196 protein-coding genes, 1 tRNA gene and 8 pseudogenes (1 of these 205 cut by a window edge) are annotated in these 225,274 nt (G+C 70.0%); 105 read left to right on the top strand and 100 right to left on the bottom strand.

The features are described from left to right. From LHJ74_RS14565 to LHJ74_RS14440, 26 genes are all read right to left on the bottom strand, one after another. A protein-coding gene (locus LHJ74_RS14565) for a hypothetical protein (protein ID WP_260218435.1) crosses the window boundary here: on the bottom strand, positions 1 to 893 show its 5' portion. The gene continues 16 nt to the left of window position 1, outside the view; the window shows 893 of its 909 coding nt (coding positions 1-893); the start codon lies at positions 891 to 893; the stop codon falls past the left edge of the window. After that, positions 893 to 1,186, bottom strand: a complete 294-nt coding sequence (locus LHJ74_RS14560) for a hypothetical protein (RefSeq protein WP_260218434.1) — start codon at positions 1,184 to 1,186, stop codon at positions 893 to 895. Before LHJ74_RS14560 ends, LHJ74_RS14565 begins: the two co-directional genes overlap by 1 nt. 2 nt (positions 1,187 to 1,188) lie before the next feature. Next, complete coding sequence (locus LHJ74_RS14555) at positions 1,189 to 1,566, bottom strand: hypothetical protein (protein ID WP_260218433.1); 378 nt, start codon at positions 1,564 to 1,566, stop codon at positions 1,189 to 1,191. Continuing rightward, on the bottom strand, positions 1,563 to 1,841 hold the full coding sequence (locus LHJ74_RS14550; RefSeq protein WP_260218432.1) for a hypothetical protein: 279 nt from the start codon (positions 1,839 to 1,841) through the stop codon (positions 1,563 to 1,565). Before LHJ74_RS14550 ends, LHJ74_RS14555 begins: the two co-directional genes overlap by 4 nt. Before the next feature lie 68 nt (positions 1,842 to 1,909). Beyond that, entirely contained in the window at positions 1,910 to 2,557 is a 648-nt protein-coding gene (locus LHJ74_RS14545; protein ID WP_260218431.1) for a DUF6011 domain-containing protein, read from the bottom strand. Continuing rightward, positions 2,554 to 2,757: a zinc finger domain-containing protein gene (locus LHJ74_RS14540; protein ID WP_260218430.1), complete on the bottom strand. Its 204-nt coding sequence runs from the start codon at positions 2,755 to 2,757 to the stop codon at positions 2,554 to 2,556. The genes LHJ74_RS14545 and LHJ74_RS14540 overlap by 4 nt, the downstream gene beginning before the upstream one ends. After that, the gene (locus LHJ74_RS14535) at positions 2,757 to 3,131 is read right to left on the bottom strand and encodes a hypothetical protein (RefSeq protein ID WP_260218429.1); all 375 of its coding nucleotides are present in this window, start codon (positions 3,129 to 3,131) and stop codon (positions 2,757 to 2,759) included. Before LHJ74_RS14535 ends, LHJ74_RS14540 begins: the two co-directional genes overlap by 1 nt. Before the next feature lie 187 nt (positions 3,132 to 3,318). Continuing rightward, positions 3,319 to 3,723, bottom strand: a complete 405-nt coding sequence (locus LHJ74_RS14530) for an SLOG family protein (RefSeq protein WP_260218428.1) — start codon at positions 3,721 to 3,723, stop codon at positions 3,319 to 3,321. Next, a complete protein-coding gene (locus LHJ74_RS14525; protein ID WP_260218427.1) occupies positions 3,720 to 4,544 on the bottom strand; it encodes a hypothetical protein in 825 nt (274 codons plus the stop codon). The genes LHJ74_RS14530 and LHJ74_RS14525 overlap by 4 nt, the downstream gene beginning before the upstream one ends. A 71-nt stretch (positions 4,545 to 4,615) precedes the next feature. After that, positions 4,616 to 5,053 carry a hypothetical protein gene (locus LHJ74_RS14520; protein ID WP_260218426.1) on the bottom strand — a complete coding sequence of 146 codons (438 nt, stop codon included), beginning with the start codon at positions 5,051 to 5,053 and terminating at the stop codon, positions 4,616 to 4,618. Positions 5,054 to 5,273: 220 nt separating this feature from the next. Continuing rightward, a complete protein-coding gene (locus tag LHJ74_RS14515; RefSeq protein ID WP_311203296.1) occupies positions 5,274 to 5,582 on the bottom strand; it encodes a WhiB family transcriptional regulator in 309 nt (102 codons plus the stop codon). Further along, positions 5,579 to 6,154, bottom strand: a complete 576-nt coding sequence (locus LHJ74_RS14510; RefSeq protein WP_260218425.1) for a hypothetical protein — start codon at positions 6,152 to 6,154, stop codon at positions 5,579 to 5,581. Before LHJ74_RS14510 ends, LHJ74_RS14515 begins: the two co-directional genes overlap by 4 nt. After that, positions 6,151 to 6,678 carry a RusA family crossover junction endodeoxyribonuclease gene (locus LHJ74_RS14505; RefSeq protein WP_260218424.1) on the bottom strand — a complete coding sequence of 176 codons (528 nt, stop codon included), beginning with the start codon at positions 6,676 to 6,678 and terminating at the stop codon, positions 6,151 to 6,153. The genes LHJ74_RS14510 and LHJ74_RS14505 overlap by 4 nt, the downstream gene beginning before the upstream one ends. Further along, the gene (locus LHJ74_RS14500) at positions 6,675 to 6,896 is read right to left on the bottom strand and encodes a hypothetical protein (protein WP_260218423.1); all 222 of its coding nucleotides are present in this window, start codon (positions 6,894 to 6,896) and stop codon (positions 6,675 to 6,677) included. The genes LHJ74_RS14505 and LHJ74_RS14500 overlap by 4 nt, the downstream gene beginning before the upstream one ends. After that, positions 6,893 to 7,135 carry a hypothetical protein gene (locus LHJ74_RS14495; protein ID WP_260218422.1) on the bottom strand — a complete coding sequence of 81 codons (243 nt, stop codon included), beginning with the start codon at positions 7,133 to 7,135 and terminating at the stop codon, positions 6,893 to 6,895. The genes LHJ74_RS14500 and LHJ74_RS14495 overlap by 4 nt, the downstream gene beginning before the upstream one ends. Continuing rightward, positions 7,132 to 7,533: a DUF6205 family protein gene (locus LHJ74_RS14490; protein WP_260218421.1), complete on the bottom strand. Its 402-nt coding sequence runs from the start codon at positions 7,531 to 7,533 to the stop codon at positions 7,132 to 7,134. The genes LHJ74_RS14495 and LHJ74_RS14490 overlap by 4 nt, the downstream gene beginning before the upstream one ends. Before the next feature lie 3 nt (positions 7,534 to 7,536). Continuing rightward, positions 7,537 to 7,866, bottom strand: coding sequence for a hypothetical protein (locus tag LHJ74_RS14485; RefSeq protein ID WP_260218420.1), 330 nt, complete (start codon positions 7,864 to 7,866; stop codon positions 7,537 to 7,539). After that, a complete protein-coding gene (locus tag LHJ74_RS14480; RefSeq protein ID WP_260218419.1) occupies positions 7,863 to 8,615 on the bottom strand; it encodes an exonuclease domain-containing protein in 753 nt (250 codons plus the stop codon). Before LHJ74_RS14480 ends, LHJ74_RS14485 begins: the two co-directional genes overlap by 4 nt. Then, on the bottom strand, positions 8,612 to 9,418 hold the full coding sequence (locus tag LHJ74_RS14475; protein ID WP_260218418.1) for a hypothetical protein: 807 nt from the start codon (positions 9,416 to 9,418) through the stop codon (positions 8,612 to 8,614). The genes LHJ74_RS14480 and LHJ74_RS14475 overlap by 4 nt, the downstream gene beginning before the upstream one ends. Next, the gene (locus tag LHJ74_RS14470) at positions 9,411 to 10,313 is read right to left on the bottom strand and encodes a PD-(D/E)XK nuclease-like domain-containing protein (RefSeq protein WP_260218417.1); all 903 of its coding nucleotides are present in this window, start codon (positions 10,311 to 10,313) and stop codon (positions 9,411 to 9,413) included. The genes LHJ74_RS14475 and LHJ74_RS14470 overlap by 8 nt, the downstream gene beginning before the upstream one ends. Beyond that, positions 10,313 to 10,789, bottom strand: coding sequence for a hypothetical protein (locus LHJ74_RS14465; protein WP_260218416.1), 477 nt, complete (start codon positions 10,787 to 10,789; stop codon positions 10,313 to 10,315). The genes LHJ74_RS14470 and LHJ74_RS14465 overlap by 1 nt, the downstream gene beginning before the upstream one ends. Beyond that, on the bottom strand, positions 10,786 to 10,941 hold the full coding sequence (locus LHJ74_RS14460) for a hypothetical protein (RefSeq protein WP_260218415.1): 156 nt from the start codon (positions 10,939 to 10,941) through the stop codon (positions 10,786 to 10,788). Before LHJ74_RS14460 ends, LHJ74_RS14465 begins: the two co-directional genes overlap by 4 nt. Beyond that, positions 10,938 to 11,723 carry a hypothetical protein gene (locus LHJ74_RS14455; RefSeq protein ID WP_260218414.1) on the bottom strand — a complete coding sequence of 262 codons (786 nt, stop codon included), beginning with the start codon at positions 11,721 to 11,723 and terminating at the stop codon, positions 10,938 to 10,940. Before LHJ74_RS14455 ends, LHJ74_RS14460 begins: the two co-directional genes overlap by 4 nt. Beyond that, positions 11,720 to 12,145 (bottom strand): hypothetical protein, encoded by a 426-nt coding sequence (locus LHJ74_RS14450; protein ID WP_260218413.1) that lies wholly within the window; start codon positions 12,143 to 12,145, stop codon positions 11,720 to 11,722. Before LHJ74_RS14450 ends, LHJ74_RS14455 begins: the two co-directional genes overlap by 4 nt. A gap of 84 nt (positions 12,146 to 12,229) precedes the next feature. Then, entirely contained in the window at positions 12,230 to 12,493 is a 264-nt protein-coding gene (locus tag LHJ74_RS14445) for a helix-turn-helix domain-containing protein (protein WP_260218412.1), read from the bottom strand. After that, complete coding sequence (locus LHJ74_RS14440) at positions 12,490 to 12,777, bottom strand: helix-turn-helix domain-containing protein (protein ID WP_260218411.1); 288 nt, start codon at positions 12,775 to 12,777, stop codon at positions 12,490 to 12,492. The genes LHJ74_RS14445 and LHJ74_RS14440 overlap by 4 nt, the downstream gene beginning before the upstream one ends. Positions 12,778 to 13,043: 266 nt before the next feature. Here LHJ74_RS14440 and LHJ74_RS14435 point away from each other — a divergent pair, with 266 nt between their 5' ends. Then, entirely contained in the window at positions 13,044 to 13,439 is a 396-nt protein-coding gene (locus LHJ74_RS14435) for a hypothetical protein (protein WP_260218410.1), read from the top strand. Positions 13,440 to 13,616: 177 nt separating this feature from the next. After that, complete coding sequence (locus LHJ74_RS14430; RefSeq protein ID WP_260218409.1) at positions 13,617 to 13,853, top strand: hypothetical protein; 237 nt, start codon at positions 13,617 to 13,619, stop codon at positions 13,851 to 13,853. Here the strand turns inward: LHJ74_RS14430 and LHJ74_RS14425 are convergent. The 4 genes and pseudogenes from LHJ74_RS14425 to LHJ74_RS14410 all read right to left on the bottom strand — a co-directional run. Then, positions 13,850 to 15,103, bottom strand: coding sequence for a tyrosine-type recombinase/integrase (locus LHJ74_RS14425; RefSeq protein ID WP_260218408.1), 1,254 nt, complete (start codon positions 15,101 to 15,103; stop codon positions 13,850 to 13,852). The two genes, LHJ74_RS14430 and LHJ74_RS14425, sit on opposite strands and share 4 nt — an antisense overlap. Before the next feature lie 109 nt (positions 15,104 to 15,212). After that, positions 15,213 to 15,285 (bottom strand) — tRNA-His (locus tag LHJ74_RS14420). Between the two features lie 69 nt (positions 15,286 to 15,354). Continuing rightward, entirely contained in the window at positions 15,355 to 15,963 is a 609-nt protein-coding gene (gene orn, locus LHJ74_RS14415; protein WP_260218407.1) for an oligoribonuclease, read from the bottom strand. Between the two features lie 107 nt (positions 15,964 to 16,070). Continuing rightward, positions 16,071 to 17,006 (bottom strand): annotated as a pseudogene (locus tag LHJ74_RS14410) (GlxA family transcriptional regulator); the annotation flags it as partial. 897 nt (positions 17,007 to 17,903) lie between these two features. On the opposite strand from LHJ74_RS14410, the gene LHJ74_RS14405 reads away from it, so the two are divergent. Then, positions 17,904 to 18,422 carry a universal stress protein gene (locus LHJ74_RS14405; RefSeq protein WP_260218406.1) on the top strand — a complete coding sequence of 173 codons (519 nt, stop codon included), beginning with the start codon at positions 17,904 to 17,906 and terminating at the stop codon, positions 18,420 to 18,422. Positions 18,423 to 18,803: 381 nt separating this feature from the next. Here LHJ74_RS14405 and glmS read toward each other — a convergent pair whose 3' ends face one another. Then, positions 18,804 to 20,618 (bottom strand): glutamine--fructose-6-phosphate transaminase (isomerizing), encoded by a 1,815-nt coding sequence (gene glmS, locus LHJ74_RS14400; RefSeq protein ID WP_260218405.1) that lies wholly within the window; start codon positions 20,616 to 20,618, stop codon positions 18,804 to 18,806. Between the two features lie 54 nt (positions 20,619 to 20,672). Then, on the bottom strand, positions 20,673 to 20,951 hold the full coding sequence (locus LHJ74_RS14395) for a hypothetical protein (protein ID WP_260218404.1): 279 nt from the start codon (positions 20,949 to 20,951) through the stop codon (positions 20,673 to 20,675). 211 nt (positions 20,952 to 21,162) lie between these two features. On the opposite strand from LHJ74_RS14395, the gene LHJ74_RS14390 reads away from it, so the two are divergent. Further along, positions 21,163 to 22,767 (top strand): beta-N-acetylhexosaminidase, encoded by a 1,605-nt coding sequence (locus LHJ74_RS14390; protein WP_260218653.1) that lies wholly within the window; start codon positions 21,163 to 21,165, stop codon positions 22,765 to 22,767. 38 nt (positions 22,768 to 22,805) lie between these two features. Here the strand turns inward: LHJ74_RS14390 and LHJ74_RS14385 are convergent, their stop codons facing one another. Genes LHJ74_RS14385 through LHJ74_RS14365 form a run of 5 tightly spaced genes read right to left on the bottom strand, consistent with a single transcriptional unit; the run spans position 22,806 to position 29,625 of the window. Further along, the gene (locus LHJ74_RS14385) at positions 22,806 to 23,717 is read right to left on the bottom strand and encodes a DUF4429 domain-containing protein (RefSeq protein ID WP_260218403.1); all 912 of its coding nucleotides are present in this window, start codon (positions 23,715 to 23,717) and stop codon (positions 22,806 to 22,808) included. Positions 23,718 to 23,750: 33 nt separating this feature from the next. Further along, positions 23,751 to 24,914 (bottom strand): acyl-CoA dehydrogenase family protein, encoded by a 1,164-nt coding sequence (locus tag LHJ74_RS14380; protein WP_260218402.1) that lies wholly within the window; start codon positions 24,912 to 24,914, stop codon positions 23,751 to 23,753. Positions 24,915 to 24,920: 6 nt separating this feature from the next. After that, positions 24,921 to 25,889: a hydroxymethylglutaryl-CoA lyase gene (locus LHJ74_RS14375; protein WP_260218401.1), complete on the bottom strand. Its 969-nt coding sequence runs from the start codon at positions 25,887 to 25,889 to the stop codon at positions 24,921 to 24,923. Next, complete coding sequence (locus LHJ74_RS14370; RefSeq protein WP_260218400.1) at positions 25,886 to 27,979, bottom strand: ATP-binding protein; 2,094 nt, start codon at positions 27,977 to 27,979, stop codon at positions 25,886 to 25,888. Before LHJ74_RS14370 ends, LHJ74_RS14375 begins: the two co-directional genes overlap by 4 nt. Before the next feature lie 14 nt (positions 27,980 to 27,993). Further along, positions 27,994 to 29,625, bottom strand: coding sequence for a carboxyl transferase domain-containing protein (locus tag LHJ74_RS14365; RefSeq protein ID WP_260218399.1), 1,632 nt, complete (start codon positions 29,623 to 29,625; stop codon positions 27,994 to 27,996). Positions 29,626 to 29,816: 191 nt separating this feature from the next. On the opposite strand from LHJ74_RS14365, the gene LHJ74_RS14360 reads away from it, so the two are divergent. The 3 genes from LHJ74_RS14360 (at position 29,817) to tesB (ending at position 32,634) form a co-directional block, all read left to right on the top strand. Next, complete coding sequence (locus LHJ74_RS14360; RefSeq protein ID WP_260218398.1) at positions 29,817 to 30,443, top strand: SACE_7040 family transcriptional regulator; 627 nt, start codon at positions 29,817 to 29,819, stop codon at positions 30,441 to 30,443. A 120-nt stretch (positions 30,444 to 30,563) separates the two neighbouring features. Continuing rightward, positions 30,564 to 31,721 (top strand): acyl-CoA dehydrogenase family protein, encoded by a 1,158-nt coding sequence (locus tag LHJ74_RS14355; RefSeq protein WP_260218397.1) that lies wholly within the window; start codon positions 30,564 to 30,566, stop codon positions 31,719 to 31,721. Between the two features lie 16 nt (positions 31,722 to 31,737). After that, complete coding sequence (tesB, locus tag LHJ74_RS14350; RefSeq protein WP_260218396.1) at positions 31,738 to 32,634, top strand: acyl-CoA thioesterase II; 897 nt, start codon at positions 31,738 to 31,740, stop codon at positions 32,632 to 32,634. A gap of 285 nt (positions 32,635 to 32,919) precedes the next feature. Here the strand turns inward: tesB and erm are convergent, their stop codons facing one another. From erm to LHJ74_RS14335, 3 genes are all read right to left on the bottom strand, one after another. After that, on the bottom strand, positions 32,920 to 33,735 hold the full coding sequence (gene erm, locus LHJ74_RS14345) for an ErmE/ErmH/ErmO/ErmR family 23S rRNA (adenine(2058)-N(6))-methyltransferase (protein WP_375546748.1): 816 nt from the start codon (positions 33,733 to 33,735) through the stop codon (positions 32,920 to 32,922). A gap of 164 nt (positions 33,736 to 33,899) precedes the next feature. After that, positions 33,900 to 34,034, bottom strand: a complete 135-nt coding sequence (locus LHJ74_RS14340) for a hypothetical protein (RefSeq protein WP_260218394.1) — start codon at positions 34,032 to 34,034, stop codon at positions 33,900 to 33,902. A gap of 90 nt (positions 34,035 to 34,124) precedes the next feature. Then, complete coding sequence (locus LHJ74_RS14335) at positions 34,125 to 34,931, bottom strand: phosphatase (RefSeq protein WP_260218393.1); 807 nt, start codon at positions 34,929 to 34,931, stop codon at positions 34,125 to 34,127. A 113-nt stretch (positions 34,932 to 35,044) separates the two neighbouring features. Here LHJ74_RS14335 and speB point away from each other — a divergent pair, with 113 nt between their 5' ends. Both speB and LHJ74_RS14325 read left to right on the top strand, forming a co-directional pair. Beyond that, positions 35,045 to 36,067 (top strand): agmatinase, encoded by a 1,023-nt coding sequence (gene speB, locus LHJ74_RS14330; RefSeq protein WP_260218392.1) that lies wholly within the window; start codon positions 35,045 to 35,047, stop codon positions 36,065 to 36,067. Between the two features lie 653 nt (positions 36,068 to 36,720). After that, the gene (locus LHJ74_RS14325; protein ID WP_375546747.1) at positions 36,721 to 37,047 is read left to right on the top strand and encodes a helix-turn-helix domain-containing protein; all 327 of its coding nucleotides are present in this window, start codon (positions 36,721 to 36,723) and stop codon (positions 37,045 to 37,047) included. 3 nt (positions 37,048 to 37,050) lie between these two features. On the opposite strand, the gene LHJ74_RS14320 is transcribed toward LHJ74_RS14325, so the two are convergent. Genes LHJ74_RS14320 through mycP form a run of 4 tightly spaced genes read right to left on the bottom strand, consistent with a single transcriptional unit; the run spans position 37,051 to position 42,120 of the window. Beyond that, a complete protein-coding gene (locus tag LHJ74_RS14320) occupies positions 37,051 to 37,962 on the bottom strand; it encodes a hypothetical protein (protein ID WP_260218391.1) in 912 nt (303 codons plus the stop codon). After that, positions 37,959 to 40,217, bottom strand: coding sequence for a DUF6571 family protein (locus LHJ74_RS14315; RefSeq protein ID WP_260218390.1), 2,259 nt, complete (start codon positions 40,215 to 40,217; stop codon positions 37,959 to 37,961). The genes LHJ74_RS14320 and LHJ74_RS14315 overlap by 4 nt, the downstream gene beginning before the upstream one ends. Positions 40,218 to 40,231: 14 nt before the next feature. Further along, a complete protein-coding gene (locus LHJ74_RS14310; RefSeq protein ID WP_260218389.1) occupies positions 40,232 to 40,714 on the bottom strand; it encodes a hypothetical protein in 483 nt (160 codons plus the stop codon). Between the two features lie 26 nt (positions 40,715 to 40,740). Beyond that, positions 40,741 to 42,120: a type VII secretion-associated serine protease mycosin gene (gene mycP / locus LHJ74_RS14305; RefSeq protein ID WP_260218388.1), complete on the bottom strand. Its 1,380-nt coding sequence runs from the start codon at positions 42,118 to 42,120 to the stop codon at positions 40,741 to 40,743. Positions 42,121 to 43,436: 1,316 nt separating this feature from the next. On the opposite strand from mycP, the gene LHJ74_RS14300 reads away from it, so the two are divergent. Beyond that, on the top strand, positions 43,437 to 43,607 hold the full coding sequence (locus LHJ74_RS14300) for a hypothetical protein (RefSeq protein ID WP_260218387.1): 171 nt from the start codon (positions 43,437 to 43,439) through the stop codon (positions 43,605 to 43,607). Positions 43,608 to 44,156: 549 nt separating this feature from the next. On the opposite strand, the gene LHJ74_RS14295 is transcribed toward LHJ74_RS14300, so the two are convergent. From LHJ74_RS14295 to LHJ74_RS14285, 3 genes are all read right to left on the bottom strand, one after another. Continuing rightward, the gene (locus tag LHJ74_RS14295) at positions 44,157 to 45,080 is read right to left on the bottom strand and encodes a hypothetical protein (protein WP_260218672.1); all 924 of its coding nucleotides are present in this window, start codon (positions 45,078 to 45,080) and stop codon (positions 44,157 to 44,159) included. 159 nt (positions 45,081 to 45,239) lie between these two features. Continuing rightward, the gene (locus tag LHJ74_RS14290) at positions 45,240 to 45,467 is read right to left on the bottom strand and encodes a hypothetical protein (protein ID WP_260218386.1); all 228 of its coding nucleotides are present in this window, start codon (positions 45,465 to 45,467) and stop codon (positions 45,240 to 45,242) included. Continuing rightward, entirely contained in the window at positions 45,464 to 45,643 is a 180-nt protein-coding gene (locus LHJ74_RS14285) for a hypothetical protein (RefSeq protein WP_260218385.1), read from the bottom strand. Before LHJ74_RS14285 ends, LHJ74_RS14290 begins: the two co-directional genes overlap by 4 nt. Positions 45,644 to 45,775: 132 nt before the next feature. On the opposite strand from LHJ74_RS14285, the gene LHJ74_RS14280 reads away from it, so the two are divergent. The 3 genes from LHJ74_RS14280 to LHJ74_RS14270 all read left to right on the top strand — a co-directional run bounded on the left by LHJ74_RS14280 (position 45,776) and on the right by LHJ74_RS14270 (position 50,953). Next, positions 45,776 to 46,612 carry a helix-turn-helix domain-containing protein gene (locus LHJ74_RS14280; protein ID WP_260218384.1) on the top strand — a complete coding sequence of 279 codons (837 nt, stop codon included), beginning with the start codon at positions 45,776 to 45,778 and terminating at the stop codon, positions 46,610 to 46,612. Then, the gene (locus LHJ74_RS14275) at positions 46,609 to 46,833 is read left to right on the top strand and encodes a DUF397 domain-containing protein (protein WP_260218383.1); all 225 of its coding nucleotides are present in this window, start codon (positions 46,609 to 46,611) and stop codon (positions 46,831 to 46,833) included. Before LHJ74_RS14280 ends, LHJ74_RS14275 begins: the two co-directional genes overlap by 4 nt. A 232-nt stretch (positions 46,834 to 47,065) precedes the next feature. After that, positions 47,066 to 50,953: an ABC transporter ATP-binding protein gene (locus tag LHJ74_RS14270; protein ID WP_375546746.1), complete on the top strand. Its 3,888-nt coding sequence runs from the start codon at positions 47,066 to 47,068 to the stop codon at positions 50,951 to 50,953. 123 nt (positions 50,954 to 51,076) lie between these two features. On the opposite strand, the gene LHJ74_RS14265 is transcribed toward LHJ74_RS14270, so the two are convergent. Next, complete coding sequence (locus LHJ74_RS14265; protein ID WP_260218381.1) at positions 51,077 to 51,301, bottom strand: hypothetical protein; 225 nt, start codon at positions 51,299 to 51,301, stop codon at positions 51,077 to 51,079. Between the two features lie 15 nt (positions 51,302 to 51,316). Then, positions 51,317 to 51,895 (bottom strand): NUDIX hydrolase, encoded by a 579-nt coding sequence (locus LHJ74_RS14260; protein ID WP_260218380.1) that lies wholly within the window; start codon positions 51,893 to 51,895, stop codon positions 51,317 to 51,319. A 154-nt stretch (positions 51,896 to 52,049) separates the two neighbouring features. Here LHJ74_RS14260 and LHJ74_RS14255 point away from each other — a divergent pair, with 154 nt between their 5' ends. After that, the gene (locus LHJ74_RS14255) at positions 52,050 to 53,474 is read left to right on the top strand and encodes a S28 family serine protease (RefSeq protein WP_260218379.1); all 1,425 of its coding nucleotides are present in this window, start codon (positions 52,050 to 52,052) and stop codon (positions 53,472 to 53,474) included. A 257-nt stretch (positions 53,475 to 53,731) separates the two neighbouring features. On the opposite strand, the gene LHJ74_RS14250 is transcribed toward LHJ74_RS14255, so the two are convergent. From LHJ74_RS14250 to LHJ74_RS14240, 3 genes are all read right to left on the bottom strand, one after another. Then, positions 53,732 to 54,529 carry a sugar phosphate isomerase/epimerase family protein gene (locus tag LHJ74_RS14250; RefSeq protein ID WP_260218378.1) on the bottom strand — a complete coding sequence of 266 codons (798 nt, stop codon included), beginning with the start codon at positions 54,527 to 54,529 and terminating at the stop codon, positions 53,732 to 53,734. Positions 54,530 to 54,533: 4 nt separating this feature from the next. Then, the gene (locus tag LHJ74_RS14245; RefSeq protein WP_260218377.1) at positions 54,534 to 55,496 is read right to left on the bottom strand and encodes a bifunctional helix-turn-helix transcriptional regulator/GNAT family N-acetyltransferase; all 963 of its coding nucleotides are present in this window, start codon (positions 55,494 to 55,496) and stop codon (positions 54,534 to 54,536) included. A 109-nt stretch (positions 55,497 to 55,605) separates the two neighbouring features. Continuing rightward, complete coding sequence (locus LHJ74_RS14240) at positions 55,606 to 56,700, bottom strand: LacI family DNA-binding transcriptional regulator (RefSeq protein ID WP_260218376.1); 1,095 nt, start codon at positions 56,698 to 56,700, stop codon at positions 55,606 to 55,608. Between the two features lie 644 nt (positions 56,701 to 57,344). Between LHJ74_RS14240 and LHJ74_RS14235 the strand changes: the two genes are divergently transcribed. From LHJ74_RS14235 to LHJ74_RS14220, 4 genes are all read left to right on the top strand, one after another. After that, entirely contained in the window at positions 57,345 to 58,502 is a 1,158-nt protein-coding gene (locus LHJ74_RS14235; RefSeq protein ID WP_260218375.1) for a Gfo/Idh/MocA family protein, read from the top strand. Next, positions 58,499 to 59,635: a dihydrodipicolinate synthase family protein gene (locus LHJ74_RS14230; protein ID WP_260218374.1), complete on the top strand. Its 1,137-nt coding sequence runs from the start codon at positions 58,499 to 58,501 to the stop codon at positions 59,633 to 59,635. The genes LHJ74_RS14235 and LHJ74_RS14230 overlap by 4 nt, the downstream gene beginning before the upstream one ends. Then, a complete protein-coding gene (locus LHJ74_RS14225; protein WP_260218373.1) occupies positions 59,632 to 60,465 on the top strand; it encodes a sugar phosphate isomerase/epimerase family protein in 834 nt (277 codons plus the stop codon). Before LHJ74_RS14230 ends, LHJ74_RS14225 begins: the two co-directional genes overlap by 4 nt. Before the next feature lie 352 nt (positions 60,466 to 60,817). Continuing rightward, positions 60,818 to 61,510, top strand: coding sequence for an RraA family protein (locus tag LHJ74_RS14220; RefSeq protein ID WP_260218372.1), 693 nt, complete (start codon positions 60,818 to 60,820; stop codon positions 61,508 to 61,510). Here the strand turns inward: LHJ74_RS14220 and LHJ74_RS14215 are convergent. Further along, on the bottom strand, positions 61,497 to 62,411 hold the full coding sequence (locus LHJ74_RS14215; protein ID WP_260218371.1) for a LysR substrate-binding domain-containing protein: 915 nt from the start codon (positions 62,409 to 62,411) through the stop codon (positions 61,497 to 61,499). The two genes, LHJ74_RS14220 and LHJ74_RS14215, sit on opposite strands and share 14 nt — an antisense overlap. Before the next feature lie 103 nt (positions 62,412 to 62,514). Here LHJ74_RS14215 and LHJ74_RS14210 point away from each other — a divergent pair, with 103 nt between their 5' ends. After that, on the top strand, positions 62,515 to 63,807 hold the full coding sequence (locus LHJ74_RS14210) for an aspartate aminotransferase family protein (RefSeq protein WP_260218370.1): 1,293 nt from the start codon (positions 62,515 to 62,517) through the stop codon (positions 63,805 to 63,807). Positions 63,808 to 63,813: 6 nt separating this feature from the next. Here the strand turns inward: LHJ74_RS14210 and LHJ74_RS14205 are convergent, their stop codons facing one another. Genes LHJ74_RS14205 through LHJ74_RS14195 form a run of 3 tightly spaced genes read right to left on the bottom strand, consistent with a single transcriptional unit; the run spans position 63,814 to position 68,349 of the window. Next, positions 63,814 to 65,565 (bottom strand): ABC transporter ATP-binding protein, encoded by a 1,752-nt coding sequence (locus LHJ74_RS14205; protein ID WP_260218369.1) that lies wholly within the window; start codon positions 65,563 to 65,565, stop codon positions 63,814 to 63,816. After that, entirely contained in the window at positions 65,562 to 67,442 is a 1,881-nt protein-coding gene (locus LHJ74_RS14200) for an ABC transporter ATP-binding protein (RefSeq protein WP_260218368.1), read from the bottom strand. The genes LHJ74_RS14205 and LHJ74_RS14200 overlap by 4 nt, the downstream gene beginning before the upstream one ends. 10 nt (positions 67,443 to 67,452) lie before the next feature. Further along, entirely contained in the window at positions 67,453 to 68,349 is an 897-nt protein-coding gene (locus tag LHJ74_RS14195) for an alpha/beta hydrolase (protein ID WP_260218367.1), read from the bottom strand. Positions 68,350 to 68,482: 133 nt separating this feature from the next. Here LHJ74_RS14195 and LHJ74_RS14190 point away from each other — a divergent pair, with 133 nt between their 5' ends. Continuing rightward, positions 68,483 to 69,523 carry a helix-turn-helix domain-containing protein gene (locus tag LHJ74_RS14190; RefSeq protein WP_260218366.1) on the top strand — a complete coding sequence of 347 codons (1,041 nt, stop codon included), beginning with the start codon at positions 68,483 to 68,485 and terminating at the stop codon, positions 69,521 to 69,523. Between the two features lie 11 nt (positions 69,524 to 69,534). On the opposite strand, the gene rbsK is transcribed toward LHJ74_RS14190, so the two are convergent. From rbsK to LHJ74_RS14170, 4 genes and pseudogenes are all read right to left on the bottom strand, one after another. Then, positions 69,535 to 70,434: a ribokinase gene (gene rbsK, locus LHJ74_RS14185; protein ID WP_260218365.1), complete on the bottom strand. Its 900-nt coding sequence runs from the start codon at positions 70,432 to 70,434 to the stop codon at positions 69,535 to 69,537. A 346-nt stretch (positions 70,435 to 70,780) separates the two neighbouring features. Then, positions 70,781 to 72,812 (bottom strand): annotated as a pseudogene (locus tag LHJ74_RS14180) (ABC transporter permease/substrate-binding protein). Between the two features lie 79 nt (positions 72,813 to 72,891). Continuing rightward, a complete protein-coding gene (locus tag LHJ74_RS14175) occupies positions 72,892 to 74,439 on the bottom strand; it encodes a sugar ABC transporter ATP-binding protein (protein WP_260218364.1) in 1,548 nt (515 codons plus the stop codon). Next, a complete protein-coding gene (locus LHJ74_RS14170; RefSeq protein WP_260218363.1) occupies positions 74,436 to 75,443 on the bottom strand; it encodes a LacI family DNA-binding transcriptional regulator in 1,008 nt (335 codons plus the stop codon). Before LHJ74_RS14170 ends, LHJ74_RS14175 begins: the two co-directional genes overlap by 4 nt. A 274-nt stretch (positions 75,444 to 75,717) precedes the next feature. Here LHJ74_RS14170 and recD2 point away from each other — a divergent pair, with 274 nt between their 5' ends. Together recD2 and LHJ74_RS14160 are read left to right on the top strand one after the other, a co-directional pair. Further along, complete coding sequence (gene recD2 / locus LHJ74_RS14165) at positions 75,718 to 77,937, top strand: SF1B family DNA helicase RecD2 (RefSeq protein WP_260218362.1); 2,220 nt, start codon at positions 75,718 to 75,720, stop codon at positions 77,935 to 77,937. A 176-nt stretch (positions 77,938 to 78,113) separates the two neighbouring features. Then, entirely contained in the window at positions 78,114 to 79,430 is a 1,317-nt protein-coding gene (locus tag LHJ74_RS14160; RefSeq protein ID WP_260218361.1) for a citrate synthase, read from the top strand. Positions 79,431 to 79,805: 375 nt separating this feature from the next. Here the strand turns inward: LHJ74_RS14160 and LHJ74_RS14155 are convergent, their stop codons facing one another. The 3 genes from LHJ74_RS14155 to LHJ74_RS14145 all read right to left on the bottom strand — a co-directional run bounded on the left by LHJ74_RS14155 (position 79,806) and on the right by LHJ74_RS14145 (position 82,614). After that, complete coding sequence (locus LHJ74_RS14155; RefSeq protein WP_260218360.1) at positions 79,806 to 80,033, bottom strand: heavy-metal-associated domain-containing protein; 228 nt, start codon at positions 80,031 to 80,033, stop codon at positions 79,806 to 79,808. Between the two features lie 539 nt (positions 80,034 to 80,572). After that, positions 80,573 to 81,592, bottom strand: coding sequence for a Gfo/Idh/MocA family protein (locus tag LHJ74_RS14150; RefSeq protein WP_260218359.1), 1,020 nt, complete (start codon positions 81,590 to 81,592; stop codon positions 80,573 to 80,575). A 119-nt stretch (positions 81,593 to 81,711) separates the two neighbouring features. Beyond that, on the bottom strand, positions 81,712 to 82,614 hold the full coding sequence (locus tag LHJ74_RS14145; protein ID WP_260218358.1) for a sugar phosphate isomerase/epimerase family protein: 903 nt from the start codon (positions 82,612 to 82,614) through the stop codon (positions 81,712 to 81,714). A gap of 179 nt (positions 82,615 to 82,793) precedes the next feature. Between LHJ74_RS14145 and iolC the strand changes: the two genes are divergently transcribed. The 5 genes from iolC (at position 82,794) to LHJ74_RS14120 (ending at position 89,216) form a co-directional block, all read left to right on the top strand. Further along, positions 82,794 to 83,795: a 5-dehydro-2-deoxygluconokinase gene (gene iolC / locus LHJ74_RS14140; protein WP_260218357.1), complete on the top strand. Its 1,002-nt coding sequence runs from the start codon at positions 82,794 to 82,796 to the stop codon at positions 83,793 to 83,795. Between the two features lie 66 nt (positions 83,796 to 83,861). Then, complete coding sequence (locus tag LHJ74_RS14135; RefSeq protein WP_260218356.1) at positions 83,862 to 84,743, top strand: Cgl0159 family (beta/alpha)8-fold protein; 882 nt, start codon at positions 83,862 to 83,864, stop codon at positions 84,741 to 84,743. Between the two features lie 77 nt (positions 84,744 to 84,820). After that, complete coding sequence (iolB, locus tag LHJ74_RS14130) at positions 84,821 to 85,747, top strand: 5-deoxy-glucuronate isomerase (RefSeq protein WP_260218355.1); 927 nt, start codon at positions 84,821 to 84,823, stop codon at positions 85,745 to 85,747. Next, on the top strand, positions 85,744 to 87,660 hold the full coding sequence (iolD, locus tag LHJ74_RS14125; protein ID WP_260218354.1) for a 3D-(3,5/4)-trihydroxycyclohexane-1,2-dione acylhydrolase (decyclizing): 1,917 nt from the start codon (positions 85,744 to 85,746) through the stop codon (positions 87,658 to 87,660). The genes iolB and iolD overlap by 4 nt, the downstream gene beginning before the upstream one ends. Before the next feature lie 59 nt (positions 87,661 to 87,719). Further along, on the top strand, positions 87,720 to 89,216 hold the full coding sequence (locus LHJ74_RS14120; protein ID WP_260218353.1) for a CoA-acylating methylmalonate-semialdehyde dehydrogenase: 1,497 nt from the start codon (positions 87,720 to 87,722) through the stop codon (positions 89,214 to 89,216). A 264-nt stretch (positions 89,217 to 89,480) separates the two neighbouring features. On the opposite strand, the pseudogene LHJ74_RS14115 reads toward LHJ74_RS14120, so the two are convergent. Continuing rightward, positions 89,481 to 90,029 (bottom strand): annotated as a pseudogene (locus LHJ74_RS14115) (serine/threonine-protein kinase); the annotation flags it as partial. Between the two features lie 286 nt (positions 90,030 to 90,315). On the opposite strand from LHJ74_RS14115, the gene LHJ74_RS14110 reads away from it, so the two are divergent. After that, the gene (locus LHJ74_RS14110; RefSeq protein ID WP_260218352.1) at positions 90,316 to 92,460 is read left to right on the top strand and encodes an FUSC family protein; all 2,145 of its coding nucleotides are present in this window, start codon (positions 90,316 to 90,318) and stop codon (positions 92,458 to 92,460) included. Positions 92,461 to 92,791: 331 nt separating this feature from the next. Beyond that, entirely contained in the window at positions 92,792 to 95,689 is a 2,898-nt protein-coding gene (locus LHJ74_RS14105) for an AfsR/SARP family transcriptional regulator (RefSeq protein WP_260218351.1), read from the top strand. A 70-nt stretch (positions 95,690 to 95,759) separates the two neighbouring features. Here the strand turns inward: LHJ74_RS14105 and LHJ74_RS14100 are convergent, their stop codons facing one another. The 5 genes from LHJ74_RS14100 to LHJ74_RS14080 form a co-directional block, all read right to left on the bottom strand. Further along, complete coding sequence (locus tag LHJ74_RS14100; protein WP_260218350.1) at positions 95,760 to 96,341, bottom strand: M23 family metallopeptidase; 582 nt, start codon at positions 96,339 to 96,341, stop codon at positions 95,760 to 95,762. A gap of 103 nt (positions 96,342 to 96,444) precedes the next feature. After that, positions 96,445 to 98,613, bottom strand: coding sequence for a xanthine dehydrogenase family protein molybdopterin-binding subunit (locus LHJ74_RS14095; protein WP_260218349.1), 2,169 nt, complete (start codon positions 98,611 to 98,613; stop codon positions 96,445 to 96,447). Continuing rightward, positions 98,610 to 99,632 carry an FAD binding domain-containing protein gene (locus tag LHJ74_RS14090; RefSeq protein ID WP_260218348.1) on the bottom strand — a complete coding sequence of 341 codons (1,023 nt, stop codon included), beginning with the start codon at positions 99,630 to 99,632 and terminating at the stop codon, positions 98,610 to 98,612. The genes LHJ74_RS14095 and LHJ74_RS14090 overlap by 4 nt, the downstream gene beginning before the upstream one ends. Beyond that, complete coding sequence (locus tag LHJ74_RS14085) at positions 99,629 to 100,225, bottom strand: (2Fe-2S)-binding protein (RefSeq protein ID WP_260218347.1); 597 nt, start codon at positions 100,223 to 100,225, stop codon at positions 99,629 to 99,631. The genes LHJ74_RS14090 and LHJ74_RS14085 overlap by 4 nt, the downstream gene beginning before the upstream one ends. Before the next feature lie 211 nt (positions 100,226 to 100,436). Further along, on the bottom strand, positions 100,437 to 101,795 hold the full coding sequence (locus LHJ74_RS14080; protein WP_260218346.1) for a DUF1266 domain-containing protein: 1,359 nt from the start codon (positions 101,793 to 101,795) through the stop codon (positions 100,437 to 100,439). A 102-nt stretch (positions 101,796 to 101,897) separates the two neighbouring features. Between LHJ74_RS14080 and LHJ74_RS14075 the strand changes: the two genes are divergently transcribed. Together LHJ74_RS14075 and LHJ74_RS14070 are read left to right on the top strand one after the other, a co-directional pair. Beyond that, positions 101,898 to 103,139 (top strand): DUF5005 domain-containing protein, encoded by a 1,242-nt coding sequence (locus LHJ74_RS14075; RefSeq protein WP_260218345.1) that lies wholly within the window; start codon positions 101,898 to 101,900, stop codon positions 103,137 to 103,139. Between the two features lie 100 nt (positions 103,140 to 103,239). Further along, positions 103,240 to 104,514, top strand: a complete 1,275-nt coding sequence (locus LHJ74_RS14070) for a cation:proton antiporter (protein WP_260218344.1) — start codon at positions 103,240 to 103,242, stop codon at positions 104,512 to 104,514. Positions 104,515 to 104,790: 276 nt separating this feature from the next. On the opposite strand, the gene nhaA is transcribed toward LHJ74_RS14070, so the two are convergent. After that, entirely contained in the window at positions 104,791 to 106,206 is a 1,416-nt protein-coding gene (gene nhaA, locus LHJ74_RS14065; RefSeq protein WP_260218343.1) for a Na+/H+ antiporter NhaA, read from the bottom strand. Between the two features lie 244 nt (positions 106,207 to 106,450). Here nhaA and LHJ74_RS14060 point away from each other — a divergent pair, with 244 nt between their 5' ends. The 5 genes from LHJ74_RS14060 (at position 106,451) to LHJ74_RS14040 (ending at position 117,439) form a co-directional block, all read left to right on the top strand. Beyond that, the gene (locus LHJ74_RS14060) at positions 106,451 to 107,566 is read left to right on the top strand and encodes a PucR family transcriptional regulator (protein WP_260218342.1); all 1,116 of its coding nucleotides are present in this window, start codon (positions 106,451 to 106,453) and stop codon (positions 107,564 to 107,566) included. 142 nt (positions 107,567 to 107,708) lie between these two features. Further along, positions 107,709 to 108,347 (top strand): DUF1449 domain-containing protein, encoded by a 639-nt coding sequence (locus LHJ74_RS14055; protein ID WP_260218341.1) that lies wholly within the window; start codon positions 107,709 to 107,711, stop codon positions 108,345 to 108,347. 16 nt (positions 108,348 to 108,363) lie between these two features. Next, positions 108,364 to 110,508 (top strand): flotillin family protein, encoded by a 2,145-nt coding sequence (locus LHJ74_RS14050; RefSeq protein ID WP_260218340.1) that lies wholly within the window; start codon positions 108,364 to 108,366, stop codon positions 110,506 to 110,508. Between the two features lie 264 nt (positions 110,509 to 110,772). Then, positions 110,773 to 115,689: a DNA repair ATPase gene (locus LHJ74_RS14045; protein WP_260218339.1), complete on the top strand. Its 4,917-nt coding sequence runs from the start codon at positions 110,773 to 110,775 to the stop codon at positions 115,687 to 115,689. A gap of 178 nt (positions 115,690 to 115,867) precedes the next feature. Continuing rightward, the gene (locus LHJ74_RS14040) at positions 115,868 to 117,439 is read left to right on the top strand and encodes a vWA domain-containing protein (RefSeq protein ID WP_260218338.1); all 1,572 of its coding nucleotides are present in this window, start codon (positions 115,868 to 115,870) and stop codon (positions 117,437 to 117,439) included. Positions 117,440 to 117,542: 103 nt separating this feature from the next. Here the strand turns inward: LHJ74_RS14040 and LHJ74_RS14035 are convergent, their stop codons facing one another. Further along, on the bottom strand, positions 117,543 to 118,256 hold the full coding sequence (locus tag LHJ74_RS14035; protein ID WP_260218337.1) for a LysM peptidoglycan-binding domain-containing protein: 714 nt from the start codon (positions 118,254 to 118,256) through the stop codon (positions 117,543 to 117,545). A gap of 663 nt (positions 118,257 to 118,919) precedes the next feature. Between LHJ74_RS14035 and LHJ74_RS14030 the strand changes: the two genes are divergently transcribed. The 3 genes from LHJ74_RS14030 (at position 118,920) to LHJ74_RS14020 (ending at position 123,532) form a co-directional block, all read left to right on the top strand. Further along, the gene (locus LHJ74_RS14030) at positions 118,920 to 121,424 is read left to right on the top strand and encodes a cation-translocating P-type ATPase (RefSeq protein WP_375546745.1); all 2,505 of its coding nucleotides are present in this window, start codon (positions 118,920 to 118,922) and stop codon (positions 121,422 to 121,424) included. A gap of 186 nt (positions 121,425 to 121,610) precedes the next feature. Continuing rightward, on the top strand, positions 121,611 to 122,843 hold the full coding sequence (locus tag LHJ74_RS14025) for a hypothetical protein (protein ID WP_260218336.1): 1,233 nt from the start codon (positions 121,611 to 121,613) through the stop codon (positions 122,841 to 122,843). Next, positions 122,840 to 123,532, top strand: a complete 693-nt coding sequence (locus LHJ74_RS14020; RefSeq protein ID WP_260218335.1) for a hypothetical protein — start codon at positions 122,840 to 122,842, stop codon at positions 123,530 to 123,532. The genes LHJ74_RS14025 and LHJ74_RS14020 overlap by 4 nt, the downstream gene beginning before the upstream one ends. A gap of 58 nt (positions 123,533 to 123,590) precedes the next feature. Here the strand turns inward: LHJ74_RS14020 and LHJ74_RS14015 are convergent, their stop codons facing one another. Next, a complete protein-coding gene (locus tag LHJ74_RS14015) occupies positions 123,591 to 125,624 on the bottom strand; it encodes a tetratricopeptide repeat protein (RefSeq protein ID WP_260218334.1) in 2,034 nt (677 codons plus the stop codon). Between the two features lie 590 nt (positions 125,625 to 126,214). Here LHJ74_RS14015 and LHJ74_RS14010 point away from each other — a divergent pair. The 8 genes from LHJ74_RS14010 (at position 126,215) to LHJ74_RS13975 (ending at position 139,038) form a co-directional block, all read left to right on the top strand. Next, positions 126,215 to 129,361 (top strand): AfsR/SARP family transcriptional regulator, encoded by a 3,147-nt coding sequence (locus LHJ74_RS14010; RefSeq protein WP_260218333.1) that lies wholly within the window; start codon positions 126,215 to 126,217, stop codon positions 129,359 to 129,361. Positions 129,362 to 129,926: 565 nt separating this feature from the next. Then, entirely contained in the window at positions 129,927 to 131,423 is a 1,497-nt protein-coding gene (locus LHJ74_RS14005) for a ricin-type beta-trefoil lectin domain protein (RefSeq protein WP_260218332.1), read from the top strand. Between the two features lie 196 nt (positions 131,424 to 131,619). Next, positions 131,620 to 131,847 (top strand): hypothetical protein, encoded by a 228-nt coding sequence (locus LHJ74_RS14000; RefSeq protein ID WP_260218331.1) that lies wholly within the window; start codon positions 131,620 to 131,622, stop codon positions 131,845 to 131,847. Positions 131,848 to 132,083: 236 nt separating this feature from the next. After that, the gene (locus LHJ74_RS13995; RefSeq protein WP_260218330.1) at positions 132,084 to 132,353 is read left to right on the top strand and encodes a hypothetical protein; all 270 of its coding nucleotides are present in this window, start codon (positions 132,084 to 132,086) and stop codon (positions 132,351 to 132,353) included. Then, positions 132,346 to 133,035, top strand: coding sequence for a DUF6879 family protein (locus tag LHJ74_RS13990; RefSeq protein ID WP_260218329.1), 690 nt, complete (start codon positions 132,346 to 132,348; stop codon positions 133,033 to 133,035). Before LHJ74_RS13995 ends, LHJ74_RS13990 begins: the two co-directional genes overlap by 8 nt. A gap of 237 nt (positions 133,036 to 133,272) precedes the next feature. Beyond that, entirely contained in the window at positions 133,273 to 135,501 is a 2,229-nt protein-coding gene (locus tag LHJ74_RS13985) for an ATP-binding protein (RefSeq protein ID WP_260218328.1), read from the top strand. 345 nt (positions 135,502 to 135,846) lie between these two features. Further along, positions 135,847 to 137,997, top strand: a complete 2,151-nt coding sequence (bglX, locus tag LHJ74_RS13980; RefSeq protein ID WP_260218651.1) for a beta-glucosidase BglX — start codon at positions 135,847 to 135,849, stop codon at positions 137,995 to 137,997. Positions 137,998 to 138,189: 192 nt separating this feature from the next. Continuing rightward, complete coding sequence (locus LHJ74_RS13975; RefSeq protein ID WP_260218327.1) at positions 138,190 to 139,038, top strand: SAM-dependent methyltransferase; 849 nt, start codon at positions 138,190 to 138,192, stop codon at positions 139,036 to 139,038. A 45-nt stretch (positions 139,039 to 139,083) separates the two neighbouring features. Here the strand turns inward: LHJ74_RS13975 and LHJ74_RS13970 are convergent, their stop codons facing one another. After that, positions 139,084 to 139,809 (bottom strand): SDR family NAD(P)-dependent oxidoreductase, encoded by a 726-nt coding sequence (locus LHJ74_RS13970; protein WP_260218326.1) that lies wholly within the window; start codon positions 139,807 to 139,809, stop codon positions 139,084 to 139,086. Positions 139,810 to 139,927: 118 nt separating this feature from the next. Between LHJ74_RS13970 and LHJ74_RS13965 the strand changes: the two genes are divergently transcribed. Next, the gene (locus LHJ74_RS13965; protein WP_260218325.1) at positions 139,928 to 140,404 is read left to right on the top strand and encodes a MarR family winged helix-turn-helix transcriptional regulator; all 477 of its coding nucleotides are present in this window, start codon (positions 139,928 to 139,930) and stop codon (positions 140,402 to 140,404) included. A gap of 40 nt (positions 140,405 to 140,444) precedes the next feature. Here the strand turns inward: LHJ74_RS13965 and tsaA are convergent, their stop codons facing one another. After that, entirely contained in the window at positions 140,445 to 140,927 is a 483-nt protein-coding gene (gene tsaA / locus LHJ74_RS13960; RefSeq protein WP_260218324.1) for a tRNA (N6-threonylcarbamoyladenosine(37)-N6)-methyltransferase TrmO, read from the bottom strand. Between the two features lie 182 nt (positions 140,928 to 141,109). On the opposite strand from tsaA, the gene LHJ74_RS13955 reads away from it, so the two are divergent. The 7 genes and pseudogenes from LHJ74_RS13955 to LHJ74_RS13925 form a co-directional block, all read left to right on the top strand. After that, entirely contained in the window at positions 141,110 to 142,150 is a 1,041-nt protein-coding gene (locus LHJ74_RS13955; protein WP_260218323.1) for a ketoacyl-ACP synthase III family protein, read from the top strand. Between the two features lie 106 nt (positions 142,151 to 142,256). Further along, positions 142,257 to 143,273 carry an FAD-dependent oxidoreductase gene (locus LHJ74_RS13950; RefSeq protein WP_260218322.1) on the top strand — a complete coding sequence of 339 codons (1,017 nt, stop codon included), beginning with the start codon at positions 142,257 to 142,259 and terminating at the stop codon, positions 143,271 to 143,273. Beyond that, positions 143,270 to 144,115, top strand: a complete 846-nt coding sequence (locus tag LHJ74_RS13945) for a class-II aminoacyl-tRNA synthetase family protein (protein WP_260218321.1) — start codon at positions 143,270 to 143,272, stop codon at positions 144,113 to 144,115. The genes LHJ74_RS13950 and LHJ74_RS13945 overlap by 4 nt, the downstream gene beginning before the upstream one ends. Next, positions 144,115 to 144,393 carry a phosphopantetheine-binding protein gene (locus LHJ74_RS13940; RefSeq protein ID WP_260218320.1) on the top strand — a complete coding sequence of 93 codons (279 nt, stop codon included), beginning with the start codon at positions 144,115 to 144,117 and terminating at the stop codon, positions 144,391 to 144,393. Before LHJ74_RS13945 ends, LHJ74_RS13940 begins: the two co-directional genes overlap by 1 nt. Before the next feature lie 577 nt (positions 144,394 to 144,970). Further along, positions 144,971 to 145,630 carry a DUF7019 family protein gene (locus tag LHJ74_RS13935; protein WP_260218319.1) on the top strand — a complete coding sequence of 220 codons (660 nt, stop codon included), beginning with the start codon at positions 144,971 to 144,973 and terminating at the stop codon, positions 145,628 to 145,630. Positions 145,631 to 146,124: 494 nt separating this feature from the next. After that, the gene (locus LHJ74_RS13930; protein ID WP_260218318.1) at positions 146,125 to 146,712 is read left to right on the top strand and encodes a hypothetical protein; all 588 of its coding nucleotides are present in this window, start codon (positions 146,125 to 146,127) and stop codon (positions 146,710 to 146,712) included. Positions 146,713 to 146,848: 136 nt separating this feature from the next. Continuing rightward, positions 146,849 to 146,953, top strand: a pseudogene (locus LHJ74_RS13925) (SAM-dependent methyltransferase); the annotation flags it as partial. Here LHJ74_RS13925 and LHJ74_RS13920 read toward each other — a convergent pair. After that, entirely contained in the window at positions 146,919 to 147,227 is a 309-nt protein-coding gene (locus LHJ74_RS13920) for a muconolactone Delta-isomerase family protein (protein WP_260218317.1), read from the bottom strand. The pseudogene LHJ74_RS13925 and the gene LHJ74_RS13920 sit on opposite strands and share 35 nt — an antisense overlap. A gap of 39 nt (positions 147,228 to 147,266) precedes the next feature. Beyond that, a complete protein-coding gene (locus tag LHJ74_RS13915; protein ID WP_260218316.1) occupies positions 147,267 to 148,523 on the bottom strand; it encodes an MFS transporter in 1,257 nt (418 codons plus the stop codon). Positions 148,524 to 148,850: 327 nt separating this feature from the next. Between LHJ74_RS13915 and LHJ74_RS13910 the strand changes: the two genes are divergently transcribed. From LHJ74_RS13910 to LHJ74_RS13825, 18 genes are all read left to right on the top strand, one after another. Continuing rightward, positions 148,851 to 149,957, top strand: a complete 1,107-nt coding sequence (locus LHJ74_RS13910; protein WP_260218315.1) for an energy-coupling factor ABC transporter permease — start codon at positions 148,851 to 148,853, stop codon at positions 149,955 to 149,957. A gap of 1 nt (position 149,958) precedes the next feature. After that, on the top strand, positions 149,959 to 150,720 hold the full coding sequence (gene cbiQ, locus LHJ74_RS13905; protein WP_260218314.1) for a cobalt ECF transporter T component CbiQ: 762 nt from the start codon (positions 149,959 to 149,961) through the stop codon (positions 150,718 to 150,720). Then, on the top strand, positions 150,696 to 151,466 hold the full coding sequence (locus tag LHJ74_RS13900) for an energy-coupling factor ABC transporter ATP-binding protein (protein WP_260218313.1): 771 nt from the start codon (positions 150,696 to 150,698) through the stop codon (positions 151,464 to 151,466). The genes cbiQ and LHJ74_RS13900 overlap by 25 nt, the downstream gene beginning before the upstream one ends. A 143-nt stretch (positions 151,467 to 151,609) precedes the next feature. Beyond that, a complete protein-coding gene (locus tag LHJ74_RS13895; protein WP_260218312.1) occupies positions 151,610 to 152,713 on the top strand; it encodes a phenazine biosynthesis protein in 1,104 nt (367 codons plus the stop codon). Next, entirely contained in the window at positions 152,713 to 154,164 is a 1,452-nt protein-coding gene (locus LHJ74_RS13890; protein ID WP_260218311.1) for an aldehyde dehydrogenase family protein, read from the top strand. Before LHJ74_RS13895 ends, LHJ74_RS13890 begins: the two co-directional genes overlap by 1 nt. 437 nt (positions 154,165 to 154,601) lie before the next feature. After that, a complete protein-coding gene (locus LHJ74_RS13885; protein ID WP_260218310.1) occupies positions 154,602 to 155,903 on the top strand; it encodes a Glu/Leu/Phe/Val dehydrogenase dimerization domain-containing protein in 1,302 nt (433 codons plus the stop codon). Next, positions 155,900 to 157,411 (top strand): class-II fumarase/aspartase family protein, encoded by a 1,512-nt coding sequence (locus tag LHJ74_RS13880; protein ID WP_260218309.1) that lies wholly within the window; start codon positions 155,900 to 155,902, stop codon positions 157,409 to 157,411. The genes LHJ74_RS13885 and LHJ74_RS13880 overlap by 4 nt, the downstream gene beginning before the upstream one ends. Beyond that, positions 157,408 to 158,022, top strand: a complete 615-nt coding sequence (locus tag LHJ74_RS13875; RefSeq protein WP_260218308.1) for an MPN domain-containing protein — start codon at positions 157,408 to 157,410, stop codon at positions 158,020 to 158,022. Before LHJ74_RS13880 ends, LHJ74_RS13875 begins: the two co-directional genes overlap by 4 nt. Next, positions 158,019 to 158,720, top strand: a complete 702-nt coding sequence (locus LHJ74_RS13870; protein WP_260218307.1) for an FmdE family protein — start codon at positions 158,019 to 158,021, stop codon at positions 158,718 to 158,720. Before LHJ74_RS13875 ends, LHJ74_RS13870 begins: the two co-directional genes overlap by 4 nt. A 157-nt stretch (positions 158,721 to 158,877) precedes the next feature. Continuing rightward, entirely contained in the window at positions 158,878 to 160,008 is a 1,131-nt protein-coding gene (locus LHJ74_RS13865; RefSeq protein ID WP_260218306.1) for a PQQ-dependent sugar dehydrogenase, read from the top strand. 336 nt (positions 160,009 to 160,344) lie between these two features. Then, the gene (locus tag LHJ74_RS13860; protein WP_260218305.1) at positions 160,345 to 163,383 is read left to right on the top strand and encodes a Na+/H+ antiporter subunit A; all 3,039 of its coding nucleotides are present in this window, start codon (positions 160,345 to 160,347) and stop codon (positions 163,381 to 163,383) included. After that, on the top strand, positions 163,380 to 163,913 hold the full coding sequence (locus tag LHJ74_RS13855) for a Na(+)/H(+) antiporter subunit C (protein ID WP_260218304.1): 534 nt from the start codon (positions 163,380 to 163,382) through the stop codon (positions 163,911 to 163,913). Before LHJ74_RS13860 ends, LHJ74_RS13855 begins: the two co-directional genes overlap by 4 nt. Further along, positions 163,910 to 165,490, top strand: a complete 1,581-nt coding sequence (locus LHJ74_RS13850) for a Na+/H+ antiporter subunit D (protein WP_260218303.1) — start codon at positions 163,910 to 163,912, stop codon at positions 165,488 to 165,490. The genes LHJ74_RS13855 and LHJ74_RS13850 overlap by 4 nt, the downstream gene beginning before the upstream one ends. A gap of 2 nt (positions 165,491 to 165,492) precedes the next feature. Beyond that, positions 165,493 to 166,038 (top strand): Na+/H+ antiporter subunit E, encoded by a 546-nt coding sequence (locus tag LHJ74_RS13845; RefSeq protein ID WP_260218302.1) that lies wholly within the window; start codon positions 165,493 to 165,495, stop codon positions 166,036 to 166,038. Beyond that, positions 166,035 to 166,301, top strand: coding sequence for an MrpF/PhaF family protein (locus LHJ74_RS13840; protein ID WP_260218301.1), 267 nt, complete (start codon positions 166,035 to 166,037; stop codon positions 166,299 to 166,301). Before LHJ74_RS13845 ends, LHJ74_RS13840 begins: the two co-directional genes overlap by 4 nt. Next, a complete protein-coding gene (gene mnhG / locus LHJ74_RS13835; protein ID WP_260218300.1) occupies positions 166,298 to 166,726 on the top strand; it encodes a monovalent cation/H(+) antiporter subunit G in 429 nt (142 codons plus the stop codon). Before LHJ74_RS13840 ends, mnhG begins: the two co-directional genes overlap by 4 nt. 164 nt (positions 166,727 to 166,890) lie before the next feature. After that, complete coding sequence (locus LHJ74_RS13830; protein WP_260218299.1) at positions 166,891 to 168,147, top strand: hypothetical protein; 1,257 nt, start codon at positions 166,891 to 166,893, stop codon at positions 168,145 to 168,147. Positions 168,148 to 168,258: 111 nt separating this feature from the next. Further along, positions 168,259 to 168,636: an iron chaperone gene (locus tag LHJ74_RS13825; RefSeq protein ID WP_260218298.1), complete on the top strand. Its 378-nt coding sequence runs from the start codon at positions 168,259 to 168,261 to the stop codon at positions 168,634 to 168,636. A gap of 56 nt (positions 168,637 to 168,692) precedes the next feature. Here the strand turns inward: LHJ74_RS13825 and LHJ74_RS13820 are convergent, their stop codons facing one another. Together LHJ74_RS13820 and LHJ74_RS13815 are read right to left on the bottom strand one after the other, a co-directional pair. Continuing rightward, a complete protein-coding gene (locus tag LHJ74_RS13820; protein ID WP_260218297.1) occupies positions 168,693 to 170,576 on the bottom strand; it encodes a TerD family protein in 1,884 nt (627 codons plus the stop codon). A 100-nt stretch (positions 170,577 to 170,676) separates the two neighbouring features. Then, a complete protein-coding gene (locus LHJ74_RS13815) occupies positions 170,677 to 171,060 on the bottom strand; it encodes a winged helix-turn-helix transcriptional regulator (RefSeq protein WP_260218296.1) in 384 nt (127 codons plus the stop codon). Positions 171,061 to 171,167: 107 nt separating this feature from the next. Between LHJ74_RS13815 and LHJ74_RS13810 the strand changes: the two genes are divergently transcribed. Next, the gene (locus LHJ74_RS13810; RefSeq protein ID WP_260218295.1) at positions 171,168 to 171,734 is read left to right on the top strand and encodes a carboxymuconolactone decarboxylase family protein; all 567 of its coding nucleotides are present in this window, start codon (positions 171,168 to 171,170) and stop codon (positions 171,732 to 171,734) included. Between the two features lie 17 nt (positions 171,735 to 171,751). Here the strand turns inward: LHJ74_RS13810 and LHJ74_RS13805 are convergent, their stop codons facing one another. Next, positions 171,752 to 171,967: a hypothetical protein gene (locus tag LHJ74_RS13805; protein WP_260218294.1), complete on the bottom strand. Its 216-nt coding sequence runs from the start codon at positions 171,965 to 171,967 to the stop codon at positions 171,752 to 171,754. After that, the gene (locus tag LHJ74_RS13800) at positions 171,957 to 172,394 is read right to left on the bottom strand and encodes an ATP-binding protein (protein ID WP_260218293.1); all 438 of its coding nucleotides are present in this window, start codon (positions 172,392 to 172,394) and stop codon (positions 171,957 to 171,959) included. The genes LHJ74_RS13805 and LHJ74_RS13800 overlap by 11 nt, the downstream gene beginning before the upstream one ends. Positions 172,395 to 172,603: 209 nt before the next feature. Between LHJ74_RS13800 and LHJ74_RS13795 the strand changes: the two genes are divergently transcribed. The 3 genes and pseudogenes from LHJ74_RS13795 to LHJ74_RS34550 all read left to right on the top strand — a co-directional run. Further along, positions 172,604 to 173,428, top strand: a complete 825-nt coding sequence (locus LHJ74_RS13795) for a helix-turn-helix domain-containing protein (RefSeq protein WP_260218292.1) — start codon at positions 172,604 to 172,606, stop codon at positions 173,426 to 173,428. Continuing rightward, on the top strand, positions 173,415 to 173,642 hold the full coding sequence (locus tag LHJ74_RS13790; RefSeq protein ID WP_260218291.1) for a DUF397 domain-containing protein: 228 nt from the start codon (positions 173,415 to 173,417) through the stop codon (positions 173,640 to 173,642). Before LHJ74_RS13795 ends, LHJ74_RS13790 begins: the two co-directional genes overlap by 14 nt. Before the next feature lie 121 nt (positions 173,643 to 173,763). Further along, positions 173,764 to 174,072: pseudogene (locus LHJ74_RS34550) on the top strand (IS5/IS1182 family transposase); the annotation flags it as partial. A 63-nt stretch (positions 174,073 to 174,135) separates the two neighbouring features. On the opposite strand, the gene LHJ74_RS13780 reads toward LHJ74_RS34550, so the two are convergent. Beyond that, on the bottom strand, positions 174,136 to 174,570 hold the full coding sequence (locus tag LHJ74_RS13780) for a VOC family protein (RefSeq protein ID WP_260218290.1): 435 nt from the start codon (positions 174,568 to 174,570) through the stop codon (positions 174,136 to 174,138). 457 nt (positions 174,571 to 175,027) lie between these two features. On the opposite strand from LHJ74_RS13780, the gene LHJ74_RS13775 reads away from it, so the two are divergent. Further along, the gene (locus LHJ74_RS13775) at positions 175,028 to 176,665 is read left to right on the top strand and encodes an AMP-binding protein (protein ID WP_260218289.1); all 1,638 of its coding nucleotides are present in this window, start codon (positions 175,028 to 175,030) and stop codon (positions 176,663 to 176,665) included. A gap of 227 nt (positions 176,666 to 176,892) precedes the next feature. On the opposite strand, the gene LHJ74_RS13770 is transcribed toward LHJ74_RS13775, so the two are convergent. Continuing rightward, on the bottom strand, positions 176,893 to 177,270 hold the full coding sequence (locus LHJ74_RS13770; RefSeq protein ID WP_260218288.1) for a VOC family protein: 378 nt from the start codon (positions 177,268 to 177,270) through the stop codon (positions 176,893 to 176,895). A gap of 104 nt (positions 177,271 to 177,374) precedes the next feature. Between LHJ74_RS13770 and LHJ74_RS13765 the strand changes: the two genes are divergently transcribed. The 4 genes from LHJ74_RS13765 (at position 177,375) to LHJ74_RS13750 (ending at position 181,522) form a co-directional block, all read left to right on the top strand. Further along, positions 177,375 to 177,722, top strand: coding sequence for an ArsR/SmtB family transcription factor (locus tag LHJ74_RS13765; protein WP_260218287.1), 348 nt, complete (start codon positions 177,375 to 177,377; stop codon positions 177,720 to 177,722). A 99-nt stretch (positions 177,723 to 177,821) separates the two neighbouring features. Next, positions 177,822 to 178,700, top strand: a complete 879-nt coding sequence (locus tag LHJ74_RS13760; RefSeq protein WP_260218286.1) for a LysR family transcriptional regulator — start codon at positions 177,822 to 177,824, stop codon at positions 178,698 to 178,700. Continuing rightward, a complete protein-coding gene (locus LHJ74_RS13755; RefSeq protein WP_260218285.1) occupies positions 178,697 to 179,611 on the top strand; it encodes a serine hydrolase in 915 nt (304 codons plus the stop codon). The genes LHJ74_RS13760 and LHJ74_RS13755 overlap by 4 nt, the downstream gene beginning before the upstream one ends. A gap of 258 nt (positions 179,612 to 179,869) precedes the next feature. After that, complete coding sequence (locus tag LHJ74_RS13750; protein WP_260218284.1) at positions 179,870 to 181,522, top strand: penicillin-binding transpeptidase domain-containing protein; 1,653 nt, start codon at positions 179,870 to 179,872, stop codon at positions 181,520 to 181,522. Positions 181,523 to 181,750: 228 nt separating this feature from the next. Here LHJ74_RS13750 and LHJ74_RS13745 read toward each other — a convergent pair whose 3' ends face one another. From LHJ74_RS13745 to LHJ74_RS13730, 4 genes are all read right to left on the bottom strand, one after another. Continuing rightward, the gene (locus LHJ74_RS13745) at positions 181,751 to 183,238 is read right to left on the bottom strand and encodes a radical SAM domain-containing protein (RefSeq protein ID WP_260218283.1); all 1,488 of its coding nucleotides are present in this window, start codon (positions 183,236 to 183,238) and stop codon (positions 181,751 to 181,753) included. 70 nt (positions 183,239 to 183,308) lie between these two features. Next, the gene (locus LHJ74_RS13740) at positions 183,309 to 185,387 is read right to left on the bottom strand and encodes a serine/threonine-protein kinase (RefSeq protein WP_260218282.1); all 2,079 of its coding nucleotides are present in this window, start codon (positions 185,385 to 185,387) and stop codon (positions 183,309 to 183,311) included. Between the two features lie 57 nt (positions 185,388 to 185,444). Beyond that, entirely contained in the window at positions 185,445 to 187,871 is a 2,427-nt protein-coding gene (locus LHJ74_RS13735) for a protein kinase domain-containing protein (protein WP_260218281.1), read from the bottom strand. A gap of 7 nt (positions 187,872 to 187,878) precedes the next feature. Next, positions 187,879 to 188,082 carry a hypothetical protein gene (locus tag LHJ74_RS13730; RefSeq protein ID WP_260218280.1) on the bottom strand — a complete coding sequence of 68 codons (204 nt, stop codon included), beginning with the start codon at positions 188,080 to 188,082 and terminating at the stop codon, positions 187,879 to 187,881. A gap of 263 nt (positions 188,083 to 188,345) precedes the next feature. On the opposite strand from LHJ74_RS13730, the gene LHJ74_RS13725 reads away from it, so the two are divergent. The 4 genes from LHJ74_RS13725 (at position 188,346) to LHJ74_RS34195 (ending at position 190,609) form a co-directional block, all read left to right on the top strand. Further along, positions 188,346 to 188,762 carry a nitroreductase family deazaflavin-dependent oxidoreductase gene (locus LHJ74_RS13725; RefSeq protein WP_260218279.1) on the top strand — a complete coding sequence of 139 codons (417 nt, stop codon included), beginning with the start codon at positions 188,346 to 188,348 and terminating at the stop codon, positions 188,760 to 188,762. 99 nt (positions 188,763 to 188,861) lie between these two features. Then, the gene (locus LHJ74_RS13720; RefSeq protein WP_260218278.1) at positions 188,862 to 189,329 is read left to right on the top strand and encodes a cupin domain-containing protein; all 468 of its coding nucleotides are present in this window, start codon (positions 188,862 to 188,864) and stop codon (positions 189,327 to 189,329) included. 78 nt (positions 189,330 to 189,407) lie between these two features. Further along, on the top strand, positions 189,408 to 189,914 hold the full coding sequence (locus LHJ74_RS13715; protein WP_260218277.1) for a MarR family winged helix-turn-helix transcriptional regulator: 507 nt from the start codon (positions 189,408 to 189,410) through the stop codon (positions 189,912 to 189,914). 533 nt (positions 189,915 to 190,447) lie between these two features. Next, positions 190,448 to 190,609: a hypothetical protein gene (locus LHJ74_RS34195; RefSeq protein ID WP_311203295.1), complete on the top strand. Its 162-nt coding sequence runs from the start codon at positions 190,448 to 190,450 to the stop codon at positions 190,607 to 190,609. A gap of 131 nt (positions 190,610 to 190,740) precedes the next feature. Here the strand turns inward: LHJ74_RS34195 and LHJ74_RS13705 are convergent, their stop codons facing one another. Next, positions 190,741 to 191,511, bottom strand: coding sequence for a bestrophin-like domain (locus tag LHJ74_RS13705; RefSeq protein ID WP_260218275.1), 771 nt, complete (start codon positions 191,509 to 191,511; stop codon positions 190,741 to 190,743). Between the two features lie 331 nt (positions 191,512 to 191,842). Between LHJ74_RS13705 and LHJ74_RS13700 the strand changes: the two genes are divergently transcribed. Further along, positions 191,843 to 192,037, top strand: a complete 195-nt coding sequence (locus tag LHJ74_RS13700; protein ID WP_260218671.1) for a hypothetical protein — start codon at positions 191,843 to 191,845, stop codon at positions 192,035 to 192,037. Positions 192,038 to 192,572: 535 nt separating this feature from the next. Here LHJ74_RS13700 and LHJ74_RS13695 read toward each other — a convergent pair. Then, positions 192,573 to 195,236 carry a pectate lyase family protein gene (locus LHJ74_RS13695; protein ID WP_260218274.1) on the bottom strand — a complete coding sequence of 888 codons (2,664 nt, stop codon included), beginning with the start codon at positions 195,234 to 195,236 and terminating at the stop codon, positions 192,573 to 192,575. A gap of 687 nt (positions 195,237 to 195,923) precedes the next feature. Then, positions 195,924 to 198,995, bottom strand: coding sequence for an ATP-binding protein (locus LHJ74_RS13690; protein WP_260218273.1), 3,072 nt, complete (start codon positions 198,993 to 198,995; stop codon positions 195,924 to 195,926). Positions 198,996 to 199,203: 208 nt separating this feature from the next. Here LHJ74_RS13690 and LHJ74_RS13685 point away from each other — a divergent pair, with 208 nt between their 5' ends. From LHJ74_RS13685 to LHJ74_RS13660, 6 genes are all read left to right on the top strand, one after another. After that, the gene (locus LHJ74_RS13685; RefSeq protein WP_260218272.1) at positions 199,204 to 199,959 is read left to right on the top strand and encodes a GNAT family N-acetyltransferase; all 756 of its coding nucleotides are present in this window, start codon (positions 199,204 to 199,206) and stop codon (positions 199,957 to 199,959) included. 509 nt (positions 199,960 to 200,468) lie between these two features. Next, positions 200,469 to 201,524 carry a hypothetical protein gene (locus LHJ74_RS13680; protein WP_260218271.1) on the top strand — a complete coding sequence of 352 codons (1,056 nt, stop codon included), beginning with the start codon at positions 200,469 to 200,471 and terminating at the stop codon, positions 201,522 to 201,524. 321 nt (positions 201,525 to 201,845) lie between these two features. Next, on the top strand, positions 201,846 to 202,619 hold the full coding sequence (locus LHJ74_RS13675) for a DNA/RNA non-specific endonuclease (protein WP_260218270.1): 774 nt from the start codon (positions 201,846 to 201,848) through the stop codon (positions 202,617 to 202,619). 172 nt (positions 202,620 to 202,791) lie between these two features. Next, entirely contained in the window at positions 202,792 to 204,150 is a 1,359-nt protein-coding gene (locus tag LHJ74_RS13670; protein WP_260218269.1) for a S8 family serine peptidase, read from the top strand. Between the two features lie 98 nt (positions 204,151 to 204,248). Next, positions 204,249 to 204,599: a hypothetical protein gene (locus LHJ74_RS13665; RefSeq protein ID WP_260218268.1), complete on the top strand. Its 351-nt coding sequence runs from the start codon at positions 204,249 to 204,251 to the stop codon at positions 204,597 to 204,599. Between the two features lie 74 nt (positions 204,600 to 204,673). Next, positions 204,674 to 204,952 (top strand): peptidoglycan-binding domain-containing protein, encoded by a 279-nt coding sequence (locus tag LHJ74_RS13660; RefSeq protein ID WP_260218267.1) that lies wholly within the window; start codon positions 204,674 to 204,676, stop codon positions 204,950 to 204,952. A 45-nt stretch (positions 204,953 to 204,997) separates the two neighbouring features. Here LHJ74_RS13660 and LHJ74_RS13655 read toward each other — a convergent pair whose 3' ends face one another. The 4 genes from LHJ74_RS13655 to LHJ74_RS13640 form a co-directional block, all read right to left on the bottom strand. After that, entirely contained in the window at positions 204,998 to 205,345 is a 348-nt protein-coding gene (locus LHJ74_RS13655; protein ID WP_260218266.1) for a LysM peptidoglycan-binding domain-containing protein, read from the bottom strand. Between the two features lie 489 nt (positions 205,346 to 205,834). Next, positions 205,835 to 206,689 (bottom strand): caspase family protein, encoded by an 855-nt coding sequence (locus LHJ74_RS13650; protein ID WP_260218265.1) that lies wholly within the window; start codon positions 206,687 to 206,689, stop codon positions 205,835 to 205,837. 509 nt (positions 206,690 to 207,198) lie between these two features. Continuing rightward, on the bottom strand, positions 207,199 to 207,582 hold the full coding sequence (locus tag LHJ74_RS34405; protein WP_375546744.1) for a transposase family protein: 384 nt from the start codon (positions 207,580 to 207,582) through the stop codon (positions 207,199 to 207,201). A 263-nt stretch (positions 207,583 to 207,845) separates the two neighbouring features. Further along, positions 207,846 to 208,814 (bottom strand): SDR family NAD(P)-dependent oxidoreductase, encoded by a 969-nt coding sequence (locus LHJ74_RS13640; RefSeq protein ID WP_260218263.1) that lies wholly within the window; start codon positions 208,812 to 208,814, stop codon positions 207,846 to 207,848. 148 nt (positions 208,815 to 208,962) lie between these two features. Here LHJ74_RS13640 and LHJ74_RS13635 point away from each other — a divergent pair, with 148 nt between their 5' ends. From LHJ74_RS13635 to LHJ74_RS13625, 3 genes are all read left to right on the top strand, one after another. After that, positions 208,963 to 209,829 carry a helix-turn-helix transcriptional regulator gene (locus LHJ74_RS13635; protein WP_260218262.1) on the top strand — a complete coding sequence of 289 codons (867 nt, stop codon included), beginning with the start codon at positions 208,963 to 208,965 and terminating at the stop codon, positions 209,827 to 209,829. Between the two features lie 350 nt (positions 209,830 to 210,179). Continuing rightward, entirely contained in the window at positions 210,180 to 210,959 is a 780-nt protein-coding gene (locus tag LHJ74_RS13630; protein WP_260218261.1) for an alpha/beta fold hydrolase, read from the top strand. Positions 210,960 to 211,003: 44 nt separating this feature from the next. Then, positions 211,004 to 211,288, top strand: coding sequence for a Tn3 family transposase (locus LHJ74_RS13625; protein WP_260218260.1), 285 nt, complete (start codon positions 211,004 to 211,006; stop codon positions 211,286 to 211,288). A gap of 55 nt (positions 211,289 to 211,343) precedes the next feature. On the opposite strand, the gene LHJ74_RS13620 is transcribed toward LHJ74_RS13625, so the two are convergent. Beyond that, a complete protein-coding gene (locus LHJ74_RS13620) occupies positions 211,344 to 211,943 on the bottom strand; it encodes a dihydrofolate reductase family protein (protein WP_260218259.1) in 600 nt (199 codons plus the stop codon). Then, a complete protein-coding gene (locus LHJ74_RS13615) occupies positions 211,940 to 212,803 on the bottom strand; it encodes a metalloregulator ArsR/SmtB family transcription factor (protein WP_260218258.1) in 864 nt (287 codons plus the stop codon). The genes LHJ74_RS13620 and LHJ74_RS13615 overlap by 4 nt, the downstream gene beginning before the upstream one ends. 87 nt (positions 212,804 to 212,890) lie before the next feature. Between LHJ74_RS13615 and LHJ74_RS13610 the strand changes: the two are divergent. The 5 genes and pseudogenes from LHJ74_RS13610 to LHJ74_RS34190 all read left to right on the top strand — a co-directional run. Then, positions 212,891 to 213,388: pseudogene (locus LHJ74_RS13610) on the top strand (zinc finger domain-containing protein); the annotation flags it as partial. Positions 213,389 to 213,486: 98 nt separating this feature from the next. Further along, positions 213,487 to 213,777: a serine integrase family protein gene (locus tag LHJ74_RS13605; RefSeq protein ID WP_260218670.1), complete on the top strand. Its 291-nt coding sequence runs from the start codon at positions 213,487 to 213,489 to the stop codon at positions 213,775 to 213,777. Positions 213,778 to 214,109: 332 nt separating this feature from the next. Then, positions 214,110 to 214,400: a hypothetical protein gene (locus tag LHJ74_RS13600; protein WP_260218257.1), complete on the top strand. Its 291-nt coding sequence runs from the start codon at positions 214,110 to 214,112 to the stop codon at positions 214,398 to 214,400. A gap of 218 nt (positions 214,401 to 214,618) precedes the next feature. Next, positions 214,619 to 215,146, top strand: coding sequence for a hypothetical protein (locus tag LHJ74_RS13595; RefSeq protein WP_260218256.1), 528 nt, complete (start codon positions 214,619 to 214,621; stop codon positions 215,144 to 215,146). A gap of 109 nt (positions 215,147 to 215,255) precedes the next feature. Then, positions 215,256 to 215,669 carry a recombinase family protein gene (locus LHJ74_RS34190; RefSeq protein WP_311203302.1) on the top strand — a complete coding sequence of 138 codons (414 nt, stop codon included), beginning with the start codon at positions 215,256 to 215,258 and terminating at the stop codon, positions 215,667 to 215,669. A 131-nt stretch (positions 215,670 to 215,800) separates the two neighbouring features. Here the strand turns inward: LHJ74_RS34190 and LHJ74_RS13585 are convergent, their stop codons facing one another. Continuing rightward, positions 215,801 to 216,388, bottom strand: coding sequence for a DUF3995 domain-containing protein (locus tag LHJ74_RS13585; protein WP_260218255.1), 588 nt, complete (start codon positions 216,386 to 216,388; stop codon positions 215,801 to 215,803). Between the two features lie 92 nt (positions 216,389 to 216,480). Here LHJ74_RS13585 and LHJ74_RS34185 point away from each other — a divergent pair, with 92 nt between their 5' ends. Continuing rightward, the gene (locus tag LHJ74_RS34185; RefSeq protein WP_311203294.1) at positions 216,481 to 217,074 is read left to right on the top strand and encodes a helix-turn-helix domain-containing protein; all 594 of its coding nucleotides are present in this window, start codon (positions 216,481 to 216,483) and stop codon (positions 217,072 to 217,074) included. After that, on the top strand, positions 216,977 to 217,420 hold the full coding sequence (locus LHJ74_RS34400; RefSeq protein ID WP_375546758.1) for a hypothetical protein: 444 nt from the start codon (positions 216,977 to 216,979) through the stop codon (positions 217,418 to 217,420). The genes LHJ74_RS34185 and LHJ74_RS34400 overlap by 98 nt, the downstream gene beginning before the upstream one ends. A gap of 85 nt (positions 217,421 to 217,505) precedes the next feature. Here LHJ74_RS34400 and LHJ74_RS13575 read toward each other — a convergent pair whose 3' ends face one another. Then, positions 217,506 to 219,833 carry a DUF5005 domain-containing protein gene (locus tag LHJ74_RS13575; protein ID WP_260218254.1) on the bottom strand — a complete coding sequence of 776 codons (2,328 nt, stop codon included), beginning with the start codon at positions 219,831 to 219,833 and terminating at the stop codon, positions 217,506 to 217,508. A gap of 623 nt (positions 219,834 to 220,456) precedes the next feature. Next, positions 220,457 to 220,753, bottom strand: a pseudogene (locus tag LHJ74_RS13570) (transposase); the annotation flags it as partial. A 203-nt stretch (positions 220,754 to 220,956) separates the two neighbouring features. Here LHJ74_RS13570 and istA point away from each other — a divergent pair. Further along, positions 220,957 to 222,426, top strand: a complete 1,470-nt coding sequence (gene istA / locus LHJ74_RS13565; RefSeq protein WP_375546757.1) for an IS21 family transposase — start codon at positions 220,957 to 220,959, stop codon at positions 222,424 to 222,426. A gap of 37 nt (positions 222,427 to 222,463) precedes the next feature. On the opposite strand, the gene LHJ74_RS13560 is transcribed toward istA, so the two are convergent. Next, a complete protein-coding gene (locus LHJ74_RS13560) occupies positions 222,464 to 222,745 on the bottom strand; it encodes a hypothetical protein (protein WP_260218649.1) in 282 nt (93 codons plus the stop codon). 58 nt (positions 222,746 to 222,803) lie between these two features. Between LHJ74_RS13560 and istB the strand changes: the two genes are divergently transcribed. Further along, entirely contained in the window at positions 222,804 to 223,577 is a 774-nt protein-coding gene (istB, locus tag LHJ74_RS13555; RefSeq protein ID WP_260218251.1) for an IS21-like element helper ATPase IstB, read from the top strand. A 103-nt stretch (positions 223,578 to 223,680) separates the two neighbouring features. Here the strand turns inward: istB and LHJ74_RS13550 are convergent. Beyond that, positions 223,681 to 224,396, bottom strand: a pseudogene (locus tag LHJ74_RS13550) (IS630 family transposase); the annotation flags it as partial. Positions 224,397 to 225,274 lie beyond the last annotated feature (878 nt).

Raw genomic sequence — 225,274 nt, 5'->3', positions numbered from 1 at the left:
CGCTCGACGTCCGGGGCGGGCTGCTGGGCGTCGGGGTGGGCGCAGGGGCCGCCGTTGCAGGCTCCGGTGTCGCCGCATCCGAGGCATTCCGCCTCGGGCTGCTCCCCGCTGTCCAGGGCGGTGCGGATGCGGGCGTTGAGTGCGCATCCGGCGCAGGTGAGGCCCTCGCCGAGGGAGTCGTGTCCGCCCATGGCGCCGTATCGGTGGGTGATCTCAGCCAGGCACAGCTGTTCGGCCAGGAGTTCGCGGGCGTTGGCGAGCTGCTGTTCGGCGCGGTCGCCGCGTTCCTGCCACTGGTACCGCTCGGCGGCCATCTCCTGCCGCTGCTCCAGGATTCGCCGCGCGGTGCGGTCGGCGACGTCCAGCTCGTGACGGGCCTGCTCCAGCTGGCCGAGCCGCCGTCCCAGCGCCCGGCGCGCCTGCTCCAGCTCGGTGGCCAGCTGTGCGCATTCCTGTTCGAGCGTGACGGCCACCTCGCGGGCGCGGTCCCGTTCGGCGCGGAGGTCCGGGACGATGACCTGCTGCCAGTGCTCCAGCTCGATGCGGGTACGGCGGAGACTGTCCTCGGCCAGCTCAGCACGGTCCCGCCCCAGTGAGTCACGCTCGGCGGCGAGGCGGTCTCGGTCGCGCTCGATCTCGGCCGCCTTGGACCGCCAGGTCTCGCGTCCGGCCGCGAGTTGGCGGGTGAGGGTGCGCAGCTGCTCGCCCTCGGCCGGGGTGAGGTGGTTGCACGCGCGGTCCACGAGGACCCGCAGCCGGTCAGCGGGGAGCTGCTGGCGGCCGGGGCAGTGGACCGGGGTCATGCCGGGCTGCGGCTCCCAGGTGTGCGTGTCGTGGGCGCGGCCGAGGACGGCGAGGGAGCAGCGGAGTTCGGCGGGCACGGGCTCGGCCATCACGCACCCGCCCCGGCGTCCGTGACGGGCGGCTCGTTGTCCACCAGCAGCCACAGGGGGGAGATGCTGCCCGGCTCGTGGAGGCTGGGTTGCTCGTCGAGTGCGTAGAAGGCGCCGGTCTGACCGTGCCAGCCGATCTGACGCCAGGTCTGCGTGGCGGAAAGGGTCATGGTGCGCATCTCGCTGCCGGACCCTTCGAACGCGCGTCGGTACGGGCGGGAGTCGGGGGGCGGCGTTGTGGGGTGGAATCCACTGGGGTTGCGGCGGATATGCCGGTCGCGGGGCTGAGTCATGGTCAGGCTCCGGTGGTGTCGTCGGGGGTGGCGAGGCGGCGGAGTTCGGTGGCTACCGCTCTGGCGCCATCGCTGGCCTGGGCGAGCCCTGCCGCCTGGTATCCGGCGGCGATCATGTCGGCCACGTCAGCGGCCTCGGCGTGGTCGGCGGCGCGTACCTCGGCGGCCTGCTTGCGGAGGCGGGCGTTCTCGGCCTCCAGCTCGCGCACCTTCGCGTCGTGGGCTGCGTCGGCGATCCGCAGCGCCTCTGTGATCTCCTCGTCCGCTACGGCCGTCACAGCGTCGGCTCGGCGGTCGCCGTTCTTGCCGTCGCGGAGCACGCGCACGTTCCGCATCGCGGCCTTGTACTGCTCACGGCGTTCGGCGGTTGTGATGTTCACGGGGTTCCTCCGGTGGTGTCGGGGCGGGCAGCAGCGGCCAGGTCGCGGAGCCTGTCGGAGACGAAGCAGAGCGCGGTGCTGACGGAGATTCGGCCGAGCTGCTCATCGCCCGACCAAACCCCGCGGACGTAGTTGGCGGCTTCCTCGAGTGCGGCGGCGCGCACCTCGGCGGCGAAGCGGTCGAGGAGCTGCTCCTGCTCGCGCGGGTTGTCGCGGACGGGCGAGGCGAGGGCGACGCGGACGCTGTACCGCGCGGGCTGATCGGGCTGGTCCATCGGGTCCTCCGGTGGGTGTGCTGGCGGTGGGCCCGCCCCGACTACGGATCGGGGCAGGCCTGTTGCGGTCAGGCGGGCTGCCGGTTGAGGACACGGCGCACCGTGGCGTCGACCGCGGCACGGATCTCCCGGAGCAGCTCCTCCCGCGCACCGGCCTTCAGGTCCGGCGAGGTGGCGACCTGGACGGCCAGCTCGTAGCCGACACCGGCGCACATCCATGCCTGCGACGGGTGCGGCTCCAGCCCGGCGGCACCGAGCTGCACCGCCCACTCGGACGTGTCGGCCGCGCCGACCATCAGGTCGTTGACAGCGCGCTGCGCGGTGCCGAACGGGTCTGTGTCGCGCCCGTCGACGCCGTCCCCGGCGATGTCGTCCAGGTCGTGCCAGCAGCCGCGACGCTCGTCTGCGCGGCTGGCGATGGGGATACCGACCATCTGCATACCGACGTAGTGGAGATCGGGCTTGGCGGTGAGGGCGGCGTGCTGGCGGGCGGCTTCGGTGCGGAGATCAGCGTCGGTGTACGGGCGGTCGGTCACGGTGTCGGGCATGTGGTCCTCCAGGGCGAGTTGTCCGGCCACGGGTGCGGCCGGGTGGATGGTGATCGGCTGGGGCGGCTGGCCGAGCTTCTTCGCGCATGTCGGGCCGTAGCCGCGGCGGATCGACACGGGGTCGGTCAGCCACATCGGGCATAGCTCGCAGCGACGACGGACCGTCACGCCGCTCCGTCCTCCGCGCACGGCCCGCCGGAACCGGATGCTGAGGCGGCCTGCTTCCACGCGGCTGTGCGCTGCTGGTGGACGTTGTTGCGGCGTACGCGGGTGCCGCTGTGGCTGGTGCACAGCTGGCCGGCGGGCGCGGCGCAGGCGGGACACGGGACGGCGAGTTGGGGGAGCTGGCGGGCGGGCTCGGCGGTCATCAGGCGGCGCTCCCGTCCGTGCGCAGCCCCGCGGGCTCGTCGGTGAACAGCGGTTCGTGGGTCATCTCGATCTCCAGGCGCTCCACTGCGGCGACGGCCGCCGCGGTGGCGTGCGCAGGGCACAGGTCGCGGACGCCGAGCAGCCACCCCTCGGAGGTGAGCCACCGGCGGGTGCCGCCGCCCATCTCGGGCTGGTCGAGGTGCAGCTCGTAGTGCTGCTCGGCGTCCGGGTCGTAGCAGTGGCCGGTGGTGCCGCAGTCGTGTTGGTCGCAGCGGATGGCGTAGACGGTGACGGGCTGGTAGCTCACGCGGCGCTCCGGGTGGTCGTTGTGGTCGTCATCGGTTGTGTGGTGGTGGGGTGTCGGGTTTCGCATGCGTTTCGGTTGGTGCAGAGGGTGATTGCTGGGGTGTGTGGGGTGGCGGGGTGGTGGTGGAAGGCTCGGGATCCGGTTCGGCCGCAGGACTCGCAGCGGTGGGTGGGGGTGGGTTTGCGGCGCCGGGGTCGGGTGCCGCCGAATGTGCCGTCGGGGATGGCCTCGAGGAGGAGGCGCTCCATCGGGGTCATGTGGTCCACCGCCTGACGGGGATGCCGGCGCGCTCGGCGAGCTGGGCGCAGTGGGTGGCGCCGTGGGAGCCGTTGCGGATGAAGGCCAGGCACAGGTCCGCCCCCGCCTGGACCATCGAGGCGTTGCGGATCGGTCCGGCGGCGCGCCCATGGAGGTGCCAGGCGGGCGGGTGGGGCTCCTCGGTGACGCGCTGGTAGTCGTCGGTGCAGGCGGCGGTGAATGTGGTCAGCGCCCACGTCTTGGCCATGATGTCGGCGCCGGCGGGGCAGTCGCCGTGGACGACGACGAGTGGCTGTTCCGGGGGGAGTGAGGCGAGGGTGTGGGCAAGTGCGGTGCGGACGGCGTGGAGGTCGTCCCAGGTTCGACTGCCGGTGATGAGGACGCGGTACGGGGTGGTCATGCGGTCTTCCTCTCGGCGGCGGGGTGGCAGTGGGTGTGTCGGTCGCGGCCGGGTCTGGGGACCATGCGTTCGTGGCAGGTGGCGCAGCGGGTGAAGGTGAGGGGCTGCGCGGCGGGTGGCGCGTCGTCGTCGTGGTGGTCTTGTTCGTGGTCGGAGTGATCGTTTTGGGGCCCGGGATCGGGATCTACCTGAGGTTGAGCAACAACCTCGGCCGCGTCATGGGGTAGTTCCTTGGCTATCCCTGGGTTGTTCGGGGGGCGGTCCCCCGAACCAAACGGGGGGCGGTCCCCCGAACCCATACGGGGGGCGGTCCCCCGTTCTTCTTCCTCCGGAGATGCCGGAAGTTCCGGGGGCGGTCCCCCGTTCTCCGCATCTTCGAGTTCGGGGGACCGCCCCCCGTTCTTCTCTGCCTGCCAGGGGGGCGGCTTCCGCTCAGCTCGCTTCCTCTTGGAGGCATCCAGCGCTGCCACGGCAGCAGCCCAGTCCGGCGTCGGGTCGAGCACGAGGACGTACAGCGCCGCTTTCCCCCGCTTGCGTTCGCCCTCGATGGAGACGAGTCCGGCAGCGATCGCGGCATCCAGGTAGCGGCGGCAGTCCTTCTCATCCACGATCGCGGCGGCGGCGATGTCCTTGATCCGGATGGGCTTGCCGTCGCGGAACTTGAGCTTCCCCGAGCCGTTCGCGCCCGCCCCGAGGGCCTGCAACACCTTCAGGAAGCCGTCGGCGAGCGGACGGGGCATCTCCCGCGTCCAGCGCCAGAACAGGGCGTTGCGGAAGGCGTGCGGGACGCTGCCGCTGCGCTGCTGCTCTTCTGTGCTCAACGTGACCTCGATCGGTGCGTGGATGTGCGGAGGGAGAGCGCGGGGCCGCCGCGGTGGGCGGCCCCGCGATGTCACCTGACGAACTCAGTGCGCGAGCGCGCCTGCTTCTCGGCCTCCGCCGCCCTGAACTCCGCCTCCGTCGGGTAGCCCGCGAACTCGCGGGCCAGGACGTTCTCGGCGCCGCGCGGTCCGTTGCCGATCTCGTCCAGCGTTCCGTCCATGCGCCGGCCCCGGTACATGGCGCGCTTCGCCTCCAGGAGGGAGGCGGCTTCCTCGTCGGTGCGGGCGACCTCGGCGCCGGTCACGCGGACTTTGACCTGGGGGTCTTTCTCCTCGCCGTCGGCGTGGCCCGTGTAGCTCTTGGAGGTGAGCTCCACGATCGCGACCACGACGGTGCCGGGCGATTCGAAGAGGCCGCGGCGCTGCTCGGCGGACAGGCTGCCCTCTATGGATGCGGCGGCGGTGTCGAGCTTGATCTCGGGGATCTGGGTCTTGTCGAGCTTGGGCATTACAGGGTGTCCTTCCGGTAGGCGTCCGCCATGTCGGCGGACTGCTGGGCGATGGCCTGCTCGGCGCAGGCTTTGTGTGCGGGTTTGCGTTTGGGGTCGCGCAAATGGGTGTCGGAGCCGCAGTAGCGGCAGGGCTGTTCGCGGCTGGACCAGTGGGCTGAGTCCCGCCAGTCGAGGCATCCGCCTGGCAGTGATCGCGCCGCCGCTGGCCGCCGCCGCTTCATGCGACTGCCAGCCGGGGTGCCTGCCGCTCCGCGCGCTGACCCTTACTTGTGGGGAAGTCCGGGTCCGGCCGGACGGTCCGCTTCAGGTGTGCGGCGCGCTCGACGGCGGTCATGCCGCCCCACACTCCGTACCCCTCGGGCTGGGTCAGCGCCCACTCGCGGCAGGCGTCCAGGACGGGGCAGGCGCGGCACTCGGCCTTCGCCTCCGTGGCCTGGGTCTGCGCTTCGTCGGAGGCGCCGATCGGCCACCACAGGTCAGGCTTCGGGTGCGTGGCACACACTGCCTGCGACCACCCGCTGGTCACGACGTACCACCCGTCGGCTGGACGCGCGCCTTCCGCTTCTGCTCGCGGTTGCACGCCTGGCAGTAGGCCGTACCGTCCGGCCCATACCGGCCGTGGGCGTCCTGGTCGTGGCCGTGTCGACACTGCGCGGGCCGCTCCTGGCCGCCGGTCAGATACCGCAGCTGCTCACGGGTACGCAGCCGGGCCGCGGTGTCGTCCATGTGCTCGGGCGCGACACAGTGCGGGATGCCGCACTCGGCGCGGGCGTAGCCCAGCGGGTCACGACCGGTACGGATGCGGAAGGCGATCCGGGCCGCGGTGAACGGCTGCTCCCGGTAGCGCATCGTGGGGGTTCCGCTCTGGGACTGTCGCTCGCCCAGCCATTCCAGGTGTCCGCCGCGCACCGGCCTGGTGTGCGTTGCCCACACCTGCTCCAGGGTGAGCGGCTGCGGTCGCACGTTCGGGATGCCCAGGTCGCGGCGGATGCGGGAGACACGGGCCCGGTCACACCGCAGCTGGGCGGCGATGATGTTGTTGGACAGGCCCTCGCGCAGGAGCGCGGCGATTTCGTCCTTGGTGGCGTTCTGCTTCATCGGCCACCGCCGAGGCGCCAGATGTGGATGACCGCGCCCGGACCCGACCGCAGCACGTCCGCAGCGTCGTCCCCGACGTAGTGCTTGGCGAGGCGGCGGTACTCCACCACGCGGGCGTCGTCCAGCCACGCCCCGGCGTCCGTGAGCGCGTCCTCGGTCGACCGCAGCAGTTTTGAGAGATCCGGCATGGAAGCGGGGCGCCACATCAGCGTTTTGGACCAGCGGACTCCGGCCGGCCACCAGCTCGGCTTACTCGTCGGGCGGTGGCGGACGGTGAAGGTGACGGCGACGGCGAGGGGGCCGTCCAGCGGCTGCCACTTCCCGTCGCCGGAGTCCATGGCTTGGAGAGCAGACGCTTTGACGTCCTGGCGCCAGGGCTTGACCTTCTTCGACGACTCGACCATCACGCCGCGGCCGACGTGGCGTTTGCTGCCCTGGGGTCCGGGTGTGCCGTGGACGATGACGGTGAGGTCGGCGGGGGCCGCCCCCGCCACCACGGCGGGGGCGGCAATCTGCGCGGTCATCGGTTCCACCGCCGAGCCAGCGCCAGCACGGCGCTCGCGATGACGGCAGCAGGCCAGAACACGATCAGCATGGCGGCCAGCAGGCAGTACGCGGCGGGAGCGGTCTCGTGCACGGTGGCGAGTTCCGGGTGCTCACGCGTGACCGTGGGCAATGCGACGCACATTCCGATGCTGCCGATGCCCCAGATGATGAGGACGGTGATGGCAAGGGCGGTCACCAGGCACCGCCCGCGTACGGGCGGGGCTGGGGCAGCGGCTTGCCGGTGCCGCAGGAGCAGGTCTCCACGTCGCCGCCGCACGGGCAGAGGCCCGCAGCCGGGCGGCCAGCCAGGTGCCGCACCGCACGGACCAGCAGCCGGGACACGCCGACCAGGGCGAGCACGGCGCCGAGCAGCCACGCGGCGCAGCCGGTCACCCCGACGACCAGCACGCCGATCAGCAGCAGGTTCTCGCTCATGCCGCACCGTCCTCGTCCGGCCAGACGATGCTCGGCACAACCTTGACAGCACGGCCGTCGCGGATGACGACCCGCCACATATCGGTGTTCTCCTCGCCCTCGCACTCAAGGCGCCCGGTGAAGACGTGGCCCGGGAAGGCGTCGAGGGCAGCCTGCACGGCGTCGATCAGGCCATACGCCCGGTACTCGTCGATATCGCTCATCACGAGGGCCGAGGCGGTCCGGCGCAGCAACGGCCCGTCATCCGTCTGAACCGTCTCCTCAGCGACGCGGAGAACGAGTTCAAGCCGGTGGTCACCAGCCGGGGGGAACGGGCTGAACGGGCTGTCCTTGAACTCGCTCCAGGCCAGCGGTGGGGAGATGGCGAACTCGCCGGTGACGCGGGTGGTGTACCCCATGGTTCAGTCCTCCGTGGTGGTGTAGGTGATGGCGATCGAGCCGCACAAGCCGCAGGTCCACTGCCCGTCGCCATCCGGCTCGTGCGGGGCGTGGGAGGTGCAGCGGCCGGCGCAGGGAAGCCAGGCCACGGCGTCCATCTCGATCGCGGCAGTGTCCGCGTACGCGCTTTCGCGGAGCTGCTGGACCTCGGCCTCGGTCAGCCACCGGGCGTCGCCAGGGCGGGGACCGTAGGTGATGCAGCGCTGGGCGAGGCGGATGACGAGCCAGGTGACGCCCGCGCCCCCGGCTCCGAGCAGCAGCGTCGTCAGATCGCCAAGCGCGGCGGCGATCACGAGCCGCCCCCGTCACGCGGCGCGGGGATCAGCGGCCACGAACCGTCGATGACCTTGCCCGGGTCGCCACCCTGCTCAGCGGTGGCCTTGGTCCGGAACCACTCCTGCAACCCAGCCTGCTGCTCCGCCCGCCACCGCTGCTGTGCCGCGAACAGCTCGGACGGCTCGGCGCGCTGGAACTGCGGGAACTTGGCGAACTGAGCGTCGGCCAGCAGCAGCGCGGCCAGCGCGTCCGCCTCGGCGGTGTGCCAGTCCTCCAGCTCCACCCCGTACCGGGCGCACGTCGGACCGAGCTTGCGCTGACCGGCGCCGCGTACGAAGGGGCGGGCCTGGCGGTCCAGGACATGCGGATCAACCAGGGTGACTGGGTCGGCACCGCGCAGCCGATCGGCCATGGTCGGCAGCCCGTTGCGCGCGAGGTCGCAGTTCAGCACGGTCCAGTCGTAGGAAGTGTTGAAGGCGACGACGGGCATGCCCGCGCGGAGCGCGGCGGTCAGCTTGTCGGCGATGTCCTCCAGCGCGTCCCGCGGGTCGAGCCCATCGGCCTGCGCGCGGGCGTCATCGATGCCGTGGACTGCCGTCGTCTCCTCCGGGATGGGAACACCGGGGTTGATGAGGTGGGAGAACACGCGGTCGGGGTGGCCGCCGCCGCGCACGACGACGGCGACGGTGACGATGCGGGCCTCGGTGGGGATGACGCCGGTGGTCTCGGTGTCCCAGCCCAGACGGCGCAGCAGGTGCCAGCTCACGAGGCACCGCCGCCGGGCTGCGCGGTCTCCGGCCAACCGTCGCTCTGCACATCGTCGTCGCCGATGGGCTGGTCGGCCCACGGGTCGGAAGTGCCGACGGTCGGCTGATCCTCCGGCTGAGCACCCCACGGGTCCACCGCGGTCGACAGCGCGGGCGCGGGTGCGGCAGTCAGAGCAGCGACAGACAAGGGCTGCCGCGCCTCCTCCGGCGCACCACGGAGCACCTTGGCGGAGGAGGAGTCAAGCTCCTCCACGGCGTAGGGCATGCCGTGCAGCACGTCCGACGCAATCAGCCGGCACACCTCGCCCGTAGCGCGGGCGATGAGCATCGTCTGCGGCTGCTTCTTCCACTGATCCTTGCTCAGCAGCCCGAGCTTCTGGGCACGGGGGATATCCCAGCGGACCTCCTGCCACGCCTCCTTGCCCTTGCGGCGCCCGCGCATCACGCAGTGCGTCTCAGTGGACTCCAGCAGCTCCACGTCGTGACCATGGGACTGGACCAGACCCCGCATCGCGTGGGCGCGCAGCGCCGGGCTGCCCTGGATCACGTCGATCGCCTTCAGGGAAGCCATCGGCTGAAGCCCGAGCTCCTGCCCGGAGAGGATCACCGCGGTGATCTCCTCCGGCTTGCCGCGGAACTGGCCTGCGAAGCTGGTCTTCGCGAGGGACTGCGCGATCTGAGCGGCCTGGCGGGCGGACTCCGCCCACAGCATCAGTTCCGTCATCTGCTGGGGTGCGGCGGGCTGGTCGGCTTGTACAGCGGGGCTGTTGGCCGGGGCCTCGGGAACGGCGAGGTCACTCACTGAGGTACTCCTCTGAGTCACGCAGGGCTGCCCAGACGGGCAGGGAGATGGAGGGGATTTCTTCGACGGGTCCGGTCCAGTCCGGCCAGGTGCCAGTGCGCTGGCAGTCGGCGTAGACGCGGAGGGCGCGGCGGTTCTTCGCGCGGCCGATGTCGAGGGACTGCGGGTCCAGCTCGCGGACGGTCACCAGGTACGGGGCCGTCTTCATCTGGAAGACGAAGATGAACCGGGACCCGTCGTCGGCCATTCCGGCGGCCTCGAGCCCGTCGAGGTACCAGGCGGCCTGCTGGTGGTAGCCGTGGTCCTGGACCGCTTTCGACACGCCGTCGGGGCTGGCGTCCGCCGCGGTCTTGTAGTCGACGCAGAGGGTCAGTCCGGGGAGTTGCTTCACCCAGTCGGGCCGGGCCTTCCGCTTGATCCCGGTGTCCCGGTCGGTCCAGAAGATCGACTGCTCCGCGACGCCGGAGCCGGGGGTGAACAGGGGCCCGGCGAGCGGGTGTCGGCGGATGGCGTCGGCCATCGCCTCCACCTGCTCGTAGTCGTGGCGCAGCATGGGCACGGCGCCCATGTCGCGGGCTTCGTCGCGGGCGGCTTTGGCTGCCTTGGTGAGGTAGTTGGGGAAGTCGAGGACGTCGATGTCGGGTCCGTCGCCGAGGACGAGATGGTGTGCCGCGTGGCCGAAGTCGAAGGTCTTCTTCGGGGCGGGCGGGTTGTCCTGCTCGTGTCGGAAGATGGCGGGACAGCTGGGCGGCAGGAGCTTGCGGGCGCCGGTGGAGGAGAGGGAGCCGCGGTCGGCGTGGTACTCCTCGGCGGTCATCTGGTAGATGCCGGGCTGCTGGACGGCCGGCCCGGCGGCCGGGGCCGAAGCCCCGGCCAGCACGGTGGTGTTCGTCATCAGGAGTCGGCCTCCGGGTCGTAGGCGGAGGCGATGGTGATGCGGGTGACGGTGTACTCCGTGGTGCGTTCGACGCCGTTGACGGTGACGAGCAGCTCGTCGGGGTCGTCGGGCTCGGACTCATCTCCGAGCCAGCCGAAGATCCCGCCGTCGTACTCCGGGTCGTTGTTGCGGGCGTCGGCCTCGCAGTGCTCGCGGGCAGCGGCCGGGTTGGCGTACGTGCCGAGCGGGGTCATGCCCCACGAGGCCCGGTAGACGTACGCGATCGGGGGCTCCGCATCCAGCGACAGGGCGGCGGAAGTCTGCGTAGCGAGGGCGAGGGTGGCGTGCACCTGCGCCTGGGCGATCAGTGCCGCGTGCTCACCGGGCCCGTACTCGCCGCCACTGCGGCGGACCGGTCGGCCCTGAGGGTGGGCAGCGAACGAAGCGTCGGACAGCAGCCGCTCGGCGGCGCGGTAGTGCTCGGGGCCGGTCATCGGGTTCCTCCGGTGCGGTGCTTGGCGGGGTGGGCGCGGCGCTGACGCCAGTCGCCGATGAGATCGATGACCGTCGGGACCGCGACGAAGACGAGGGCCGTCATCCCGGCGAACAGAGCGGCAGCGGCGACGACGTGCAGGAAGACGGTCACGACGCGCCCCCGATCTCGGCGCGCTGCCGGGCGTACGCCGGGCACGTCGGGCACGCCCGGCAGCACGGCCCGCAGTCCTCCGGGTCACAGCAGTCCGCTTGGTGCAGGTCGCAGCACGCGGCCCGCTCGGCGTCAACGGTGGTGTAGTGGCCGGGGCACCAGATGCCCGGCCGGTCAGCCCACGGGTGCCCGTCGTGGTAGTCATCGTGGCCGCACTTCCGCGTGCCGACCGCGTCGGGCCCTGTGAGGTCGGCCCACAGCTCGGCTGCACGCGCCTCGTCCAGCTCCAGCACATACGGCTCGCCGGACGGGCCGGACAGCAGCACCGTGACGGAGTCGTCGTCGACGTACTCGACGTCGCCCAGCCCCCACCGCAGCGACACCGGGTTCTGCGGCGGTGCTGCGGTGTCCCGCTCCGCGAGGGCGTCCTCGACCAGCAGGTCATCCCGCTGCTGGACCAACTGCGCGACCCGCGCCCGCAACTGCGCGACCTCGTCGGCCAGCCACTCGACCACCGGGGCCACCCGCGCGCCCAGCGGCATCGGCACCCGCCGAGGGCGGCCGGACGGCGCCAGCGTGCCCCTGATAGCCATCAGATCCGCCTCGGCCGCGACCAGCCGCAGCCGGTGCCGCTCCGCACGCGCCGCCGTCTCCGGTGTCTGGATCAGCTGCGCGGAACCCAACGTGGACACGATGCCGCGCAGCAGTTCGTATGGCGCGTCCGGCGCCGCAGCGTGCGCCACCTTCAGCGCGGCGACCTCCGCCGCCGACGGGGCACTCACGCCGACACCTGCACCGGACGGCCCGGAGCCAGCGCGGCGAACGCGCCGTCGGATGCGTCGACCTCATGCGCGGCATGCGGATGACCGGCGCGCAACTCGGCCGCGTGGCACAGCACAACGGGCTCGGCCAGCGGATCGCCGACCGCCCACATCCGCACCGGCACACCAGCTACCAGCGCCGTGAACTCGACCAACGGGTCGCCGTTCAGATCCGACAGAGCTACCTGCTCCGGGGCGACGCACAGCGCCTCGCGCCACACCTCCACCGTGGCCAGGCCGGGCAGCAGGGCGCTCACGGCCTCGGGCTCGTGCTGCGACAGGACCATGTAGGCGCCGGGCATCTGCGGATGGGCCTCCACCAGCGCGGCCATCGCGAAGATCGCGGGCTGCTGCGCCCGCATGGTCTGGGTAGGGTCAGGCATAGCCTGTCTCCTTCGTTGAGGTTGAGAGATGGGCTGGGGTCGTCGGGTGCTTCCGGCGGCCCCGCTTGTACGTGAGGGGTGGAGTCAGCCGGTGCGACGCGACCGGGCAGGGAGCGGCTTCAACTCCGCGAGCGGATGCGACCCCCCGCCAGGCACCGCCGACAAGGCGTGCTGCTCCGGCTCGTAGCAGTGGGCCGCGAGGATGCGGTCCAAGTGGTCGTCGGTGAAGAGCACGTGACCACCGAGGCCGTCCACGTGCGGCAGCCGCTTGATATGCCGCTGAAGCCACGACTTCGTGACCCGCAGTTCCTCGGCGGCCTCGTCGTAGTCGTAGAGGCGTCGGCTCATGCCGGCACCGCCACGGCCAACGGGTGGTCGAGTTCCACGGTGCGGCCGACCGGAGCGAAGAGGATCAGAAGATCAACTCCGATGGTCTGGGCTATGCCGTGCGCTTCGCTGGCCGGAACCGCTTCCTGCATCTCGTGGAGCAGCGCGTGAAGACTCGACCGGGCTATCCCGGCACGGCGGGCCAGTTCGCGGAGGGATATGGGTGCACCGGTGCCGGTGCGCTCCATCAAGGTCCGCAGCAGAGTGCTGCTGACCAGTTTGTACAGGGGTTCAGATTCGTTCACGTCCACCTCGTGCGATGAGCAGTTGCACTGCTTGGATGAACTGAGCATTGCATAGCTTGGACGATGTGTCCAGAAGGTTGGATGAGGTGTGCGGAATCCGGTCAGGTTGCCCGTGTGTACTGGCGCACCGCATTGCATTTCATGGACACTCTGTCCAGCACGCGGAATGACCGCCGCGTGTCACCTGGGGGAATCCCCTCCGGTACCCCTGGTCACATGGACACCCCACGGCCCATCACGTGACACGGAGTGGCAAGATGAGGATCATGGCCGAGCAGGAAAAGCCGACAGAGCGGACACAACTCGCGGACCTGGTGCGCTCCCGCAAAGCGGAGATCGGGCTGTCCTACGATCGCCTGGCAGCGCGCTGCATTGACCCCGGCACCGGCGAGCAGACCGTCAAATACTCCTGGCTGCACCGCCTCGCCTCCGGCCAGCCCGTGATCCCGCCACAGCTCCCCCAGCTCAACGGGCTCGCCGTGGGACTGGACGTCGACCTGGGCGTCGTGCAAGACGCCGCCGGCGCGCAGTTCCTCGGGATCGACACCGTGTGGTCCCAGAGCGGGGAAGCGCGCGCATGGGTGCGGAACGCCGAGCGGCTGACGCCGGATCAGCGCGCTGCTGTAGAGCGGCTGATCAACACATTCACCGAGGGTCAGTGACTGAGGCGCGCCTTAGCTTTGGCCTGATTGTCACTGCTGGTCATTCCATCTACGCCCGTAGTTAATTTCGGAACTACGTGGCAGCATGTGTCATCCGCCTGGGGGGCGCGACGGCCGGGGGCCTGCACGAACCGGCAGTCGAACAACTGATCGAATATGGCGGCACGCGGAGGACACATGAAAGACGCGTCACAACCAGCATCAGCGCGCTTTGTACTCAGCGATGACCTGCCCGACGGGGTGCCCGTGCTGCTCATCGAGTCCCCTGACGGCACCTGGACCTGGCTCATACGCCGCGGTCACATGGAAGAGGAGGCGGTGACAGAGGTCAACCGCCTCCTCGGCCACGTCACCGGCAACGGGCTGTGGGTATGCCGCGAAGCCGCCGCCGAGCAGTACCCGCGCGCAAGCTAGCCCCCGCGCACCACCGACAACCCGGCACGCTGCTCGGGCACGGACATGGCGGCCTCCACCGCCGCGGTCATCTCGCCATCCAGCGACCGCACCAGATGCCCGTACCGGTCCACAGTCGTCTGGATGGACTCGTGCCCAAGCCGGTTCTGAATGGCCGGCAGCGGAATGTTCGCGGCGATCAGCCACGCCACGTGCGTGTGCCGCAGGTCGTGAATCCGTGGGCGCCGTGGGAGACCTTTCTCCACGGCTGCGGTGACCGCCGGTTTCCACTTCCGGCTGAAAAAATTGGCGTGCATCCACGCTTTGCCCTGTGCGGTGCGGAAGACGTACGCCTCCGGACGCTGCCCCTTCACCAGCCGCCGCGCTGTCGCGGCCTGCATCGGCGAGAGTGCCACGACCCGCCGCGCCTTCCGCGTCTTCGGCGGCCCGAGGAAGAAGCTGCGGTCGCTTCCCTTCGGGGACCGCTTCCACGCCCTGCTGACCGTCGCCGTCGGCGTCCCACTGGTCAGCTTCAGGTCCTGCACTTGCAGCGCGGACGCCTCACCCCAGCGCATGCCGGTGCCCACGAGCCAGTCCGCCAGGTCCCGCGCGGCGGGGTCGGTGATCTCGGTGGCGACTCGCTGGTACTCCTCCCGCTCGAGGAACACCATCTCTTCTGCAACCTCATCGTCCGTACGCGGCAGGCTGGTGCCCGTGCAGCAGTTCTTCGTGCGCAGCTGCGGCTCCGCATTGATCGCAGCCTCAACGATGCACCACAGCAACCCGTGCCTGTTCGCAATGCTCTTGGGTGAGGCCGGCCGACGAGCCCACTTCTTCGGGTCCTCCTCGTCCCGTGCGCCGTCCTCTTCGAGGCGCACCCAGTCCTGCACGTCATCAGCGGTCAGGTTGCCGATCGTTGCGGCCTGGACCTCGCCGGAGCGCTTGGTGTGGACGATGAGCGCGATGTGCTGCTCGACCTCGCGCAGGTAGTCGTCCTTGGTGCGCTTGTCGACGCCGGTGAGGCGGGTTGCATAGCGGCGTGCCCAGTCGATCAGGGGCATGTCGTCGGGGTCGGTGTCGGGCTCCACGAAGCCCTTGCCCCGCACCCAGCCGTGGGGCCACTTGCCGCCGTGGGCCTCCACGAGTTTCTTGAACTGCTCGGCGCTGTCCTCATCGCCGAAGCGCTCGGTCTCCCACTCTCCGGCCTCGCGCCACTTCACCTGGAAAGTGCTGTCGCCGTCCTTTTTGGGTCGTTCCACGATGCTCGCCATGAGGGGAAAATACGCCCGCTGAGGGGGTGTTGTGTTCCCGTCGTGTTCCCACAAATTGAAAAAGATCAAGGCCCGACCCGTTTCCACAGGTCAGACCTTGATCGTTTAGGGTGAATGACGGGACTTGAACCCGCGACATCCTGGACCACAACCAGGTGCTCTACCAACTGAGCTACATCCACCATGACCGGCGCTTTTCGTCCGGCCCAGAAAGAGTGTACAGGGTCAGCCGGGGTGCTCGCGCACGTGTTTTACGCGGGGGAGGGCGGCAGGGCGTAGCGGGCCGCGATCTCCTTCGCGGTGTCCGAGTCCGGGCCGGGATGCGGCACGAAAATCGCCTCGCGGTAGTAGCGCAGCTCGGCGATGGATTCGCGGATGTCGGCCAGCGCGCGATGGTTGCCCTGCTTGTCCGGGCTGTTGAAGTAGGCCCGCGGATACCAGCGGCGGGCCAGCTCCTTCACCGAGGACACGTCCACGATGCGGTAGTGCAGATGCTGCTCCAGCGCGGGCATGTCACGGGCCAGGAAGCCGCGGTCGGTGCCGACGGAGTTCCCGCACAGCGGCGCCTTGCCGGGCTCCTTGGCGTGCTCCCGTACGTAGGCGAGGACTTGGGCCTCGGCGTCCGCCAGGGTGGTGCCCTGGTCCAGCTCGTCGAGCAGTCCGGAGGCGGTGTGCATGGCGCGCACCACCTCGGGCATCGAGTCCAGCGACGCCTCCGGCGGGCGGATCACGATGTCCACGCCCTCGCCGAGGATGTTCAGCTCCGAGTCGGTGACCAGGGCGGCCACCTCGACGATCGCATCCTCGATCAGCGAGAGCCCGGTCATCTCACAGTCGATCCACACCATTCGATTGTTCATACGTTTCACCCTACGTCGCCTTGTGAGGGAGCAGGCGACGCCCTGCCCGGCCCCTGGCCGCCCCCCGGGTGCAGCAGCGACGGGAGGGGCGGCCAGGACGCGGACCGCTACGGGGAAACGCCCCAGCTGCGGCCACGCTGCCTCGGCAGTTTCGGTGCGTAGGCGTCCGACTCCGGCTTGCCTGGCTCGGGGCGGCCGTTGCCGCCGGTCGGCACGGCTCCCTCGTACTCCTTTTCGGCCGCTGCCGCCGCAGCGGCCGCCTCCTTGCGCGCCTCCGGAATGCGCGCTTCGTTCCCCTCGCCTTCCGGCCGTCGTGCCCGGTAGGCCGCCCGGTAGGCGGCCGGTGAGGCCCCCAGTTGGCGGCGGAAGTGGCCGCGCAGGGCGACCGGCGAACGGAAGCCGCAGCGGCTCGCCACCTCGTCCACGGAGTAGTCGGACGTCTCGAGCAGCCGTTGCGCCTGCAGTACCCGCTGGGTGATCAGCCATTGCAGGGGGGCGCTGCCGGTCAGTGAGCGGAAGCGCCGGTCGAAGGTGCGGCGGCTCATGTACGCGCGGGCGGCCAGGGTCTCCACGTCGAACTGTTCGTGGAGGTGTTCGAGCGCCCAGGCGACGACTTCAGCCAGCGGGTCCGCGCCGATCTCCTCTGGTAAGGAGCGGTCCAGGTGACGGGGGTGCCCGGTGTCGACGCCGTTGTTGCGCCGCGGCGGTACGACGAGTCGCCGGGCGAGCGCCCCGGCCGCGTCGGCGCCGTGGTCCGTCCGCACCACGTGCAGGCACAGGTCTATGCCCGCGGCGGTGCCGGCGGAGGTCAGAATGTCGCCGTCGTCGACGAACAGCTCCCGTGGATCCACGTGCACGGCGGGATAGCGCTTGGCAAGCGTCGGCGCGTACATCCAGTGTGTGGTGGCCGGGCGGCCGTCCAGCAGCCCAGCCGCGGCCAGGACGAAGGAGCCGGTGCACAGCCCGATGATCCGCGCGCCCTCCTCGTGCGCGCGGCGCAGCCCGTCCAGGGCGGCCGGCGGTGGCGGCTGGACAGCAGCACGGCGACGATCTCGCGCCGACGGCGTGCGGCCAGTTTGCGGGCGGTCGGCGCCGGACCGTTCGTGGAGTCCTGGCTCATTGGAACTAAGCCCCCCTCAATCGTCGCGTCCTCTCGGTCCTGCACTTCTCCCCCGCGGCGATAGCCAAGATCGAATCTACTGTGTCGGATGAGGTCGGAGTGACAAGTTCAGCACCCGACGTTATGTCGACAAGGCAACTTGGCGTAAAGCATTCGATCACGAAGCGTTCCACTCAGCGGGCGTGTTGGGTAGTGCGCATCCGCCTCGTGCCCTGCCACCGTAGGGTGCGTGGCGCCCGAGTGCTCCTTTCTTCCCAGGTGGCAGCGGTGTTGAGGGTAGCTGGCCCCAAGGTGCGTGCCACGTGCGGAAGTTGGCCGAAAAAAGCGGGGGATCAGTGGCGTGGCGCGCTTGTGCACCGGCGTGCGCCCCCCGTGCACCCTCTGGTGCTCCTGAGGGGGCTGCTTTCGGGCGATCGCAGGGTGGCTGGGGCGGCTGAATGACATGTGTCCCGGAATCCTGGGCTGACGAGGCTCTTCTGCGGCGCGCCCGCAGCGGGACCCCTGTTCGGGTGACGACCCGATCGCGGTACGTGTCCGCCGGAGGGTCGCAGGGGTGCGGAAGTGAGGGCTGGGGCGGGATGCAGGCCGATGTAAGGGGCGTAGCCCGGCGTTGCGCAAAGCGCTTCGCTCCGGCATGCTCCGGGGTCAGCGCGTGCAGAGCGGGCGGCCGCTTCCTCTGCTGTGAGCAATGGGGAGTGTCGCCGTACCCTTGGGGTAAAGGATAGGGAAAGATGCTTCCCGGTCGTCATCAAGATCGCCGGTCTTACCGAAAAGACAACCATCGTCCCTCCGCAAGAGGACTCCCTTCGCCGAGATAGCCATGGCTGGACACGAGATCCCCGAACCCACGGACCGCAAGCAGGTCGCCGATCCGGCGACCCCTGACGCGGCCGAGAGCCCCCGCCAGTCCTGTGATCCGGCGTTCAAGCACGGCGTGGTGGTGGGGTTCGACGGCTCCATGTCAAGTGAGCGGGCACTTGCGTACGCGATCGGCATGGGTGTTCGGACAAGTTCCGGGCTGATCATCGTTCACGTCGCGAACCGGTTGCCGACCACCGTGTGGGCGGGCTGTGAGCCCCCCGTCTTCGTCGACGTGCCCGATCACCGGACGGAAGTGCTGGGGCTGGAGCTGGCGTGCGCGGACCACCTCTCCCAGGTGCCGTGGATCCTGGTCGAGCGCGGCGGGGACATCTGCCACGAGCTGGAAGAGGTCGGGCAGGAGTATGAGGCGAACGCGATCGTCGTCGGCTCGACGCACGGCCTGGTCGGGCGGATCTTCGGCTCGGTTGCCGGCCGCCTGGCGCGCCGCGCGCAGCGGCCCGTCGTGGTGATCCCCTAGGGCGTGGGCGATCCGGTTCCGTCGAACTCGTGGGCGGGGTATCCGCGTTGAACGGCGCGCCGCGCGGCGAACTCGCATAATCCGTAGCCCTGCGGAGGTGGATTGTGCGCTTGTGAGGGGCATACACAGAGCAGCGCGCTGTCGGGCGGGAGGTGACGGTCCCGTACGCGGCAGCACACCGCCGGCGTTATGGGCAACGCCGGCCGGGAGGCGGACTCCCGCGCGGTTGGTGGCCCGCGCGGGAGTTTGCTGTTTTCTGCGCTGCCCTTGCGCCCGACCCGCCGCTAGCCCGCGTCCCGGGTGTGATGGGCGGGGGTGGCGCTATTGATCACCAGGTTCAAGCCCCCTGTTCGAGGGGGCTGGGGTGGTCTTCGGGCTGGGCTATTCGACGGTGACGGACTTGGCCAGGTTGCGGGGCTTGTCGATGTCGCGGTCGAGGGCCAGGGCCGTGTGGTAGGCCAGCAGTTGCAGGGGGATGCCCATCAGGATCGGGTCGAGCTCCGGCTCGTTCCGGGGCACCACGATCGTGTGGTCCGCCTTCTCCTGCTCGCTGTGTGCGACGGCGAGGATGGTGCCGCTGCGGGCCTTGATCTCCTCCAGCGTGGCGCGGTTCTTGTCCAGCAGTTCGTCGTCCGGGATGATCGCCACGGTCGGCACCGCGGGCTCGATCAGCGCCAGCGGGCCGTGCTTCAGCTCGGAGGCCGGGTAGGCCTCGGCGTGGATGTAGGAGACCTCCTTGAGCTTCAGTGACGCCTCCCGCGCCACCGGGTAGCCCCGGACCCGGCCCACGAACATCATGCTCTTGGCCTGCGCGTAGTCGGCCGCCAGCTTCTCGATGGCCGCCTCGTCCTGGAGAATCCCGGAGATCTGCTCGGGGAGCTTGCGCAGGCCCTCGATGATCCGCTTGCCGTCCGCGACCGACAGATCGCGAATCCGGCCCAGATGGAGGGCGAGCAGCGCGAAGGCGACCGCCGTGTTGGTGAAGCACTTGGTGGAGACGACGCAGACCTCGGGCCCGGCGTGCACATACACACCCCCGTCGGTCTCCCGCGCGATCGCGGAGCCGACGACGTTCACCACACCCAGGACGCGCGCGCCCTTGCGCTTGAGCTCCTGGACGGCCGCCAGGGTGTCGTAGGTCTCCCCCGACTGGCTGACGGCGATGTAGAGGGTGTCCGGGTCGACCACGGCGTTGCGGTAGCGGAACTCGCTCGCGGGCTCGGCGTCGGCCGGGATGCGGGCCAGCTCCTCGATCAGCTGTGCGCCGATCATGCCCGCGTGGTAGGCGGAGCCGCAGCCGAGGATCTTCACCCGGCGGACCCCGCGCGCCTCGCGGGCGTCCAGATTGAGCCCGCCCAGGTGGACGGTGGCGAAGCGGTCGTCGATCCGCCCGCGCAGCACCCGGTCCACGGCGTCGGCCTGCTCCGCGATCTCCTTGTGCATGTAGGTGTCGTGGCCGCCCATGTCATACGACTCGGCTGCCCACTCGACCGTCTCCGGCGAAGTCGAGGTGCGGGAGCCCTCGGTCGTGTAGGTGCGGTAGTCGTCGGCCTTGATCGTCGCCATCTCGCCGTCGTTCAGGGTGACGACCTGGCGGGTGTGCGAGACGAGGGCCGCCACGTCGGAGGCGACGAACATCTCGTGCTCCCCGATGCCCAGCACGACCGGGGAGCCGTTGCGGGCGACGACGATCCGGTCCGGGAAGTCCGCGTGCAGTACGGCGATGCCGTAGGTGCCCTCGATGTGGCGCAGTGCCTCACGCACCCGGGCTTCGAGGGTCTCCTCCTGCGCCCGGCCGATCAGGTGGGCGAGTACCTCGGTGTCGGTGTCGGAGACGAGGGTGATGCCCTCTGCGCCGAGCTTGGCGCGCAGATCGTCGGCGTTGTCGATGATGCCGTTGTGCACGACCGCGACCTTCTCGGCCGGGTCGAGGTGGGGGTGCGCGTTGACGTCGTTGGGAGCGCCGTGGGTGGCCCAGCGGGTGTGCGCGATGCCGCAGGTGCCCGCGAAGCGCTTGGGGATACGGGATTCCAGCTCACGCACCCGGCCCTTGGCCTTGGCGGTCTTGAGCCCGGAGCTCTTGCTCTGGATGGCGATGCCCGCGCTGTCGTACCCCCGGTACTCCAGTCGCTGGAGCCCCTCCAGTAGCAGCGGGGCGACATCCCGTTTGCCGATGTATCCGACGATCCCGCACATGCGCATCTCCTCCGGCAGTTGGTTTCTGTGTGCTCGCGGCCGTGACGGGTGTGATCAGCCGTAGACGAGGCGGCGCAGCTGACGCTGGGAGAGTCCGGGTGGCGTCACCGCGCGGTGCGGCAGCTCGGCCGCGATCCGCTCGAAGATCTCCGCGTTCACCAGCCCCCTGCCGCGCAGCTCCCGGTGGCGTCGGCGCACGAACTCCTCCGTCGTCTCGTCGAAGTAGGCCAGCACGTCCAGCACCACCCTGGCGGCCTCGCCACGGGGCAGCGCGGTGGTGCGGACCAGATGGTCGATCAGGTCGTCATGGACCGGGGTCCGGCTTTCGAGCACCCGTTGATACTGGGCTGCCGGGGATGGTTTCGCAAGAATCCTGCCCGGTATCGGGCAGGGATGAGTCCAAGAGGGGTGGTATTGGTCTACACCTTGACCCCGAGTGGACGGCGCGGTACGAGTGTGTGATCGAACGATCGCCCCTCGCACATGTCCGGCCGCCCCGCGTGATCGAGGTCCGAAGGGATCAGTCGTGAGACGAATCTGGTTCATGCTGTTCTGCGCCGCGCTGCTCGTCACCGCCGTGCCCGGTTCGGTGTCGGCAGCCGCCGGCACCGGTACGGGCGCCGCCGAGAGCGCCGACGTGTCACCGTCCGCCGGGGAACCGAGACCGCTGGACCAAGTAATCCCGGCGCCCGCCTCCGTGCAGCCGGGCGGCGAGCCGTACGCGCTCGGTGAGCGCACCCGTATCCAGGTGCCCCGGGACTCGCGCCAGGCGCGCGAGGTGGGTGAGCGGCTCGCGGCGCTGCTGCGGCCGTCAACCGGCTTCGCACTGCCGGTGACCGCGCACCGCGAGGGCCGTCCCGGAGGCGGCGGCATCCAGCTCAAGCTGGACGGGCCGCGGAAACTGGGCAAGGAGGGATACCGGCTGGATGTCTCGCCGCGCGGTGCCGTGCTCCAGGCCCGGACGCAGACCGGACTCTTCTACGGCGTGCAGACGCTGCGGCAGCTGCTGCCCGAGCGCGTCGAGGCACGCAGCGCCCAGCAGGGCCCCTGGCTGCTGGCAGGCGGCCGGATCACGGATCTGCCGCGCTACGAGTACCGCGGTGCGATGCTCGACGTCTCCCGGCACTTCCTCACGGTCGACCAGGTGAAGCACTATGTCGATCAGCTCGCCATGTACAAGATCAACAAGCTGCATCTGCATCTCTCGGACGACCAGGGATGGCGGATCGCCATCGACTCGTGGCCCCGGCTGACCGAGGTCGGCGGCAGCACCCAGGTCGGCGGTGGTCCCGGCGGCTACTACACGAAGGCGGAGTACCGGCAGATCCTGCGGTACGCCGCCGAGCGGCAGCTGACCGTCGTGCCGGAGATCGACATGCCCGGCCACACCAACGCGGCACTCGCCTCGTACGCCGAGCTCAACTGCGACGGAGTCGCCCCGCCCCTCTACACGGGTACGGAGGTGGGCTTCAGCTCCCTGTGCGTGCCGCTTGAGCGCACCTACGACTTCGTGGACGACGTGGTCCGGGAGATCGCCGCGATGACTCCGGGCCCCTATCTGCACATCGGCGGGGACGAGGCCCACTCCACCAGCCATGAGGACTACGTGGCCTTCATGAAGCGTGCGCAGCAGACCGTCGCGAAGTACGGCAAGACGGTCGTGGGCTGGCATCAGCTGGTCGGTGCGGACCCGGCGGAGGGCGCGGTCGCACAGTACTGGGGAAGGTCTGGTGACGCGCCCGACGTCGCAGAGGCGGCACGCAAGGGCACCCGGCTGATCCTCTCCCCGGCCAACCGTGCCTATCTGGACATGAAGTACAACAAGGACACGCCGCTCGGGCTGAGCTGGGCCGGATATGTCGAGGTGCGGCAGTCCTACGACTGGGATCCCGGCACCTACCTCCAGGGGGCACCCGGTGAGTCGGTGCTCGGGGTCGAGGCACCGCTGTGGACCGAGACGCTCCGGACCAACGACGAGATCGAATTCATGGCCTTCCCCCGGCTGCCGGGCATCGCGGAACTCGGCTGGTCACCGGCTTCGACACATGACTGGGAGGACTACCGGACGCGGCTGGCGGGACACGGGCCGCGGTGGGAGCAGCTGGGAATCGACTACTGGCGCTCGCCGGAGGTGCCCTGGAACGACTGAGTGCTGAACGGCTGGCTGCGGGGCCGGACGGGTGGCGGTCAGAAGCGGTCCAGGATCGCCTTCTTCGCCACGGCGAACTCATCGTCGGTGAGGATGCCGCTGCTGTGCAGCTCGCCCAGCTCCCGCAGGCGGCGCAGCAGTCCGTCGTGGTCCGCCGTGTCGCCCCCGCCGCGCTTGGTGAGGGCCACGGGCGACTCGCCGGCGGCGGGCCGCTCCTGCGCCCCGTCGCCGGCCTCCGCGCCCGAGGGGTGCGGCAGCCGGGCCGTGATCGCGGTGGCCAGCAGCACCGCGCTGCCTGTCTCCCGCGCCTGCCGAATGCCCCACAGAGTCAGGCAGTTGGGGTCGTGCTGCGGCTTGAGGGTCGCATGCGCTCCCTTGGGGCGGAAGCGCAGGCTGCCGTTCTCCCAGCCGACGGCCGGGGTCCACTCCACACCCGCGAGGTCGTGCAGCGGGAAGGTCCGAGGGCCGCCGGAGGACTTGCTCTCCTCCGTTATCCAGTTCCACTCGACCTGGACCCGCTCGCCGTCGAAGGTGGCCGTGCCGTCCGTGCCCGCCCCGGTCAGCGGCACGGCCGGGCCCGGGAGCAGATAGCGGTCGCAGGGCCCCTCCGCGATCTGCTCCAGCAGCAGTGCCTGCCGCACCTCGTCGACGAGGTATTCGGCGACCCCGGATCTGTCCAGCTCCACCGCGAGCTGATAGGGATCCGAGGCGTCCGGCAGCCGCCCGCCTGCCACCTGGGAGAGCGGGTCGGCGCCCTCGCGCAGCCGGAGCCGCAGCCGTCCGCCCTTGCGCCCCGCCTCGTACGCGATGCCCGCGACCGCGGTGAGTGGTACGGACACCTCGCCGAGGGACTTCCGGAGGGCGCCCACGCTCTTTCCGCTGCCGGGCACGATCCGGACGGTGTCACCATCGAAGGTCCAGGTGCCCGCACGTTGGATGATTTCCGCCATGACGCGATTATCTCAGTGCCGGCGCGCAACTCCTCAGCCCACGCCCAACTCCCGGGCGATGAGCATGCGCTGGACCTCACTGGTGCCCTCGCCGATCTCCAGGATCTTGGAGTCCCGCCACATCCGGGCCACCGGATACTCGTTCATGAAGCCGTAACCGCCGTGGATCTGGGTGGCCTCGCGGGCGTTGGTCACCGCGATCTCGGAGGAGTACAGCTTGCCGAGCGCCGCCTGCTTCTTGAACGGTTCGCCCGCCAGCAGCCGGGAGGCGGCGTCCCGCCAGGTGACCCGGGCGGTGTGGGCGCGCATCTCCATGTCGGCCAGCTTGAACTGGATCGCCTGGTTGGCGCCGATCGGCTTGCCGAAGGCCATCCGGGTATTCGCATACGCGACCGACTCGTCGACGCAGCCCTGGGCCAAGCCGGTGGCCAGCGCGGAGATCGCGATCCGGCCCTCGTCCAGTATGCGAAGGAACTGGGCGTAGCCGCGGCCCTCCTCGCCCAGGAGGTTCGCGAGGGGGACGCGCACGTCGGAGAAGGACAGTTCGCGGGTGTCCGAGGCGTTCCAGCCGACCTTGGAGTAGGGGGCGGCGACGGTGAACCCGGGGGTGCCGGAGGGGACGATGATGGTGGAGATGAGCGGCGCGCCGTCATCCTTCCGGCCCGTGACGGCGGTGACCGTGACCAGCCCGGTGATGTCCGTGCCGGAGTTGGTGATGAAGCACTTGGAGCCGTTGATCACCCACTCGCCGGTCTGCTCGTCGCGCACGGCGGTCGTACGGGTGCCGCTGGCGTCCGAGCCGCACTCCGGCTCGGTCAGCCCGAAGGCGCCGAGGATTTCTCCCGAGCACATTCGCGGCAGCCACTCGCGCTTCTGCTCCTCGGTGCCGAAGCGGTAGAGGGGCATCGCGCCGAGGGAGACGCCGGCCTCCAGGGTGATGGCCACGGAGGAGTCGACCCTGGCCAGCTCCTCCAGAGCGATCCCGAGGGCGAGGTAGTCACCGCCCATGCCGCCGTACTCCTCGGGGAAGGGCAGGCCGAACAGGCCCATGGCACCCATCTGCCGGACGATCTCGTACGGGAACTCATGAGCCTCGTAGAAGTCCCCGATCTTTGGGGCGACGACGTCGTGTGCGAACTCCTCCACGGTACGGCGCAGTTCTTCGTGCTCGGGGGAGAGGCGATGGTCGAGGGACATGGGGGGTCACTCCTTGTGGGAGAGCGCGCGGACGGTACGGGAGGGGCTGGGGCGTCCCAACTGGTCGGCCATCCACACGCTGGTGGCGGTGAGACGGCCGAGATCTACTCCGGTTTCGATCCCGAGGCCGTGCAGCATCCACACGAGGTCCTCGGTCGCGAGATTTCCGGTGGCGCTCTTCGCGAACGGGCAGCCGCCGAGGCCGCCCGCCGAAGCGTCCACCGTGGTGACACCGCGCTGGAGCGCGGCGAGCGTGTTGGAAAGGGCCTGGCCATAGGTGTCGTGGAAGTGGACGGCGAGCTGGTCGGGCCGGAGGCCCTCGGCGAGCAGCCCGCCGATCAGCGAGGCGACATGGCCGGGAGTGGCCACCCCGATGGTGTCGCCGAGGCTCAGCTCGTCACAGCCGAAGTCGATCAGACGACGGCAGACGCGGAGGACCTGGGCGGGCGGTACCGGGCCCTCCCACGGATCACCGAAGCACATCGAGAGATAGCCGCGCACCGTCGCGCCGCTCCGCTTGGCGCGGGCGACGACCGGCTCGAACAGGGCGAGCGATTCGTCGACCGTGCGGTTGAGGTTGGCCTTGGCGAAGGACTCCGTGGCACTGGCGAAGACCGCGATCTCGCGCGCGCCGAGCGCCAGGGCGCGGTCCAGCCCGCGCGCGTTGGGCACGAGCACCGGCAGGCGTACCCCGGACAGATCCGCGAGCAGCGGATACAGCTCCTCGGCATCGGCCAGCTGGGGGACCCAGTCCGGGCGCACGAAGCTGGTGGCCTCGATCGTGCGCAGCCCGGCGCCGGAGAGCCGGTGGATGAACTCGGACTTCACCTCGACCGGGACGACCGACTGTTCGTTCTGCAGACCGTCACGGGCGCCCACCTCGTGGATGCGGACCCGGGTGGGCAGGTTGGCGACCTCCACGGTCATCGGGAGCCCCTCGGGGACCGGCAGCCTCTCGGACGGCTCCGTGGTCATCGCCCACCCTCCCGCTCCGGCTCCTGAGGTGACTCCGCGCCGCTCGGTTCCACCACGGCGAGCACCTGGTCCATCGCGACGGTGCTGCCCGCGCGCACATCCAGCTCGGTGACCGTCCCATCGTACGGAGCGACGATGATGTGCTCCATCTTCATCGCCTCGACGACCAGCAGACTCTGCCCGGCCGTCACCTCGTCGCCTGCGGCGGCCTTGACGACCGTCACCGTGCCCGGCATGGGCGCGGTCAGCGCATCCGCGCCATGGGCCCCGCCCGCGCCGTGCAGGGCGGCCTCGACCGGGTCGTGGTCCAGCAGCTGCCAGGCGTCGCCCGAGCGGCCCAGCCAGCTGCTCCCTCCGGCGCGCACGTGCCGGAAGTGGTGACTGACACCGCGCCACTCCAGCCGCAGGCTGTCCGGGGCGGCCTCGTCGAGGGCCAGCCGGGCCTCGCCCGCTTCCCCCTCCGCACCGACATGGACCTGAGAAGCCGCTGTCTTGCCCGCGAAGCCGCGCACCCGCACGGCCACCGGCTCGTGACCCGGCGCCCGCAGATGGTGCACCACCCAGGCCGCCTCGCCGCCCAGCCGCCAGCCGCTCGGCACCGAGAACGGGTCGGTCCACCGCTCCTCCGCCCGGTGCCCCGCCGCTCCGGAGGGCTCCAGTGCGGACTGCCGCAGCAGCGCCGCCGCCACATACGCCTCCTCCGGCACGCCCGCATCGAGCAGGGTGTGCGCGTCGCGGTCGACCAGCCCGGTGTCCAGATCCCCGGACACCACGGCGGGATGGGCGAGCAGCCGGCGCAGGAACGGGGCGTTGGTGTCCACACCCAGCAGCGTGCTGCCTGCCAGGGCCGCGCGCAGCCGGTGCAGGGCCGATTGCCGGTCCGGGCCGTGGGCGATCACCTTGGCGAGCATCGGGTCGTAGGCGGTGCCGACCTCCGTGCCCACCACGAGCCCGGAGTCCGTACGCACGCCGGGGCCGCTCGGCTCGCTCAGCAGCCGCACGGTGCCCGCCGCGGGCAGGAAGTCGACCCGGCCCCCGGCCGCCCGTGCCGTCTCCGCGCAGAGCCGCGCCTCGACGGCGTGGCCCGTCATCCGGATGTCGTGCTGGGCGTACGGCAGGGGCTCGCCCGCCGCGATCCGCAGCTGCCACTCGACGAGATCCACTCCGGTGATCATCTCCGTCACCGGGTGCTCGACCTGGAGCCGGGTGTTCATCTCCATGAAGTAATACGCGGCCGGTCCGCCACCGCCGCCCGGCACGATGAACTCCACCGTGCCCGCGCCCCGGTAGCCGCACGACTTGGCGGCCTCCACCGCCGCGGCGCCCATGGCCGCCCGGGTGGCGTCGTCCAGCAGGGGGCTCGGGGCCTCTTCGATGATCTTCTGATGGCGCCGTTGCAGCGAACACTCGCGCTCACCGAGATGGATCACCTGGCCCTCGCCGTCCGCCAGGACCTGGATCTCGATATGCCGGGGGCGGTCGATCCAGCGCTCCACCAGCAGCGTGTCGTCACCGAACGAACCGCGCGCCTCGCGCCGCGCCGCGCTGATCTCCTCGGCCAGCAGCCCTTCCTCCCACACCAGCCGCATGCCCTTGCCGCCGCCGCCCGCCGAGGGCTTCAGCAGCACGGGCATACCGATCTCCCGTGCCGCGTCGGCGAGTTCGGCATCGGTCAGGCCGCTGCCGGAGGAGCCCGGCACCACCGGCACTCCGGCCTCCCGCACCCGCTCCTTGGCCCGGATCTTGTCGCCCATCAGCTCTATCGCGTCGGCCGGCGGGCCGATGAAGACCAGCCCGGCACCCTCGCAGGCACGGGCGAAGGCGGCGTTCTCCGCGAGGAAGCCGTATCCCGGGTGCACGGCCTGCGCGCCGGTGCGCCGGGCCGCCTCCAGCAGCCGCTCCGCGGACAGGTAGCTCTCGGCGGCGGGCGTGGGGCCGATCCGCACGGCGGTGTCGGCCTCCCGCACATGGCGGGCGTCCGCGTCCGCGTCGCTGTAGACCGCGACGGAGCGCACGCCGGAATCCCGCAGAGTACGGATCACCCGGACGGCGATCTCGCCGCGGTTGGCCACCAGCACTGTGTCGAACATCGTCATGCTCTCCCTCACATCCGGAAGACGCCGTAGTGGGGCACGCTCGGATCCCGCTGCGGCAGCGGCGCGTTGGCGCATGCCGTGAGGGCGAGACCGAGCACGGTGCGGGTCTCCAGCGGATCGATGACGCCGTCGTCCCACAGGCGGGCGCTGGCGTAGTACGCGTCCCCCTGCTCCTCGTACTGGGCGCGGACCGGGGCCCGGAAGGCATCCTCCTCCTGCTGGCTCCACTCCTCGCCGCGTGCCTCCAGCTGGTCCCGCTTGACCGTGGAGAGCACGGACGCGGCCTGCTCGCCGCCCATCACCGAGATCTTGGCGTTCGGCCACATCCACAGGAAGCGCGGCCCATAGGCCCGCCCGCACATCGAGTAGTTCCCCGCGCCGTAGGAACCGCCTATGACCACCGTCAGCTTCGGGACTCTGGTGCAGGCCACGGCCGTCACCATCTTGGCGCCGTGCTTGGCGATGCCCCCCGCCTCGTAGGCGCGGCCGACCATGAAGCCCGAGATGTTCTGCAGGAAGAGGAGCGGGATGCCGCGCTGGTCGCACAGCTCGATGAAGTGCGCGCCCTTCTGGGCCGATTCGGAGAACAGGATGCCGTTGTTCGCCACGATGCCCACGGGGTGGCCCTGGATCCGGGCGAAGCCGGTGACCAGGGTCGTGCCGTACTCCGCCTTGAACTCCTGGAAACGCGAGCCGTCCACCAGACGGGCGATCACCTCCCGCACGTCGTAGGACGTACGCGAGTCGGCGGGAACCGCGGCGTACAGCTCGGCCGGATCGGCTGCGGGCTCCACGGCGGGGCGCACCGACCAGGGCAGCGGGGGCCGCTCGGGCAGGGTCGAGACGATGCGCCGCACGATGCGCAGCGCATGCGGGTCGTCCTCCGCCAGGTGGTCCGTCACGCCGGAGACGCGGGAGTGGACCTCGCCGCCGCCCAGTTCCTCGGCGGTGACGACCTCACCCGTCGCCGCCTTCACCAGCGGCGGACCGCCCAGGAAGATCGTGCCCTGCCCGCGCACGATCACCGCCTCGTCGCTCATCGCGGGGACGTAGGCGCCGCCCGCCGTGCAGGAGCCGAGCACGGCGGCGATCTGCGGGATGCCCGCGCCCGACATCCGCGCCTGGTTGTAGAAGATCCGGCCGAAGTGGTCGCGGTCGGGGAAGACCTCGTCCTGCATCGGCAGGAAGGCGCCGCCGGAGTCCACCAGATAGACGCACGGCAGGCGGTTCTCCAGGGCCACCTCCTGGGCGCGCAGGTGCTTCTTGACCGTCATCGGGTAGTACGTACCGCCCTTGACGGTGGCGTCGTTGGCGACCACGACCACCTCGCGCCCGGAGACCCGGCCGATTCCGGCGATCACCCCGGCCGCCGGCGCGGCGTCCCCGTACATCCCCCCGGCGGCCAGCGGGGCGAGCTCCAGGAAGGGGGAGCCCTGGTCCAGCAGGGTGTCCACCCGCTCACGCGGCAGCAGCTTGCCGCGCGCCGCATGCCGGGCGCGGGCCCGCTCGCCGCCCCCGAGCCGCGCGGCGGCCAGCCTGGCCCGCAGCTCCGCCGCCAGCTCGCGGTGCGCGGCCGCGTTGGCCAGGCCGGAATCGGATGCCGGGTCGACGGTGCTGACCAGAGTCGTTGCCTGCTCCATGCCGCGGAGCCCCCTTGCTCTGTGCGTGCTGGGTGCGTGCTGGGTGCGTTCGACGCGTGCCCCGCCGAGTGAGCCCACCGCGGCGGCGGTGGCGACGGCGACGGCGACGGCGACGGCGACGGCGGTTAATTCTCGTTAACGCCCGTCCTTCAGGTTAACGAGCATTAACGCGGCTGTCTAGAATGGGTTTTATGAGCCTGGAGACAGCGGCACCCACCCGACGTGAGCAGATCCTGCGCGAGGCCGCGCGGCTCTTCGCCGAGCGTGGATTCCACGGCGTCGGGGTCGACGAGATAGGTGCGGCGGTAGGCATCAGCGGGCCCGGCCTCTACCGGCACTTCGCAGGCAAGGATGCCATGCTCGCCGAGCTGCTCGTCGGCATCAGCGAGCGGCTGCGCGAGGGCGGGAGGCGCTGCACGGCCGAAACGGCGGCGGCCGGTCTCGCCCCGGAGGCGACTCTGGACGCGCTGATCGCGGGCCATATCGACTTCGCGATGAACGACAGTCCGCTGATCACCCTGCACGACAGGGAGCTCGACCGGCTGCGCGAGGCGGACCGCAGGCAGGTGCGGAAACTCCAGCGGCAGTATGTGGAGATGTGGGTCACGGCGGTGCGCGAGGTCTATCCCGGGCTGACGGGGCTGGAGGCCCGGATCTCCGTGCACACGGTTTTCGGCCTGCTCAACTCCACTCCCCGCCTCGGCAGCCTGAACGCCGATCCCGAGCCGGCGGCGGCCGCGGCGCTGCTGCACCGGCTGGCCCGGGGCGCCTTCGCGGCGGCGGGGGAGGGTGCGGGCTCAGCGCGCCCGGGCGCCTGAGGGCTGTCCTCGGACGGATGGACAGCGCGGTGACCGTCCGGTAGCTTCGAAGTGTTCCTGAGCAAGCGCTTAGGCGGCTTCGATGGCCAGGCGGCGGTTCGGCCGCGGAGGGAGTGCGCTGTGCGGCGTACGGTGTTCAACGAGGACCACGAGGCATTCCGCCGGACGATCCGGGATTTCATCAACACCGAGGTCGTCCCCCACTACGAGCAGTGGATCAAGCAGGGCTTCGTGCCCCGCGCGTTCTACAAGAGCCTCGGCGCGCTGGGCGTCTTCGGCATCGAGGTGCCCGAGGAGTACGGCGGCGCCGGCGAGAGCAGCTTCAAGTTCAACGCCGTGATCAGCGAGGAGTGCGCGCGGGCCGGAGTGAGCTTCGGCGGCAGCAGCGTGCACACCGCGCTCTGCCTCCCCTACCTCCTGAAGTACGGCGACGAGACGCAGAAGCGCCGCTGGCTGCCCGGCTTCGTCTCCGGCGAGCTGATGACCGCCATCGCCATGACCGAGCCGGGCGCCGGCTCCGACCTCGCGGGAATGAAGACCACCGCGAAGCTCTCGGCGGACGGCACCCACTACGTCCTCAACGGCGCCAAGACCTTCATCACCGGGGGCGCCCAGGCGGACCGCGTGCTGGTCTGCTGCCGCACCTCGGCCCCCGACCCGGAGAACCGCCGCGGCGGCATCTCCATCCTGGTCGTGGACGCCTCCTCCGAGGGCTACTCCGTCGGACGCACCCTGGACAAGCTCGGCCTCAAGAGCTCCGACACCGCCGAACTCTCCTTCGCCGACGTCAAGGTGCCCGTCGAGGACCTCCTCGGCGAGGAGGGCGCGGCCTTCGGCTACCTCACGCACAACCTGCCGCAGGAGCGGCTGGGCATCGCGCTGGGCGCCTACGCCCAGTCCGAGGCGGCCGTACGGTTCGCGCACGCCTATGTGAAGGAGCGCACCGTCTTCGGCAAGGAGGTCGCCTCCTTCCAGAACACCAAGTTCGTGCTGGCCGACTGCCGCGCCGACGTCGACGCCATGCAGGCGGTCTGCGACCGGGCGCTGGACGCTCTGGACGCGGGCGAGCTGACCGCCGCCGACGCTGCCTCGGCCAAGCTGTTCACCACCGAGACCGCTGCCCACGTGATCGACAAGTGCCTCCAGCTGCACGGAGGGTACGGCTACATGACCGAGTACCCGATCGCCCGGCTGTACGCGGACACCCGGGTCACCCGGATCTACGGCGGCACCAGCGAGGTCATGCGCTCGATAATCGCCAAGTCGATGGGGCTCTGACCTGCGTGTGCCGCACATGAACGAGGACCGCACGGCCACCGCACTCGCGAGCCTGCTCGATCTGCTCGACCTCGAGCGGGTCGAGCGGGACATCTTCCGGGGCGGCAGCGTGCAGTCCGTCGTCCCCCGCGTCTTCGGCGGCCAGGTCGCCGCCCAGGCGCTGGTGGCCGCCTGCCGCACGGTCCCCGAGGGGCGCCTGCCGCACTCCCTGCACGCCTACTTCCTGCGCCCCGGCGACCCGGGGGCGCCCATCGTCTACACCGTCGACCGCATCAGGGACGGCCGCTCCTTCACCACCCGGCGCGTGGTGGCCGTCCAGCACGGGCAGCCCATCTTCCACCTGTCGGCGTCCTGCCAGGCGTACGAGGAGGGGCTCGAACACCAGGAGCCGATGCCCGCCGCGCCCGACCCCGAGACGCTGCCCACGGCAGAGGAGCTGCTGCCGCGCTACGCCCACCTCTTCCATGACCCCGAGGTCCCCCAGCGGCTGCTGAAGGCACGCGAGGCGGTGGACCTGCGCTATGTGGAGGCCCCGCCGTTCGCCAGCGCGGGGGAGCAGCGCGAGGCGCGTTCCCAGGTGTGGTTCCGTACGAACGGCAAGCTGGACGGGGTGCGCGACGATCCGACGCTGCACATCTGTCTGGCCACCTATGTCTCCGACATGACGCTGCTCGACTCGGTGCTGCTGGCCCACGGCCGCGGCGGCTGGGCGGTCGGCGACGTGGTCGGCGCCAGCCTGGACCACGCGATGTGGTTCCACCGGCCGTTCCGCGCCGACGAGTGGCTGCTCTACGACCAGGAGTCCCCCACCGCGCAGGGCGGCAGGGGACTCGGCAAGGGCCGGATCTTCACCCGGGACGGCCGCCTGGCGGTCTCGGTGATCCAGGAGGGCGTCATCCGGGTGCCGCGCTGACCCGGTGTTCCGGTCTGTGACCGGCCCCGGCACGGCTTGCGCGTGCCGAGCCCCCGAACCCCGTGCCGTAGCGGTGGTTCTCCTCGCGCCGCTACGGTGTCTGGCCGCGACGGCGGGAGTCCGGCGGTCTCCGTGCCCGCCGTCGGCAGCGCGGACGGGTCCGGGGGCCCGGGTGCGTACTGCGCCGCGGCGCTGGGACATACGCGGTGGGTTCGGTGTCCTGGCGTGCCGCCGGACCCACGGCGCGGTCGTCTCGCGCCGTGGCGGCGGGACGACTGACAGCCCTTAGGCGAGGTCGAGGAAGAGCCGGAGCCACTGTTCCGGGGAGACCAGACCCACCGGGGTGGCTTCGTCCAGCTCCTGGTGCCGGAAGGCGCTCCGCACCTGGCGGATCCGGTAGCGGCGGGCCAGGCTGGCCGCCAGTGAGCCGCCCACACCCGTGAAGCCGAGTGCGACGAGCTCGCGGTACGCGGCCAGTTCGCCGGGCGGCAGCAGTGGCTGCGGGCGGCGCACGAGCCGCATCAGCGCGGCGTCGGTGCGCGGCGACGGGGAGAAGCACTCCCGCCCGACCCGGCTGACGAGCCGCCACTCGTGCTCCGGCCAGGTGCGTACCGTCAGCAGGGTCCAGCGCCCGTAACCGCCGGTGCGTTTGCGGGCGTATTCGAGCTGGGTCAGCAGCGTCGCCGAGGTCAGCCCGGGGGAGGCCAGGCACCAGCGGACGATGTCGGTCGTGCGGGCGAACGGGATGTTGCCGACCACCGCGAAGGGCTCGGCGGGGGGCCGTACGCGGGTGAAGTCGCCCCGGACCACGCGCACTCCCGGGTGCGGGCGGACACGCTCGCGCAGCCGGGCGGCGAGCCGGCGATCGATCTCGTACGCGACGACCCGGCCGGAGGCGCGGGCCAGTGCGCCGGTCAGCGCACCCTCGCCCGCGCCCGGTTCGAGTACCAGGTCGTCGGGCCGCAGTCGGGCGGAGCGTACGACGCGCTCCACGGTGGCGTGGTGGCGCAGGAAGTTCTGGGAAAGCGTCTGGCGGCGGCGTGCCACGGTGAGGTCCTCTGGTGGAGGACAGGCGCGCGGGCATGCGGGGCATGCGGGCATACGGGCATGCGGGCATGCGAAAGCCGGGCCTGTCCGTGTCGATGGGGACACCGGAGGCCCTGGCACACGCGGGAGACGCGTCGAGCGAGAGGGAGAGTGCGCGGGTGATGACAGCGAAGGCGGCACGCTGAGCGTGCGCGCGGAAGACGCGAAGAGCTGCGGACTCAGACGCCGGAGGCGTCCTGGCGGACCAGGGCCGGGCGCCGGCCGCGCGGGCGGCAGGTCAGATCAGGACACCAGCCGGTGCACCGCACGTCGGCGTGCACACCCTTGGTGATCGCTTGGAAGGCTCCACACATAAGCCCGACTGTACGGTCCGCCGCCGCGGCCCTGCAAAGCCTTTTCGGGCTCCTGCCACAGCGGCTCATGCGGGGGGTCATGCGGGCGGTTCAGGCCACCGTGAGCCCAGCCGCCTCCAGCAGGTACGCCGTCATCGGCTCGTAGAAGCGCGGGTCGACCACATGATCGTCCAGCGGCACCGCGACCGCGAGCGTGCCCTCGGCCTCACCGAGGAAGAGCGCCGGATCGTTGCAGTCCGCGAAGCCCACCGCCTCGATCCCGTGCTGCGCCGCACAGCCCGCCCAACCGTGGTCCGCGACCACCAGATCGGGCGAGGCCTCCTCGGTCCGCGCCAGCGTCTCCAGTATCTGCCGCATTGGTTCCGGCGAGTGCGTGTGCCACAGCGAGGCGCCGCGCTCGTACGCCGCGACGCCGCCGAACTGCACCGCCACGCCGTCGTCCGCGTAGATCCCCAGCGGGATGCGGACGATGTCGCAGCCCGCCCCGCGCAGTGCGGCCGCGAGCGTGCCGTGCATGTCGAGGAGCGCGCCGGGGTGCCCGGTCGCGAAGAGCACCCGGCGCCGGCCCTCGGCGGCCTTGCGCAGTTGCGCGGCGGCCCGGTCCAGGGCTGAGACGGTCAGTTCCGGGTCGATGGTGTCCTGCCCGTGCCGGTGATCGGGGTCGTCGCTCACGCCGCAGCGCTCGGCCATCACGGCCAGCACGTCCTGCTCGTCCGACCAGCGGTCGCCCAGCTCCAGACCGAGCCAGTAATGGCGGTCGCCGTTCGCGAGCTTGCGGTAGTGGGAGAGGTTGTTCTCGCGAGGCGTGGCGACGTCACCGGCGATACGCGTACGGACAAGGTGCTCGATCAGCTCGGATCGGGAGGGCGCGGCGGGCAGCGGCAGTGGCAGTGGCATGGCGCCATTGTGACCCGTACGTCAGGACGATGGACGGTCTGTCCAAAAAGGGTGACCAGTGCCATCAGATCCGTCCATGTGGAGCGTGGGAGTCCGCTGACTAGGCTCCGCACATGAGCAATCCCTCGCACGAGCCCGCGCACGAGCAGACCGGCCACCGCCGGACCGCGCAGCAGACCGGCCCGCGGGGCCCGGTGGATTCCTCCCGCGTCCCGCGCTACGCCGGTCCGGCAACCTTCGCCCGGCTGCCCCGGCTGGACGAGGTGGGCGGCGCCACCGACGTCGCGGTGGTCGGGGTGCCGTTCGACACCGGGGTCTCCTACCGGCCGGGGGCGCGCTTCGGCGGCAACGCGATCCGGGAGGCGTCACGGCTGCTGCGCCCGTACAACCCCGCGCAGGACGCCTCGCCCTTCGCGCTCGCCCAGGTGGCCGACGCGGGCGACATCGCCGCAAATCCGTTCGACATCAACGAGGCGGTGGAGACCGTCCAGGCAGCGGCCGACGGCATCCTCGACTCCGGGGCCCGGCTGATGACCCTCGGCGGGGACCACACGATCGCCCTGCCGCTGCTGCGCGCGGTCGCCCGCAAGCACGGGCCGGTGGCGCTGCTGCACTTCGACGCCCACCTGGACACCTGGGACACCTACTTCGGTGCCGCCTACACGCATGGCACGCCCTTCCGGCGGGCGGCCGAGGAGGGCCTGCTGGACACCTCAGCGCTCTCGCACGTCGGCGTCCGGGGCCCGCTCTACGGGAAGAAGGACCTGGACGAGGACGAGCGGATGGGGTTCGGTATCGTCACCTCGGCCGACGTGATGCGGCGCGGCGTCGACGAGGTGGCGCAGCAGCTGCGGGAGCGGATCGGAGACCGGCCGCTCTACGTCTCGGTCGACATCGACGTCCTGGACCCGGCCCACGCGCCCGGCACCGGCACCCCGGAGGCCGGCGGCCTCACCTCCCGCGAACTGCTGGAGATCCTGCGCGGGCTGGCGGGCTGCCACCTGGTCTCCGCCGACCTGGTGGAGGTGGCACCGGCCTATGACCACGCGGAGATCACCTCGGTGGCGGCCTCGCACACGGCGTACGAGCTGACGACGCTCATGTGCCGCCAGATCGCCGGAGCACGGAAGGCATGAAGGTCCCGAGCCCACGGAGTCGAACGGCGGTTTCCGGCCTTGTTCGAGACGTCTCGTATCGGTACGGGCGCACCGTGTAGTGAAAATGCCCCGCCGACCCCATGGCAACGGTGCTGGTGAGGGGCGGAGAGTGGTGGATCACCTACGGAAAGTAGTGTTACTTGCCGCCATCATTTTAATACGCAACGTTACTGATTCTGTTCGGTCAGTGTGCATTACGTGGAAGTTTCCGGCAGACTCCCGATCGTTCCCGCGGGACGGGGCGGCGACTGACGGAAGGCGGGCCGGCCCTGTGGGGGGTGCCTGGTTCGCCGAAGGCCACCGACACGACGCCCCGAACGGTACGGCCCCGGAGAAGTATGCGGCTTCTTCGGGGCCGTCACCGTTCATCGAACGCGTGCGCTCGCACCTTCCGGTCGCACTCCGGCATCACCCGACGCGCCCTCCGTCGGTCCGACTCTCGCTGCGCCGCCCGCCCCTCGCGCGGTACGCCAAACGGGCTGGGGTGAGGGGAGGAGGCTGCACGACGGCCGGTCCAGCGGGGGCCCAGGCGGCTCCCGAGCTGCGCTTCGCCCTCGGCTCCGCTGCGCCTCACGTACTGGCTCGCTCCCAGCCGCCGCGTTGTGCTCCTGACGGTCTTCCGAAAGTCCAGGATGCGCGAGTCGGCCGAGGTGGAGTGTGCTCACACCGCTCAGAGGGCCTGCGAGACCAGCCAGGAGCCCGCCCGTCGAGCACGAGATCCACAGCCGCGACATCAAGGTCAGCTGGTCTACGACCGCCGCGCTGCCCTCGGTCTGTCCCAGGCCGAGCGCTGTGGCATGCGGCAACCACAGATCTCCCGGATCGAAGGCGGCGGGACCATGCCTACGATTCCGCTCCTGCGGCGCCTGGCTCGGGCACTGGATGGCGATCTGACGATCGAGCTCGGACCGGTGCCTTCGACCCGATCGCCTCCACAGCAGAGACAACGTGCTAAGTGATCTTTAACTAGATACCGACGTATCCGTCTCTCGGGCCGCAGCATCGTAGGACTGCCCCGTGCCCTGGATCAGGAGTGCGCCTCGAGTTCCAGAAGCATGCATATCGTGATCCGATACCCCAACCGCCTTGGCACGCGCTTCTATCATCTCGACCAGTCGAGGCTTACCGTATTGTTCGTAGTTGTCGACGAGGTCTGCCTTAATTTGCTCACTGCTCGGGTCTCCGCGATCAGCGATTACCACAGCGTGAATCTGAGTCAAGGTGGCTATCACTCTGCCGCTTTCCTGCAGGACAGCCCTGGCTTTGTCCGTGTCGCCAGTCGGAATATTCGTGAAGTCATCCTTTCCCAGACTGCCGACTCGTTCAGTAGTGAATTTGATCTGCGAGTCGTAGATCCGCTTAAATTGCCGCTCGCTCTGGGAAACCGCTTGAATGAAATCAACCATGGACTCGCGGCTGATTTCAATGCCATTCCGGCCACTCACGCTGTTGCCGTGCGAGAGTAGAATCAAATGAACTTGTGGCCCATAATACGCGAGCGCATTCGACATATTCTCACGTATGGCAGAAGGAACTTCAGATCCATCCTCAGACCAGCGCTTCGCATATGCATCCACCGTTTGCTCGAATGCGTGAATTTGTTTACCGCTGTGCCGGGTTGATCCGCCTGGAGTCAGCGCCCCTGGGGGCTTGCCAGTCATTTCCGATTCCAACTCGCCACCGCAGCGACTGAGTGAGTCTGAATTCGCTATGCTATCTGCCGGTAGAATATTCCGGCAGAATTCCTCCTCCGATTCGGTACTGCTGTCACGGAACGACGCCACACCCACGCCGAAGATAATAATGGAAATACCCGTGAGAATAAGAAGAACACGCGTGCCGGGTTTGGCGATGGAATCTCGCAACGACTTCATCGAGAACGCTCCCCCGTAGACCCCTCTGCGGCGCCGAGACCACTTGCGTAAGATTGCCCCGAACTCTGGAGAAGCAACGCTCCTCGAGTGCCTGAGTCATGCATTTCATTGTCAGTAACTCCAACCGATTCTGCCTGCTTTTCGATCATCTCGGATAATCTCGGATAGCCGTTCTCCGCATACTCCTTAATGATATCTTCCTTGCTCTTGTCTGCTACGCTCCCGTTCAGGCCTTCGGCGTAATGACCGGTACCTATGTCTACAAGTCTCTGGAGCGTATCGCCTACGATTGGCACGGCAGTGACCGGCGCGCCAATTGTGTGATACTGGTAGGTTTTAGACCAGCTATTCTGGCCTGTCTGATCGTCACGGCGGTCGGCAAGGACATCGGCTCGGATTTGATCCATGGACCCCATTACCTGGCCACTGTCCTGCATGACTCCTTGCGCTCTATCCGTGCTCCCAGAAGGGGCCACCGTGAAGTCATTGCGATCAAGCTTGTGGACCTGCTCGGCAATGTGGCCCATCTGTGAGTCGTGGATGGTGCGGAAGGCGCCTCCATCTTCACCGGCTGCTCGTATGAACTGATTCATGGTCGCATTCTTGATCTCATATTTGGCCTGGTCATACGTATCCCCTCGGCCACTGAGAAGATCGTGGACCTCTCCGGGATAGTAGGCAATCGCATTACCCATATTTTGACGGATATTTTCGGGCATGCCTCCCTGGTCGACCTTCGTGAGCTCCGCGTATGCATTCACGACCCTCTCAAGAACGCGCCTCTCCGCTTCGCTATGCTGAGTAAAATCATCCGGGGCTTCAGAGCCAGGGGGGTTCCCGGTCATCGCCGCTTCAAGAGCTGCCCCGAAGCCTGTGCGGTTGTCGAAATCCTGTGCATCCTCACCATTCACCGCCACATTGCCGTGCCATTCTGATGTGTTGACAAGGTCCCAGTTGCGTTCGGTCTGCAGATAATGCAGGCGATCCCTGCCATGCTGAGATGTGGGGTCGAAATAGGAGGTAGCGCTTCCTGGGTCCTTGCTCATGAGTCCGAGTGCGCCATCGAGCGGGTCGTTCGCGAACCACCCTGTTCCGCTCCTGTCGAAACTGCCGTCCTTATTCTGATTGCCGGAGTAGGATCCGTCCAGATCCCAGATGTCAGAGTCGCCACCCCTGTCGGGATCTTCGGCGTCGCGAATATCATCAGCCAGGCCGTGAAGGAATTCTTCATCATATCCACTGCCATGCTGCATGAGTGTGATTATGCTCTGATAGCCCCGTGCCATCTGGACATCGTCGCTGCCGTGTTCCACAACCGCAAGTTCATATTCCTCGACTCCCGCATCCTTGAGTTCCCCAAGGAATTTATTCGTGAATTTTCTATCGGCGGATCGACTGTCGCCGTCGATTGAGGTCGCAGTCTTAAGCGTGGTTGCCAGTTGCTTCTCTAAACCCAGATACCGCTTCTTATCGTCAGTGTCGTCATAGTACGCCCGGTCGTTCAGCCTATTGGTCAGTTTGATGGTTCCGTCGGCGCCGAGCTGGTTGAGTAGAGTGCGACTGTAGGTCTTGTCTTCGGAGTTGTCGCGCATGAGTCGCTCAAATTCTGTCCACTGTTTCGGGCTGAGCTCGCCACCGGAGTTTAGGGTTGTGCCCAGGTAGGCAGCCCGCGCGCCCTCATATTTCTCGACATCTCCCTTAGCTTTGCTGTTGAAGCCGTCCCACATTCCCTTGCCATCGTTGTCTACCGTGGCGCCCTTGAGAGCAAGTTTTACACCATGATCTGCGTCTGAAACGGCTTGCACAGCATCTGTGATTCGCTTCGTATAAGCCTGCTCATCGGATTCCCAGCTTGCATGCCGTGCCTTAGCCTCGCCAGGGCTAAGTAGACTTTCATCATAAGTACACCTACCATGCGAATCGACATGCATTTTTGCTCGGATTGCATCATCTCTGGCGTTCTCGACGTTCTTCTTCAGTTTCGTCAGTTGCTGGTGAGCGTCGTCGAGTAGGTTGCCGATAGCGGTCGCTTGATTCTTCGCACCCAAGAACTCGTGCTGGGTAACGAGAGACACCGCATTGAACTGCACAGCTGATAGGCCTAACCATGATCCGTTGTCAACGATTCCTCGCACATGAGTTCCGTAGTTGGTACGAAGCTCACCAAACCTCTCACCCATGGCCTTCCACGCCTTGGCAGCTTCTGTGAGAGTGTTCAGATTCGCATGGATCACTTCATAATAAGTGAGCGCCATCTCATCTCCTCTACTCAGAAATCCGCGATGCTTGAACTCGGGTAGCCACTACCTTTGCCCGGGGTGAACCGTGAAACAGTGTCAGTTTCATTGACCTGGAATATCGTATTCACGGATCGCAAGGAGTTCATCTGACGGGTCAGCTCACTGGACAGTTTCTTCAGCTGACGGTCCCAGTCTGTGAGACAGTTCTGAAGACCTTTCTGGGTTTCCCAGCCGTTGAGTGCGCCTGCACCGACGATTCCTGCGCCAGCCCCTGCCCCCGCGCCGCCCGTGACGGCCGCGGAAGCGGTGTCCGCCTTGACCCCTGCCTTGCTCACCTCAGGCCCGAGAGTCTCCTCGATGTAGGAGGCGGCTTTCGCCTTCTCCGACTCCAGGTGGGACATCCCGTCACGATCAGAGCCCTGGTCTCCGGGCATCTGTCCCGCTGGCCTGCTGGTCGACTGGCGGGCTGCCGCGTTCGCCTGGTGCTGGTGCCACTCGTCTTCGAAGGACATGCGTTTCCCCGTTCCGTCTTCGGTCGTCAGTGGTTGGGGTGGTCTCCGGGGTTGGGGGGTGGCTGGGGAAGGTCCCAAGGTGCGGGTGGGAGTGGGGTGTTGGGCCATGGCGGGGCGGATGGCTGGCTGAGGTACGGGCCCGGAGGGGCTGTTGTCGCCTGGGCTGCTGCGGTGCGGCGGCGGGAGCGGGTGAGGGGGATGGCGATGGCTGCGGCGAGGACGCCGGCGGCGGCGAGGCCGTAGAGGGCCCAGGTGGTGGTGGAGGTGCCGTCGTCGCTGGCGGAGGCGGGGGCGGCCTTCTCCTGATCCTCTCCCTTGCTGTCCTGCTGGTCCTTGTCTCCGGCGTTCTTGGAGGGGGAGGGGGACGCGTTTTTCTCGGAGTAGGGGCCGGGGAGGGGGTTGGTGTCGGGGTCGCCCGGGTCGCCGGGGTCTTTGAGGGCGATGCGGGGGCGGACCGCTCCGTAACCGACGTAATCGGTACGCTCCTTGCCGCTCTTCGGACCACCGGCGGTGTTCACCAGGACGCGAATGACCTGGTTCGCTGTCCAGTCCGGATGTTCGGCCCAGATGAGGGCGGCGGAAGCGGAAGCGATAGCGGTGGCGTTGCTCGTGCCACTGCTCGTGCACACTTCGACACCACCGCTGCAGGCAGACACCATGTCGTCGCCAGGCGCTGCTAGATCTACTTGCGGGCCATGTTGGGACTCGTCGGTTCCGTTGGCTTTCTCATCTACTTCGGCCACCCCCACGACTCCGGGGGTCGCAGCCGGGTACATGACGTGGTTGCCTGCGTTCCCTTCATTTCCCACGCCGGCGAAGATGAGCTTTCCCTTCGACAGTGCGTACTCGACCGCCGCCTTGAGTTCCCGTGTCTCTCCGAGTGATGCGAGTGAAATATTGATGATCTTGGCTTTTGAATCGGCCGCATACCGGATTGCGGAACCCACTTGCTTACCAAAGACCGACTCGGCTTCCGCTTGATTCTTGCTGCGGTAGCTGTCTGCCACTCGCAATGGGAGGATCTTGGATGCCGGGGCGAGACCGTATGTGCCGCGCTCGGCTCCTGCATTGCCCGTGGCCGCGATGAGCGCCGCCATCCCCGTGCCGTGGTTGCTGTAGTCGTCGTGTGCGTCACCCGGGCGACCACTGATGTCTTTCCCCTTGAGTACCTGTCCTTGCAGGTCTGTCACCGAGCTGTCCACACCGGAGTCGATGACAGCGACGGTGACCCCTTCGCCTTTGCTGACCTTCCACATCTTCTCGGCCTGCATCGCATCCAGATGCCACTGCCGGGACCGGGCATCCTCCGCCTGCGCGGGCACCGCCGCCACACCCACGAGCGCCACACTCAACGCCCCGAGTACAAGCTTGCTGAAGGGCGTCCGGCCAACCACCTTGCGTCGCATCAGTTTCCTCAAGCTCGCAGTTCAGATTTCATTCCACGACGGGTGGCACTGTGCGCTGGTTGGTGCGCGGCCACGTCTCCTCGTCCTCGACCAGATAGTCAGGCCGGGAGTCCCGCTGACCACGCCTGTCCGCCGTGCGCGAGGGACCAGAACTGCCCCCAGGACCCCGCCCGGCATACGGCCCACGGCCGGAGACGTTGTTGCCCTGCGGAGCCCCACTCCGTGGCAGCCCAGTACCACCGGGCGTGAAGGGACGACCAGCCGGTGCTCCCCCGTGAGGCGACCGCGCACCATCGACAGGGCCACCGGGGCGCGGAGCCATCGGAGACCCCATGGGACGACCGGTTGGGGTGCCGGGCTGGTTTCCGCCGGGCCCCATGCCACCCATCCCGCCACCCGGCCGATACCCCATCGGCGACCTCCCCTGCTGCTGACCCTGACCCGGAGCGGGTTCAGTGCCGATCACCGGGCTCCGCGGAAGCCCACGAGCCGGAGCCCCCACCTGAGGTGAGGGACGGCCTCCATAGATCCCGTTCCCATGGTCGACGGGCACACGCACCCCCGGCGGCACGGCAGGCCGCCGCCCCACAGGACCGCCAGACGGCGGCGCCTGAGGGCGGCCCACACCCGGAGACGGGGTGATCGGCACCGGACCGAAGAGAGGCCCATCGGGCCCTGGCACACCGGGCGGAGGCACACCAGGCCCCCTCATCGACGGCTGAGGTTGTGCGGGGCTCTGCGCAAGCACCGCGTCAGGAACCATGGAGACGCCGCTCTGCGGTGCTGCAGAGCCGGGCGGTGAACCAAGCGGTCCGCCGAGGGGGCCCGTTGGCGCCCCCGGCGAAGCAACACCGCCCGAAAGGTCCGTCCTCACCAGTGGGTCAGACACCGCAGCAGCCCGCGCACCAAACCCACCATCCGCCGCAGGCACGGACGGAAGGGAAGATCCGCCCGACACTGGCTGCTGGGCACCCACAGGGCTTGATGAGTCAGGCTGCTGATCCCGTGTGATCTCCTGCGGCCTCTTGGGCGGCATGAGTTCGCCCGGCATCGGGGGGAACGTCGCCTTCTCCGGCTGGTGGATAGCAGAGGCCGTCAGCGTGTAGGAGGTGGCCAGCTTGCGCATCTGGCGGACCGCCTCACCGTGGTCCTCCGTCAGCTTCGCCTGAGCCTTCACCGCCTCCGTACGGGTCGGCCCCGCCTGATCCTTGCCGTCGGGCTTGCCCGGTGGGGATAAGTCCAGCCGGTCGAGGCCGCCAGGATGCAGCATCTCGTAAGTGCCCAGCGTCGCCTTCGCAGACGAGGAATGCTTCGGCATGTCCCGCTTGACCTCGCGCAGTGTCTGCGCGGCGTTCTTCATCGCCTCGCCCGCGCCCTTGCTCATCGCACCCAGACGCAGCGTCGCGCTCGACATCCGGCTGCTCCAGGACTGGAAGGAGTCGGCGCCCTCGCCCTCCCAGTCGACGCGGGAGTCCTTGATGTCCTGACCGATCCTGTCGATCGTCGTCGCCGCCCGGACAAGTTTTTCCCCGAGCGCCTCCGTCTGTCCGGGATCAGCGGCCTCGATCATCCGCTCCATATCCGGATGCGACTTGGACTCGAAATCCGTCGCCACGAACATCGTCGAAGCGATCCGCTCCGGATTCAGACTGTCGAGGAACCGCCCACCCTCGTCATGAGACTTGCTCATCGGCGCGGGACCTCCCCAGCATCTGTCGGTAACGCTGAAGTGCTGTCAGGATCTGTCGTCATCGCTGGGCTCCTCTTCCCTCATGCCCGGTTGTCCGGTGAGGAGTGGGCCAGGGAGGGTTTTCGCGCGAGGTCGGCTTCTGCTCCCCAGCGCGCTGGCCTGCCGTGTCGGCTGCTTGCCCCCAAACAGCGCCGCTACTCTCCGTGCCTCCAGGAGTCACAATAGTAACAACGCCCGCGATTCGCACTACAGTCCGGAGTATTGGCGACACGATCCGCCACATGGGCAGGGGGAACATCGACCACCACCGCAGCCTGACCGGCGGGTCGGGTCAGCCGGGGTGGAGTCAGGCTGCGCCGGAGGTGGTGCGGGTCGCGCTGGTGCGTGCTGCCCGGAAGGCGAGGAGGCCGGAGCTGGGAGCGGGCGCGTCGCGGTGGCCCCTGGAGGTGCGGCGGCAGTCGGGGCACCGGTCCGTGGCGGTGTCGTCCCGCGCTGGGGTGAAGAGGCGGGGGTGGCCGTGTGCCTGCCCGCCGGGGCACTCGCGCATCCGGGCAATCCTGGGCTGGGGCAGTGGGCCGCCCGGGGGAGCGGGGAGGGCGTGTTCCAGGCGCCAGCGCAGGGCGCCCAAGGGGGAGCGGGCGTCGCCGAGGCCGCGCGTGAGCGCGTTCCGCGCGCCTTCCGGAGGCCGGCCGTCCGCCAGCCACGGGGCGGCGAGCGGCGCCCAGCGGTGGGCGGTGGCGGCGGGCATGGCCAGCCGGGGGTCCGTGCGGGCCAGCCCCAGCAGGAAGCGGACTGCTTCCGGGTGGTCGGTGGTGTGCTGTGCGGTGTTCTTCTTTGGTTGACGGCCGACGGCCCGGCGGGTCGGCTCACCGGCGGCCGGTTTCACAGCACTCGGCGGCTGTTGCGGCTCCGGGGCGGTGGCGTCGGCGGGTGAGGCGGTGCCGCCGCCGTTCCGGGCCCGCCGTGCTCCCGCCGGTGTCAGGGGCACGCTGGATACGAGCTGGGTGGTGACCCAGTTGCCGCGTGCGTTCTGCTCGGTCCACTCGTGCAGATAGCCCTCGTCGAGCAACTGCCGCTTGGCCCGCTGGAATCCGGTCTTCCTGATCCCGGCGCGGGCCGCCGTGTCGGACAGCTTCTCCAGCCGGTCCTCGCGCAACGAGAGCTGCCAGGTGAGCAGCCGGACGGCGTCGGAGGAGAGGCGGGGGTGCCTGATGATCTCGTTCGGCACTTGGGAGAAGAAGCGCGCAGGGGCGATAACATGGCGAAGCATCCGTGGGACTCCTCTTGTAAGTCCTCGCGGGTGAAGGCCCCTCGGCGGTGCGCTAACACCGCCTTGGGGCCGCCTCGTTGTCGGTCCGAGGCAACCCGTGTGCGGGCACAGTACCTCGAAGGTCACGATCCGACGAAAATAAGTCGCTCTCCGTAATGCTCAGGCTTGACCCTCTTCCGGGGGCGGGACGGGCCAGAGCGCATCCGCGTCCGCCGTCCACTCCGGGCCGCCGCGTTCCGCCCGGAGGAAGGCGACACGGTTGCCGGACACCTTGGGATCGAAGAGGAGTTCCTCCCGGCGGAAGACGGCGTGCACGACGCCCTCCGCGTCGCGTGCGGGATCGTAGGCGAGCTGTGCTCGCCGGGGCGGTGTCGGTTCGCTGCTCATCGGCGCTCCTGCGGGTCATGTGGCCGTGGGGGAGTGGCGGTTGCGGTGCGTGCCAGGTGGGCGTGGATCTCGACACTCAGCGCGTCCAAGCGCAGCCACAGCTCGTTGAGCGTGGGCAGCCGGTCGTGCGAGTGGTCCGGTGGGGAGCCGGAAGGCGGCGGGGAGTGGGTCACCATGGGGAGGGCCTTCGGTTCGGGGCGCCTCGACTGGCGCCGTCCTCACTATCTGTACTCCGAGGGTTGCCCTCCGGAGCTACGATGAACAGGGATCAGCGCACGTCAACTGGCCTGGGGTGGAGGGGAGCCTGCATGGTGAGCGGGGCGAGTGAGGCGGCGGAAGGCCCGGAGCCCGCGAGTGGTGCGGCGTTCTTCGGCTGTGAGGTACGGGCGTGGCGCCTGCATGTGGAGCTCTCCCAGCGGGAGTTGGGCGACAAGGCCAACTACGGACAGCAGTACGTCGCGAAGGTCGAGGCGGGCGAACGGCTCGCGAGCCCGGAGTTCGCCACGGCCTGCGACCGCGTGTTCGGCACGCCGGGCGTCTTCGCGCGCCTGCGGAGGCGGGCGAGCCAGTGGGGCTACCCGGACTGGTTCGTGCCGTACTTGCAGATGGAGCGGAGTGCGACGGGGATCCTCGACTACTCCGCGAGCCTGGTCATGGGCCTGTTGCAGACGGAGGACTACGCCCGCGCGGTCTTCCGGGCGACACATCCACGGGCCAGCGCAGAGGAGATCGACGCGAAGGTGGGGCGGCGGCTCAAGCGGCGGGAGGTGCTGGAGGGTGACACACCCCCGCTGTTGTGGTGTGTGCTCAACGAGACCTGCCTGCGAACTGCCGTGGGTGGCAACGCCGTGATGTGCCAACAACTGGGCCATCTGCTGGCCCAGTCGGAGTCTCCGCACATCACCCTTCAGGTGCTGCCATTCGGGATGGGTGCGCCTCCCTCAGCTGAAAGCTTCACGGTCCTCACGTTCGACGAAGGCCCGAGCGTCGCCTACGCGGATACGCTAATCGCCGGACAGTTGATCGACTCGGTGACCGCCGTGGCTGACGCGACAGCAACGTACGATTGGCTCCGGGCTGTGGCGATGCACCCGGACGAGTCGCTGGCCATGATCCGCAGAGTGATGGAGGACTACGCACCATGAGCACTGATCTCGATCTCACATGTGCTGAGTGGGTCAAGTCCAGCTACAGCAACGGCAACGAGGGTCAGTGCGTGGAGTTCGCGCCCGGTGCCGCTGCCACCGCTGGTGTGGTCCCCGTGCGTGACAGCAAAGATCTGTCGGGCCCTGTCCTGGTCTTTCCGGCGGGAGCGTGGGCTTCGTTCACGGCTGCCGTGCGGCACGGGCAGCCTCCGACGGCTTGAGCCCGTCGCGGTCACAGTTCCAAGGCCCGCGTGGTGGCGCCACGGCCGCTACGTGATCAGGCGGTGACTTTCGAACTCTTGTCCACCTCCCTCTGTCGCAGAGCGTAGCCGGAAGATGGTCCAGCGGTCGGCGGGGCGGATCCCACGGGTGAGTGCCCACCCCCGATTCCTTGGGGTGAGGCGTCGGGAGCCCGGTCGGGTCGGGCGCCCGGATGTCTTCCCCGCGTGCGGGATGAAAACCCCCCGCCCGGGCGTTGCAGCCTGTCGACGACATTCGACGGCCAGGGGAAGGACGCCACGCGTGGGGGTCAGGGAATCGGCGGGGGACGAGAGCCCGGGATGGGCGCGGCGGCTGATCGCGTACTGCTGGCGGTACCGGAGGAACGTGCTTCTGGCGCTGGGGGCGTCGCTCGGCGGCATGGGCATCATGGCCCTGGTGCCGCTGCTCACCAAGGTGATCATCGATGATGTGGTGATCGGCCAGGAAAGCAGCATGGTCCTCTGGATCGGTCTGCTGCTCGCCTCGGCCCTCGTCGTCTACGGATTCACCTTCGTACGCCGCTACTACGGCGGGCGGCTCGCGCTCGACGTCCAGCACGACCTGCGTACCGAGATGTACGGCGCGATCGTCCGCCTCGACGGGCGCCGGCAGGACGAGCTGAGCACCGGGCAGGTCGTCGGGCGCGGCACCAGCGATCTCCAGCTGGTGCAGAGCCTGCTCTTCATGGTGCCGATGATGATCGGCAACATCCTGCTGTTCATCGTCGCGCTCGTCGTGATGCTGGTCCTCTCGCCGCTGCTCACCCTGGTCTCGGTAGCCGTCGCCCCGATGCTGTGGTGGATCGCCGGGCGCAGCCGCGTCCGGCTCTTCCCGGCCACCTGGTACGCCCAGCAGCAGGCCGGAGCCGTCGCCTCCGTGGTGGACGGCGCGGTCACGGGCGTACGCGTGGTCAAGGGGTTCGGGCAGGAGCAGCAGGAGACCGGCAAGCTTCGGGGGATCGGCCGCACCCTTTACGCCGCCCGGCTGCGCACGGTGCGCCTCAACGCGCGCTACACCCCCGCACTCCAGGCCGTGCCCTCCATAGGGCAGGTCGCCATGCTGGCGCTCGGCGGCTGGATGGCCACCCGCGGGGAGATCACGCTCGGTACGTTCGTGGCGTTCTCGACCTATCTCGCACAGCTGGTCGGGCCGGTCCGGATGCTCGCCATGATGCTCACCATCGGCCAGCAGGCCCGTGCCGGTGTGGAGCGGGTCTTCGACCTCATCGACACCGAGCCGGAGATGACCGAGCGGCCGGACGCCGTCGAGCTGCCCGCGGACGCGGACGCGTCGGTGGAGTTCGACTCCGTCTCCTTCGGCTACGGCGAGCGGAGCGTGCTGGACGGCTTCACGCTGCGCATCGAGCCCGGCGAGACCGTCGCCGTCGTCGGCACCAGCGGCAGTGGCAAGTCCACCGTCTCGCTGCTGCTGCCCCGCTACTACGACGTCACCGGCGGCGCCCTGCGCGTCGGCGGCCACGACGTCCGCGACCTCACCCTCGAATCTCTGCGCGCCGCCATCGGCCTGGTCCCGGAGAACAGCTTCCTCTTCTCCGAGACCATCAGCGCCAACATCGCCTACGGCGCACCCGGTGCGACCCCCGAGCAGATTCGGACGGCGGCTCGCGCAGCCCAGGCCGAAGGCTTCATAACCCAGCTCCCCGACGGCTACGACACCACCGTCGGGGAGCAGGGACTCACCCTCTCCGGAGGCCAGCGGCAGCGCATCGCGCTGGCCCGGGCCATCCTCACCGACCCCCGTCTGCTTGTCCTGGACGATGCGACCTCCGCCGTCGACGCCCAGGTGGAACACGAGATCCACGAGGCGCTGCGCTCGGTGATGGCGGGCCGTACCACCCTGCTCATCGCGCACCGCCAGTCCACCCTGGCCCTGGCCGACCGGATCGCCGTACTGGACGGCGGCCGGCTGGTGGACCTGGGTACACACGACGAGCTGACCCTCCGCTGCTCCCTCTACCGCAAGCTGCTCACCGACCCCGACGAGCTCGCCGAGACCGAGCGGGACCCGGCGGGCCTCGTCGTACACGGAGAGGGCCGCTCCTTCGAGAGCGTCGACGGCATGGCCCGTGTCGACGGCGTCACCCCCGCCCTGTGGGCGCGCAAGAACGGCTCGGCTGACGCCGTCGAGGGTGCCGGAGGCGGCGGGGGCAGCAGCGCCATCGCGACGACCGCCGCGCAGAGCGGGCGCCCCGGCAGCTTCGGCGCGGAACTCGGCGCCATGCCCGGCAGCCCCGAACTGCTCGCCCGGGTCGCGGCCCTGCCGCCGGCCGACGACACACCGGACGTCGACGAGCAGCAGGCGGAGCGGGCGGAGGAGTCGTACGGACTGCGGCGCCTGCTGCGCGGCTTCGGCGCGCCCCTCGCGGTCGCCTTTGCCTTCGTGGCACTCGACGCGGTCGCCGGGCTGCTGCTGCCGATGCTCATCCGGCACGGCATCGACGAGGGAGTACGGGAGACGGCGCTCGGCGCCGTCTGGGTGGCGGCGGCCCTCGCGCTGCTGGTCGTCGTCGCCCAGTGGGGCGCGCAGACCGGCGCGATGCGGCTCACCGGGCGGGCGGGCGAACGCATCCTGTACGCCCTCCGGGTGAAGATCTTCGCGCAGCTTCAGCGGCTCGGACTCGACTACTACGAACGGCATCTGGGCGGCGCCGTGATGACCCGGATGACCACGGACGTGGACGCGCTGTCCACCTTCCTGCAGACCGGTCTGGTGACGGCTGTCGTCTCGCTGCTGACGTTCTTCGGCATCCTGGTCGCGCTGCTGGTCATCGACGTGCAGCTTGCCCTGCTGGTCTTCGCGACCCTGCCGCTGCTGGTGATCGGCACGTTCTACTTCCGGCGGCAGAGCGTGAAGGCGTACGAACTGGCGCGCGAGCGGGTCAGCGGTGTCAACGCCGACCTTCAGGAGACCGTCGCCGGGCTCCGCATGATGCAGGCGTTCCGCCACGAGGGCGCGGGCGCCGAGCGCTTCGCGGCGCGCAGCAGCGCCTACCGGGAGGCGAGGGTGCGCGGCCAGTGGCTGATCTCCGTCTACTTCCCCTTCGTCCAGCTGCTGGCAGCCGTGGCGACCGCCACCGTGCTGGTCGTCGGTTCCGCGCGGGTCGGCGACGGCACGCTGACGGCGGGTGCGCTCGTCGCCTACCTGCTCTACATCGAGCTGTTCTTCGCCCCGGTGCAGCAGCTCTCGCAGGTCTTCGACGGCTACCAGCAGGCGTCCGTCTCACTGGGCCGCATCCAGGAACTGCTGCGCGAGCAGACGGCCACCCCGGCGGCGTCCGAGCCTCAGCCCGTGAAGGCTCTGCGCGGCGAACTCACCTTCGAGGACGTGGCCTTCCGCTACGCGACGGCCGACGGGGAGGAGGAGGCCCTCACCGGCATCGACCTGACCGTCCCGGCCGGGCAGACCGTCGCCTTCGTCGGGGAGACCGGCGCGGGAAAGTCCACACTCGTCAAGCTGGTCGCCCGCTTCTACGACCCCACCGACGGCCGCGTGCTGGTGGACGGCACCGACCTGCGCGAGCTGGACCTGGCGGAGTACCGGCACCGGCTCGGCGTCGTGCCGCAGGAGCCCTATCTCTTCCCCGGCACGGTACGGGAGGCGATCGCCTACGGGCGCCCGGAGGCGACCGACGCGGAGGTGGAGGCGGCCGCACGCGCGGTCGGCGCCCACGACATGGTGGCGGCGCTGCCGGACGGCTATCTGCACGTGGTCTCCGAGCGGGGCCGCAACCTCTCGGCGGGTCAGCGGCAGCTGCTCGCACTGGCCCGTGCGGAACTCGTCGACCCGGACGTCCTGCTGCTCGACGAGGCGACGGCCGCGCTGGACCTGGCAACCGAAGCGCTGGTCAACCAGGCGACCGACCGGCTGGCGCGGCGCCGTACGACGCTGGTCGTCGCGCACCGGCTCAGCACGGCGGCCCGCGCGGACCGCGTCGTCGTCCTGGCGCACGGCCGGGTCGCCGAGACGGGGACGCACACGGAACTGCTGGCACGGGAGGGGCACTACGCGCGGCTGTGGCGGGTGTACGCGGGCATGCCGCAGCCGACGGCGGTCTCGTAGAGCCGGTCCACGGCTCGGTGCGCGTGGGTTGACAGTCCCCGCGTGGACCGTGGCGTATTGCGGCCACCACATGGCTGCGGTACGCCACGGTCCTCGGCCCCGACCACCCGCACCACCGGGCCCTCAGCGGCCCCGGTTGCGCGGGTGGTCGCGCGCCGTCCGCTCGTTGCCGCGCTTGTAGTTGCCCGTCCAGCGGGCCATCACCAGCTGGGCGTCGCCCGACCGGACTTCGTTCAGGAACCGGTCGGCGCTGCTGCCCCGCAGCCTCGTCGCGGGCCGTCCGTGATGACTGATCAGCACACCGGCGCCCGGCTGGTCCTCGTAGCTGAATCCCTCAGGTTTGGCCATGGGTTGAAGATATGGCTACGAGCTGTAGTGCGCGACCAGATACTCGTCCACCGTCTGCACCTGCCCGCCACCCGGTGTGACCAGGGGGCCCGGCACCTCCGGCATCGCTTCGACGCCGTCCCGCCAGTGCATCGCGGAGATCTCGGAGTTCGGCACGAAGGGCTGCGGTGCGTCCGTACGAGCGGTGAACAGCGCGCCGTACAGGACTCGCCGGTGCTGCCCGAGCACGGTCTTGACGAACCCGGCGAAGTGCAGGGCGTCCTCCGGCAGACGCTGGCCGGTCTCCTCCCACAGCTCCCGCACGGCCGCCGCGCGCGGCGTCTCACCGGGCTCGATGCTGCCGCCGGGCAGCTCCCAGCAGCCGCGCTGCCGCTCGTGCACCATCAGCACGCGGCTCCCGTGCCGCAGCATGACGATGGCGTAGCCCACGGCCGCGTCCTCGAACCGGGTGTTCTCCGGCTCCTGGTGCAGGGAGAGCAGGGTCATGCCGAGCGGTCCGGTGGCGAGCGGCTCAGCGCCGCCGCCGGGGCACTCGGCAGCGGCTATGGCGGCGGCGACGGCGTCGGGGGCGTCGGCGGCATCTGCGTCGGTCATGCTCCCGAGCCTACGACCCGGCGCCCGCGTCCGTACGGGGCAGGTCCGGTGGCACACCGGTCGTGGGTCTGGCGGAGCCGCGCGGCCCGCCGATAGGTTCACCCAGACCTTTGACGATCCAGAGGTCACCCGACAGGCTCCAAGGGGAGGGTGAATGCGCAAGGCGCTCAGATGGCTGCTGTCGCTCGTGGTGCTCATCGGCACCGTAGGCGTCGGCGGTGCCTCGGCCGGAGCCGCGACCGCGGCGGAGACCGGCGGCCACAAGGACATAAAGGACCGCATCCTCGCGATTCCGGGGATGCGTCTCATCGAGGAGAAGCCGGTCGACGGCTACCGCTTCTTCCTGCTCGACTACGAACAGCCCGTGGACCACCGCAACCCACGGGCGGGCACGTTCCAGCAGCGGATCTCCATCCTGCACAAGAGCGAGGACCGGCCCACGGTCTTCTTCACCTCCGGCTACAACCTGAGCGAGCAGCCCCGGCGCAGTGAGCCGACCCAGGTGGTCGACGGCAACCAGGTCTCCCTGGAATACCGCTACTTCACCCCCTCCCGCCCCGAGCCCGCCGACTGGACGAAGCTCGACATCTGGCAGGCGGCCAGCGACCAGCACCGTGTCCACCGGGCGCTGAAGCGGATCTACCGCCAGAACTGGGTCTCCACCGGCGGCAGCAAGGGCGGCATGACCGCGACCTACTACCGCCGCTTCTACCCCCAGGACATGGACGGCACCGTCGCCTACGTCGCCCCGAACAACGTGCGCGACAAGGAGGACTCGGCATACGACGACTTCTTCGCCGACGTCTCCACCCCCGCCTGCCGCACGCGGCTCGCCGACTTCCAGCGCGAGGCGCTGGTCCGCCGTGACGAGATGGTGGCGCGCTACGAGAAGGAGGCCCAGGACAACGGCTACACCTTCGAGCTGGTCGGGTCCGCGGACCGCGCCTACGAGGTCGTCGTGCTGGACTTCGTATGGGCCTTCTGGCAGTACCAGATGGAGGCGCGGTGCGGGGACGTGCCGTCGGCCGAGACCGCGACGACGGACGAGATGTACGCCTTCATGGACGAGATCGTCGGCTTCGCCTCGTACGCCGACCAGGGCATGACCCCGTATGTGCCGTACTACTACCAGGCCGGCACCGAGCTCGGGCAGCCCGACGTGCGGACGCCGCAGCTGGACGACCTACTGCGCTATCCGGGCATCAACGTCCCGCGCAGCTTCGTGCCCCGTGACATCCCCATGCGCTTCGACAGGCACGCGATGAAGGACATCGACCGCTGGGTGCGCACGCAGTCCTCCGAGATGCTCTTCGTCAACGGGGAGAACGACCCGTGGGGCGCCGAGCCGTTCCGCGTCGGCCGGGGCAGCGACGACGCGCACGTCTATGTCGCACCCGGTCAGAACCACGGGGCGAACATCGCCAAGCTCCAGGAGAAGGACCGCAAGGCGGCAACCGCCGCACTGCTGGACTGGGCTGACGTGGACGCGCCCGAGGCGCGGCCCGGCGCCAGGCGCCTGACGGCACCCGACCCGCAGCTGGACCGGCCGGACCCGCGCGAGCGGCAGCTCCGCCCGTAGCGGGCCAGCCCCCTGGGGCACGCCCGCATCGCGCCCCGAGCCCGCCCCGCGCCCATCCGGCGCCGGGGCGGGCCCGGGGCCCGGACAGGGACTAAGAGCCCCTAACAGAATGGGCGGTCGGCTTGCGACGTCTGGCACGCGCGCTCGCCGCGTTGTCGGAGTCGTCCATGTACGCCCAGTACGAGGACGATCCTCCGCCTTGCGAGCGCACGCACCAGACGCCGCAAGCTGATCGACCGCCCATTCTGTCAGGGGCTCTAAGCGGCCGCCGACAACAACCGCAGCAGATGCTCCCGTACGGACCCCAGCGCCTCGGCCAAATCCGGTACGTCCGGGTACCAGCGCTTCTCGTACTCCCAGCACAGCCAGCCGTCCCAGCCCGCGCGGCTCAGCAGCTCCGTCACCTCGGCCAGCGGCAGCACCCCCGCACCGGGCGGCAGCGGAGTGGTGTCCGCCGCCGAGGCGATGTCCTTGACCTGGACATAACCCAGATACGGCGCCAGCTGCCGCAGCGTCTCCTCCGGCTGCTCCCCGCCGAGCCAGCTGTGCATCACATCCCACAGCGACCCCACCCAGGGGCTGTCGACCTCCCGCAGGATCGGGGCGGCGGCGGCACCGGTGCGGTGCGAGTCGTGCGTCTCCAGCAGGACCCGCGCTCCCAGGTCGGCGGCCAGCGGCGCCACCGTGGACAGCCTGCGGACGGCGGTCGCCTCCGCCTCGGCCGCCCCGCTGTCCCCTCCGCCGGGGAAGACCCGGACCCAGGGGGCGCCCAGATCGCGGGCCAGCTCCAGCAGACCTCGGGTCTCGCGGAGGAAGTCGTCGTCGTCACCGGGGGCGGCCGCCTTGGCATAGCCCGCCAGGGCGAGGATCTCGATACCGGCAGCCTTGAACTGCTCCACCACCTCCACCCGCTTCGTGAGAGAGAGGCCCGGGTGCACGGGCTCCTCCGGGTGTGCGCGCAATTCGACCCCGTGAAAGCCGGTGTCTGCGGCGAGGCGGACTACTTCGGAAATGGGCAGTCCGGGGACGCCGAGTGTGGAGAAAGCCAGTCGCATGCGCTCAGAGGATCAGACGCCAGTCCTGCCCGACAAGCTCCGCGCCGTAACTGTGGTGCGGACTCTCGGCCGTCAGGGTGAATCCCGCCCGCTCGTATATGCGGCGGGCGGAGCCCAGCACGTCGTTCGTCCACAGCACCAGCTCGCGGTAGCCGGCATCGCGGGCGAAGCCGACGCAGGCGCGCACCAGGAGATCACCGATGCCCCGGCCACGGGCGGACGGCTCCACCAGCAGCAGCCGCAACCGGGCGGTGGCCGACGCGGGCTCACCCGCGCCGTCGTCCCGCACGCACATCACCGAGCCGACCGGGGCGCCGCCCAGCTCGGCTATCCAGGCCCGCTCCCACCGCGGATCGTGGCCCTCGGCGAAGTCGGCGACGATACGGGCGACGAGGGCCTCGAAGGCGACATCCCAGCCGTACTCCTGGGCGTAGAGCGCGCCGTGCCGCTGAACGATCCAGCCCAGATCGCCGGGAGCCGGGGCACGCAGCGTGACCTCCGGCCGGAGCTGCGGCCGGGGCTGCGCTGAGGGGAGCGGCGACTCCCGCTTCCCGCCGAGCAGCGACCGGATCGTGCGCATCGCTGCGGCCAGCCGCTCGCGGTCGGCCGCCGTCAGCGAGCCGAGCAGCTCGCCCGTGGACTCCAGGCTCCGCTCCTCAAGCAGCGCGGCTGCCTCCCGGCCCTGCTCGGTGAGCGCGACGCGCCGCCGCCGGGCGTCCTCGGCGGACTGCTCGCGCACCAGCAGCCCGTCCTGCTCGAAGCGCTGGAGGAGACGGCTCAGATAGCCCGCGTCCAGGCTGAGCGTGAGCCGCAGATCGGCGGTGTCCAACGGGGCGGCATGCGCCAGTTCGTAGAGTATGCGCGCCTCGGTCAGCGTGTACGGCGTGTACAGATGCTTGCTGTAATCCAGCGCGCCGATCAGATTCGTATAGAACCGGTTGAAGGCCCGGACCTCGGTGACGGACATCTCTGTACCTCCGGCCTGCCCCGGCGAGATTCCTTGACTCAGTCAAAGATATCCCCGCCATGGCCCGGACGGAAGAGCCTCCGGAGGAGCCTCACCCGGAAGAGGGAGATCAGCGAGACGGACGGTGCGGCGGAGGAGCCGTGGACGCCCGCGAGATCAGCTCCGCCCGTACGGTCGTCACGCCCCCGGGAGGCGCACCCTCCCGGCCGACCGCCAGCCGCCCGGCGCGGGCACCAGCGCTGTGCAGCGGCAGCCGCACAGTGCTCAGCGGCGGACCCGCGTCCTGACTGGCGGGCAGATCGTCGAAGCCCGCAACGGAGACATCCTCGGGAATCCGCAGACCCTGGTCGCGCAGAGCGGCACAGACGCCGAGCGCGACGGTGTCGTTGGCGGCCAGCACGGCCGTCAGTTCCGGCGCGCGGCGCAGCAGTTCCAGCGCGCCGTCGTAACCGGCCGCGCGGTCGTACGCGCCGCCGTGCACGGTCAGCCGTTCGTCCTCGGTGGGCAGTCCCCGTGCCGTCAGCGCCCTGCGGTGCCCTTCGAGGCGGTGCCGGGAGGTCGTACGGTCGGCGGGCCCGGCGACGCAGCCGATGTGCCGGTGGCCGAGGGTCAGCAGGTGTTCGGTAAGCCGCTGGGCCCCGCCGGTGTTGTCGAAGGCGAGCGTGACAATCCCGCCGGGCTCCGCTCCGGTGTCCCGCCCGGAGGGCGTCGCCCCGGCCGGAGCGGTGCCGGGCAGGGGCGACCGGCCGCAGAGCACCACCTGTGTCCCGCCGTCGGAGAGCCGCCGCAGCCGGGCGGCCAGCGCGGCCTGGTGCGCGTCGTCGTCGACGGCGCCGCCGGTGATCACCACAGCCGCGGCCCGCTGACGCTGGAGCAGGGTGAGATAGGTCAGCTCACGCTCCGGCGACCCACCCGTGTTGCAGACGACGGCGAGCTTGCCGTCCCCTATCTCGCTCTGCACCGCGCCCGCGATGATGCCGAAGAACGGGTCCGCGATGTCGTTGACGAGCACGCCGATCAGATCGGACGTGGCGGCGGCCAGCGCGCTAGCCGGGCCGTTGACGACGTACTCCAGGTCGTCGACCGCGCGCAGCACCCGGGTCCGCGTCGTGTCCGCCACGGGATAGTTGCCACTGAGCACCCGCGAGACGGTAGCCGCGGAAACCCCTGCCCGTGCGGCCACATCGGCCAGGGTCACTGCCATCGTTCCTCCACGGCTACCGGTTACGGAAAGCGTCATGTTCTCACTCTTCTTATGCGCTCGGCTCGCCTCCGCGGGCTCGTACCCGATGTCGACACTCCTCAGCGCTGCACTCGCTCGTACCTCGCTCACTGGGCTTCGTCACTTTCGACACCGGCGCCCGCTTCGGCTCGCTCGCTGAGCCTCACTCGCTCCGCTCCCCCGGGACACCGCTGCCCACAGCGGTCCTCCGCGGCCACAGACACCGCGAACCCCGCGCAGGCACAGACGGTGCGGTACCGGCTCACGGCCGAGGCGAGGCGGGCGCCGTGTGTGGCTCACGGCCGGGCCAGGGCTGAGCGTCAAAACCCGCAGGCTCAGACAGTGCGGTATCGGCTCGCGAACGAAGTGAGCCTCAGCGAGCGAGCCGAAGGGCGCGCCGGTGTCGAAAGTGACGAGACCAAGTGAGCGAGGTACGAGCGAGTGCAGTGTCGAGGAGTGTCGACACCGGGTACGAGCGCCCGGAGGCGAGCCGAGCGCACAGGAGGAGTGTCGACACCGGGTACGAGCGCCCGGAGGCGAGCCGAGCGCACAGGAGGGGCTTGCCGCTCGGTCGGGAAGGTGATTGGGTCAGTCGTAGTAAGCGCTTTCTGTGAGGAGAGGTGCCCGTGACACGTAAGACGCTGCGCATCGCCATGAACGGGGTGACCGGCCGGATGGGGTACCGCCAGCACCTGGTGCGTTCCCTGCTCGCCCTGCGCGAGGAGGGTGGTCTCGATCTCGGCGACGGCACCGTGCTGTGGCCCGAACCGGTGCTCGTGGGCCGCCGGGAACATGCGCTCCGTGCCCTCGCTGAGCGGCACGGTCTGGATGCCGAAGCGGTCAGCACCGACCTGGACGCCGTCCTCGCGGACGACACCGTGGACATCTACTTCGACGCCCAGGTGACCTCCGCCCGGGAGGACGCCCTGCGCAGGGCCATCGCCGCGGGCAAGCACATCTACACCGAGAAGCCGACCGCGCTGGGGCTGCCCGGGGCGCTCGAACTGGCCCGGCTCGCGCGCGCGGCGGACGTACGGCACGGTGTGGTGCAGGACAAGCTCTACCTGCCGGGCCTGCAGAAGCTGAAGCGGCTGATCGACGGCGGCTTCTTCGGCGAGATCCTCTCGGTGCGCGGGGAGTTCGGCTACTGGGTCTTCGAGGGCGACTGGCAGGAGTCGCAGCGCCCCGCCTGGAACTACCGTGCGGAGGAAGGCGGTGGCATCGTCGCCGACATGTTCCCGCACTGGGAGTATCTGCTGCACGACCTGTTCGGCCCGGTGCGGTCGGTGCAGGCGCTCGCCACCACCCACATCCCGCGCCGCTGGGACGAGCGGGGGAAGCCCTACGAGGCAACCGCCGACGACGCCGCGTACGGGATCTTCGAGCTGGAGGGCGGGATCGTCGCCCAGATCAACTCCTCCTGGGCGGTGCGCGTCAACCGCGACGAGCTGGTGGAGTTCCAGGTCGACGGTACGCACGGCTCGGCCGTGGCGGGCCTGCGGAACTGCCGTGCACAGCACCGCTCCGCCACCTCCAAGCCGGTGTGGAACCCGGACGTCCCGCTCAGTGAGGACTTCCGCGGGCAGTGGCAGGACGTGCCGGACAACGGGGAGTTCGACAACGGCTTCAAGCTCCAGTGGGAGGAGTTCCTGCGCCATGTGGCACACGGCGGCCCGTGGTCACGGGACCTGCTCGCGGGCGCGCGCGGGGTGCAGCTGGCGGAGCTGGGGCTGCGGTCCTCGGCCGAGGGCCGGAGGCTGGACGTGCCGGAGCTGACGCTGTGACGGGCAACCGCGCGGCCGCTGCCGCCGGCGTCGCCGGTACCTCCCGTACGTTCTTCGCTGCGGCGCATGTCGTCGCCGACCCGCACGCCGACGTCTCCCCGGACGGCCCGGCCGTGCTCGACTGGGACGCGACACTCGCCTTCCGCCGCCACCTCTGGTCGCACGGCCTGGGTGTGGCGGAGGCCATGGACACCGCGCAGCGCGGCATGGGGCTGGACCCGGAGGGCGCGCGGGAGCTGATCCGGCGCTCGGCGGCGGAGGCGCGGGCGGTGGGCGGGCAGCTGGCCTGCGGAGTCGGTACCGACCAGCTCGCCACGCCCCCGGCCGATCCCGAGGGCCCGCCCGCCCCGGCGGGTCTGTCCGCGGTCCGGGCCGCGTACGAGGAGCAGCTGGAGCTGGTGGAGGGCTGCGGCGCGCAGCCCATCCTGATGGCCTCGCGCGATCTGGCGGCCCGCGCACGCGGTCCGCAGGACTACGCGGAGGTCTACGGCGAACTGCTGCGGCAGGCGTCCGGGCCCGTCATCCTGCACTGGCTCGGCCCGATGTTCGACCCCGCGCTGACCGGCTACTGGGGCAGCACGGATCTGGATGAGGCGACCGACACCTTCCTGGAGATCCTCTCCGCCCACCCGGACAAGGTGGACGGGGTGAAGATCTCGCTGCTGGACGCCGGGCGTGAGACCGATCTGCGCCGACGGCTGCCGGAGGGAGTGCGCTGCTACACCGGCGACGACTTCCACTACCCCGAGCTGATCGCGGGCGATGCGGAGGGCTTCAGCCACGCGCTGCTCGGCGTCTTCGACCCGCTCGCCCCGCTCGCCGCGCAGGCCCTGCGGTCGTTGGACGCGGGCGATGTGCCGGGCTTCCGTGCGGTGCTGGACCGCACCGTCCCGCTCGCCCGGCATCTCTTCGAGCCGCCGACGCGCTTCTACAAGACAGGCGTGGTCCTGCTCGCCTGGCTCGCCGGGCACCAGGATCACTTCACCATGGTCGGCGGGCTCCAGTCGGCCCGTTCACTGACCCATCTGCGGCGCGCGCACCAGCTAGCCGAGGAGCTGGGTCTCTTCCCCGATCCGGATCTGGCGCAGGCCCGGATGACCCGCCTTCTCTCCGTCCACGGAGTCGGCTCATGAGCGCTCTCGCACGCTTCTCCATCAACCAGATGACGGTCAAGCAGCTTCCGCTCCCCGAACTCGTCGCGGCGAGCGCGCGGATGGGGGTGCCGTACGTCGGGCTGTGGCGTGAGCCCGTGCAGGAGTACGGCACGGAGGCGGCGGCGAAGCTGGTCCGCGAGGCCGGGCTGCGGGTCAGCTCGCTCTGCCGGGGCGGGTTCCTCACCGCCGTCGGGGCCCAGGAGCGCCGTCTGGCGCTTGCCGACAACCAGCGGGCCGTCGACGAGGCCGCGACCCTCGGCACCGACACCCTGGTGCTGGTCTGCGGCGGGCTGCCCGAGGGCAGCAGCGATCTGCCCGGTGCGCGGGAACGCATCGCCGAGGCACTGGCCGAGCTGGGTCCGTACGCCCTGCGGCACGGCGTACGGCTGGCGATCGAGGCGCTGCACCCGATGTACGCCGCGGACAGATGCGTGGTCTCCACCTTCGGCCAGGCCCTGGAGCTTGCCGAACGGTTCCCGGCGGAACAGGTCGGCGTGGTGGTGGACACCTATCACCTGTGGTGGGACGAGCGGGTGCCCGAGCAGCTGGTGCGGGCGGGGGCGGCCGGGCGGATCGCCTCCTTCCAGCTCGCGGACTGGATCACGCCGCTTCCCGCCGGGGTCCTGACCGGGCGCGGACAGCTGGGCGACGGCTCGATCGACCTGCGCGCCTTCCGCGAAAGCGTCGACGCGGCGGGGTACGACGGGCCGGTCGAGGTGGAGATCTTCAACGAGGAGCTGTGGGCGGGCGACGGCGAGGAGGTGCTGGCCGAGACTGCCCGGCGCTACGTACGGCACGTGCTGGACTGACGGGCCGGGCCCGCGGCGAACCGTCCGTCCCAAAGAAGCCCGTCCCGGTGAAGCCCGTCGGGAGAGCGCCTCCGAAGAAAAGTTTCCGCAGCCGTACAACCCTTCCACTGAGCCGTGGGTCACACCAGTGTCGGCGCCTCCCTGGGGGGAATCCAACGGAGCGTTCGACGGGGGGAGACGAGAGGCCCCGGCCGCGCCGCGCGGCCGGGGCCTCTCGAGCGCTCGCCCCCTCCGCGCCCCTGCCCTCTGCGCGTCGTGAGGCCCTGGCAGCCCGGTCCTCCCCGTAGGCTCACGGCACCGCCCATCACACCCGCGCCGTCACGGGCGGCCGGGCCCGAGCAGGGAGCACCTCATGCTGGAGGATTTCGCCGACCTCTCCACGCCCCTGGTGGCCGACGCCTGTGTCCGCCACGGCCTGCCGCTGCGCGTCGCGCCGCCCGGCATCAGCGCGGTCGTCCCGGGTCACCGGATCGCGGGGCGCGCGTTGCCCGCGCGGCACTACGGCAGTGTCGACGTCTTCCTGGAGGCGTTCGCCAGGGCCGAGCCGGGTGATGTGCTGGTCATCGACAACGGCGGGCGATCGGACGAAGCGTGCGTCGGCGACCTGGCGGTACTCGAGGCCGGGACGGCGGGCGTGGCGGGCCTGGCGGTGTGGGGACTCCACCGGGACACGCCGGAGCTGGCGGAGATCGGCCTCCCGGTGTTCAGCTACGGCAGCTACCCGCCCGGCCCCGTGCGGTTGGACGAGCGCGAGCCGGAGGCGCTGCTCGCCGCACGCTTCGGACCGCATCTGGTGGGCGCGGACGACATGGTCTTCGGCGATGAGGACGGCGTGCTGTTCGTCGCCGCCGACTGGGCCGGGCAAGTGCTGGAGACGGCGCGGCACATTCTGCGGACCGAGCGCGAACAGGCCGGCAGGATCCGGCAGGGGGAGTCGCTGCGCGAGCAGACGCGCTTCGACGACTATCTGACGCGCCACGCCGCCGACCCCTCGTACACCTTCCGGCACCATCTCAGGGGCATCGGCGGAGCTATCGAGGAGTAGGCCGCCTCAGCGCCTCTCCGCGGGCACGCAGCCGGTGCAGGACGAGCTGCGCCGCGGGCAGCGGCGGCGGTCCGGCCGGTAGGGCGGCGAGGATGGTGCGGGTCAGCGCGGGGGTGAGTGCGCGCACCTGTACGTCGTACCGCGCGTCGACCGCGAGCGCGGGCAGGGCGGCGACGGCCAGCCCCGCCTGCACGTGCTCCAGCAGCAGCGCGTAACTGGCGTACCGGCCCGCGATGACGGGCTCGAAACCCGCCTTCCGGCACAGGCGGGTGATGAGTTCGCACAGATAGCAGCCGGGCTGGTCCATCGCCCAGCGCTCCCCGGCCATCGCGGCCAGATCGCACGAGGGGGCCTCGGCACCCGGGTGCCCCTGGGGGAGTACGAGGACCACCGGGTCGCTGCTGAGCGTGACCCGGCGGATCTGGTCGTCGACGGGGAGCCACCCGTCGGCCAGATCGTAGATCACGGCGAGGTCGACGTCCCCGCGCTGCAGCGCCTGGAGGCTGTGGTGCGGTTCGAGCTCGGTTGTGGAGATCTGGAGCCGGGGGTGGACCTGCCGCAGCTGGGCGGCCACGGGCAGTACGAGGGCGTGCAGTGCACTGGAGAAGGCGGCGACGCGCACCTCGCCGACCGGTTCGGTGCGCCGCTCGGTGAGGTCCGCCTCGGCCACCTCGATATGCCGGAGGATCTCCCGCGCGTGTGCCGCCAGCCGTACGCCCGCGGGCGTCAGGCTGACCCGCCGGCCGTGGTGCTCCAGCAGCACCGCTCGCGACTCGCGCTGCAGTACGGAGAGCTGCTGCGAGACGGAGGACGGGCTCATGTCGAGCGCCTCGGCCACGGCCCGGATGGTGCCGAGGCTCTCCAGCTGGGTGAGCAGGCGCAGCCGCCACGGATTCAGCACAGGGTGACCTTCGGTAAGTCGGCCAGTTGTTCGGAATAACCGAACACGCAGAGCATAAATCATCGATGGACCCGCGCAGGAGTACGGATCTAGCGTGCGCCGTATGACGAACTCCACGCGATTCTGGTCGGACGTCGACCGCCACATGATCCGCTACGGTCCGGGCTTCACCCCGGAGATCATCGAACGGGCCGAGGGCAGCTACGTCTACACCGAGGACGGGCGCCCGATCCTGGACTTCACCTCCGGGCAGATGAGCGCGATCCTGGGGCACAGCCACCCGGAGATCGTGGCCACCGTGCGGGAGGGAGTCGCCCGGCTGGACCACCTCTTCAGCGGGATGCTCTCCCGCCCGGTGGTCGACCTTTCCCGCAGGCTGGCCGAGAGCCTGCCGGAGCCGCTGGAGAAGGTCCTGCTGCTGACCACGGGCGCGGAGTCGAACGAGGCCGCGATCCGTATGGCCAAGCTGGTGACCGGCAAGTTCGAGATCGTCTCCTTCAGCCGCTCCTGGCACGGCATGACGCAGGGCGCGGTGAGCGCGACCTACAGCACAGGGCGGCAGGGATACGGGCCCGCCGCGCCGGGCAACATCGCGATCCCCACGCCGAACGCCTACCGTCCGGACTTCGTCACCGCCGAAGGGGAGTTCGACTGGCGCAAGCAGCTGGACTACGCCTTCGACCTGGTCGACGCGCAGTCCGTCGGCAGCCTCGCCGCGTGTCTCGTCGAGCCGATCCTCAGCTCGGGCGGGCTGATCGACCCGCCGGAGGGCTATCTCGCGGCGCTCCAGACCAAGTGCCGCGAGCGCGGCATGCTGCTGATAGCCGACGAGGCGCAGACCGGCCTGTGCCGCACCGGCAACTGGTACGCGTTCGAACGCGCCGGAATCGTCCCCGACATCCTGACACTCTCCAAGACCCTCGGCGCGGGTCTGCCGCTGGCCGCCGTCGTGACCTCCGCGGAGATCGAACAGCGCGCACACGAGCGGGGCTTCCTCTTCCTCACCACCCATGTCTCCGACCCGCTGGTCGCGGCCGTGGGCAACACCGTTCTCGACGTCCTGGAACGCGACAAGCTGGACGCCCGGGCCGAGGCGAGCGGCGCGCATCTGCGGGCGGGGCTGGAGGAACTGCGGGAGCGGCATCTCGTGATCGGTGACGTGCGGGGCCGGGGCCTCTTCCAGGGCATCGAGCTCGTACTGGACCGGGAGACCAAGGAGAGCTCCGACGAACTCGGCCGGCGCGTCACCCGGCGCTGCCTCGAACTCGGCCTCCACATGAACATCGTCCAGCTTCCCGGCATGGGCGGCATCTTCCGCATCGCCCCGCCGCTGACGAGCACCGAGCAGGAACTTTCGCAGGGCCTGGAGATCCTCGACCAGGCCCTCACCGAGTAGAAGGCCTCACCGAGCAGGAGAGCCCGTTCCTTCCAGTTCGTCTCCTTCACCCGCCACCGGTGCCATGGAGAGGTTCCAGAAGTCGGCGTAGCGGCCACCGCGGCGCAGCAGCTCCTCATGGCTGCCTGCCTCCACGATTCCGCCGCCCTCCAGGAAGACGACGCGATGGGTGCGCCGGACGGTCCGCATCCGATGGGCCACCATCACCACCGTCCGGCCCGCCATCAGTCGCTCGACACCCTCGTGGACGGCCGCCTCGTTCACCGGATCCAGGGCGGAGGTCACCTCGTCCAGCAGCACGATGGGCGCGTTCTTCAGCAGCGCCCGCGCGATCGAGACGCGCTGGCGCTCACCGCCCGACAGCAGTGCGCCGCCCTCGCCGACGTTCGTCGCCCATCCTCTGGGCAGCCGCTCGATCACTTCGTCCAGCTGCGCCGCGGCGGCTGCCGCACGTACCTCGGCTTCCTCGGCGTCGGGACGGCCGAGACGTATGTTGTCCTCGATCGTGCCGTCGAAGAGGTAGACGTCCTGGAAGACGATGGCGATCTGCGCCATCAGCCCCTCGGTGCTGATGGCGCGCACGTCCACACCCCCCACGCGCACCGCGCCCGCGTCCACGTCGTAGAACCGCGCGATCAGCTGCAGCAAGGTGCTCTTACCGGCGCCCGACGGTCCGACGACCGCGAGCCGCTGTCCCTCCGGCACCGACAGCGACACGCCGTCGAGCACCGTGCGGTCGCCATGCCGGAAGGCGACGGAGTCGAACCTCAGGTCGTGGCGCAGCGGCTGGACCGGTTGGCGAGCCTCCGGCAGCGGCTCGGTGCGCAACACCGTGTCGAGCCTGGCCAGTTCGGAACGTGCGCTGCGGAGTGTGCCGCCCATCTCCGCCAGCGACAGCAGCGGATCCGCGCAGCGGGCGGCCAGCACCAGGAGCGTCAGGACCTCCGGCGTTTCGGCGTTCCCGCCGAGCGCGAGGTAGGCGCCCAGGGCCAGCAGCACGGTGAACACCGCCTGCACGGTCAGCGCCAGGCCCAAGACGCCGGGCAGCGCGGAGAACGTGGAACGGCGGGACGCGCCCTGGACTTCCTGAAGCGAGTCGTCGAGCAACCGGAAGCGTTCGGCACTCCGGCCGCCGGCTCGCAGCACCGGCTGGGCCTGGAGGTACTCGATGACCCGCCCGGCGGAGTCACGCTCACCCGCGGCGCGCTCCGCGTCGGTGGCGGCCGATGAGCGCCCCGTCCAGATCTGGATCGCCGCCACGATCGGTACGGCGGCCAACGCGGCCAGCCCCATCTGCCAGTTGAAGGCAAGCATCACGACAACGATCGTCAGGGGAGTGACACAGGCGGAGATCAGCGGTGACAGCAGATGAGCGATCACGCTCATCGCCTGCAGGACGCCGCTGCTGGCCAGCACGGACACCTCCCCGACGCGGCTTGCGCTGTACCAGCCGAGGGGCAGGCGGGCCAGATGATCACCGAGACGGTGGTACATGCCGCGCAACAGCGTGGTACCGCCGCGGAACCCGGACAGATCGCCGACGAAGCGCAGCACCGCGTAGACCGCGACCGCGGCTCCGAACGCGATCAGCCAGGGCCGCGCATCTGAGGGGGTGCCCCCGAACAGCGCCCGCAGCACGGGAACCAGCAGTGCGTAGGACAAGCCCTCGACCACCGCGGCGGCCGTCATCAGGGCGATGGTGCGGCGCATCGGCTGGGCGTACTCGCGTCCCAGCACGCGGAGCAGCATGCGGATCATCGGGGCTCGTCTCCTTGCCGTACGCCACTGTGGCTGCCGGTCTCGTGGGTGCCGGTCTCGTCGCTGTCGGCCTCCTCGGCGACCGCCGACCGGTGGGATCGCCAGAACGCGGCGAACCTGCCGTTCTGCGCGAGCAGTTCGTCGGGCCTGCCGCGCTCGACGACCGACCCGTTCTCCAGCATCACGACGGTGTCGGCGTCGGCGACCGTCTCCAGGCGATGGGCGATGACCAGAACCGTCCGATCGCCTTCCGGCGTCGCCCGGACAGGCCCCAGGGCCCGGCGGACCGCCTGTTCGGTGTGCGGGTCGGCGAAGGCGGTCGCCTCGTCGAGCACCAGCACGGGCGCGTCGGCGAGCAGAGCGCGTGCGATCGAGATCCGCTGCGCCTCGCCACCCGAGAGTCCGGCGTCCTCACCGATCACCGTTTCGTAGCCGCGCGGCAGTTCGAGAACGCGCTCGTGAACATGCGCCAGCCGGGCCGCGCGCATCACGTCGTCGAGAGTGGCGTGCGGCACCGACAGCGCGATGTTCTCCGCGACCGACGCACGCAGCAGGCGCACGTCCTGGAAGACGAAGGAGACCCTGCGGTAGAGCTCCCGGCTGCCGAGCTCGCGCAGATCGACACCGCCCAGGGTGACCGAACCGCGGGTCGGGTCGAAGAACCGCGGCAACAGCTGGACCAGCGTGGACTTTCCGCTTCCCGACGGCCCGACGACCGCGGTGACCGTCCCCGGTTCGAGTACCAGGTCGATTCCGCGCAGCACCTCGTGATCGGCCTCGTAACCGAACCGGACGTCCCGCAGCTCCACCCGGTGGCCCTGCGGCGTGAGCGGATGCGCCGGCTCCGGCAGCGACCGCACGTCCAGCACGTCCCGGATCCGGCCGACCGCGCGGCGCGCGGCCTGCATATCGTCGAAGCCGTGGCCGAGGGCCGCCACCGGAGCGGTGAGTCCCAGCCCCAGCAGCAGGAAGGGCAGCAGATCGGCCGGGGGCATGCCACCGGCCGTGATCAGAGCCTCACCGCCGATCAGCACGACCAGCAGCACGAACGGCGGCGACAGCACGAGCTGCATCCCCGCGGCGATCCCGGACAGGCCGCGCACCATCCGGTGGAAGACGGCGACGAAATCGTCGGTGGCCGTGAGGAACTTACGGTGGACGCGTCCGGACCCACCGAATGCCTTGACCACCGAGATGCCCTGCACGAACTCGACGACGGAACTCGAAATCCGTCCCATGGCCCGGTCGAACTCCGCCTGCTCGCGCAGCCGGGCCGGGGTCATCATCAGGGGGACCAGCGCCACTGCCAGCACCACCGGTATCAGCGTGATCAGCGTGAGCCGCCAGTCGACGGTGAACAGGTAGACCAGCGACACCAGAGGGACCACGAAGGCGGAGACGAGCTCGCCGGGGGCGTGGGCGATGAACGGATGCACGGCACTGACGTCCTCTCCCACGACTTTTGCCAGCTCGCCGGTCCGGCGCCGGGAGAACCAGCCGATCGGTACGCTCCCCAGCCGCGCGGCCAGAGCGCGTCGAAACGCCAGTTGCACCTGACCGTCGATGATGTGTCCGATTCCGGAGGACGCGGCCGTGAACAGCAGCCGGACGAACAAGCCGCCCGCACCTACGACCACGACGATCCAGACATGACCGTGATCGACCGGGCCGGGCGCCAGCAGGGTACGGCCCAGTTCGACTACCGCCAGCAGCGGCGCCAGGCCCGCGACAGCGCCGATCACCTGCAGGATGACGACGGCGGCGAAACCCCCACGGTAGGGGCGCAGCAGCCCTGCCAGGCTCTGCCCCGGCACGGAGTCGGCATCCGGTGGCGGTATGGACTGCCCGCGCGCCTCGGCCAGGCCGGCGGTGGTCATCGCCACCCCCTCACTCGGCCAGGGCACGGCGCAGCGCCGCGCCCAGCTCGGCGAGCTGCCGCTGCGACACCCCGGCGGACAGGATCGCCTGCGATCCGTGGAACGTGCCGGACCACTGGTGCAGCTCGACCGACACACCCGCCTTCAGCAGGCGCGACGCGTAGTCGATGTCCTCGTCCCGGTTCGGACAGAACTCCGCGGTGGCGACGTAGGCCGGCGGCAGGCCGGACAGGTCCGTGGCCCGCGCCGGGGCGGTGTAGGGGGTGGCGGGCGCGGAGCCCAGGCAGTGACCCCAGACCGCGGTGACCTTGTCGCGGTTCATCCAGGGCGTGTCGGTGAAGTGCCGCTGCGACCAGGTCTCCTGCCGGTCGTCGAGCCCCGGCTGGTTGAGCAGCTGGAAGCGGATCGCCGGCCCCTGCTGGTCACGTGCCCGCAACGCCACCCCGGCCGCGATGCCGCCACCGGCACTGTGGCCTCCGACCGCGATCCGCTCCGAGTCGATGCCGAGCTCGGCCGCGTGCTCCGCCGTCCAGTTCAGCACGGCGTACGCGTCGTCCTGGGCGGCGGGGAAACGGTTCTCGGGCGCCAGCCGGTAGCCGACCGAGACCACCACCGCACCGGAACTGTCCGCGAGCCGGGCGGCCCACGGGTGTTCGGTATCCACGTCACCCATCACCCCTCCGCCGCCGTGCAGCCAGACGATGGCGCCCTGCGCCAGGCGCGGACGGTAGATCCGCACCGGCACGTCCGGATCGGCGGGCACCGTGCGGTCCTCGACCTGCATTCCCGCCGTGTCCGGCGCGGGCACGGCGGCGGCCAGCGCGGCGAAGTTCCCGCGCTCGGTGACCGGGTCGGTCAGCTCGGCCTTGGGGAAGAAGGGGATGAATGCTTCCAGCTCTGGGTCCATGCACGCCATGGTCGCGGTCGGCACCCCTGGAGATCATCCGCCATCCGTCGGGACTCCCGCCCGGTTCGCGCAACGACCGGCGCTTACGATCCGGTCCACTGGCTATCGCGCACCAGATCGTTATCCTGCGGTGATGGAAGCACTGGCCGTACGGCTGTCGGGGCTGGACTCGCAGGTCGAGGGCGCGATCCGCGTCGTCATGTTCTACGACACCCTGATGCGCCGGCGGGTGGACCTCCCGGCGCTCGCCCGGGCCTCGGCGGGCCTGGCCGAATGCGTGGCCGGGGTGCGGCTCCAGGGCACGGGGTGGGCGATCCGCGTCTCGTCCGGCGGCACGGAGGTGTCGACCCCGCAGTCACCCGCGTCCACCACGGCGCCGATCACCCTCGACGAAGAGGAGATCGGCACGGTGTGGCTGGAACGGCCCGGCGCGCCGGACCCGCTCGACGAAGTGCTGCTGGACCGGCTCGCCCTCGCTGTCGCGGCGGCCGTCGAGCGGTACGGTCCGGCCCGCACCACCATGGCCGACCCCGCCCTCGTCGAACTCGTGGTCAGCGCCGACGTCGACGAGGCGGCCCGAGCACGGGCACTGCGCCTGCTGGGCTTCCCCGTCGACCAGCCGGTCCGCGTCGCCGCCGTACGGTCGGAGCTGCCGCTGGACCGGATCGGCGGACTGGTCTGCCCGGCCCGCCCCGTGAAGGCGGCACCGCTCGGCGACGTGGGCGTCATCCTCGCCACCACCGTCGACACGGCCCGGTTCCCGACGGGTGTACGCGCGGGCATCGGCGCCGCCGCCGGCCCCGACCGATGCTGGCTCGAAGCCCGCACCGCGCTGCGCTTCACCACTGCGCACCGGCCCGTCGTCCACCACGACGACCTGGGCGCGTTGGCGCTGCTCGCGCACATACCCCGGGACGCCGCGCAGGAGAACCTCGATGTGGCGGCGATCGCCCGCCTGGCCGCCCATCCGGAAGACGTGGAGACCCTGGACCTCTACTGCGCCACCGGCTCCCTGCGACGCGCGGCCGACCTCCTCCACCTGCACCACAGCAGCATCGCCCGCCGACTCGAACACATCGGAAAGGCCCTGGGCATCGAACTCACCCAGCCCACCGGGCTGGAGCGAGCCAGACTCGCCCTCACCATCTGGCGGCTGCTCAACGAGAGAGCCTAGGTCAGGTCAGGTCAGGTCAGGTCAGCGGCTGTGGGGTAGGAGGTCTGGGCGCCTCGGCGGGTGACCGAGGTTGCGGCGACGCGGACGGCGAAGCGGGCCGCCTGCTCCAGGCTGTCGCCGAGGCTGAGGCGCCAGGCCAGGGCGCCCGTGAAGGCGTCGCCCGCGCCCGTGGTGTCCACGGCCTCCACCGGCGGAGCCGGTACGTGATGGCTGGTGCCCGGTGTGGCCACCAGTGCCCCGGAGGCGCCCAGGGTCACCACCACGCTGCGGGGGCCGAGTGCCAGCAGGGCCTCGGCCCACTCGGCGGGTGATCTGCCGTCCGCCGTCGCGCCGAGCAGGTACTCCGCCTCGTGCTCGTTGAGTACCAGCGGGTCGCACGCGGCCAGGACGTCGGGCGGAAGCGGGGCGGGGGGTGAGGGGTTGAGGACGACGCGGGTACGGGCCGCCGCCGCGGCCCGTACCGACGCCGCCACCGTTTCGGGCGGGATCTCCAGCTGGAGCGAGACCACCTCGGCCGCCGCGAGCAACTCGCCCGCGGAGGCCACGTCCTGCGGCGAGAGCCGGTGGTTCGCCCCGGGGGAGACGACGATCGTGTTGTCGCCCGAGGGGCCCACCGCGATGAGCGCGACCCCGGTGGGGGCCCCGCCGACCCGGACCCCCGAGGTGTCCACGCCCGCAGCCCGCTGGCTCTCCAGCAGCAGCCTGCCGTGCGCGTCGTCGCCCACCCGGGCCAGCAGCGCCGTACGGGCGCCGAGGCGTGCGGCGGCGACTGCCTGGTTGGCGCCTTTGCCGCCGGGGTGGGTGTCCAGGTCCGAACCCAGGACGGTCTCGCCCGCGGCGGGGTGCCGGTCGACAGCGGTCACCAGATCGGCGTTCGCCGAGCCGATGACCAGGAGGCTGTGTCCGGACATCCGGTTGCGCCTTTCGCCGGGACGAGACCGTTCGGGAACGGCCTGGTGTGCGGTGACCGGCCGGTCAGAGGGGGATGCTGTGAGACAGGCCGGTCGTGAGCAGTGGAACGGTGAAGCGTGTAGCGGTGGAGCTGTGAAGCAACAGAACCGTCAGCGATGGCCGGAGTGGTGGCGGTCCGCCGGGCTGGTCGAACCCGGAGCGGGCCTTCACCGGCCGATGCGCCGGCCCGTCACGGCTGCGGCGCATGCCTGCGCATGCTGACGGATGCGGCCGCGGTGGAGATCGCGGCCTGCGGCATGGGCAGCCGCACACGCATCCGTCTCCTCAGCCGTCAGGAGTCGGGAGTCAGGAGAAGTCGGCCACGTTCTCCTTGTTGACCAGCTTCACCGGGACCTTGATCTCCTTGTCGACGTCCGAGCCGTCGGCCGCACGCACGGCGTTCCGGACCGACATCTTGCCCAGCTCGTCCGGCTGCTGCGCGATGCTGGCGGTGATGGTGCCTTCCTTGACGGCCTTGAGCCCGTCCGGGGTGCCGTCGAAGCCGACGACCTGGACGGAGTCGCCCGCCTTGCTGCCGAGCGCCTTGACGGCGCCGAGCGCCATCTCGTCGTTCTCGGCGAAGACGCCGTCGATGCCTGCGTTGGACTGCATGAGGTTCGTCATGACGTCCAGGCCCTTGGCCCGGTCGAACTCGGCAGGCTGCTTGGCGACGACCTTGATGTCCTTGTACTTCTTGATGCCCTTCTCGAAGCCCTCGAAGCGCTCGTTGGACGCGGAAGTACCGGCTATGCCCCGGAGGACGACGACCTCGCCCTTCTTGCCGATCTTCTCGGCGAGGGCCTTGGCCGCCATCTCGCCGCCCTGCACGTTGTTCGAGGAGACGGTCGCGGTGGGCTCCGCGCCTTCCACCGCACGGTCGGCGGCGATGACCGGGATGTCGGCGTTGCCGGCGGCCTTGACCGAGGGCCCGGCGGCCTTGGAGTCCACCGGGTTGATGACGATCACGTCCATGCTCTGGCTCGTGAAGTTCTGGAGCTGGTTGGCCTGGGCGGACGCGTCGTCCTGCGCGTCGGTGACCGTCAGGTCCACGCCGTGTGCCTTGGCCTCCGCCTCGGCGCCCTTCTTCATCTCCACGAAGAAGGGGTTGTTGAGGGTGGAGAGCGACATGCCGATCTTGGCCTTGTCGCCGTCGCCGCTTCCGGAGTCGGAGTCCGAGCCGCAGCCGGTGGCGGCGACGGCGGAGAGCGCGGCGACAGCAGCCACGAGGGTGGTTCTCTTCTGTATACGCATTACTGCATTCCTTGCAGTCGACGGTAGTTGAGAGAGTTACACGTGAGGCAAAACGAAAAGATCACGTACGGCGACGGAGTGTATCGAGAAGCGCGGCGAGGGCAATCACCGCCCCAATCACCACCTGCTGCCAGAAGGCCGAGACGCTCAGCAGGTTGAGGCCGTTTCGCAGGACAGCGAGGATAAGTGCGCCGATCAGCGTGCCGGAAGCCTTGCCCTTGCCGCCCGCGAGGCTGGCACCGCCGATGACACAGGCGGCGATGGCGTCGAGCTCATAGCCCGCCGCCGCCTGCGGCTGGGCGGAGACCAGCCGGGAGGCCAGCACGATACCCGCCACGGCAGCGAAGCAGCCCGACAGGCCGTAGATGAACAGCTTCTGCCGCTTCACCCGGATGCCCGACAGCCGTGCCGCCTCCTCGTTGCCGCCGATCGCGTACATCGCGCGGCCCGGGAAGGTGCGGTTGAGTACCAGCGCCGCGATACCAGCCATCACGAGCATCACGATCACCGGCACCGGCAGCCAGTCGCCGAAGTCCTTGCCCAGCCACTCCAGCGAGGTGGGCAGCGCCGCCGGGGTGCCGTCGGAGATCACCAGACACAGGCCGCGGGCGATGGAGAGCATCGCCAGCGTCGCGATGAACGACGGCAGCCTGCCGTACGACACCAGCATCCCGTTGACCAGACCGCACACCGTTCCGGTCGCGAGTGCGAACAGCACCGCGAAGAAGACCGGCATCCCCTGCTCGGTCGCCGACCAGGCCAGCACCATGGCCGAGAGCGCGGCCACCGAACCGACGGACAGGTCGATTCCGGCGGAGACGATCACGAAGGTGACGCCGAAGGCGAGGATCGCGGTGACCGCGGCCTGCACGCCGACGTTCAGCAGGTTGTTGGTGTCCAGGAAGTCCGGCGACATGATCGCCATGACCACGATGAGCACCAGCAGCGCGGCGAGCGCACCGTTCTCGAACAGCATCCGGCGGACCACCGGCGGCAGCAGGCCCTCGGCGGGTATGCCGCGCCCCGGCCTGCCCCCCTCGCCGCCGTGGCCCCGGCCAGGGCCCGTCTTTTTCAGATCAGTGGCCACGAAGGCCCTCCATATCTTGTTTCAGCTGGTGGATGCGGTTTTGGAGTGTCTTCAAAGTCCGCCCTCCGGGCGGACGGCGCTAATTTGAAGACGCCCCCTGGACCGCCAGGGCCATCACGGCGTCCTGGGTGGCCTGTTCGGCGGGGATTTCGCCGGTGATCCGGCCCTGGCACATGACCAGGATCCGGTCGCTCATGCCCAGCACCTCGGGGAGATCACTGGAGATCATCAGGACGGCGTGTCCCGACGCGGTGAGTTCGTTGACGAGCCGGTAGATCTCGAGCTTGGCGCCGACGTCGACGCCGCGGGTCGGCTCGTCGAGGATCAGCACCTTGCTCTGCGCCAGCAGCCACTTCCCGATCGCGACCTTCTGCTGGTTGCCACCGGAGAGGGTGCGGGTGCGGCTGTCGAGGCCGGCGGCCCGGATGCCGAGCTGGGCCGCGATCGAGGAGGCCGCGCGCCGCTGACCGGCCAGGTCGACGAAACCGCCGCGTGTGGCGGCGCGCAGCGTGACCAGGCCCAGGTTCTCCGACACCGAGGCGTCCAGCAGCAGCCCCTGCCCCTTGCGGTCCTCCGGCACCAGGCCGATGCCCGCGGCCATCGCCGAGGGCACGTCGTTCCCCTGCACCCGGCGCCCCTGCACCTCGACGGTGCCGCTGTCGTACGGGTCGGCGCCGAAGAGCGCGCGCGCCACCTCGGTGCGCCCCGCACCCACCAGCCCCGCCAGGCCGACGACCTCGCCCGCCCGTACCTCGAAGCCGACTCCGTCGAAGTGCCCCGCGCGGCTCAGCCCGCTGACCCGGAGCAGCGGCGCCGTCCCGCGGTGCAGTGCCCCGCGCTCACGCGGGTACTGCTGGTCGATGCTGCGCCCGACCATCAGCTGCACCAGCTCGTCGCGGTCGGTGGCTGCCGGGATCTGGGCGATGCTGCGGCCGTCGCGCAGCACGGTGACACGGTCACCGAGCCGCGCCACCTCTTCCAGTTTGTGCGTGATGAAGATGATGCCCACGCCCTCCAGGCGCAGCCGGTGCACGATCTCGAAGAGACGGTCCACCTCGCCGGTGGTCAGGACGGCCGTCGGCTCGTCCATGACCAGCACCCGCGCCCGTACGCTCAGCGCCTTGGCGATCTCGACCATCTGGAGCCGGGCGACGCCCAGATGGCGGAGCTTGTCGTTCGGGGAGACGTCCACGCCGACCCGGGCGAGCAGGGCGGTGGCGTCGGAGTCCATCCGCTTGCGGTCGATCAGGCCGTACTTGCGCGGCTGGCGGCCCAGGAAGATGTTCTCGGCGACGGTGAGGTCGGGGACGAGGTTGAACTCCTGGTGGATGGTGGCGATGCCGTGCTTCTCCGCGTCCTGGGCGTCCAGGATGCGGGTGGCGCGGCCGTCGACCAGGATGCGTCCGCTGTCCGGGCGGTGCGCCCCGGCGAGCATCTTGATGAGGGTGCTCTTCCCGGCGCCGTTCTCGCCGAGCAGTACGTGGACTTCGCCGCCGCGCAGTTCGAAGTCGACGCCGTCCAGAGCCTTCACCCCGGGGAAAGCCTTGGTCACGGCCTCGGTGCGCAGCAGCGCCGGTGCGGAAGCCGGCGCCGTCGGCGGCAGTGGCGGCTGGTCGAAGGTGGTCAACGGTGCTCCATTTCTGACTCGCCGCAGGAGCGGCGCGGGACAAGGCGGGCGGGGAGGGTTACCGAATCCGTCGCACGGCCGTCGAGCAGGTCGATCAGCGCCCGTACGCCGGCGTGGCCGAGCGCCCCGGTGGGCTGGGCGATGGCGGTGAGCGGCGGATCGGTGTGCAGGAACCAGGGGATGTCGTCGAAGGCGGCCAGCGCGATGTCGTCCGGGACCCGCAGGCCCCGGTGGCGGATTTCGTCCATCGCGCCCAGCGCCATCAGGTTGTCGGCGGCGAAGACGGCGGTGGGCGGGTCGTGGAGGTCGAGGAACCGGGCGGCGGCCCGGCGTCCGCTCGCCGCCTGGTAGTCGCCGTGCTGCTGGTAGCGGTCGGGGGCGGCGAGCCCGTGCGAGTCCAGCGCCTCCCGGAAGGCGATCACCCGCTCGTTGCCCGTGGTGGTGTTGGAGGGACCGGCGATGATGGCGATCCGGCGGTGCCCCAGCCCGTACAGGTGGGCGACCAGGTCATGTACGGCAGAGCTGCCGGCCGCGCGGATCACCGGCACGTCGACGCCGGGTATCCAGCGGTCCAGGAAGACCACCGGCACGCCGGAGCGGGCCACTTCGGCCAGCAGCGGGGAGCTGTCGTCCGTCGGGCTCACCAGCAGCCCGTCGATGCGGCGGTCCAGGAGCGAGCGGACGTGGTGGTCCTGGAGTTCCGGCTGCTCGTCGGCGTTGCCGATGATGACGCTGTACCCCTGGTCACGGGCCTGGTCCTCGACGGCTCGGGCGAGAGCGGTGAAGAACGGGTTCAGCACGTCACTGATGACCAGGCCCAGGGTGTGGGTCTGGTGGGTGCGCAGCGAACGGGCGACACCGTTGGGCCGGTAGCCCAACTCGGTGATGGCGGCCAGCACCCGGTCCCGGGTGGCGGGGCGCACCGCGGGGTGGTTGTTGAGCACCCGGGAGACCGTGGCGACGGATATGCCCGCTCGCGCCGCGACATCCTTGATGCTCGCCATCGACGCCGCACTTCCTCGTTTCGCGCTTCATGATCTTCGTCGTTCCGCGCTTCATGGTAACGATTACATGGGAGATTAAAACGGCGCCCGGAGGCAGGAGCAAGAGGCCGAGATCCTATCGTGACAACAGATTTGGGCGCGGGGGGTTTCAGTACGGAAAGTGACACCGCGCAGGACGGGAAGCAGGCGGCAGGGAGAGCGGAAGGCAGCCGCTGGGCGACGGGCCGTCCACAGGGAGTCGCGGCTGTCGGTGCGCGCGTCTACGGTCGGTGACATGTCGGTCGAACTCGCGGTGCTCGAAGCAGTCCTGGAGCGCATCACCTACGCCAACGAGGACAACGGCTACACGGTCGCCCGGGTGGACACCGGGCGCGGTGGCGAACTGCTCACGGTCGTGGGCTCGCTGCTCGGTGCGCAGGTGGGCGAGTCGCTGCGGATGGAGGGCCGCTGGGGTTCGCACGCGCAGTACGGCCGCCAGTTCACGGTGGAGAACTACACGACGGTGCTGCCCGCCACGGTCCAGGGCATCCGGCGCTATCTCGGCTCCGGCCTGATCAAGGGCATCGGCCCGAAGATCGCCGAGCGCATCGTCGACCACTTCGGGCTTGACACCCTGGACGTCATCGAGGCGGGCGGGGAGCGGCTGATCGAGGTTCCCGGCCTCGGCCCGAAGCGTATGAAGCTGATCGCCGCCGCCTGGGAGGAGCAGAAGGCGATCAAGGAAGTGATGATCTTCCTTCAGGGCGTCGGCGTCTCCACCTCCATCGCCGTGCGCATCTACAAGAAGTACGGCGACTCCTCCATCTCCGTGGTGCGCCAGCAGCCTTACCGGCTGGCCGCCGACGTCTGGGGAATCGGCTTCCTGACCGCCGACCGCATCGCCCAGGCCGTCGGCATCCCGCACGACAGCCCCGAGCGGGTGAAGGCCGGGCTGCAGTACGCCCTTTCGCAGTCCACGGACCAGGGGCACTGCTTCCTCCCCGAGGAGCAGCTGATCTCCGACGCGGTCAAACTCCTCCAGGTCGACACGGGCCTGGTCATCGAGTGCCTCGGTGAACTGGCCGCCGATCCGGAGGGAGTGGTGCGCGAGAGCGTCCCCGGCGAGGACGGGCAGACCGTCACGGCCGTTTATCTGGTGCCCTTCCACCGTGCGGAGATGTCCCTCGCCGCCCAGCTGCTGCGCCTGCTGCGTACCGACGAGGAGCGGCTCCCGGCCTTCCGTGGCGTCGACTGGGAGAAGGCGCTGAGCTGGCTCGCCGTTCGTACGGGGGCGGATCTCGCGCCCGAGCAGCGGGAGGCCGTCCGGCTGGCGCTGACCGAGCGGGTCGCGGTGCTCACCGGCGGGCCGGGCTGCGGCAAGTCGTTCACCGTGCGGTCGGTTGTCGAGCTGGCCCGCGCCAAGAAGGCGAGGGTGGTGCTCGCCGCCCCCACCGGGCGGGCCGCCAAGCGGCTCGCCGAGCTGACCGGCGCCGAGGCGTCCACCGTGCACCGGCTGCTGGAGCTGAAGCCGGGCGGCGACGCGGCGTTCGACAGGGAGCGGCCGCTGGAGGCGGACTTGGTGGTGGTCGACGAGGCGTCCATGCTCGACCTGCTGCTGGCCAACAAGCTGATCAAGGCCGTGCCGCCGGGTGCCCATCTGCTGCTGGTCGGCGATGTCGACCAACTGCCGTCGGTGGGGGCGGGCGAGGTGCTGCGGGATCTGCTGGCCAAGGGCGGGCCGGTGCCCGCCGTGCGGCTCACCCGGATCTTCCGCCAGGCCCAGCAGTCCGGCGTGGTCACCAACGCGCACCGCATCAACTCCGGGGTGCGGCCCCTCACCCGTGGTCTGCCGGATTTCTTCCTCTTCGCCGAGGACGACGCGGAGGAGGCCGCGCGGCTCACCGTCGACGTGGTCGCCCGCCGCATCCCCGCGAAGTTCGGGCTGGATCCGCGCCGTGACGTGCAGGTCCTCACGCCGATGCACCGCGGGCCCGCCGGGGCGGGCTCGCTCAACGGCCTGCTGCAGCAGGCCCTGGCGCCCGCGCGTCCGGAGCTGCCGGAGAAGCGGTTCGGCGGCCGGGTCTTCCGGGTCGGCGACAAGGTGACCCAGATCCGCAACAACTACGAGAAGGGGGCGAACGGCGTGTTCAACGGCACGGTCGGTGTGGTCGGCTCGCTCCATCCGGACGACCAGCGGCTGACGGTGCTCACCGACGAGGACGAGGAGGTGGCCTACGACTTCGACGAGCTGGACGAGCTGGCGCACGCCTATGCCGTCACCATCCACCGCTCGCAGGGCAGCGAGTACCCGGCGGTAGTGGTCCCGGTCACCACGAGTGCCTGGATGATGCTCCAGCGCAACCTGCTCTATACGGCGGTCACCAGGGCGAAACGCCTCGTCGTGCTGGTCGGCTCGGAGCGGGCCCTGGGCCAGGCCGTGCGTACGGTTTCGGCGGGGCGCCGCTGCACCGCTCTGGACTTCCGGCTCTCGGGCTCACCGGGCCCAGGCCGCTGAACCATCTGCTGAACCTACCTGGGGGTGACCGCCGGGCCGTCAGGGTGCAGGATGGTCCTAGAGGCGGCACTCCGTGCCACCGTGGAGCCCTTTGGCCGACCCCGAGTGCACCGCACGGCACCAAATGGGGGACAGTGGAAGTGTCAGGGCACCTCGAAGAAGAGGCACTACGTCCGGTGAGGGAAGAAGTGAGCGAACACCGCGCAAGTGACGGCACTGTCGTTCTGCGATACGAGGACGGCGAATACAGCTACCCGGTCGTGGACAGTACGGTGGGCGACCGTGGCTTCGACATCGGCAAGCTGCGTGCCGAGACCGGTCTGGTGACCCTGGACTCCGGTTACGGCAACACGGCCGCGTACAAATCAGCGGTCACCTATCTCGACGGCGAGAACGGCATCCTCCGTTACCGCGGGTATCCCATCGAGCAGCTCGCCGAGCGCGGCTCGTTCATAGAGACGGGCTATCTGCTGATCAACGGTGAGCTGCCCACCGTCGACCAGTTGTCCCACTTCAAGAACGAGATCACGCAGCACACGCTGCTCCACGAGGACGTCAAGCGCTTCTACGACGGCTTCCCCCGGGACGCGCATCCGATGGCGATGCTCTCCTCCGTGGTCAGCGCCCTGTCGACGTTCTACCAGGACAGCCACAATCCGTTCGACGAGGAGCAGCGCCACCTCTCGACGATCCGGCTGCTGGCCAAGCTGCCGACGATCGCGGCATACGCCTTCAAGAAGTCCGTCGGCCAGCCCGTCGTCTACCCGAGCAACGATCTGGGGTACGTCGAGAACTTCCTGCGGATGACCTTCTCGGTGCCCGCCGCGCAGTACGACCTCGACCCGGTCGTGGTCAGCGCCCTCGACAAGCTGCTGATCCTGCACGCGGACCACGAGCAGAACTGCTCGACGTCCACCGTCCGGCTCGTCGGCTCCTCGCAGGCGAACATGTTCGCCTCGATCTCCGCGGGCATCAACGCACTGTGGGGCCCCCTGCACGGGGGTGCGAACCAGAGTGTGCTGGAGATGCTGGAGGGCATCCAGGCGCAGGGCGGTGACGTCGACACCTTCATCCGCAAGGTGAAGAACAAGGAAGACGGCGTGAAGCTGATGGGCTTCGGGCACCGCGTCTACAAGAACTTCGACCCCCGGGCGAAGATCATCAAGGCGGCGGCGCACGATGTCCTCTCGGCGCTCGGCAAGAGCGACGAGCTGCTGGACATCGCGCTCCGGCTGGAAGAGCACGCGCTGAGCGACAGCTACTTCGTCGAGCGCAAGCTCTACCCCAACGTCGACTTCTACACCGGCCTGATCTACCGCGCGATGGGCTTCCCGACCAGCATGTTCACGGTGCTGTTCGCGCTCGGGCGGCTGCCGGGCTGGATCGCCCAGTGGCACGAGATGATCAAGGAGCCGGGCTCCCGGATCGGCCGTCCGCGGCAGATCTACACCGGCGTCGTCGAGCGGGACTACGTACCCGTCGAGGCCCGCTGAAACCATCCTGCCGAGGCGCCCCGCCCGGCATGAGGAAGGCCCCGGTCCAAGCGGACCGGGGCCTTCCGTTTGTGCCCATCCGGTGAGACGTACATCACAGAATTGGGGGGTAACCATTGCGGGGGGTCAAAGGTCTAACCGGGTGGCGTCGGCACCCGGCGGAGTCGGCGCCGAGCGGTGTGCGCGCACGGGCAGCCTTGAGCGGCCCTCCCGGCGTGCGTACGCCAGGCAAGCGCCCGGCCAGGATCCCGTGGGGGGAATCCATGACCGGGACAAGGAAGCGCCCCGTAGGCAGGCCCGTGGGGGGACCTGTCGCGGGGCGTTTTCCGTTCCGCTTCCGGGCACCGGGGTGTCCGCCCGGCCCGGAGTCCGGGCCTACGCCCGCCCGGCGAGCTCGTACCCGGCCTCGTCCACGGCCGCGCGCACGGCCTCGTCGTCGAGCTCGCCCGCTGAGGTGACGGTGACCAGGCCCGTCGAGGCGACCGCTTCGACGGCGGATACGCCGCCAATTCCGGAGACCTCCTCGCGGATCGCACCCTCGCAGTGCGAGCAGGTCATGCCGGTGACCCGGTAGGTGGTGGTGACGGTGCTGACGGTGCTCATGGTCTCGCTCCTGTCGGTGGGCTGCGCTGGGTGCCCAGGCACGTGGACGGCCACGCGGCGCCGAGCGCTCTCGATGTTCTATACCCCCCAAGGGTATAACGCACCCGGTGATGGAGCCGGCGTGCGGGGAGCGTGATTCCTGTGACCTGAGTCACACAGGGGTATGGCGCTGTGACGTGTGGTGGATGCGGCGCAGGACAACAGGACGAGGGAGCTGCGACCCCTGCGCTTGTCCGACACCCGCAAGGAGCGCGCCAGGACGCCGCGGCGCACGGACGTCGCCGCCGGCATCCAGCGGCTCACCGGCGGGGCCGTCCCCGCTCGGCTATCTCCTCGGCGCGGGCGGGCGGGAGCGAGCCGCAAGGGAGGCTGGACGGCCTCCCATGAGGGCGGCCCGCTCTCCGGCGAGGCGGTGGCCCAGATTGTCCCGCAGATGCGCGGCAGCCAGCGGACGGAGGGCGCCAGCGGCTTCCTCTCCTTCCGCAACAACGGCACGCCGGTCGACAAGGCCCTGCCCATTCGGGGTGACGGGACAGCCCTCAGGCGTAGAAGCCGGGCCGCTCGATCATCTCCACCTCGGTGCGCCGCCCCGTCGCCTGTGCCTCGACACCCGCGGCGCAGACCGCCGCCGCCGCGTAACCGTCCCAGGCGCTGGGCCCGGTCGGCACTCCGCCGCGGGCGGCGGTCACCCACTGCTGCACCTCCCGGTCGTACGCGTCGGTGAAGCGGGCAAGGAAGTCCTGCGGGATCTCACCGCCCCAGCGGGCCCCGGAGTTGACGAGCATGCCGTGCCCCTCGCCGATCCTGGCCGTACCCCGCTCGCACACCGCCTCCGCCTGCACCTGGTAGCCGAAGCCGCTGGTGGCGAACATCTCGACGGTGACCACGGCTCCCCCCGCCGTCTCGAAGAGCACCACCTGCGGATCGTCGAGGCCCTCGGGCGCCAGGGACGAGCGGCGGGGCCGCACCACCGTGACGGCGGTGATCTCCTCGTCCAGCAGCCAGCGTGCGGTGTCCATCTCGTGCACCACCGAGTCGTTGATCAGCATCTCGTTGGTGAAGTAGTCGTGCACCCGGACGTTGCGGTGCCTGCAGTGCAGCAGCAGGGTGCGCCCCAGCGTGCCGCCGGCCAGCAGCTGGCGCAGCTGAGTGAACTCGCTGTCGAAACGCCGCATGAAGCCGACCTGGATGCGGCGCCTGCCCAGCTTCTGCTCGGTCTCCAGCACCCGCAGCGCGCTGTCCGGGTCCGGGGTGAGCGGCTTCTCGCAGAGCACCGGCAGATCGCGTTCGAGGGCCTCGACGAGCGCCGCCTCGTGGGCGGGGCCGGGGGAGGCGATCAGCACCGCGCCCACCCCGGGGGCGGCCAGCGCCGCGGACGGCTCGGTGTGGGCGGTGCACCCCGGGAGGCCGCCGGCGAGCTTGTGGGCGCGGTCGGCGTCGATGTCCATCACGGCGGCCACATGCGCCCCGCTGATGACTTCGTCGATGCGCCGGACATGGTCGGCGCCCATCATTCCCGTGCCCAGGACGGCTACCCCGAGGCTTGCCTGCTGCGTCATGTACGGATCTCCCGAAGCGGTGTCGTGCCTGTCGTGCGGTGTCGTGCGGTGTCGTGCGGTGTCGTGCGGTGTCGTGCGGGGCCACGAGGGCCGTGGTGCGCAGCCTCTCAGCCGGAGGCCTACGCGCCGCAGCCGCGCAGGAAGCGGCGGGTGCGCTGGGCGATCGGCAGCGGCTGGTCGGGCGGGCAGGGATACATGTCCTGCTCGACGATGGCGAAGAGGTCGACGCCGAGCTGCTGCGCTGCCGCCAGCACCGGTTCCATCTCCGGGACACCGAGCGGTGGTTCGCACATCACGCCCTGCTGAACGGCCGGCCCGAACGCCGTCCCGTTCGCCCGCACCCGAGCGAGCACCTCCGGATCGACCTGCTTGAGGTGCAGATAGCCGATCCGCTCGCCGTACGTCTCGATCAGCTTGACGCTGTCACCGCCGCAGTAGGCGTAATGCCCGGTGTCCAGGCAGAGGTTGACCACGGCCGGGTCCGTCGCGTCGAGGAACCGCGCCACATGCTCCTCGCTGTCGATATGGGTGTCCGCGTGCGGGTGCACGACGGTCTCCAGGCCGAACTCGTCGCGTACCCGCCGGGCGAGCCGCTCGGTGCCGGTGGTCAGGGCCCGCCACTGCTCGGGGGTCAGCTCGCTCGGTTCGATCAGTTCGGCCGTCTTGTCGTCGCGCCAGAAGGACGGGATGACGACGAGATGCCCGGCGCCCGTCGCCCGGGTGAGCTCGGCGACCTGGGAGACGTGGGCCCAGGTGTCCTCCCAGACGGCCGGGCCCCGGTGCAGCGCGGTGAAGACGGTGCCCGCGGAGACCCGCAGGCCGCGGCTGGCGGTCTCGGCGTTGAGCCGCTCGGGATCGGTGGGCAGGTAGCCGTACGGGCCCAGTTCGATCCAGTCGTACCCGGACTGCGAGACCTCGTCCAGAAAGCGGGACCAGGGGACTTGCAGGGAGTCGTCGGGGAACCAGACGCCCCAGGAGTCGGGGGCGGAACCGATACGGAGACGGTCGAGGGGGACGGTCATGGGAGGCGGTCTCCTTCCTGGGAAGAGGCCGGGGAGACGGCTTCGTTGCACGATAGTGCGCAAGCCGGTCACGGTCTAGACGTCTGTATGTAAGGACATTGCATTGACAGGGTTGTCAGCGCGGGCTACATCTGGTCCTGTCGACACCAGACCTCCAGGACCGGGGAAGGACACCGCCGATGACCCCACCCATGACCCCGCCGACGAACGAGCCGTTCGACGTTCTCACGATGGGCCGGATCGGGGTGGACCTCTACCCGCTCCAGACGGGCGTGGGCCTGGCCGAGGTGGAGACCTTCGGGAAGTTCCTCGGCGGCTCGCCCACCAACGTGGCCGTCGCCGCCGCGCGGCTCGGCCGCACCGCCGCGCTGATCAGCCGCACCGGGCAGGATCCGTTCGGCGACTACTGCCATCAGGCCCTGAAGGGCTTCGGTGTCGACGACCGCTGGGTCACACCGGTCGCATCCGAGCCCACGCCGGTGACGTTCTGCGAGATCTTCCCGCCGGACGACTTCCCGCTCTACTTCTACCGCCGTCCCAAGGCACCCGACCTGCACATCCGTCCGGAGGAACTCGATCTGGACGCCGTGCGGGCGGCCCGCGTCCTGTGGGTGACCGGCACCGGCCTGTGCGAGGAGCCGAGCCGGGCGGCGACGCTGGCCGCGGTCGCCGCACGGGGAGGCTCCACCGACCGCACGGCCACGGTCTTCGACCTGGACTGGCGCCCGATGTTCTGGGGAGAAGGCGGCAAAGAGAGCGCGGACGGCAGGGCGAACGCCCGCGCGCTCTACCGCGAAGTGCTCGCGCACGCGACCGTCGCCGTCGGCAACGTGGCCGAATGCGAGGTCGCCACCGGCGTGCGCGCCCCCCGCGAGTGCGCCGAGGCGCTCCTGGACGCCGGTGTCGAACTCGCGGTGGTCAAACAGGGCCCCAAGGGCGTGCTCGCCCTCCACCGCGACGGCACCAGCGCCGAGCTGCCACCGCACCCCGTCGAGGTCGTCAACGGCCTGGGCGCCGGGGACGCCTTCGGCGGCGCGCTCTGCCACGGACTGCTGGCGGGCTGGGAGCTGGAGCGGATCGTGCGCTACGCCAACGCGGCCGGAGCCCTGGTCGCCTCGCGGCTCGCCTGCTCCTCGGCGATGCCCACGGCGGCCGAGGTCGACGACCTCCTCGGCCGCTGACCGGCCCGCCGTGTCCCGCCCCGCGTGCCGCCCTCCGCACCCCCACGCCGTGAAAGAGAGCCCCTCTTGAGAATCAGCATCTCCGAACTCGCCACCGTGCGGGCCCGGAACCCCGAGGCGATCGCCGCCGCCGCGGCAGCGCGCACCCGCCGCCCGGCCCTGGTCGGCGACAGCGGGCGGCTGATGATCGTCGCCGCCGACCACCCCGCGCGCGGTGCCCTCTCCGTCGGCGGCAGGCGGCTGGCCATGGCCGACCGGGCCGACCTGCTGGAGCGGCTGTGCCGCGCGCTGGCCCGCCCCGGGGTCGACGGAGTGCTCGGTACGGCCGACATCCTGGAGGACCTGCTGCTGCTCGGCGCACTGGAGGGGAAGACCGCCATCGGTTCCATGAACCGGGGCGGCCTGGCGGGCGCCACCTTCGAACTGGACGACCGCTTCACCGGCTACCGCCCCCAGGACATCCAGCGCCTCCGGCTCGACGCGGGCAAACTGCTGCTCCGCATCGACCACACGGACGAGGGATCGCTGCGCACCCTGTACTCCACCGCCCGCGCCATAGACGACATGGCGGAGCGGAGGCTGCCCGTCTTCGTCGAACCCTTCCTCTCCCGGCGGGTGGCGGGGAAGCTGACGAGTGATCTGAGCGCGGCGGCGGTCACCACCTCGCTCTCCATCGCCTCCGGACTGGGCGGGACCTCCGCCTACACCTGGCTGAAGGTGCCCGTCACCGCCGATCCGGAGGAGATGGCGCAGGTGATGGCCTCCTCCACGCTGCCCGCCGTGCTGCTGGGCGGCGATGTCGACGGCGACCAGGAGGGCACGTACGAGCGATGGCGCGAGGCGCTGCGGCTGCCGACCGTGCAGGGGCTGGTGGCCGGGCGGTCGCTGCTCTATCCGGTGGACGGAAAGGTCGAGGAGGCTGTGGACACCGCGGTGGGCCTGCTCTGATCAGGGGGAGCCCGGCGGGTATGGCGGCTATGACGGCAATGACGGATGCGATGGATATGACGGATACGAGGGGCCTGATGAGCAACGCGTTCCACCGTCCGAACGGCAGCGCGGGCCGGGGCCCGTACGCACTGGACATCGACCCCGAGAACGCGGGCTGGGGCTTCTCCGCACTCCGCGTGCTCGAACTGGCGCCCGGCGGCGCGCACTCCTTCGCCACCGGCGGCAGTGAGTGGATCGTGCTGCCGCTGAGCGGCGGCTGCTCGGTGTCGGTGACGGCCGAGGGCGAGCCCGGGGGCGAGACCTTCGCGTTGGAGGGCCGGGAGAGCGTCTTCGCCGGAGTGAGCGACTTCGCCTACGCGCCCCGCGACGCCGAGGTGGGCATCACCAGTGCGGCGGGCGGGCGCTTCGCGCTCACCGGAGCCCGCTGCACCCGCCGCCTGCCCGCCCGGTACGGGCCCGCCGCGGGCGTGCCCGTCGAGCTGCGCGGCACCGGCAACTGCTCGCGGCAGGTCAACAACTTCGCCGCCGCGGGCGTGTTCGAGGCCGATGCGCTGATCGCCGTCGAGGTGCTCACCCCCGGCGGCAACTGGTCCTCCTATCCGCCGCACAAGCACGACGAGGACCGTCCGGGGGAGGAGAGCGCGCTGGAGGAGATCTACTACTTCGAGATCGCCCCGCACGGTGCCACCGAAGGACTCGGCTACCAGCGGGTGTCCCCCTCCGGTCCGGGGCATGACACCGACGTGCTGGCCGAGGTGCGCGGCGGTGACGCCGTGCTGATCCCGGACGGCTGGCACGGCCCCTCCATCGCCGCCCCCGGACACGACATGTACTACCTCAACGTGATGGCCGGTCCCGGCGCCCGCCAGTGGCTCATCCGCGACCACCCGGAGCACGCGTGGATCCGGGAGCGCTGGCCGGCGCAGCCGGTGGATCCGAGACTGCCGCTCTACGCGGCGCCCGCTCCCGCGTCCGGCGGGTCCGGCGGGTCCGCGTCATGACCGCCACCCGGCGGCTCACCGTCGCCCAGGCCCTCGTCCGCTTCCTCGCCGCCCAGTACACCGAGCGGGACGGCCACCGGCAGCGGCTGATCAACGCCTGCTGGGGCATCTTCGGCCACGGCAACGTCGCCGGTATCGGCCAGGCCCTGCTGGAACACCGCGCGCAGCACCCCGAGCGCGGGTCGCACGGAGGACCCCCCGGCGAGGACGCCGCCATGCCCTTCCTCCAGGGCCGCAACGAGCAGGCGATGGTGCACGCCGCCGTCGGCTACGCCCGCCAGTCCGGCCGCCTGCGCGCCCAGGCGGTCACCACCTCCATCGGCCCCGGCGCCACCAACCTGGTCACCGGTGCGGCCCTGGCCACGGTCAACCGGCTTCCCGTACTCCTGCTGCCCGGGGACACCTTCGCCACCCGGCCCGCCGACCCGGTGCTCCAGCAGCTCGAAGTGCCGTACGCGGGCGACCTCTCGGTCAACGACGCGCTGCGGCCCGTCTCCCGCCACTTCGACCGCGTCGCACGCCCCGAGGCGCTGATCCCGGCCGCGCTGGAGGCCATGCGGGTGCTGGCCGACCCGGTGGAGACGGGTGCGGTCACCCTCGCGCTGCCGCAGGACGTGCAGGCCGAGGCGTACGACTGGCCGGAGGACTTCTTCGCCCCGCGGGTGTGGCAGGTCCGCCGCCCGCCGCCGGAGCCCGCCGCGCTGGCCGAGGCCGCCGCGGCCGTACGTACGGCAGACCGGCCGCTGATCGTCGCGGGCGGCGGGGTCCACCACAGCGAGGCCCAGGAGGCGCTGCGCGCCCTGGTGGAGGCGACCGGCATCCCCGTCGCCGTCACCCAGGCGGGCAAGGGCGCGCTGCGCCACGACAATCCGGCGGAGCTGGGCGCCGTCGGCCACACCGGTACGGCCGTCGCCGACGAGATCGCGCGCGGCGCGGATCTGATCCTCGGCGTCGGCACCCGCTACACCGACTTCACCACGGCTTCGAACACGCTGTTCGCCGCGCCGGGAGTGCGCTTCGTCAACCTCAACATCACCCCGTTCGACGCGCACAAGATGAGCGCCCGCACCCTGGTCGCGGACGCCCGCACCGGGCTGGAGGCGCTGCACGGCGCGCTGCGCGGACACCGGGTCGACAAGGCGTACGAGGCGGAGTACCGCGCGGGCAGGGCCCGTTGGGAGAAGACCGTCGAGGCGGCCTTCGCCGTCGGGGACGGCGCCGCCCGCCCCACCCAGACGCAGGTGCTGGGCGCGCTGGACTCGGTCGTCGGCGACGAGGACGTGCTGATCAACGCCGCCGGCTCGCTCCCCGGCGACCTGCACAAGCTGTGGCGCGCGCGCTCCCCCCGGCAGTACCACGTCGAGTACGGCTACTCCTGCATGGGTTACGAGATCCCGGCCGCCCTCGGCGTCCGGCTCGCCGCCCCGGACCGTCCCGTATGGGCACTGGTCGGGGACGGCACCTACCTGATGATGCCGACGGAGATCGTCACCGCCGTCCAGGAGGGCATCGCCATCAAGGTGGTGCTCCTCCAGAACCACGGCTACGCCTCCATCGGCGGCCTCTCCGAGGCGACCGGCGGCGAGGGCTTCGGCACCGCCTACCGCTACCGTGCGGCCGACGGCGGCTACACCGGCGACCCGCTGCCCGTGGACCTCGCCGCCAACGCCGAGTCGCTGGGCATGCGGGTGCTGCGGGCTAATACGGCAGACAGCCTCCGTTCCGCGCTGCGTACGGCCCGCGCCGTCGAGGTGCCCGTGTGCGTCTACGTCGAGACCGCCCCGGCGCCGCCCGGCCCCGAGGCGCACGCCTGGTGGGACGTGCCGGTGGCCGAGGTCTCCGGCAGGCCCGCCGCGGTGGCGGCCCGCGCGGAGTACGAGCGCCGCGCGGCGGAGCGCCGATGGCACTTGTAGTTCCTGCTCGGCCCGCGCAGCGACAGCAGCGACAAGCAGCGAGAAAGGTGTGTTCCCTCATGAAGACCCTCGGCCACTGGATCGGCGGCAAGGCCGTCGACGGCACCTCCGGCGACTTCGGCCCCGTCCACGACCCAGCCACCGGCGAGCAGACAACCCGCGTCGCGCTCGCCTCCGCCGAGGAGGTGGACCAGGCGGTCGCCGCCGCCAAGGAGGCGTACCAGGTGTGGGGCACCGTCTCGCTGGCCCGGCGCAGCACCATCCTCTTCGCCTACCGCCAGCTGCTGGACGCCCACCGGGAGGAGATCGCCGCGCTGATCACCGCCGAGCACGGCAAGGTGCACACCGACGCGCTGGGCGAGGTGGCCCGGGGCATGGAGATCGTGGAGCTGGCCTGCGGGATCTCCGAGAAGCTCAAGGGCGAGCTGTCCACGGAGGTGTCCACCCGGGTGGATGTCGCCTCGGTGCGCCAGCCGCTCGGGGTGGTCGCGGGCATCACCCCGTTCAACTTCCCCGCCATGGTGCCGATGTGGATGTTCCCGCTGGCCCTGGCCTGCGGCAACACCTTCGTCCTCAAGCCCAGCGAGAAGGACCCTTCGGCCGCCTTCCGGCTCGCCGAGCTGGCCGCCGAGGCGGGGGTGCCGGACGGCGTGCTGAACGTCGTCAACGGAGCCAAGCCCGCGGTCGACCGGATTCTGGAGCACCCGGACGTCAAGGCCGTCTCCTTCGTCGGCTCCACCCCCGTCGCGCGCTACATCCAGGAGCAGGCGGTACGGCACGGCAAGCGGGTGCAGGCACTCGGCGGCGCCAAGAACCACATGCTCGTGCTCCCCGACGCCGATCTGGACCACGCCGCCGACAGCGCGGTCAGCGCCGCCTACGGCTCGGCGGGGGAGCGCTGCATGGCCGTCTCCGTCGTCGTCGCCCTCGACTCCGTCGCCGACGATCTGGTGGCCCGGATCGCGGAGCGGGCCGCCGCCCTGCGGATCGGGCCCGGCAGCGACCCGGCCTCCGAGATGGGCCCGCTGATCACCGGCGAGCACCGTGAGAAGGTCGCCTCCTACGTACGGGGCGCCGCCGCGCAGGGTGCCGAAGTCGTCGTGGACGGCACCGGATACACCGTGCCCGGCCACGAGGGCGGCTTCTTCCTCGGTGTCTCGCTGCTGGACAAGGTCCCCGCCCACTCCGACGCCTACCGGGACGAGATCTTCGGCCCGGTGCTGTGCGTCATGCGCGCGGGCACGTACGAAGAGGCACTCGCCCTGATCAACAGCTCCCCCTGGGGCAACGGCAGCGCCGTCTTCACCCGCGACGGCGGCGCCGCCCGCCGCTTCCAGCTGGAAGTGGAGACGGGCATGGTGGGCGTCAACGTGCCCATCCCGGTGCCGGTCGGCCACCACTCCTTCGGCGGCTGGAAGGACTCCCTCTTCGGCGACCTGCACATCTACGGCAACGACGGCATCGCCTTCTACACCCGTGGCAAGGTCATCACCACCCGCTGGCCCGACCCCGCCGACACCGGAGGCGTCAACCTCGGCTTCCCCCACCACGATTAGGCCGCGCCGCGAGCCGTACCGGGCCGCCGGAGCCCGCACCAGGCCCGGCGGCCGGGCGGTGCTGAGCTCCTCCGGCGTCCCTCGGATCCGTCATCCTTTCCGAACATTCCGGGCGTGGTTGCGGCGGGTGGTCAGGGTGGCGGGGTGGTCCGGTCCCAGTACGCGCACGTGGTCCGCGACCAGCTCGGCCAGCAACCGAGCCGCCTCTCGGGGGCTGGAGGTACGGCTCGTCCGCTGTGCCTGCTGGCGGCGGCAGGTCAGGTCTTCGCGTTCTTCCGGGGACATGAAGCCGGGCGTGCCTATGGCTGTGCCGGTTCCGGTCAGCGCGGTGGCGTCCATCGCCCGGGCGATCCCGAAGTCGATGACCCGCGGGCCGTCCGCGGCCAGCAGCACGTTCGACGGCTTGAGATCACGGTGGAGCAGCCTCTCGGCGTGGATGGCCTGCAGCGCCTCGACCAGCCCGGCCGCCAGCGGCCACACCGAGTCGTCCGGCAGCGGCCCGGCCTTGGCCACGGCCAGGGGCGGCCCGGAAACATAGACCGTCGCGATCCACGGCTGATCCTCCTCCGGACCGGCTGCCACCACCGGTGCGGTGAACGCTCCACCGACGGCCCGCGCGGCGGCCACCTCCTGCCGGAAGCGACGCCGGAACTCCGCCTGCCGCGCCAGATGCGGATGCACGACCTTCACCGCCACTGCCCGCCCACCCGGCGACCGGCCCAGAAAAACCTCCCCCATTCCTCCTGCGCCCAGCCGGGCACGCAGCACGAAATCACCCACCCGCACCGGATCTCCAGCCGCCAGCGGCTCCATGGCACCCCTCTCCTACCGGAACCACACCCCACCGACCACCCATTCAACACCTACCCAACCAGCAAATATGAGCGCCCGGTTGGAAACAGAGACGACGACCAGGACCGTGTCCCATGCGGGGCTGTGCCTGGCGGGCACTGCCGCCCGGGGACAGACTGCCGCCGTTGCGCGGAGCACCGCCATGCTGCTGCCCTCCACCCCGGGGTGGTCGCCTCATCTGCCCGACTGGTCCGAGGGATGTGCCGCCCCGCGCGCAGCGGCCCGCGCCCCGGTTACCCTCGCGATCATGAGCTGGCGACGAGCACTGCGTGAGACCGCCCGCTCCGGACTGCGGGTCGAGCGCACCTCGCTCACCCCCTTCCTCGCGATCCGGGGCGCGTGCGGAGTGGCACTGACGGTCGGGCTGGCCCTGTACTTCGGCGGCCCGACCCTCGCCGTCTCCTGTGCCTTCGGCGCCTTCGCCTCCGGCACCGCCACCTTCCAGCGCAGCTGGCGCCCCCGCCCGGTGCTCGCGCTCGGTGCCGCCGCCGGGCTCGCCCTCTCCACCTTCGTCGGCTATCTGTGCGTGCCCTGGGACGCCGCGTTCCTCGCGCTGCTGGCGGTATGGGCGTTCGCCGCGGGCATGGCCTGGGCGACGGGGCCCACCTCCGGGGTCGTCGCCTCGCTGACCGTGGCGGTGATGCTGGTCGCCGTCACCCTGCCCACCTCGGTGCTCGGGGCGCTGGGTCACGCCGCGCTGATCGCGGTGGGCGGACTCGTACAGGCGGCGCTGATCGAGCTCTTCCCGGTACGCCCCTGGGGCGAGCGGCGCGACACGCTCGCCGACGCCCTGGCCGGCGTGGCCGACTACGCGCGCCGCCTGCGGCACGACCCCCGTGCGGCGTTCGACCCCGAGCCGCTGATGGAGGCGCGCGACGCGGCGGCCGTCACCCGGCGGGAGGCGCGCCGCCGTCCGCGCCAGCTCCAGGGCTACCGGGCGCTGGCGGAACGCTTCCGGCCGGTCCTCGCCTCGCTCGCCGACCCGGTGGTCGGCGGCGTCCCGTCCGAAGGGCCCGAACGCGACCGGGTACGGGCGCTGCTGGCGGCGGCGGGCACCGTGCTGGACGCCACGGCACGTGCGATCCGGCGCGGCGAACCGGTCCGCATCCCGGAGGACGCGCTGGCCGTCCTCCAGGTTCCCGAATCCGGCCCGGTGCTCAGCGGCCCGGCCCGCAAGACCGCCATACGGCTGATCGCCCTGACGGACGACACTGTGGAGGCGGCGCAGGAACCGGTCGAGGTGACCCGCTCCTTCCCGATGCCGCGCGCCGTCGGCAGCGGCTGGCAGCGCGTGGACCCGTCGGAGCGCCCACTCCATCTGCACCGTCCCTCCGTGCCGGGCCTGCTGCCGGTCGCCCTGCGTGCGCTGCGGCGTGAACTGCGCTGGTCCTCGCCCATCCTGCGGCACGCGCTCCGGTTGGCCGTCGTCGTCCCGCTGTGCCGTTTCCTCGGTGAGCTGCTTCCGCCGGAGCACGGCTACTGGGTCGCGCTGACCGCCGTGATGGTGCTGCGCCCCGACTTCTCCCAGACCTTCGAACGCGGCGTCGCCCGCTTCGTGGGCACCCTGGCCGGGGTCGTCATCGCGGGCAGCGTGACGGCGCTGACCAGCCCCGGCCCGTATGTGAGCGCCGCCCTCGCCGTCTGCTCCATCGGCATGATGTACCTGCTGATGAGCGCCGGATACATCATCGTCTCCGCCTGCACCGCGGCCTACGTGATCTTCCTGCTGGGCATCGCCGGTTCCGAGTGGGCGCAGACCGTGCCGGAGCGCGTCTGGCTCACCGCGGTCGGCGGCCTGGTGGCGATGCTCAGCTACGCGCTCTTCCCGACCTGGGAGACACCACGGCTGCGCGACCGGCTCGCCGACTGGCTGAACGCGAACGGGCGCTACGCCACCGCCGTGTTCGACGCCTTCGCGTACCCGGAGAACCGGCACCCGCGCCAGGTGCGCGACGCGCTGCTCGACGTACGGGCCTCCCGTACGGCCTGGGACCAGGCGGCCGGGCGCGCCGGCGCCGAGCCGGTCCGGCACCGGGGGGTGAACCGGCGGGCCGCCCGTGACGCGCAGCTGGCACTGGTCACGATGGGGCGGGTGACCATGCTGCTGGAGGCTCATCTGCCGGACCCGAAGGCGAAGCACTCCTCCTCGGCAGCCGAGCCCTCCCTTGCCGCCAAGACCTCCCCCGCCGCCGTGTACGCGCGTGCGCTGGCGGAGTCGATGGGCGCCGCGAGCGAGGCGCTGCGCGCGGGCGCGCCGCTGGACTGGAGCCGGGTCCACGACGCTCTCGAAGCCTGGCAGTCCGCCGAGGACGCCCTCTCGCCGGTCGAACTCCGCGCCGCGGACCTCCTCACCGACGCCCTCGACGAACTCGCCGAGGCACTGGTGCCGTGACCGGCAGGGTCTGCCCGCCAGGGAAGCGTCGTCCGGTGCGTGCGGTCACCGAAGGCGGCCGGAATCCTGGTAGTGGAGCTACCAGGACTTTTGGCCGACCCAGTGAGCATGGGGTCTCCCCAGGCCCCAGGCCCCAGGCCCCAGGCCCCGGCCCCGGGCGTAGGCGTAGGCGGCGGCGGGCGAGACACCCGGTGAACCGGCCGACAACGGCCGCGTACAAGATCCGCCAAGGCCCTGGGGCCTGTCCGGCGGCACGGCGCGATCTCTTGTTCGGCGCCTTCGCCCGCCAGTACGCTGTGCCGCCAGTCACGGCTGTCGCGGAGGCACGCGGATGGGGGAGCCGACGTTCGGTGTGCTGGGACCGCTCCAGGTGCGGGTGAAGGGTGTCCCCGTCCGTATCGGCGGCCCCAAGCCGCGAGCGGCTCTCGCCACGCTGCTGTTGCAGCCCGGGGGGTTCGTCTCGCTCGACGTGCTGACGGAGGTCCTGTGGCCCGGTGGCGCGCCCCGGTCCGCGGTCGCCAACGTCCGCACCTATGTGCGCGCGCTGCGCCGGGAACTGTCGGCGGCGGGCGTCGCCACCGACGGGCTGAGCACCCGGCCCTCGGGTTACGCCTTCGAGGTCGCGCCTCACGACGTCGACATGCTGCTCTTCGAACGGCGGCTGGACGGCGCCCGCGCCGACCGCGACCAGGGCGACAACGCCGCCGCGCTGCGCGGTTACGAATCGGCTCTCGCCCTCTGGCGCGGCAGCGTGCTCCAGGACGTGCCCTCCAGCGTGGTGTGGGATCCGGCGATCACCCGGATCGAGGAGGTGCGGTCGGTCGCCGTCGACGAGTGTCTCGACGTGCGGCTGCGGCTGGGGGATTACGCGCCGCTGGTCGCGGAGCTGCGGTCCCGGCTCACCGAGGACCCGCTGCGGGAGGATCTGTGGCAGATGACCGTGCGCGCGCTGTACAACTCCGGCCGCACGACCGAGGCCCGGTCCGCGTACGCGGCGGCCGAGCGGATTCTCGCCGCCGAGCTCGGCATCGAGCCGAGCGCGCCCCTGCGCGCCATCGGGGAGGAGGTCAACGGGTACGGCCATGTCGGCCGGCGCCGTACGGCGGCCGTTCCGCCGACCTGCCAGCTGCCCATGGACATACCTGACTTCACCGGGCGTGCGGAGGAGATCGCCGTACTCGAACGGCAGTTGTCGGCGGCCGGCCGCCAGCCCGTCGTCGCCGCCCTCTCGGGCCCGCCCGGTTCCGGGAAGTCGACGCTGGCGGTACACGTGGCGCACCGCGTGCGCGACGCCTTTCCCGACGGCCAGCTCTTCGTCGACCTGGGCGGGCTGAGCGATCAGCCGCGGGAGCCGGCCGACGTACTTGCCGAGATGCTGCGCGGGCTCGGCGTCATCGACAACGCGATCCCCGGTGAACTGAGCGAGCGGGCCGCGCTGTTCCGCTCGCGCCTGGCGCAGCGGCGGCTCCTCATCGTCCTCGACGACGCCGCGGGCAGCGCACAGGTACGCCCCCTGCTTCCGGGTACCGGAGGCTCGGCGGTGCTCGTGAGCTCGCGCCGCCGGATGTCCGCACTGCCCGCCTGCCACTGTCCCCTCGGACTGATGAGACGCGACGAGGCCCGCGCACTGCTCGGCACGATCATCGGGCCGGACCGGCTGCGTGCGGGAGGAGCGGACGCCGACCGGGTGCTCGCCGGCTGCGGCTCGCTGCCGCTGGCCGTACGGATCGCGGGCGCCCGGCTGGCCAACCGGCCCGGCTGGACGGTGGGCACCCTTGCCGACTTCCTGCACGACGAGCGCGGACGGCTGGACCAACTCCAGGCCGGCGAGATGGAGGTGCGGGCGAGCGCCGAGCTGAGCTACCGGCATCTGCCGGCGCCCGCGGCCACCGCCTTCCGCGCCTTCGGTCAGCTGACCGGCGAGGCGGTGGCGGGCTGGCACATCGCGGCGGCGATGGGCCGCGCGGACGCCGGAGATGAGCTGGAGACGCTGCTGGACGAGCACCTTGTCGACGTGGTGGGCACCGACGCCCTGGGGCAGCAGCGCTACCGCATGCACGACCTGCTGCGGTGCTACGCGCGTGAACTGGCCGAGACGGACGGGCCCGACGTGCGCCTCCAGCGCCAGCTCCAGGTCACCGACGCACTGATCGCACTCGCCCGCTGCGCGAACTCCGCGATGCCCACGCGATTCCTCGGCGTACAGGCCCCAGGCGGGCCGATGCCGCTGACCGGGCCCGCCGCCACGCTCTCGCACGTGCTGTGCGCCAAGCCCGTGGAGTGGTTCGAGGCCGAACGCCGGGTCCTCGTCGCCGCCGTGGAATCCGCCTTACGTCTCGGCAGGGTCTCCCGGGCCGCCGATCTGGCGATCGAGCTGGCGAGCTTCTTCGACATGCGCGGCTACTACGGCGACTGGCTGCGGACCCATCAGCTCGTACTCGACGCGATGCCTGCTCCGTCCGACGCGCGGGCCGCGGCACTGCTGCGCAACCTCGGCCAGCTCCACCTCTATCAGGACCGGTACGCCGACGCCCTCGCGTCGTTCGACCGGTCCCGCGCGATCTTCGCTGCTCTCGGGCACCTGTCCGGCGAGGCGTTCGCCGCGTTGGGGACCGGGTCCGTGCACCGCATCGCCGACGATCTCGATACCGCGCTGGAGGCGTTCGCCGACGCCCTGCACGGGTTCGGCGAGGTCGGCGACCGGCACGGCGAGGCCGTCGCGTGCAACGCGATCGCCTCCGTCTGGCTGGAGCGGCAGGACCCGGAGGCCGCGGAACCGTGGCTCGACGGTGCGCTGGAGCTCTCCCGTGACCTCGGCGACCGGCACCGGGAGGCGCAGGTACGCCGCCGGATGGCCGTACTGCACGAGCTGCGCGGCGAACCGCAGCTCGCACGGGTGGAGTTGGGGGACGCACTCGGCATCTTCGACGATCTGTCCGACACGCACTGCGCCGCCTACGTGCAGCAGAGCATCGGGGAACTGTGCCTGCGGCAGGGCGACGCGGGGCAGGCCTCGGCACTGCTGGTCGGCGCGCTCGCCGTGCAGCAGCAGCTCGGTGACCGGCGCGCGGAGGCGCGCGTCGCATGCCTGCTGGGGGAACTGCACCACGCGACCGGCCGTCATCAGACCGCCCGTCGCTACTTCCACCGCTCGCTGTCGACGTGGCGCCGGCTCGAGGTCCCCGATCAGGCCGAACTCGTGGGCGCGAAGCTGCGCTCGCTGCGCTGACGTGCGGCGGGGGTCGTACGGGCGGAGCGGGGACGGCTGTGCGCCGTCCCCGCTCCGCCGGCGCCGCATGTCAGCCGCACCTGTTCTTGCTGGTCTGGTAGCGCTTGAGGTAGTCGTACCACCTGACACCCTGGATGACCGAGACGACCACCTGGCCGTTGTGTATCTGCTCGTAGTGCAGGTGCGGGGAGAGGTTGTAGAGCGCGGACGACTTGCCGACCCGGCCCAGCTTCTGGCCCCGGTTGACGCTGTCGCCCCGCTGGACGGCCCGGGTCTTCAGATGCGCGTAGCGCGTCTGCCAGCCGTTTCCGTGCCCGACCACGACGGTGTTGCCGTAGCCGGTGCTCGTGGAGTAGTACGAGGCGATGACCTTGCCGCCCGCGCTGGCGAACACGCGGCGGCCGTAGTCGTCCGTGCTGCCGTCGGCGGCGTAGTGGTTCCAGTCGATGGAATGGCCCGGGCTGTGCCCGTTCCAGTTGCTGCCGAGCCACCTCTGGCCGCATTCGAACGGCATCCTGAAGGCGGGCCGGGTCGCGGCCAGTTCGGACTCCGACGCGGCCTCCTGCGGTGCCGCGACGGCGGCCGGAGCCGCGAAGGCGACGGCGGCGACCGCGCTTATGACAGCAAGAAGCCGACGGGAACGTCTCTGCATGGTCTTCCCCTTTGTCCTCGGTGACCAGCCGATTCAAAGGGGCGGGCATACAAAGCGGATACAAACCCCGTCCGGGGAGCCGCGCCAGGCGCGAAAGGGCACTTCAGTGCAGGAGTTTGTCCGGGGTGATCGGGAGATCGCGGACGCGCAGGCCCGTGGCGTTGTGCACGGCGTTGACGATCGCGGCGGGGCAGCCCACGATGCCGATCTCGCCGATGCCCCGCGCGCCCATCGGGTTGGTGTGCGGGTCGTCCTCGTCCAGCCAGTGGGCCTCGATACCGAGCGCGTCGGCGTGGGTGGCGATGTGATAGCCCGCGAAGTCGTGGTTGACCACATGGCCCGTGCGGTGGTCCAGGACGCTGTGTTCGTGCAGCGCCATGGAAAGCCCCATCGTCATGCCGCCGATGAACTGCGACCGTGCCGTGACCGGATTGATGATCCGGCCGACGGAGAACACCCCGAGCAGGCGGGGCACCCGGATCTCGCCGGTGTCGGCGTCCACCCGGACCTCCGCGAACTGCGCGCCGAAGGAGTGCACCGCGAAGCGCTTGGTGTCGGGGTGTGCTTCCGCGCCGCCGTGCGCCTCCGCGCCGGGCTGTGGGCGCTCTCCGTGCGCGGCACGGAAGGCATGGGCCGCGGCCACCACGGTGGCACCCCAGGCAGCGGTGCCCGCGGAGCCTCCCGCGACGGTGGCCATGGGCAGCCGGGTGTCGCCGAGTTCCACCGTCACGGAAGCGGCGGGGCACTCCAGCGCGTCGGCGGCGATCTGGGTGAGCACGGTACGGGAGCCGGTGCCGATGTCGGCCGCGCCGATTGCCACGTTCCAGTGGCCCTCCCCGTCGTACCGGACGCGGGCCCGTGACCCCTGGGGCGCGTAGTAGGGGTAGGTGGAGGCGGCGACCCCCAGTCCCACCAGCTCGTCGCCCTCACGGCGGGCACCGGGGGCGGGGTTGCGGTGCTGCCAGCCGAAGTGGCGGGCGCCCTCGGCCAGACAGCGCACCAGATGGCGGCCGGACCACGGTTTGCCCGTCTCGGGATCGGCCGACGGGTCGTTGCGCACCCGCAGTTCGATCGGGTCCAGTCCGGCGGCCTCGGCGAGTTCGTCCATCGCCACTTCCAGGGCGAAGATCCCGGGGGCTTCGCCCGGCGCCCGCATCCAGGACGGCACCGGCACGTCGAGGGCGGCGAGCCGGTGTGTCGTACGCCGGTGCGGTGCGGCGTACATCATCCGGGTGCCGCAGGCGGTCTGCTCGGCGAACTCCTTGACCGTCGAGGTGCGTTCGACGACCTCGTGCGCGACGGCGTCCAGCCGCCCGGCCACGTCGGCACCCAGCCGCACCCGCTGGATGGTGGGCGTGCGGTGCCCGGTGAGGGAGAACATCTGCTGCCGGGTCACCGCGAGTTTGACGATACGGCCGGGCACCGCCCGGGCGCACAGCGCGGCCAGCACATCGTGTGCGTGCGGCATCCCCTTCGAGCCGAAGCCGCCGCCCACGTGCGGGGACACCACCCGCAGCTGGTCCGGCACCAGCCCGAACATCGGTGCCAGCGTCTTCCGTACGCTGTGCGCGCCCTGGGTGGAGGCGTAGAGGGTGAGCCGCACCGGCGCCTCGGGGGAGGCTCCGGCAACGGACCCGGCGGAGGCTTCGTCATCGGGGGCCTCGTCGTCGGACGTGTGCCAGACGGCCACCGTCGTGTGCGGCTCCATCGGGTTGTTGTGTTCCATCGGCGTGGTGTACGTGCGGTCGACCTTCACCATGGCGGCGGCCATCGCCTTGTCGACGTCTCCCTCGTCGGTGTCCGTCTCGAACGACGGGTTGACGTGCTCCGGCGCGTAGAGCCCCGGATGGTCGGCGAGCAGCTCGGTGTCGTGCGGCTCCTGCGCGTAGTCGACGGACACCAGGGCGGCCGCGTGCCGTGCGGTCTCCGGCGTGTCGGCGAGTACGGCGCCGATGAACTGGCCCCGGAAGGCGACGCGGTCGGACTGGAGGACCGCAAGCTCCCGGTCCCCGGTGTCCGCTAGCCGTGCGGCGCTGCGGTGGGTGAGCACGGCCAGCACGCCCTCGACCGCGTTGGCCCGCTCGGTGTCGATCGCGTCCACCCGGCCGCGGGCGATGTCGGCCTGGAGCGGGTGCACGTACACCGGTTCGCCGTACGGATGGCCGGGGGGCGGCTGCTCGTACGCGTACCGGGCGCTCCCGGTCACCTTCTCCGGGCCGTCCACGCGGGGCAGCGCCGCGCCGATGGCCAGTGGCCGGGTACCGGCGGTCATCGGTCCTCCTCCGTGCGGTCGGTGCGGACCCGCTCCGCGCCGTTCACGAGCCCCCGCAGTACGGAGACGAGCGTGTTGCGGGCCATCGGCACCTTGAACGCGTTGCCGTCGCGTGGGCGGGCGGCGGCCAGTTCGACGTCGGCCGCGTGCCGGAAGCTCTCCTCGGTGGCGGGTGCGCCGCGCAGCGCCTCCTCGGCGAGTCTCGCCCGCCAGGGCTTGTGCGCGAGCCCGCCGAAGGCGAGCCGGATCTCCCGTACCGTGCCGCCTTCCAGTTCGAGCGCCGCGGCGACGGAGACCAGCGCGAAGGCGTACGAGGCGCGGTCCCGCACCTTCCGGTAGGCGGAGCGGCGGGCGAAGGGCAGCTGCGGCAGCTCGACGGCCGTGATCAGCTCGCCGTGCTCCAGCACGGTGTCCCGGTGGGGCGCGTCGCCGGGCAGCCGGTGGAAGCCGGCCAGCGGCAGGGTGCGCTCGCCGCCGGGGCCGAGCGTGACGACGGCGGCGTCCAGCACGAGCATCGCCACCGCCATGTCGGACGGGTGTGTCGCGATGCAGTGCTCGGAGGCGCCCAGGACGGCGTGGTCACGGTTGTACCCGCCGATCGCCGCGCAGCCGCTCCCCGGCTCACGCTTGTTGCAGGCGGTGGTGAGGTCCTGGAAATAGGGGCAGCGGGTGCGCTGGAGCAGATTGCCGCCGACTGTCGCGGTGTTGCGCAGCTGCGGGGAGGCGCCGGCGAGCAGCGCACGGGAGAGCACCGGGCAGTTGCGGCGTACCCACGGGTGGGCGGCGAGGTCGCTGTTCCGTACGGTGGCGCCGATCCGCAGTCCGCCGCCTGCCGTCTCGGTCACGCGGTCGAGAGGGAGCCGGGAGACGTCGACGAGCATCCGGGGCTCGGTGATGCCGAGCTTCATGTGGTCCACCAGGTTGGTGCCGCCGCCCAGGAAGGCGGCGCCCTCGTGGTCGATGACGGTGGCCACGGCTTCGGCCGGGTTGCCCGGTCGCCGGTAGTCGAAGGGGATCATGCGGTCACCCCGGTGGCGCCGTGGTCGCGCAGGGCGGCGAGGATGTTGACGTACGCGCCGCAGCGGCAGAGGTTGCCGCTCATCCGCTCCCGGATCTCCGCGTCGTCCAGGACGACGGGCGCCGTCGTGCGGCGCGCGCCGTCCGGCCCGCCGGGTGCGCCGGGTCCGCCGCCGGGGCCGTCCCGGCCGCCCGCGTCCGCCAGTTCGGGGGTCGCATGGCTGGGGTGCCCCGAGGCCGCCTCCGCGAGCATGCCGATCGCCGAGCAGATCTGACCGGGGGTGCAGTAGCCGCACTGCAGCGCGTCGTTCTCGAGGAACGCCCGCTGCACCGGGTGCGGCTCGCCGTCGTAGCTCGCCAACCCGGCCGCGGTGACGACTTCGGCCCCGTCCTGCGCGACCGCGAAGGTGAGGCAGCTGAGGGTGCGCCTGCCGTCCAGCAGCACCGTGCAGGCCCCGCACTGGCCGTGGTCGCAGCCCTTCTTCGGGGCGGTCACCGACAGCCTGTCGCGCAGGGCGTCCAGCAGGGTGACGCGGGTGTCGAGGGTCAGCGGCCGTTCGTCGCCGTCGACGTGCAGGGTGATCCGGGCATCCATCGTCGCCTCCCAGCGGGCTCGCGCCCGGGCGGCTCTGGGCCCGGCCGTCGGCGCTTCGAGTACCACGCACCGTGTGGCGCACACGGCATCGGTGGCGCGCGCTCGGCGCACACGGCGGTTCGCGTCACGCGGGGTGGACATTACCGACAAAACGCCGATCCGGCGGGATCGCGCGCCCTTACGCGTGTCGCCCCCAGGCACTTCGCCCCGGTCACTTCCAGGGGATGTTGAGCCAGGGACTGTCCGGGTCAGTGGTCAGGATGTGATGCGCGGCGACCATGTCCTCGTACCAGCTGCCGAACTCCTCCTCGTCGAAGTGGAGGCAGCGCCCGAGGATGTAGCCGACGGAGAACTCCTCCCAGGAGTCGTACGTCGACTGGCTCACCCGGCTGGTACGGATCACGGCCTGCTCGGCCTCCGCGACATCGCAGAAGCGGCAGGCCAGCCCCCACCGCGCCATGCCGGAGGCGCGGCCGAAGTCCCAGGAGAGGACGGAGCGCACGGTGTGGCCGTCGGGAAGCAGGCCGTCGGCGCGGAAACGGGACTCGTAGCGCTGGATCTGGCCGATGATCCGCTGGATCTCCTCGACCTCCCGGTCGGCGTCGGCCGCCGGTTTCGCCGAGGTGTCCACGGGGACACCCGAGTGGACGTCGGCCGGGGTGTCCGCCGGGGCGTCCACGGCTGTGTCCGGGACAGCGTCCCAGGTGCGCGCGGACCCCTCGACGTGCTGCCGCGCCAGCTGCCCGGCCAGCTCCCGCCACTGCGCCACGTCCACGCCGCCCCCGGCCCCCATTCCCGGCGCCGCGCCGGGGCCCGGCCCGGCTTCCGCCGCGCGCCGCAGCGATTCGCGCACCCGGAGTACGAACTCCCAGCGCGCATCCACCATGTCGCCGTGCAGCAGCCGCTCCTGGTACTCGAACCAGGTGGCCCGGCCGGTGACGCCCCACCACTTCTCCAGACGGCTCTTCTCCGTGTCGTAGCCCAGGCCGTGCCCGAGCATGTTCCAGAACTCGCCGTTGTTCACGTACATCAGCGCCGTGCACGCGAGCCCGTGCGCCACCGGGCCCTGCAGCGCGCCCGACCACAGGGTGCGGAGCTGGTGGTGCCCGTGGTCCTCGACCCGGTCGGCGTGCTGCTGCCAGACCGCACGGTGGGCTGCGGTCGTGGCGAAGTGCGCCTCACAGGGGGTGCCGGGATTGATGGCGGCCCAGGCGGTGTCATCGGGCCACTCCCGGGCGAACCAGCCCAGCGAGGAGTGGAAGAACACCGGGTCGGGGGCGGGCGGGGGCAGTACCCCGGACGTCAGCAGGACGTAGCCGTGGCCGCCGCTGACCGGATCGTGGAAGGAGGTGAAGCGGACCTTCCCCGGGTTGCTGTCCAGATACCCCCGCGGGGCCGCGTGGTAGAGCTCGGTACCTGCAAGGATGTCGAAGTACGCGGGCCAGTCCTCACGCATCTTGGCCTCGTACAGCCCATGTTCGATCTCGGTCGGGGCCTGCCAGTCGGGATAGCCTCTCGGTCTCCCGGCGTCCGGACCGTCTGAGCCCCCCGGCGCGTTCCACATCCCCATAGTTGAGAACTCTACAAACGGAAGTCCGCCGCGTGGAGTACAGGGCGGTCCGGAGCCGGTTCTGACATTCCCCTGACAGGCTGGGACGTATGCTCCCGCGTGATGATGCGGCGTACGGCAATCGGCTCGGGAACCGGGGTGCTCCTGGCACTCGCCCTGCTGGCCTGGGTGCTCACGGACCCCGACGGCGGCGACGGGCCCGCCGGCTGCGGCGGCCTACGGGCCACCGGCTGGCAGCCCGACGAGCGGATGACGGGGGAGTTCGCCCGCTACGGCGACGACAACCTCCGCAGCGACGACTGGACCGGCGGTGACGGCACCCGCTCGGTGCGGCTCCCCGACGGGCGCACGCTCTGGCTCTCCGCCGACACCTTCCTCGACCAGGTCCACCCCGGCGCCCGGCGCGTCCCGCAGCCGTCCTGGGTGCGCAACTCGGCGCTGGTCATGTCGCCCGGCGGACGGATGGAGCGGACCCTGCTCGGCGAGCCGGGCGCGGACGGCCGTCCCGGCGCGCTCTTCCCCGGCACCGCCGACGCGGACGGCGGCGAAGTGTGGCGCTGGCCCGCCCAGGCCGTGGTGGAGCCCCGTTCTCCGGGCTCCGGCGAGCAGGTCGTCCGCGTCCTGCTCTGGCAGCGAGAGGAGGGGGCGCCGCCCTGGGTGTTCGGAGTGCCACGGGCCACCGAGGTGGCCACGCTCTCGCTGCCCGGCCTCGAGCTGGAGAGCATCGACCCGCTGCACCGTCCGGACCCGGCCACCGCCCCCGAGACCCGGGTGCTCTACGGCACCTCCGCCGTACGCGAGGGCCGCTGGACGTACGTCTTCGGGGCCGACGAGCGCGGCGTGCGGGGCGGCCGAGCCTCCCGCGCCCACGTCGCCCGCGCACCCGAGGGCCGTCTGGCGGACGCCTCCGCCTGGCGGTACTGGAACGGCTCCGGCTGGGCCGCGGAACCAGGGGCAGCCGCCGCCATGGACTTCGGCGAGCACCCGGACAGTGCGACGAACACCTACTCCGTGGCCCGCCGCGGCGACAGCTGGCTGCTGCTGACCATGGACGCGGGCGGACCGGACGGCAAGCCCTCGGCAACCGCCGTCACCTACTGGGCCTGCGACCCGGCCGGGCCCTGGCACGGGCCGCACCGGGCGGCGGAGCCACCGCTCCCGCCCGGCGGCGCGGAGGCCGGGGCGATGCCCTACAACCCTCAGTGGCACGCGGAGTTCGGCGGCGACGGAAGCCTGCTGGCGGGCTACGACGTGAACGTCACACAGGACACCGCGGCGATTCAGCGCGACGTCGCCCTCTACCGCCCGCGCTTCCTCCGGCTCACCCTGCGCGCTGTCCCGTGACGACCTGCACCGGGCCGTAACCCCTGGCGGGCGCCCTGAGGCCGTGGGATAGGGTTCGGCGCGTCGATTTTGCGAGACCTTGGTGTGCGGGGGCGTTGTCGTGGTACTGGTCATGGTATTCGGTGTGGCACTGCTTGTGGCGGTGCTCCTGTCCGGGCTCGCCGCCCGGTCGGTGCTCTCCACCTCTCTGCTGTTCCTGGCCGGTGGCGCGCTGGTCAGCGACGGCTTTCTCGGGCTGATCCACATCTCGCCCGAGAGCGACATCGTGCGAGTGACCGCCGACCTCGCCCTCTTCGCGGTGCTGTTCACCGACGGCATGCACGTCGCCTTCCCCGAGCTGCGCCAGCGGTGGAAGAACCCGGCCCGCGCCCTGGGGCTGGGCATGCCACTCGCCTTCCTGGGGATCGCGCTGCTCGCGCACTTCCTCGTCGGCCTGGACTGGACGACCTCGTTCCTGGTGGGAGCCGTGCTGTCGCCCACCGACCCGGTGTTCGCCTCGGCGATCGTCGGCCGCAAGGAGGTCCCCGCGCGGCTCCGCCAGCTGCTCAACATCGAGAGCGGCGTGAACGACGGGCTGGCGCTGCCGTTCGTCCTCGTGCTCATCGCAGCCGCCGGACCGAGCGGGCACGCCGAGGACGCCTCCCTGGACACCATCGCCACCGAGCTGACCCTCGGGCTGGCCTTCGGGGTCGCGCTGCCGCTGCTCGTCAGTTTCCTGGTCCGCTTCCGGCTGCTGGGGGCGGAGCCCAAGCTCCAGCCGCTGATGCCGCTGGCCATCGGCGTCTCCCTCTACGCGCTCTGCCACCTCACGCACGCCAACCCCTACCTCGCGGCGTTCAGCGCGGGAGCCGTACTCGCCTCGGTGTCGCCGCAGGCGAAGCAGGCATTCGAACCGCTGGGGGAGTCCCTGGCCGAGCTGGCGAAGTTCGCGGCGCTGCTGGTGTTCGGCGCGCTGCTGACGCCGTCCCTCTTCGGCGACCTCTCCATCGGGGGTTACGCGGTCGCCGTACTCGCGATCCTGCTGATCCGCCCGGCCTCGATGCTGCTTTCCCTGGTGGGTACGGAGTTCGACCGGCGCGAGAAGCTGACCGCCGCCTGGTTCGGGCCGAAGGGCTTCGCCTCCGTGGTGTACGGGCTGCTGGTGCTGCAAGCCGGCATCCCGGAGGGCGAGGAGGCGTTCACGCTGATAGCCGTGACCATCGCCTTCTCCATCGTCGCGCACAGCAGCACGGATGTGCCGGTCGCGCGGGTCTTCGATGTGGAGGAACTGGTCGGGATCCCCGACGACGGCGTCGGACCGCGGCTGCCGCTGGGCAACCGCGGCCGGCGCGACGCGGACGGAAAGCAGGCGGCCGCGGAGAAGGCCGAGGACTAAGGGCTGTCCCGTGATCCCTGGCGGGCGCACGACGACAGCTGCGGCACCTCGCTGCGTTGCCGGAACGCCCGGACACGCCCGGTATGAGGACGCCCCTCCGCCTTGCGAAGCACCGCATCTGACGCCGCGCGCTGATCCACCAGGGATCACGGGAGGGCCCTCAGGTACTCCGCCGGGGTACTCCGTCCGGGCCCGTAGGCGGAGAGCTCGCGAGCCCGAACCGCCCCGAGGGCCCGGACGCCCGCGACCCGCGACCCGCGACCCTGAGTGTCCGGGTCAGTCCTCGGGAGTGCCGCCGCCGCGCGCCGAGGAGTCACCCTTGCCGAGCTGCTCCAGCCGGGCACGCATCTCGGCGCGCCGCCGGGCCTCGGCCGGGCGCGCCGACAGGTCCTCTTCCTGGTCGATGTCCGCGACCCCGTCCAGGTCCTCGTCCCGCGTCTCGGCCTCCCACAGCTGCCGGTACTTCGCGTCCCGGACCTTCAGCAGCAGGCAGGCGGCCACCGCCGAGATCAGCGAACCGATCAGCACGGCCGCCTTCACATGCTCGATCGTCCCCTCGTCCGTGAAGGCCAGCTCCGTGACGAGCAGGGAGACCGTGAAGCCGATACCGGCAAGCATCGAGACACCCGCCACATCCGACCAGGAGAGGTCCGGATTGAGCTGCGCCCGGGTGAAGCGCGCCGCCAGATAGGTGCCGCCGAAGACGCCGATGATCTTCCCCAGCACCAGCCCGGCCGCCACCCCCAGCGCCTCGGGCTGCTTGACCGCCTCGCCGAGTGCCGAACCGGAGACGCTCACGCCCGCGGCGAACAGTGCGAACACCGGCACGGCGAAGCCCGCCGACAGCGGCCGGATCAGGTGCTCGATGTGCTCGGCGGGCGAGACCTCCTCCGCGTCGTTGCCTTCCGCGTCCTTGCGCAGATGGACCCGCAGCAGCATGCCCATGGCCACACCGGCGACGGTCGCGTGCACCCCGCTGTTGTACATCAGCGCCCAGATGACCAGGGCCAGCGGCACGTACACGTACCAGCCGCGTATCCGCAGCTTGTGGTGCATGACCCAGAACAGCGCCAGACCGGCGACGGCACCGGCGAAGGCGTACCAGTTCAGGGAAGAGGTGTAGAAGACGGCGATGACGAGAATGGCGCCCAGATCGTCAACGATCGCCAGAGTCAGCAGGAACGCCCGGATTCCGGACGGCAGGTTCGTCCCGATCACGGCGAGCACGCCGAGCGCGAAGGCGATGTCCGTGGCCATCGGCACGGCCCAGCCGTCCATCTGTCCGTTGCCGGGGATGTTGACCGCGACGTAGAAGAGCGCGGGCACCACCATGCCGCAGACCGCCGCGATCACCGGCAGGGCAGCGGCGGCCGGTTTGCGCAGCTCACCGACCAGCAGCTCGCGTTTCAGCTCGATGCCGGCGACGAAGAAGAAGATCGTGAGGATGCCGTCCGAGGCCCAGTGGCCCATCGAGAGATCGAGGCCGAGGGCGGGGATGCCGAAGTGGTGGTCACTGACCGACTGGTAGGTGTCGCTGAGCGGTGTGTTCGCCAGGATCAGGGCGACCACTGCCGCGCCCAGCAGCATCATGCCCCCGAGGGTCTCCGTCCGCAGGGCGTCGCCGAGCTTGCGCCGCTCGGAGGGGGAGGGCAACCCGAAGAGTGAGGTCTGCTCGTCTGGTTTGGACGTCATGAAGGGACTCCGGGGGTAGGCGGGCAGGACGGAGCGACTGCCGACCAGACTTCCCGGCTCCCCTTTTTGTGATCTTGGAGTTGTTCTTACACCGTACCCCGGACCTGCGGTGAGGTGGCAAGCGGAAAGGTGCCTGCCGTTTGCGCCGAGTCCCGCGCTCAGCCCGCTGTCGGGGCAGGTGAGGCCGTAGGGTAAGCGCGGAACGCGCCCGCCAGGAGCGGGTGACAGCAGAACCGGGAGACGGATGAGCACAGGGCAGCAGGACCCGATACCTCGCAGCTTTCTCGGCGAATATCCCAAGCTCCTCTCCGAGGTCTCCGAGACCGGTCGCCTGCCGCGCCGGGAGGAGCTCGAAGCGCTGCGCAGCCTCGGTGAGCTGTCCGCCGAGGGCGGCCACGGCCTGCGCCATGTCGTCAGCCTGTTCGTGGGCGAGACCCGGCGGCTGTGGGGCACTCTTCCCGGCATCGCCAGGACGGCCGACGCCGTCGAGCGCGCCCGTACGGGGGACGCGCTGCTCGCCGTCCTCGACGCCGCGGTCTCCGCGATCGGCGAGGGGCACGAGCGGGCGCAGCGGCTCGCGATGCGGCAGGAGGAGGGGAAGCGCCGGGAGTTCATCGACGACCTGCTCTACGGCCGCAGCGATCTCGGGCGGCTTGCCGAGCGCGCGCAGCGCTTCGGGCTCCAGCTCGCCCAGGCCCACGCGGTGGCCGTCGCGGTGGCCGAGGAGGCGTACGACGACGTGCATCCGACGGTCCGCCGCATCCAGCGCGAGCTGCTGGGGCGCTTCGGTGAGCGTGATGTGCTGCTCTCCACCAAGGAGGGCAGGCTCGTCTGCATCGCCGCCAGCAACGAACGCACGATGGTGGACGCCTTCGCCGCCCTCGCCGAGAAGCCGGGCCTCGGCTATCCGGCGGCCGTGCGGGTGGCGATCGGGCGTGAGCACAGTGGTGCGGGCGGTGTCGTGCGAAGTTACGAGGAGGCGCTCGGGGCGCTCGACCTCGCCGAGCGGCTCGGGCTGGACTCGGTCCGGCTGAACGCCTCCGAACTGCTGGTCTTCCCGGTGCTGCTGCGCGACCGTGAGGCGATGGGCGACCTCGTACGGACGGTGCTCGAACCGCTCACGGAGGCACGCGGCGGTGCCGTACCCCTGTTGGAGACCCTCGCCGAGTGCGCGGCGGCCGGGTATGTGAACGCGGAGGCGGCGCGTCGGCTGGGCGTGAGTGTGCGGACGCTTTCCTACCGGCTGGAGCGGATCCGGCTGCTTACGGGGTATGACCCTGGAGACGCGCTGCACCGGTACACCCTGGAGACGGCTGCCATGGGCGCCCGACTGCTGGGCTGGCCGCAGAGCGATATCTGACTTTCGGGTCGTGTGACCCATCTTGGTTCCACCCTGATCCGGACGTAAACACACCATAAAGATTGCCGGATTCTGGCAATGCGCGCCGACAACGGTGCGTGGCAGAGTTGAGGCACACCGCAACAGGTACGGGGGGCGGCGGATGAGTGAGTTCCTGCGTGCAGCGCTGGAGTTCCCCGCTGTGCTGTTCAGCTTCGCACTGGTCGCGGTGGTGGCCTACTGGCTGTTTGTGCTGGTGGCCGGCGTGGGTGCCGATGCCCCCGACGGGGGTGAGGGCATCGGCACGTCCGCGTCGGGTGCCGGTTCGGCCGGTGGGTCAGGACTGTTCGGGCTGGGAGGAGTGGCACCGTCGATCGTGGTGTCACTGCTCGTGGCGATTGCCTGGTTCCAGACTTTGGCGGCCACGGTCCTGCTGGACGACGACGTGCTGCGCATCGCCGCGGTGCCGGTGGCGCTGTTCGTGTCGGTGCTGGTCACCCGAGTGCTGGTACGGCCGCTGCGGGTGCTGGCGCTGCCCGAAGAGGGCATCACCCACCGTGAGTTCGTGGGCCGGGTGTGTGTGGTCCGGACCGGGCGGGTGGGAACCGACTTCGGTCAGGCGGAAGTCACAGCTGATGACGGCTCCGCCGCGCTGGTGCAGGTGCGCACCGAGGACGCCGCCGACGCACGACGCCTCACCTCGGGCAGCCGTGCACTGATCTTCGACTATGACGCAGAGGGCGGGTTCTTCCGGGTCATGCCTTGTGACCCCGCGCTCGACCCGGGCTTGCCGCCCGGCTGACAAAGGAACCGATGCCATGGGAACCATCTCCATAGGGCTGGGCGTGTTGATCGCTGTCGGCCTGATCCTCGCCCTCTGCGTGATCCTCCTCGCCTTCAAGCTCTTCCGTAAGGTCCCGCAGGGCAAGGCCCTGATCGTCTCCCGGACGCGCAAGGTCGACGTCACCTTCACCGGCTCCGTGGTGCTGCCGGTGCTGCACCGGGCCGAGGTCATGGACATCTCGGTGAAGACGATGGAGATCGGCCGCACCGGGCGTGAGGGCCTGATCTGTCAGGACAACATCCGTGCGGACATCCGCATCTCGTTCTTCGTGCGCGTCAACAAGACGACGGAGGACGTCATCAAGGTCGCCCAGGCGATCGGCACCGAGCGCGCCAGCGACCGGGAGACGCTGCAGGAGCTGTTCAACGCGAAGTTCTCCGAGGCGCTGAAGACCGTCGGCAAGCAGCTCGACTTCGCCGACCTCTACACCAAGCGCGACGAGTTCAGGGACCGGATCATCGCCGTCATCGGCACCGACCTGAACGGCTACAGCCTCGAGGACGCGGCGATCGACTACCTGGAGCAGACGCCGCTCGCCCAGTTGGACCGCGACAACATCCTGGACGCCCAGGGCATCCGGAAGATCACCGAACTCACCACCGCCGAGCACATCCGCACCAACGAGTGGGAGCGCAACGAGGAGAAGGAGATCACCCGGCAGAACGTCGACGCACGGGAAGCCGTCCTGGAGATGGAGCGGCGTCAGGCGGACGCCGAGATCAAGCAGCAGCGCGAGATCGACACGGTGCGTGCCCGCGAGGAGGCCGAGACCTCCCGGGTGCAGGCCGAGGAGCGCCTGCGTGCCCAGAGCGCGCACATCAAGACCGACGAGCAGCTCGGCGTGCAGAACCAGAACCGCGAGCGCGAGATCTCCGTCGCCCAGCTGAACCGCGAGCGGGTCATCGCGATCGAGCACGAGCGGATCGAGAAGGACCGTCTGCTGGAGGTCATCGGCCGGGACCGGGAGACCGAACTGCGCCGCATCGCCGCCGACAAGGAGGTCGAGGCGGAGAAGCGGGACATCGCGGACGTCGTGCGGGAGCGCATCGCCGTCGAGAAGACCGTCGCGCAGCAGGAGGAGGAGATCAAGAAGCTGCGTTCCGTCGAGGAGGCGGAGCGCGAGCGGCAGACCCTCATCATCAGGGCCGAGGCGGAGGCCCAGGAGCGGCTCGTCAAGGACATCAAGGCGGCCGAGGCGGCCGAGGAGGCGGCCGAGCACCACGCCGCCGAGCAGGTGACCATGGCCGAGGCGCGGCGCAAGACGGCCGACATGGACGCGCAGTCCGCCATCCGGCTGGCCGAGGGCAAGCGGGCCGACACGGCCGCCGCCGGACTCGCCGAGGCCGAGGTCGAGGAGCGGATGGCCGACGCGCTGGCCAGGCGCCGCGAGGTGGAGGCCGAGGCCGCGAAGGCGATGGGCCTCGTCGAGGCCGAGGTCGAGGAGCGGATGGCCACGGCCACGGCCAGGCGCCGTGAGGTGGAGGCCGAGGCCACCAAGACCATGGGCCTCGCCGAGGCGACCGCCGAGCGCGAGAAGCTCAAGGCGGAGGCCGACGGCATCAACGAGAAGGCCACCGCGATGGCCAGGCTGGACGAGGCGAGCCGGCAGCACGAGGAGTACCGGCTGCGGCTGGACGCGGAGAAGGACATCCGCCTCGCGGGCATCGACGTGCACCGCAAGATCGCCGAATCGCACGCCACGCTCATCGCGACCGGACTGGAGAACGCGAAGATCGACATCGTCGGCGGCGACAGCGTCTTCTTCGACAAGCTGATCGGTGCGATCTCGACGGGCAAGGGCGTCGACGCCTTCGTCGGCAACAGCGAGTCCGTGCAGGCGATGGCCGGGCCGTGGCTGGGCCGGGACGGCGAGGCCTCCAGCTTCACCCAGGACCTGACCGGCATGCTGGGCGGGCTGGGCGCCGGCGGACTCCGTGATCTGACACTCGCGGGGCTGCTGACCCGGCTCATCGCCACCCAGGGTCCGAACACCTCGGAGCTGAGCGCGCTGCTGGACACCGTGCGGGGCACGGCGGCGGCAGACACGCCGCTCGCCGCGCTGGCCGGCGGGGCCGCGGGCCCGGTCGGCCCGACGGTGAACGGCGCGAAGCACCTGTAGGGCCTGTCCGGTGGATCTTCTCGGGCCCGCGACGCCCGGCACGCACGCTCGCTGCGTTGTCGGAGTCGCCCGAGTACGCCCAGTACGAGAGCGATCCTCCGCCTTGCGAGCGCACGCACCGGACGCCGCCGGCTGATCCTCCAAGATCCGCCGGACAGGCCCTGGGGCCTACGGCGGCCGGTCCGTCCTCCATCGCCGGGCGGGCTGGGGAAACCAGCCCGTCCGGCGATTGAGGAAGAAGCGGGAACAAGGAGTGGGAAACGCATGGTGACGGGGACGCCGGAGACCGCTGGGGACGGGGCCGGGCTGGAGGCGGGCACCTACGAGGTGCTGCGGCAGCGGATGACGGCCGCCGCCGGAGATCTGACGGCACGGGCGGAGGAGCTCAACGCCCGGCGGGTCGAGACCTTCGGCGGCAGCGAGCTGGAACTCACGGGCTCGGACCGCATCCGAACCGGGCACGACTGCGTGCCCCGTGACATCGTGCAGGTCGGCGGCGTGCTGCTGATGGGCTGCAACAGCCCCGTCGGGCCGGGGAAGGGCACCGGCGCGGGCGAGGGCGGCACCGCCGACGTCGCCGGGGTCGGCGACGTGTTCTCGCTGCACCGCTGCACCGGCGGCCACTTCGAGGCCGCCCCCGAGGACGCGGTGCCCGGCCTCCTGGACGACCCCCGCTTCCGGCGGGACTTCGCCGAGCTCTACCGCTACTTCCGCGCCGCCCGGCTGCTCTGGCTGCGCCGTACCGGCTCGCTCCTGCTGGCCGTCTTCCGCACGAGCGAGCAGCTTGCCGACATCCGGGTGCTGCGCTGGCGCATCGGACCGGACGGCACCCCGGAGTATCTGGACGCCAAGGGCGAGCGCGACCACGTGCTGCCGGGGCCGTACGACTTCGAGTGGACGGAGACCGGGCGCGGGCAGCATGTGCCCGGACGGTTCCCGCACATCTCCGTCGAGGACACCCTCTTCGTCTCCGTCCACGGCGGCGCGCTCACCCTCAAGACCGGGAACAACACCGACACGGCCTCCGGCGGCATCCACTCGGAGCCCGTGCAGGAGCAGTTGCAGTCGTTGGGCGATGCGGAGCTCGCCTACGCCAGGGTCGGGCCTCTGGTGCTGCTCCGCGTCCTGCCGTACAAGGAGCCGGAGCACCGCTACCTGGTCTACAACGAGCGGACCGGCGAGGTCGTACGCCTCGACGGCATCGGCCAGGCGTGCCGGCGGCTGCCCGAGGACCAGGGCATCGTCTTCCCCGGCGGCTACTACGTCACGACCGCGCCCGCGGGCGCCGCCGCGAAGACCTTCGACACCGACACCACGGACCTGGTGTTCGAGGCGGCCGTACGCTCCCCGAACGGCGAGGACGTCCTCTACGCCTTCCGGGCTCCGGCCGACGGCCGCATACTGCTGCTGCCCTACAACCTGATCCGCAAGCAGGTCGCCACCCCCATCGCCGCGTACGGGCACGCGCTCTTCGAGGACGGCACGATGGCCGTCCTGCGGCAGCCGGGCGACGAGGCCACCCGGGTGCACCCGGCGCAGGTGTGGCGTACCCCCTATGTGAGCGACAGCCATGCCGCCGCGCAGCCGCCCGGCACCGGGCCGCTTGCCCGGATCGGCAACGCGGAGCTGGTCCGGGCCGTCTCCGACTGCCTCTCCGTGGCCCGGATGGCGGACGGCATGGCACCCGGCGGCGTGGTGTTCGAGGCGATCGTCTCCGCCTGCGCGCGGGTCACCGATCTCTACCACTGGCTCCCGGCGGACGGTCTCGGCGGTCTTGACGGGCCGGTCGCCACGCTCCGGGAGACGGCCGGGCAGGTCATCGCCGAGTTCGCGCGGGTCGAGGAGCTGCGCGTCCAGGCGGACAGCGCCCTGGACACCGCCGAACGCGAGGTCACCGCCCTGGTCCGGCGGGCACGTGGCGAAGCGCCCGACGGTGCCTCCGGCTGGGTCGCCCTGCTGACCGCACTGCGCCGTGCCCAGGGCAGCACCGAGTCACTGCGCGAGCTGCGGTACGCCGACACCGAGCGGGTGGACGCGCTGGCGGCGGAACTGACCGCCTCCCTGGACGCCACCGGGCGCCGGGCGGTGACCGAACTGTCCCGCGAGGACGCCTTCGCGGGCACCCTGGGCGAGATCAACGAGCTGGCCGAGCGTGCCGGCGCGCTCGCCACCGTCGCGGAGGCGGTGGCACTCGGCGAGCAGATCGACGAACAGGCCGACAGCCTGCGGATCGTCACCGATGTGGTCGGCGGCCTGGAGATCCCGGACGCGACGGTGCGCACCGGCCTGCTGGAGCGCCTCGGCGAGGTGATGGGCGCGGTCAACCGGGCCCGCGCCGTGCTGGACGGCCGCCGCCGGGAACTGCTCGAATCCGAGGGCCGCGCGGAGTTCGCGGCCGAATCCGCACTGCTGGGGCAGGCGGTGGCGGGGGCGCTCGCCGCCTCCGGCACCCCGGAGGAGTGCGACGAGCAACTGGGGCGGCTGCTGCTGCACCTGGAGAACCTGGAGACGCGCTTCGGCTCCTTCGACGACTTCCTCCAGCGGCTGACCGAGCAGCGCGAGGAGATCTACGAGACCTTCTCGGCGCGCAAGCAGGCCCAGCTCGACGAGCGCGCCCGGCACGCCGAGAAGCTGGCCGACTCCGCCGAACGCCTGCTGGGCACGGTGGCACGCCGCTCGCAGACACTCGCCGACCTGGACGGGATCAACGCGTTCTTCGCCAGCGACCCGCTGGTGGTGAAGGTCCGTACGACCGCGGAGGAGCTGCGTCAACTCGGCGACCAGGTCCGCGGCGAGGAACTCGAAGGGCGGCTGAAGGCAGCCCGGCAGGAGGCCGCCCGCGCCCTGCGGGACCGGGCGGACCTGTTCGACGCCGCGGGCACCGTACGGCTGGGGCGGCACCGCTTCGGCGTCAACACGCAGCCGGTGGGCCTGGCCCTGGTACCGCACGACGGGGCGCTCGCCTTCTCCGTGACGGGCACGGACTACCGGTCGCCGGTGGACGAGGCCGAGTTCGCGCACACCCGGGCCTTCTGGGACCAGCCGCTTGCCTCGGAGTCGCCCGAGGTCTACCGGGCGGAACACCTGGCCGCCACGGTGCTGGCCGGGCTGGCGGCAGGCGAAGCGGGGCCGGCGGCGGGCAGTGCCCGGCCGGACGCCCAGGATCACGAAGGGCTGCTGGCGCTGGTCCGCAGCGCCGCCGAGTCCGCCTACGACGAGGGCTACGACCGCGGCGTCCACGACCACGACGCGGCCCGCATCCTGGGCGCGCTGCTGCGGCTGCTGGAGGGCGCGGAGCTGCTCCGCTTCGCCCCCGAAGTCCGGGCCGTGGCCCAGCTGTTCTGGGCGTACGGGGCGGACGAAGCGGCCCGTACGGCGCTGACCACGCGTGCGCGTTCGCTCGGGCGGGCACGGGCGGCGTTCGGGCGGACGGCGGAGACCGACCGGTTCGAGGCGGAACTGGCCGCGGTCATCGGCGCCTTCCTGCCCACCCTGGGGCTGGACCATCCCGGCGGCGCTCCGTCCGGCGACGGCACGGCGGGCCACCCGCGGCGACGTGCCGCTGACGCGGACTCGCGCGCCTCCGCCGCCTACCTCTTCGAGGAACTCGCCGCCCCGGAGGGCCCCCGCTTCGTTACCGGCGCGGGCGCCCGCGAACTGCTCGCCGACTTCCAGACCGCCCTCGGCGGCACCGACTCGCCCGGGGTGAAGGCGTTCGCCCAGGATCTGATCTCACTCGGTGAAGACCTCCCGGCCCGGCACCAGCTGGTCAGTGCCTGGCTCGGCTCCTACCTCGGCACCCACGGCGGGCCACGCCCCGAACTCCAGGAGGCCGCCGCGATCGAGCTGTGCGGAGACTCCCTGCCGCGCCGCGAACTGGACGCCCCGCTGCACCGCGAGGTCTCCGGCCTGCTCGGCGCCCACCCCCGGGTGCGCGGCGGCGAACTCCCGCTGCGACTTGACGAGTTCCTGACCCGCACCGAGGAGTTCCGCACCACCCGCGTCCCGGCGCACCGCGCGTACACCCGGCAGCGCAACGCCCTGCTCGCCGCGGAGCGCGACCGGCTGCGGCTGGACGCGTACGAGGCACGCGTCATGTCCTCGTTCGTACGCAACCGGCTCATCGACGAGGTGTATCTGCCGCTCATCGGGGACAACCTCGCCAAGCAGCTCGGCACCGCGGGCGAGGACCGCCGCACCGACAGCCAGGGCCTGCTGCTGCTCCTGTCGCCGCCCGGCTATGGCAAGACCACCCTGATGGAGTACGTCGCCTCCCGGCTCGGCCTCGTCTTCGTCAAGGTCGACGGCCCGGCCCTGGGCCACCGCACGGTCTCCCTGGACCCGGCCGCCGCTCCGGACTCGGCCGCCCGCCGCGAGGTGGAGAAGATCAACTTCGCGCTGGAGATGGGCAACAACGTCTTCCTCCACCTCGACGACATCCAGCACACCTCACCGGAGCTGCTCCAGAAGTTCATCCCGCTCTGCGACACCCAGCGCCGGATCGACGGCGCCGAGGGCACGTACGACCTGCGGGGCAAGCGGTTCGCCGTCTGCATGGCGGGCAATCCGTTCACCGAGTCGGGCAGCCGCTTCCGCATCCCGGACATGCTCGCCAACCGCGCGGACGTGTGGAACCTCGGCGAGGTCCTCAGCGGCAAGGGCGAACTCTTCGGGCTCAGCCACATCGAGAACGCACTGACCTCCAACCCGGTACTGGCGCCGCTGGCGACCCGCGAGCGCGGCGACATCGACCTGCTGGTGCGGCTGGCACGCGGCGACTCCGGCGCACAGGCCGACCGGCTCAGCCACCGCTACCCCGCCGCCGAGCTCGAGCAGATCCTCTCCGTGCTGCGCAAACTGCTGTACATACGGGAGACGGTGCTCGCGGTCAACACCGCCTACATCGCCTCCGCCACCCAGGACCAGGCTGCCCGCAGCGAGCCGCCCTTCCTGCTGCAGGGCTCCTACCGCAACACCAACAAGCTCGCCGAGCGCATCGTCCCGGTCATGAACGAGGCGGAGCTGGAAGCGGTGCTGGACGACCACTACCTGGCCGAGGCACAGACCCTGACGACGGGGGCTGAGGCAAACCTGCTCAAACTGGCGGAGCTGCGCGGCCGGATGACGGAGGGTCAGCGGGCGCGGTGGGCTCAGATCAAGGAGTCCTGTCGTTCCGCGTGACCCGGCTGGCCCGGCTGCGCTGGACACTCCGTCGCCGGGGCGGTTGCGCGCTGTCCCGCAGGCCCCCTGTTGCCTCTTCGCAACTCATCCGTGACGCCCGTGCCGAATCCCGTGCGCTGGCCCGTACGTCAGATCACCGACACGGACGAGGTGGCCGAGAGGCCGGAAGGGGGGCCGCATGCGGCGCTGGGGACGACGACTGGCAGCAGGGCTGGTGGCGGGCGGGGTGCTGTTGACCGGCTGCACGGGAAGCGGCGACACCGAGAACCTCGCGGATGACAGCAGCAGGGGAAGACAGGACGCCGGCCGGAACGACGCGCCGATGCCCGGGGGAAGCAACGGCCCTCCGGCGGGGGCGAAAGAGGGCGCACAGCAGGGCGAAGGCGGCGAGCGCAAGGGCGAGGTGGAGGACACCGCCCCGGTGGAGCCGGATTACCTCTCCACCTTCGCGCTGGACGTCGACACCGCCTCGTACAGCTATGCGCGGCGCACGATCAATGACGGCAGGATGCCCGCCGCGGACACCGTGCGGCCGGAGGAGTTCGTCAACAGTTTCCGGCAGGGCTATCCGCAGCCCGAGGGCGACGGCTTCACGGTGACCGCGGACGGCGCGCGCACCGGCAGTGGGCAGTGGTCGCTGCTGCGGGTCGGGCTGGCCACCAAGGAAGAGCCTCCGGACGCCGCCGAACGGCGGGCACCCGCGGCACTCACCTTCGTCATCGACATATCCGGGTCGATGGACGAGCCCGGGCGCCTCGATCTCGTCAAGTCCTCGCTGCGGAAGGCGGTCGGGAAGCTGCGGGCGAAGGACTCGGTCTCACTGGTCACCTTCAGCGACGAGGCGACCACGGTGCTGCCGATGACGCGGCTGGACGGTGACGGGCCGCGTGACGACGTCCGCGACGCCGTCGACGGACTCGAACCGGCCGACAGCACAAACCTGGCAGCCGGGATGCGCAAGGGCTACGAGGAGGCGGTCGAAGGCAAGCGGAAGGGGGCGACCAACCGCGTCGTACTGCTCTCGGACGCGCTCGCCAACACCGGCGACACCTCGGCGGAGACCATCCTGGACCAGATCGCCACGCACCGTGCCGAACACGGCATCACCCTCTTCGGCGTCGGGGTCGGCAGCGATTACGGCGACTCGCTGATGGAACGCCTCACCAACAAGGGCGACGGACACACCACTTACGTCTCCACCGAAAAGGAGGCGCAGAAGGTGTTCGTCGACGAACTGCCCCGCAACATCGACCTGCGGGCCCGGGACGCCAAGGCGCAGGTGGCCTTCGATCCCTCGACCGTCGAGCAGTTCCGGCTCATCGGCTACGACAACCGGAAGGTGGCGGACGAGGACTTCCGCGACGACCGGGTCGACGGCGGCGAGATCGGCCCCGGACACACGGTGACCGCCCTGTACGCCGTACAGCTGAAAGAGGGTGCCTCCGGCAAGGTGGCCACCTCGACGGTCCGGTGGCTCGAACCGGACAGCCGCACGCCGCACGAGGAGTCGCGGACGGTCGGCACCGAGACGCTGCGCGGTGACCTGTGGGACGAGGCAGAGCCGAGGCTGCGGCTGACGGCCGTCGCCGCGTACTTCGCCGAGTCGCTGCGCGGGCGGGAGCACGGACTGCCGGACACGCCGACGCTCGGCCAACTGGCCGGATACGCCCGCGACATCGCCTCCCGGACCGAGGACAAGGCGGCCTCCCGGCTCGCGGACACCATCAGCCGGGCGGACGAACTGGGCTGACCGCGGGCTGACCTCGCCGGCTGTCACGCCGAGACGGACGTAGCCCGTGCCCCGGGGGGACGGGGCACGGGCTACGGGATCAGGCGACCCGGAGCGCTCGGGGTCAGAGCGCGAGCTGCTGGCCCGGGAGGATCAGGTCGGGGTCACCGCCGACTACCGACGTGTTGTCCTGGTAGAGCTGCTTCCAGGAGGTGTCGTGCGCCTCAGCGATCGTGCCCAGCGTGTCGCCGGACTTCACGGTGTAATCCCCGCCGTTGCCACCGGAGTTGCCGCCGAACTGCGAGGGCTGCTGCGCCGGCTGCGGGGTCTCCTGCTGGGGCTGCGGCTCCGGCTGGGGCGCCGCCTGCTTCTGGGGCTGGGACGGGGCAGGGGCCGGGGCCTCGCTCTGCGGCTGCTCGTCGCCGTTGCCGCCACCCTCCGTGCTGACGTCCGCCGACGGGCCGCCGGACGTCAGGCCACCGGCACTCGCACAACCCCAGGCGCCTGGGCCCTGCATGGCCAGCAACTTCTCGGCAGCGGCGATCTGCTGCTGCTTGGTCGCCTGGTCGGCGCGCGGGGCGTACTGCGTGCCCCCGGCGGCGGCCCAGCTGGACTGGGAGAACTGCAGACCGCCGTAGTAACCGTTGCCGGTGTTGATCGACCAGTCACCGCCGGACTCGCACTGGGCGACCTTCTCCCAGGTGTCCACCGAGGCAGCCTGGGCGCCCGTCGCGGAGAGCAGGGGAAGGGCCACGGCCGCACCGGTGACCCCGGCGAAGGTGGCTATGCGGGCCGACTTGTTGGGACGACGATGACGGCCACTACCGGAAAAGAGCATGACGTTCTTCCTCACCGACGCCTGCGAGGTGAGCTGTCGGACCCGGGCCGGATGAGTGCCCGTCCGTACGCGGCTGCGCACGATGTCGCCCCTAGGGGGTGTCTCCACCCCCGAGCCGCACCCCGGAGGGCGCGGCGCTCACGGTCCCGCCCGCGCAGGCGCATGCTCCCTGTCGCGGAGGAGGAACCGCTACGTGGTTCCCCCGCTCCTGCCATCGGCGCTTGCGCGTCGAATGCCCCCCTCGACCGCCGGCAGGATTCGGCGGGACGGCCCAGGGCGCCCGTCAGTTGACGGGCGATGCGACAGTACGCACACCCCTCGGGAAGGCACAAAGACCGGCATCCGCGATCCATCGGCTCAACCGGAGCGCGGGAACCGGCGTCCTCGCAGGTGGTGCCGTACACGGACGAATACGACAGCCGATATCCGCACCGGCCGGCGGGAGAGAAGCCTCACACGGTGGGGCTAGGGCGCGCCCTAGCCCCACCGGGTGCTGAACCCGACCCCAGTAGGGGGCACGTAGTACCGGGGTAGCTGGCGGCGGCTCCCCCCGGCCGTCTACGTTCGTAGGGGTCCAGCGCGGTGCGGCACCGGTCCGCGCACCACCGAGCACGCACTCAACACCGCACGTCATAGCAATCCGCATATGAAGGGGCCCGGAGAGTGGCTGAACAGCTGAACACCGTCGGAGCGGAGGACGCCACCGCTCCACCGGCGAGCGAGGAGGAGCAACGGGCACCCGTCGTCTCCGCGCAGGGCCTGACCGCGGCCCAGGTCGCCGAGCGGGTGGCGGCCGGGCAGGTGAACGACGTGCCGGTCCGCTCCAGCCGGAGCATCGGCGAGATCATCCGGGGAAACCTGTTCACCCGCATCAACGCGATCATGGGCGCCCTGTTCGTGATCATCATGGCCGTGGGCCCCGTGCAGGACGCGCTCTTCGGCGGGGTCATCCTGGCCAACACGCTGATCGGTGTCATCCAGGAGGTCCGCGCCAAGCGGACTCTGGACCAGCTGGCCATCGTCGGCGAGAGCCGCCCCATGGTCCGCCGCGACGGCGTGGCGGCCTCGCTCACCGCCGAGCAGATCGTCCTGGACGACCTCATCGAGCTGGGGCCCGGCGACAAGATAGCGGTCGACGGCGTGGTGGCCGAGGCCGCCGACCTGGAGGTCGACGAGTCGCTCCTCACCGGCGAGGCGGACCCGGTTCTCAAGCGGCCCGGCGACACCGTCATGTCGGGCAGTTTCGTGGTGGCCGGGGCGGGCGCGTTCTCCGCCACCCGGGTCGGCCGTGACGCCTACGCCGCCCGGCTCGCCGAAGAGGCGAGCAAGTTCACTCTGATCAGCTCCGAACTGCGCGGTGGCATCAACACCATCCTGAAGTTCGTCACCTACGCGATCATTCCGGCCGGCATCGCGCTGATCATCAGCCAGTTGACCGTGGGCAACGACGACGACATGGCCGAGGCCATCCGGCGGATGGTCGCCGGACTCGTGCCGATGGTGCCCGAAGGACTGGTGCTGCTCACCTCGGTGGCCTTCGCGGTCGGCGTCGTCAGACTGGGCAAGAAGCGCTGTCTGGTGCAGGAGCTGCCCGCGATCGAGGGCCTGGCCCGAGTGGACGTCGTCTGCCTGGACAAGACGGGCACGCTCACCGAGACCGCGATGGACGTCTCCGAGGTGCGGCTGCTCGCGCAGGACGCACCGGCCGAGGCCGTGCTCGGGGTGCTCGGCACGGCCGACGACCGGCCCAACGCCTCGATGCAGGCGATCATCGACGCGTATCCGGCACCGGAGGGCTGGGAGGTCCTCGACAGCTCCCCCTTCTCCTCCGCCCGCCGCTGGAGCGGCGCCATGCTCGCTGAGCCCGGCTCTGCTGAGCCGGTGCCCGGTCAGCCCGGACAGGGCGCAGGCGCCCGTACCGCCACCTGGCTGCTCGGCGCACCCGACGCGCTGCTCCCCCCCGGGCATCCGGTACTCACGGAGGTGGACGAGCACGGCGCCGCCGGACTGCGCGTCCTGCTCCTCGTCCGTACGGCCGCCACACTGCGTTCAGTCATGGAAGGGCTGCCGGATCCCGCCGCCGATGCGGCCGACGCACTGGAGCCCATCGCCCTGGTCGTCATCGAGCAGCGCATCCGCAAGGAAGCCCCCGCCACCCTGCGCTACTTCGCCGAGCAGGGTGTGCAGGCAAAGATAATCTCCGGAGACAACGCCCTCTCCGTCGGCGCCGTGGCCCGTGGCCTCGGCTTCCCCGGCGCCGAACACCCGGTCGACGCCCGCACACTGCCCGAGGATCCGGAGGAACTCGCGGATATCGCGGAGCGCACCTCCGTCTTCGGCCGGGTGGGGCCGCAGCAGAAGCGTGCGCTGGTGCAGGCGCTCCAGTCCCGTGGCCACACCGTGGCCATGACGGGCGACGGCGTCAACGACGTGCTGGCGCTGAAGGACTCCGACATCGGCGTCGCCATGGGCGCGGGCAGCCCGGCGACCCGCTCCGTCGCCCAACTCGTCCTGCTGGACAACAACTTCTCGGTCCTGCCGTCCGTGGTGGCCGAGGGGCGCCGTGTCATCGGCAACATCGAGCGCGTCGCGAACCTCTTCCTGACCAAGACCGTCTACTCGGTGCTGCTCGCGATCATGGTCGTGATCGCCCAGGTCCCCTATCCCTTCCTGCCCCGCCACCTCACCCTTGTCGGCTCGCTCTCCATAGGTATCCCGGCCTTCTTCCTGGCGCTCGCTCCGAACGCCGAGCGTGCCAGGACGGGCTTCGTCCGCCGGGTACTGCGCTTCGCCCTGCCGGCCGGCCTGTTGGCGGCGGTGGCGACGTTCGCCGCGTACCTGTACGCGCGGCACGTCTACGACGGCAACCTCGAAGCGGAGACCTCGGCGGCCACGCTGACACTGTTCCTGGTGGCGCTGTGGGCGCTCGCCATCATCGCCCGCCCCTACACCTGGTGGCGAATAGCCCTGGTGCTCACCATGGGCGCCGCCTTCGCAGTGGTGCTCGTGGTGCCGTTCGCGCAGGAGTTCTTCCAGCTCGAGCTCGTCGGTGTACGCGCCCCTTGGACTTCGGTGGCGATCGCGGCCGGGGCGGGGCTCCTGCTGGAGGTCACCTGGGCCGTGCTCCGCCGCCGTACGACGAAAACGGATGCGCTCATCGGCGCCTGAAAGCGGGCGAGGGACCGCCGCGCGCTGCCCACCATGGCGTTCGCGGCGGTCAGCGGGGGCACGCATGCGCATCCGCAAGACCTCGTCGAGATTTCTGCAAGAAGTCTGCGACAGCCCACGGGCACACACCCCACGGATGAAACACACCGACATTCATGGGGGAAGTCTGTGTCTCCAGTAAGTGGGATGAACAAGCCGGCTGTCGTTCAGCAGGGCCAGTGGGTGACGGCGTCGGGGTGCAAGAGCATCCTCGTCGTCATCCACACCCTTACCTACGCACAGCGGTTGCGTGAGGTGTTTTCGCTCGTCCGGGGGGACAGGCGGATCCAGGTGGTGTTCGCGCTCGCGCCGCACGCCTTCAGTGACGGAGCGGGCGACTACCTGCGGGCCCGGGGGATCACCGTGATCCCCTGGGAGCTCGCGGTCCGCTCCGAGTTCGACCTCGCGCTCGCGGCGGGATCCCGGGGCATCGAGCAGGTGCGGGCCCCGCTGATCCGCCTGTCGCACGGCGCGGGGCAGATCAAGCTGCTCCGCACCCCGACCGGTCCGGGTCCGGCGGAGCTGCCCCGTACCCCGGGCATGGTGAGCCGACAGCATCTGATGAGCGACGGACGGGTCATACCGGCCGCCGTCGCCTTCGCGCACGACGAGGATCTGGCTCAGCTCGCCGTGGGCTGCCCGGAGGCGCTGCCCGTGGCCACGGTGGTGGGCGACCCCTGCCACGACCGCATCGTGGCGAGCCTGGCGCGGCGCGAGGAATACCGGCGGGCCCTGGGCCTGACGCAGGGGCAGCGGCTCGTGGTGGTCCCCTCCACCTGGGGGCCGTCCTCGGCCTTCGGGAAGCTGGAGACGCTGCTGCCCCGGCTGCTGGCCGAACTGCCGCCGGACGAGTACCGGGTCGCCGCCCTGCTGCATCCCAACGTCTGGTCCGGCCACGGCGGATGGCAGGTACGGGGCTGGCTGTCGGGCTGCCTGCGCCGCGGACTGGCACTGGTGCCACCGGAGTCGGACTGGCAGGGCCTGCTGATCGCGGCGGACCGGATCATCGGTGACCACGGCTCCGTCACCGCCTATGGCGCGCTGACGGGAGCACCGATCCTGCTGGCCTGCTATCCGCACACCGAGGTCTCCACGACCTCACCCGCCGCCCTGCTGGCCGCCGCGTCCTGCGCGCTCGATCCGGTGCACCCGCTGCGGGAACAGCTGGACTTCGCCGCGGCGGAGCGTAGGCCGCAGGACTACGCGCGGGTCTGCGCCAGGCTGTCCTCTGCGCCGGGCGACTTCGCGCGGCGCATGCGCAAGCTGATCTACCGGCTGCTGGAGCTGGGGGAGCCCGCATACGCGGCGGAGACGGAGCCGGTGCCACTGCCCGCACCGCTGGACTCCTGCGGGGAACGGGACTGGGGGGTGCCGGCATGAGCGGCTGGTTCGCGCAGGTGCGGCTGAGCGGGGCCCCGGCAGGAGCCGGTGCCTGCGCGGGTGCCGTTCCTCCCCGCCGTCCCCTCGCCGGACGGGCGAACCGGCGGACGCTGCTGGCGCGTACGGACGGCGCGGCGTGGTGCGCCACGGTCCGCCCCCTCGGGGTGCCGTGGGCGCCCTATACGGGCACGGTGCCGCAGTCCTCCGGTGACCATGACCGGTGGAGCGGCGATGTGCATCTGTGGGCGGAGCCCGGCACGGGCGGCGGCGACCGCTGGGCGGAGAGCGCCGACGTCCTTCACGCGGCGCTTCCCGCCCTGCCCCGCCAGGCCGGTCCCCGCGCCCAGGCGCTGCTGGCCGGCTATCCGGGCGCTCTGCTGGCCTCGGTCGGACTGCTGCGGGACGGCGGCTGCCTGACATGGTGCCGGGCCGGATGGTCGCTGCTGGCACGGCCCGTGCCGGGGGCGGCGCTCACCCGTGACCAGCGGGTCTGCCTGGTCTCCTTCCTGCACGCCTGGCTGGCGGGCGGACGCGCGGTGGCCTCGCTGCGCAGCCTCTCCCTGAGCGGCCGAAGTGACGTCCGTGCTGAAGGCTGTGCTGACGGCCGGGCCGGGCGCGGCAGCCGTCCGGCGGCCGGAACGACGGTGGCCGGACACACGGAGGTTTCGCTGGCGTACCGGAAGAGCTGAGCCCCCGCCCCGCCGGGCAAAGCACCGCGCCGGGCGGCCAACCGACCGGATGCGGCGGTCACAACCCCCGCATCCGGTCCACCAGCCGCTCGGCGTCGGCCGGACTGATCGACCGGAGGATCTCCAGGGCACGCCCGTAGTACTCTTGCGCCGTTTCCGGATCCCCGGCCCGCTCCGCCGCCTGTCCGAGCATCTCGCAGGTGCGGGCCTGCCAGTGCGCCGAACCGGATGCCTCGAACTGCTCCAGCGCCTCCCGTAGTTGCGCACTGCCCGTCCTGTAGGCGCCGTCCCGCACCTGCGCCTGGCCGAGGAGGGCGAGTGCACGGGCCCCGTCGTAGGCGTCCTGCTGCGTGATCAGGGTGCTGTGAGCCTGCTCCAGCTGACCGATCGCCGTGGAGAGCTCCCCGGCCGCCAGGGCGGTCTCGCCCAGGGACAGCCGGGACAGCGCGACACCCCGCTCGTAACCGATGCTCTGCCTCAGCCGCAGTGCCTGTGCGAAGTGCTCGCGGGCCGAGGAGAGTTCGCCGCTCTGGAGCTGTGCGTGCCCGAGACCGTTGCGCGCCTGCGCCTGCTGCCTCAGATCGCCGTCCTCGGTCGCGCAGCGCAGGGCCTGCCGGTACCACTCGGCCGCCTCGCGGTGGCGGCCCGCGTTGCGCAGTCCGTTCCCGCCCGAGGTGAGCATCCGGTTCTCGCCGTCGCGGTCGCTTGTACGGCGCGCCGCCTCAAGCCCGAGCGCGTGGGCCTCGATCCACAGCTCGGCGGGGCGGAGCCGCAGGAAGAGCGGCCACATGGCGTCCACCAGCTGCCAGCACGAGGCGTGCCACCCGGAGTCGCTGCTGTGCCGCACGGCGGCCATCAGCGTGTCCCGGTGCCCGTCGAGCCAGGCCAGGGCCTCCGCGTCGCCCGCGAACGACACCGGTGTCTCCGGGCGGTGCTCGTAGGTGCGGGCAAGGTTGCGGTGGCTGGGGGAGAGGATCGCCTCGGCTGCCGTCGCACCGGCCAGGCACCAGTCCACGAAGCGACGCAGCACGGTCTGCCGGTCCTCGCGCGCGCCGCGGTGGCGGGCATGCTGACGGACCAGGTCGTGGAAGCCGTAGCGATCGTCGCCCGCGTCCTCCAGAAGGCTGGTCTGGATCAGTGTGTCCAGCAGCTGGTCCGCCGACTGAGCCGGAAGGGCACAGACGGCCGCGAGCATTCCGCTGTCGACGGAGCGTGCGGGCAGCAGCCCGATGCATCGGTAGGCGTACGCCGCACCCTTCGGCAGCAGGTCGTAGGACTGGTCCAGCGCGGTGCGTACCGCGGCGTCTCCGTCGACTTGGAGGGCCTCCAGCGGGCCGGTGGCGGAGAGGGCCTCGGCGAGCGCGGCCACCGGGCGACGAGGTCGCGCGGCGAGCTGCGCCGCGGCCAGGCACACGGCCAGCGGCAGATGTGCGCACTGGGCGGCCACCCGCCGCGCGGCTTGCGGGTCCTGCTCGACCCGGCTGCGACCACCCCCGCGGGCGAGCAGTTCGACGGCGTCACCGGCGGCCAGTACCCGCACCGGATGGAGGACGGCACCGTCACTGACGAGCCCGGCCAGATGGCGTCGGCTGGTCACCACCGTCACGCTGCCGGGCCCACTGGGCAGCAGCGGCCGTACTTGCGCGGCGGTGAACGCGTCGTCGAGGAGCAAAGCGAGCCGCCGGCGTGCGGTGACCGTACGCCACAGGGCCACCTGTTCGGCGAAGTCGGCGGGCACGCTGCCGGAGCCCAGGGCGCGCAGGAAGCGCTCCAGCACCGAACTGGGCGGCAGGGCGTCCGAGGGCGCGTTGCCGCGCAGGTCCACATACAGCTGACCGTCCGGGAAGGTTTCCGCACCCTGCCGCAGCCACCATGAGGCCAGCGTGGACTTTCCCACCCCGGCCGGGCCGGTGACGACCACCAACTGCGGAGCGGCGGAGGGGGAGATGTCGCGCAGGTCCCCCAGGGCGTGCAGATCCTCGGTCCGGCCGACGAAGGCGCCCGGCGGAGGCGGGAGCTGGCGCGGGACCGGCGGGAGGTCCAGCGGCGCGGGGTGGAAGTGGATTCCGCCGTGCACGTCCCGTGCCTGCACCGTCGGCCCCTCCAGGCGTGCACCGCCGCCGACGCTGTTGACATGCCCGGATCCCGCAGGCGCCGGGCGCGGACTTCCGGCGTGCGGTGCATAATCCGCGCACCACCGCCGTAACCCGCGCGACAGAGCCGCGTCATGGGCTGCACGGAGCGACAGTGCGGTGGCCAGTCGGCCGAGGGACAACGGTGCGCGATCGTCGCACGCGGCACGCCATTCGGCGGCGACCCCAGGGTCGGTATTGATCACCGAACGCAAGATCCCCTCCAACTCAGGCCAGGGATCTGACAAGGAACCTGTCAAAGGTTCCGAGCTATTCGCGCTACTGGCGGCAATCATGGCCGAAAGCAAGACATTGCTCAGATCCTCATCCCCCATGCTCCCTTCATGCCCCATTTGTATCGCCGTTGCACATGAGGCGCGCAACTGCCCCACTTTTCTTGGTACTCTGGCTATCCGCAGGCTGTGGAACCAGTCGGAAGAAGGCGGCGCGAAGCAGCCGGATCCGGCCTCATTCTGCGATTGTTCTGGTCACTCTCGCTCAGCTGAGGCAATCTTGTGTTCGCGGAAGGCCTATCCGGCGGGAGGCGCTGGTGAAGCTCCGGATACGCATGTTCGGACCAGTGGAGTTGCGTTCGGGCGAGCGGCACCGCGTCCTCGGTTCCTCCAAGGAGGGGCTGACCCTTGCCGGTCTCGCCTGGGATATCGGCAAGGCGGTCAATGTCGACACCCTGGTCGGCAGGGTCTGGGACCTGCCGCCCAGCAGGCCGGTCGCGAACCTGCACACCTATGTGTCCCGCCTCCGGCACACCCTCCGCACCGTCGGCGGTGACGACGCCCCGGTGGTCGCCGGAAGCGCCCGTACGTACGCGCTCAACGCCCCGGCCGACGCGGTGGATCTGCACCGTTACACCGCCCACATCGACCGCGCCCGGACCCTGCACGACGACGGCCGCAGTCACGACGCGCTGGGCGTGCTCACAGAGGCGGCCGCCCTGTGGAGCGGCGAGCCGCTGGCCGGGTCCCCTGGCATGTGGGCGGAGCGGATACGCGGGGTTCTCGCGGACCGCCGTTTCGAGGCGTCGCTGCTGCGCGCCGAGATCGCGGTACAACTGGGGCGCTACAGCGAGGCCATCGCCGAACTGGCGCCGCTGGCCGAGCGGCACTCCGGCCACGAGCCGCTCGTCGAGCACTTCGCGCTGGCGCTCTACGCGGGCGGACGGGTCGAGGAGGCGGCGCGCGTCATGCAGCGCGCGTTGCGGCAGATGGCGGCGGACCACGGAATCGACGCGGGGGCCCGGCTGCGCCGGGTGCACGACGGCATCCTGAACCGCGCACCGGTCGGCGAACTCCTGCCCGCGCAGCCCGTCCGGATGCGCGAACCGGCCGCCCCCGTGCCGGACTCCCTGCCGAGCGACGTCCCCTGGGTGGGAAGGCAGGAGGAACTGCGCCGGCTGACCGAGGGCGCGGGTGAGCCCGGCGCACGTCCCACGGGTGCCGCATTGGTGCGTACCATTGACGGAATGGGCGCGGTCGGCAAGACCGCACTCGCGGTGCACGCCGCACACAGCGTCCGCGAACACTTCCCGGACGGTCGCGTCTTCCTCGACCTGCGGGCGCACGCCACGTTCCAGGAGCCGTTGGGGGCGGCGGCCGCGCTCACCGAACTGCTGCGCGAGCTGGGCACCTCCAGGAGTGAGATCCCGCAGAGCGTCGAGGAGCTCGTCACCCTGTGGCGTACGACGATGGCGACCCGCCGCGCACTGATCGTCCTGGACGACGCGGTCGACACGGAGCAGGTGAGACCGCTGCTGCCGGGCTCCTCGCCCTCCATGATCATCATCACCAGCCGCCGCCGTCTCACCGGCCTCCCGCATGCGCGCAGCCTCTCGCTGGAAATCCTCCCGCAGCAGGAATCCCTCGCCCTCTTCCACGAGCGAGTCGGGACGCACCCCACCTCGCCCGACGCCGACGCGGCCGAGATCGTACGATTCTGCGCGGGGATTCCACTCGCCGTCATCATGGCCGCGGGCCGCCTGCAATCCCGCCCCTCCTGGAGCACGGCGGACCTCTACCGGCGCATGGCGGAGAAGCCCACCCGCCTTCCCGAGATGAGAGACGGCCCACACCAGCTGAGGAACTCCTTCGCCCTCTCCTATCGGGATCTCACCCCCGCGCAGCAACTGGTGTTCCGCCGCCTCGGGCTCCACCTCGGCTCCGAATTCGGCACGGCGGCGGCGACCGCCCTCTCGGGCCTCTCCACGGAGGAGACCGAAAGCGCACTGGAAGAACTCCTCGCCTGCCATCTCCTCACGGAACCAAGGGCGCACAGATTCCGACTGCACGACCTCGTACGTGAATTCGCCCTGAGCGAGGCGGAAGCGGAGCCCGCGGCAGAGCGGCAGCAGTCCGTCCAGCGCCTCCTGGACATGTACCTCCACGCGGCAGATCTCGCGGACCGCGAGGCCTACCCCCAACGCATGCGCATGTCCGTCCCCGGCGCCTCCCCCGAAACGGCCCGCCTCTGGGACGAGGGCAGCGCCCACATCTGGTTCACCACGGAGGGATCCAACCTCCTCGCCGCCCTCACCTACACCCGCGACCACGGGTCCGCCCGCGAACTCGCCTGCTTCATACACGTCCTCACCGGCTACATGGACGCGGAGGGGTATCTCAGGACGGCGGGCCCGCTCATGGAGAGGGCGCTGGAGCACTGGAGCGAGGAGGGGGACACCACGGCCGAGGCTTACGCTCTGCTCGATTTCAACACCGCTCTCGCCCACGCGGGGGACTCCGCGGCTGCGGTGAGTGCATGCGAAAAGGTGTACGAAATATCCCGGGCGGTGAGTGACGGCGGTCTGTCTGCCGAGGCCCTCTACCAGATGTCCATGTCGTACTGGCGCACTGGGAGATACCGGGAATCGCTGCGCTGCGGGCAGGAATGCCTCGCTCTTCGCATGCAGGGATCGAGCGAGTTCCACCAGGCCAGGAGTCTCAATCTGATCGGCATATCCCAGCTCCATCTGGGGTCGTATCAGGAGGCGGTCGGAAACTTCACGGAGGCACTTGCCAAGTACAAATGCGCCGGGAACATGACTGGTGAGTTCATGGTGGTGAACAACCTTGCCGAGCTTCATGCGAAGCTGTCCAACACCATGGAGGCCGAGCGCATGTACCGTCAGGCCATCGAGCTTGCCCGCGTGATGGGCAGTCGTACGGATTCAGCCGTACTGAGGATGAATCTCGCAAGTGTTCTTCTGCTCTCGGGGCAGTCGGCAGAAGCCCTGCGCCTGCATCAGGAAGCGTTGCTGGTCTTCCGCAGCACGAACGACACACTCCACGAGGCAGTGAGCTTGAACGGCGTGGGGATGGCACTGCAGGCAGTCGGGCGCAGCGAGGAAGCCCTTGGCTACCACCGTGCGTCGCTGGACCTTGCCAATCGGATCAGCGCTGCCCGGGAGCGGGTCCAGGCGCTGCGTCAACTCGGCGCTGCCGAGTACCGCACCGGCCGAATCGAAGAAGCGCACGGGCACCTCACAGTCAGCCTGGCGAGCGCTCGACAGATGGACGCGCCGGACGAGGAGGCTGAGACTCTCAAGGTCCTGGCAGACCTCGCCCGTCACGATCGCCGGAATCCCCGGGGCCCGGGTGAGGTGAGGCATTCCTTTGGAGCCCCCGAATGCACGGAACGTGAGAGCAACGATTTCGCGAAACCTGAACGGGGTCAGGGGCAGCCGTAGGGTTGGCATCCTGGGTGCACGGATTGGATGAATGAGCCACGGAGATTGGTGGCTCTGTTCTGATTTGCCTTCTGGCTCGGCCGCGTGATCAGATTCTCGGGAACGATCATTCGCGCCGTGCGCGCGCCTCCGTCACTGTTAGGTGCGCGCTTCCCAAGGAGCAGAGAATGCCCAATTGCTATGCACGTTTTCTCAAGCGTACCGCGACCGTCGCCGTGGTTGCCATCGCTTCCCTGGCGGCAGTAGCAGCGGCCTCACCGGCCGAGGCAGCGACCCCGATAACCATGATATGCATGGCGAAATAAAGGCGGGCCCTCCACACCCTGATATGGGAACCGGTACGCGTAGTGGACGGGCACGGCGGGACCGCCGTGCCCGTCAGGGCTGTCATCGCGGTGGTGCGGGGCGGCGACCAGGAACTCGCAGCCCCGCCGGGGCGGCGATTAACGCTTCTGATCGGTTCTGTTCACCTCGTCTGCGACTCATTGCCATGAGTGATTGAAGGGGCTTCAGTGGCTGGCACCTCCGCGCCAAGGAGGCTCCTGCCCCTTCTCAGAGGAGAGCCGTGCCTCAGTTTCCCGCGCCTCCGAGCCGACGCCGCGGCGCCTGCCCCGATCGTCTCGGCAAAACCCGTCACCGCTCCACCCGTCGTGTGCTGGCGGCGGCGTTGACCGCCCTGGTCGCCGTTCCTCTGGGCATCCTGTCCAGTGCGCCACCGGCCGCCGCAGAGCCCGGTGACACCAACGCGGCCCAGTTCAAGGGCGTGAACTGGGCCCGTCCGGGCGACAACTTCGTCGACGGCCCGGTCGTCCCCGAGGGCCTGAACGTCTCCGACAGCTACGCGACGGTGAAGGCCAAGGCCACCAGCATCTACGCCGGTTTCGAGCGAACCGCCGGCGCTGACACCGTGCGGCTGCCGGTCAACACCCACTCCGTCCCCGGAACTCCGTGGGGAGACGCGTACGCGGGCGCCGTGGACGCCGCGACCGCCAAGGGCTTCAAGGTGATCCTCTCCTACTGGGAGGACGAGGCGTCCACCGGTGGCCGGATCACCGACCGGGACGCCTTCAACTCGATGTGGAACTCCGCCGTCGCCAAGTACGGCTCCAACTCCCAGGTCTACTTCGAACCGATGAACGAGCCCCACGGCTACACGGCCGCCGAGTGGGCCGATGTCGCCGCCGCCTGGATAGGCGACCGTCCCTCGGTTCCCAAGGACCGGATCATCGTCAGCGGCAGCGGCTACAACGGCGAGGTCACCTCTGTGTGCGCCGACGACCGCCTGAACGGGACCCATCTGTCCCTCCACCTGTACGCCTTCCAGTTCGGCCCCAAGACCTACGACGAGTGGGTCAGCGAATTCAGGAAGCGGATAGGTTCCTGCGGCGCGCGCACCGTGCTGGACGAGTTCGGCGCACCCATGGACGACGGCCGGAACTACAACGACGCAGCCAGCAGCGACAACTTCGTCCGCTATCTGCGCGCCGCCACCGACACCGTCCGCTCCCTCGGCATGGGCGCGGTCTACTGGCCGGGGCTAGGCGGCAAGCACACGAACCGACCGAACCACGACTGGTACTCCCTCTACGCCCTCGAAGGCAGCGGCAACGAGCTCACGACGCGCGTCCGCAACACCACGGCGATCGATCGACTCGCATTCGCCTGGGGCGCCGGGTCCGGATCACCTACCACCGCATTGCGGAGCGCCGGTACGCAGAGCTGCCTGGACGTCCCCGGTGGTACCCACGACAACCACACACAGCTTCAGGCACATGCCTGCAACGGCGGGGAGAACCAGCAGTGGACCAGAACGGCGACGGGACAGATCACCGTATACGGCGGTGAGAAGTGCCTGGACGCCCTGGGCCAGGGCACGGTGAACGGCACGAAGGTCGGCATCTACGACTGCAACGGCGGGGAGAACCAGAAGTGGGCCTTCTACTCCGACGGCACGATTCGCGGGGCACAGTCCGGTCTCTGCCTGGACGTCAGTGGAGACACGTCCAAGGTTCAGCTCTACTCCTGCTGGGGCGGCAGTAACCAGCAGTGGCACCTCGCCTGACACGGTCCGGGCCCCGGATCAGTCGACGGAAAAGCCAGATCCTTCCTTGGAGCGTGGTTACTTCGTCGACTGATCGGGGGCATGGCGTCGGGACGGGCGCGACACGTGAGGGTGGTTCTGCGTGACCTACGGGCGCGGGCGGAGATAGACGGGCTGAGGTGGTTTCCGCCCGGAGGCCGGAGATGAGGGTGAAGCGATGAGGCACAGGAAAGCCAGTGGAACCTTGCGCCGCGTGGTGGGTGTGGGCGTGCTCGTGGGGATTGTTGGGCTGCTCGGTGCAGGTACGGCACATGCGGATGAATACCATAAGAACGCGCACAATGGGTCAAGGTTCACGGTGGTGCACGTCGGCCAGGTGGATGACCCCATGGAGGACGTGCTGGAGCACACTCTCGTGTTCGGGGACGGCTACACCTGGGACTGAGGCGGCATTCTCCGCAGCGATTCACACCGTGACGGCGGGAATCCCCCTCCGGCGGGTAATGCGCGCCCCGGTCGCGTGGTGCGGCCGGGGCGCGCACACCCATACGCCCGCCGCCCCCGCTGCTGTGGCCCGAACGATGGCGCGAATCTACCCATGGGCGCGTTGCCGTGCGTAACTGTCGGATCTACACTGCGTGTCAGGATTTGTGCGCGACCGACGAGAGTGGGGGCGGAGACATGGCTCGTGCCTGGAAGGCCGATCCGACCGCGTTATTCGTGCGGCGACTGGGAAAGTCGGCCGAAGAATTAGGCAAGACGGATGGTCACGACGAGTGCCCGGATATCTGGCAGCTCGACAACGGCGATATCGCCGTGATCGGGAAGGACCTGACGGCCACCTATCGATCGCAGCTGCCGAAGGGCGTGGCCCTCGCCGCCGACGAGCGGCTGGTGATCATCCCCGGGATCATGCTCAGTTCGGCTAAGGAAGATATACCCGATGCTTGACCTACGCGCCCCCCTCCTGCCGCCTGACCAGGGAGAGCGACTCGTCCGGGAAGCCTACAAGCGCGACTTCCGGTTACGTGACGCTCAGATCCGCGACGGTGCCTCCTGGAAACTGGAGCGGCGGCAGCACTTCCAGGAGCAGGGCAGCGCCAGTTGGGAAGCAATGCGGCGAGGGGACTGGGAAGAATCGCTGCGGCTTCTGGAAGAGAGGCGCCCAGCTCTGCTGGAGGCTGCCCGGGCGGACGAGCGGCGCGGCTACGTGTTCCACCGGGTACGTATTGTGCAGAATCCGCTGACTCCCTATATGCAGTGGCAGTTGCATTCTCTCAGGCTGCGCGCGGAATGCGGCGAGATGATTCGCGTGGTCCGGCTGGAGGAGGTGTCCGTCTCGGATAATCCCGACCCACTGCCCGAAGTGGTTATTCTCGGCGGCCACACCCTGTACCGCGTCCTCTACGACGAGGCCGGGGTGCCGGGCGGGGCTGTCCGCTATACCGCCCCGGAAACTGTGACGCGTTGGGAGCTCTACGTGAAAGCGCTCCACCGGGCGGGTGAAGAGGTGCGGAGCTTCTTCGACCGTGAGGTGGCACCACTGCCTCCACCCGAAGTGACGGGACAGCAGGGCACGCCTGCACCAGCACTGCCGGCGAATGCGCAGGCGAGTACGGCGGAGACGGAGTAGGCCATCAAGGAGCGCAGCGGAGATGAGGAGCGGGCCGACGGATCGAGGAACGATCTGTCGGGTAGCTCGCGTGATGTCATACAGGCGGGGAGTGTCAGCGGAGGGATTCACTTTCACGAACGGGAGGCGGCCTCCGAGGAAGGACGGAAAGGCCCTGGCGGCCCCACACCGCGACAACTCCCCAGTGACGTCAGCGGATTCGTCAACCGTACCGAGGAACTCGACCGGCTGAACGCCGTGCTGGTCGGTGCGGACGGTGATCCGCTGGTCATTTCGGTATGCGTGATAGCGGGTACGGCGGGGGTCGGAAAGACCTCACTCGCGCTGCGCTGGGCGCACCAGGTGCGCGACCGCTTTCCGGACGGGCAGCTCTATGTCAATCTGCGGGGTTACGACCCGGGGGAGCCGGTCGCCGCGCGCGACGCCCTGCACCGCTTTCTGACCGCCCTCGGTGTCCCGGCCGGTTCCGTGCCGCAGGATCTGGACGCCGCCGCGGCGCAGTACCGTTCGCTGCTCGCCGACCGCAGGTTTCTTGTCGTACTGGACAACGCGGCGACGGTCGGCCAGGTCCGCCCGTTGCTGCCCGGCAGCGGGCAGTGCCTGGCGGTCGTCACGAGCAGGAGCATGCTCTCCGGCCTCGTGGTCCGGGACGGCGCCCGCCGGGTGACGCTGGGCACGCTTCCGCAGCCGGAGGCCGTTGCCCTGCTGCGCGCCGTCACCGCCGGATACCGGCCCGAGGACGACCTCGACAAGCTGACCGAACTGGCCGGGTTGTGCGCCCGCCTGCCCCTGGCCCTGCGCATCGCCGCCGAACGCGCGGCCAGCCACCCGCACATGCGGCTGGACGACCTGATCGCCGACCTGCGGGACGAATCCGCCCTGTGGGACGCCCTGAGCACCGGAGACGACGAGGAGGCCGAGGCGGTTCGTACGGTGTTCGCCTGGTCCTACCGGGCGCTGCCGGACCGTGCCGCCCGGCTGTTCCGGTTGCTGGGGCTGCATCCGGGGCCCGAGTTCGGCCTGTACGCGGCCGCCGCGCTTGCCCAGATGACGCCCGCCCGCACCCGGCAGCTGCTGGATTCGCTGGTGGGTGCCCATCTGGTGGAGCAGATCGCCCCTGACCGGTACCAGTTCCACGACCTGCTGCGCGCCTATGCGACGGACCAGGCCCAGCACGAGGAGCCGGAGGAGAGCCGGGCGGCGGCGCTGGGCCGCGTACTGGAGTGGTATCTGCACACCGCCGACGCCGCACAGGGCTGGCTGAGCCCCGCCGAGGAGCGCCTCACGCTCACCCCGCCGGGCGAGGGGGTGCGTCCGCTGGCCTTCGCCGACTACGACGCGGCCGTGGACTGGTCCGAGCGGGAGAACGCCAACCTGCTGCGGGCGGTGCGCAGCGCCGTCGACGCCGGAGACGACCGGCTGGCCTGGCAGTTGTCCGCGGTCCTGTGGTGGGCGCAGTCGCCGTCCGCGCCGGTCGCCGAGTGGCTGGAGGCGGGCCGCGTCGGCCTGGCCGCCGCACGACGGTCGGGCGAGGGGCGTGCGGAGGGGCTGCTGCTCACCGGTCTGGGGATGGGGCACACCCGGATCAACGAACTGGCCGAGAGCCTTGAATGCCACCGGCGTGCGCGGGAGATATGGCGCGAGTCGGGTGACCGGCTCGGCGAGGCGCACTCGCTGAATCTGATGGGGTTGATCCACCTGCGAAGGAGGCAGCTGGCGGACGCCGCGCTCCACTTCGAGCAGGCCATCGAAGTGTTCCGTGCGCAGCGCTCCGAGCACTGGGAAGCGACCACGCTGTCCAACCTCGCCGGTACGCACTACCGCGCCGGACGCCTGCCGGAGGCCCGGGCCGCGGTGGAGCAGGCGCTCGCGGCGCACCGCGCGCTCGGCAATCAGCGCGGCGAGGGCAATGTGCTGCGCATACTCAGTGATCTCGAACGGGAGCGGGGCGAGCCGGAGAAGGCGCTGAAGTCGGCGCAGGCGGCGCTGGATATCGCGCTTGGTCTGCGTGATCAGCGGCTGGAGGGGTTCTGGCTGCTCACTCTGGCTGACGCTCAGGGGGCCGAGGGGCGCTTCGAGGAGGCACTGGTCTCCGCTCAGCGCTCCGCCATGCTCCACCGCAGGCTGGGGGACCGGAGCCGGGAGGCCCTGGCCTGGCAGGGCGCGGGTGCGGCGTTCGGCGCGTGTGAACGGCACGCGGAGGCGGCGGACTTCCACCGGCGCGCCGTGTCCGTCCACCGTGAGCTGGGTGACGGCTGGCATGAGGCGCTGGCCCTGGAGAGCCTGGGTGTGGAGCTGCTGTCTGCGGAGTCGCTGGTGTCTGGGGAGGCGCGGTCGTCTGCGGAGAGCCGGGCGGCGGCGCTGGAGCACTGGGCGGGGGCTCTGGAGCTTCTCGGCGAGTATGACGATCCGCGTGCGGCGGCGGTGCGTGAGCGGATCGAGGGCCGGGTGGCGCGGGCGAGGTGAGTGAGGGGCGCCGCCGTGGTGGCGGTCGGTGTCCGATGGCATGGGTGACCGGCCGATCCTCGTCCGCCGGTCACTCGTTACACAGGGCGACGATCGACGGAGCCAGTGCCGAGGAGCCCTCCCATGCCCCCATCCATGAGCCGCCGCAATCTCATCTGGGCCTCTGCCGTCTCCGCCTCGGCAGCCGCCGTGGCCTCCTCCTCCCCGCGGCCTCCCTCCGGTGCTGCGCACGGTGCCGCACACGGCGCTGCGTACGAGGCCGCGCATGTCGCTTCGCACACCGCCCCGCACGCCGCCGCCCGGGACTCCCGGACCGAGCGCCGGGTGCGGGAGTTGCTGGCGGGGATGACCGTCGCCGAGAAGCTGGGCCAGCTCCAGCAGCTGCCCTGGACGGACGAGACGGGTCCGGGCGGTGCCGACGCCGGGGAGACCGAGCGGAAGGCGCGCGAGGGTCTGCTGGGCTCCGTGCTGAACCTCCACGGCGCCAGGGCCACCAACGCGCTCCAGCGGATCGCCGTGGAGGAGTCGCGGCTCGGGATTCCGCTGGTCTTCGGCCTGGATGTGATCCACGGCTTCTGGACGACCTTCCCGATCCCGCTGGCGGCCGCCGCCTCCTTCGACCCCGGCCTGGTACGGACGGAGGCCGGGATCTCCGCCCGGGAGGCCCGTTCGAACGGGGTGCACTGGACGTTCGCCCCGATGATGGACGTCACCCGTGAACCGCGCTGGGGCCGGATCGCCGAGGGCAGCGGCGAAGACCCGTACCTGACCGCCGAGTTCGCGGCGGCCAAGGTCCGGGGCTACCAGGGCGGCCAGGGCGATGAGGGCCGGGGAGACCTCGCCTCCCGGAGACGGCTGGCCGCCTGCGCCAAGCACTTCGTCGGTTACGGCGGCGCCGAGGGCGGTCGCGACTACAACACCGTGGACGTCTCCGAGCAGCGGCTGCGCAATGTCTTTCTGCCGCCGTTCAAGGCGTCGGTCGATTCCGGTGCCGCCACCGTCATGGCCTCCTTCAACACCCTCAGCGGTGTCCCGGCGCACGGCGACGCGCACACTCTGACGGACATCCTGAAGACGGAGTGGGACTTCGACGGAGTCGTCGTGAGCGACTGGACGGGCATCGCCGAACTGATTCCGCACGGCTTCGCCGCCGATGGTGAGGAAGCCGCCCGGCTCGCCCTCAACGCGGGCGTCGACATGGAGATGACCAGCACCCTGCTGGCGGAGCACGGTGAGAAGCTGGTCGGCAGCGGTGCGATCCCGCGCGGGCGGCTGGACGACGCGGTGGCCCGGGTGCTGCGGCTCAAGTTCCGCCTGGGGCTCTTCGAGGATCCGTATGCCGCCGGCGAGCAGGAGATCACCGGTCCGACGGGGAAGAGCCGGGCCGCCGCCCGTGAGGCTGCCGCCCGCTCCATGGTGCTGCTGAAGAACACCGGCGGGGTGCTGCCGCTGGCCCGTACCGTCGGATCTCTCGCCCTGGTGGGTCCGTTCGCCGACTCCGACGATCTGCTCGGCGCCTGGTCCTTCCCCGGCGCCGAGCAGCGCTACCGCTCGGTCACGGTCCTGGAGGCGGTACGGGAGGCGCTCCCGGACGCCGAGATCAACCATGCGGCAGGTACCGATGCCGCGGGTGAGGGGACGGAGGGGATCGCGGAGGCGGTCGCGGCGGCCGAGGCGGCGGAAGTGACCGTGGTGGTGGTCGGCGAGGCCCCCGCGCTCTCCGGCGAGGCGGCCTCGCGCAGCGACCTCAGCCTGCCGGGTGCGCAGGAGTCACTGATCGAGGCGATCGGCGCGACCGGAAAGCCGTACGCCGTGGTCCTGGTCAACGGACGCCCGCTGGTACTGGGCGACTGGCTGGAGAGGGCTCCGGCCGTCCTGGAGGCGTGGCACGGCGGCATCGAGGCCGGGAACGCCCTCGCGGACGTGCTGTTCGGCGAGGTCGCCCCGGGCGGCAAACTGCCGGTGTCCTTCCCGCGCGACGCCGGTCAGGTGCCGGTCTACTACAGCCACGAGAACACCGGCCGCCCGTACGGCAAGGACGGCAAGGACGACAAGTACACCTCCAAGTATCTGGACCTGCCGCACGGGCCGCGCTTCCCCTTCGGCCATGGGCTGAGCTACACCCGCTTCGAGACCGGCAGACCGCGGCTCACACCGGAGCGGATCTCCGCGTCCGCACTGCGCGAGGGCGCCACGGTGGAGGTAGCGGTCGTGGTGCGCAACACCGGTGACCGAGAAGGCGACGAGGTCGTCCAGCTGTACGTCCACGATGTCGCGGCCCGCATCGTGCAGCCGGTGCGGAGGCTGCGCGGGTTCCGGCGGGTCGCTCTGAAGGCGGACGACTCGACTACCGTCCGCTTCCGGCTGTCCGCCGACGACCTGGGCTTCTGGACGAACGACAGCGCGGGCGGTTTCGTCGTGGAGCCGGGCCGGATCGATGTGTACGCGGGCAGCAGTTCGGAGACGGAGGCGAAGCGCTCACTGACGATCACGTGAACCCTCCCGCAGGCACGTGAACGGCCCCGCAGGCCGCGGGCACGCAGCTCCCCACCTCCGCGATGCGTCAACTCGATCTGTCCGCCTCGCCGTTGCCCCAGCCAGGTGGCAGCGTGTCCCGCGCGGAGGGATACCATTCCGCAGACCCTCCGGTGATCGAGGGTACTCACCCCGACCCTTCGGAGGCAGGGCATGAACAACCCTTCCCAGCAGGACGGCGGCAGTGCGTACGGCGGCAACGATCTGGACTCCAGCCGCCCGCACTCGGCCCGTATGTACGACTACTTCCTCGGCGGCAAGGACAACTACCTCCCCGACCGGCAGGCCGCGGGCAAGGTGCTCGCCGCATGGCCGTCCGTCATGGTCGGCGCACGTACCAACCGGGCGTTCATGCACCGGGCGACGCGCCTGCTCGCTGAGCGCGGCATCCGCCAGTTCCTCGACATCGGCACCGGCATCCCCACCCGCCCCAATCTCCATGAGGTCGCCCAGGGCGTCGCCCCGGAGGCGCGGGTCGTGTACGCGGACTTCGACCCGATAGTGCTCCGGCAGGCGCAGGCGCTGCTCTCCAGCACGGCCGAGGGCCGCACCAGCTACGTGCAGGCCGACGTGACGGACCCCGCCACGCTGCTGGCGGCCCCCGAGCTGAACGAGACCCTCGACTTCTCCCAGCCGGTGGCGCTCTCGCTGAACGCGCTGCTGCACTTCGTCGCCGACGAGCACCGTCCGTACGACATCGTCCAGCAGCTCGTGGGTGCCCTCGCGCCCGGCTCCTATCTCTCCCTGTCCCATGTCACGACGGACGCCGATCCCGAGACGCTCGGCAGGGTCCAGGAGATCTACCACTCCAGCGGCATCAACGGGAAGCTGCGCACCAAGCCCGAGGTGGAGGAGTTCTTCACGGGCCTGGAGCTGCTGGAGCCCGGGGTGGAGATGGCGCACCGCTGGCGGCCTTCGGAGGACCCGGAGCACCAGGTGGTCACGGGGCATGTGGAGGACGCCGAGGTCAGCGTCTGGGCCGGAGTCGCGCGCAAGCCGTGAGGCACCGTGCGCGCCGGCGCGGTGCGGAGCTCGGCGGCGGCCGGGTCACCGTGTGGGGATCACGCCGCCGTCGACGCGCAGCACCTGTCCGGTGATGTGCCGGGCGGCCGGGGAGGCGAGGAAGCGGACGACCTCCGCGACGTCCTCGGTCCGGCCCGCCCGGCCCACCAGGGTCTCCGCCACCCGGTCCCGGCGGAACTGCTCGCTGCGGCGGTCACCGAAGAACTCCGTGTCCTCGACATAGCCCGGGGCGACCACGTTGCAGGTGACGCCTCTGGGGCCGAACTGGCGGGCGAGGGCGATGTTCCAGGTGTTCATCGCCGCCTTGGACGCTCCGTACGAGCCCGCGCCGCGGTCGGCGGCGAAGGAGCCCACGTTGACAACGGCGCCGCCGTCGGTGAGCAGTTGGTCCACGGCGGCTGTGGTGAGGACGGCGGCCAGCAGGTTGGCGTCCAGATTGGCGCGCCAGCGTTCCGCCAGGAGACGCAGATCGGCCGTCGGAGCCGCACCCAGGTCACGGTTTCCGCCCGCGTTGTTGACGAGTACGTGCACGGTGTCGGGAAGTCGGCCGCGAAGATCCTGTAACTGGTCGGGATCGGTGGCGTCGCAGGGCAGCGCCGTCACCAGCGGGCCGATCTCCTTGGCCGTGTGATGCAGGACCTCCGCGCGCCTGCCGGTGATGACCACGTGGTCGCCGCCTGCCGCGAACGCCGCCGCCACGGCTCTGCCGATGCCGGTACCGCCACCGGTGACCAGGACTGTCCGACTCATCTGAGCGCCCCTCACGGGTCGGTGAAGCCAATGATCGGTCTCATCGCTGATTGTCAATGGTGCTGATTAACGTAGTATGTAGGATCGTGCGGAACAACGGCAAGGGAAGGTGACGGGGATGGCGACGCACAGCGACGCGGCGCCGGGCTATGCCGTCGGCGAGGATCCGCTCTTCCTCGTCACCCTGCCCGCTTCGGTGCGAGGGTCCTATCCCTTCCTGCTGCGCAAGGCCTCGCAGCGGATCACCGAGCGCGCACACGAGGCGCTGAGCCCGTTCAACCTGACATTGCGTCACTTCGGTGTGCTCAACCTCGTCGACCTGGAGGAAGGACAGATCCAGCGCGCCATCGGCGCAAAGCTCGGGATCGACCGCACCACCATCGTGACGCTCGCGGACGACCTGGAGCGGGCCGGTCTGCTGGAGCGCCGCCGGGGCCAGGACCGGCGCTCCTTCGCCCTCTATCTGACTCCTCAGGGCGTCGCCCAGCTGCGCCAGCTGCGCAGGCTGATCGAACTGGTGCAGGAGGAGTTCCTCGAGCCGCTGAGCACGACCGAGCGGGAGACCCTGCGCGAGCTGCTGCTGCGTCTGCTGTAGCGCCCGCTGCCAGGTCTGCCGTGGTGCCCGTCGGCAGACCCTAAGTCTGCTCTTCCGGCGGGGTGTCGGACCCGGGTGACCAGGGCTTGATGTCCAGGACCGGGGTGCCGTCGGCCAGATCCACGCCGTAGAAGTAGACGATGTTGTCCTCGACCGCGCTCACCCGGACGAGGCTCAGGCCGATGCGGTTGTGACGGTTCGGGGTGCGCGTCGCGTAGACGCCGGTCGTGCGGCCGCTGCCCTCCCAGGCGCGGGGCACCACCCGCAGCGGCGTGGTCTCCTCGTCGGTCTGCTGGTGCAGCCAGGTCAGCAGCCACACATGCCGTGCGGCGGACAGTCCTGCCAGCCCTTCGGCGAACCGCTCGAACACCACGGCCCGGCCCTGGTCGCCGTACGCCATCGTCGCCTGCGGGGGCGCGTCCCGGGGCAGTGCGTATCCCGTCTCGACATAGCCGATCGGTGACATCGACACCACTCTGTCGGCAGCGCCGGTGGAGTCGGAGCCGGTGGGTGGTTGGGGCACGGTGGACCTCCTTGTGGCCTGGCTCCCCCGTTTCTACTGCCCCGGAGCCGTTGTCGACAGTCGGCCGCGCCGACTCTTGATAGACAGACCCCTGACAATCCATAGTTCTGACAAGATACTTGGCAGCCGGAGCGAACCGCCCGTGATCCGCCCGAGCCCTCGGGCAGGACGAGGAGGCATCCGTGAGACTGACCCCGCCGTCGTCCGAACCGCCGGGCATCGCCGCCGCCGTGCTCTGGCTGCCCGACCAACGCCTCCCCGCCGCACGGGCGGTGGCGGACGGCCGACTCGACCAGGAGACGGCCGACCGGCTCGGCTACCGCAGCCTCACCGCGAGCTCCGAGCGGGCCGCCCCGGAGATGGCGGTACTGGCAGCGCAGAAGGCGCTGGCCGAGGCGGGCTGGGCGGGCGAGGACCTCGGGCTGGTCGTCCACTCCTGGATCTACCACCAGGGCCACGACTTCTGGTCCCCGCCGCACTTCATCGCCCACGGCATCGGCGCCTCCGCCGCGACTCCGCTCGGCGTGCGGCAGACCTCCAACGGCGGCATCGCCGGGATCGAGGTGGCGGCGGGGCGGCTGGCGCTGGACCCCTCGGTCAGCCGGTGCGTGGTGACGACCGCCGACCGCTTCGCCCCTCCGGGCTTCGACCGCTGGTACGGCGACATCGACGTGGCGTACGGAGATGGGGCCACCGCGCTGCTGCTGGACCGCGGGGGAGGCCCGTACAGCCTGCTGTCCGTCGCCTCCGTCAGCGCCCCCGAGTACGAGATCCTCTACCGGGGCGAGGACGCGTTCAGCGCCGCGCCCCGTACGCCGCACGCCACCGTCAGCGCGCGTCGCACCAAGACGGCCTTCCGGGCCGGCGGCGGATGGCCGCGGTTCGTCGGCGTCCTGCGCCGTGCGGTGCAGCGGGTCGTACGGGACGCCGTCGCCGACGCCGGTCTCACCCCGGACGATCCCCGGCTGCGGTTCGTGGTCCTGCCACGGCTCAGCACCGGCGCACTCACCCAGTACTACGGGCCGTCCGTACGCGAACTGCCCCTGCCGCACACCGAGATCCTCGACCTCGGCCGTGACACCGGCCATCTCGGCGCCGGCGATCCGGTGGCCAACCTCGCCGACCTGCACGCGGACGCCCGGCTGGCGCCCGGCGAGGTGGCCCTGCTGCTCAGCGCCGGAAACGGCTTCACCTGGTCCTGCCTCGCGGTACGCCGCGAATAGGCGGCCCTCGCGGCACCGTTCACCACTGATTCGTTCAGAGCCACTCCCAGAGCATCCCTAGCCACCCCCCTCCAGAGCCCCAACCCAGCGGAAGGTGTTGTCGAGGATGAGAGAGCAAACGGACGCGCTGGTCATCGGTGCCGGAGTGGTCGGGCTGACCACCGCCGTCCGCCTCGCGGAACACGGGCTCGCCGTCCGGGTCCGCGCCGAGCGGCCACCGGAGCGCACCACATCGGCCGTCGCCGGTGCCCTCGTCGGCGGCCCGCTGATCGCCGACGAGACGGAGGCGGCGGCCAAGTTCTCGCCGGTCGAGGTCACCGTCCCCTGGCACCGGGCCAGCCTGGCCGAGTTCTCCGCGCTGGCAGGCAAGCCGGGCACCGGCGTACGCCTGGCGGGCGGCAGGCTCGTCAACCGGCGTGCCGAAGGCAGCCAGGAGTGGGCCGCCCGCCTGCCCGGATACCGCCCGTGCGACTCCGGGGAGAGCGCCGGATTCCCGGTGGCGTTCTGGACCAGCCTGCCCATCGTGGACATGCCTGCCTACCTCGCGTATCTCGCCGCCCGCTGCGTCGCCGCCGGTGCCACCATGGAGACGGGCAGGGTGGCCTCCCTGGAGGATGCGGCGGCCGAGGCCCCGCTGGTGGTCAACTGCGCTGGCGTGGGCGCCCGTACGCTCGCCGACGACCCGTCGGTCTTCGCGGTGCGCGGCCAGCATGTGGTCCTGGAGAATCCCGGACTGGAGGACTTCTTCTTCGAACAGAACCCGGGACCAGCCTCGACCAGCTTCTTCCCGCACGGAAGACGCCTGGTGCTGGGCGGTACGGCCGAGCGCGACACCTGGGGCCTGGAGCCGGATCAGGGCCGGGCTGAGGAGATCCTGCGCCGCTGTACGGCCGTCGAGCCCCGGCTCGCGGAGGCCCGGGTCCTCGGTGTGGAGGTCGGCCTGCGCGCATCGCGCCCGCAGACCCGGCTGGAGGCGGAGCAGCTCGGGGCCGCCCGCGTCATCCACAACTACGGTCACGGCGGGATCGCCGTCGGCCTGTCCTGGGGTTGCGCACGGGAGGTGCTGCGCCTCGCCGTGGAGGGCACCGCGGCGGAGACCGCCCTCGCCGAGCCGGTGTCATGAGCACCGAACTGACGGGTGAAGAGGGTCTGCAGACCCTCGGGCCGGGAGCGACGGAGCTGCTGCGGACACTCGACGCCGTACTGGAGGGGTGGGGCTCCGACGAGGGCGCCGCATCCATGATCATGCCGCCGCTGCTGCCGGTCGCCTCGCTGGCCCGGCTCGACTTCTACGACAACTTCCCGCATCAGGCGCTCGTGGCCGGCGCACTGGACCTCGGACGGCACCGGCCCTTCGAGCGGCCCGAGTTCTTCGCTGCCGACGCGATGGAACCCGCCCGCCTCGGCCTGCCCTCGGCGGCCTGCTTCGCCGTCTATCTCCACCACCAAGGCCACACGCTCGACCAGGACACGAGGGTGACAGTGCTCGGCCGCTGCTTCCGCCGCGAGGAGCACTACGACGGGCTGCGCCGGCTGCTGGGGTTCCATATGCGCGAGATCGTGGCGCTCGGCTCCCGGGAGTTCGTGCGGGGCCATCTCGACCGCTGCGAGGGCAGGATCCTCGCCCTTGCGGCGGCACTGGACCTGCCGGTGCGCAAAGAGGCGGCGACAGACCCCTTCTACGACCGGGGCGGGCAGCGGGCGCTGGCGCAGCGACTCGCCCCTGTCAAGCACGAGTTCCTCGTCGACGGCCTGGCGATCGCCTCGCTCAACGTGCACCGGAACTTCTTCGGCGAGCGGTGCGGGATCGTTTGTGGCGCGTCGGGTGAGGCCGTCCACACCGGCTGTGCCGCGTTCGGCCTGGAGCGCTGGCTCTCGGTGCTGCGCACCCGGCACGGCAGCTGGGCGGCGGCGACGGAAGCCGTCGAGAAGGCAGCGGCGGGGTCGGCGGAGACGGCCCCCTGATGGGCGCGGGGAGTGGTGCTGAGAGCGACGCGCTCGCGGAGGTCGTCGCGTGGATCGTGGGGCGGCAGCCGCAGGTGAGGACTATCGGACCGGACGAAGACCTGATCGAGAGCCGCCTCATCGATTCGCTGAGCATCCTGGAGTTCCTCGTCCTGATCGAGCGGATCAGCGGGTCGCCGGTCGATCTGGAGACGCTCGACCTGGACTCCTTCCGCTCGCTGCGCCGGATCGAACAGGTCTTCCTCCAGGGCGCGGAGGACAGCCCTCGGGACCCCTGACGGAATGGTCTTCGGGGCGGCTGGATCGCTCCGGGAGCGTTGATCCGGGGGTGCGTGGTGGCTCGGCCGAAGCCGTGGCGTGCCGAGGACGCGAACGCGCCTCTGCCCACCTGCACTGCTTCCGCCGCCCGCGGATCCGCTTAGAGCCCCTAACCGAATGGGCGGTCGGCTTGCGACGCCTGGCACGCGCGCTCGCCGCGTTGTCGGAGTCGTCCATGTACGCCCAGTACGAGGACGATCCTCCGCCTTGCGAGCGCACGCACCAGACGCTCTTAGAGGTCCGCGACGACATCCACGAGGCCTTCCTCCCCCTGGATGCGCACTCCTCTGCCGGCGACGCCTGCCACGGCCGACCCACGGTTCCGTCGGGCGCCGCATTCGCTTGTCGCCCAGGCCGCCGGCCTGCACGCCGGTTCGCCCTTCGAGGCCGCCGTCAGCCAGGCCCTGACCGGGCTGGAGCAGCGCCCGGGTGGATCACCGGTGAGCCTGCGGTGGTGCAGTTGTACGGATAGCCGGCATGGCTCAGAGGGAAAGTGAATACTGATGACCTCGGGAGCTTGGGGGGAGTGGGGTCAGGGTGTCGTTCAAGTACTACCTCTACGTCAGCGAGGCAAAGATCGACATGCTCCTGCCGCAGATTGATCCGGGTTTCGGCCGCAAGCGAGGTTCCGAGTTCGGTGTGGATCTGAAGGTTCTTCAGGTCAAGCGGTTCTCCGAACCGGCTGCGGGTGAACGTCTGTCGCGACTCGAGCTCGTCGTGCGTCACTTGCATGATCACGGTGACCTCGGCTCGGTGGAGGAACCGGGGCAGTTCTTCTGGGGTCTGCTCCCGATGCGGTGGGGACCGTTTCCGGCCGAGGCCGCCTCGCCGCTGGTGTTTTTCGGCGGGCGGACGGGGAGGACGGTCGTGGGCCTCGGCGGGTCTGTCCAGCATGTAGTCGGGTCGGCGCCGGACATGATGGAGCACGGAATCTCCGCATCGCTCATGCCCCCGATGCTGGACGCGCTCGGCGGGTCCGCGGAACTGGAGGACGAGTACGTCGCTGACGCCGTTGACGGCGACCTCGACCGCGCTGACCGCGCCGCACTGGCGAGGGTGCACCAGGTGGCCATGGGATTGCGCGGGCCCGCGCAGAACGTCGAGTTCGTAGCGAAACGTTTGTTACGCGGCGAAAGTCCGTACGCGGGCGAGTTCGTGCTGCTCGGCTCGCCGCTGTACGTGGCACTGGTCGACTGAGGGGGTCGGCTCCGATGGCCGCGGCGCGCAGGTGGCGGGTGGGTGAGGTCGTCCTCGACCTGTACGAGGTTCGGGAGGTGATCCGCAGCGGGGGGATGGGGCTGGTCTACCGGGTGCACCACCGCGGCTGGAATGTCGATCTGGCTGTCAAGACGCCCCGGACGGCTCTGCTCCGCTCGCCGGAGAGAGTGTCGGACTTCGAACGGGAAGCTGAATCCTGGGTCGGGCTCGGGCTGCACCCGCACACCGTCAACTGTGCGTACGTGCGCAGAGTCGGCAGCGTTCCCTCGGTCTTCGCGGAGTGGGTCGACGGTGGCACTCTCGCGGAGGAGGTGCGGAACCGGCGGCTGTACGAGGGCGGAGCGCTGCGGGCACAACCGGGGCCTGCACCTGTGGCGCGCGGGCCGGATCACCGATGCACAGCTCATGGCCGACCTCACGGCGTTCGGCGGCGGCGCCTACGGTGAGCTGCGGGCGGCGGATAGCGTGCGGGCATGGCGATGACGGGGAAGCGACGGGTCCTGTACCGGCAGGGCAGCGGATTCTGGCGGATGACGGCGAAGTGGGTTCTGGTCTTCGGGGCCCTGTACCTGCTGGACGGTGGGCTGCTCCGGTCGTGGGGCGACGCTCTGGTCTGGCCGATGATCGGGATCCTGCTGTGGGTGCCGTTCGGGATCGGCGTCGTCTGGTACCCGAAGAAGGACCAGCGCGTCGAGCTGACGGCGCGTGAACTGCGGGTGCGGCGAAAGCGGCTGTCGATGGAGAAGGTGAACCTGCTGCACGTGGCGCGGCTGTGGCTGGAGGGGCGGTCGACCGCGGACGATCAGCCGGTGCTGGAATGGCCACGGTTCGACCGGGTGGTGTGGGTGCCGCTACGGGACGGCCGAGCGTTTGGCGTGGAGTTCCGCGACCCGGCCGCGTTCGCCAAGGTTTTCGGCGCCTTCGCGGTCGCGGCGTGCGGCGGGCCCGACATCGTCCGCGCGAGGGTCGCAGCGGAGACCTACCCGGAACCGCTCCCGATGCGGCCCCGCCCCGCCGACGACGCAGGCTCCTGGCTGGACCTCATGGACATCTTCAACTGACAGCCGGAAACACCGGCAAGGGGCAGCGCTCCGTCAGAGACACGGGGAACTGCACAGGATCCCTTCGCCCCCTGGATGAACCAGGGAATGGGGCCGGAGAACGGCTGTGAACGGCGCGGCTGTTGGCTTCCTTCCGGTGTGGGAGCACCAGGACGAGACCAGGGCGGCCTACGACGGGGCCCTCGACCTGTGTGCGTCGATGTTCGCTAATCGGTTGGAGACGCAGCCGTTCGCGCGGTCGGATCGTAGTCCGGCGGTGCGATGAGCGGATACACCTCGTATTCCAGGTGCAGGCCCGCCGGACTCCTGTAGAGCACGGACATCAGCTCTTCGTGCGATTCGACCTCATAGATGTTCAGTCCGGCTGAGGCGCCGACGAGAATCCAGCGGTGTTTGATCATGCCCTTGTCGGCGAGTTCCTTCGTGTACTGGAAACCCTCGGACAGTTTCTGCTGGAATTCGTCGATTCCGATTCCCACAGGTGCCCGCTTGGCGATCACGGCGAACAGTGCCATCACTCTCTCCCTCGTTCATGACCAATGAGTCGGTCAGTCTTACGGTCGATCGGTGAAGCTGACGGCCTTGGCTTCGGCCGGCCTCCGCTGCCCTCCGGTGCGGGCGAAGCGCATGCGCGCGAGCGTGCCCGCGATCGAGATCGAGACGGTGGCCACGGCGGCGATGCCGAAGAGCAGTCCGAAGTTCCCGGTGCTGACGAGCCCGCCGACGGCCGCGGTGCCGACCGCCGCGCCGGTGAACACCGAGCAGGCGACGAGTGCCGCCGCGCTGCCGCGCGCCTCCGGTGCAGATGCCTCGAGCACCCAGGCTTGCAGCGCGGACTGGCCCACGGCCAGGGCGAGTCCGGCGCAGGCGCTGGCGAGCAGGATGCCGGGGACGGACTGGGTGAAGGCGGCGGTGAGGTAGCCGACGAACAGCAGGCCCGTGCCCCAGCCGAACATCGCCGCCCCGGAAGCGCGCGCGTCCAGCGCCCGCACGGCGGCGCTGCCGCCGATGGCCGCCACCCCGTACGCACTGGTGACCAGCCCCGACATCAGCACACTGCTGCCGTGCTCCTGGAGCGCGGCGTTGAAGAAGTTGAAGAAGCCCATCATCGCCGCACCTTCGATGAAGGTGAACGGGATGAGGAAGCGGAACCAGCCGTCGCCGAGGACTTGGGCGAACCGGCCCAGTACGCCCACGCCGTCTTCCCGCGGTGCCGTCGCCTCCGGGAGCCGGGCGTAGAGGACGGCGAGCAGCGGCCCGGCCACGGCCGGGATCAGCAGGGGGTACCGCCAGTCGAGAAGGTCTGTGAGCGCACCTGCGGCAAGGGTCGCCGACGCGGCGCCGACCGCGCTGAACGACATCAGGACCGCCATCGTCCGCTGTTGGCGCTCCATGGTGATGCGGTCACCCACATAGGCCACCGACACCGGGATGAGTGCGGCGGCGAACGCTCCGGCGACGGCGCGCCCCGCGATCAGTACGGCCACGTTGGGGGCCAGCGCCGCGCACAGATTGGCGGCTCCGAGCCCGAGCAGTGCCGTCCGCAGCACGCGTACCCGGCCGATCCGGTCCGAGAGACCGCCGTGCACCGGGATCATGACGCCCAGCATCAGCAGGTAGCCGGTCAGCGCGAGGGTGGTCACGCCCAGCCCTGCTCCCAAGTCCTCGGACACGGGGACCAGCAGGGGGTTGATGACGACGAGGTCGAAGTCCAGCAGGAAGAAGCCGGTGCAGAGGATCGCGACGATCTTTCCGTCGGACAACTGACCGGCGCCCGCGCCGCCCACGGGTGACGGCGGGGGTGTGCGCACGGGACCTCCTGGACGGATCGTCAGCAGGGTGGATTATCAGCAGTAGTCTCGACCTGTGGAGGTGCCGGGTCAAGGCCGCCGGGCCGTGATTCCGCCCGCGTCGGCCGATTTCCTTTCCGGCCGTTCCGCGATTCCGGGGCTGTCCGACTGCGGAAGGCTCGCAGTCGAACGCCTGACGCCGCGTCGGGATGACGTACGCGCAATCTCCGGGCGTACCGGGGGAGATGCAGGCGTATCTCCAATGTATCCGCTCAGCTCTTGCGAGAACTTCGCAACAGGGCTCTACTGTCAATCGGTCAGCGATCCCGCTCGGAGGGGAGCCCGCTCATGCACGTTCCCGACGGATTCATCGACATTCCCGTCTCCGCGGCCACCGGGGTTATCGCGGCGGGTGCGGTCGCGGTCAGCCTGCGGGGTACGCGCAGGGAGCTGGACGAGCGGACGGCGCCGCTCGCGGGTCTGGTCGCCGCGTTCATCTTCGCCGCGCAGATGCTGAACTTCCCGGTCGCGGCGGGCACCAGCGGCCATCTGCTGGGCGGTGCGCTGGCCGCGATACTCGTCGGGCCGTACACGGGTGTGCTCTGCGTCTCGGTCGTCCTGCTGATCCAGAGCGTCCTGTTCGCGGACGGCGGCCTCACCGCGCTCGGGGTGAACATCACCAACATGGGTGTGGTCACCGTCGTCGTCGCGTACCTGATCTTCCGCGGCCTGGTGAAGCTGCTGCCCGGCAAGCGCGGTTCGGTCACCGCCGCGGCGTTCGCCGCCGCCCTGCTCTCCGTCCCGGCCGCGGCCGTCACCTTCACCGGGATGTACATGGTCGGCGGTACGACGGACGTGGCGGCGGGCACCGTGTTCACGGCGATGGTCGGTGTGCACACCCTCATCGGCATCGGCGAGGCCACGATCACCGCGCTCACCGTCGGCGCCGTCATCGCGGTGCGGCCCGATCTGGTGTACGGCGCCCGTGGCCTGACAGTGCCGCTCCAACTCCGGGTCGGTGGCCGACTGGTGGACGCTGCTCCGGCTCCGGCTCCGGCTCCGGCCGCCGCCCCGCCGCGCTCCTCGCGCAAGGTGTGGCTCACGGGCCTCGGCGTGTCCCTGGTGCTGGCCGGATTCGTCAGCTTCTACGCCTCCTCGGACCCGGACGGCCTGGAGAAGGTCGCCACGGACAAGGGCATCGACAAGGAGGCTGAGGACCACTGGCTGGGTGACTGGCCACTCGCCGACTACGGCGTCGAGGACATCACGGGGGCGCGGCTCTCCGGCGGGCTCGCGGGGGTGATCGGTGTGGGCGTCACGGTCGCCGCCGGCAGCGGCGTCTTCTGGGCGGTGCGCCGCCGTCGCAACTCCGCTCAGTCTGCCGACTCCGCCGGATCCGGCGAGTCTTGGAAGGCCGCAGGCGGCGCGGAGTCCCGTGCAGAGAAAACCGTGTGAGATGGGCGCGGGACACGCACACCGGCTCTACCGCCACGGGCACTCGCCCGTCCACAGGCTCCCTCCGCACTGCAAACTGGCCGCCGTCCTCTGCTTCGTGGTGGTCGTGGTCTCGACCCCGCGCGAGGCGATGTGGGCGTTCGCCCTGTACGCCGTGCTGCTGGGCGCGGTGGCGGGCGTGGCCCGTATACCGGCGGGGTTCCTGCTGAAGCGGATGCTGATCGAGGTCCCGTTCGTGGCGTTCGCGGTGCTGATGCCCTTCGTGGCTCAGGGTGAGCGGGTCGAGGTGATGGGCGTCTCGCTCAGCGTCTCGGGCCTGTGGGGCGCGTGGAACGTACTGGCGAAGGGCACGCTGGGTGTCGCCGCGTCGGTGATCCTCGCCTCCACGACCGAGCTGCGTGAACTGCTGCTCGGCCTCCAGCGGTTGAAGCTGCCGCCGCTGCTCGTGCAGATCGCCTCCTTCATGATCCGGTACGGCGACGTGATCACGGACGAGATGCGGCGGATGAGGATCGCCCGCGAGTCGCGCGGCTTCGACTCCCGAGGCATCCGGCAGTGGGGAGTCCTGGGCAAGTCGGCCGGTGCGCTGTTCATCCGCTCGTACGAGCGGGGCGAACGCGTCCATCTGGCCATGATGAGCCGGGGATACGCCGGGTCGATGCCGGTCATCGACGAGGTGACCGCCTCCCGGGCCCAGTGGGCGCGCGCCCTCGCCCTCCCCCTGTCCGCTCTCGCCGTATGTCTGTTGGGATGGACGCTGTGACCGCTTCGCTGGACGTCTCCGGCCTCGCCTACGCCTACCCGGACGGGCATCAAGCCCTCTTCGGCGTCGATCTGGTGATCGGGCGCGGCGAGCGCGTCGCCCTGCTCGGCCCGAACGGCGCGGGCAAGACCACCCTCGTCCTGCATCTGAACGGCATCCTGACCGCCGGGTCCGGCTCGGTGACGGTCGCCGGACTGCCGGTCGCCCGCGAGCATCTCGCGGAGATCAGGCGCCGCGTCGGCATCGTCTTCCAGGACCCGGACGACCAGCTCTTCATGCCGTCCGTGCGGGAGGACGTGGCCTTCGGGCCGGCGGCGTCCGGGCTGCGCGGGCCCGAGCTGGAAGCCCGGGTGGAGAAGGCCCTCGGCCAGGTCGGCATGGCGGAGTACGTGGACCGGCCGCCGCATCACCTCTCCTTCGGCCAGCGGCGCCGGGTCGCGGTGGCGACCGTACTGGCGATGGAGCCGGAGATCCTCGTCCTGGACGAGCCGTCGTCCAATCTGGACCCGGCCTCGCGCCGTGAACTGGCGGAGATCCTGCGGTCGCTGGACGTCACCGTGCTGATGGTGACGCACGACCTGCCGTACGCCCTGGAGATGTGCCCGCGCGCACTGGTGCTCAGCGAGGGCGTCATCGTGGCGGACGGTCCCACGGCCGAACTGCTCTGTGACGAGGGGCTGATGCGGGCGCACCGCCTGGAGCTGCCCTTCGGTTTCGACCCGCGCTCCGTCGACACCCGCTCCTGACCGCCACCCGCCTTGACGCTCCGGTCGGCCGCCTCGCATACTCCATATGTCAGTCCTGCTGACAATCAGCTCGACGGGCAGTGAGTTGTACGGCAGTGCGAGTTGTACGGGCAGTATGACGGTACGGACGGGAGCACCCCGAGATGGCCGACGACTTCAGCTCAGTGTTCGAATCTCCTCTCGATGATCCGCCTGATGCCGACGACTTGGTCCGGGCGGCAATGGAATGGCACTTCTCCCCGCTCACCGGAAGTCCCTACTGGACCGAGCGGGCGAAATCCTTCGGCTTCGATCCGCGCACCGACATCTCGACCCTCGCCGACCTGCGCCTGTTCTCCGACATCGAGGTCGACTGGAGCGGCATACCCGCCCACCTGCTGGTGCCCCGCGGCTCCCGCCGGGAGCCCCGGCGGTTCGGCGTCTACGAATCAGGCGGTGCCACGGGCCCCCCGAAGCGCATCGTCGACGCGACGTCGCGCAGCCGGAACGTCGCGTGGCAGAGCATGATGCTCGACGCCCAGGGATTCCCCTCGGGCGAGGGGCACTGGCTGCACATCGGGCCGACCGGCCCGCACGTCATGGCGAAGAACATCAGCGTCCTGTCACAACTGCGCGGCTTCCTCTGCTTCTTCGTCGATCTGGATCCGCGCTGGGTCCGCCGCTGCCTCAGCACCGGGCGCGAGGAGGAGGCCGGGCGCTATGTCGACCACATCCTCGACCAGGTGAAGGAGGTGCTGGCCACCCAGGACATCCGGGCGGTCTCCAGCACGCCCCGGATCCTGGAGAAGGCAGTCGGGCGCGCCGACGTGTACGCGCTGATGCGGGAGAAGCTGCGCGGCATCATCTGGGGCGGGACGAGCGCGGACGCCGAGACGCTGCGCCTGTTCGAGGAGGAGGCGTTCCCCCGCGCGCGGATCGCCGGGGCGTACGGCAACACGATGATGGGCGTCGCGCCGCAGCGCACCCGGCTGCCGGGCGACACGGCGGCGTGCGTCTTCCGCCCTCACTACCCCTACACCGTCGTGGAGCTGGTGGACCCCGAGCGGCCGGAGCGGCGGGTGGCGGAGGACGAGGAGGGCCGCGTGGTGATCACCGTGCTCACTCGGGACTACTTCACGCCCCCCACCCTGGAGCGGGACCTGGCCACCCGGCGCGCGTCCGCCGGTGGATTTCCCGGCATCGAGCTGTCGGAGGTGCGTCCCTGCGACACGGGGCACACCGCCGCTCTGGTCGAGGGCGTGTACTGATGGCCCCGTCGTCCGGGCTGCCGTCGTCGGGGCTGCCGTCGTCCGAGCCGCGGCCGTGCGAGTTGCCCCTGTACGAGCTGCCGCTGGTCCGTGCGGGCCGGGCGGTGCGGTCCGCGCAGACGCTGGCACTCGCGGGAGTGGACGGCACACCGCTGGCGACCGTGCACCAGGCCCCGCCCCTGCTGGCCCGGCTCACGGTGGCGGAGGTGCGGGAGCACTGCGCGGGCCAGGATCCGGACAGCGCGCCCGACCCGGCGCTGCTGCGGCGGGCGGGCCGCCTCTTCGCCACCGCCACCCTGGGCGGTCTCACGCCCGAGCGGTACTGCGAGCTCCAGGCACGGGCCGCGGGTGTGCCGGTCAGCGTCGCCCGGCACTCGCTGACGGATGTCGCGCGGACCTTCGCCAACGCCGGTGCCAGGATCGCCGCCGAGTGCCCTCCGGGGGCAACGGGCGTGATCAGCCCCGGTGAGGTCTCCGCGGTGTGGGCCCGGCGCGGCGAGGTGCTGGCCGTGATCGCCCCGAGCAACAACCCCGGCACGCACACCCAGTGGCTCACCGCCCTCGCCTGCGGCTATGCCCTCCTCGTACGCCCCGGCGCACGTGATCCGTTCACCCCTGCGCGGATGATCGACGCCCTGCTCCGGGCCGGCGTGCCCCCGCACCTGCTGTCCCTGCTGCCGGGCAGTCATGCGACGGGGGACGCGCTGGTGGAAGCAGCCGATCTGAGCCTGGTCTTCGGCGGGGACGCCGCGGCCCGCCGCTACGGCCACGACCGCCGGGTGATCCTGCGCGGGCCCGGCCGTTCCAAGCTGCTGCACAGCGGACCGGTCACCGACGAGGTGCTGGACGTCATCTGCGACTCCGTCGGCCACGACGCCGGGATGCGGTGCACCAACGCCACCGCCGTCTTCACCGACGGCGACCCGCGTGCTCTCGCCCGCGCCGTGGCCGCCCGCCTCGCCCCGCTGACTCCGGCCCCGCCCCAGTCGGACGAAGCCCGGCTGCCGGTGCTGCCGCTGGCGGAGGCGAGGGCGCTGCGCGAGCATCTGACGCGCCGTCTGGACGGCGCGGTGGACGTTGCCGCCGCCCACTATCCGGACGGACCGCTCGCCGATCTCGGTGACGGCTCGGCCGCGCTGCGGCCCGCGGTGCTGCTGTGCGAGCGCGCCGACCACCCGGGAGCCCGGGTCGAACTCTCCTTCCCCTGCGTGTGGGTGCTGCCCTGGCGGCGCTCCCAGGGGATGGCCCCGCTGCGGGACACGCTGGCGCTGACGGTGCTGAGCGACGATCCCGCCCTGGCGCGCGAGGCGTTGCGGGAGCGGAGCATCCGCAAGGTCCTCTTCGGGCCGGTCCCGACGTGGTCGGCGGGTGAGGTCAGCCCGCATGACGGGTATCTGAGCCATGAACTGATGGAGGCCCGCGGGTACGGCGTCGCCGACCGGCTCCTCTAAGAGCCCCTAACAGAATGGGCGGTCGGCTTGCGACGCCTGGCACGCGCGCTCGCCGCGTTGTCGGAGTCGTCCATGTACGCCCAGTACGAGGACGATCCTCCGCCTTGCGAGCGCACGCACCAGACGCCGCAAGCTGATCGACCGCCCATTCTGTTAGGGGCTCTAAGGGCTGTCCCGTGGCGCCCGGGAGGCACCGTATTCCGGAAAGGCATTCTTGCGAAGAATTCGCAACTGCGGAAGTTCGTGAATTAAGCCGCTCATTCGGCGACGCCGGTAATCATGAGGAATTGCTGAATCGCCCTGCCTTGACGATTCCGCGCGGAGCGGGGCATGCTCAGCTCCATAGCAGTCGAGCTGATGATCAGCTGTACTGCTTATGTTGGTTCTGTGGAACGTGCGAAAGCACCAACAGCCAACCGATGCCACGGGGGCACACCATGGTCCACCTCATCGAATACCGCGATCCCGTAGAACACTGTCCCGGCTTTCTCGTGTACGACGGCACCGCATGCCGTCTGGCGGTCGGCGGCTGCCGGATGAAGGCCGGTCTCACCGCCGACACCCTGCGCACACTCTCCGCCCGCATGACGCTCAAGCAGCGCGTGCTGGGCCTCAACGCCGACGGCGCCAAGTGCGGCGTCGCCTACGACCCCGAAGGCCCGCGGCGTTCCGCGGTGCTGCGCCGCTTCCTGGAGTTCCTTGGTGACGAGCTGCGCCGCCGCTTCAGCATGGGCGCCGACATGGGCACCCGCTTCGAGGAACTCGACAGTCTCGCCGCCGGATCGGGAATCGGCTCCGTGAAATACGCGGTCCGCGTCGCGCAGCGGCTGCCCGAGCCGGAGTTCTACGCCCGGATGCGGCTGCTTGACGCGTCCGTCGGCGGGCTGACGGTCGGGCAGCGGCGAGCGGGTCACGCGCTCGCCCACGCCGCGCTGGCCGCCGCCGCGCACGCGGGCCGCCGGCCCGCACGCCTGAGCTGCGTGCTGCAGGGCTTCGGCACTCTGGGCCGGGCCGCTGCCCTGGCCCTGCTGGAGCAGGGCGTCCGGGTCACCGCGGTGGCCGACGAGCACGGATGTGTGGTGGACCCGCGCGGGCTGGACATCGCGCGGATGCTGGCGACGGACCAGCGGCGTCCCGTTCCCGGCCTGCTCGGCAGCGTGCTGCGATTACCGTCCCAGTCCCTCTTCGACCTTCCGGCCGACATGCTGATCCTGGCGGGCGGGGACGACGCGCTCACCGAGCGGCAGGCCACGCTGCTGCCGGTCCCGATCGTCGCCGTGGGCGCCAACTGCGGCCTGCGCGACGAGGCCGAACGGCTGCTGGCGGAGCGTGGCTCGCTGGTGGTGCCGGATTTCATCGGCGGGATCGGCGGGTCCGCCTCCATGGAGGCGCTCTTCGGGCCCACGCGAACGCCGGAGCCGCGCGAAGTGCTCGACACCGTCGCCGCGATGATGCGCGAACTGGTCGGCGACATCCTGGCGGGAGCCCGCGACCAGCGCCTGCTGCCGCGCGAGGTCGCTCTGGCCATCGCCCAGTCGACGGGCGTGTCACCCGGCGAGCGCCCGTACGGGGGCAGCCCGTACCGCGCCACCACGCGCGCGCCGCACGGCCAACGCGCCGACGCCCGCCACACGCTGACCCGTTACACCGTCACCCCCCACATAGCCGCCCGCACGGCTGTCGCCCCCTCGGCCGCCGTCCGCTCCGCCGAAGCCCGGACCCAGAGGGGGAACCGATGACACCACCCGCCGCCACGCCGCCCCAGTCCACGCCGCCCCAGCCCGCTGCGGCTGAGGGCCCGGCCTGGCCCGGCCCCTCGGTGCTGCCCCCGCTGCCGCTCCCCTCCGCCGAGTGCGAGCACACCCGCACCCACATCAGCGACTCCGCCTTCTACGGCCACCGCTACAGCACCACCGTCAGCCATCGCGTCTTCTGCGACCGGTGCCGGTACCAACGCTGGCTGGACGTCGAGGCGGCCCTCGCACTGAGCGAGGCCGACCTCGGCATCATCCCGGTCTCCGCCGCGGAGGCCATCGCCGAGGCCGCCCGGGTCGAGCGGCTCGATCTGGAGGCGGTACGCGCCGAGATCCGCCGCACCAGCCACTCCCTGGTGGGCTTCCTGCGGGTGTTCCAGAAGGTGTGTGCCGGCAACGCCGGGGAGTTCGTCCACTACGGCGCGACCACCCAGGACATCCAGGACACCGCCATGGCCCTGGAGATGCGCGATGTCCTCGACGAAGCCGACCGCCTGCTCCGGCTGGTCACGGTGCGGCTGGCCACGCTCGCCGAGGAGCACGCCGACACCGTGGCGCTCGGCCGTACACACGCCCAGCCCGCCCTCCCGATGGGCTTCGGCGTGAAGATCGCCAGCTGGGTGGACGAACTGCTGCGCCATCTCGAGCGGATCGAAGCCATGCGCTCACGCGTTCTCGCGGCGCAGCTCTTCGGCGGCGTCGGAACCATGGCCGGCTTCGGCGACAAGGGCCTCGACCTGCTGGACGCCTTCGCCGCACGGCTCGGCCTCAGCTCCCCGGCCGCCGCATGGCACACCTCCCGCGACCGGGTGGCCGAGTACGTCTCCGGTCTGGCGATGGTCGCCGGGACCATGGGACGCATCGGCGACGAGGTGCGGACGCTCTCCCGTCCCGAATTCGGCGAGTTCGAAATCGGCTGGCGGCACGGGCAGGTCGGCAGCAGCACCATGCCGCACAAGCGCAATCCGGAAGCCTGCGAACAGGCCGTCGTCATGGCCAGACTGGCCACCGCCCAGGTGGTCAACGCCATGACGTGCATGTCCGGCGACCACGAGCGGGACTCCCGGTCGCTGCGGATCGAATGGGCCTGCGTCCCGGACGTCTCGCACTACACCCTGTCCGCGTGCGAGATCATCCACCATCTGGTCGACGGGCTGGAAGTACGCACCGAGCGCCTGCGGGAGAACGTCCGCGAGGTCGCCGAGTCGATCGCCACCGAGAAGCTGATGCTGGCGATCGGCGCACACATCGGCAAGCAGAGCGCCCACGAGTACGTCTACGAGATCGCCCAGGCAGCCCGTCAGCACGGCGGCTCCCTGCGCGACATGGCCGTACGGGACGGACTCGCGGGGGCTCCACTGGGCGAGCGCGAGGTGGACGAGATCTTCGACCCCGCCGGATACCTGGGCCAGTCCCGCGCGCTCACCCTGCGCGCCGTCGGGCGCGCCCGCGCCTGGCTCGCGGCCCACCCCGCCGCCGGGGAGGAGAGATGAGGGAGGACCTCTCCCGCGTCCGGGAGATCGTCCTCCCCCGTCCGCTCTACTCCCATGTGATCGCTCACGCCGTACGCAAGTTCACCGATCACTACCTGGAGGGCGAGACACGGGAGCACAAGGCCTTCGGCATGCTCGCGGGCCGGCCGAGCGGGGCCGTCGTCGAAGTCCGCGCGGTCTTCCCACTGATATCCAACCTGCGCCACGAGGGGGCCGTCCGCCGGCAGATGGACAAGGTGGTCGGCGCCCACGCCATCCCCTCGCAGACCCCGGACGGTCTGCGAGGGTGGGTAGCCGATCCGCGCGAACTGCTCGACATCGAGCGCGCCTGCGACGACACCGACTGGCTGCTCTTCGGCAACTACCACACCCACCGGGTCGCCTGGGAACACGACGCGCTGCGCGACACGTGCACCGAACTGGACCGGGTCCTTGCCCGCGACTCCCGCCAGTGGACCTTCATCCTCTCGGCCGTGGACCTGCGCCGGCCACGGCTGCGCGCCTTCTTCGAGGGCGACAACTCCCGCGAAGCCTCCGTCCGGGTCCTCCCCGTGACCCCCTGGCGGCCCCCGGGCTCCAGTGATTCCCTCCAGCAGAGGAGCACCTCATGAACCGTGAGCAGTCCTACCGAGACGTCGTCGCCTTCCACGGGCACGAGTGTCCTGGAGCCGCCTTCGGCGTACGGGTCGCGGAGGCCGCCGTCGGGCGCCTCGGCACCCCCGAGGGAGGTCTGGTGGCGGAGACGGAGACGGACACCTGCGCCGTCGACGCCCTTCAGGTACTCACCGGCTGCACCTACGGGAAGCGCACCCTGATCCACCAGGACCACGGGCGCTACGTCTTCACCTTCTGGGATCGCGCCGGCGGACGCGGGGTGCGGGTGCGCGCCCGGGCGGGCACCGTCGTCTTCCGCACCGACGAACTGTGGCGGCTCGCGGACCGGATCGAGGAGGGGAGCGCCACACCCGAGGAGGCCGCACGGTTTGCCGGACTCCAGTCAGGAAGGGTCGCCCAGCTGCTGGAACTGCCCGAGGCCGACTTCCTGACGGTCGAGGAGGTGGCAGAGGCGGAGGGGGCTCCGGTCCCCAAGCGCGTCGCTCCGGTCGACCTCTGCGTGGAGTGCGGCGAGCCGACCAGTGTGGAAACCCTGCACGACCACCGTGGGCGGATGCTCTGCCCGGCCTGCCATCTGAGCGCCCACGGCGGCACGCTCCCCGCGGGCCACGGTGACCACGGCCACCACCCGCACAGCCAGGCCCACCGCCACGGTGCGGGTCACACCCACGGGCCGGGGAACGGGGCCGGATAGCGGTCCTTTTCGGCCGGGCGTCCGTAGCGCACTCCGGACCGCGTCAGTATCGTCAACCGGGCCAGTGGCAACACCCCCACCCCCGGTTGCACACCGGCACGGCTCCGAGGAGCAACCGGGTGAACTCTTGACCGCTGCCTCATGAGGAGGACTCACGGTGAAAGTTCGGAAAAGCTCGGTGATCATCGGTGCGCTCGGCCTGGCCGCGTCCTTGGCGCTGTCCACGGCATCGTCCGCCCAGCAGCGGGACGCACCCTTACCGGCGGATACGCAGCTGAGGAAAGTGGCCTCCGCCGAGGCGCCGACCGCCGGGACGGCCGGACCGCGAGGCAAGGTCTGGATCGCGGAGAAGTCCGGGCGGGTACGCGTCCTGAACGACCGGGGTCTCAGCAAGCCCGTCCTCGACATCTCCGACGAGACGAGAAACGAGGGCGAGCGAGGGCTGCTCGGCATCGCCTTCGATCCCGGGTTCGACCACTTCTACATCTCGTTCACCGACCTGGAGGGCACCAGCACGGTCGACGAGTTCGCCGTAAGGAGGGGCCAGATCCAGCCGGACACCCGCCGCACGGTCATCACCCAGGAACAGCCCTATCCGAACCACAACGGCGGCCATATCGCCTTCGGCCCAGACGGCATGCTCTACATCGGCCTCGGCGACGGCGGCAGCGGCGGTGACCCCCAGGACAACGGCCAGAACCGCGAAACGCTGCTGGGCAATATGCTGCGGATCGACCCGAGCCGCGGCGATCCCTACGCGATCCCCGAGGACAACCCCTTCGTCGACGACCCGGAGGTCCGCGACGAGATCTGGGCGTACGGACTGCGCAACCCCTGGCGGTTCTCCTTCGACGCGGCGAAGGGCGATCTGCTGATCGGAGACGTCGGTCAGAACACCCGCGAGGAGATCGACTGGGCACCGGCCGACAGCCCCGGAGGCGAGAACTACGGCTGGGCCCGGATGGAGGGCACGCTGTCCTTCTCCGGTGAAGAGCCGGAGAACCACGTGCCGCCGGTCTTCGAGTACGACCGCGCCGGTGAGCGGTGCGCGGTCACCGGCGGTTACGTCTACCGGGGCAGGGCCATCCCCGGCCTGCGGGGTGACTACCTGTACAGCGACTTCTGCGACGGCGAGATCCGGGCGCTGGAGATGAAGGACGGCAAGGTGCTCGGCAGCACCGATCTCGGCGTCAACGGCGGCTCGGTGGCGTCGTTCGTCGAGGGCTGCGACCGCGAGTTGTACGTACTCGACCTCGACGGGACCGTCTACCGCCTCGAACCGGCGTAACGCGCCCCACGTTCGCGCGCTTCCCGCTCTCCCATCGCTCCCACCGCTCCCACCGCTCCCCGGTTCAGCCGCTCACCCCGCCCCCGCCGGTACGCCCGGCGGGGGCGGCGGCGTTCGCGCGCGCCCGGTCCGCGGCGGAACCGCGCCACCCGTTCGGAGCAGCGCGCCGCGTGGCGGACGGAGGGCCGGGGCTCAGGGTCGCCATGATGCGTCGTAAGCATCCATGGACCACAGGGGATTGACCTGGTCCGAGACGGGCACCCGTCGCCCGTCCGCCCGACTTGGCGCCCAGCACCGGGCCTGTTCGAACCGAGCCGCCGAGGAGTTGTCTGCCCCGTGTTGGTCCTGGTCGCCGTCCACGCAGGGGTGGCGGCGACGCTCCCGTGGTGGGGACGGCGGATCGGCCGTGGCGCGTGGGCCGTGGCGGCGCTGGCCCCGCTGGCCGTCCTCGCGTGGTCCGCCGTCCAGGCACCCGGGATCCTCGGGGGCACCCCCGTCGAGGAGAGCCTGTCCTGGGCGCCCTCCCTGGAGCTGACCTTCGACGTGCGGCTGGACCCGCTCTCGCTGCTGGCCGTGTGGGTGGTCAGCGGAGTGGGCGTGCTGGTCCTCGCCTACAGCGCCTCCTACTTCGAGCGCCGGGAGGCGGGCCGTGAGTCCGCGCTGCTGCTCGCCTTCTCTGGCGCCATGCTGGGCCTGGTGGTCGCGGACAACCTGTTCGCCCTCTACCTCTTCTGGGAACTGACGACCGTCGTGTCGTTCCTGCTCATCGCGGGCCGGGGAGACCGGGCCGCTCGGCGCCGCGCCGCCGAGCAGGGGCTGCTGGTGACCGCCGCGGGCGGGCTGACCATGCTGGCGGGCTTCGTCCTGCTCGGACAGGCCGCGGGCAGCTACCGCATCTCCCGGCTCGTCGCCGATCCGCCCCGGGGCGACATGGTCACCGTGGCCCTGGTGCTGGTGCTGATCGGGGCGTTCGCCAAGTCCGCCCAGATGCCGTTCCACGGCTGGCTGCCCGCGGCCATGGAGGCGCCCACCCCGGTCAGCGCCTATCTGCACGCCGCGGCCATGGTCAAGGCGGGCGTGTATCTCGTCGCCCGGCTGGCGCCCGGCTTCGCCGAGACCGGCCCCTGGCGGCCGATGGTGCTGGCCGTCGGACTGACCAGCATGGTGCTCGCCGCGTGGCGCGCCCTGCGGGAGACCGACCTCAAGAGGCTGCTCGCCTACGGCACCATCAGCGAACTGGGCATGCTGATGGCGCTGCTGGGCACGGGCACCCGTACGGCCGCGCTGGCCGGTGCGGCGATGCTGGTGGCGCACGCCGCCTTCAAGGCCCCGCTCTTCCTCGTGACCGGCATCCTCGACAAACGGACCGGCACCCGCGACGTACGCCTGCTGTCCGGGCTGGGCCGCCGTATGCCGGTCCTGTTCGCGGTGGGCGCGGCAGCCGCCGCCTCCATGGCCGGAGTGCCGCTGCTGCTGGGCTTCCTCGCCAAGGAGGCCGCCTACGAGGCGTTCCTGCACAGCGGGAAGCTGGACGGCCGGGAGCTGTACGGGCACGACTGGCTGTTCGCCGCGCTCTTCCTCGGCTCGGTGCTCACCGTCGCCTATACCGGCCGGTTCCTGTGGGGGGCCTTCGCCGTGAAACCCGGAGTGGAGACGGGCGATCCGGCCCCTCCCGGACCCGGCTTCCTCGCCCCGGCAGCCGCCCTGTCGGTCACCGGACTGGTGCTCGGCCTCTGGTACCACGCCCTCTCCGTACCGGTGGCCGCCTACGCCGACACGTATGCGACCGGCGGCGGGGGAGCCGGGGCGAGCGGAGGGAAGCCCTACGAACTGGCGCTGTGGCACGGCCTGACCCCCGTGCTCGGCCTCTCGCTCCTCGCACTGCTCCTGGGCATCGCCCTGCACCTGGGGTCTGTCCGGTGGGTCTTCCCGGGCCCGCGACACCCCGCATCGCATCCCGCCGCGTTGCCGAAGTCGCCAGTGTGGCGCCGTCTGCCCCGGCTGCCCGACGCGCAGCACGGTTACGAGGCCGCCCTCCGCGCCATGCGGACGCTGACCCTGCGGACCGTCCGGCACACCCAGGTCGGTTCGCTGCCCGCCTACCTGGCGGTGCTGCTGATCACCGTGCTGGCGCTGCCCGGCTCCGCGCTGCTGGGCACGGGGGACGTCTCGTTCGGACGGCCCGAGATGTGGACGTCCAGTGTGCAACTGCCGCTCGCCGCTGTCGTGCTGACGACGGCCGTCGCCGTGACGGCGACCCGGCACCGGCTGACCGGTGTGATGCTGACGGGCGCGGTCGGATACGGCGTGGCCGGACTCTTCCTGGTACGCGGAGCACCCGACCTGGCGCTCACCCAGTTCCTGGTGGAGTCGTTGACGCTGGTGGCCATCGTGCTCGTGCTGCGGAGGATGCCGACCCGCTTCACGCCCGAGCGGACCGCCGTGCGGACGCGCGTCCTCCAGATCGTCGTGTCCGCCGGGATGGGCGTCTTCGTCGCCCTGTTCGCCCTGGTGGCCACCACGGCGCGGGATGCCCCGGCGGTGTCGGGGGAGCAACTGCGCCGGACCGAGGAGACGGGCGCGCACAACGCGGTCAACGCGATCATCGTGGACTTCCGCGCGATGGACACCCTGGGAGAGATCGCCGTGCTGCTGGTGGCGGCCCTCGGAGTCTTCAGTCTGATCGGGATCTGGCAGGAGAGCGAGGGCGAGGCGGCAGCCCGTCCTGAGCGGGAAGCGGCGGCGGCGGACCCCGCCGGCAACGGCCGGGGAACGGCTCCGAGCCTCCGGCGCTCGCCCGCCGCCTCCTGGGACGAACCCCACGAGAGGTGGCTGCCGGGCGCGGCGGAACGGCCCGGAGGCGAGCGTTCCGTCCTGCTGGAGGTGCTCACCAGGCTGCTCTTCCCCTCCCTCCTGGTGCTGTCGCTGTATCTGCTGGTCTCCGGGCACGAGCATCCCGGTGGCGGGTTCTCGGCCGGTCTGGTCGCGGGCCAGGCCTACGTGCTGCGCTACCTGGTGGGCGGACGGGCGGACCTGGGCATCGCCGCACCGACCGATCCCGGGACGCTCGCGGGCGGCGGGCTGGCGCTGGCCGCAGTGGTGGGACTGCTGCCGGTGGCCTTCGGCGCGGAGGCGCTCTCCAGCACGGTGGTGGAGACCTGGCTGCCGGTCGTGGGCACGCTGAAGTTCGCCACCAGCATGTTCTTCGACGTGGGCGTGTACCTGCTCGTCGTCGGCGTCACCCTCAAGCTGCTGTCGGCGCTGGGAGTTGGGTTGTCACCCCAGACATCGGACGAACCCGAGACATTGAATGAACCGGAGTCGTCGGACGGGCTGGAGTCGTCGGACGGCGGCACGGTGGAGGGCCGCTCATGAACACCCTCGACGCCACCCTGGCCACCGTGGTGGGCGGCCTGTTCGCCGTGGGCTTCTTCCTGCTGATGCAGCGCTCGCTGATGCGCGTCGTGCTCGGCTTCGTCGTGCTGGGCCACGGCACCAACCTGCTGCTGCTGTCCGCCGGAAGGTCAGGCGATCCGCCGATCGTCGAAGGGCCGATGCGGCAGGTGGACGGGTACGCCGACCCGCTGCCGCAGGCCCTGGCGCTCACCTCCATCGTCATCACCTTCGGGCTGACGACCTTTCTGCTGGCCCTGGCCTACCGTTCCTGGCGGCTGACCGGGCACGACGAGGTCCGCGACGACCTGGAGGACCGGCGGATCGGGACGGCTCGGGAGCGCGTGGACGCGGGGGAACGCACGGACGCGGGGGAACGCACGGACGCGGGGGAACGCACGGACGCGGGGGAACGCACGGGCGCGGGGGAACGCACGGGCGCGGCGGAACAGACCCGCGACCGCCGCGAAGGCACGGCAGCCGAGGAAGAGACACCGGAGGACCTCGCATGACAACCGTGCTCGCCCTGCCCGTGCTGCTCCCCGTACTCGCCGCCGGTGCCTCCCTGGCCCTGCGCCACCACCACACCACGCAGCGCCTGCTGAGCGTCGGCGTCCTCGCCACCGTGCTGGCGACCGCGATCACGCTGCTGGTCCGCGCAGACCAGCGCGGCCCGCAGGTGCTCCCGGTCGGCGGCTGGGACGCCCCCACGGGCGTCAGCCTCGTCGCGGACCGGCTGTCGGCGCTGCTGCTGACCGTCTCCATCCTGGTGGCGCTGTCCGTGCTGGTCTTCGCCATCGGCCAGGGCGTCACCGAGCCGGGCAACGAGACGGCCGCGACCTTCCACCCCGCCTATCTGCTCCTCACGGGCGGAGTCGGTCTGGCGTTCCTCTCGGGCGACCTGTTCAACCTCTTCGTCGCCTTCGAAGTGATGCTCGGCGCCTCCTATGTGCTGATCACCCTGGACTCGGGCCGGGCACGGGCACGCGCCGGAATGACGTACACGATGACGAGCCTGACCTCCTCCCTGCTGTTCATCACCGCCGTCGCCCTCTGCTACGGCGCCACCGGCACGGTCAACCTGGCCCAGCTCGCCGGGCGGGTCGCGGAGCTGCCCGAGGGGCTGCGGTCCGCACTGAGCCTGCTGCTGCTCGTCGTCTTCGGCATCAAGTCCGCGATGGTGCCCCTGCACTTCTGGCTCCCGGACAGCTATCCGACCGCGCCCTCGCCGATCACCGCCGTGTTCGCCGCACTCCTGACCAAGGTCGGCGTGTACGGGATGCTGCGCACCCAGACGCTGCTGTTCCCCCGCGACGACACCTGGATCCTGCTCGCCGTTCTCGCGATCGCCACGCTGCTGATCGGAGTGCTGGGCGCGATCGCCCAGGACGACGTCAACCGGCTGCTGTCCTTCACGCTGGTCAGCCATATCGGCTTCATGCTGCTGGGGCTCGCGCTCTTCGACGTCGCCGGACTGACCGGGGCCATCCTGTACGTCGTCCACCACATCGTCGTACAGGCGACGCTCTTCCTGGCCGCCGCACTCGTCGTACACCGCACGGGGACCGCCGCCCTGCACCGCATGAAGGGGCGCGCACCGCCCACCGCACTGATCACCCTGCTGTTCCTGGTCCCCGCGATGAGCCTGGCCGGGATTCCGCCGTTCTCCGGCTTCATCGCGAAGCTCGCGCTCTTCCAGGCGGCCGTGGCCGAAGGCAGCGGGACGGCTTTCGCGCTCCTCGGCGCGGCGGTGCTCACCAGTTTCCTCACCCTGGCCGCGATGGCCCGCCTCGGGCGCAAGGCATTCCTGGAGACCGTGCCAGGGCCGTCCCCGGCATCCTCCGCACATCCCGCGCCACCCGCATCGCCGGCGTCGCCACCCGCGCCGCCGGATGACGAAGCCCATCAGGAGGTCCCCGCACGCCTCCCCGGCCGTCTGATGCTCGGCGCCACCTGCGCCATGGCGCTGACCGGCATCACCCTCGCGGTATGCGCCGGACCGCTGGCCCGGCTCAGTGAGCGGGCCGCGGACGACCTGCTGCGACGGGACACCTACCGCACCGCCGTACTCGAGGAGGAGGGCCGTTGAGCGTGAGGGAACTGGCAAACCGATACGGCCACCATCTGCCGATGGTGTGCTGGCTGTGGCTGCTGTGGGCCGTGCTGTGGGGATCGGTCATGCCCGGCGTCCTGCTCAGCGGCCTGCTGGTGGCGACGGGAATCGTGCTGGCCTTTCCGCTGCCGCCCATCCGGCCCCGACTGACCCCGAGGCCCTGGCGGCTTGCGTGGCTGCTGGCGCACCTCTTCACCCACCTCGTCCACTCGGCGGTCACCGTCGCCTGGCAGGCCGTCCGTCACGGGCCGCGCACACCGACGGCGATCGTCGAAGTGCCCCTGGGGGTCGACTCCGACCTGACGATCGCCGCCCTCGCGAACCTCACGACGGCCTCCCCGGGCTCCCTCGTCCTGGAGATCGACCGCGGCGGCAGACTGCTTTACGTCCACGTGCTGCCCGTGCACAGCCCGGAAGAGGCCGACGAGGGGCGCGTACGCGTGCAGCGGGCCGAGCGGCATGTCGTGTGGGCGCTCGGCGTGGCCGGCCAGATGCCCGGCGACCGAGGAGAGGTGTCCCCGTGAACGTGGTCTTCGCGCTGAGCACGGCGATGGTCTCGGCCGCCGGTGTGCTCACCCTGCTGCGCCTGGTGCGCGGCCCGCTCGCGCTCGACCGGATCATCGCTGTGGACGTCCTGGTGACGCTCATCCTCGCCGGTGCGGCGATCGGCGTCGCCTCCCGGAAGCTGACCTCCTTCCTGCCCGTCCTGCTGGTGCTGGCGCTGCTTGCCTTCATCGGCTCGGTCACCGCCGCCCATCTGATCGAGAAGCGGGAGGGGATGCGGTGAGCACGGCCCTGGACGCCCTCACCGCCGTGCTGCTCCTGGCGGGGGCCGCCTTCTGCCTGCTCGGGGCGCTGGGACTGCTGCGCTTCGCCGACACCCTGTCCAGACTGCACGCGGCCACCAAGGCCCAGACGCTCGGCCTGCTGCTCATCCTGCTCGGAGCCGCCGCGCAGGTCTCGCCGCGCTACGCGGTCGTGCTGGTGCTCGTCGCGCTGTTCCAACTGGTCACGGTGCCGGTCACCGGCCAGATCGTGGGCCGCACCGCCTACCGCACTCAGGCGGTGCGGAGGCCCGGCCTCGTCCTGGACGAACTCGGCGAACGCCTGCGGCGCGACGCGCGCGCCCGCGGCGAGGCGGCTGGGCAGGACAGCGAGGGCGGCGACGCCGAGGGAGGAGAAGCCGAGGGAGGGGAGCACGCGGGCTCATGACGCCATGACGCCCCCGCCCGGCCCGGGTCCGAAGGCGCGGCGGCGCTTTCCCGTACGCGCCGTAGCGCCTTGCCATGGCCGCCGGTTCGAACACGTTCACGCCTCGTTGGTTCCCCGTGCATGCTCGCTGGGCAGTATCCGGAGTCTGACGACCTGGAGGCATCATGCGAAGGCAGAAACGCGCACGCGCCCTGCTGACGGCCGTTCTCGCGACGGCGGTTGTCGGTGCGGCGGGCGGAGTGGCCCACGCCGAGACCGTCACGACGGCGGCGGCCGACGAAGCGCCCGCCGCGCAGCGGCCCGACGTACGGCTCCCGACGACCGTGGACGGCGGGGCCTGGAAGTCCGGCCACCTCCAGGGCATGGCCATCGACCGCCGCAAAGGCGCCATGTACTTCTCGTACACCGACCTCCTGGTGAAGACCGACCTGCGCGGCAAGCCGATCGGCTCCGTCACCGGATTCACCGGCCACCTCGGCGACCTGGACTTCAACCAGCGCGACGGCCGGGTCTACGGCTCCCTCGAATACAAGGCGGCCAAGGCGTTCTACATCGCCCTCTTCGACGGTGACCGCATCACCCGGATGAACATGGACGCCCAGGACTCCGGCGTCGTCTCCACCGTCCACCTCAAGGAGGTCGTGGAGGACTACACGGCCGACATGGACGGCGACGGCGTCTTCGACGGCAACACCGGCAATACCGCCGACCACCGGTACGGCTGCAGCGGCATCGACGGCGTCGCGTTCGGCCCGGACTTCAGGCGCGGCGGCGGTGGGCACGGCGACGACGGTGACGGCGGCGATGGCGCCGACGGTTCAGGCGGCAAGCACGGCCGCCAGCTGCTGACGGTCGCCTACGGCGTCTACTCGAACACCAGCCGCCAGGACAACGACCACCAGGTGCTGCTCCAGTACGACACCCGGCACTGGAAGAAGTACGAGCGCCCGCTGACCGAGGAGTCCCCGCACACCAGCGGCCCCCGCTCCACCGACGGCAAGTACTTCGCGTACACCGGCAACACCACCTACGGCGTCCAGAACCTGGAGTACGACGGCCACAGCGGCAACTGGCTGATGGCGGTGTACAAGGGCAAGAAGCCCTCCCTCCCCAACTACTCCCTCTTCGTCCTCGACGGTTCGCAGCACCCGAAGCGGGGCATCGTCCGGGGCCAGCCGGAGTCGGAGCGCGGCCGCATGCTGTCGTTGCTCCCGCAAGGCCAGTACCACGGCCCCTCCGGCACGTACGGCTGGGAGTCGGGCGGCCAGTACGGGCTGATCTCCCTCGACGACGGCCGCTACTACATCGCCGAGTCGGGCACCGTCTCCGGCGACGACGGCACCAAGCAGACGGGCCGCGCCGTCATGCACCGCTGGACGGGCAGCACCCCGACACCGTTCACCCCGGTCTCACCCCGGTGAGGCAGAGCGACAAGACCGCCTGACCGCTTCCCGCGCGCGCCCCGAAGGGCTGGACTACGCTGGCACAGAGCGTCGTGCCCAGCCCGTGCCCAGCCCTTCGGGAGGCAGACCATGCCGGACACGCCTGCGAACGTCGACGAGTACATCGCCTCGTTCCCCGAGGACGTGCGGACCATCCTGCAGAACATACGACGCACGATCCACGACGCCGTGCCCGACGCGGGCGAGAAGATCAGCTACCAGATCCCGGCCCTCACCCGCGACGGCAAGGCAGTCGTCTACTTCTCAGGCTGGCAGAAGCACATCAGCGTCTACCCCGCACCCGACACGACGGACGTGGCCCTCGACGCGGAACTCTCCCCGTACAAGTCCGGCAAGGGCACCCTCAAGTTCCCCCTCGCCGAACCCCTCCCGTACGACCTGATCGGCCGCGTCGCCGCCCTCCTCCTCGCCCAACACTTCCCCGAGGCCCCCGACCCCTCGTCCTGATCCCCGCCGGCCACCGGGGCAGGACAACAGCTTCCGAGGCGACGCAACCCCGCTGCTCAGCCTTCGTCCGCGATGTCCACACCGTAGGCGCGGGCGAGGGCGTCCAGGCCGTTGTCGAAACCCTGGCCGACGGCGCGGAAGCGCCAGACGTCGCCGCGGCGGTAGATCTCCGCGAGAAGCAGCGTGCGCTCGGTGGTCGCCGCGTCGAGCGCCGCCTGCGCGAGCGGTGCCGCGCTGCCGCCGGGGCCCGTGGTGATCTGGACCGCCCCGACGTCCCCGAAGGTGGGGGTGCCGTCGACGGCCGCCGCGACCACGATCTTGCGTACGGCGGGCGGCAGAGCGCCCAGGTCCGCGGTGACGGTCTGCTCGGTCGGCCCGTCCGTGAGCAGCCGCACCGCGCCGCCCGGACTCTCCGGCCCTCCGTAGAAGACGAAGTGCTCGTCCCGGCAGACCTGGTCGTCCTCGTCGACGAGGAACGCGACGAGGTCGATCTCGCACGTCGTCTGCTGCGCCCAGGTCGCGCTGACGCTCCAACTCGCGGGCCCGGTACCGCCCGGCAGATCGACGACACCCCCGCGCGGCAGCACGTGCGGGGCCTGGCTCCGGCCGCCCGCCGGGCGGCCGGGCGGGGCGGCGGTCGGCGCGTCGAGCCATGCCTCTTCGTAGGTGGGGATCTCCAGCGAGGCGATCCGGCGGGTACGGCGGTCGTTCTCACCGCCGGGGAGCAGCACGACATCGGTGACGCTGGCGGACAGGTTGATCGCCGCGGCCCCGCCCAGCTCGACGATCCGGACACGGGCCGCAGCCGCGTTCGGGTGCGTACCGCCGAGCACGAGCACGCGCCGTCGCGCGAGGGGCCGGTCCGTCGCCTGGGAGGTACGGCCGCCCGTCTCCGTTCCCGCTTCCGTTCCTGTCCCCGTCCCCGCTTCGCGGGCTGCCGGGAGGGCGGGGGCGGTAAGTGCGGGAGGTGTGGCGGGTGCGGTGGTGACGGCAGGGGTGGACGTGGGGCCCTGCTGCCCGTGCGGAGTGCCCGGCCGTACGTCCTCCAGCAGCCGCAGGAAGGTCGGCTCGTCGATGACGGGCACACCCTCCGCGATCGCCCTCCGCGCCTTCGTGGAGCCCGACGCCGTGTCGTTGGTGACCAGGACGCCGGTGTGCCGGCTGACGTTGTCCATCACGTTCAGCCCTGCTGCGACCGACCGGGCGACCAGATCCGTGCGGGAGGTGTCGGTGTCCCCGGTCACGGCGACCTTCATGCCCTGCGTCAGCGGGCCACCCGGCGAGAGCCGCCCGGGGTTGCGGAAGGCGCACGGCGTCTTGGGCGGCTTCGGCGTGAACTGCGCGTCCTGCCGGGGCGGGCAGGCCACCAGAGGCAGTGCCAGATCGAGCCGGGCCGCCTCCCGGAGGGTGGCCCGCAGCACACCGGCCAGCACACGCGTGTCGTCCAGCGCGTCGTGGGCGTGGAGTTGGGGGACTTCGTAGTGCGCGGCGAGCGTGCCCAGACGGAGGTTCTCGGTCGGCGGGTCCACCCGGCGGTTCAGCGCGAGGGTGCACAGCCGCCGGGAGACCGGGAGCGACGCTCCCGCGCGGGCGAACTCGTGCGCGAGGAAGTCGTAGTCGAACTGCGCGTTGTGGGCGACGAGTACGCGGTCCTTGAGCATCGCCGCGACCTGCCCGGCGATCTGGTCGAAGGTGGGGGCGCCCGCCAGCCGTTCGGCAGTCAGTCCGTGTACGTGCACCGGGCCGGGGTCGCAGCCCGGGTTGAGCAGCGTGGAGAACTCGCCGGTCTGCTCACCGTCCGGGCCGATCGTCACCACCGCGAGGGACAGCACGCGGTCCTGGCGCGGCACCAGGCCGGAGGTCTCCACGTCGACAAGTGCCCAGTCCAGGGCGTAGTCGCGTATGTCGGGTGCGTCGGTGAGGACGGAGGCAAGACTCATGCAGGACAGGATGATCTGATATTCCCCCCTCCTTCAACCCGGATGACTATTTGTCCCCTTCTGAGATTCGGGATGGCGTGAACAGGGGCGGGAACGCGAACTACGGCTGTGCGTCCGAGTTGTCGGACGGCGCCTGCTCCAGCGCGGCCGCCCAGCGCTCGGACCACTGGTGCAGGCCCCGGAGTTCCTTGGAGGCGTCCCTCCCGAGCGGCGTCAGGCGGTAGTCGCCTGCGGTGTCATGTTCCACGAGCCGAGCCTCCTGCAACTCCGTGAGGCGCTGGCGCAGCACGCTGGACGACATGCCGTCGCATCGCTGCTGCAACGGCCTGAAGCCCAGGGCCTGTTCCCGCAGTTCCCACAGGATCCGCAGCGTCCACCGTCGCCCGAACAGGTCGAGCGCCGCCATCAGGGGGCGGCCCGTGGCGGAACCGCGCACCGGTTTCCGGGGGTGCGGGGTGCGCGGGGGACGCGGGGCTTCCGTCATGAGGCTCGCCCTTTCTTCGCCACGGGTAGCGCTTCGGTTTCCGAGACACTACCCTCCCTGCCAGTGCTTCGAAAATCGAAGCAGAATGTCGAAGGGAGACAGGATCCATGACCGTCCGGATCACGCCGACCGCGGCTCCCCACCCGCCGGAAGTCGCGGCGGTACTGCACCGCATGATGCCCGGCGACGAGGAACCCCTCGCCCTCTTCCGGCTCTACGCACACCACCTGCCGCTCGCCGAGGCACTGCACGAATGGGGCGCGTACGAACTCAGCCGCCGCCTCAGCCTCGGACTCCGGGACCGCGAAATCGTCATCGACCGCACCTGCGCACTGTGCGGCTGCGAGTACGAATGGGGCGTGCACATCGCCCGCTTCGCACCCCGCGCCGAACTGACCCACGCACAGATCAGCTCCCTCACGCACGGGACCAGCGCGGACACCTGCTGGACGACCGACCGCGACCGGCTGCTCCTCGACGCGGTCGACGCCCTGCACACCAGCAACGACATCGACGACACACTGTGGCAGCGGCTCGCCGCACACTTCAGCCCGCCACAACTCCTCGACCTGCTGACACTGTGCGGCTGGTACCACGCGATCAGCTTCACCGCCCGCGCCACCAGACTCACACCGGAGCCCGGCACCCCGAGATTCCACGAGTACCGCCCGTAGCCGCCTACGTGGAGCGCCTACAGCGAGGCGTCCACGGGCATGACCGCGACCAGGGCCGTGGCCGGAAGACGCACCCGTCGGCCGGTCCGCAGGACCAGCACGGTGGCCGAACCGCCGGTCGCGTACCGCTCTATGTGCGTATCCGCGACCTCCCGCCAGCACCCGCCGATGCACACCCGATCCCCGCGCCGCACCCGGAACGCGGAGCGCTGCTGCTCCTTCTCATCGGCCATGGCCGGGTTCCCCGTCCGTATCCGGGGGCAGCGACAGATGCGCCCACACCACCTTGCCGGGACCACTGCGTTCGCTCACTCCCCACTTATCGGCGAGCGCGTCCACGAGGATGAGCCCTCTCCCCTCGCAGCTCTCGTCATCCGGCACCCGAAACCGCGGCCACTCCGGACACGCATCGTGCACCTCGACGCGCAGTCCGTCCGGCCCTGCTGCGTAACGGGTCTCCACCTCCCGCCCCGGAGGCACACGGGCATGCTGCACGGCGTTGGTCAGCAACTCGGACAGCACAAGCACCGCCGGCTCCTCCAACCCGCCCAGCCCCCAGCCGGCCAACACCTTGCGCAACTCCAGCCGCGCCTGCCCGACACAACTGTGATGACGACTCCACCGCCGCACCACGGGGCCGTGGTCCTGGCCGTACGTCATCGGCCCGCCTCTCGCGAGTGCCGGGCTCGCGACGACGCCGCAGATTCGAAGAAAAGAACGACAAACTCCACCATTGCTGAGGCTCCTTGCGGGGTTCTCTGCGTGCATGGCCACGCTGCGACGAATAACTCACAGGGTGTGGTTTGCGTTGCTAGCCTGGTAGCCGTTTCGGCCTGACAACGCACACTTCAACTCCGGGAGTTGAATTCATGGCAGAGGTCCAAAAGCCCCGCACACCCCGGCAGAAGTACGGCGAGGAGCTGAGACTCCGCCGGGTAGCGGCGGGAATGACGCAGGAAGCCGTGAGTGAAGGGGTGGTGTGTTCACCCACCCTGATCAGCCATTTCGAGGCGGGCCGCCGCCTCCCCAGCCCGGACGACGCCCAACGCCTCGACCGGGTCCTGGACACCGACGGCTTCTTCGCCCGCTGGCTCAAGGACCTCGACTCCAAGTACGCCGATCATTTCGAACCCGTGGCAGAACTGGAGCGCCAGGCCACGGAAATCCGGCAGTACGGTGCCTCACTCATCCCCGGATTGCTTCAGACGGAGGGGTACGCACGAGCGGTGTTCCGTGCGCACAGCCCGAACCACACGGCTGAGGACCTTGACCGGAGCGTGGTCATCCGCCTGAGCCGCGGCCAGCTCCTTGAGGCCCCACCGGAGCCCGTAGTGTGGACACTGCTGGACGAGGCGGCACTTCGGCGCAGAATCGGCGGCCCGCGCGTGATGGCTGAGCAGCTCGGTAAGATCGCTGGTATGGCAGAGGCCGGACGCCTACGCCTGCACGTACTGCCGTTCGGAGTGGGGGAGCACGCCCTGCTGGAAGGCATGGTCTACCTGATGGCCTTTGACGAAGCCGCGCCGGTGGCCTACGTAGAGGGTCTGCATACGGGACATCTGATTGACGATCCGGCCATGGTGAGCAACTGCCAGGCGGTTTACGATCTCGCCCTCAGCGATGCACTGTCACACCAGGATTCACTGGCCTTGGTCAAGGCCACGGCGGAGGATTACGCGCATGAGCAGCAGTGAACACCTCATCCCTGATGCCACAGCACTTCGGGGCTGGCGCAAGTCAAGCTACAGCGGGGGCAGCCAGGGCGAGTGCCTCGAAGTCGTGGACGGACAGCATGTCGGCGTCCCCGTCCGTGACAGCAAGGTCCCGCACGGCCCTGCCCTGCTTTTCCCGCCCAACGGCTGGTCCTCCTTCGTCACCGCAGTCAAGACCGGGCACCTCTCCGCCTGAATCACCCGCCTTACGCAAACACCGGCCCCCGTCACCGGCGGGGGCCGCCCCATCTGGCCTGCTCGGGTCGACCATGCGTCTGCGCATCCGATTGCGACCCTCCAGGGTTGATGACGACGCGCGGCAGCTGGCCCCGCTGTTCGGGGTATCGAAGTCGGCCGCGGACCGAGTGATCGACGACATCGGCCCGAGGGTCGCGCTGCATCCCCGCCAGCGGTTCGCCAAGGACGCGGTGCTGATCGTGGACGGCACCCTGGTGCCCACCCGGGACCACAACAAGTCCCACAAGCAGGTCCGCGCCCGAGTCGAGCATGCCTTCGCGCGTATGAAGACCTGGAAGATCCTGCGCGACTGCCGCCTGAGAGGCGAGGGCGTGCACCACGCAATGCACGGCGTCGCCCGCCTACGCAACCTCGCTCTCACGGGATAACCCCGCCGCATGCGAGAGAGGTCCACCGGAGACGGTTCCCCGCCTACCAGTCTCGGAGGAGACTCAGTCGAGGCAGAACTCGTTGCCCTCAAGGTCCTGCATCACAATGCAGGACTCGTTCTCGCCGTCGGCACGCATCGTTCGCACATGTACCGCGCCGAGCACGACCAGTCGTGCGCACTCGGCCTCAAGTGTGGCAAGGCGCTCCTCACCCACGAGCCCGATACCGGCCCGCACATCGAGATGCAGCCGGTTCTTGACGACCTTGCCTTCGGGAACTCGCTGGAAGAGCAGGCGCGGACCCACACCCGAGGGATCAGCGCACGCGAAGTAGATCACCTGCTCCTCAGGCGGCAGCGAGCGATGGTACTCCTCCCACGTGGCGAACCCCTCCGGGACCGTCGGTACGACGTACCCCAGCACCTCACACCAGAAAGCGGCGAGGCGCGCAGGTTCCTCGCAGTCGAAGGTCACTTGGAACTGCTTGATCGTTGACATCGACGCACCGTACCAAGGGTGTCTCGCTGCCCTTTCCTCAGGTAGATCCCCGCGCCGTCGAGATATCGAGTCAAGCCCGCCGAAATCTGGTCTAGACCGAACACGAGGTGATCAAATCGAACAAGCCACGAGAACGACGCAACCCTGGCGTGTGGTGCGTGCCGAAGATCAGTCAAGGGGCAGCCCTCTTGGTGGGAGTAGGTGTCTCCGGTGACCCAATCCGGGCATAGCAGGAACCTCTCACCACTCAACGGGAACTCCTGGACGCGAGCCCGCCGGGGCGGCGACCCCTGCGTCTCCGGCCGGGGTCCGCCCTGACCGGGCCGCGCGTGCGGCTCAGCTCAGCAGCGTCCCGGCGCCATACCGTTCGCCTGCGCCGGATGTCTAAAATGCCGGAGATCACTGGCGGCCGATGATCTCTGGCTGCTGCCAAGCCCCCCAGCAACAGGAGCCTCCCATGAGGGAAAATCCCAGCGCGGCAGCATCAACCTCATTATCAACTCAGCCGAGAGCGTTCCAGAACTATGTCGAGTCGGTACTCGAAATCCTCGCGCGCGATCCCGAGCGCCTAGTCCTCACCGACACGAACGGCGAGAAGATATCCGCGGGCGCGTTGCATGACAGCGTTCACCGAACTGCTGCGGAACTGGCCGATCGCGGCATCGGTCGCGGCACGACCGTCAGTCTCCTGACCGGTAATCGGCCGGAGGCCCTCAGCGCACGGTATGCGGCGAACCTGCTCGGCGCCCGCGTGGCGTTCCTGCACGAAGTCGTTCACACGCACATCGCCCCCGACGTGGTGGCGCACATCGTGAAAAGCATCGACTCCGGGATTCTGCTCATAGACCCGGCACTCCACGAGATGGCCGAGGCCCTGCTCTCCCACCCGGACCATCCCACTGTGCTGTTCCTCGGCCCGAGCCCGCTCGGTGAGGACCTGACATCGTGCGCCGCACGGCATGACGGCCGCCGTCTGGCGAGCGCGGCTCACCCGGACGACGACTGGTGTATCCGTCTCACGGGCGGCACCACAGGCATCCCCAAGAGCGTGTGCATGACCTACGCCAACTACCAGGACGTCGTGATCGACCGCGTCACCCTGCTCAACAGGCGGTCACCCCACCTGCCCCACACCGACACCCCACCCTGCTTCCTGGCCTGCGCGTCCATCGCCCACTCTGCCGGAACGACGACCGATGCCACCCTGCTGGCGGGCGGACGGGTGGTCCTGCAACGGCAGTTCGTGCCGGGGGAGGTGCTGGCCGCGATCGCGCGGGAGCGGGTCACCGACGTGTGGATGCTGTCGCCGATGCTCGGGCAGGTGCTCGACCACCCCAGCGCGGGCAGCACGGATGTCAGCAGCCTGCGCCGGGTCAGCTACGGCGGGCACCTGCTCGCGGCGGACCGGTGGCGCCGCGCCAACGAGGTGTTCGGCCCCGTCCTCTACGGCTGGTACGGCCAGACGGAGGCCGGCCTGATGACCGAGGTCCAGCCGCATGAGCACACCCTGATCGGGCGGACAGGTCAGATCACAGCCGGACGCCCCGTGCCCGGCGCGGAGATCGCGGTATGCGACTCGGCAGGCAACCGGCTGAAGCCGGGGGAGACGGGGGAAATCCGTGCGCGATCTCCCCAGGTCATGAGCGGGTACTGGAAGCAGCCGGAACTCAGCGCAGAACTCCTGGAAGACGGCTGGCTTCGCACGGGAGACGCGGGCTACCTGGACGACGCAGGCTACTTGTACATCTCCGGCCGCATCAAAGAAATGATCAAACTGGTGGGTAGCCACCAGGTCTTCCCCGCCGAACTGGAAAGCTTCCTGCTCTCCCATCCGGCTGTCGAGCACTGCATGGTGTTCGGCGTGCGCCGCCCGGACGATTCCGAGGAAGTCCACGCCGCGATCGTCCCAACGCCGGGCCACACCGTCGACAACAACTTGATCCGCGACTTCGTGGTGACGCACAAGGGCAAGATGTACGTCCCGAGCGCGCTGCACATGCTCACCGAAATGCCCCTGAACGCCGTGGGCAAACCCGACAAGAAGCAGGTCCAGACCCAACTCGGCGTATCCGAGTCGAGCGTCACGGTCTACTGATCCTGCGCCACACGCCACACGGCCATTCGCCCCGCTGCATGCCCAGCGGGGCGAATGGCCGCGCGCAAGCCCACGAGAGTTATGACGGCTGTAACGGACTGAGTCGGCCTCGGTGTCGGCCTTCTGGTTGCGAACCCTTCAGGGGTGATCACGCCAAGTGTCACCCGCGCACGGGAGGGCGCCCGCAAGCGAGCCCAGGGCGGTCTCGTAGATCTGGTGGCGGACTTCTACTGCGCCGCTTGCGCTGCGATCTTGGCGGCGTCCCACTGGACGTACTCGATGACCGCGCCGCCAGGGTGGAGGACCGTCAAGTTCCGCCCTGTGGGGACAGTGTTGGGGCCGTCGAGTGTCTCGCCACCCTCGCGCGCAACTACCGCGAGGATTTCGTCGAGGTCGTCGACGATGGCGGTTGCCTGCACGTTGCGGTATGGAGCCAACGCCTCCGGGGTTCCCGCAACCAGCAGGTAGTCACCGATGGTTGCCAACTCGAGGTCCTGGTACGCGAAGCGGAGTGCCGGTTTGGTGCCGGACAGGGCCTCGAAGGTAGGGAGGGCAGTGTCCAGATCATCGACGTACATGCGCGCATAGCTGGTCAGAACTGTCATCAGACACTCCTTGATCATTTCGCTTAACCCGAAATAAGGAAATGATCGTATGATGAGCAGGGCGACGGTGCCAAGCCCGGTGGAGCCAACGGAGAGTGTGAGAGATGCGATCGCTGACTCAGCCGGACGCGACAGACCTGGATCTGGTCGCGGTGCTGCACGCCCTCAGTGACCCGGTCCGCCTGGAACTCGTGCGCTTGATGGCCTCCGGCGGCGAAGTGTCGTGCAGCCCGGAGCACCTCGACATCCCCCGTTCCACGCTGTCCAGCCACTGGCGCATCCTGCGAGAGGCAGGGCTGACGTGGACTCGTCCGGAGGGCAAGGCGCGCTACATGACCTTGCGCCGCGATGATCTGGAGGCGCGTTTCCCTGGTGTGCTGACTGCCATCCTGGCTTGCGCCGCCGTACCTTCTGACTCTGCGAGCGATCCAGCGCGAACCCTCCGGGGATGATGACGGCAAGGGTCGGTGGAGGTGCTGTCTCGCGGGCTGGCCCGAATATGCTCTCGGTGAAGGGTTCACTCGTGGGATCGGCTGGGCACAGGGGGCGGGATGCTGACGGAGCGGCATCTGGAGATCTTTGTGGCGCTGGCCGAAGAGGGGCACTTCGGGGATGCCGCGCAGCGGGTCGGGATCACGCAGCCGCCGCTGTCGCAGGGGCTGCGGCGGCTGGAGGCGCTGCTCGGGGTGCGGCTGTTCGATCGGGATCGGGGGGTCACTCTCACCGATGAGGGGGCGCTGCTGCTGCCGCACGCGCGGCGGGCGCTTGCGGCGATGACGGAGTTGCGGGATGCCGGTGCCCGGGAGCATGCCGACGGGCGGCGGCTGCGGCTCGGTCTGGTGCCCGAGTTGCCCGCCCGGGTCGGAGCCGCCGTGGCCGCCGCGCCTGCCCGTGCCCGGGAGCGGAGCCGGGTCGGTGTGACGACGGCGCCGACCGCCACGCTGCTTTCCGAGGTCTCGGCGGGACGGCTGGATCTGGCAGTGATCCGGCACCCGGCGGTGCTGCACGGCCTGTCTGCCGGACCTGTCGTGCTGCTTCCGACCTGGGTCCTCACCCCGGAGCCAGGCTTTGGGGAACCGTCCGCAGGCAGCGGCATTCCGCGTCTGCCCGTCGCCGTGCGGCCCCGTGCCGAAGGTCCGGCGGCGCATGACCTGTTCGTGGACACCCTCGCGGGCCGGGGGCGGCGGGTGGAGACCGTGGTGGTGTCGGACGAGCGGGCCGGGCTCGCCCTGGTCGCCGCAGGACAGGCCGTGCTGGTCACGGCCGACGACACGCTGGTGGCGGACGGTGTCGTACGGCATCCGGCGGACGATCCGCCGCTGCCGTTGCGGCTGCGGGTGGTGTGGGATCCTCGGCGGTCGCAGGCCGCGGAGACCATGGCCGCCGCGAAGCTGCTGGTGGAAGCCCTCTCCCGGGAGGCAGTCGGATGAGCGGGCGGACGTCCGCAAGCGCGGTGGAGCGGGTGATCCGCGAGATGTTCGCGGATGCCGGCGTACGGGGCTGGCTGCATGTGGCGGAGATGCGGAATCCCTCGGCTCAGGTCGTCGTCGATCCGGACGAGCCGGTTCCGATGGGTTCCGTGTACAAGGTGCCGTTGATGGTCGCCTTCTGCCGCCTGGTGGACGAGGGTCTGCTCGATCCGCAGCGGCGGCTCTCGCTGGAACCGGCGAACCGTGTGCCCGGGCCGACGGGTATCTCCGTGCTGACGGACACCGTCACGGCCTCGCTGCGCGACCTCGTCGTCCTGATGATGAGCATTTCAGATAATTCTGCCGCCGACGCGGTGCTGCGCAGCGTCGGCCCGGCGGTGGTCGATGAGGTCTGCCGCGATCTCGGTCTGCCGGACACCTCCATCCACGGCGGCGCCGCGGCCACGTTCGCCCAGCTGGTCACGGAGACCGGCGCGGAGTCGCTGGCCGCAGCGATGGCGCGCATCTCGGACAACGACGCCGCCGCACCGGCGGGTGTCTACGACCCGGTCTCCAAGGCCTCCACCACCCCGGCGGACATGGGGCGCCTGCTGCGTGAGATCTGGTCGGACAGGGCGGCATCCCCGGAACGCTGTGCGTTCATGCGTGACGTGATGCGCCACCAGCCGTGGCAGCACCGGCTCGGTGCCGGCTTCCCCCACGACGATGTGAGGGTGTTCGGGAAGACCGGAAGTTTCGGGTCGATGCGCCACGAGGCGGGCGTGGTCGAGTTCCCGGACGGCAGCACCTACACGGCTGTGGTCTTCACCCAGGCCGCCCGTGCCGACCGCAGGCTGCCGCGTGCCGACGCGGTCATCGGCGCGGCAGCCCGTACGGCGGTCGAGGAGCTGCGCGGCAGCGAGGGAATCTGACCCGGAGGGCGTGCGGGGGCCGTCGGGCGGTCATCGGCCGGTGATCGGGCCATCAGCGGGGCTTTCCGCCCATGGTCGGTGCCGCTGAGGTGCAGTGATATCGCTTGTGAATCGTGCGGTCTCCGATTGCCTATTCGACATCCGCTCAGGCTTCGGGTTTGACTCGGGTTCCGTGGCGTTGAGCGGAAAGACTGACAAGTCCCCGAGCAGACGCCCCCACTCCCTCAGGTTTCTCGCGGCTTCGTTCAGGAGGACTACGTGACGAGTGAGACATATCCACATCCGCGCCCGGCGCGCCGCCGTGGACGGACCGTTCTCGGCATCACTGTGGCCCTGGCTGCGGTGGTGGGCGGGATCGTGTACGTGGTGAACGATTCGGCGGACGCCAACGGGGCCGCCGCCGACGCCTTCCTGGAGAAGTGGTCGCAGGGCGACCTCCAGGCGGCCGCCGAACACACCGACGACCCCACCGCCGCGCTCAAGGGGCTCACGCGCTATCAGACCGAGCTGCGGGTGGGAGGCTTCAAGGCCGATGCCGGATCGCCGACGGGTGAGGGCGAGACCCGGACTACGCCCTTCGAGGCGGAGGTCGTCCTGAAAGACGCAGGAAAGTGGACGTACAGCTCGCGGGTCAAGCTGGTGGAGAAGGACGGTGAGCAGCTGGTGCACTGGGAGCCCGCCGTGCTGCACCCGAAGGCAGGCGCCGGTGACCGGCTCGTACGGGTCACCCGGCTGCCGGAACGCGGGCAGGTCGAGACTTCGGACGGCAAGTCGCTGGACGGACATGCCCCTTCCCTGGTCGGTGTCGTGGGGGAGCCGACCGAGCAGGGGCTGAGCAACGCCGGGCTGAACGGAGCCGAGGCTTCGGAGGTCGGGCTCTCCGGTCTGCAGTACCGCCATCAGAAGAAGCTCGCGGGGAAGCCGGGTACCGCCATCGAGGTGGTTTCCGGGGACGGAGACGGCCCCGGGAAGCTCGTGTACCAGGCGGACGGGGGAGGCGCGAAGTCGGTCAGTACGACGATCGACCTGCCCACGCAGAAGGCGGCCGAAGGCGCGCTGGCAGACCTGGAGGAGAACGCCGCCCTGGTCGCCATCCGGCCCAGCACCGGAGAGGTGGTGGCGGTGGCCGACAATCCCCCCTCGGGCGCCAACCGGGCGCTGACCGGCCGGTACCCGCCGGGTTCGGACTTCAAGGTCGTCAGCACGGCCGCGCTGCTTCAGACGGGAGTGGCCCCGGAAGACCCGCTGGCCTGCGAGAAGTACGAGTCGGTCAACGGGCAGCGGTTCGAGAACCAGGACACCTTCACCCTCCCCTCGGGCTCCACGTTCGCCGACAACTTCGCCCAGTCCTGCAACACCGGATTGATCAGCCTCCGCGACCGGCTCTCCAACTCGGCCCTGCACGACACGGCCGAACTGTTCGGGATCGGCGCGACCTGGGATGTCGGCGCGGCCACCTTCGACGGTCAGGTACCGGTCAACGCCAGCGAGAACGACAAGGCCGCGTCGATGATCGGGCAGGGCCGCGTCCAGGCGAGCCCGCTGGTGATGGCCTCGGTCGCCGCGACGGTGCGGAGCGGCACCTTCCGCCAGCCCGTCGTCGTACCGTCCGCCGTCAAGGACCGCCGCCCGGAACGCGCGCTCGACTCCGGAATCGCGGAGCAGCTCCGCGACCTCATGCGCAAGGTCGTCAGCGAAGGCTCCGGCCAGGAGGCGCTCGCGGGGATCTCCGGGGACCTCGGGGCGAAGACGGGCACGGCCGAATACGGGGAAGAGGACCCGCCCCGCACGCACGCGTGGTTCATCGGCTTCAAGGACGATCTCGCCTACGCGATCATGGCCGAGGACGGCGGCTCCGGCGGTGCGGACGCAGGGCCGGTCGCCGCGAAGTTCCTCAAAGGGCTCGCCTGACCCGAGCGCTGTGGCTGGGCGAACTGCACCGTGCCGCGCGGGCCGGTCGCCGACGAGGTGCGGGCGCTCAAATCTTCCCGGTGGCCGTCGGCCGGGGCGCACGGCTGTCGAGTCAGCCGACCTGCGGCTGCGGCTCCTGGAGACCCGGCCCTTCATCTCGGGCCCGGTACTCCTGCGGTACGCCGGTACGACGGTCACCCCGGCAGGGGGCAGCGCCCTGCGCTGATCTCACGGGTGCGCTTCTCCGGCACCGTGCGGCGTACGCCGGACGTCACCCCCGTGCCGTGGGGCGGCGGACTGGCCGGGGCGGGTTTCGATCAGGGGGAGGAGGGTGCGGAGCTGGGCGTTCTCGGCTGGGTCGAGGACGGCGTGCTGTACGCAGGCGGGCACCAGGGTGCCGTCCTCCGGGTGGGCCATCGCGTAGTGGCAGGCGGCCAGGCGTTCCTGGGTCTCCAGCAGCTCCGGGTCCTGGGCCTTTTCGCCGCGCTGCATCATCTCCCAGGCCGGTGCGACGACGTCCGCGTCCATGAACTGGTGCATCACAAAGGTGACCGGCCGGACCCGGAAGCGGTGGCGCAGCACCCGCACCGGCCCCACGCGGCGCAGCGTCCGCAGCAGCCAGCGTGTCGCGGTGACTACCGTGCCGGGGTGGCGGGCGATGACGCGGCTGAGTCTGGCCGCCAGCAGGGCGGGCCGGGTGCCGGTGAAGCTCATCTTGCCGAAGTGGCGGAAGAAGGCGTCGCGTACGGCGAGGTCGCGCGGATCGTCGTCTTCGAGGAAGGGGTGCCAGCGGTCTCCGACGTAGAACCCGTACGCGGTGCGGTTGCAGCGTACGTCGCCGTTCTGGAAGACGTGGTAGCCGAGGGGGCGCCCGGCGCCGCGTCCGATCTCCGCCCAGACCGCGTCCGGGGTTGCCTCGCGGTACCGCTCCTTCCAGCGCCGTTCGTCGCCGAGGAAGGCGGCGGGCTGGAAGGAGAACATGCCGAAGCCCATCGTCCGGCAGTCGCGGATGACGCCGGCGATCTCGTCGAGGTTGCCGGGGGTGACGGTCATGTTGTGCGCGAGGAAGTACCGGACCCCGTGCTGGCGCCGCAGCTTTGCGAACATGTGGGTGAACGCTTCGCGGTAGGGATTCAGGGCCTGCTCGCTGGACGGGCGTTCGATGCCGCGCCTGCCGTACATGAACCTGTCGAAGTGCGCGGCGAACGACAGCCTTCCGAGGCGCCGTCCGCCGTCGCCCCCGAGGGCGAGGCGCTCCAGATAGCCGTAGTCGAAGTCGCCGTGGGTGAAGCTCATCGGCTCCCGGCCGTGGTCCCGCATGATCTGCAGGGTGGCGGCGTGCTCGTCCGGCGGCAGCAGGCTCACCTCGCCGCCGATGAGCTGGGTGTGGGCGCGCGGGCCGCGCAGGGTGCGCAGCAGGCCCATCTGGGCGGCGACCTGTTCTCGCGTGTGGGTGCCGTCGACACGTACCTGGTTGGCGTCGCGTGAGTGGTAGCAGGGCGTGCACTTGAGGTCGCACTTGGGGAAGACGCCGTGGGTGCCTTCGCAGCCGACGCCGTGCTGTCCGATGATCTGCCCGGGAGTCTTGACGATGTCGGGCAGCGTTGCCCACCGGCGTTCCATGGCTTCCGCGAACTCCGGGTCGTAGGGGCGGGTGGCGTGTGCGACGGCCCGCAGTCGCGCCAGGACTCCCATCCGCTGTGCCTCCGTCTTCACTGTCGGCGTTTTCGCTGTCGGCCCGGATTCGTGATCTTGACGCCAGCGGAGGAGCCCGGCCAGCGGCTCGTCAGATGACCGGCAGTGCGGTCAGTTTCCCGTCGCGGAAGGAGAACACCCGGTTGCCCGCCCCCGCTATCTTCGCGCTGCCCTCCGCCTCCTGCCCTTTCTGGAGGGTCCACAGCGGTTCCCCGTCACTCTTGCGGAACGCCTTGACCCCCTCCGTGCCCAGAGAGGAGGAGACCCAGACGGTGTCCCCCGAGACAACCGGCCGGCCCTGGATCGGGTTCTGCAGCACCCGGGCCCACTTCTTGGAGCCGTCCTTGCGGCGGTGGCAGCGCAGCTGTCCGCCGGCCACGAGATACAGGTGATCGCCGTCGACGGCTCCCACGGACAGGCCGCTGTTCGTCGACGCGGCCTCGGACCAGCCGGGCTTGCCGTCGCTGAGCCGGAAGGCACGCAGGGACGGGCCGCCGAGGTAGACCGTGTCACCGGCGACGTACGGGAGCCACGTCTCTCCGGACTTCCGGGAGACCTTCCAGACCTCCTCACCGTTCGCGGCGTCCAGGGCGACCGCTCCGCGCTCCCGCGCTGTCAGTACCAAGCGGTCCCCGGCTGCCGCGGCTTCGAGGTCGTCGACATCGGCGCCGAACGGTATGGGCTTGCGCCACAGTTCCTTCGAGCCGCTCCGGGTGACGCGGAGGGCTACGACCTCGCCGGGCACACGGTAGTCGCCCGATATGTCGTGGTAGTAGTACACGTCCCCGGCCAGTGCGAGCACGGTGACGATGCCCACGGGGCTGCTCCAGAGACGTTCCCCGGTCTTACGGGCGACTCCGTAGAGCTCGTCCACGCTCTTGGCCAGCAGGAGGTCGACCGAGGGCGAGTACAGCGCCGGCCAACCGACGTCCTTCGCCCTCCACTTGAGCTTGCCGTCGGTCACCGAGTAGGCGATGAGGTCCGGACTCCGGGTGTCGAGGATGATCAGATCCCGGACGACGAGGAGATCGACACCGCCGGTCACCGGCGTCTTCTGGGGACCCCACAGCGGGTCGGGGGCCTTCCCCTGCTCGTAGTCGGTGAGGCGGTCCGCGTCCCACGGGTGGGCGCGCGGCGGTGTCTCGTCGCCCGTCATCCACCACAAGCCGCCCACCCCGGCCGCCGCGAGCACGGTTCCTCCCGCGGCCAGTCCGGTGAAGAAGCGTCTGCGGGAGGGCGCGCCGGTGCCGGGAGCCGTGCTCCCCACGAGGGTGTCCGCGTCGGGGAAGGTCGCCAGCCGGCGCGCCTCCTCCTCGGAGCGGCCGATCTCGACGGCCACCGGCCCCTGCTTCCACAGCTTCGCCGCACCGCGCGGAGGGTCCAGGGCGGAGATGATCTGGGCCGGAAGGGGGCGCAGCGCCGGGTCCTTGGCGAGGCACGGTTCGATGAGGATCCGCAGCGCGGGCGGGAGCGCGTCCAGCCGGGGCTGTCCGTGCACCACCTCGTACTGCACGGCCGCCACATGACCGGCGTCATAGGCGGGCGCCCCGGTCGCCGCGTAGACGAGCACCGCGCCCAGCGCGAAGAGGTCACCGGCAGGCCCGGTGCGCTGCCCGAGAATCTGCTCGGGGGCGCCGTAGCCAGGGGTGGCGGGTGTCTGCCCCGTGGTGGTCAGGGTCATCCCGTGCTCGGGCCGTGCGATGCCGAAGTCGATGACGCGCGGCCCTGTCGAGGTCAGCACGATGTTCGACGGCTTGAGGTCCCGGTGCACCAGGCCTGCCGCATGGATGTCGCCGAGTGTCCGGGCGAGCGTGGCGCCGAGCGCCCGTACGTACGGCTCCTGGAGGGCACCATGGTGCCGCACCAGGGAGTCCAGCGTCGGGCCCGCCAGGAACTCCGTGGCGATGTACGGCCGTCCGCCCTCGGTCTCCACGGCCAGCACGCGCGCCACACCCTTGCCGCGTACGGCCTGCGCCGCCTGCGCCTCCCGCAGGAAGCGCTGTGAGGTCTGCGCGTCGTGGGCGAGTTCGGGGAGCAGCACCTTGACCGCCGCCTTGCGGCCCGAGCTGTCGCGTCCGAGGTAGACCTTCCCCATCCCGCCCTCACCGAGCACGCCGAGGACCCGGTAGGGGCCGAGCCGTAGGGGGTCGCCGTAGCCGAGGGGGTTCATCCTGCTCATTCTCCTGCTGTCGCTGTCGAGAACTGTCCGGATACGGGCGGGGAAAGGTCACTCGAGGGGGATGGCGTAGGTGCCCTGGAGGGTCGAGCCGACGATCCGGCGCGACTCCTCGTCAACGATGAGGCGGCTGCCGACTCCGTCCGGGCTGGCCATCGAGAAGGTCCACTCGGAGCGGCGGGTCTTACGGTTGACCGCGCTGAGGCGTGTCCGGTTCTCGGCTTCCACCAGCACGACATAGACGTACTTGTCGCCGACGATCGGTGTGAAGCCGACGGACGGACGGGGTTTGCCCTTCGCCTTCCCCTGCTTTCCCTGCTTCTCCGGTTTCTCCTGCTGGTCCTGTTTCTCCCGCCACAGCAGCCGCCCGTCGGAGGCGTCGACCGCGATGAGCCCCCGCCCCCTCTCGACGGCGTACACCACGCCGTCCCGGAGGGCCGGCGGGCCGTACAGGGCCAAGGGGGTGCCGTGCTCGTCCTTCTGACCCCGGTCGACGCCGGGGGTGGAGTACGTCCACGCCTCCTCTCCGTCCGAGAGGCGCCACGCACTGAGCTGCAAGGAGCCGAAGTACAGGTGGCTGCCGTCGGTGGGGACCGGTGCGAGGGAGGTGCCGCCGAACCTTTCGCCGGCGCCGAGCGGCACCCGTGCGCCCTCCCACAGCTTCTTTCCCGTACGGGCGTCGCGCGCGAGCGTCAGGTAGAACCAGTCGCCTTCCTCGGACGCGCTCTCGGTGGCCAGGGTCAGCAGCAGCCGGTCGTCCCTGCGGGCGACGAGATAGGCGCTGGCCTGGTGGCTGCGGCTGGAGAACTGGTAGTCGGGGAGCGGCTCGCGCCACAGCTCCTCTCCCGCGCCCAGGTCGAAGGCCACCAGGTGCCAGTCCTCGGTGCTCTCCTCGAACGCGGCGTTCGTCTTACGTGTCCGCGCCGCCAGATAGAGGATCTCCCCGCTGGTGCGGAGCGGTTGGGCGGTGGGCTCGCTCGCATCGAGCGTGTCCTTGATCTCCCTGCCGTCGAAGTCCGGGAGTCTGCCGAGGATTTCCTGGGAGCCCGAATCGGGATCGAGGGCGCAGATGGCCAGTCCCTTGCCCTCGTCCTTGCCCTCGCCCTTGTCCGTGCCCCCGCCTTTGCCGTCGGCCTTGCCCTCCTGCCTCGGCCCGCCGGGCTCGGGGAGTATCGCGTGGATCCGGTGCCCGTCGGTGCTGATCCGCTCCGTGTGGATTTCCGGCTTGCTCCAGCGTCGGTCGCCGCTCTTCGCGTCGAAGGCGACCAAGCCCTCCCGGTCCATGGTGAGGATCAGGCCCGCCGCGGCGATCGGCGGCAGGTCGTAGTCCTCGTTGACGGAGAGGGTGGGGGCCTGCCAGACAGGCGACGGCGCACCGTCCGGCCCGTGCGAGGGTGAGTCGCCTGCCTCAGGGCCACTGCCCGGCCCGAACGCGGACCAGGCCCAGACGCCCCCGGCCACCGCGGCCGTCACCCCGAGCGCGGAACCACCCGCCATCGCCAGCATCCTGCGCCGCGAGGGCCGCTCCGGCCCGTGCCGCTCCGGTGGCGGGGCCGCGCGTTGGGGCACGGCCTGCCACAGGGCAGCCGCCCGCCAGGTGACGGCGGCCAGCACGCCGTGCGGCAGGTGGTCGGCGAAGTCACCGCGCACCGTACCCAGGTGAGCCGCCAGCTCCGCGGTGCCCGGCCGGTCGCCGGGCTCCTTGAGCAGGCAGCGGGCCAGCACGGGCCGCAGCGCATCCGGTACGCCGGACAGGTCCGGCTCGCCGTACCGCACCCGGTAGAGCAGGTCGGCCGCCTGGCCACCGCCGAACGGGCCGCGCCCCGTCAGGGCGAAGACAAGCACTCCGGCGAGTGCGAACACCTCACCCGCAGCGGTGTGTTCACCGCCGGTGGCCTGCTCGGGCGACATGTAGGCAGGGGTTCCCGCCGCCGCTCCCGTACGGGTCAGCCGGGCGTCGCCGATCGCCCGCGCGATGCCGAAGTCGATGACCTTGGGGCCGGAGGGGGTGAGGAGAATGTTGGACGGCTTGAGGTCGCGGTGCACGACCCCCGAGTGGTGCAGCTGGCCCAGCGCCTCGCAGAGCGCGGCACCCAGCGCACGTACGGCCTGCTCGGGAAGGGGACCGTACTGCTCGACGGCCTCGTCCAGCGGCGGGCCCGGCACACACTCGGTCGCCAGCCACGGCGTCGGCGCGTACGGGTCGGCATCGACGACCTCGGCTCCGTGCCGCCCCCCGATGACTCGCGCCGCCTCCGTCTCCAGCCGGAAGCGGCTGCGGAATTCGGGAGTGGCGGCGATCCGCGGGTGCATGGTCTTGAGCGCCACCGTACGGCCGCTCTCGTCCCGTCCGAGGTAGACGGTGCCCATGCCTCCGTTGCCGAGCCTGGCGACCAGCTGGTACGGGCCGAGCTGGTACGGATCGTCGTAGGCGAGCGGGGAGGCGACGGGGGTGGGCGGGGTGGGGGGAGGGGACATCCGGTCGTCATTCCGTGAGGAGAGCAGCGGCAGCGGGGGCCCGGGAGAACCCGCCGTGGCCCAGGCCGGGGGGAGCCGCACGGTCGGCCTCCGGCGTGCGGGTGGGGCGGCGGCGTCCGGGTACGGGGGCGTCGTTGCCCTTCGCGCCGAGCCGCTCGACGAGGCGGTAGCGGCAGACCCGCATCGGGTCTGTGTGCCACAGCGTCTCCATCGAACCCCCAAGGTCAGCTGAGACGGGAGCCTAGCCCCCTCCGTAGTGGCTGCTGAGAGGGGGCCCGCTCCTCCGGCATCAGCGGGTGGGAGGGGCGGCGCGACCGCGTGGGCAGGCCGCCGCAGGACATTCGTACGCAACGATCAGTGCAGCTCAGCGGCCCGGAGCAGGGCATTCTGCGAGGTCCCGCCATGCATGCGTGGCTAGCCACTGTAAATGGCGGTACATTTTAGTGGCCAGCCACATAAGTAGGGGGGCCGAAAATGCCTGATGCTCACGACTTCAACGCCCGCACCATCGCAGAGTTCCGCGCCAACCTCGGCCGGGTCGGCGGCTCCTTCGAGGGGGCGCCCCTGCTGTTGCTGCACACCGTCGGAGCGCGCAGCGGCGCTGCCCGCATCAGTCCGATGATGTATCTGCCCGACAGCGGCCGTTACCTGGTCTTCGCGTCCAAGGCGGGCTCTGACCGCAATCCCGACTGGTACCACAACCTGCTGGCCCGCCCGGACGCCCGGATCGAGGTCGGCGACGAGACTCTCGATGTGCGCGCCGCCGAACTGCACGGACCGCAGCGCGACGCGTACTACGCCCAGCAAGCCGCCCTGTATCCCGGCTTCGCCGCTTACCAGCGCAAGACGAGCCGGATCATCCCGGTCATCGCGCTCACTCCACCGCACTGACCTCCACCGCACTGACCTCCACCGCACTGACCTCCACCGCACTGACCTCCACCGCACCGCGATCACCGCTGCGGCGACCTTCTTGAAGGGACACGCATCATGTCCATGGCTTACCTGGCCCCACCGGACCAGCAGCAGACACTCGAGTGGCTCGATGGCGGTACGTTCTCCGTCCTGCTGGACGGGCAGGCGACCGACGGTCAGCTCACGGTCGGCCGTTTCCACGTCGGCAAGGGCGAGGCGCCGCCCTTCCACACGCACACCCTCGAGGACGAGATCTTCCTGCTGATCAAGGGCACTGCCCTTGTATGGTCCGGCGATCAGGAATTCGAACTCAGCGAGGGCGGCATCGTCTTCCTGCCCAAGAACGTGCCGCACGGCTACCGGATCACCTCCGAGGAGGCCGATCTGCTGATGATCGCCACCCCCAGCGGCATCGAGGGCATGTTCCGCATGGCCGGACGCGATGTGTCCACCCCGCGACCCGAAGGCTTCGAGATCGCCCCCGAACTGCTTGCCCAGGCGGCGGACGCCTACGGCCAGATCGTCGTCGGACCGCCCCGCTGACAGGCCAGAGCTTCTTCGCGGCCAGCCACCGACAGAGTCAGCCCGCCCGGCTGACCGCCCCTATCCGATGGGAGCCTTGTGAACCAGACACCCCGAGCTGAGACGACGCCGGGGCCGGTGCGCACCGGCCGCCTCAGCTTCGCGATCTTCGCGCTGGCCCGCACCCACCGCGCCTACGCGGGTGAACTCCTGCGCGGCCTGGGCCTCTACGCAGGACAGGAGTTGCTGCTGATGCAACTGCTGGAGCGGGACGGGCAGACCCAGTCCGAACTGCTCGCCACCGTGGGACTGGACCACTCCACGGTCTCGAAATCCCTCAAGCGCATGCAGGAGGCCGGGCTGCTGCGACGTGAGCCGGCCGAGCACGACCGGCGGGCGATGCGCGTATGGCTCACCGAGGAGGGGAAGGCGATGCGCGGACCGCTGGAGGAGATGTGGGCGGCCCTGGAGCGGGCATCCGTGCGCGATCTCGACGAAGGCACCATCGACGCCTTCGTCGCCACCGGCGAGACCATCCGCCGGTCGGTCATCGAACGCCACAGGACCACCGACGCCTCCGGCTCCTCCCCAGCGGGTCTCACCTGAGCGGCGGACGGGGATCGGGGACGGCTGCGGGTACGGCTGCGCCGTCTCCTTCTCCCGGCTGGCGGTGCCTGCCCGCGGCGAACACGGCCTCGCCCGCCGTCGCCATGTCGATGATCCTGCTGTTACGGGACGGCCTCAGGCAGGCCCGGATAGTCGTAGAACGACAGCGCGGACGCCAGCCCGGCGAAACCTGCCCGCTGGACCAGCAGGGAAGGCCGTACGAGTGGTCGCCTCGGCACCTCACGGCTCGCGCATCGCAGCCGTCGGACCCAAGCTGGAGGGGACGGCGTTTCCTTTTCTGGTCCCACGGTGGGCCCAAAGGAGTGACCATGGCGGCGACGACGCGGAACGAGGCTCCTGTCGCTATCGAAGGTGGCGGTGTGGAACTGCGTATGAAGGAAGTCGGGGGAGGCATGTCCGTCGGATTCGTACGGTTTCCCCAGGGCGCGGACATGGCGCCGGCTCTCACGGGTCTGCCGGACGGCCTGTGTCAATGCCCTCACTGGGGATACCTGCTCAAGGGGCGTCTGAGGATGCGGACGGCAGGAGGGGACGAGATCTACGAGGCCGGACAGGCCTTCTACTGGGCGCCAGGGCATGCTCCAGAAGCGCTTGAGGACTGCGAGTACGTCGACTTCTCGCCGACGAAGGAGTTCAGCGAGGTGGTCGACCACCTCAAAGCGCAGCTGGGGTGATCCCTGTCGAGACTCGGTGAACCTTCGATGTCACAGGACAACGGGACCTCCGAGACCTCTTCTGCCAGGCGAAGGGCGAGCCGGACAGGGCGATCTCGGCAGTGCCTGCGACTGCGTCAGCGAGAGCTGCGTCAGCGAGAGGGGCTCAGTGAGGGGAAGAGCGCGAGGAACGGATCGGTGGTCACACCCAGTCCCGCACTGAACGGATCATCGAAGTCCCAGATCAGGAACAGCAGAAAGGCGATGAGCGCGCTGAACGCCCCGGCCAGCAGCAACTCCCGCGCGGACCTGCGGATCTGCAGCGTGAAGATCATGCCCACGGTGATCACGGCGCCCACGATCAGCCCGAACCACACGAGGCCGGGCATCGTCGGTCCCGTGTTCTGCCCGCGGTTGTTGCGGGCTTCGTCGGCTTTGGCGACGAGATCGACCATGGACAGGTACGTTTCGCTTTCAAGGTCGCTCTGCGGTGCGCGGCTCATGACGTCCCGGCGCACCTGTTCGAGCAGTTCCGCCCCTCGCGGGGAAAGGGACTCGTGATCCCGCATGTGCGTCCACTCGGTGTTGACGACGAACGAGACATAAGCCTCGATGTCGCCCCGAACGCGGTCACGCACCGCCGCCGGGTAGACGTCCGCACGCGCGCTCACCTCATGGAGCGCCTGGGCCTCGTTGAAGGCGTTGCCTTCCGCGGAGTTCCTGGCCTCCCAAACGCCTGCGATGGCGAGGCCGAGGACGATCGCGTACACCACACCGATCATCATCGACATGTACTCGATAACGTCCGGCGTCTCGGACGGATCGTCGTCATCCCCGACTCGCCGCTGCCGCAGCACCACCACCGCGATCACCATCAGACACGCAGCGGCCATCGCGATGGCGAGTGCCACCCATTCCGACATGGACAACTCCAGTGAAGTTCTTGAGCACGAAATTCAGGGGCACGGTCGCATCAGGTATGCGAACCACGGGAGGAACGTGAACGGGGGCGCAGCGCGACGGCGGCCAGCACCGCGGGAACGGTGATCACCAGCATGGTGGTGACCATGGACGTGGGTTTCCCCTCGGGAGAGGAGAACGCGGGGCGGGCCGGGGCGTGATGTGCTTTTTCGGGCCGCGGGGAGGGGGAATTCACCGGTGCCGATGTCCGTGCGGGTTCCGAAAGGGGTGTCGAGACGGCCGTCTTCGGAGGGCCGACCGCATTTGCTGAGCGGGTAGGCGGCGGTATGCGCGGTGCCGGTGCCGGTGCTGTGGACGGGCCGGGCTGCGGGCGGGCAGGACTCGGCGCGGGAGTCGGTGTCGCGGGAGAGGAGGACGGCGGGGGAGCCGAAGAAGACCTGGACGGGGGCGGCGACGGCGGCGCTGACGGCGGCGCTGACGGCGGTGCCGGAGGCTGCGAGGTCGTCGGGGACGGTGAGGGTGGCGTAGTCGGGGACGGTGAAGGCGGTTCAGGGGGCGGCGGTTTGGGGCAGTGCGGAAAATGCGCGGGTGGGCCACCCCTGCCCGGAAGGTGCCGCGAAACCCTGACGTCCGCCCTCACCGTGCTGTGTAACCACGGCACTTCAAGGGAGAGGCATATCCGCACCCGCACACCGGGACGGTCGTTCCCGGAGCCTTCGTCAACGGACTTGCCCGACGCACCGACAAGAACCGAGCACAGTACAAGTGTTCCCACGGCAGCCCCGGCACACCGAGCCGCCCACCAGGCTCTCCCACGCCTGTTGCGGCGCAGGGAAAAGCTGCTTTCGCTCACACCGAAGATCGTACGGGCTTCCCGCTCGGCGAATAAGGGACATCTTTTTAATGTGATTGTACGAAGAATACGTCCGCTGTATTCCCGCAATCCCGGACTCGGCCGTTGTCCGGGATGGGCCCCGTGGCACAGGGAACAGCCGGCCCGTCCGGTGTGTTCGGACGGGCCGGCCAGGGTCCTGCCTACGGTCGGCCCCGTCGGCTGCACCGGTTACAGGTTCACGGGATCGCCTCCCATGGTCACCACCAGGCGACCGTCGGAGTCGAGGTGCCAGTCCAGGGATCCGGCGTACTGGGAGCACCTGGACCCGTTGGAGCCGGACCACCACTGGTTTCCGCCGGCGTCGTCGCCAATGATCCGGTCGTTCGACCCGCTGTCGCAGGAGGTGTTGTTCCGGAACGTCGAGTCGCCCGCATCGAAGTTGAAGTTGCGTTCCTCGCTGGCGATGCTCAGGTTGTTCTCGATCGTCATCGACCCGGGGTTCCGGTTGTAGGTGAACCCGTGCTTGCCGTTGTCGTAGGCGATGGTCCGCACCACGGTGTGGTCGACCGCGATGTCCTCGCCGCCGAGCTTGAACCCGTTGCGGTCGCCGCTGGAGTTCTGCGTGCCGTCCGAGAGCGTTCCGTTGCCGTACGCGAGCGAGTCCTCGACGGTGACTCCTCCGATCGGGCCGGTGTCGTCCTTGGTGAACATGTCCCAGCCGTCATCGATGTTGTTGTGGGCCACGCAGTGCCGGAAGACGTTTCCTTCTCCCACGGTGAGCTTCGGCGCGAAGCCGTCGGCGTCCTCGCCGTCGGAGTCGGCGTTGTCGTGTGACTCCGAGCTGATGATGAGGTTGTCGGACGGCCACGTCTCCCGAGGCGCCCCGCCGGTGTAGCGCGACAGCTGCAGCCCGGTGTCGCGGTTGTGCCGCGTCACCACGCGCTCGATGATGTTGTTGCTACCGCCCAGGAGGATCCCGTTGTCACCGGCGCGTTCGACGACGAGGCCCTGCAGATGCCACCAGTCGCCGCCGATCGCCAGCCCCCGGTTGGACGAGTCCTCGCTCTGGGCCGAGAAGTTCAGCACCGGGGTCTCGCCCGGGTAGGCGAACAGCTCGGTGCGGTTGCCCGAGGTGCCGTCGTTGCCCGGCTCGATGTGGACCGTCTGCGAGAAGTCGTAGGTCCCTCCTTGCATGTAGATCGTCCCGCCGGGCTCGATCCGGCCGATCGCCGAGGTGAGCGTCGTCGGGTCCGACTCGCTCCCGGAAGCGCCGTCGCTGCCGCCCGGCGCCACGTGCAGCGCGTCCGCGCTCGGCGGCGGGTCGTCGTCGCCGTCGCCGGGCGGCGATCCGGCGTAGGTCTCGAACTCGGCGATCCTCGGTGTGGCGCTCGAGCTGGTGATCTCGAAGTTGATCTTGCTCAGCGATGTCGCGGGGAAGGTGATGACTCCCGCCCCGCTGCCGGAGGCCAGGACGTCACCGGTGTCGTGGTCGACGACCCGCCAGGCGCTGACGTTGCCTTCCGAACCTGCCGCCTCACGGACGTTGATCGTGGACACCGTGGTGTCCGAGCCCCACTTGACCGAGATCCGGCCGGTCGAGCCGCGCGGCGACCAGTAGGTGCTCATGTCGCCGTCGATGACGTTGCCGTAGCTGGTCCCGTCGGCCTTGCTGGAGCCGTCGGCGCCGGCCCCGGTGCTGAGGTTGGTCCCGCTGGGGGGATCGGTCGGGTCCGGCGGGTCCGTCGGGTCCGGCGGGTCGGTCGGGTCCGGGTTCTGCGGCGTGCAGTTCCCGTCCGACACCTTCAGACCCTTGTCGGCGCCTGCCGTCTCGTTCACGATGCCCGGCACACAACTGGCCTCATCGAGGCTGTAGGAGTACGGAATGCTGACCGTGGTGGTGGACTGCGGATCGGGGCCGGCCGGGTAGTTCTCGCTGCCCTCGCTCGACCAGGTCACGTTGTCGTAGATGTTGCCGCTGACCTCCCAGGAGCCGCGCTCGTCGGTGTAGAACGTGCCCAGGACGTCCTTGGAGTCCTCGAAGTAGTTGTTCTCGACCTTGGCGCGAGCCCCGGCCCGCGAGTTGATGCCGGACTCGACGAGGCCCGCGTAGTGGTTGTTGAACATGTGGGCGGTGCCGCCGCGGAGCAGGGGCGCGCGGGAGTTGAGGTTCGAGTACACGTTGTGGTGGAACGTGATGAAGCTGTTCGACCGGTCGCTTTCACTGGATCCGATGAGACCGCCGCGCTCGGAGTCGCGCAGGATGCTGTAGGACAGGGTCACGTACTGGGTGTTGTTCTTCATGTCGAACAGGCCGTCGAAGCCCTCGTCCTCGCCGCCCGAGGCCTCCAGGGTGAGGTGGTCGGCCCAGACGTTGCGGACGTTGCTCTCCATGGCGATGGCGTCGCCGCCGTTGGAGGTGGGCGAGCCCGACTTCTTGACGTTCCGGACGGTCACGTTCTGGATGATGATGTTGCTGGAGTCGCGAATGTGGATGCCCAGCTGGTCGAAGAGGGCTCCGCCGCCGACGCCGACGATCGTGACGTTGCTGATCTGCTTGAGTTCGATCCTGTCGTCGTCTGTGTTGCAGCTGTCGCCGGACACCTTGCTGGTGTTGCCGTGATGGATGGTTCCCTCGACCTCGATGACGATCGGGGTGCTGCTGTCGGCCCGGGTGCACAGGGCTTCGTGGATCTCGGTGCCGGAGGTGGCCCGCACCGTCTGCCCGCCCTCGCCGCCGGTCGTCCCGCCGTTCTGGGTGGCGTAGCCGGTGGCGCTGCCGGTGGCGTCGGCAGGTGCCGCCGACGCCGTGCTCAGGGGCACCGCCAGACCGGTGACGGCCAGGGCCGATGTGGCTAGCGCGGCACAGAGCCGCGTGGCTAATGATCTTCTCATGCTTGTTCTTCCCGTCCGTTGTCGAATACCGGGTACTGCCGTTGTGCGACCGCACGCGGCCCGCCTGGAGCGGGAGCGCGTCCCGTCGCCTGCTGCCTGCTCCGAAATCTCAAGATAGAAAGCGCTTTCTACGACAAGAAAAGGGTAGACCCTTCGCGGGGAAATTGACAAGGTTCATGACAAGAGTGGGTTCAGGGCTCTCGCTACCTACGATGGTAGTGCGGAAAGCCAGGCGTTTTCGCAGCTCAGGAGCGTTTTCCGGAGTCCCCGGCAGTGCCGGCGACCGGCGCGGCGCATCGCCTGCACGGAAGTGAAGCAGGAGCGAGACCGGCTCGGCGCCGAGCTCGTCGAGAGCAACCGCTCTCCCGAGGAGACCGGCCTGGCCACCACGGTTGGACGATCACGCGACAGCCTCATCAGCCCCGGCTCCTGCACGCCTGCCTGCGGTGGCGCACGCCAACGCCCGCCACCGCGACGTCCTGGCCGCCGAACGCAGGACACACGCGCGCATCCGCAGCGAAGGACCGGCGAACCTATGCGGTTACCGCACTCTCCGCTGCGCGGTGGTACGTGTTGATCAGGACGCCGGAGGAGCCATTCCGGCATAGCAACTCGCGACCGGGGCACTTGGCCTGAAGGCCCCGTTCGCTGGCAGATCTCAGGCTCACTCGCTGAGCCGGACCGGTGTCATACGTTGTGCGGGGCCGTCAGTGGCTCCTCGAGCTCGGACTGCATGGTGCCGAGCACCCATTTCGCGGTCTTGGCGAACGGCGTGCCGCCGATGCCCAGTTCGGCCTGTTTGGGTCCGCGCGGCAGGGCGGGGCCGGGGCCGGGCTCAGTGCGGACGTGCTGCCAGTACGGGGCGAAGTAGCGCCGGGAGCGTTCCTCCGCCGTCCTGACCACGCCGTCCAGGCCCAGTTCGGCTGCCAGCTCGTACTTCTTCCGCACCTGCCCGCAGATGTGCTGGTAGAGCGAGTGCGTGTACTCGTTGGGCTGCTGGGTGCCGACCTCCTCCTGGCGTATGTGGTAGACGAAGGCGTGCAGCACCGCCCGTGCGTAGATGTCGAACGCCAGGCCGTGATCGCCCTCGTGCCAGGCGAGGTCACCGTAGGTGAGGGTGACCAGGGCGCGCAGTTCGTTGTCGTCGGCGAGTTGCTCCCCGATGCCGTCGAGCATGCGGCGTGCGCGGGCCGGGTCGGAGGCGGCGTGCAGCTTCGCCTCCATCCAGGTGGCCCAGGCGCCGATCCACTCCTCGTCGGGTTCGGTGGCCTCCGTGGCGGCCGTCCGGTACCACTCGGCGGCCTCCCTGGCGTCCCGCTCGGTGCCCTGGCTGCCGTACCAGACCACATCGCCCTGGAGGCAGCAGAAGATGATGTGTATCCGGCGCAGATCGGGCTGCGACGGCACGCGGGAACGGGACAGGCCCAGGTTCAGCCAGATGTCCATCAGCGCCTCCCCGGCCCGTGCCCACCGGTCGCCCTCCGCACCGGGCACCTGGTTCTGCTGCCCGGCGACGTAGTGGGCGCGGAGCGCGTCGAGCCAGTCGATCCACTCCAGCGGGAAGGACGCGGGCAGCGCGGCCCGGTAGCCCATGACGAGCTGCGCGCAGTAGCCGGAGTCCACCTCCATGTCCCACCACCAGAAGGCTTCGAAGAACAGCCGGATCATGGCGCGCTTGGTGTCGGGGAACTGGCTCGGGCTCAGGTGCGCCGCGTGGTGGAGCCACTCCTTCGAGTCCCGCTGCCAGTCCGGGTTCTCGTACCGTGCGCAGGCGGAGTGCGGGGAGTCCGCGTCCAGGGTCTCGTCGAAGGTGAGGCCCTTGCGGTAGTGGCGCTCGACGACGGCGTGCAGCGCGGCGAACCGGGTGGGCTCGCCCTCGGCCAGCTCCCGGCCGATGTTGGCACGCAGGTAGTCGTGCAACCGCCAGCCCTGGTCCGCGTCGTCGTCGAAGGGCGTGGTGAACGCGCTGCGCGCCAGCCAGTCGTGGATCTTGGCCGCCTCCGGGCCGTGGACGCCCTGCTCCGCCAGGACTCCGGCGAGCACCTTCTCGGTGCAGCGCCGGATCACCACGAGGTGGTCGAAGAGCTCGACGGGTCGGCCGATTAGCTGCGCTGCCGCCTCGTCCACGAAGCGGCGCATCGCCTCGATCGAGCCCCGGCGCATCTCCCACACCCGGTCGCCGCCCAGGATGCGCTCGCTGATCTCCGCCGGGGGCGCGTCCGGCGAGAGCGCGCCGACGATGATCTCGGTGCAGGTGGCGACGCCGAGCGGGTGGCCCCGGGTGGCCCGGTAGACGGTCTCCGCGCAGGGTTCGGCCGTACGGTGCTGCCATCCGGCGGCGGTCAGGCACTCGCTGACGTAGGCGTGGGTCTCCGCAGGGTCCATCGGGCCGAGCCGTACGGTCGTCATCCCCGGCGCCGTGATCCGCGCATCCGCCAGCGGCCACCGGGCGTGGATCACCGTGGCGGTGCTGAGCCCGTCCAGCAGGGTGAGCAACCAGGTGCCCACCGAGGTCTGGAGCACTGCCTGCAGATCGTCGACCAGGACCGCGAGCGGGCGCTCCCGGGCCACGCTCCCCAGCACGGCGAGCACCTGCTCCTGCATCAGCAGCGCCCGGTCCCACGCGGTGGGCGGCGTCACCTGTACGTTGACGCTCCCCACGTTGTCCAGACGCATCCGGCTCGAGTCGGAGATCCGGACCTGGTTGAGGGTGTTGATCATGACCGGGCTCAGCCGAGTGTCCCGTGCGGCGAGCACGGTGCGCTCCAGTTCGCGGCCGTAGGCCTCGATGAGCAGCGGCGGCCGGGTGCCGTCGGGCCGCCGCGCGTCGCCGACGTCGGCGGCCAGTCCGTCCACCAGCGCCCGGCAGGCGCCGTACTCGGCCATCTCCCGTGCGGTCGGGTCGTGCGCACCCGCGCCACTGCCGTAGGCCGGCGCCTGGGCGGAGACGAACAGAGTGAGGTAGCCGTCTTCCTTGAGCTGTTCCGCGAGCTCGTTGAGCAGCCGGGTCTTGCCGCAGCCGCTGTCCGCGACGATGTCCACGCGCGCGCCGGGACGCGCGGCCACGGCGTCGAGCACGGTGCTCCGGACGGCGCGCAGGCTGCCGGACATCGGCGGAGCGGCGGACCTCGCCGGGGCGGGGGCCGGGGCGGGGGCGGATGCGGCGGGAGCGGGGTCCGCCGTCGTCCCGGGCGCTGCCGCGGCCGGAGGTGCGGCCGTACGGCGCGCGCCGCCGACCAGGGCCGAGCCCCTCAGCGTGCCCCTGCCCAGCCGGCTGAACCGGACCTTCGCCTTCCCGCCTGCCGGACCCACCCGTCCCACGTCGTACAGGCGGGTGCCCGAGGCCCGTTCGATGCGGACGTCGGCCCGACCGGAGTCCCCCTCCGCGGTACCGACGTTCTCCAACTCCACGTCGTCCAGGCGCCGGAGCCTGACGTCGGCCTCGGCCCCCGGGGTGGCGCGCGGTCTGCGGGCGATGAACCATACGACGAGCGCCACCAGGAGGATCGCCACGATCGCACCGGCCACCGGCAGGAAGGCGCCGCCCAGAGCGGCCCCGGCCCCACCCACGACGATCATCGCCCCCAGGCCGATGAGCAGCGGGGGTTCGCCCTTCAGAGCTTCGGCCACCTCGGGCAGACCGTCCGTACCCGCGGGTGGTTCGGGAACGGGGACCGGCACGGCGGCGGCGGGCGGTGAGGGAACCTGCGGTTCGGGTAAGGCGTCTGCGCCCGCTTGGGCGGGATCCGGTGTCGGCAAGAGAAGCCTCCAGAATGGCTGCGGGGCATCAGCACCTCGACGAACGGCATCAACCGTGTGTCACTCTCTGCGTCTGAACCGCCCGAAAGTGTTACCCCGCGACGGGCCGTTTATAGGTTCATCGCACACCGATAGATGATATGGGCAGGACGCCGACCGTCTGCGATTATCAGCCGATGGCACACACGGCGGGGAAGGCGAGGGCAGCGTGAGCGCGAGGGGGACGAGTGGCGGCACACCGGCGGGGCCTGCGGGTATCCGGCAGATCACCGCACCCGGGCCGGAGCTGGACGCGGTCTACGAGGAGATCCTGCTGCCCTCCTTCGCCCCCGACGAGTTGTCCACCCTCGAAGAACTCGGGGAGGAGCTGAGCAGCGGCCGTACGAGCGTGTGGGTCAGCGTCGACGCGGGCGGCCGCCCGGTCGGCACCGTCATCGGCGAGTGGGACCAGGCGCAGCGGATCGTCCTGCTGGCCTGGGCGGCCATCCGGCCTGGCCTGCGCGGGACGGGTATCGGCGGGCCGCTGCTGCGGACCGTGCTGAAGCGCTGGCGGCAGGAGCGGGACCCCTGCCTGATCCTCACCGAGGTCAACGACCCGGCCGTACACCCCACGGCCGACGAGGCGCACGGGGACCCCGTCGCCCGGCTGCGGTTCTACCGGCGGCTGGGCGCCCGGACGCTGGAGCTGCCGTACTTCCAGGCCGCGTTGGGCCGGGACCGCGAGCGGGTGGACGGGATGCTGCTCCTGGTGCTGCACGGCCACCCGGACTTCGCCGGCCGGGAGCCGGACACCGTAGACGGCGCCGTACTGCGGTCCTATCTGGAGGGCTACCAGCTGAACTGCGAGGGCGCGATCGCCACCGACGACCGGGCCATGCGGCTGTGGCGGGCTGTCGACCGGCCCGGCGGCGTACCGCTGCTGCGCGGGGCGGATGCGGCGGAGGAACCGGCGGCGGTCCCGTAGCGCGTAGCGGCGTGGGGCGTCGCACACCTGGTGGGCCATGCCGTGCTTCGTCAGGGTCACCAGCGCGTTGGCGATGGCTCCCGAGCTCCTGTCGATAGCCCGCTGATGCCCTTCGCGGTGTACTCCTCATTCGGATGTGCTTGTAGGTGTGCCAGGACCAGCTCGCGCAGTGCTCCGGGGTGCTGTCGGCATCCGGGGTTGTGGCTCCAGCTTCCTGAGGCACCTGGGCTGTCTGTGCCGAGGTATCCCCATTGGCGCTCCCCGGCTCCCCTGCCTATCGAGTTGCGACCTGATTGGCGAAAGCGCACAGTGAGACTGCGGGTGCTGACAATCTCATGGCCCAGTGGAGAGCGCTAGGACACAGCGCTTTCCATAAAACGACCGTCCTGTGCACGGCCCGCAGCCCGCAACCAACCTCCGGAAGCGTGACGCCGTCCGCCCTGGTGCCGCTCCGTGGACGACTCCGGCGCGCGCATCAGCCGTATGGGATATGCGGGAGGGGGCAGCTCATGGTGGATAACGATGGGGACGTGGCGGACCGTGGAAACGCTTGGTTCCAGCGTCTCGTGGCTCACATAGCTGACCTGCAAGGCCAGATCAACGGCTTGGGCAAGCAGGAGAGTATCAGCGATGAGGAGCTGGAAAGCATTAACGAGGCCAAAAACCAGCTCACGACGGCAAGAGAGTCTCTGCAGCACAGTGACCTCTGGTCACGGTTCTCCGGTAAGGCGACTGATCGAGCACTGGCCAACGTGCACGAGGCCGAGGTTGTCATTCTGCGTATCACTCGGCTCGGCCAGATGCGTTGGAAAGCGCTGGCCGTTCTCGTTCAGGCCCGCCTTCATCTTCACCCTACAGACCTCCGGTTGAAACAACTCGAAAAACTACTGCAGCCAGATGGGGATCCCGCTGAACTCAGGCAGGCCGACCGGGAGTTGCTGGTCGACACCTTGCATGCGGCGAACCAGGCAGAGGAAGCGGAGAGAGCCAGAGTACGCAGCTTCGCCCATATTCTGATGGCATCGACGGCTGTGATGGGCTTGATCGCCTTTGGATTTGCGATTTTCGCGGTCACTGAGCCGGCCGTTGGTGAACGCTTCTGCTTCCCGCAGGACCAAGACAATCCGAACGCGCCATTGACCGTATGCCCGCTGGGGAATGAGCCCACGTGGCAAGGCGTATGGTTCATCGAATTCGTCGGCATGCTCGCTGCCGCTGTCACCGGCGCCGTGTCGCTGCGCAAGGTACGCGGAAATTCGAGTCCCTATCACGTGCTCATCAATTTGCTGCTTCTCCGGCTGCCGGTCGGGGCGCTGACCGCGGTGGTCGGTGTCGTGTTGCTCAGCGGCAAGTTCTTTCCTGGGCTGACCGCCCTGGATACGTCGTCACAGATCATTGCCTGGGCTATGGCTTTTGGTGTCCTGCAAGAAGCGGTTACGCGGACGATCGACCGTCAAGGACAGCACTTGCTTGAGAGCGTGAAAGCTCCGGGGCGAGAACAACCGGAAGGCGAAGCCAAGCCGCCGAGGGACTCGGTGAAGGGAAATAGCAAGCGGGAGAAATAGCGGATTTCTTCGGCTGAAGGGCGGCTCCGTCGCGCTCGCCCTCGACGCCGTAACCCGTGGGATCTGCGGAATCTGCCCAGGACCAGGGGTCGGAGTCGGAAGGTGCGGGTTCCGCCGCGTACCGCTATTAGCGTCCCCCACCGCGCTGTTTCGTATGACCTGCGTTAGATCATACTTATGACCTCTTCTCCTGACCCGGCGCGGTCGTATCCCCGCAGAGCCGACATGACGTCGGCTACCGCGTCTCTCCCTCACCGTGCTGGCTACGACCAGGACTTTCTGGGGCGGCGGGTGCCGCTCCCGTGCCCCAAGGATCCCGGCGTGGTGACCGAGCTCCTGCCCTACACCCACTTCACGGTGGTGCTGCGCCCGGATCGTAAGCTGGCCGCTGCGACGACGGTGGCCATCGACGGAGCACGCCTTCGCGGCTCCGACCGGGACAGCGCGTGGCGACTGGATCCGCGCGTCCCCGCCCACAGCCAGGCGGGAAACGAGCTGTACGCGCGCAACTCGCTGGACCGCGGGCATCTCGTCCGGCGGTTGGATCCCGTATGGGGCGACCCCGTGGAGTCGGAGCAGGCCGACGAGGACACCTTCCACTACACCAATGCCGCCCCGCAGGCCGACATCTTCAACCAGGCACTGGAGCTGTGGCTAGGCCTGGAGAACTATCTGCTTGATCACGCCGCCCGGTTCGACCGGCGCCTCGTTGTGCACTCGGGGCCCGTCCTGCTCGACAGCGATCCGCTCTACCGAGGGGTGAAGATCCCGCTCCGGTTCTGGAAGGTCGTCGCGTTCGTCGACGACGGCAGTCTGGCCGCGACCGCTTATGTACTGGACCAGCGCCCGGACCTGACCGACGCCGCCCAAGCGCTTGCCGCCGCGGAGGCGGCCGGTGATCCGCCTCCTCTCGGCGCCTTCCGCACCTTCCAGGTCCCCGTCGACGATGTCGCCAGGGTCACTGGCCTCGACCTCGGGCCGCTGCCGGCCGTCGACCGGATGCCCGTACCCGCGACCGCGGCACCGGGCCCGGAGCAGTGGATGCGCCTCGGATCCCACGAGGACATCGCCTGGCGCGGTACGCCGCGGAGCTGACACGGGCCGACCGGCAGCGGTTGGCCTATTGGCTGGGCACTTCGCCTGTTCAGCGGTACATGCAACGGCAGCGCGCCGCCATGATGAGGTGTCGTCCCCGTCACGAGATGCCCGAATACGCCCGCCGGTCAGACCCGCCGCGCGCTCAGTGCCCGGCCGGTTAGGAGAGAGCATGCGCGTCGTCCTGCAGATGCGGCCGGAGCCCGATGTTGTGGCCGCGGTCATCAACCCGGACGTCTCGGCAAGCGCCCAGGAGGTCTCCGGGGAAGTGCCCGGCGTGGCGCTCGACCCGGACTTCGCACCGGTTCCGATCCCCCAGCCCGTACCGGCGTCGCGCGCCGGTGACCCGCTGTCACTTGAGCAGCCCTTCAACTTCTCCATGGCGCCGGAGAACGCCAGTGTCCTGGTGCGCGGGGAGATCCAGGACTACAACATCGCCAGCAGGCTGGCCATGCTGGCGACCGCACGGCCCGACATCGTCGGAATCTCCTCCGACCCAGTCATCGAGACCATGCCGACCTGCGGTGGAGACGCCCCGGTGGGCGACTGGCACGACGTCGAAGGTTCCCTCACCGACCTCAGGAGCGAGGGCCTCGACGGCTCCGGGGTGAGCCTGGCCATCGTGGACAACGGCATCAACACCGCGCACCTCTCCCAGGTGCTGGGCCGCGACGTCTCCGTCGACGCGGCACGGAGTTTCAAACCGGCAGGAACCGCCGCCCAGTTCGGACAGTTCCCCGTCGATCACGGCAGCATGTGTGCCTTCGACGCGCTGATCGCGGCCCCGGGTGCCGCCCTTCTGGACGTCCCCGTACTGCGCTCCACCCGCCCTGGTTCGACGGTCATGGAAGGGCTGCTCTCCGATGCGATCGCCGCCTTCGCGCACCTGCGCACCCTTCTCGAAGCGATGCCCGTTGAGCAGCGGGCCATGGTCGTCAACAACAGTTGGGGCTCTTTCAAGCCCAGTTGGGACTTCCCGCCCGGCCACCCGGGGAACTACTCGGACAACCCAGCCCACCCTTTCAACCTCGCCGTCACCGCCCTCGAACGGGCCGGTGCCGACATCCTCTTCGCCGCCGGCAACTGCGGCCGCGACTGTCCGGACGGCCGCTGCGGCTTCACCGACCGCCCCATCAACGGTGCGAACTCCCACCCCCGCGTGCTGTCCGTCGCGGGTGTGGACACCCGCAAAGCCCGCGTCGGCTATTCCTCCCAAGGCCCCGGCCGACTCACCCTCCGCAAGCCCGACATCTCGGCCTTCACTCACTTCGAGGGCTCCCTCGCGTTCGGCGAGGGCCGCCCGGACTCGGGAACCTCCGCGGCGTGCCCCGTCGCCGCGGGCGTGGTCGCCGCCGTACGAACTCGGCTGCCCGTCCAAGAGTTGTCACCGGCCCAGATGCGTACGCTGATCCGGCGCACGGCCGAGGACCTGGGCATGGCGGGCTACGACTTCGACTACGGCTACGGCATCGTCGACGCGCCCGGTATCACGGAAGCCTTGCGTCGCCGCCAGAAGAACGGCCGCCGCTAGACCGCGATCGACGCCCGCATGGACCCCGCCTCCGGACACTGACAGCCGTGAGCTGGTATTACCACGTCAGCCCCGCCCGCAAGGGTCACTCATCGCCTATGACCACTCGCCAGACTTCGGATTTGCTCATCGAGGAGTCGTCCGCCGTGGCCCATCAGCCCCCGACCACCCTCATCACCGTCACCCTGCCACCCGGCTCGACCCTCCAGGACGCCATGCGGCGCCTGGGTATCGCCTCCGGGGAGGTCGACGAGGAGTACGGTCTCGTGCTCGTCGACCCGGAGCAGCAGTCGTACGCCCTTCTGGTCACCGAGGAGGCCGGCGCCCGCCTCCAGGGCGCTCGCGGCGGTCACGGGCCCCACGCCAACCCGCGGATGGAGCCCTTCGGCCCCCCGTCACCGCCAGGTCAGGATCGGTCGCCCGATGACAGGGATGACGGAGGGGCATGAGAAGTACCGCGTCCCGCGACCTCGACCTCGAGCATTCAGCGAAGTTACCCACCAAACACCAAAGGAGCCTTGCCATGTCGGACACGGCACGTCAGCAGCCCTGCAATCACACGAACAGCCGACCGACGGTGAAGAGGGGCTCCTCGGGCACCGCCGTGAGACAGGCGCAGTGCTATCTCAACTTTGCGATGACCGGGGACAACCTCGTCGAGGACGGCTCCTTCGGGCCCGTCACCGAGGCAGCTACCCGGAGATTCCAGACGTGCGCCGAGATCACAGTCGACGGCGTCATCGGTGCCCAGACATGGTCGTTCCTTACGTTCTGGGCCAACTCGACGGAGCACGTCTGCTGACGCCGTCCCATCACGTCCGGGCATCGTGCCGTGGCCTGAGACGGCTCACGCCGCCGAGGCAGGCACAGACTTCGCCACGATCAGGCGCTGTCCGACGCCGATGACATCCGGGTCCTCGATGTGGTTCCACTTCACGAGCTGCTCGACCGTGGTCCCGAACCGCTCCGCGATCTCACTGAGCGTGTCACCCCGCTTGACCGTGTAGTGGGTGAGCTGAGGCGAGTCGGACTTCGCCACGGTCAGGCGGCGTCCGACGCCGATGACATCCGGGTCCTCGATGTGGTTCCACTTCACGAGCTGCTCGACCGTGGTCCCGAACCGCTCCGCGATCTCACTGAGTGTGTCACCCTGCTTGACCGTGTAGACAGTCATGTTCTGTGCGTGCGTAGTCATCTCTCCCACCTCCATGGGGTGATCTCTGCCGGAATCGTCGATGCTCACCGCCTCGACGCCGAAAGCATCCTGAACCCGTGGCTGGGGCGCCTGCCCGGAAAACAATTGGGGTTGTGCCATTACGAACTTCGGCGTCGGTCTCGGCAAGGAAGGGCGACGAACCACGATGTGTTCAAGCGGGTCGCAGAGGCGTTACCCCGCCGCGGGGTCGCGCGCCTACGGTCGCTGATCCACCCGTACCGTCCGACGCTCGCGGCACATACTTCACGCTACGCCGACAGGGGCGAGCTGCAACTTTTGCTACAGCGAATAAGCGGCTGCATGCGCAGGGTGGGCACGCGGCTGACGGAACTGCCGGGCGCTTCCGCAACGCGCCTGCGTTCATAGCTGAAGGCCAACCCCAGGGGCGGCGACACCCGGCGGGGCCGCCGCCCCCGGGGTTGTGGGCGGAGTGCCCGGCTCGTCTCTGGGCACTCCGCCCCTCTCTCCTCAGGGTGTGAAGGGCCGCTGCCGAAGGAACCGGTTGTCGGTGCGACCGGTCACGAAGAAGTTCGGACTCTGGGTAGCCGGCATCTGCTTGAGGATCTCGCGGTGGAACGCCTTGTAGCCACCCTTGAACTTGCCGCCGTTCCACACTTGGAGCAGGGTCGCGGTGAACAGGCCGTTGCGCAGCCCGTCCGCTGCGAGCTGGTTGTCTTGGCAGGCAGAGATGAGAAGGGCCGTCGCACCCAGGTCACGAGTGTCCTTGACGCCTAGGTCCCGTTGGATGGCGTCGTAAAGCTTCTTGTCCCGCTGGTAGAGATCGGCCTGTTGCGCCAGGGGCATGAGCCTGGACGTCGTCTCGATGCGGGCGGGATCGGTCGTCTGGAACTGTTCTCCCATGGCCTCGGGAGTCAAGAGCTGGCGCACCTTGAGGCCGGTTCCGCTGTGGCAGCAGTCCAGGAGTGCCAAAATGCGAACGCCCTCGGCAAAGGCTTCCAGCTCCCTGTGCAGTTCGTCGTCGATGTACTCGCGATCGAACAAGCACATCGTCTCGTCCAGCCGGTCCGGCTCATCCTCGGGCCCGTTGATATCGGGCACTTGCCCACCATGGCCTGAGTAGGTGAAGAGCAGAATGTCCCCGGCCGTCACAACCTTTGCCGCGCTGCGCAGCGCGGCGTTCACGTTCTCAACCGTGGCCTCAGCGCTGAGAAGGGTTGTCTGCTCCTCAAACCCGGCTTGGTGGGCGAGTTGTTGCATGTCGCGGGCGTCGTTCTCGCAAGCGATGAGCTTGCCGTCCCACCCGCCGTACTTGTCGGGATCAACCGTGTTGAGGCCGATGTGAATGGATACACCGCGAGCCATGAGGTGCCTCCTTCGCTGCGGACGGAGCCGGCCGTCCAAGTGCTTATCCCCTGGAGGTGAGCTAACCATTGATTCGGGTGGAACTCATGGAAGAACTAGGCCATACGGGTAACCCTCGGTTTCGCGTAGGCGTGCTGGAGTGCAACGGCAGCAGCCGTGCGCGCCGCAACGTAACCCATCGCGAACATGCGGCCGCCCGTGCCGAGCAGGAATTGGCCCTTGCCTCCATCGCGATCCGTCAAGCCCTGACCTGGATGGCCTCCCACTCCACAGACGGCGGCCGCATGACATCGCACGGAAACCCTTCCGGCGACCGGAGCTATGAAAAGGAGAGTCATGACCGCCGCACCGCAAGCCATTCCCTGGGGGCCACCGAGCCTGACCAGCCAGATCCTGCCGCAGCCGTCCTCGTGGTCCGGCTGGGACGAACCTCCACCGAGGAAACGCAGGACCCGACCCGTTCCCTTCCCCGTCAACTGCGTAATGCCGTGGGTGATCGTCGGCCACTTCTACGACATCGGGTCGGGGCGCAAAGACCTCGATGCACGTGGACGAAGCCTCGCGCACGAACGCTTCCATACCCCCATCCCTCGCGACGGGGGTGTCGCTGATCTCCTGGAGGAGGTCACAGTCGAGGAAGAGCTGGAGCAGCGCGGGGTGGCACTCTGCGCCGCCGACGAACTGGCGATGGCGGTCACCGATTTTGCGCCGCCGAGGACGGCGACCAGGCACAGTGCGAGCAAGGAGCCGATTCGGTATCGACAGCCGTGAACACGACGCGGATCGGGTACCTCGTCCCGTATCTGGGCCAGCGTGCGCAGGTCGGCTGGAGGGCATGCGGGGTCGGCATCCTCGCGGTGGCGTGCGAGGGCGTCGACCAGGGAGGATGACACGCGAACGCGACCCCTGTCCGTGATCTACGGCTTCGACAACTTTGATCATCAGGGGTCGTGTTTGACTGCTTCCAGTCGGGCCATTCGGTCGCTGCTCGATCTAAGGGCTGTCCCGTAATCCCTGGTGGATCAGCGCGCGGCGTCAGATGCGGTGCTTCCCAAGGCGGAGGGGCGTCCTCATGCTGGGCGTATCCGGGCGTTCCGGCACGCAGCGAGGTGCGGCAGCTGACGTCGTGCGCCCGCCAGGGATCACGGGACAGCCCTTAGCGGGGTGAACCGCTCGTCATATCGCCTGAGCACGTGTCCGCCTTGGCTGCGTACGCCGCGGTGAACCGCTCGGCGGCCTCCCAGAGCTCGCCTTCGCGCTGCGGGTCGTAGGACTCCTGCGACGAGCGGTCCGCACGGCTGCGGTCGACATAGGAGCCGGTCGGCGCATAGGTCGTGCCGAGGACGACGTCGGCGAGGTAGCGGCCCGCGGCACTGCGGCTGGTGGCGAACGGGGTGAGGGTCATCACCGGCATGATGCGGCGCATCGCGAACCGGGAGACGGGTCCTGCGTTGCGGGCGAGGCCGGTGCCGGGGACGAACCCCGGGTTGTAGGCGACGGCGTCGATCCCGGCCGGCAGCCGGCGCGCGTACTCGTGAACCAGGTAGATCGCGGCCAGCTTGCTCGTCGAGTACGCGGTACGCCCGCCGGCCGCGGTGTCCGGCTTGGAGAAGGCGCCCGTGCGGGCGAGGACGCCCGGGGACTTCCAGGCCGGGCCGGGCACCATGCCCAGGTTGTGCTTGAAGTCGCCGAAGTGGGTGTCGCTGGCGGTGATCACGATCCGGGCGGGAGCGGTGAAGCGGTCCTGGAGCAGTCGGACGAACAGGTGGTTGGCGAGCACGTTGACGGCGAAGGTGGCCTCGAACCCGTCGGGTCCCTCAGTCAGCGCGTTCGTGTACTGCATGCCTGCGTTGCCCACGAGGCCGTGCAGCGGCGGCAGGTCACCGCGGTCGAGCCGGTCGCGGATCTCGCCGGCGGCCGAGCGGACGCTGGCCAGCGAGCCGAGATCCGCCGAGACGTGCGAGACCGTGTGCCCGCCCGCGCCGAACTCCGCAGCGAGCTGCGCGCCGGAGGAGCCACGAGCCACGACCAGCAGGTGCGCGTCCGGCGACCGGCGCAGGAGGTGCTCCGCGGCGACGCGGCCGATCCCGCGGCTCGCGCCCGTCATCACGATGGTGTGCTCCATGGAAGGCTCCTCAACTGGTCAACCGATGGCGCCCGGCTCGGGCGCATCTCCACGTTCGCCGGTGGCGCCACCGCCAACCAGTGCCGTCCCTGTCACTAGGACTGCCAGTACCCAGGCTCATCCGGCGCCGCGCAGCGAGAATGAACCCATGGCTTCCTCCCGCTCCGATTTCGCCGCACTCCTGCGCGCCTGGCGCGACCGGCTGTCCCCGGCCGACGCCGGCTTCACGATGACGGACGGCCGTCGGGCACCGGGACTGCGCCGCGAGGAGCTCGCACAACTGGCAGGGCTCTCCGTCGACTACGTCCTGCGCCTGGAACAGGGACGCGCGAAGAACCCCTCGGCCCAGGTTGTCGGCGCCCTCACCCGGGCCCTTCAGCTCTCCCGCGCTGAGCGCGACCAGCTCTACCGAAGCGCCGGGCTCCTTCCGCCCCAGGACGGGAAGGTCAGCACCCATGTGCCCCCAGGCATCCAACGGCTCGCCGCGCGTCTGGGCGACGTACCGATCGGGGTGTTCACCGCCGACTGGACCCTGGTGTGGTGGAACACCACGTGGAGCGCCCTGCACGGCGACCCCGCCGCCCTCCCGGCCGCCGAGCGGAACCTCGCCCGTGCACTCTTCGGCGACGGCGCCGCACATGACTCGATGCTTCCCGTCCAATCCGAGCGCGGACAGGACGCCTTCGCGGAGTCGATCGTCGCCGACCTCAAGGACGCCGTGTCCCGCTATCCCAGGGACGCCCAGCTCGATCGTCTCGTGCAGGAACTGCGCGAAGTATCCGATGCCTTCGCCCATCACTGGGCCACGCAGACGGCCGCCGCCCAGCACACGACGGACCGCAAGACGATCCGGCATCCAGAAATCGGCGACATCCTGCTCGACTGCGACGTCCTCATCGTCCCCGGCGCAGACCTGCGCATGGTCACCTACACGGCAGCGAGCGGAAGCATCGAGGCGGGAAAACTGGACCTTCTTCGCGTCACAGGCGGCCGTACTGCCACCGCGCTCCCCTGACCGGCGGCTGCTGGGCGGGCTCGCCACGCCGTTCGGGCGAACCTCACCGCTGGCGCCGACCACTCTCGGTCACAGCCCGAGCACGCGTTGACCAGCCATGCTTTGCGTGCCCCGGCAGGGCACCAGACACATGAGAACGCCCGCCGACCATGGTCTCCGGGGCCACGGGTCACCATCGAGTCCACTCTGTACCGGTGAAGCAGCTTGGCCGTCGGCCTCAGGCCCGACTCCTGGGAGGAGGGCGGTCGAGGTTTCTGGTGCCCGCGCAACGTCCACGCTGGGGGCGGTGATGGTGCACCGAGGCCCGGTGGCTACTCTCTCCGTTGATCTGGAGTGAAGGGAAGCAGCCTGTGCGCAACGCCGCCGTGACGCTCGAGGGCGACCAGATCCGCTGGGTTGAGCTGCCGGGACAGGAGCCGTCCCGCGTCTACGTCCATGGTCTGGGCGCCACGTCGCCGGCCTACTTCGCGGAGGTTGCGGTTCATCCTCTGCTCGCCGGACGTCGTTCGCTGCTGATCGACTTGCTCGGACACGGCATCAGCGACCGGCCGACGGACTTCGACTGCACCCTGGAATCCCACGCTGATGCACTCGCCGCAGCCCTGACCAGCGCGGGTGTCGCGGGTGCCGAGCTGATCGCGCACAGCATGGGTGGCTCAGTGGCCATAATCCTGGCCGCCCGGCACCCCCAGTTGGTCTCCCGCTTGGTCCTGATCGACGCCAACCTTGACCCGATCCCGTCCGCACCCGGCTCCGCGGGCAGTAGCGGCATCGCCGCCTACTCCGAGGAGGAGTTCCTGGCGGGCGGCTGGGAAGAGATCCGAGACCGGGCTGGCCCCCACTGGTGGTCCACGATGCGCCTGGCAGGCCGGGAAACCCTGCATCGCAGCGCGGTCCACCTCGCCCGAGGCACCGCTCCCACCATGCGTGAGCATCTGCTGGACCTGAAAATCCCCCGTACCTACCTGCTGCCCGAGGCCGACGGCCCGCTCCCGGGCACCGATGCACTCATCGAAGCGGGGGTAGCCGTGGTCTCGGTCCCGGACTGCGGGCACAACATCATGCTGGACAACCCGGAAGGCTTCGCCCGCGCCACTGCGGCGGCGCTCTCTGACCACGACCAGCAATAGAGCCCAGGCGGCCCGTGACGCGGAGTGAGCCGCACGGGTTCCCCATGAGTGATGACGAAGGAATGGGCCCGTGCGCGGTCATCTTCCATAACGCCCTGGATGTCGCGGAGGTCGTCCGGCAGCTTCAGGAGGAGGGCCTGATCATCGACCCCGAGGACCTGGCCCACATTGCCCCATACCTGACCGAGCACATCCGCCGCTTCGGCGAGTACTCCACCCATGAACTCGATCTCCAGCCCGAGGCGTACGACCCGCACTTGAACGTCGACTTCAGTCCGCTGCGCGGCGATGACCCGCCCGCCCCGAGCGGCTACGGCCAGGCGGCGTGATCACCCGCCTGCGTGCTGGGAGCACCTCGCCGGCTGAGTGCGCTGATCGGCCGGCTCAGCGGACTCGGTCGTAGACCATGGCGATCTCGCCCAGCTCGCCGGTCTCCTGGTGGGTGAGCTTCCACTGCGAAGCTGGCAGGCCGTCGTCGAACAGTCGCTGCCCGTCTCCGGCGACCTCGGGGAAGATCATGAGGTACAGCCGGTCGAGCAGATCTGCCGCAAGGAGCGGCTTGATGACACTCGGGCAGCTGTTGACGAGGATGTCGCCCTCGCCGGTGGCCTTGAGTTCGGCAACGACGTCGGCGGCTGGGGCGTTTACCACGCGGGTGTGTTCCCACGGAGCTTCGGTCAGGGTGGTCGAGAGGACCACCTTTTCCGTGTCCACCAGCCACTTTGCGTATCCGCGGTCGCGCGGATCGGCGTTCTCGTCCTCGGCGACCGTCGGCCAGTAGCCCAGGAATCCCTCGGCGTTGATCCGGCCGAGCAGCGCCGTCGTCGCGCCCTCCCAGATGCGGGTGAGTTGGCCCCGCGCGACCTCGGAGGTCACATACGGCGCGAACATGCTGAAGTCGCTGGGCCCGCCAGGACCGTGGTAACGCCCGTCGAGGGAGAGGCTCAGGTTCGCGGTCACCCTGCGTCCTGTCGAGTCAGTCATTGCGTGCTCCTTGTGTCGGTGCTGTCGGTGCTGTCGGTGTCGTGCGGGTCTGCGGCGAGGGTCGCTGCGAGCTTGTCGAGGCTCTGGCCGAAGCTGATCTCGATGCCTGCGATGAAGTCAGCGGAGTCGACGGTGCTGTCGGTGATCCGCCAGTGGACGTCGAGGTCCGTGCCGGTCCCGGTGGGCCGCAGGTCGAGGGCGGCGTGGGCGGTGAAGGCGAGGCCGCCGTCGGGAAGCAGCGGGGAGAGCCGGTAGGCGAGGCGCTCACCGGGGCGGACGTCGTCGACGACTCCCTCCGCGCGCCCGGCGACCAGGTCCAAGCCGTCGGCGTCCTCGACATCGCGGTACTCCTGGACGATCCGCCCGCCTTCTCGCGCCTCGAAGACGAGCTCAGATACGCGGAGGTCGTGAGGCGTCCACCATCGGGCGAGCAGGGAGGGCTCGGTCAAGTGGCGCCACACCAGCTCGGGGCGCCCCGTCAGCGACCGGCGGAAGCTGAACGAACGGCCGTCGGCCCACCCCGGCTCCTCCGCGGCGAGCCGCTCCGCGTGGAGGCTGGCCCCGTAGCGGTCGTAGGTCTCGCGCGGGCCCCCGGCCTGCTCCGCGGTGTCGGCGAGTCGGCCGAGCGCAGCCGCCAGCTCCCGCAGGGGACCGGGCCGGAGCGCGTAGATGCGGCGCTGGCCGGTGCGCTGGGAGGTGACGACGCCGGTGCGCTCAAGGGTCTGCAGGTGCTTGGTCGTCTGCGGCTGGCGAGCCTCGGCGAGCTCGGCGAGGACACCGACCGGACGGGGCCGCTCGGCGAGCAGGCTCACGAGCCGCCAGCGGGCCGGGTCGGCCAGTGCGCTAAGGAGTACGTCCATGACGACGAGTATTCACTGGCAGGAATATTCGTGTCAAGGAATGAATTGCTGCTCCGTCGGAGCGGCCCAACCGGATGAAACGCCCTCATGAAACGGTCTGGGGTCGTGAGTGACGACTTCACGCGCGTGGAAGCGCACGACTGTCCGATGTCCGCCTGCGCCGCCCCGGCCGGCTCACCCTGCCGCACAGGCAAGGGCAAGGTGGCCATCCAGTACCACACCGCCCGCTTCCGCCTCGTGCCCCGGCTCGCCAAGGCGTTGAACGTGACGACCCCCGCCGTGTGCAAGCCGGGCCCGGCGTGGACGGAGCTACCCCGGCCCGTGAGTGCCGGGGCCGAGCCGGTCGGCCACGTTCGTCTCGGCTATGCCCGCGCCTCGACCGCGCGGCAGTCCCTGGACGCACAACCCGACTCGCTCGCCGAAGCCGGGGTCACCCGGATTTTCTCGGAGAAGATCTCCACCCGCGCCACGAAGCGGCCCGAACTGGAGGCCGCCATCAAGCTAGCCGGGGAGATCCGCTCCTCCGGCGTGCGCGTCACTCTCGTCGTCCACGAGCACAAACGGCTCGGCCGCGGCATCGAACTCGCCATGCTCGTTGAGCAGCTGAAGGCGAGCGACGTCGGCCTGGAGTTCCTCACCGGGGAGCTGAAGGGCACGCACGACCTTCCGGCATCGTGTTCACCGTGCTGGCAGCCATGTCCGGCATGGAGCACGAATACATCCGCGACCGCACCCTCGAAGGCCACGAGTCCGCCCGCAAGCGCGGCAAGACCATCGGCGGCGCGGGCGTCACCGACGACGACATGCTGTCCATGGCCCTCCATCTGCGCAACCAGGAGATGAGCCTGCGCGACATCGCCAAACGGCTCGTCATCACCACGGGCGCGAAGAAGGGCCAGCGCCCCTCGCCCGCCACCGTCATGCGAATGCTGCGAGAACACGACGAACGGACCGCTGCGGTCTCGGCGCCGTAGACGGCCCGTCAGGCATTCGCGCTACCACGGCAAGCGGGAGCACCTGGCCCAGACCACTGATGCCGTCGCGTCCTTGGCCTCCCATCGGGCGGCCCGCCGCTGATCCCCCACCCCACAACCTGCCAGGCCAACACGTCCCAACCGCAACTGCGGACATCGTCGTAAGGATCATCTTCGGAAAGCGGATGGCTCTCAAGTGAGCTGCCTGTAGCCGCTGAGCGGAGATGCGATGGACATGGGACGTCACGCTGCCCCAGCTGGGCACTCATCTGTCTGCCATCTGTCTGCGCTTCCCGACGCGCTCCAGCGCACGATCTACGACGCGTTCCAGCTTGAAGGTCCGCTATCTGCGGCCCAGCCGGGAGATCGAGATTCAGGTGACCGTGTCGGCGGCCACCGCCGACGATCTGGCGCGTCTCACCACGCAGACGCTGACGGCCGGGGCGGACGGCACCGGCGTTGACCAGCCATGCTTTGTGTGCCCCCGGCAGGAGGCACAAAGCATGGCTGGTCGTCCCCACGGTGGTGAACTGCGTATCCGCTCCACGATGACCGTTGTGGGGCGGACCGGGCTGGTCCGACTGAGCTGGGAAACGGTCCCCGGAGCGCCGGGCATCCGGTGAGGGGTAGGTGGCGCGGACTTCGTTCCCGGGGAGGTCAGCACTGTGCATGCAGCCGGGGGTTTCGGGCTGGCGCGGAGACGGAGAGGCGCTTCGCCTACTCCCACGCGAGTTTGCTGCGTCGCGCGTCGGACCTGGCCATTTGCGCCGGCGACGGTCACCGTCGTGTCATCGCATTACCTGTGGGACAGCGCAGACTGTGAAGAGACTGTGATCGCACGATGCCCGTTCTCATCGAAGTGACCGGTTCCGATCGGTACCAGGGTGACGGTTCGGGGCTTTACGCTCGTGTGGTGGACTCCGCGACCGAGGACAGCATCGACCCGATCAGGGGCTCCCGTGTGGCGGTTGTAGCAGGGGGCGTGGTCGCGCTCGTGGCGGCGCTGATCTGGTGGGATATCGGCTACGCCAACGCGCCCGTCGACTGCGACTCGAAGTTCGTCGTGGAGCTGCCCGACAGTGCCGAGAACGTCGAGTGCCACAGCAAGGACAGCCACGATGCGAGATGGCACTTCACGATGCCTACCGACGAGGCCGAATCCTGGTGGGCCGGACAGTCGGAGACTCGGCTGGACCTCGCGACGTGGCTCTTGACCGGTGGGACGGAGCTGTCTTCAGACGGGGACATCGTCGGCCGAGTGTCTGGGGGGGTGAGTGTGTATTACCCTGAGGACGAGGGTGGCCTCCTTGTCGTCAATCCGCGGGCCGATGGAATGTCGCAAGTGGTCATCAACGGCTCGTGGCACTGAATGTCCGTCCCGTGCAGTTGACAAGCGTCCGAGCGGATCAAGGCCAGCAGCAGCGGTCGGACTTCGATGAGAACGCACACAAGACGATAGAACCGGCGTTGCTCCATCGCTGCTCATCCATTCACCGGCTCATGAACAGGACCGGCAACCGGGATTTCAGCCTCGACTACCTCCGCGAAGGCGCCACCCCTCGTCGCCGGGCCAGCTCGGCCACTCCATCCAAGACCTTGTCTCCAACGGCTCCGGTCTACGCCAACGCGGCATCGGCTTCACCCCGCTGCATGAGGTGCTCGACACGACCACGCCGGGCGGGCGCCTGATGTTCCACGTCTTTGCCGCCCTGACGGAGCTCATCCGCGAACTCATCGTGCAGGGCACCAACGAGGGCCTCGCCGCCTCCCGCGCCCGACTCGGCCCGCCCGTCGGTCATGACCGACGAGTAGATCTGGCATGCCCGACAAACGGCTGCACGCCCTGCCTCTGTAGTCAATCAGGACGCGGTCGACGCCAGTTTGAGGCGTAGCCCGCCGGGGAGCATGTCCGCCCCCGGCGAGCCATGCGGCTTGTCGTCCTCTGTTACGAGTTGGTGCGCGATAGCGGAGATCGGCCATTGGGGGTCGAAGGCCGAGCGGGACCGTGAGCATCCCGGACGCGCTATCCGATTCCTGCTATCAGGATCGTGACGGACAGCGCCAGCGCGCCGAGGCCGCCGACCATACCCGCAATCGTGGCATCCCGACGGTCGGCCACTGCGCTCAAGTGGGTTCGTGTGGCGAGCACGAAGGCGACCCCTCCAGCCACGAACCACGGTCCCCACAGATACGTGTACCAGCGGCTGACCGACTGCAGGTCGGGGTCGATGTCGATTGCGTGTGTCTGTACGAGCAGTCCGTGTCCGATGAATTCCGCTCCATGCCAGACGAGCAGAACCGCCGCGCCCCATGCCATCAGTTGCAGGAGACGGTTCATCCCGCGTCCCCAGACGTGACGGTGCACCAGCCCCAGGCCCAACAGTCCGCCAACGACTTTGAGCACGCCCGTCACCCACAACACCGCGATGAAGCCGGGATCCCGCTCCCGGGCCTGCTCGAGCAGCGACGGCGCAAGCGTTGAGGAGGCCCCGGTCAGGCCGCCGCCCATCGCCCAGTAGAAGCTCGGAACGGCGAAGACGAATCCCCACACGGCAGCGGCGTACCCAGGCCATCTGGCCGGACTGCTCGCTGTATCAAGACGCAGATTCATGATCGCGATTCTGCCCGGTCCCTCAACGACCCGCTGCGACTCCGGCCGTGACGTGACACCGGTCATAAGGGTTCTTCGCGTGTGACCAAGAAGTGGGCCCGTGCGGCCTTGTCCATCCTGCCTTCTGCGGTGTCTCCCGTACTCATCTCGGCGACTTGATCAAGGAGTTGGCAGACCCGCGGCTTGCTCGGTGCGAGTCAGCACTGGATGAGCGGCGTGGTGCCGGGCGGCAACGGGAGGCCGGTGCCGGACCGAAGTACGACCTGGTCTTCACCGACCGGGTGCTGGTCACCCTGGTGCATCTGTGCACCGGGCTCCCCCACGCCGCGCTGGCCGCGCTGTACGACACCGCCCGTTCCACGGTTTCCCGGGCCATCAGCGAGATCCGCCCGCTGCTGGCGGCGCGCGGCTTCGCCGTCCCTGACCGCCCCGGTGTCCGGCTGCGGACCCTGGCGGACGTGTTCGCCTACGCGGAAGCCGAAGGGATTCGGCTGCGGATCGACGGAGCCGAGACCCAGGTTCGCCGGCCCAAAGCCAAACCGGCCCGGACGGCGGGCCTTCGTCTCCGGCAAGAAGAAGCAGAACACCATCAAGACCACCACCGTCAGCGACGGACAGGGCCGTCTGTTGGGGTCAGGTGCGGACCGGCCCGGCCGCATGCACGACCAGACCGCGATGCGTACTGAGGGCATCGCCGAGCAGTTCCGGGTCCGCCCGAAGGTGGGCGCCGAGGTCGACGAGGGTTACCGGGGCTGGCCAACGGCTTCCCCGACCAGGTCAGCGCCCCTCCGAAGAAGCCGAAGGACGAGGAACCACTCGGCGAGCGGTACGCATGGCGGGAGAGGCGCCGTCGGCAGTCCTCGGCCCGGATCTGCGTCGAGCACGCGAGTGCCGAACTACGGCAGTGGCGCCCGCTCCAGCGCTACACCGGCCGACGCGAGAACTACGCCGAGACCCACCGCGCGATCGCCTCACTGGTCTCGGACCGTTCCGCCCGCCGGGCAACCCGCCGCAAGCCGAGCACCGAACTGATGCTGGCCCCGTAGGCGGCCTGCTGATCAACCATCAGCCGACCCGCCAGGCCAGCATGCCCCTACCTCAATCGCGGACCGAGTCGTTAGCTTCCACTACGGGACGGCACCCCCATGCACACCTGCGCGCACGGGTAATCACGGTCGGCCACAGGCGGTGGATCGCTGTCCGGTGCAGGGTCCTCCGGATCTGATGTGGTCAGTGAGCTGCCGGTCGGCACGAGGGTGAAGGAGACGAACCTGGGTTTGTAGATACTCGGGTCCCTGTAGTGCGCGCCGTCTTTTCCGACGGTGGTGTCCAAGCTGTTGACGTTGTAGGACAGCGTCCAGCGGTCACCTGAGCCCAGGGTGTCGTGCACGTGGGCGTTGTAGGCGTAGATGAGCCCGTCGCCGTAGCTTCCCCACAAGCCGGTTTCGGGCGTCTCGTAGATGATCTCCTTGCCGGGGATGTGGCCGAAGCCGGTGTAGGGGTCGCAGGCGGCCCACAGGCGAACCTTCCGGCTGAAGGCTTCGGTGGTGTCCTGGCTGACCAGGACGAACGAGCCGTGCCACTTGGTGACGCTGAACTCGTTGGCGACCCCGGTGATGATGTTGCTGCCTTGTGCTTCCTCGCCCATCCACGCGTTCTTCTCCTTGTTCAGGAACACCCACTTGTAGGTCTTTGTGAGGTCGGTTCCTTTGACGCGTGCCACTCTCATCTTCTTGTGGGTGGGCGCGTCGTCTATCCCGTAGATGTAGGTGTAGCCGTCGCCGCTCTGTGAGGCCGGGAGGATCGCCGAGCCCCACTGGATGCTAGGAGTGCCGAGTGAGGGGTCGATGTCCGATGGGATTTCCCTGACGTCGATCGGGTTTTTGAGGTTCCCGAGGTCGAAGGTGGCGATGACCATCTTTTCGAGCTTGAACCCCCACGCGTCGGTCGGGTCGTATCTGTGCCACTGGTGGTAGATCACTTGGAGGCGTTTCGTCGGCCGCTCCTCGCCGAGGAGTTGAACGTCACCGACCATTCCGTCACCGAGCCAGTACCAGCGGTGGGGGTCTTCGTTCGGCATGATCGCGCGCGGGTTGTCGGTTGTTCCCCCGGTGATGGTCTTCAGGCTGCTGTCGTTCTGGGCGACGAAGGAACTGTTCACTAGGGGCGCGTTGGTCGGCCGTGTGCCGTCCGCGTTGAGCGGCCCCAGGAAAGTGTCGGAGAACATCCACAGCAGTCGCCCGTCAGGGAGCCGGACAGAGTAGGTCGAGTCGCCGCCGGTCCAGCCGTTCGGGGTGTTCTCGGCGTAGTTGAGGAACTTGCTCTCCGGTGGCGCCTTGGCCTCCACCTGCTTTGCCACCGGCCATTCGAAGTTCGAGCATACCTTGTGCTTAACTACGGAATGCTGCCCGATCTTGCTGGCGAAGCCTGGTTTTTCGTCTACACCGCAGAGCTGGTTGACTCCTCTAGTCATGTTGTAAGTGACCGTGGAAGCAGTGGACCACTCACGCTTCACGCCAAGATCGATGCCGATCTCCAGTGTTTTCTTGGCGTCAAGGGGAAGCTTTCCCTCCCAGGCGATTCCCTCCGAGCCGCCGCTTTCGTTGGACCTGTTCCACTCTTCGGTCGTCACCGGTCCGCAGTTTTCTGTATTGCTGCCGATCCAGTCAGGCCGCTCGATTTTCTTGTCGTCGGTCTCTGAGGTGTGAGCGACTGGCTCCCAGAGCGACCAGACATCGACCTGGTCTTTGCCCTGGTACACGCACTGGTACTGTTTGTATCGTATCCCCACCAGATACTTGCGGGCCCATCCCCTGGGTTCCCACGTTGCAGAGGTTTCGTTTTTCACGGTGACGGTCTTTTCTGCCGACCAGCCACCGAGACTCGCCGCAGCCTCATAGGTGACTTCCGCTTCGTTGGTGAAGGACATTCCTCCGGTGCCTTCACCTACGGGATAGGTCTCACCTATGTACGCCCAGACGTCCTCATGCTTCAGGAGGGTCTTCGTCTGGCAGGGAGGAGTGTATCCCTGCAATGTGGTGGGCTTCGCGGTGGTGGGCCTGGTTTGGGAGGGCAGCGGTTCTTTCGGTTCTACCTCTCGGAACACGGGGCGCAGTTCGTGTTTCGGGAGGATTTTGTCCACGTCCTCTGGTGTGGTGAGTGGATCTGCCCAGGGGATGATTCCGGAAGTCCCTCCCGTGTACTCCACGGTAGCCCCTGTCTCGGCGTGTTTGTCCGGCTTTCCCTCTCGTGGTATGCGGATAGCGAGCACGAACTGGACTCTGTTGTCGTCAGATATGTAATCCTTGTCTTTGATGTCGCTTCTCTTTAGTCGGGCCGCGAACTCGTTCCCTTCGGTTACTAGCGACATGGTGGGAAACTCGAGGCGGTGCACGGTGTCGCCTGGTTTCTGGTCCTTGATGGTTGCCGGGTCCGGGTCTGCCATCAGGTAAAATTCTGCGTCGTCCAGGGTTCTCTCACCCACGACGCGGCCGGTGAGGACCACTGGCCCGCTGGGTTCGAAAGAGATGCTTTCGGGCTCGGGTCGTCCGGTCCCCTTTGAGGTGGGCTCGGTTGTGACGTCACTTGCCTTTGCGGGCGTTTTCCCGGATTGGCCTGTCTGTGTCCCACAGCTCAGAAGTAGGAGAGAGGCAGCCAAACCCAGGATGAGGGGTCTTCGGCCTCTTGCCCGTACAGCGCTTCTCACTAAGTGATCTCCCTCGCTCAGCTCGGGTGGTTCCGTGCGCGATGCAATGCCTTGGGCATGGGCGCACCGCGTCGCGGACGTGGCTCGTGGGGAGTGGCAGGGCCATTCAACGTTCCTGAAGATCTACGGGAGAGGGGTGTTGTACAAAATGGCTTGAAGCGTCGGCAGCAGGGGCTGAAAGCTCTGCGGAACGGCGCCTTCGTCAATGGAGGGCAGCGTGGTGGTCTGCTGCTCCAGTGTGGGGCAGAACGCTGGCTGAACGCCCACTCGATAGCGAGCTGGACAGTGCCCGCCATCGATGTCATCAACGGCGGGCAGCTTGTCGCTATTGAACTTGAATGTGTGATGTCGGCTTGATCGTGTCAGCTGGTCAGGGTCAGGCCGGTTCCTATGAGGCAGCCGTCGATGAGGTGCGGTCGGTACTGGGTCTTCTTGAGGCTGCGCTTCACGGCGGCGGCGAGCTGGTCGAGGTTGGCGGCGGCGAGGTTGCCGATCGTTCGCTTCACCAGGGACCAGATGCCTTCCTGCGGGTTGAGGTCAGGTGCGTAGGACGGGAAGTGGAGGACGGTCAGCCAGTCCTCGTTCGCGGCGATGAAGTCCTTCATCTGCGGCATGAGATGGGTACGCAGGTTGTCCCAGACCAGGACGATGGGGCCCTTGATGGCGGCCGTGGCAAAGTCCAGATGTGCGGCCAGCCGAGTCCAGGCTGATGGCCACCGGAGTTCCAGGTGGATGGCCGTCTGACCAGTGGTGTTCCTGATCACTTCCTTAACTGGAGGAGACCCCTCCGCCCGTTTGCTGGTGTTTGCACGCATCAGCTACCGGCCGGAGAGGTCCTGTGACGAAGTCTGACACGGAGATTATGGAAATCCTTGAGGCGTACGACCTGACCGGGACGGTCTGGTCAGCGGCGACCTTGACGGGCCACCCGAAGACGGTCAAGCGGTATGTCGAGGCCCGCAACGGCGGGCGCAATCCTTATGAGCGAGAGCCACGGCCGAAGATGATCGATGCGTTCCTGGAGAAGGTCGAGGAGTGGGTCGACCAGTCGAAGGCGACGATCCGCGCCGATGTGGTCCACGAGAAGCTCGTGAAGATGGGCTACCGGGGCAGCGCGCGCTCGACGAGACGGGCGGTGAACGCGGCGAAGAGCGCGTGGAAGGCGGGCAAGCGCCGGACATACCGGCCGTGGATTCCCGAGCCGGGCCGGTGGCTGCAGTTCGACTGGGGCGAGGGGCCGCGGATCGGCGGCCGGCGGACCTGGCTGTTCTGCGCATGGCTGTCCTGGTCACGGTTTCGGGTGGTTATCCCGGTCTGGGACTGCACGTTGGGCACTTTGGTGGCTTGCCTGGACACCACGCTCCGGCGGATCGGCGGGGCGCCGACGTATGTGCTGACCGACAATGCGAAGACGGTCACCGTCGAGCACATCGCCGGGATCTTGGTGCGGCATCCGCAGATGGTCGCCGCAGGTCGGCATTACGGCTGCCAGGTGGTCAGTTGCGTGCCCTACGACCCCGAATCGAAGGGCGGTGCGGAGGCCACGGTCCGTATCGCGAAGGCCGACCTGGTGCCCACCAGCACGAACCTGCTGGCCGCCTACGACACCTTCGCCGAGCTCGTCGACACCTGCCGGACCTGGTGCGATGCGGTGAACTCGCGCCGTCACCGGGCGACCGGGCAGATACCCGCGAGCCGTCTGGATGTCGAACGCACCACGCTGCATGTCCTGCCCATCGAGCCGCTCGCGCTCGCGCTGGGCAAGGAGAGACTGGTCGGCTCAGACCGCACCATCAGCTTCAACTCGGTGCGCTACTCGACCCCGCCAGGCTATACCGGCGCGAGGGTGTGGTGCCGGGTGGTCGGCGAGGAACTGTCCATCACCGCCCGCACCGACTCCGGCGATCTCTCGGAGATTTGGCGCCACAAGCTGTCCACCCCGGGTGTTCCGCAGATCATCGACGCCCACTACCCCGACCATCCCGACGGCCGCAGCGTCCTCCAGCCGAGGCTGCAGCCGCGCTCGGAGGCGGAGATCGCGTTCGTGGGCATCGGCCCCGGGGGGCGTTGGCTCAAGGAGGCCGGACCCGCCGGCGCAGTCCGTATCCGCGCCAAGATGGCCCGCGCGGTCGAGCTGGCCACCGTCTTGGGCAACGACAAAGTCGACCAGGCCCTCGGTCTGGCGGCCACGGCCGGGCGCTTCGCTGACGAGGACCTGCTCTCGATCCTGGGACACATCGCGGACAGCAAGCCCGTCGGCGAGGTCGTCCGCGCGGACGAGGCCCACTCCGTCCAGAACGGAACCATCGGCTGGCAAGCCCTGGGCCAGTAGGCGACGACTTCAAGGAAGTTGCCCCATGGCCCCATGGTCAGTCGCCGACAAACCAGAGATACCGGTGTGACCCCTGCTCGACGACCTGGCACAACTTGCGGGCCTGCCCGACCCAGTCACCGCCGCAAGCGGCCGGGAGCCGGTCGAGTTCCGCGAGCAGCAGCGACACCTGCCGATGGTTGAAGACCGCGTCCCCATAGGGAATCAGGCCCCAGAGCATCGGGAACAGCCCCGGATTCAGATCACCGAAAGCGGAAGTCCACTGCAACCCGCACTCGGCCCGGGCTACGACGTCGCTGCTGTCACCACGCACCTGCATATCGATCACCCGGCGAGACTATCGGCGCAGACACCGACCGACGAAGGAACTCGCAACCATGACGTTTCCCCAGGCCCCGGCTCTGCCGGAGGAGCTCGACAAGCTCATGCGCCGCATGCGCCTGCCCTATATGCGCAAAGCGGCCCCGGACGTCCTCGCCACCGCCCGTGCCCAACGCTGGGACCCCGCCGAGGTGTTGCGGCTGCTTATAGCCGAGGAGGTCACCGGCCGCGACGCGGCCACCCGGCGTCTTCGCCGGCACTCGGCGAACTTCCCCACTGGCAAGACTCTGGGCTCCTGGCGAGCCGAGGACTCCACCATCCCCGAACCCACCCAGAACTCCCTGATCACCCTGGAGTGGATCGGCCGCGCCGAGAATTTGGTGATCGCCGGCCCGTCGGGGACGGGCAAGAGCCACTTCACCGAGGGCCTGGCCCAAGCCGCGATCGAGAAGGACCTGCGGGTGTCCTGGTTCACCCTGGAGACGCTGAGCGCCGCGATCGGCAAATCCAAGGTCGACGGGTCCACCGCACGGACCGTCGCCCGGATCTGCCGCGCGGACCTCATCGTCATCGACGACATCGGCCTGCTGCCCGTCGAGGAAGACGCCGCCGAGGCGTTCTACCGGATCATCGACGCAGCCTACGAACGCCGATCCATCGCGGTGACCAGCAACATTCACCCCTCGGGCTTCGACACGATCATGCCGAAGACTCTCGCTGGCGCGAGCACCGACCGTCTCATGCACCACGCTCACCTCGTGACCACCACCGGCGACTCGCACCGCCTCGCCGAGGCCCTCGCCGGGAAGGGAGTAGTCCCCTTGAGCTGACCCCCACCCCGGGAACACCACCGGCCATACGCCTGGCTTTCTGATGGCCACCAGCCTGGGCCTCCAACGGCCACCCACCTGGGCATCTCAATGACCGTTGACAGCCCTTGAGCTGGTTGTGCGCCCGCACGATGAGGTCGCGGTAGTCCTGCCAGGTGAAGCCCCTGGGTTCGCCCTTTCGGCCCCGGTGCACGCGGAAGCTGTAGATCAGCCGGGAGCGGTCTCCGGGGCGGAAGCAGACCATTCCCGCCATCGAAACCCGCCCTGAACCCCGGCCCCGGACGCGGACTACCGGCGTCTGGCCGATGCGGCCCCAGGACCTCGCGCGTGGCGGCCTCAGCGACTGGCTGGCCTCGTCCTCGCAGACGATCCAGGCACCGCGGGCCGCCGCCGTGCTTTTACCTGCGGCCACACCTCCTTCTTCCACAACTCCGCTGCCTCGTCCCCACGTTCGATCGCCTGGCGGGCCGGCTGCTGCCACGACCAGCCATGACGCTTCAGCAGTCGCCATGCCCCCTCCACCGTGTAGCTGACGTGGAACAACCGTCCGATCAGAGTCTTCACCCGGGCCAGTGTCCACCGCTGGTCAGCCCAGCCATGGGCGAGCGGACCGCGCTCCAACTCCCGCTCCAGTTTCGTGATCTGGTCTACCGAAAGCCCCGGGCGCCCTGGCGATCCCTTCGACCGAACGCCCTCTTCGCCCTGCTCGCGCCACTGACGGCGCCATCGCTCCACCGACCGCTCGCTCACCCGCAGCGCGGCCGCGATCTCCCGGTTCTTCGCGCCGCTCTCGAAGCGACCGACCGCTTCCAGCCGGATCCGCTCTCTTGCAGCCCTCTACCGACCCGACTCAGCCCCTGTCAGGCGAACGGCCCGACATCACCCAATCAAGTTCAGTAGTTTGCTATTCGGCGCTGGGCAGGGCACCAGCCAGATGGGAACGGCCGCCGACCGTGGTCTCGGGGGTCACGGATCACCGTCGAGTCCACGCTGTACTGGTGAAGCGGCTTGGCCGTTGGCCGCAGGTTCGAGCCTTGGGCAGGAGTCACCAAGCATGGCTGGTCATCCCCACGGCGCTGATCTGCGTATCTCTTCCACGATGGCGGTTGTGGGGCGGACCGGGTTGGTTCCGTTGGAATCGGGAACGGTCGCCGGACTATCCGGTACCCGGTAAGGGGTGTGGCGGTAGCGATTCTCGGCCGTCCGGAAGGACGGCTGCCACACCGCGCCCAGGATCTCGGCCGCCATGCTCATCTCGTTGCGATTCTCGGCCGTCCGGAGGGACGGCCGCCACCCCTGGTTGAGCAGCACAGATACCGCGTCGGCGAACCGTACAGGTCTGCCGAGTGGCGGCGTAGGGGGTGAGGTGGATATTTTCCTTCGGCGCTGTGTGCGTGTCGCGTGTGCACTTGGTGTTCCGAAGCGGGGCTGGCTCAGGGCTGAACCTGTCCGGTCAGGGTAACCGCTGGGGCATGGTGCGTCACTGATGTGTCGACCGTAGGCCCTCTGGGCTCCTCCGCAGACTTCGCGTCAGCCTCCGTCGCCACCGGTTCAACGCAACGTGGAGGCATGTTCACTGACCGTCTAGGACGGTTTCGGTTCCCTTCTGCATGCAAAAGTGATTCAGGTCACTAAGGGCGCGTGCTGAATGGTCATACATGTCTGCTTTGGTGGCGTAGATCAGTTTACTTAACTTC

The sequence above is a fragment of the Streptomyces gossypii genome (genome assembly GCF_025165795.1).
Classification (GTDB): domain Bacteria; phylum Actinomycetota; class Actinomycetes; order Streptomycetales; family Streptomycetaceae; genus Streptomyces; species Streptomyces gossypii.
Note: the sequence above shows the minus strand (reverse complement) of the source record. Positions and strands in the feature narration are given on the sequence as shown.

What these genes read in the sequence shown, in the direction of transcription:
- LHJ74_RS14560 (WP_260218434.1), bottom strand. Translation starts at nt 1,186, where the DNA reads ATGACTCAGCCCCGCGACCGGCATATCCGCCGCAACCCCAGTGGATTC.
- LHJ74_RS14550 (WP_260218432.1), bottom strand. Translation starts at nt 1,841, where the DNA reads ATGGACCAGCCCGATCAGCCCGCGCGGTACAGCGTCCGCGTCGCCCTC.
- LHJ74_RS14540 (WP_260218430.1), bottom strand. Translation starts at nt 2,757, where the DNA reads ATGACCGCCGAGCCCGCCCGCCAGCTCCCCCAACTCGCCGTCCCGTGT.
- LHJ74_RS14535 (WP_260218429.1), bottom strand. Translation starts at nt 3,131, where the DNA reads ATGCGAAACCCGACACCCCACCACCACACAACCGATGACGACCACAAC.
- LHJ74_RS14530 (WP_260218428.1), bottom strand. Translation starts at nt 3,723, where the DNA reads ATGACCACCCCGTACCGCGTCCTCATCACCGGCAGTCGAACCTGGGAC.
- LHJ74_RS14520 (WP_260218426.1), bottom strand. Translation starts at nt 5,053, where the DNA reads ATGCCCAAGCTCGACAAGACCCAGATCCCCGAGATCAAGCTCGACACC.
- LHJ74_RS14510 (WP_260218425.1), bottom strand. Translation starts at nt 6,154, where the DNA reads ATGAAGCAGAACGCCACCAAGGACGAAATCGCCGCGCTCCTGCGCGAG.
- LHJ74_RS14505 (WP_260218424.1), bottom strand. Translation starts at nt 6,678, where the DNA reads ATGACCGCGCAGATTGCCGCCCCCGCCGTGGTGGCGGGGGCGGCCCCC.
- LHJ74_RS14495 (WP_260218422.1), bottom strand. Translation starts at nt 7,135, where the DNA reads ATGAGCGAGAACCTGCTGCTGATCGGCGTGCTGGTCGTCGGGGTGACC.
- LHJ74_RS14490 (WP_260218421.1), bottom strand. Translation starts at nt 7,533, where the DNA reads ATGGGGTACACCACCCGCGTCACCGGCGAGTTCGCCATCTCCCCACCG.
- LHJ74_RS14470 (WP_260218417.1), bottom strand. Translation starts at nt 10,313, where the DNA reads ATGACGAACACCACCGTGCTGGCCGGGGCTTCGGCCCCGGCCGCCGGG.
- LHJ74_RS14465 (WP_260218416.1), bottom strand. Translation starts at nt 10,789, where the DNA reads ATGACCGGCCCCGAGCACTACCGCGCCGCCGAGCGGCTGCTGTCCGAC.
- LHJ74_RS14450 (WP_260218413.1), bottom strand. Translation starts at nt 12,145, where the DNA reads ATGCCTGACCCTACCCAGACCATGCGGGCGCAGCAGCCCGCGATCTTC.
- LHJ74_RS14445 (WP_260218412.1), bottom strand. Translation starts at nt 12,493, where the DNA reads ATGAGCCGACGCCTCTACGACTACGACGAGGCCGCCGAGGAACTGCGG.
- LHJ74_RS14435 (WP_260218410.1), top strand. Translation starts at nt 13,044, where the DNA reads ATGGCCGAGCAGGAAAAGCCGACAGAGCGGACACAACTCGCGGACCTG.
- LHJ74_RS14430 (WP_260218409.1), top strand. Translation starts at nt 13,617, where the DNA reads ATGAAAGACGCGTCACAACCAGCATCAGCGCGCTTTGTACTCAGCGAT.
- LHJ74_RS14425 (WP_260218408.1), bottom strand. Translation starts at nt 15,103, where the DNA reads ATGGCGAGCATCGTGGAACGACCCAAAAAGGACGGCGACAGCACTTTC.
- orn (WP_260218407.1), bottom strand. Translation starts at nt 15,963, where the DNA reads ATGAACAATCGAATGGTGTGGATCGACTGTGAGATGACCGGGCTCTCG.
- LHJ74_RS14405 (WP_260218406.1), top strand. Translation starts at nt 17,904, where the DNA reads ATGGCTGGACACGAGATCCCCGAACCCACGGACCGCAAGCAGGTCGCC.
- glmS (WP_260218405.1), bottom strand. Translation starts at nt 20,618, where the DNA reads ATGTGCGGGATCGTCGGATACATCGGCAAACGGGATGTCGCCCCGCTG.
- LHJ74_RS14390 (WP_260218653.1), top strand. Translation starts at nt 21,163, where the DNA reads ATGCTGTTCTGCGCCGCGCTGCTCGTCACCGCCGTGCCCGGTTCGGTG.
- LHJ74_RS14385 (WP_260218403.1), bottom strand. Translation starts at nt 23,717, where the DNA reads ATGGCGGAAATCATCCAACGTGCGGGCACCTGGACCTTCGATGGTGAC.
- LHJ74_RS14380 (WP_260218402.1), bottom strand. Translation starts at nt 24,914, where the DNA reads ATGTCCCTCGACCATCGCCTCTCCCCCGAGCACGAAGAACTGCGCCGT.
- LHJ74_RS14375 (WP_260218401.1), bottom strand. Translation starts at nt 25,889, where the DNA reads ATGACCACGGAGCCGTCCGAGAGGCTGCCGGTCCCCGAGGGGCTCCCG.
- LHJ74_RS14370 (WP_260218400.1), bottom strand. Translation starts at nt 27,979, where the DNA reads ATGTTCGACACAGTGCTGGTGGCCAACCGCGGCGAGATCGCCGTCCGG.
- LHJ74_RS14365 (WP_260218399.1), bottom strand. Translation starts at nt 29,625, where the DNA reads ATGGAGCAGGCAACGACTCTGGTCAGCACCGTCGACCCGGCATCCGAT.
- LHJ74_RS14360 (WP_260218398.1), top strand. Translation starts at nt 29,817, where the DNA reads ATGAGCCTGGAGACAGCGGCACCCACCCGACGTGAGCAGATCCTGCGC.
- tesB (WP_260218396.1), top strand. Translation starts at nt 31,738, where the DNA reads ATGAACGAGGACCGCACGGCCACCGCACTCGCGAGCCTGCTCGATCTG.
- erm (WP_375546748.1), bottom strand. Translation starts at nt 33,735, where the DNA reads ATGCCCGCATGCCCCGCATGCCCGCGCGCCTGTCCTCCACCAGAGGAC.
- LHJ74_RS14340 (WP_260218394.1), bottom strand. Translation starts at nt 34,034, where the DNA reads ATGTGTGGAGCCTTCCAAGCGATCACCAAGGGTGTGCACGCCGACGTG.
- LHJ74_RS14335 (WP_260218393.1), bottom strand. Translation starts at nt 34,931, where the DNA reads ATGCCACTGCCACTGCCGCTGCCCGCCGCGCCCTCCCGATCCGAGCTG.
- speB (WP_260218392.1), top strand. Translation starts at nt 35,045, where the DNA reads ATGAGCAATCCCTCGCACGAGCCCGCGCACGAGCAGACCGGCCACCGC.
- LHJ74_RS14325 (WP_375546747.1), top strand. Translation starts at nt 36,721, where the DNA reads ATGCGCGAGTCGGCCGAGGTGGAGTGTGCTCACACCGCTCAGAGGGCC.
- LHJ74_RS14320 (WP_260218391.1), bottom strand. Translation starts at nt 37,962, where the DNA reads ATGAAGTCGTTGCGAGATTCCATCGCCAAACCCGGCACGCGTGTTCTT.
- LHJ74_RS14315 (WP_260218390.1), bottom strand. Translation starts at nt 40,217, where the DNA reads ATGGCGCTCACTTATTATGAAGTGATCCATGCGAATCTGAACACTCTC.
- LHJ74_RS14310 (WP_260218389.1), bottom strand. Translation starts at nt 40,714, where the DNA reads ATGTCCTTCGAAGACGAGTGGCACCAGCACCAGGCGAACGCGGCAGCC.
- mycP (WP_260218388.1), bottom strand. Translation starts at nt 42,120, where the DNA reads ATGCGACGCAAGGTGGTTGGCCGGACGCCCTTCAGCAAGCTTGTACTC.
- LHJ74_RS14300 (WP_260218387.1), top strand. Translation starts at nt 43,437, where the DNA reads ATGTCCCGCTTGACCTCGCGCAGTGTCTGCGCGGCGTTCTTCATCGCC.
- LHJ74_RS14295 (WP_260218672.1), bottom strand. Translation starts at nt 45,080, where the DNA reads ATGCTTCGCCATGTTATCGCCCCTGCGCGCTTCTTCTCCCAAGTGCCG.
- LHJ74_RS14290 (WP_260218386.1), bottom strand. Translation starts at nt 45,467, where the DNA reads ATGAGCAGCGAACCGACACCGCCCCGGCGAGCACAGCTCGCCTACGAT.
- LHJ74_RS14285 (WP_260218385.1), bottom strand. Translation starts at nt 45,643, where the DNA reads ATGGTGACCCACTCCCCGCCGCCTTCCGGCTCCCCACCGGACCACTCG.
- LHJ74_RS14280 (WP_260218384.1), top strand. Translation starts at nt 45,776, where the DNA reads ATGGTGAGCGGGGCGAGTGAGGCGGCGGAAGGCCCGGAGCCCGCGAGT.
- LHJ74_RS14275 (WP_260218383.1), top strand. Translation starts at nt 46,609, where the DNA reads ATGAGCACTGATCTCGATCTCACATGTGCTGAGTGGGTCAAGTCCAGC.
- LHJ74_RS14270 (WP_375546746.1), top strand. Translation starts at nt 47,066, where the DNA reads ATGAAAACCCCCCGCCCGGGCGTTGCAGCCTGTCGACGACATTCGACG.
- LHJ74_RS14265 (WP_260218381.1), bottom strand. Translation starts at nt 51,301, where the DNA reads ATGGCCAAACCTGAGGGATTCAGCTACGAGGACCAGCCGGGCGCCGGT.
- LHJ74_RS14260 (WP_260218380.1), bottom strand. Translation starts at nt 51,895, where the DNA reads ATGACCGACGCAGATGCCGCCGACGCCCCCGACGCCGTCGCCGCCGCC.
- LHJ74_RS14255 (WP_260218379.1), top strand. Translation starts at nt 52,050, where the DNA reads ATGCGCAAGGCGCTCAGATGGCTGCTGTCGCTCGTGGTGCTCATCGGC.
- LHJ74_RS14250 (WP_260218378.1), bottom strand. Translation starts at nt 54,529, where the DNA reads ATGCGACTGGCTTTCTCCACACTCGGCGTCCCCGGACTGCCCATTTCC.
- LHJ74_RS14245 (WP_260218377.1), bottom strand. Translation starts at nt 55,496, where the DNA reads ATGTCCGTCACCGAGGTCCGGGCCTTCAACCGGTTCTATACGAATCTG.
- LHJ74_RS14240 (WP_260218376.1), bottom strand. Translation starts at nt 56,700, where the DNA reads ATGGCAGTGACCCTGGCCGATGTGGCCGCACGGGCAGGGGTTTCCGCG.
- LHJ74_RS14225 (WP_260218373.1), top strand. Translation starts at nt 59,632, where the DNA reads ATGAGCGCTCTCGCACGCTTCTCCATCAACCAGATGACGGTCAAGCAG.
- LHJ74_RS14220 (WP_260218372.1), top strand. Translation starts at nt 60,818, where the DNA reads ATGCTGGAGGATTTCGCCGACCTCTCCACGCCCCTGGTGGCCGACGCC.
- LHJ74_RS14210 (WP_260218370.1), top strand. Translation starts at nt 62,515, where the DNA reads ATGACGAACTCCACGCGATTCTGGTCGGACGTCGACCGCCACATGATC.
- LHJ74_RS14205 (WP_260218369.1), bottom strand. Translation starts at nt 65,565, where the DNA reads ATGATCCGCATGCTGCTCCGCGTGCTGGGACGCGAGTACGCCCAGCCG.
- LHJ74_RS14200 (WP_260218368.1), bottom strand. Translation starts at nt 67,442, where the DNA reads ATGACCACCGCCGGCCTGGCCGAGGCGCGCGGGCAGTCCATACCGCCA.
- LHJ74_RS14195 (WP_260218367.1), bottom strand. Translation starts at nt 68,349, where the DNA reads ATGGACCCAGAGCTGGAAGCATTCATCCCCTTCTTCCCCAAGGCCGAG.
- LHJ74_RS14190 (WP_260218366.1), top strand. Translation starts at nt 68,483, where the DNA reads ATGGAAGCACTGGCCGTACGGCTGTCGGGGCTGGACTCGCAGGTCGAG.
- rbsK (WP_260218365.1), bottom strand. Translation starts at nt 70,434, where the DNA reads ATGTCCGGACACAGCCTCCTGGTCATCGGCTCGGCGAACGCCGATCTG.
- LHJ74_RS14170 (WP_260218363.1), bottom strand. Translation starts at nt 75,443, where the DNA reads ATGGCGAGCATCAAGGATGTCGCGGCGCGAGCGGGCATATCCGTCGCC.
- recD2 (WP_260218362.1), top strand. Translation starts at nt 75,718, where the DNA reads ATGTCGGTCGAACTCGCGGTGCTCGAAGCAGTCCTGGAGCGCATCACC.
- LHJ74_RS14155 (WP_260218360.1), bottom strand. Translation starts at nt 80,033, where the DNA reads ATGAGCACCGTCAGCACCGTCACCACCACCTACCGGGTCACCGGCATG.
- LHJ74_RS14150 (WP_260218359.1), bottom strand. Translation starts at nt 81,592, where the DNA reads ATGACGCAGCAGGCAAGCCTCGGGGTAGCCGTCCTGGGCACGGGAATG.
- LHJ74_RS14145 (WP_260218358.1), bottom strand. Translation starts at nt 82,614, where the DNA reads ATGACCGTCCCCCTCGACCGTCTCCGTATCGGTTCCGCCCCCGACTCC.
- iolC (WP_260218357.1), top strand. Translation starts at nt 82,794, where the DNA reads ATGACCCCACCCATGACCCCGCCGACGAACGAGCCGTTCGACGTTCTC.
- iolB (WP_260218355.1), top strand. Translation starts at nt 84,821, where the DNA reads ATGAGCAACGCGTTCCACCGTCCGAACGGCAGCGCGGGCCGGGGCCCG.
- iolD (WP_260218354.1), top strand. Translation starts at nt 85,744, where the DNA reads ATGACCGCCACCCGGCGGCTCACCGTCGCCCAGGCCCTCGTCCGCTTC.
- LHJ74_RS14120 (WP_260218353.1), top strand. Translation starts at nt 87,720, where the DNA reads ATGAAGACCCTCGGCCACTGGATCGGCGGCAAGGCCGTCGACGGCACC.
- LHJ74_RS14110 (WP_260218352.1), top strand. Translation starts at nt 90,316, where the DNA reads ATGAGCTGGCGACGAGCACTGCGTGAGACCGCCCGCTCCGGACTGCGG.
- LHJ74_RS14105 (WP_260218351.1), top strand. Translation starts at nt 92,792, where the DNA reads ATGGGGGAGCCGACGTTCGGTGTGCTGGGACCGCTCCAGGTGCGGGTG.
- LHJ74_RS14100 (WP_260218350.1), bottom strand. Translation starts at nt 96,341, where the DNA reads ATGCAGAGACGTTCCCGTCGGCTTCTTGCTGTCATAAGCGCGGTCGCC.
- LHJ74_RS14095 (WP_260218349.1), bottom strand. Translation starts at nt 98,613, where the DNA reads ATGACCGCCGGTACCCGGCCACTGGCCATCGGCGCGGCGCTGCCCCGC.
- LHJ74_RS14090 (WP_260218348.1), bottom strand. Translation starts at nt 99,632, where the DNA reads ATGATCCCCTTCGACTACCGGCGACCGGGCAACCCGGCCGAAGCCGTG.
- LHJ74_RS14085 (WP_260218347.1), bottom strand. Translation starts at nt 100,225, where the DNA reads ATGGATGCCCGGATCACCCTGCACGTCGACGGCGACGAACGGCCGCTG.
- LHJ74_RS14080 (WP_260218346.1), bottom strand. Translation starts at nt 101,795, where the DNA reads ATGGGGATGTGGAACGCGCCGGGGGGCTCAGACGGTCCGGACGCCGGG.
- LHJ74_RS14075 (WP_260218345.1), top strand. Translation starts at nt 101,898, where the DNA reads ATGATGCGGCGTACGGCAATCGGCTCGGGAACCGGGGTGCTCCTGGCA.
- nhaA (WP_260218343.1), bottom strand. Translation starts at nt 106,206, where the DNA reads ATGACGTCCAAACCAGACGAGCAGACCTCACTCTTCGGGTTGCCCTCC.
- LHJ74_RS14060 (WP_260218342.1), top strand. Translation starts at nt 106,451, where the DNA reads ATGAGCACAGGGCAGCAGGACCCGATACCTCGCAGCTTTCTCGGCGAA.
- LHJ74_RS14055 (WP_260218341.1), top strand. Translation starts at nt 107,709, where the DNA reads ATGAGTGAGTTCCTGCGTGCAGCGCTGGAGTTCCCCGCTGTGCTGTTC.
- LHJ74_RS14050 (WP_260218340.1), top strand. Translation starts at nt 108,364, where the DNA reads ATGGGAACCATCTCCATAGGGCTGGGCGTGTTGATCGCTGTCGGCCTG.
- LHJ74_RS14045 (WP_260218339.1), top strand. Translation starts at nt 110,773, where the DNA reads ATGGTGACGGGGACGCCGGAGACCGCTGGGGACGGGGCCGGGCTGGAG.
- LHJ74_RS14040 (WP_260218338.1), top strand. Translation starts at nt 115,868, where the DNA reads ATGCGGCGCTGGGGACGACGACTGGCAGCAGGGCTGGTGGCGGGCGGG.
- LHJ74_RS14035 (WP_260218337.1), bottom strand. Translation starts at nt 118,256, where the DNA reads ATGCTCTTTTCCGGTAGTGGCCGTCATCGTCGTCCCAACAAGTCGGCC.
- LHJ74_RS14025 (WP_260218336.1), top strand. Translation starts at nt 121,611, where the DNA reads ATGAACAAGCCGGCTGTCGTTCAGCAGGGCCAGTGGGTGACGGCGTCG.
- LHJ74_RS14020 (WP_260218335.1), top strand. Translation starts at nt 122,840, where the DNA reads ATGAGCGGCTGGTTCGCGCAGGTGCGGCTGAGCGGGGCCCCGGCAGGA.
- LHJ74_RS14000 (WP_260218331.1), top strand. Translation starts at nt 131,620, where the DNA reads ATGAGGCACAGGAAAGCCAGTGGAACCTTGCGCCGCGTGGTGGGTGTG.
- LHJ74_RS13995 (WP_260218330.1), top strand. Translation starts at nt 132,084, where the DNA reads ATGGCTCGTGCCTGGAAGGCCGATCCGACCGCGTTATTCGTGCGGCGA.
- LHJ74_RS13990 (WP_260218329.1), top strand. Translation starts at nt 132,346, where the DNA reads ATGCTTGACCTACGCGCCCCCCTCCTGCCGCCTGACCAGGGAGAGCGA.
- bglX (WP_260218651.1), top strand. Translation starts at nt 135,847, where the DNA reads ATGACCGTCGCCGAGAAGCTGGGCCAGCTCCAGCAGCTGCCCTGGACG.
- LHJ74_RS13975 (WP_260218327.1), top strand. Translation starts at nt 138,190, where the DNA reads ATGAACAACCCTTCCCAGCAGGACGGCGGCAGTGCGTACGGCGGCAAC.
- LHJ74_RS13970 (WP_260218326.1), bottom strand. Translation starts at nt 139,809, where the DNA reads ATGAGTCGGACAGTCCTGGTCACCGGTGGCGGTACCGGCATCGGCAGA.
- LHJ74_RS13965 (WP_260218325.1), top strand. Translation starts at nt 139,928, where the DNA reads ATGGCGACGCACAGCGACGCGGCGCCGGGCTATGCCGTCGGCGAGGAT.
- LHJ74_RS13950 (WP_260218322.1), top strand. Translation starts at nt 142,257, where the DNA reads ATGAGAGAGCAAACGGACGCGCTGGTCATCGGTGCCGGAGTGGTCGGG.
- LHJ74_RS13945 (WP_260218321.1), top strand. Translation starts at nt 143,270, where the DNA reads ATGAGCACCGAACTGACGGGTGAAGAGGGTCTGCAGACCCTCGGGCCG.
- LHJ74_RS13940 (WP_260218320.1), top strand. Translation starts at nt 144,115, where the DNA reads ATGGGCGCGGGGAGTGGTGCTGAGAGCGACGCGCTCGCGGAGGTCGTC.
- LHJ74_RS13930 (WP_260218318.1), top strand. Translation starts at nt 146,125, where the DNA reads ATGGCGATGACGGGGAAGCGACGGGTCCTGTACCGGCAGGGCAGCGGA.
- LHJ74_RS13920 (WP_260218317.1), bottom strand. Translation starts at nt 147,227, where the DNA reads ATGGCACTGTTCGCCGTGATCGCCAAGCGGGCACCTGTGGGAATCGGA.
- LHJ74_RS13910 (WP_260218315.1), top strand. Translation starts at nt 148,851, where the DNA reads ATGCACGTTCCCGACGGATTCATCGACATTCCCGTCTCCGCGGCCACC.
- cbiQ (WP_260218314.1), top strand. Translation starts at nt 149,959, where the DNA reads ATGGGCGCGGGACACGCACACCGGCTCTACCGCCACGGGCACTCGCCC.
- LHJ74_RS13900 (WP_260218313.1), top strand. Translation starts at nt 150,696, where the DNA reads ATGTCTGTTGGGATGGACGCTGTGACCGCTTCGCTGGACGTCTCCGGC.
- LHJ74_RS13895 (WP_260218312.1), top strand. Translation starts at nt 151,610, where the DNA reads ATGGCCGACGACTTCAGCTCAGTGTTCGAATCTCCTCTCGATGATCCG.
- LHJ74_RS13890 (WP_260218311.1), top strand. Translation starts at nt 152,713, where the DNA reads ATGGCCCCGTCGTCCGGGCTGCCGTCGTCGGGGCTGCCGTCGTCCGAG.
- LHJ74_RS13885 (WP_260218310.1), top strand. Translation starts at nt 154,602, where the DNA reads ATGGTCCACCTCATCGAATACCGCGATCCCGTAGAACACTGTCCCGGC.
- LHJ74_RS13880 (WP_260218309.1), top strand. Translation starts at nt 155,900, where the DNA reads ATGACACCACCCGCCGCCACGCCGCCCCAGTCCACGCCGCCCCAGCCC.
- LHJ74_RS13875 (WP_260218308.1), top strand. Translation starts at nt 157,408, where the DNA reads ATGAGGGAGGACCTCTCCCGCGTCCGGGAGATCGTCCTCCCCCGTCCG.
- LHJ74_RS13870 (WP_260218307.1), top strand. Translation starts at nt 158,019, where the DNA reads ATGAACCGTGAGCAGTCCTACCGAGACGTCGTCGCCTTCCACGGGCAC.
- LHJ74_RS13855 (WP_260218304.1), top strand. Translation starts at nt 163,380, where the DNA reads ATGAACACCCTCGACGCCACCCTGGCCACCGTGGTGGGCGGCCTGTTC.
- LHJ74_RS13850 (WP_260218303.1), top strand. Translation starts at nt 163,910, where the DNA reads ATGACAACCGTGCTCGCCCTGCCCGTGCTGCTCCCCGTACTCGCCGCC.
- LHJ74_RS13830 (WP_260218299.1), top strand. Translation starts at nt 166,891, where the DNA reads ATGCGAAGGCAGAAACGCGCACGCGCCCTGCTGACGGCCGTTCTCGCG.
- LHJ74_RS13825 (WP_260218298.1), top strand. Translation starts at nt 168,259, where the DNA reads ATGCCGGACACGCCTGCGAACGTCGACGAGTACATCGCCTCGTTCCCC.
- LHJ74_RS13820 (WP_260218297.1), bottom strand. Translation starts at nt 170,576, where the DNA reads ATGAGTCTTGCCTCCGTCCTCACCGACGCACCCGACATACGCGACTAC.
- LHJ74_RS13815 (WP_260218296.1), bottom strand. Translation starts at nt 171,060, where the DNA reads ATGACGGAAGCCCCGCGTCCCCCGCGCACCCCGCACCCCCGGAAACCG.
- LHJ74_RS13810 (WP_260218295.1), top strand. Translation starts at nt 171,168, where the DNA reads ATGACCGTCCGGATCACGCCGACCGCGGCTCCCCACCCGCCGGAAGTC.
- LHJ74_RS13805 (WP_260218294.1), bottom strand. Translation starts at nt 171,967, where the DNA reads ATGGCCGATGAGAAGGAGCAGCAGCGCTCCGCGTTCCGGGTGCGGCGC.
- LHJ74_RS13800 (WP_260218293.1), bottom strand. Translation starts at nt 172,394, where the DNA reads ATGACGTACGGCCAGGACCACGGCCCCGTGGTGCGGCGGTGGAGTCGT.
- LHJ74_RS13795 (WP_260218292.1), top strand. Translation starts at nt 172,604, where the DNA reads ATGGCAGAGGTCCAAAAGCCCCGCACACCCCGGCAGAAGTACGGCGAG.
- LHJ74_RS13790 (WP_260218291.1), top strand. Translation starts at nt 173,415, where the DNA reads ATGAGCAGCAGTGAACACCTCATCCCTGATGCCACAGCACTTCGGGGC.
- LHJ74_RS13780 (WP_260218290.1), bottom strand. Translation starts at nt 174,570, where the DNA reads ATGTCAACGATCAAGCAGTTCCAAGTGACCTTCGACTGCGAGGAACCT.
- LHJ74_RS13775 (WP_260218289.1), top strand. Translation starts at nt 175,028, where the DNA reads ATGAGGGAAAATCCCAGCGCGGCAGCATCAACCTCATTATCAACTCAG.
- LHJ74_RS13770 (WP_260218288.1), bottom strand. Translation starts at nt 177,270, where the DNA reads ATGACAGTTCTGACCAGCTATGCGCGCATGTACGTCGATGATCTGGAC.
- LHJ74_RS13765 (WP_260218287.1), top strand. Translation starts at nt 177,375, where the DNA reads ATGCGATCGCTGACTCAGCCGGACGCGACAGACCTGGATCTGGTCGCG.
- LHJ74_RS13760 (WP_260218286.1), top strand. Translation starts at nt 177,822, where the DNA reads ATGCTGACGGAGCGGCATCTGGAGATCTTTGTGGCGCTGGCCGAAGAG.
- LHJ74_RS13755 (WP_260218285.1), top strand. Translation starts at nt 178,697, where the DNA reads ATGAGCGGGCGGACGTCCGCAAGCGCGGTGGAGCGGGTGATCCGCGAG.
- LHJ74_RS13740 (WP_260218282.1), bottom strand. Translation starts at nt 185,387, where the DNA reads ATGAACCCCCTCGGCTACGGCGACCCCCTACGGCTCGGCCCCTACCGG.
- LHJ74_RS13735 (WP_260218281.1), bottom strand. Translation starts at nt 187,871, where the DNA reads ATGTCCCCTCCCCCCACCCCGCCCACCCCCGTCGCCTCCCCGCTCGCC.
- LHJ74_RS13730 (WP_260218280.1), bottom strand. Translation starts at nt 188,082, where the DNA reads ATGGAGACGCTGTGGCACACAGACCCGATGCGGGTCTGCCGCTACCGC.
- LHJ74_RS13725 (WP_260218279.1), top strand. Translation starts at nt 188,346, where the DNA reads ATGCCTGATGCTCACGACTTCAACGCCCGCACCATCGCAGAGTTCCGC.
- LHJ74_RS13720 (WP_260218278.1), top strand. Translation starts at nt 188,862, where the DNA reads ATGTCCATGGCTTACCTGGCCCCACCGGACCAGCAGCAGACACTCGAG.
- LHJ74_RS34195 (WP_311203295.1), top strand. Translation starts at nt 190,448, where the DNA reads ATGCGGACGGCAGGAGGGGACGAGATCTACGAGGCCGGACAGGCCTTC.
- LHJ74_RS13705 (WP_260218275.1), bottom strand. Translation starts at nt 191,511, where the DNA reads ATGTCGGAATGGGTGGCACTCGCCATCGCGATGGCCGCTGCGTGTCTG.
- LHJ74_RS13695 (WP_260218274.1), bottom strand. Translation starts at nt 195,236, where the DNA reads ATGAGAAGATCATTAGCCACGCGGCTCTGTGCCGCGCTAGCCACATCG.
- LHJ74_RS13680 (WP_260218271.1), top strand. Translation starts at nt 200,469, where the DNA reads ATGGTGGATAACGATGGGGACGTGGCGGACCGTGGAAACGCTTGGTTC.
- LHJ74_RS13670 (WP_260218269.1), top strand. Translation starts at nt 202,792, where the DNA reads ATGCGCGTCGTCCTGCAGATGCGGCCGGAGCCCGATGTTGTGGCCGCG.
- LHJ74_RS13665 (WP_260218268.1), top strand. Translation starts at nt 204,249, where the DNA reads ATGACCACTCGCCAGACTTCGGATTTGCTCATCGAGGAGTCGTCCGCC.
- LHJ74_RS13660 (WP_260218267.1), top strand. Translation starts at nt 204,674, where the DNA reads ATGTCGGACACGGCACGTCAGCAGCCCTGCAATCACACGAACAGCCGA.
- LHJ74_RS13655 (WP_260218266.1), bottom strand. Translation starts at nt 205,345, where the DNA reads ATGACTACGCACGCACAGAACATGACTGTCTACACGGTCAAGCAGGGT.
- LHJ74_RS13650 (WP_260218265.1), bottom strand. Translation starts at nt 206,689, where the DNA reads ATGGCTCGCGGTGTATCCATTCACATCGGCCTCAACACGGTTGATCCC.
- LHJ74_RS13640 (WP_260218263.1), bottom strand. Translation starts at nt 208,814, where the DNA reads ATGGAGCACACCATCGTGATGACGGGCGCGAGCCGCGGGATCGGCCGC.
- LHJ74_RS13635 (WP_260218262.1), top strand. Translation starts at nt 208,963, where the DNA reads ATGGCTTCCTCCCGCTCCGATTTCGCCGCACTCCTGCGCGCCTGGCGC.
- LHJ74_RS13625 (WP_260218260.1), top strand. Translation starts at nt 211,004, where the DNA reads ATGAGTGATGACGAAGGAATGGGCCCGTGCGCGGTCATCTTCCATAAC.
- LHJ74_RS13620 (WP_260218259.1), bottom strand. Translation starts at nt 211,943, where the DNA reads ATGACTGACTCGACAGGACGCAGGGTGACCGCGAACCTGAGCCTCTCC.
- LHJ74_RS13615 (WP_260218258.1), bottom strand. Translation starts at nt 212,803, where the DNA reads ATGGACGTACTCCTTAGCGCACTGGCCGACCCGGCCCGCTGGCGGCTC.
- LHJ74_RS13595 (WP_260218256.1), top strand. Translation starts at nt 214,619, where the DNA reads ATGCCCGTTCTCATCGAAGTGACCGGTTCCGATCGGTACCAGGGTGAC.
- LHJ74_RS13585 (WP_260218255.1), bottom strand. Translation starts at nt 216,388, where the DNA reads ATGAATCTGCGTCTTGATACAGCGAGCAGTCCGGCCAGATGGCCTGGG.
- LHJ74_RS13575 (WP_260218254.1), bottom strand. Translation starts at nt 219,833, where the DNA reads ATGGCAGACCCGGACCCGGCAACCATCAAGGACCAGAAACCAGGCGAC.
- istA (WP_375546757.1), top strand. Translation starts at nt 220,957, where the DNA reads ATGGAAATCCTTGAGGCGTACGACCTGACCGGGACGGTCTGGTCAGCG.
- LHJ74_RS13560 (WP_260218649.1), bottom strand. Translation starts at nt 222,745, where the DNA reads ATGCAGGTGCGTGGTGACAGCAGCGACGTCGTAGCCCGGGCCGAGTGC.
- istB (WP_260218251.1), top strand. Translation starts at nt 222,804, where the DNA reads ATGACGTTTCCCCAGGCCCCGGCTCTGCCGGAGGAGCTCGACAAGCTC.